228 protein-coding genes, 4 tRNA genes, 1 other RNA gene and 1 pseudogene (2 of these 234 cut by a window edge) are annotated in these 224,025 nt (G+C 70.3%); 156 read left to right on the top strand and 78 right to left on the bottom strand.

The genetic code is table 11. The features are described from left to right. Positions 1–232: the 3' end of a dicarboxylate/amino acid:cation symporter gene (locus HW566_RS04445; RefSeq protein WP_178010761.1), read on the top strand. It extends 1,163 nt beyond the left edge of the window; only the last 232 of its 1,395 coding nucleotides appear in the window; its start codon lies beyond the left edge, outside the window; its stop codon occupies positions 230–232. A gap of 33 nt (positions 233–265) precedes the next feature. On the opposite strand, the gene HW566_RS04440 is transcribed toward HW566_RS04445, so the two are convergent. From HW566_RS04440 to HW566_RS04430, 3 genes are read right to left on the bottom strand one after another with little or no spacing between them, the layout of a single operon-like run. Next, a complete protein-coding gene (locus HW566_RS04440) occupies positions 266–2,596 on the bottom strand; it encodes a transglutaminase TgpA family protein (protein WP_178010759.1) in 2,331 nt (776 codons plus the stop codon). Next, a complete protein-coding gene (locus HW566_RS04435) occupies positions 2,583–3,866 on the bottom strand; it encodes a DUF58 domain-containing protein (protein ID WP_256728863.1) in 1,284 nt (427 codons plus the stop codon). Before HW566_RS04435 ends, HW566_RS04440 begins: the two co-directional genes overlap by 14 nt. A 12-nt stretch (positions 3,867–3,878) precedes the next feature. Next, entirely contained in the window at positions 3,879–4,871 is a 993-nt protein-coding gene (locus tag HW566_RS04430; RefSeq protein ID WP_178010757.1) for an AAA family ATPase, read from the bottom strand. A 107-nt stretch (positions 4,872–4,978) separates the two neighbouring features. Here HW566_RS04430 and ffs point away from each other — a divergent pair. The 5 genes from ffs (at position 4,979) to HW566_RS04405 (ending at position 11,961) form a co-directional block, all read left to right on the top strand. After that, an RNA gene (gene ffs / locus HW566_RS04425) (signal recognition particle sRNA small type) lies at positions 4,979–5,075 on the top strand. Between the two features lie 92 nt (positions 5,076–5,167). Beyond that, the gene (pta, locus tag HW566_RS04420; protein ID WP_178010755.1) at positions 5,168–7,285 is read left to right on the top strand and encodes a phosphate acetyltransferase; all 2,118 of its coding nucleotides are present in this window, start codon (positions 5,168–5,170) and stop codon (positions 7,283–7,285) included. After that, positions 7,282–8,517 carry an acetate/propionate family kinase gene (locus HW566_RS04415; protein WP_178010753.1) on the top strand — a complete coding sequence of 412 codons (1,236 nt, stop codon included), beginning with the start codon at positions 7,282–7,284 and terminating at the stop codon, positions 8,515–8,517. The genes pta and HW566_RS04415 overlap by 4 nt, the downstream gene beginning before the upstream one ends. A 55-nt stretch (positions 8,518–8,572) precedes the next feature. Continuing rightward, a complete protein-coding gene (locus tag HW566_RS04410) occupies positions 8,573–9,301 on the top strand; it encodes an HAD family hydrolase (RefSeq protein ID WP_178010751.1) in 729 nt (242 codons plus the stop codon). Positions 9,302–9,375: 74 nt separating this feature from the next. Further along, a complete protein-coding gene (locus HW566_RS04405; protein WP_178010749.1) occupies positions 9,376–11,961 on the top strand; it encodes a glycoside hydrolase family 65 protein in 2,586 nt (861 codons plus the stop codon). Here HW566_RS04405 and HW566_RS04400 read toward each other — a convergent pair. Further along, a complete protein-coding gene (locus tag HW566_RS04400; protein WP_178010747.1) occupies positions 11,924–13,039 on the bottom strand; it encodes an NAD(P)-binding domain-containing protein in 1,116 nt (371 codons plus the stop codon). The two genes, HW566_RS04405 and HW566_RS04400, sit on opposite strands and share 38 nt — an antisense overlap. A 226-nt stretch (positions 13,040–13,265) precedes the next feature. Between HW566_RS04400 and HW566_RS04395 the strand changes: the two genes are divergently transcribed. Both HW566_RS04395 and recR read left to right on the top strand, forming a co-directional pair. After that, a complete protein-coding gene (locus tag HW566_RS04395) occupies positions 13,266–15,557 on the top strand; it encodes a DNA polymerase III subunit gamma and tau (protein WP_178010745.1) in 2,292 nt (763 codons plus the stop codon). 3 nt (positions 15,558–15,560) lie between these two features. Next, complete coding sequence (gene recR, locus HW566_RS04390) at positions 15,561–16,154, top strand: recombination mediator RecR (RefSeq protein WP_178010743.1); 594 nt, start codon at positions 15,561–15,563, stop codon at positions 16,152–16,154. 136 nt (positions 16,155–16,290) lie between these two features. Here the strand turns inward: recR and HW566_RS04385 are convergent, their stop codons facing one another. Continuing rightward, on the bottom strand, positions 16,291–18,432 hold the full coding sequence (locus HW566_RS04385; protein WP_372955787.1) for a S9 family peptidase: 2,142 nt from the start codon (positions 18,430–18,432) through the stop codon (positions 16,291–16,293). A 200-nt stretch (positions 18,433–18,632) separates the two neighbouring features. On the opposite strand from HW566_RS04385, the gene HW566_RS04380 reads away from it, so the two are divergent. The 10 genes from HW566_RS04380 (at position 18,633) to HW566_RS04335 (ending at position 29,549) form a co-directional block, all read left to right on the top strand. Beyond that, positions 18,633–19,862, top strand: coding sequence for an inorganic phosphate transporter (locus HW566_RS04380; protein ID WP_178010741.1), 1,230 nt, complete (start codon positions 18,633–18,635; stop codon positions 19,860–19,862). Further along, positions 19,859–20,194 carry a peptidase gene (locus tag HW566_RS04375; protein ID WP_178010739.1) on the top strand — a complete coding sequence of 112 codons (336 nt, stop codon included), beginning with the start codon at positions 19,859–19,861 and terminating at the stop codon, positions 20,192–20,194. The genes HW566_RS04380 and HW566_RS04375 overlap by 4 nt, the downstream gene beginning before the upstream one ends. A gap of 23 nt (positions 20,195–20,217) precedes the next feature. Beyond that, the gene (locus HW566_RS04370; RefSeq protein WP_178010738.1) at positions 20,218–21,159 is read left to right on the top strand and encodes a phosphodiesterase; all 942 of its coding nucleotides are present in this window, start codon (positions 20,218–20,220) and stop codon (positions 21,157–21,159) included. Between the two features lie 52 nt (positions 21,160–21,211). Then, positions 21,212–22,675: an aspartate ammonia-lyase gene (locus HW566_RS04365; RefSeq protein WP_178010736.1), complete on the top strand. Its 1,464-nt coding sequence runs from the start codon at positions 21,212–21,214 to the stop codon at positions 22,673–22,675. A 76-nt stretch (positions 22,676–22,751) separates the two neighbouring features. Continuing rightward, positions 22,752–23,168: a DUF4190 domain-containing protein gene (locus HW566_RS16005; protein WP_256728862.1), complete on the top strand. Its 417-nt coding sequence runs from the start codon at positions 22,752–22,754 to the stop codon at positions 23,166–23,168. A 174-nt stretch (positions 23,169–23,342) separates the two neighbouring features. After that, the gene (locus tag HW566_RS04355; protein ID WP_256728861.1) at positions 23,343–24,608 is read left to right on the top strand and encodes an extracellular solute-binding protein; all 1,266 of its coding nucleotides are present in this window, start codon (positions 23,343–23,345) and stop codon (positions 24,606–24,608) included. 5 nt (positions 24,609–24,613) lie between these two features. Continuing rightward, a complete protein-coding gene (locus HW566_RS04350) occupies positions 24,614–25,570 on the top strand; it encodes a carbohydrate ABC transporter permease (RefSeq protein WP_178010734.1) in 957 nt (318 codons plus the stop codon). 4 nt (positions 25,571–25,574) lie between these two features. Then, positions 25,575–26,462, top strand: coding sequence for a carbohydrate ABC transporter permease (locus HW566_RS04345; protein ID WP_178010732.1), 888 nt, complete (start codon positions 25,575–25,577; stop codon positions 26,460–26,462). A gap of 47 nt (positions 26,463–26,509) precedes the next feature. Then, positions 26,510–28,354, top strand: a complete 1,845-nt coding sequence (locus HW566_RS04340) for a glycoside hydrolase family 3 protein (protein WP_178010730.1) — start codon at positions 26,510–26,512, stop codon at positions 28,352–28,354. A gap of 37 nt (positions 28,355–28,391) precedes the next feature. After that, positions 28,392–29,549, top strand: coding sequence for a LacI family DNA-binding transcriptional regulator (locus tag HW566_RS04335; RefSeq protein ID WP_178010728.1), 1,158 nt, complete (start codon positions 28,392–28,394; stop codon positions 29,547–29,549). Here the strand turns inward: HW566_RS04335 and HW566_RS04330 are convergent. Further along, a complete protein-coding gene (locus HW566_RS04330; protein WP_178010726.1) occupies positions 29,539–30,408 on the bottom strand; it encodes a fumarylacetoacetate hydrolase family protein in 870 nt (289 codons plus the stop codon). The genes HW566_RS04335 and HW566_RS04330 overlap by 11 nt on opposite strands. 162 nt (positions 30,409–30,570) lie before the next feature. Here HW566_RS04330 and HW566_RS04325 point away from each other — a divergent pair, with 162 nt between their 5' ends. From HW566_RS04325 to HW566_RS04315, 3 genes are all read left to right on the top strand, one after another. After that, positions 30,571–31,650 carry a PrsW family intramembrane metalloprotease gene (locus HW566_RS04325; RefSeq protein WP_256728860.1) on the top strand — a complete coding sequence of 360 codons (1,080 nt, stop codon included), beginning with the start codon at positions 30,571–30,573 and terminating at the stop codon, positions 31,648–31,650. Between the two features lie 166 nt (positions 31,651–31,816). Beyond that, complete coding sequence (locus HW566_RS04320) at positions 31,817–32,185, top strand: FKBP-type peptidyl-prolyl cis-trans isomerase (RefSeq protein ID WP_178010722.1); 369 nt, start codon at positions 31,817–31,819, stop codon at positions 32,183–32,185. A gap of 162 nt (positions 32,186–32,347) precedes the next feature. Then, positions 32,348–32,902, top strand: coding sequence for a YceI family protein (locus tag HW566_RS04315; protein ID WP_178010720.1), 555 nt, complete (start codon positions 32,348–32,350; stop codon positions 32,900–32,902). A gap of 64 nt (positions 32,903–32,966) precedes the next feature. Here HW566_RS04315 and HW566_RS04310 read toward each other — a convergent pair whose 3' ends face one another. Together HW566_RS04310 and HW566_RS04305 are read right to left on the bottom strand one after the other, a co-directional pair. Then, complete coding sequence (locus tag HW566_RS04310) at positions 32,967–33,362, bottom strand: hypothetical protein (protein ID WP_178010717.1); 396 nt, start codon at positions 33,360–33,362, stop codon at positions 32,967–32,969. A gap of 27 nt (positions 33,363–33,389) precedes the next feature. After that, the gene (locus HW566_RS04305) at positions 33,390–34,289 is read right to left on the bottom strand and encodes a hypothetical protein (protein ID WP_178010715.1); all 900 of its coding nucleotides are present in this window, start codon (positions 34,287–34,289) and stop codon (positions 33,390–33,392) included. 258 nt (positions 34,290–34,547) lie between these two features. Between HW566_RS04305 and rpsO the strand changes: the two genes are divergently transcribed. After that, positions 34,548–34,817 (top strand): 30S ribosomal protein S15, encoded by a 270-nt coding sequence (rpsO, locus tag HW566_RS04300; RefSeq protein ID WP_150419498.1) that lies wholly within the window; start codon positions 34,548–34,550, stop codon positions 34,815–34,817. Positions 34,818–35,004: 187 nt separating this feature from the next. Here rpsO and HW566_RS04295 read toward each other — a convergent pair whose 3' ends face one another. Further along, positions 35,005–36,015 carry an isopenicillin N synthase family dioxygenase gene (locus HW566_RS04295; protein WP_178010713.1) on the bottom strand — a complete coding sequence of 337 codons (1,011 nt, stop codon included), beginning with the start codon at positions 36,013–36,015 and terminating at the stop codon, positions 35,005–35,007. A 9-nt stretch (positions 36,016–36,024) separates the two neighbouring features. Continuing rightward, complete coding sequence (locus tag HW566_RS04290) at positions 36,025–37,188, bottom strand: acyltransferase family protein (protein ID WP_178010711.1); 1,164 nt, start codon at positions 37,186–37,188, stop codon at positions 36,025–36,027. 147 nt (positions 37,189–37,335) lie between these two features. On the opposite strand from HW566_RS04290, the gene HW566_RS04285 reads away from it, so the two are divergent. Further along, a complete protein-coding gene (locus HW566_RS04285; protein WP_178014659.1) occupies positions 37,336–38,532 on the top strand; it encodes an LLM class flavin-dependent oxidoreductase in 1,197 nt (398 codons plus the stop codon). Next, positions 38,529–39,173 (top strand): CE1759 family FMN reductase, encoded by a 645-nt coding sequence (locus HW566_RS04280; protein ID WP_178010709.1) that lies wholly within the window; start codon positions 38,529–38,531, stop codon positions 39,171–39,173. Before HW566_RS04285 ends, HW566_RS04280 begins: the two co-directional genes overlap by 4 nt. 30 nt (positions 39,174–39,203) lie before the next feature. Here the strand turns inward: HW566_RS04280 and HW566_RS04275 are convergent, their stop codons facing one another. Continuing rightward, positions 39,204–39,797 carry a VTT domain-containing protein gene (locus HW566_RS04275; protein ID WP_256728859.1) on the bottom strand — a complete coding sequence of 198 codons (594 nt, stop codon included), beginning with the start codon at positions 39,795–39,797 and terminating at the stop codon, positions 39,204–39,206. A 150-nt stretch (positions 39,798–39,947) separates the two neighbouring features. Here HW566_RS04275 and HW566_RS04270 point away from each other — a divergent pair, with 150 nt between their 5' ends. Then, on the top strand, positions 39,948–41,933 hold the full coding sequence (locus HW566_RS04270; RefSeq protein ID WP_218621646.1) for a GDSL-type esterase/lipase family protein: 1,986 nt from the start codon (positions 39,948–39,950) through the stop codon (positions 41,931–41,933). Between the two features lie 91 nt (positions 41,934–42,024). Here HW566_RS04270 and HW566_RS04265 read toward each other — a convergent pair whose 3' ends face one another. Together HW566_RS04265 and HW566_RS04260 are read right to left on the bottom strand one after the other, a co-directional pair. Beyond that, on the bottom strand, positions 42,025–42,705 hold the full coding sequence (locus HW566_RS04265; protein WP_178010707.1) for a response regulator: 681 nt from the start codon (positions 42,703–42,705) through the stop codon (positions 42,025–42,027). Beyond that, positions 42,702–43,970, bottom strand: a complete 1,269-nt coding sequence (locus tag HW566_RS04260) for a sensor histidine kinase (protein WP_178010705.1) — start codon at positions 43,968–43,970, stop codon at positions 42,702–42,704. Before HW566_RS04260 ends, HW566_RS04265 begins: the two co-directional genes overlap by 4 nt. 160 nt (positions 43,971–44,130) lie before the next feature. Between HW566_RS04260 and HW566_RS04255 the strand changes: the two genes are divergently transcribed. The 3 genes from HW566_RS04255 (at position 44,131) to dxr (ending at position 47,873) form a co-directional block, all read left to right on the top strand. Further along, a complete protein-coding gene (locus HW566_RS04255) occupies positions 44,131–45,579 on the top strand; it encodes a cation:dicarboxylate symporter family transporter (RefSeq protein WP_178010704.1) in 1,449 nt (482 codons plus the stop codon). Between the two features lie 186 nt (positions 45,580–45,765). After that, positions 45,766–46,743: an FKBP-type peptidyl-prolyl cis-trans isomerase gene (locus tag HW566_RS04250; protein ID WP_178010702.1), complete on the top strand. Its 978-nt coding sequence runs from the start codon at positions 45,766–45,768 to the stop codon at positions 46,741–46,743. Positions 46,744–46,787: 44 nt separating this feature from the next. After that, complete coding sequence (dxr, locus tag HW566_RS04245; protein ID WP_178010700.1) at positions 46,788–47,873, top strand: 1-deoxy-D-xylulose-5-phosphate reductoisomerase; 1,086 nt, start codon at positions 46,788–46,790, stop codon at positions 47,871–47,873. Positions 47,874–47,883: 10 nt separating this feature from the next. On the opposite strand, the gene pflA is transcribed toward dxr, so the two are convergent. From pflA to HW566_RS04220, 5 genes are all read right to left on the bottom strand, one after another. Continuing rightward, positions 47,884–48,696: a pyruvate formate-lyase-activating protein gene (gene pflA / locus HW566_RS04240; RefSeq protein ID WP_306171786.1), complete on the bottom strand. Its 813-nt coding sequence runs from the start codon at positions 48,694–48,696 to the stop codon at positions 47,884–47,886. Positions 48,697–48,701: 5 nt separating this feature from the next. After that, the gene (gene pflB, locus HW566_RS04235) at positions 48,702–50,972 is read right to left on the bottom strand and encodes a formate C-acetyltransferase (protein WP_178010698.1); all 2,271 of its coding nucleotides are present in this window, start codon (positions 50,970–50,972) and stop codon (positions 48,702–48,704) included. A 181-nt stretch (positions 50,973–51,153) separates the two neighbouring features. Next, positions 51,154–52,761: a Mur ligase family protein gene (locus tag HW566_RS04230; RefSeq protein WP_178010696.1), complete on the bottom strand. Its 1,608-nt coding sequence runs from the start codon at positions 52,759–52,761 to the stop codon at positions 51,154–51,156. A 64-nt stretch (positions 52,762–52,825) separates the two neighbouring features. Further along, complete coding sequence (locus HW566_RS04225; RefSeq protein ID WP_178010695.1) at positions 52,826–53,518, bottom strand: DUF1775 domain-containing protein; 693 nt, start codon at positions 53,516–53,518, stop codon at positions 52,826–52,828. Between the two features lie 59 nt (positions 53,519–53,577). Continuing rightward, entirely contained in the window at positions 53,578–54,168 is a 591-nt protein-coding gene (locus HW566_RS04220; RefSeq protein WP_178010693.1) for a hypothetical protein, read from the bottom strand. 57 nt (positions 54,169–54,225) lie between these two features. On the opposite strand from HW566_RS04220, the gene HW566_RS04215 reads away from it, so the two are divergent. Then, entirely contained in the window at positions 54,226–55,584 is a 1,359-nt protein-coding gene (locus HW566_RS04215) for a M50 family metallopeptidase (protein ID WP_178010691.1), read from the top strand. Between the two features lie 40 nt (positions 55,585–55,624). Here the strand turns inward: HW566_RS04215 and HW566_RS04210 are convergent, their stop codons facing one another. Further along, entirely contained in the window at positions 55,625–57,562 is a 1,938-nt protein-coding gene (locus HW566_RS04210) for an anthranilate synthase family protein (protein ID WP_178010689.1), read from the bottom strand. Between the two features lie 227 nt (positions 57,563–57,789). On the opposite strand from HW566_RS04210, the gene ispG reads away from it, so the two are divergent. Both ispG and HW566_RS04200 read left to right on the top strand, forming a co-directional pair. Next, positions 57,790–58,920 (top strand): flavodoxin-dependent (E)-4-hydroxy-3-methylbut-2-enyl-diphosphate synthase, encoded by a 1,131-nt coding sequence (ispG, locus tag HW566_RS04205; RefSeq protein WP_178014651.1) that lies wholly within the window; start codon positions 57,790–57,792, stop codon positions 58,918–58,920. Positions 58,921–59,097: 177 nt separating this feature from the next. Then, on the top strand, positions 59,098–60,174 hold the full coding sequence (locus tag HW566_RS04200; RefSeq protein WP_178010687.1) for a hypothetical protein: 1,077 nt from the start codon (positions 59,098–59,100) through the stop codon (positions 60,172–60,174). Between the two features lies 1 nt (position 60,175). On the opposite strand, the gene pcp is transcribed toward HW566_RS04200, so the two are convergent. After that, positions 60,176–60,811, bottom strand: a complete 636-nt coding sequence (gene pcp / locus HW566_RS04195; RefSeq protein WP_178010685.1) for a pyroglutamyl-peptidase I — start codon at positions 60,809–60,811, stop codon at positions 60,176–60,178. Between the two features lie 87 nt (positions 60,812–60,898). Between pcp and HW566_RS04190 the strand changes: the two genes are divergently transcribed. Next, positions 60,899–62,656, top strand: coding sequence for a proline--tRNA ligase (locus HW566_RS04190; RefSeq protein ID WP_178010683.1), 1,758 nt, complete (start codon positions 60,899–60,901; stop codon positions 62,654–62,656). A 27-nt stretch (positions 62,657–62,683) separates the two neighbouring features. On the opposite strand, the gene HW566_RS04185 is transcribed toward HW566_RS04190, so the two are convergent. The 3 genes from HW566_RS04185 to HW566_RS04175 all read right to left on the bottom strand — a co-directional run bounded on the left by HW566_RS04185 (position 62,684) and on the right by HW566_RS04175 (position 65,471). Continuing rightward, positions 62,684–63,490 carry a DUF1206 domain-containing protein gene (locus HW566_RS04185; protein WP_178010681.1) on the bottom strand — a complete coding sequence of 269 codons (807 nt, stop codon included), beginning with the start codon at positions 63,488–63,490 and terminating at the stop codon, positions 62,684–62,686. 89 nt (positions 63,491–63,579) lie between these two features. Further along, entirely contained in the window at positions 63,580–64,686 is a 1,107-nt protein-coding gene (locus HW566_RS04180; protein WP_178010679.1) for an NAD(P)-dependent alcohol dehydrogenase, read from the bottom strand. 164 nt (positions 64,687–64,850) lie between these two features. Then, positions 64,851–65,471 (bottom strand): acetate uptake transporter family protein, encoded by a 621-nt coding sequence (locus HW566_RS04175; RefSeq protein ID WP_178010677.1) that lies wholly within the window; start codon positions 65,469–65,471, stop codon positions 64,851–64,853. Positions 65,472–65,611: 140 nt separating this feature from the next. Between HW566_RS04175 and nusA the strand changes: the two genes are divergently transcribed. The 4 genes from nusA (at position 65,612) to rbfA (ending at position 70,349) form a co-directional block, all read left to right on the top strand. Next, a complete protein-coding gene (nusA, locus tag HW566_RS04170) occupies positions 65,612–66,601 on the top strand; it encodes a transcription termination factor NusA (protein ID WP_178010675.1) in 990 nt (329 codons plus the stop codon). Between the two features lie 11 nt (positions 66,602–66,612). Further along, positions 66,613–66,864 carry a YlxR family protein gene (locus HW566_RS04165; RefSeq protein WP_178010673.1) on the top strand — a complete coding sequence of 84 codons (252 nt, stop codon included), beginning with the start codon at positions 66,613–66,615 and terminating at the stop codon, positions 66,862–66,864. Positions 66,865–66,959: 95 nt separating this feature from the next. After that, positions 66,960–69,776 carry a translation initiation factor IF-2 gene (gene infB / locus HW566_RS04160; RefSeq protein WP_178010672.1) on the top strand — a complete coding sequence of 939 codons (2,817 nt, stop codon included), beginning with the start codon at positions 66,960–66,962 and terminating at the stop codon, positions 69,774–69,776. Positions 69,777–69,911: 135 nt separating this feature from the next. Continuing rightward, positions 69,912–70,349, top strand: coding sequence for a 30S ribosome-binding factor RbfA (gene rbfA, locus HW566_RS04155; RefSeq protein WP_178010670.1), 438 nt, complete (start codon positions 69,912–69,914; stop codon positions 70,347–70,349). A gap of 89 nt (positions 70,350–70,438) precedes the next feature. Here the strand turns inward: rbfA and HW566_RS04150 are convergent, their stop codons facing one another. Then, positions 70,439–71,305 carry an A/G-specific adenine glycosylase gene (locus tag HW566_RS04150; protein WP_178010668.1) on the bottom strand — a complete coding sequence of 289 codons (867 nt, stop codon included), beginning with the start codon at positions 71,303–71,305 and terminating at the stop codon, positions 70,439–70,441. A 272-nt stretch (positions 71,306–71,577) separates the two neighbouring features. Here HW566_RS04150 and HW566_RS04145 point away from each other — a divergent pair, with 272 nt between their 5' ends. From HW566_RS04145 to HW566_RS04125, 5 genes are all read left to right on the top strand, one after another. Further along, positions 71,578–72,435, top strand: coding sequence for an endonuclease domain-containing protein (locus tag HW566_RS04145; RefSeq protein WP_256728858.1), 858 nt, complete (start codon positions 71,578–71,580; stop codon positions 72,433–72,435). Between the two features lie 287 nt (positions 72,436–72,722). Continuing rightward, positions 72,723–73,634, top strand: a complete 912-nt coding sequence (gene truB / locus HW566_RS04140) for a tRNA pseudouridine(55) synthase TruB (protein ID WP_178010666.1) — start codon at positions 72,723–72,725, stop codon at positions 73,632–73,634. Further along, positions 73,631–73,999: a hypothetical protein gene (locus tag HW566_RS04135; protein WP_178010665.1), complete on the top strand. Its 369-nt coding sequence runs from the start codon at positions 73,631–73,633 to the stop codon at positions 73,997–73,999. Before truB ends, HW566_RS04135 begins: the two co-directional genes overlap by 4 nt. 54 nt (positions 74,000–74,053) lie before the next feature. Further along, positions 74,054–74,485: a hypothetical protein gene (locus tag HW566_RS04130; protein ID WP_178010663.1), complete on the top strand. Its 432-nt coding sequence runs from the start codon at positions 74,054–74,056 to the stop codon at positions 74,483–74,485. Then, positions 74,482–75,453, top strand: a complete 972-nt coding sequence (locus tag HW566_RS04125; RefSeq protein WP_178014647.1) for a bifunctional riboflavin kinase/FAD synthetase — start codon at positions 74,482–74,484, stop codon at positions 75,451–75,453. Before HW566_RS04130 ends, HW566_RS04125 begins: the two co-directional genes overlap by 4 nt. Before the next feature lie 20 nt (positions 75,454–75,473). On the opposite strand, the gene deoC is transcribed toward HW566_RS04125, so the two are convergent. Then, positions 75,474–76,190 carry a deoxyribose-phosphate aldolase gene (gene deoC, locus HW566_RS04120; protein WP_178010661.1) on the bottom strand — a complete coding sequence of 239 codons (717 nt, stop codon included), beginning with the start codon at positions 76,188–76,190 and terminating at the stop codon, positions 75,474–75,476. A gap of 109 nt (positions 76,191–76,299) precedes the next feature. On the opposite strand from deoC, the gene HW566_RS04115 reads away from it, so the two are divergent. From HW566_RS04115 to HW566_RS04105, 3 genes are all read left to right on the top strand, one after another. After that, entirely contained in the window at positions 76,300–76,950 is a 651-nt protein-coding gene (locus HW566_RS04115) for a hypothetical protein (RefSeq protein WP_178010659.1), read from the top strand. Between the two features lie 231 nt (positions 76,951–77,181). After that, positions 77,182–79,335 (top strand): DEAD/DEAH box helicase, encoded by a 2,154-nt coding sequence (locus tag HW566_RS04110; protein ID WP_178010658.1) that lies wholly within the window; start codon positions 77,182–77,184, stop codon positions 79,333–79,335. 139 nt (positions 79,336–79,474) lie between these two features. After that, positions 79,475–80,503 carry a 6-phosphofructokinase gene (locus tag HW566_RS04105; protein WP_178010656.1) on the top strand — a complete coding sequence of 343 codons (1,029 nt, stop codon included), beginning with the start codon at positions 79,475–79,477 and terminating at the stop codon, positions 80,501–80,503. 51 nt (positions 80,504–80,554) lie between these two features. On the opposite strand, the gene HW566_RS04100 is transcribed toward HW566_RS04105, so the two are convergent. Then, the gene (locus HW566_RS04100; RefSeq protein ID WP_178010654.1) at positions 80,555–81,946 is read right to left on the bottom strand and encodes a threonine/serine ThrE exporter family protein; all 1,392 of its coding nucleotides are present in this window, start codon (positions 81,944–81,946) and stop codon (positions 80,555–80,557) included. 162 nt (positions 81,947–82,108) lie between these two features. Between HW566_RS04100 and HW566_RS04095 the strand changes: the two genes are divergently transcribed. Continuing rightward, a complete protein-coding gene (locus HW566_RS04095) occupies positions 82,109–83,395 on the top strand; it encodes an aspartate kinase (RefSeq protein ID WP_178010652.1) in 1,287 nt (428 codons plus the stop codon). 77 nt (positions 83,396–83,472) lie between these two features. Here the strand turns inward: HW566_RS04095 and coaBC are convergent, their stop codons facing one another. Further along, a complete protein-coding gene (gene coaBC / locus HW566_RS04090) occupies positions 83,473–84,681 on the bottom strand; it encodes a bifunctional phosphopantothenoylcysteine decarboxylase/phosphopantothenate--cysteine ligase CoaBC (RefSeq protein WP_178010650.1) in 1,209 nt (402 codons plus the stop codon). Here coaBC and HW566_RS04085 point away from each other — a divergent pair. The 6 genes from HW566_RS04085 (at position 84,680) to HW566_RS04060 (ending at position 90,926) form a co-directional block, all read left to right on the top strand. After that, positions 84,680–85,468 carry an NRDE family protein gene (locus HW566_RS04085; protein WP_306171785.1) on the top strand — a complete coding sequence of 263 codons (789 nt, stop codon included), beginning with the start codon at positions 84,680–84,682 and terminating at the stop codon, positions 85,466–85,468. The two genes, coaBC and HW566_RS04085, sit on opposite strands and share 2 nt — an antisense overlap. 94 nt (positions 85,469–85,562) lie before the next feature. After that, on the top strand, positions 85,563–86,621 hold the full coding sequence (locus HW566_RS04080) for an aspartate-semialdehyde dehydrogenase (protein ID WP_178010648.1): 1,059 nt from the start codon (positions 85,563–85,565) through the stop codon (positions 86,619–86,621). Between the two features lie 123 nt (positions 86,622–86,744). Next, on the top strand, positions 86,745–88,175 hold the full coding sequence (gene mqo / locus HW566_RS04075; protein ID WP_256728934.1) for a malate dehydrogenase (quinone): 1,431 nt from the start codon (positions 86,745–86,747) through the stop codon (positions 88,173–88,175). A 5-nt stretch (positions 88,176–88,180) separates the two neighbouring features. Next, positions 88,181–88,795, top strand: coding sequence for a thymidine kinase (locus HW566_RS04070; RefSeq protein ID WP_178010644.1), 615 nt, complete (start codon positions 88,181–88,183; stop codon positions 88,793–88,795). Positions 88,796–88,880: 85 nt separating this feature from the next. Continuing rightward, the gene (locus HW566_RS04065; protein ID WP_178010642.1) at positions 88,881–89,600 is read left to right on the top strand and encodes a FadR/GntR family transcriptional regulator; all 720 of its coding nucleotides are present in this window, start codon (positions 88,881–88,883) and stop codon (positions 89,598–89,600) included. 51 nt (positions 89,601–89,651) lie between these two features. After that, positions 89,652–90,926: an alpha-hydroxy acid oxidase gene (locus tag HW566_RS04060; protein WP_178010640.1), complete on the top strand. Its 1,275-nt coding sequence runs from the start codon at positions 89,652–89,654 to the stop codon at positions 90,924–90,926. Between the two features lie 72 nt (positions 90,927–90,998). Here the strand turns inward: HW566_RS04060 and HW566_RS04055 are convergent, their stop codons facing one another. Beyond that, positions 90,999–91,763 carry an HAD-IIB family hydrolase gene (locus tag HW566_RS04055; RefSeq protein ID WP_178010639.1) on the bottom strand — a complete coding sequence of 255 codons (765 nt, stop codon included), beginning with the start codon at positions 91,761–91,763 and terminating at the stop codon, positions 90,999–91,001. Between the two features lie 683 nt (positions 91,764–92,446). Here HW566_RS04055 and HW566_RS04050 point away from each other — a divergent pair. From HW566_RS04050 to HW566_RS04035, 4 genes are all read left to right on the top strand, one after another. Beyond that, on the top strand, positions 92,447–92,761 hold the full coding sequence (locus HW566_RS04050; RefSeq protein ID WP_178010637.1) for a hypothetical protein: 315 nt from the start codon (positions 92,447–92,449) through the stop codon (positions 92,759–92,761). Positions 92,762–92,881: 120 nt separating this feature from the next. Next, positions 92,882–93,325 (top strand): SRPBCC family protein, encoded by a 444-nt coding sequence (locus HW566_RS04045; protein WP_178010635.1) that lies wholly within the window; start codon positions 92,882–92,884, stop codon positions 93,323–93,325. A gap of 306 nt (positions 93,326–93,631) precedes the next feature. Next, positions 93,632–94,870, top strand: coding sequence for a hypothetical protein (locus HW566_RS04040; protein ID WP_178010633.1), 1,239 nt, complete (start codon positions 93,632–93,634; stop codon positions 94,868–94,870). Positions 94,871–95,008: 138 nt separating this feature from the next. Beyond that, entirely contained in the window at positions 95,009–95,467 is a 459-nt protein-coding gene (locus HW566_RS04035; RefSeq protein WP_178010631.1) for a hypothetical protein, read from the top strand. Positions 95,468–96,084: 617 nt separating this feature from the next. Here HW566_RS04035 and HW566_RS04030 read toward each other — a convergent pair. Beyond that, the gene (locus tag HW566_RS04030; RefSeq protein ID WP_178010629.1) at positions 96,085–96,570 is read right to left on the bottom strand and encodes a DUF3846 domain-containing protein; all 486 of its coding nucleotides are present in this window, start codon (positions 96,568–96,570) and stop codon (positions 96,085–96,087) included. Between the two features lie 259 nt (positions 96,571–96,829). Between HW566_RS04030 and HW566_RS04025 the strand changes: the two genes are divergently transcribed. Both HW566_RS04025 and HW566_RS16215 read left to right on the top strand, forming a co-directional pair. Beyond that, positions 96,830–97,995 (top strand): IS3 family transposase gene (locus tag HW566_RS04025; protein WP_178010627.1). Its coding sequence is split into 2 segments (ribosomal slippage): positions 96,830–97,114 and positions 97,117–97,995, totalling 1,164 coding nucleotides; the frame shifts between segments, so codons are not numbered across the junction. A gap of 51 nt (positions 97,996–98,046) precedes the next feature. Next, positions 98,047–98,172, top strand: a pseudogene (locus HW566_RS16215) (hypothetical protein); the annotation flags it as partial. A gap of 649 nt (positions 98,173–98,821) precedes the next feature. Here HW566_RS16215 and HW566_RS04015 read toward each other — a convergent pair. From HW566_RS04015 to HW566_RS04005, 3 genes are all read right to left on the bottom strand, one after another. Then, a tRNA-Pro gene (locus HW566_RS04015) sits at positions 98,822–98,898 on the bottom strand. A gap of 53 nt (positions 98,899–98,951) precedes the next feature. Continuing rightward, the gene (locus HW566_RS04010; RefSeq protein ID WP_178010625.1) at positions 98,952–99,893 is read right to left on the bottom strand and encodes a metallophosphoesterase; all 942 of its coding nucleotides are present in this window, start codon (positions 99,891–99,893) and stop codon (positions 98,952–98,954) included. After that, positions 99,893–102,457, bottom strand: coding sequence for a penicillin-binding protein (locus tag HW566_RS04005; RefSeq protein ID WP_178010623.1), 2,565 nt, complete (start codon positions 102,455–102,457; stop codon positions 99,893–99,895). Before HW566_RS04005 ends, HW566_RS04010 begins: the two co-directional genes overlap by 1 nt. 107 nt (positions 102,458–102,564) lie before the next feature. Between HW566_RS04005 and HW566_RS04000 the strand changes: the two genes are divergently transcribed. From HW566_RS04000 to HW566_RS03990, 3 genes are all read left to right on the top strand, one after another. Further along, a complete protein-coding gene (locus HW566_RS04000) occupies positions 102,565–102,786 on the top strand; it encodes a DUF4177 domain-containing protein (protein ID WP_178010622.1) in 222 nt (73 codons plus the stop codon). Further along, positions 102,783–103,250, top strand: coding sequence for a RidA family protein (locus HW566_RS03995; RefSeq protein WP_178010620.1), 468 nt, complete (start codon positions 102,783–102,785; stop codon positions 103,248–103,250). The genes HW566_RS04000 and HW566_RS03995 overlap by 4 nt, the downstream gene beginning before the upstream one ends. A gap of 103 nt (positions 103,251–103,353) precedes the next feature. Beyond that, positions 103,354–105,096: a Na+/H+ antiporter gene (locus tag HW566_RS03990; protein ID WP_178010618.1), complete on the top strand. Its 1,743-nt coding sequence runs from the start codon at positions 103,354–103,356 to the stop codon at positions 105,094–105,096. A gap of 7 nt (positions 105,097–105,103) precedes the next feature. Here HW566_RS03990 and acs read toward each other — a convergent pair whose 3' ends face one another. After that, a complete protein-coding gene (acs, locus tag HW566_RS03985) occupies positions 105,104–107,068 on the bottom strand; it encodes an acetate--CoA ligase (RefSeq protein WP_178010616.1) in 1,965 nt (654 codons plus the stop codon). Between the two features lie 363 nt (positions 107,069–107,431). Here acs and HW566_RS03980 point away from each other — a divergent pair, with 363 nt between their 5' ends. From HW566_RS03980 to HW566_RS03940, 9 genes are all read left to right on the top strand, one after another. Further along, positions 107,432–108,523 (top strand): TadA family conjugal transfer-associated ATPase, encoded by a 1,092-nt coding sequence (locus HW566_RS03980; protein WP_178010614.1) that lies wholly within the window; start codon positions 107,432–107,434, stop codon positions 108,521–108,523. Next, positions 108,520–109,410: a type II secretion system F family protein gene (locus HW566_RS03975; protein ID WP_178010613.1), complete on the top strand. Its 891-nt coding sequence runs from the start codon at positions 108,520–108,522 to the stop codon at positions 109,408–109,410. Before HW566_RS03980 ends, HW566_RS03975 begins: the two co-directional genes overlap by 4 nt. A gap of 66 nt (positions 109,411–109,476) precedes the next feature. Then, positions 109,477–109,686, top strand: a complete 210-nt coding sequence (locus HW566_RS03970) for a DUF4244 domain-containing protein (protein ID WP_178010611.1) — start codon at positions 109,477–109,479, stop codon at positions 109,684–109,686. Then, positions 109,683–110,021, top strand: a complete 339-nt coding sequence (locus HW566_RS03965) for a TadE family type IV pilus minor pilin (protein WP_178010609.1) — start codon at positions 109,683–109,685, stop codon at positions 110,019–110,021. The genes HW566_RS03970 and HW566_RS03965 overlap by 4 nt, the downstream gene beginning before the upstream one ends. Positions 110,022–110,056: 35 nt before the next feature. Beyond that, on the top strand, positions 110,057–110,338 hold the full coding sequence (locus tag HW566_RS03960) for a helicase (RefSeq protein WP_256728857.1): 282 nt from the start codon (positions 110,057–110,059) through the stop codon (positions 110,336–110,338). Between the two features lie 88 nt (positions 110,339–110,426). After that, positions 110,427–113,132, top strand: a complete 2,706-nt coding sequence (gene topA / locus HW566_RS03955) for a type I DNA topoisomerase (protein WP_178010605.1) — start codon at positions 110,427–110,429, stop codon at positions 113,130–113,132. Then, positions 113,129–113,779, top strand: coding sequence for a dTMP kinase (gene tmk, locus HW566_RS03950; protein WP_178010604.1), 651 nt, complete (start codon positions 113,129–113,131; stop codon positions 113,777–113,779). Before topA ends, tmk begins: the two co-directional genes overlap by 4 nt. Positions 113,780–113,885: 106 nt before the next feature. Continuing rightward, a complete protein-coding gene (locus HW566_RS03945) occupies positions 113,886–115,040 on the top strand; it encodes a DNA polymerase III subunit delta' (RefSeq protein ID WP_178010602.1) in 1,155 nt (384 codons plus the stop codon). Further along, positions 115,037–116,590 (top strand): alpha/beta hydrolase, encoded by a 1,554-nt coding sequence (locus tag HW566_RS03940; RefSeq protein ID WP_178010600.1) that lies wholly within the window; start codon positions 115,037–115,039, stop codon positions 116,588–116,590. Before HW566_RS03945 ends, HW566_RS03940 begins: the two co-directional genes overlap by 4 nt. 110 nt (positions 116,591–116,700) lie before the next feature. Here the strand turns inward: HW566_RS03940 and HW566_RS03935 are convergent, their stop codons facing one another. From HW566_RS03935 to HW566_RS03915, 5 genes are all read right to left on the bottom strand, one after another. Continuing rightward, the gene (locus HW566_RS03935; RefSeq protein ID WP_178010598.1) at positions 116,701–117,096 is read right to left on the bottom strand and encodes a hypothetical protein; all 396 of its coding nucleotides are present in this window, start codon (positions 117,094–117,096) and stop codon (positions 116,701–116,703) included. A gap of 155 nt (positions 117,097–117,251) precedes the next feature. Then, positions 117,252–117,506 (bottom strand): nucleotidyltransferase domain-containing protein, encoded by a 255-nt coding sequence (locus tag HW566_RS16210; RefSeq protein WP_178010597.1) that lies wholly within the window; start codon positions 117,504–117,506, stop codon positions 117,252–117,254. Positions 117,507–117,641: 135 nt separating this feature from the next. After that, complete coding sequence (locus HW566_RS03925; RefSeq protein ID WP_178010595.1) at positions 117,642–118,301, bottom strand: methionine ABC transporter permease; 660 nt, start codon at positions 118,299–118,301, stop codon at positions 117,642–117,644. Further along, positions 118,294–119,331, bottom strand: a complete 1,038-nt coding sequence (locus HW566_RS03920) for a methionine ABC transporter ATP-binding protein (RefSeq protein WP_178010593.1) — start codon at positions 119,329–119,331, stop codon at positions 118,294–118,296. Before HW566_RS03920 ends, HW566_RS03925 begins: the two co-directional genes overlap by 8 nt. A 67-nt stretch (positions 119,332–119,398) precedes the next feature. After that, positions 119,399–120,295 carry a MetQ/NlpA family ABC transporter substrate-binding protein gene (locus HW566_RS03915; RefSeq protein WP_178010592.1) on the bottom strand — a complete coding sequence of 299 codons (897 nt, stop codon included), beginning with the start codon at positions 120,293–120,295 and terminating at the stop codon, positions 119,399–119,401. A 233-nt stretch (positions 120,296–120,528) separates the two neighbouring features. Here HW566_RS03915 and HW566_RS03910 point away from each other — a divergent pair. After that, positions 120,529–120,604: transfer RNA gene (locus HW566_RS03910), tRNA-Thr, on the top strand. A gap of 67 nt (positions 120,605–120,671) precedes the next feature. Here the strand turns inward: HW566_RS03910 and HW566_RS03905 are convergent. Together HW566_RS03905 and HW566_RS03900 are read right to left on the bottom strand one after the other, a co-directional pair. Continuing rightward, a complete protein-coding gene (locus HW566_RS03905) occupies positions 120,672–121,799 on the bottom strand; it encodes a Gfo/Idh/MocA family protein (RefSeq protein ID WP_178010590.1) in 1,128 nt (375 codons plus the stop codon). After that, positions 121,796–122,560: a sugar phosphate isomerase/epimerase family protein gene (locus HW566_RS03900; RefSeq protein WP_178014643.1), complete on the bottom strand. Its 765-nt coding sequence runs from the start codon at positions 122,558–122,560 to the stop codon at positions 121,796–121,798. The genes HW566_RS03905 and HW566_RS03900 overlap by 4 nt, the downstream gene beginning before the upstream one ends. Before the next feature lie 187 nt (positions 122,561–122,747). Between HW566_RS03900 and HW566_RS03895 the strand changes: the two genes are divergently transcribed. The 4 genes from HW566_RS03895 (at position 122,748) to HW566_RS03880 (ending at position 126,698) form a co-directional block, all read left to right on the top strand. Further along, positions 122,748–123,326, top strand: a complete 579-nt coding sequence (locus HW566_RS03895) for a TetR/AcrR family transcriptional regulator (RefSeq protein WP_178014641.1) — start codon at positions 122,748–122,750, stop codon at positions 123,324–123,326. Between the two features lie 82 nt (positions 123,327–123,408). After that, the gene (locus HW566_RS03890; protein WP_178010588.1) at positions 123,409–123,804 is read left to right on the top strand and encodes a hypothetical protein; all 396 of its coding nucleotides are present in this window, start codon (positions 123,409–123,411) and stop codon (positions 123,802–123,804) included. Positions 123,805–123,862: 58 nt separating this feature from the next. Beyond that, positions 123,863–126,094 carry an MMPL family transporter gene (locus tag HW566_RS03885; RefSeq protein ID WP_256728855.1) on the top strand — a complete coding sequence of 744 codons (2,232 nt, stop codon included), beginning with the start codon at positions 123,863–123,865 and terminating at the stop codon, positions 126,092–126,094. A 19-nt stretch (positions 126,095–126,113) separates the two neighbouring features. Next, on the top strand, positions 126,114–126,698 hold the full coding sequence (locus HW566_RS03880) for an isochorismatase family protein (protein ID WP_178010587.1): 585 nt from the start codon (positions 126,114–126,116) through the stop codon (positions 126,696–126,698). A 6-nt stretch (positions 126,699–126,704) separates the two neighbouring features. Here HW566_RS03880 and HW566_RS03875 read toward each other — a convergent pair whose 3' ends face one another. The 5 genes from HW566_RS03875 to HW566_RS03855 form a co-directional block, all read right to left on the bottom strand. Next, entirely contained in the window at positions 126,705–128,330 is a 1,626-nt protein-coding gene (locus HW566_RS03875; RefSeq protein ID WP_178010585.1) for a serine/threonine-protein kinase, read from the bottom strand. A 155-nt stretch (positions 128,331–128,485) separates the two neighbouring features. After that, the gene (locus HW566_RS03870) at positions 128,486–129,808 is read right to left on the bottom strand and encodes an ABC transporter permease (protein WP_178010583.1); all 1,323 of its coding nucleotides are present in this window, start codon (positions 129,806–129,808) and stop codon (positions 128,486–128,488) included. Next, positions 129,808–130,548: an ABC transporter ATP-binding protein gene (locus tag HW566_RS03865; protein WP_178010581.1), complete on the bottom strand. Its 741-nt coding sequence runs from the start codon at positions 130,546–130,548 to the stop codon at positions 129,808–129,810. Before HW566_RS03865 ends, HW566_RS03870 begins: the two co-directional genes overlap by 1 nt. Next, on the bottom strand, positions 130,545–132,167 hold the full coding sequence (locus HW566_RS03860; RefSeq protein ID WP_256728854.1) for a hypothetical protein: 1,623 nt from the start codon (positions 132,165–132,167) through the stop codon (positions 130,545–130,547). Before HW566_RS03860 ends, HW566_RS03865 begins: the two co-directional genes overlap by 4 nt. Further along, on the bottom strand, positions 132,164–133,138 hold the full coding sequence (locus tag HW566_RS03855; RefSeq protein ID WP_178010579.1) for a hypothetical protein: 975 nt from the start codon (positions 133,136–133,138) through the stop codon (positions 132,164–132,166). Before HW566_RS03855 ends, HW566_RS03860 begins: the two co-directional genes overlap by 4 nt. A 112-nt stretch (positions 133,139–133,250) precedes the next feature. Between HW566_RS03855 and HW566_RS03850 the strand changes: the two genes are divergently transcribed. Next, positions 133,251–134,606 carry a D-alanyl-D-alanine carboxypeptidase family protein gene (locus tag HW566_RS03850; RefSeq protein ID WP_178010577.1) on the top strand — a complete coding sequence of 452 codons (1,356 nt, stop codon included), beginning with the start codon at positions 133,251–133,253 and terminating at the stop codon, positions 134,604–134,606. Here HW566_RS03850 and HW566_RS03845 read toward each other — a convergent pair. Further along, entirely contained in the window at positions 134,585–134,836 is a 252-nt protein-coding gene (locus HW566_RS03845; RefSeq protein WP_178009301.1) for a hypothetical protein, read from the bottom strand. The two genes, HW566_RS03850 and HW566_RS03845, sit on opposite strands and share 22 nt — an antisense overlap. Before the next feature lie 25 nt (positions 134,837–134,861). On the opposite strand from HW566_RS03845, the gene HW566_RS03840 reads away from it, so the two are divergent. From HW566_RS03840 to HW566_RS03830, 3 genes are all read left to right on the top strand, one after another. Further along, on the top strand, positions 134,862–135,416 hold the full coding sequence (locus tag HW566_RS03840; protein ID WP_178010575.1) for a CGNR zinc finger domain-containing protein: 555 nt from the start codon (positions 134,862–134,864) through the stop codon (positions 135,414–135,416). Positions 135,417–135,470: 54 nt separating this feature from the next. After that, complete coding sequence (locus tag HW566_RS03835) at positions 135,471–136,331, top strand: WcbI family polysaccharide biosynthesis putative acetyltransferase (RefSeq protein WP_256728853.1); 861 nt, start codon at positions 135,471–135,473, stop codon at positions 136,329–136,331. A 173-nt stretch (positions 136,332–136,504) separates the two neighbouring features. Beyond that, the gene (locus HW566_RS03830; protein ID WP_178010572.1) at positions 136,505–136,813 is read left to right on the top strand and encodes a hypothetical protein; all 309 of its coding nucleotides are present in this window, start codon (positions 136,505–136,507) and stop codon (positions 136,811–136,813) included. 58 nt (positions 136,814–136,871) lie between these two features. On the opposite strand, the gene HW566_RS03825 is transcribed toward HW566_RS03830, so the two are convergent. Then, positions 136,872–137,540, bottom strand: a complete 669-nt coding sequence (locus tag HW566_RS03825; protein ID WP_178010570.1) for a TetR/AcrR family transcriptional regulator — start codon at positions 137,538–137,540, stop codon at positions 136,872–136,874. Positions 137,541–137,662: 122 nt separating this feature from the next. Here HW566_RS03825 and HW566_RS03820 point away from each other — a divergent pair, with 122 nt between their 5' ends. Beyond that, a complete protein-coding gene (locus HW566_RS03820; RefSeq protein ID WP_178014635.1) occupies positions 137,663–139,081 on the top strand; it encodes a DHA2 family efflux MFS transporter permease subunit in 1,419 nt (472 codons plus the stop codon). Between the two features lie 66 nt (positions 139,082–139,147). Next, positions 139,148–139,627 carry a hypothetical protein gene (locus tag HW566_RS03815; protein ID WP_178010568.1) on the top strand — a complete coding sequence of 160 codons (480 nt, stop codon included), beginning with the start codon at positions 139,148–139,150 and terminating at the stop codon, positions 139,625–139,627. 72 nt (positions 139,628–139,699) lie between these two features. Here HW566_RS03815 and HW566_RS03810 read toward each other — a convergent pair whose 3' ends face one another. Continuing rightward, the gene (locus HW566_RS03810) at positions 139,700–140,719 is read right to left on the bottom strand and encodes an NADP-dependent oxidoreductase (RefSeq protein WP_178010566.1); all 1,020 of its coding nucleotides are present in this window, start codon (positions 140,717–140,719) and stop codon (positions 139,700–139,702) included. A gap of 29 nt (positions 140,720–140,748) precedes the next feature. After that, a complete protein-coding gene (locus tag HW566_RS03805; RefSeq protein WP_178010564.1) occupies positions 140,749–141,141 on the bottom strand; it encodes a DUF1304 domain-containing protein in 393 nt (130 codons plus the stop codon). 92 nt (positions 141,142–141,233) lie between these two features. Between HW566_RS03805 and HW566_RS03800 the strand changes: the two genes are divergently transcribed. The 4 genes from HW566_RS03800 to HW566_RS03785 are packed head-to-tail and all read left to right on the top strand — an operon-like array spanning position 141,234 to position 145,347. Further along, positions 141,234–141,827, top strand: a complete 594-nt coding sequence (locus tag HW566_RS03800; protein WP_178010562.1) for a TetR/AcrR family transcriptional regulator — start codon at positions 141,234–141,236, stop codon at positions 141,825–141,827. Between the two features lie 48 nt (positions 141,828–141,875). Further along, positions 141,876–142,775, top strand: coding sequence for an SDR family oxidoreductase (locus HW566_RS03795; protein ID WP_178010560.1), 900 nt, complete (start codon positions 141,876–141,878; stop codon positions 142,773–142,775). Then, positions 142,772–143,803 carry a hypothetical protein gene (locus HW566_RS03790; RefSeq protein WP_178010558.1) on the top strand — a complete coding sequence of 344 codons (1,032 nt, stop codon included), beginning with the start codon at positions 142,772–142,774 and terminating at the stop codon, positions 143,801–143,803. The genes HW566_RS03795 and HW566_RS03790 overlap by 4 nt, the downstream gene beginning before the upstream one ends. Continuing rightward, positions 143,800–145,347, top strand: a complete 1,548-nt coding sequence (locus HW566_RS03785) for a GMC family oxidoreductase (RefSeq protein WP_178010556.1) — start codon at positions 143,800–143,802, stop codon at positions 145,345–145,347. The genes HW566_RS03790 and HW566_RS03785 overlap by 4 nt, the downstream gene beginning before the upstream one ends. A gap of 10 nt (positions 145,348–145,357) precedes the next feature. Here HW566_RS03785 and HW566_RS03780 read toward each other — a convergent pair whose 3' ends face one another. The 3 genes from HW566_RS03780 to HW566_RS03770 are packed head-to-tail and all read right to left on the bottom strand — an operon-like array spanning position 145,358 to position 148,516. Then, complete coding sequence (locus HW566_RS03780) at positions 145,358–146,875, bottom strand: tripartite tricarboxylate transporter permease (protein ID WP_178010554.1); 1,518 nt, start codon at positions 146,873–146,875, stop codon at positions 145,358–145,360. 1 nt (position 146,876) lies between these two features. Beyond that, the gene (locus tag HW566_RS03775; protein WP_178010552.1) at positions 146,877–147,497 is read right to left on the bottom strand and encodes a tripartite tricarboxylate transporter TctB family protein; all 621 of its coding nucleotides are present in this window, start codon (positions 147,495–147,497) and stop codon (positions 146,877–146,879) included. Beyond that, positions 147,494–148,516 carry a tripartite tricarboxylate transporter substrate binding protein gene (locus HW566_RS03770; RefSeq protein WP_178010551.1) on the bottom strand — a complete coding sequence of 341 codons (1,023 nt, stop codon included), beginning with the start codon at positions 148,514–148,516 and terminating at the stop codon, positions 147,494–147,496. Before HW566_RS03770 ends, HW566_RS03775 begins: the two co-directional genes overlap by 4 nt. Before the next feature lie 164 nt (positions 148,517–148,680). Here HW566_RS03770 and HW566_RS03765 point away from each other — a divergent pair, with 164 nt between their 5' ends. Genes HW566_RS03765 through HW566_RS03755 form a run of 3 tightly spaced genes read left to right on the top strand, consistent with a single transcriptional unit; the run spans position 148,681 to position 151,617 of the window. After that, positions 148,681–149,943: a sensor histidine kinase gene (locus HW566_RS03765; protein ID WP_256728852.1), complete on the top strand. Its 1,263-nt coding sequence runs from the start codon at positions 148,681–148,683 to the stop codon at positions 149,941–149,943. Continuing rightward, positions 149,940–150,722 (top strand): response regulator, encoded by a 783-nt coding sequence (locus HW566_RS03760; protein ID WP_178010547.1) that lies wholly within the window; start codon positions 149,940–149,942, stop codon positions 150,720–150,722. The genes HW566_RS03765 and HW566_RS03760 overlap by 4 nt, the downstream gene beginning before the upstream one ends. Positions 150,723–150,762: 40 nt before the next feature. Continuing rightward, complete coding sequence (locus tag HW566_RS03755) at positions 150,763–151,617, top strand: PhzF family phenazine biosynthesis protein (RefSeq protein ID WP_178010546.1); 855 nt, start codon at positions 150,763–150,765, stop codon at positions 151,615–151,617. Here HW566_RS03755 and HW566_RS03750 read toward each other — a convergent pair. After that, positions 151,591–152,085: a MarR family winged helix-turn-helix transcriptional regulator gene (locus HW566_RS03750; RefSeq protein ID WP_178010544.1), complete on the bottom strand. Its 495-nt coding sequence runs from the start codon at positions 152,083–152,085 to the stop codon at positions 151,591–151,593. The genes HW566_RS03755 and HW566_RS03750 overlap by 27 nt on opposite strands. A 59-nt stretch (positions 152,086–152,144) precedes the next feature. Here HW566_RS03750 and HW566_RS03745 point away from each other — a divergent pair, with 59 nt between their 5' ends. Both HW566_RS03745 and HW566_RS03740 read left to right on the top strand, forming a co-directional pair. Next, entirely contained in the window at positions 152,145–152,513 is a 369-nt protein-coding gene (locus HW566_RS03745; protein ID WP_178010542.1) for a VOC family protein, read from the top strand. Positions 152,514–152,581: 68 nt separating this feature from the next. Further along, positions 152,582–152,836, top strand: coding sequence for a hypothetical protein (locus tag HW566_RS03740; protein WP_178010540.1), 255 nt, complete (start codon positions 152,582–152,584; stop codon positions 152,834–152,836). Between the two features lie 12 nt (positions 152,837–152,848). On the opposite strand, the gene HW566_RS03735 is transcribed toward HW566_RS03740, so the two are convergent. Together HW566_RS03735 and HW566_RS03730 are read right to left on the bottom strand one after the other, a co-directional pair. Then, positions 152,849–153,139 carry a hypothetical protein gene (locus tag HW566_RS03735; RefSeq protein ID WP_178010539.1) on the bottom strand — a complete coding sequence of 97 codons (291 nt, stop codon included), beginning with the start codon at positions 153,137–153,139 and terminating at the stop codon, positions 152,849–152,851. A gap of 111 nt (positions 153,140–153,250) precedes the next feature. Beyond that, positions 153,251–153,739, bottom strand: a complete 489-nt coding sequence (locus HW566_RS03730; protein ID WP_178010537.1) for a MarR family winged helix-turn-helix transcriptional regulator — start codon at positions 153,737–153,739, stop codon at positions 153,251–153,253. Positions 153,740–153,958: 219 nt separating this feature from the next. On the opposite strand from HW566_RS03730, the gene ribB reads away from it, so the two are divergent. The 4 genes from ribB to HW566_RS03710 are packed head-to-tail and all read left to right on the top strand — an operon-like array spanning position 153,959 to position 156,420. Then, a complete protein-coding gene (gene ribB, locus HW566_RS03725; protein ID WP_178010535.1) occupies positions 153,959–154,621 on the top strand; it encodes a 3,4-dihydroxy-2-butanone-4-phosphate synthase in 663 nt (220 codons plus the stop codon). After that, positions 154,618–155,463, top strand: a complete 846-nt coding sequence (locus HW566_RS03720) for a lysophospholipid acyltransferase family protein (protein WP_178010533.1) — start codon at positions 154,618–154,620, stop codon at positions 155,461–155,463. Before ribB ends, HW566_RS03720 begins: the two co-directional genes overlap by 4 nt. After that, positions 155,460–156,071 (top strand): hypothetical protein, encoded by a 612-nt coding sequence (locus HW566_RS03715; protein ID WP_178010531.1) that lies wholly within the window; start codon positions 155,460–155,462, stop codon positions 156,069–156,071. Before HW566_RS03720 ends, HW566_RS03715 begins: the two co-directional genes overlap by 4 nt. Continuing rightward, the gene (locus HW566_RS03710) at positions 155,995–156,420 is read left to right on the top strand and encodes an SRPBCC family protein (protein WP_178010529.1); all 426 of its coding nucleotides are present in this window, start codon (positions 155,995–155,997) and stop codon (positions 156,418–156,420) included. Before HW566_RS03715 ends, HW566_RS03710 begins: the two co-directional genes overlap by 77 nt. Positions 156,421–156,526: 106 nt before the next feature. On the opposite strand, the gene HW566_RS03705 is transcribed toward HW566_RS03710, so the two are convergent. Continuing rightward, positions 156,527–156,871: a histone-like nucleoid-structuring protein Lsr2 gene (locus HW566_RS03705; RefSeq protein WP_178010528.1), complete on the bottom strand. Its 345-nt coding sequence runs from the start codon at positions 156,869–156,871 to the stop codon at positions 156,527–156,529. 681 nt (positions 156,872–157,552) lie between these two features. On the opposite strand from HW566_RS03705, the gene HW566_RS03700 reads away from it, so the two are divergent. Both HW566_RS03700 and HW566_RS03695 read left to right on the top strand, forming a co-directional pair. Then, positions 157,553–158,029, top strand: a complete 477-nt coding sequence (locus tag HW566_RS03700; RefSeq protein WP_178010526.1) for a DUF2975 domain-containing protein — start codon at positions 157,553–157,555, stop codon at positions 158,027–158,029. Then, a complete protein-coding gene (locus HW566_RS03695; RefSeq protein WP_178010524.1) occupies positions 158,029–158,283 on the top strand; it encodes a helix-turn-helix domain-containing protein in 255 nt (84 codons plus the stop codon). Before HW566_RS03700 ends, HW566_RS03695 begins: the two co-directional genes overlap by 1 nt. Here HW566_RS03695 and HW566_RS03690 read toward each other — a convergent pair. From HW566_RS03690 to HW566_RS03680, 3 genes are all read right to left on the bottom strand, one after another. Next, on the bottom strand, positions 158,280–158,579 hold the full coding sequence (locus tag HW566_RS03690; RefSeq protein ID WP_178010522.1) for a hypothetical protein: 300 nt from the start codon (positions 158,577–158,579) through the stop codon (positions 158,280–158,282). The genes HW566_RS03695 and HW566_RS03690 overlap by 4 nt on opposite strands. Positions 158,580–159,188: 609 nt before the next feature. Further along, positions 159,189–159,261 (bottom strand) — tRNA-Lys (locus HW566_RS03685). 162 nt (positions 159,262–159,423) lie between these two features. After that, a complete protein-coding gene (locus HW566_RS03680) occupies positions 159,424–160,092 on the bottom strand; it encodes a fasciclin domain-containing protein (protein ID WP_178010520.1) in 669 nt (222 codons plus the stop codon). Positions 160,093–160,341: 249 nt separating this feature from the next. On the opposite strand from HW566_RS03680, the gene sigK reads away from it, so the two are divergent. The 4 genes from sigK to HW566_RS03660 all read left to right on the top strand — a co-directional run bounded on the left by sigK (position 160,342) and on the right by HW566_RS03660 (position 163,807). Further along, positions 160,342–160,941: an ECF RNA polymerase sigma factor SigK gene (gene sigK / locus HW566_RS03675; protein WP_178010518.1), complete on the top strand. Its 600-nt coding sequence runs from the start codon at positions 160,342–160,344 to the stop codon at positions 160,939–160,941. Continuing rightward, the gene (locus HW566_RS03670; protein ID WP_178010516.1) at positions 160,938–161,801 is read left to right on the top strand and encodes an anti-sigma factor; all 864 of its coding nucleotides are present in this window, start codon (positions 160,938–160,940) and stop codon (positions 161,799–161,801) included. Before sigK ends, HW566_RS03670 begins: the two co-directional genes overlap by 4 nt. 273 nt (positions 161,802–162,074) lie before the next feature. Next, positions 162,075–162,713, top strand: a complete 639-nt coding sequence (locus HW566_RS03665) for a DNA-directed RNA polymerase subunit beta (protein WP_178010514.1) — start codon at positions 162,075–162,077, stop codon at positions 162,711–162,713. A 209-nt stretch (positions 162,714–162,922) separates the two neighbouring features. Next, the gene (locus HW566_RS03660) at positions 162,923–163,807 is read left to right on the top strand and encodes an aminodeoxychorismate lyase (protein WP_178010512.1); all 885 of its coding nucleotides are present in this window, start codon (positions 162,923–162,925) and stop codon (positions 163,805–163,807) included. A gap of 120 nt (positions 163,808–163,927) precedes the next feature. Here the strand turns inward: HW566_RS03660 and pstB are convergent, their stop codons facing one another. The 4 genes from pstB to HW566_RS03640 form a co-directional block, all read right to left on the bottom strand. Beyond that, complete coding sequence (pstB, locus tag HW566_RS03655; RefSeq protein WP_178010511.1) at positions 163,928–164,707, bottom strand: phosphate ABC transporter ATP-binding protein PstB; 780 nt, start codon at positions 164,705–164,707, stop codon at positions 163,928–163,930. 35 nt (positions 164,708–164,742) lie between these two features. Next, the gene (pstA, locus tag HW566_RS03650) at positions 164,743–165,849 is read right to left on the bottom strand and encodes a phosphate ABC transporter permease PstA (protein ID WP_178010509.1); all 1,107 of its coding nucleotides are present in this window, start codon (positions 165,847–165,849) and stop codon (positions 164,743–164,745) included. Then, on the bottom strand, positions 165,849–166,817 hold the full coding sequence (gene pstC / locus HW566_RS03645) for a phosphate ABC transporter permease subunit PstC (RefSeq protein WP_178010507.1): 969 nt from the start codon (positions 166,815–166,817) through the stop codon (positions 165,849–165,851). Before pstC ends, pstA begins: the two co-directional genes overlap by 1 nt. Before the next feature lie 76 nt (positions 166,818–166,893). After that, a complete protein-coding gene (locus HW566_RS03640) occupies positions 166,894–168,006 on the bottom strand; it encodes a phosphate ABC transporter substrate-binding protein PstS (RefSeq protein WP_178010505.1) in 1,113 nt (370 codons plus the stop codon). Positions 168,007–168,188: 182 nt separating this feature from the next. Here HW566_RS03640 and HW566_RS03635 point away from each other — a divergent pair, with 182 nt between their 5' ends. The 3 genes from HW566_RS03635 to HW566_RS03625 are packed head-to-tail and all read left to right on the top strand — an operon-like array spanning position 168,189 to position 174,081. Continuing rightward, the gene (locus HW566_RS03635) at positions 168,189–168,836 is read left to right on the top strand and encodes a Rho termination factor N-terminal domain-containing protein (RefSeq protein ID WP_256728851.1); all 648 of its coding nucleotides are present in this window, start codon (positions 168,189–168,191) and stop codon (positions 168,834–168,836) included. A gap of 2 nt (positions 168,837–168,838) precedes the next feature. Beyond that, complete coding sequence (locus tag HW566_RS03630; protein WP_178010502.1) at positions 168,839–172,783, top strand: Pls/PosA family non-ribosomal peptide synthetase; 3,945 nt, start codon at positions 168,839–168,841, stop codon at positions 172,781–172,783. Further along, a complete protein-coding gene (locus HW566_RS03625; protein WP_178010500.1) occupies positions 172,780–174,081 on the top strand; it encodes a M1 family metallopeptidase in 1,302 nt (433 codons plus the stop codon). The genes HW566_RS03630 and HW566_RS03625 overlap by 4 nt, the downstream gene beginning before the upstream one ends. On the opposite strand, the gene HW566_RS03620 is transcribed toward HW566_RS03625, so the two are convergent. From HW566_RS03620 to HW566_RS03605, 4 genes are read right to left on the bottom strand one after another with little or no spacing between them, the layout of a single operon-like run. After that, a complete protein-coding gene (locus HW566_RS03620; protein WP_178010498.1) occupies positions 174,032–174,592 on the bottom strand; it encodes a chemotaxis protein CheY in 561 nt (186 codons plus the stop codon). The two genes, HW566_RS03625 and HW566_RS03620, sit on opposite strands and share 50 nt — an antisense overlap. After that, positions 174,592–175,530, bottom strand: a complete 939-nt coding sequence (locus HW566_RS03615) for an NUDIX hydrolase (RefSeq protein ID WP_178010496.1) — start codon at positions 175,528–175,530, stop codon at positions 174,592–174,594. The genes HW566_RS03620 and HW566_RS03615 overlap by 1 nt, the downstream gene beginning before the upstream one ends. Then, positions 175,527–177,695 (bottom strand): RNA degradosome polyphosphate kinase, encoded by a 2,169-nt coding sequence (locus tag HW566_RS03610; protein ID WP_178010494.1) that lies wholly within the window; start codon positions 177,693–177,695, stop codon positions 175,527–175,529. Before HW566_RS03610 ends, HW566_RS03615 begins: the two co-directional genes overlap by 4 nt. Before the next feature lie 49 nt (positions 177,696–177,744). Further along, on the bottom strand, positions 177,745–178,443 hold the full coding sequence (locus HW566_RS03605) for a winged helix-turn-helix transcriptional regulator (protein ID WP_178010493.1): 699 nt from the start codon (positions 178,441–178,443) through the stop codon (positions 177,745–177,747). 109 nt (positions 178,444–178,552) lie between these two features. Between HW566_RS03605 and HW566_RS03600 the strand changes: the two genes are divergently transcribed. The 5 genes from HW566_RS03600 (at position 178,553) to HW566_RS03580 (ending at position 182,567) form a co-directional block, all read left to right on the top strand. After that, positions 178,553–178,843 (top strand): hypothetical protein, encoded by a 291-nt coding sequence (locus HW566_RS03600; RefSeq protein ID WP_178010491.1) that lies wholly within the window; start codon positions 178,553–178,555, stop codon positions 178,841–178,843. 145 nt (positions 178,844–178,988) lie between these two features. Next, positions 178,989–179,597 (top strand): FABP family protein, encoded by a 609-nt coding sequence (locus tag HW566_RS03595; RefSeq protein ID WP_178010489.1) that lies wholly within the window; start codon positions 178,989–178,991, stop codon positions 179,595–179,597. Continuing rightward, complete coding sequence (ygfZ, locus tag HW566_RS03590) at positions 179,594–180,685, top strand: CAF17-like 4Fe-4S cluster assembly/insertion protein YgfZ (protein ID WP_178010487.1); 1,092 nt, start codon at positions 179,594–179,596, stop codon at positions 180,683–180,685. The genes HW566_RS03595 and ygfZ overlap by 4 nt, the downstream gene beginning before the upstream one ends. Positions 180,686–180,782: 97 nt before the next feature. Next, on the top strand, positions 180,783–181,805 hold the full coding sequence (locus HW566_RS03585; protein ID WP_256728850.1) for an FUSC family protein: 1,023 nt from the start codon (positions 180,783–180,785) through the stop codon (positions 181,803–181,805). A gap of 78 nt (positions 181,806–181,883) precedes the next feature. Beyond that, the gene (locus HW566_RS03580) at positions 181,884–182,567 is read left to right on the top strand and encodes a HEAT repeat domain-containing protein (protein WP_256728849.1); all 684 of its coding nucleotides are present in this window, start codon (positions 181,884–181,886) and stop codon (positions 182,565–182,567) included. Positions 182,568–182,592: 25 nt separating this feature from the next. Here the strand turns inward: HW566_RS03580 and HW566_RS03575 are convergent, their stop codons facing one another. Beyond that, a complete protein-coding gene (locus tag HW566_RS03575; RefSeq protein WP_178010481.1) occupies positions 182,593–183,411 on the bottom strand; it encodes a class I SAM-dependent methyltransferase in 819 nt (272 codons plus the stop codon). 40 nt (positions 183,412–183,451) lie between these two features. Here HW566_RS03575 and HW566_RS03570 point away from each other — a divergent pair, with 40 nt between their 5' ends. Further along, complete coding sequence (locus HW566_RS03570; RefSeq protein WP_178010480.1) at positions 183,452–184,201, top strand: phosphoglyceromutase; 750 nt, start codon at positions 183,452–183,454, stop codon at positions 184,199–184,201. 64 nt (positions 184,202–184,265) lie between these two features. Here HW566_RS03570 and phoU read toward each other — a convergent pair whose 3' ends face one another. Then, on the bottom strand, positions 184,266–184,952 hold the full coding sequence (gene phoU / locus HW566_RS03565; protein WP_178010478.1) for a phosphate signaling complex protein PhoU: 687 nt from the start codon (positions 184,950–184,952) through the stop codon (positions 184,266–184,268). 171 nt (positions 184,953–185,123) lie between these two features. On the opposite strand from phoU, the gene HW566_RS03560 reads away from it, so the two are divergent. Together HW566_RS03560 and HW566_RS03555 are read left to right on the top strand one after the other, a co-directional pair. Next, positions 185,124–186,329, top strand: a complete 1,206-nt coding sequence (locus HW566_RS03560; protein ID WP_178010476.1) for a sensor histidine kinase — start codon at positions 185,124–185,126, stop codon at positions 186,327–186,329. Further along, on the top strand, positions 186,326–187,009 hold the full coding sequence (locus tag HW566_RS03555) for a response regulator transcription factor (RefSeq protein WP_178010474.1): 684 nt from the start codon (positions 186,326–186,328) through the stop codon (positions 187,007–187,009). Before HW566_RS03560 ends, HW566_RS03555 begins: the two co-directional genes overlap by 4 nt. Before the next feature lie 93 nt (positions 187,010–187,102). Here the strand turns inward: HW566_RS03555 and HW566_RS03550 are convergent, their stop codons facing one another. Then, positions 187,103–187,573: a DNA modification methylase gene (locus tag HW566_RS03550; protein WP_178010472.1), complete on the bottom strand. Its 471-nt coding sequence runs from the start codon at positions 187,571–187,573 to the stop codon at positions 187,103–187,105. A gap of 156 nt (positions 187,574–187,729) precedes the next feature. Here HW566_RS03550 and HW566_RS03545 point away from each other — a divergent pair, with 156 nt between their 5' ends. Further along, a complete protein-coding gene (locus HW566_RS03545; RefSeq protein ID WP_076690104.1) occupies positions 187,730–188,212 on the top strand; it encodes a CarD family transcriptional regulator in 483 nt (160 codons plus the stop codon). Positions 188,213–188,231: 19 nt separating this feature from the next. Further along, positions 188,232–189,413, top strand: a complete 1,182-nt coding sequence (gene ispD, locus HW566_RS03540) for a 2-C-methyl-D-erythritol 4-phosphate cytidylyltransferase (protein ID WP_178010470.1) — start codon at positions 188,232–188,234, stop codon at positions 189,411–189,413. Between the two features lie 28 nt (positions 189,414–189,441). On the opposite strand, the gene HW566_RS03535 is transcribed toward ispD, so the two are convergent. Next, positions 189,442–189,927: a GNAT family N-acetyltransferase gene (locus HW566_RS03535; RefSeq protein ID WP_178010468.1), complete on the bottom strand. Its 486-nt coding sequence runs from the start codon at positions 189,925–189,927 to the stop codon at positions 189,442–189,444. 1 nt (position 189,928) lies between these two features. Then, on the bottom strand, positions 189,929–190,849 hold the full coding sequence (locus tag HW566_RS03530) for a DMT family transporter (protein WP_178010466.1): 921 nt from the start codon (positions 190,847–190,849) through the stop codon (positions 189,929–189,931). A 72-nt stretch (positions 190,850–190,921) separates the two neighbouring features. Between HW566_RS03530 and cysS the strand changes: the two genes are divergently transcribed. The 4 genes from cysS (at position 190,922) to HW566_RS03510 (ending at position 196,639) form a co-directional block, all read left to right on the top strand. Continuing rightward, positions 190,922–192,355 (top strand): cysteine--tRNA ligase, encoded by a 1,434-nt coding sequence (gene cysS, locus HW566_RS03525; RefSeq protein WP_178010465.1) that lies wholly within the window; start codon positions 190,922–190,924, stop codon positions 192,353–192,355. Beyond that, on the top strand, positions 192,348–193,334 hold the full coding sequence (gene rlmB, locus HW566_RS03520) for a 23S rRNA (guanosine(2251)-2'-O)-methyltransferase RlmB (RefSeq protein WP_178010463.1): 987 nt from the start codon (positions 192,348–192,350) through the stop codon (positions 193,332–193,334). The genes cysS and rlmB overlap by 8 nt, the downstream gene beginning before the upstream one ends. 142 nt (positions 193,335–193,476) lie before the next feature. Next, on the top strand, positions 193,477–195,945 hold the full coding sequence (locus HW566_RS03515) for a glycogen/starch/alpha-glucan phosphorylase (protein ID WP_178014633.1): 2,469 nt from the start codon (positions 193,477–193,479) through the stop codon (positions 195,943–195,945). Between the two features lie 55 nt (positions 195,946–196,000). Beyond that, positions 196,001–196,639, top strand: a complete 639-nt coding sequence (locus HW566_RS03510; protein WP_178010461.1) for an NAD(P)-dependent oxidoreductase — start codon at positions 196,001–196,003, stop codon at positions 196,637–196,639. 21 nt (positions 196,640–196,660) lie between these two features. On the opposite strand, the gene HW566_RS03505 is transcribed toward HW566_RS03510, so the two are convergent. Then, entirely contained in the window at positions 196,661–197,965 is a 1,305-nt protein-coding gene (locus HW566_RS03505; RefSeq protein ID WP_178010459.1) for a DUF4032 domain-containing protein, read from the bottom strand. Between the two features lie 83 nt (positions 197,966–198,048). Beyond that, positions 198,049–199,152 carry an ABC transporter ATP-binding protein gene (locus HW566_RS03500; protein ID WP_178010457.1) on the bottom strand — a complete coding sequence of 368 codons (1,104 nt, stop codon included), beginning with the start codon at positions 199,150–199,152 and terminating at the stop codon, positions 198,049–198,051. Positions 199,153–199,418: 266 nt separating this feature from the next. Here HW566_RS03500 and HW566_RS03495 point away from each other — a divergent pair, with 266 nt between their 5' ends. Continuing rightward, positions 199,419–200,390, top strand: coding sequence for a DsbA family protein (locus HW566_RS03495; protein WP_178010455.1), 972 nt, complete (start codon positions 199,419–199,421; stop codon positions 200,388–200,390). A 106-nt stretch (positions 200,391–200,496) separates the two neighbouring features. On the opposite strand, the gene HW566_RS03490 is transcribed toward HW566_RS03495, so the two are convergent. Next, on the bottom strand, positions 200,497–200,883 hold the full coding sequence (locus HW566_RS03490) for a hypothetical protein (protein ID WP_178010453.1): 387 nt from the start codon (positions 200,881–200,883) through the stop codon (positions 200,497–200,499). Between the two features lie 240 nt (positions 200,884–201,123). Here HW566_RS03490 and HW566_RS03485 point away from each other — a divergent pair, with 240 nt between their 5' ends. Both HW566_RS03485 and HW566_RS03480 read left to right on the top strand, forming a co-directional pair. Next, the gene (locus HW566_RS03485; protein ID WP_178010451.1) at positions 201,124–201,468 is read left to right on the top strand and encodes a DUF7882 family protein; all 345 of its coding nucleotides are present in this window, start codon (positions 201,124–201,126) and stop codon (positions 201,466–201,468) included. 260 nt (positions 201,469–201,728) lie between these two features. Next, positions 201,729–201,801, top strand: a tRNA-Thr gene (locus HW566_RS03480). A gap of 81 nt (positions 201,802–201,882) precedes the next feature. Here HW566_RS03480 and HW566_RS03475 read toward each other — a convergent pair. From HW566_RS03475 to HW566_RS03465, 3 genes are read right to left on the bottom strand one after another with little or no spacing between them, the layout of a single operon-like run. Continuing rightward, positions 201,883–203,043 carry a tyrosine-type recombinase/integrase gene (locus tag HW566_RS03475; protein WP_178010449.1) on the bottom strand — a complete coding sequence of 387 codons (1,161 nt, stop codon included), beginning with the start codon at positions 203,041–203,043 and terminating at the stop codon, positions 201,883–201,885. Next, a complete protein-coding gene (locus tag HW566_RS03470) occupies positions 203,043–203,495 on the bottom strand; it encodes an ImmA/IrrE family metallo-endopeptidase (protein WP_178010447.1) in 453 nt (150 codons plus the stop codon). Before HW566_RS03470 ends, HW566_RS03475 begins: the two co-directional genes overlap by 1 nt. Beyond that, a complete protein-coding gene (locus tag HW566_RS03465) occupies positions 203,492–203,905 on the bottom strand; it encodes a helix-turn-helix domain-containing protein (protein ID WP_178010445.1) in 414 nt (137 codons plus the stop codon). The genes HW566_RS03470 and HW566_RS03465 overlap by 4 nt, the downstream gene beginning before the upstream one ends. A gap of 142 nt (positions 203,906–204,047) precedes the next feature. Between HW566_RS03465 and HW566_RS03460 the strand changes: the two genes are divergently transcribed. The 37 genes from HW566_RS03460 to HW566_RS03285 form a co-directional block, all read left to right on the top strand. Beyond that, positions 204,048–204,317, top strand: coding sequence for a helix-turn-helix domain-containing protein (locus HW566_RS03460; protein WP_178010443.1), 270 nt, complete (start codon positions 204,048–204,050; stop codon positions 204,315–204,317). After that, positions 204,314–204,538 (top strand): hypothetical protein, encoded by a 225-nt coding sequence (locus tag HW566_RS03455; RefSeq protein WP_178010441.1) that lies wholly within the window; start codon positions 204,314–204,316, stop codon positions 204,536–204,538. Before HW566_RS03460 ends, HW566_RS03455 begins: the two co-directional genes overlap by 4 nt. After that, entirely contained in the window at positions 204,535–204,666 is a 132-nt protein-coding gene (locus tag HW566_RS16000; protein ID WP_256728848.1) for a hypothetical protein, read from the top strand. The genes HW566_RS03455 and HW566_RS16000 overlap by 4 nt, the downstream gene beginning before the upstream one ends. Positions 204,667–204,766: 100 nt before the next feature. After that, on the top strand, positions 204,767–204,949 hold the full coding sequence (locus HW566_RS03450) for a hypothetical protein (protein ID WP_178010439.1): 183 nt from the start codon (positions 204,767–204,769) through the stop codon (positions 204,947–204,949). Further along, positions 204,946–205,161 carry a hypothetical protein gene (locus HW566_RS03445; RefSeq protein ID WP_178010437.1) on the top strand — a complete coding sequence of 72 codons (216 nt, stop codon included), beginning with the start codon at positions 204,946–204,948 and terminating at the stop codon, positions 205,159–205,161. The genes HW566_RS03450 and HW566_RS03445 overlap by 4 nt, the downstream gene beginning before the upstream one ends. Continuing rightward, positions 205,161–206,117, top strand: coding sequence for a hypothetical protein (locus HW566_RS03440; protein ID WP_178010435.1), 957 nt, complete (start codon positions 205,161–205,163; stop codon positions 206,115–206,117). The genes HW566_RS03445 and HW566_RS03440 overlap by 1 nt, the downstream gene beginning before the upstream one ends. A 3-nt stretch (positions 206,118–206,120) precedes the next feature. Then, positions 206,121–206,855, top strand: a complete 735-nt coding sequence (locus tag HW566_RS03435; protein ID WP_178010434.1) for a hypothetical protein — start codon at positions 206,121–206,123, stop codon at positions 206,853–206,855. Further along, entirely contained in the window at positions 206,852–207,322 is a 471-nt protein-coding gene (locus HW566_RS03430) for a hypothetical protein (RefSeq protein ID WP_178010432.1), read from the top strand. Before HW566_RS03435 ends, HW566_RS03430 begins: the two co-directional genes overlap by 4 nt. After that, positions 207,319–207,642, top strand: coding sequence for an HNH endonuclease (locus HW566_RS03425; RefSeq protein ID WP_218621645.1), 324 nt, complete (start codon positions 207,319–207,321; stop codon positions 207,640–207,642). Before HW566_RS03430 ends, HW566_RS03425 begins: the two co-directional genes overlap by 4 nt. Continuing rightward, positions 207,639–207,938: a hypothetical protein gene (locus HW566_RS03420; RefSeq protein WP_178010430.1), complete on the top strand. Its 300-nt coding sequence runs from the start codon at positions 207,639–207,641 to the stop codon at positions 207,936–207,938. Before HW566_RS03425 ends, HW566_RS03420 begins: the two co-directional genes overlap by 4 nt. Further along, the gene (locus HW566_RS03415; protein WP_178010428.1) at positions 207,935–208,237 is read left to right on the top strand and encodes a hypothetical protein; all 303 of its coding nucleotides are present in this window, start codon (positions 207,935–207,937) and stop codon (positions 208,235–208,237) included. The genes HW566_RS03420 and HW566_RS03415 overlap by 4 nt, the downstream gene beginning before the upstream one ends. After that, complete coding sequence (locus tag HW566_RS03410) at positions 208,234–208,833, top strand: hypothetical protein (RefSeq protein WP_178010426.1); 600 nt, start codon at positions 208,234–208,236, stop codon at positions 208,831–208,833. Before HW566_RS03415 ends, HW566_RS03410 begins: the two co-directional genes overlap by 4 nt. Before the next feature lie 357 nt (positions 208,834–209,190). Continuing rightward, positions 209,191–209,874 (top strand): hypothetical protein, encoded by a 684-nt coding sequence (locus HW566_RS03405; RefSeq protein ID WP_178010424.1) that lies wholly within the window; start codon positions 209,191–209,193, stop codon positions 209,872–209,874. A 4-nt stretch (positions 209,875–209,878) separates the two neighbouring features. Beyond that, positions 209,879–210,205 (top strand): hypothetical protein, encoded by a 327-nt coding sequence (locus HW566_RS03400; RefSeq protein WP_178010422.1) that lies wholly within the window; start codon positions 209,879–209,881, stop codon positions 210,203–210,205. Then, on the top strand, positions 210,202–210,510 hold the full coding sequence (locus HW566_RS03395) for a hypothetical protein (RefSeq protein WP_178010421.1): 309 nt from the start codon (positions 210,202–210,204) through the stop codon (positions 210,508–210,510). The genes HW566_RS03400 and HW566_RS03395 overlap by 4 nt, the downstream gene beginning before the upstream one ends. Then, the gene (locus tag HW566_RS03390; RefSeq protein ID WP_178010419.1) at positions 210,510–210,968 is read left to right on the top strand and encodes a hypothetical protein; all 459 of its coding nucleotides are present in this window, start codon (positions 210,510–210,512) and stop codon (positions 210,966–210,968) included. The genes HW566_RS03395 and HW566_RS03390 overlap by 1 nt, the downstream gene beginning before the upstream one ends. After that, positions 210,968–211,444: a single-stranded DNA-binding protein gene (locus HW566_RS03385; protein WP_178010417.1), complete on the top strand. Its 477-nt coding sequence runs from the start codon at positions 210,968–210,970 to the stop codon at positions 211,442–211,444. The genes HW566_RS03390 and HW566_RS03385 overlap by 1 nt, the downstream gene beginning before the upstream one ends. Further along, positions 211,411–212,370, top strand: coding sequence for a hypothetical protein (locus tag HW566_RS03380; protein WP_178010415.1), 960 nt, complete (start codon positions 211,411–211,413; stop codon positions 212,368–212,370). The genes HW566_RS03385 and HW566_RS03380 overlap by 34 nt, the downstream gene beginning before the upstream one ends. After that, positions 212,367–212,714 (top strand): hypothetical protein, encoded by a 348-nt coding sequence (locus HW566_RS03375; RefSeq protein WP_178010413.1) that lies wholly within the window; start codon positions 212,367–212,369, stop codon positions 212,712–212,714. The genes HW566_RS03380 and HW566_RS03375 overlap by 4 nt, the downstream gene beginning before the upstream one ends. Beyond that, positions 212,711–212,935 carry a hypothetical protein gene (locus HW566_RS03370; RefSeq protein WP_178010411.1) on the top strand — a complete coding sequence of 75 codons (225 nt, stop codon included), beginning with the start codon at positions 212,711–212,713 and terminating at the stop codon, positions 212,933–212,935. The genes HW566_RS03375 and HW566_RS03370 overlap by 4 nt, the downstream gene beginning before the upstream one ends. Next, positions 212,913–213,152 carry a hypothetical protein gene (locus HW566_RS03365; RefSeq protein WP_178010410.1) on the top strand — a complete coding sequence of 80 codons (240 nt, stop codon included), beginning with the start codon at positions 212,913–212,915 and terminating at the stop codon, positions 213,150–213,152. Before HW566_RS03370 ends, HW566_RS03365 begins: the two co-directional genes overlap by 23 nt. Positions 213,153–213,157: 5 nt before the next feature. Then, positions 213,158–214,183 carry a RelA/SpoT domain-containing protein gene (locus tag HW566_RS03360; protein WP_178010408.1) on the top strand — a complete coding sequence of 342 codons (1,026 nt, stop codon included), beginning with the start codon at positions 213,158–213,160 and terminating at the stop codon, positions 214,181–214,183. Between the two features lie 388 nt (positions 214,184–214,571). Continuing rightward, positions 214,572–214,730 carry a hypothetical protein gene (locus tag HW566_RS03355; protein ID WP_178010406.1) on the top strand — a complete coding sequence of 53 codons (159 nt, stop codon included), beginning with the start codon at positions 214,572–214,574 and terminating at the stop codon, positions 214,728–214,730. A 1-nt stretch (position 214,731) separates the two neighbouring features. After that, the gene (locus HW566_RS03350; RefSeq protein ID WP_178010404.1) at positions 214,732–215,028 is read left to right on the top strand and encodes an HNH endonuclease; all 297 of its coding nucleotides are present in this window, start codon (positions 214,732–214,734) and stop codon (positions 215,026–215,028) included. A 165-nt stretch (positions 215,029–215,193) separates the two neighbouring features. Next, positions 215,194–215,676 (top strand): hypothetical protein, encoded by a 483-nt coding sequence (locus HW566_RS03345; protein WP_178010402.1) that lies wholly within the window; start codon positions 215,194–215,196, stop codon positions 215,674–215,676. Between the two features lie 40 nt (positions 215,677–215,716). Further along, positions 215,717–217,165 carry a terminase large subunit domain-containing protein gene (locus tag HW566_RS03340; RefSeq protein WP_178010401.1) on the top strand — a complete coding sequence of 483 codons (1,449 nt, stop codon included), beginning with the start codon at positions 215,717–215,719 and terminating at the stop codon, positions 217,163–217,165. Between the two features lie 15 nt (positions 217,166–217,180). Further along, complete coding sequence (locus HW566_RS03335) at positions 217,181–217,405, top strand: hypothetical protein (protein ID WP_178010399.1); 225 nt, start codon at positions 217,181–217,183, stop codon at positions 217,403–217,405. Positions 217,406–217,416: 11 nt separating this feature from the next. Next, the gene (locus HW566_RS03330; RefSeq protein WP_178010397.1) at positions 217,417–218,772 is read left to right on the top strand and encodes a phage portal protein; all 1,356 of its coding nucleotides are present in this window, start codon (positions 217,417–217,419) and stop codon (positions 218,770–218,772) included. Then, positions 218,769–219,773, top strand: a complete 1,005-nt coding sequence (locus HW566_RS03325; RefSeq protein ID WP_178010396.1) for a hypothetical protein — start codon at positions 218,769–218,771, stop codon at positions 219,771–219,773. Before HW566_RS03330 ends, HW566_RS03325 begins: the two co-directional genes overlap by 4 nt. Further along, positions 219,770–221,017 carry a phage major capsid protein gene (locus HW566_RS03320; protein WP_178010394.1) on the top strand — a complete coding sequence of 416 codons (1,248 nt, stop codon included), beginning with the start codon at positions 219,770–219,772 and terminating at the stop codon, positions 221,015–221,017. Before HW566_RS03325 ends, HW566_RS03320 begins: the two co-directional genes overlap by 4 nt. A gap of 64 nt (positions 221,018–221,081) precedes the next feature. Beyond that, positions 221,082–221,435, top strand: coding sequence for a hypothetical protein (locus HW566_RS03315; protein ID WP_178010392.1), 354 nt, complete (start codon positions 221,082–221,084; stop codon positions 221,433–221,435). Positions 221,436–221,449: 14 nt separating this feature from the next. Next, the gene (locus HW566_RS03310) at positions 221,450–221,992 is read left to right on the top strand and encodes a hypothetical protein (protein WP_178010391.1); all 543 of its coding nucleotides are present in this window, start codon (positions 221,450–221,452) and stop codon (positions 221,990–221,992) included. Further along, positions 221,992–222,339 (top strand): hypothetical protein, encoded by a 348-nt coding sequence (locus HW566_RS03305; protein ID WP_178010389.1) that lies wholly within the window; start codon positions 221,992–221,994, stop codon positions 222,337–222,339. Before HW566_RS03310 ends, HW566_RS03305 begins: the two co-directional genes overlap by 1 nt. After that, positions 222,339–222,614: an HK97 gp10 family phage protein gene (locus HW566_RS03300; protein ID WP_178010387.1), complete on the top strand. Its 276-nt coding sequence runs from the start codon at positions 222,339–222,341 to the stop codon at positions 222,612–222,614. The genes HW566_RS03305 and HW566_RS03300 overlap by 1 nt, the downstream gene beginning before the upstream one ends. Beyond that, positions 222,607–223,035 carry a hypothetical protein gene (locus HW566_RS03295; RefSeq protein WP_178010385.1) on the top strand — a complete coding sequence of 143 codons (429 nt, stop codon included), beginning with the start codon at positions 222,607–222,609 and terminating at the stop codon, positions 223,033–223,035. Before HW566_RS03300 ends, HW566_RS03295 begins: the two co-directional genes overlap by 8 nt. A 50-nt stretch (positions 223,036–223,085) precedes the next feature. Next, entirely contained in the window at positions 223,086–223,898 is an 813-nt protein-coding gene (locus HW566_RS03290) for an IPT/TIG domain-containing protein (protein ID WP_178010383.1), read from the top strand. An 82-nt stretch (positions 223,899–223,980) separates the two neighbouring features. Continuing rightward, positions 223,981–224,025 carry the beginning of a hypothetical protein gene (locus tag HW566_RS03285; protein WP_178010381.1) on the top strand. 369 nt of this gene lie beyond the right edge of the window, so only the first 45 of its 414 coding nucleotides appear in the window; the start codon lies at positions 223,981–223,983; its stop codon lies off the right edge, out of view.

Here is a 224,025-nt window from a genome sequence, read left to right as displayed (position 1 = left end):
CACCCTGTCGACGTTGGGCCTCCCGCTCGAGGGCGTCGGTCTGCTGCTCGCGATCGACCCGATCCTCGACATGGGCCGCACCGCGGTCAACGTCGCCGGTCAGGCGCTGGTGCCGACGATCGTGGCCAAGCGCGAGGGCATCCTCGACCGCGAGCTGTACGACGCCGAGCGCACCGGAGACCCGTTCGACGACGACAGCGTCGACGACCTCGAGGTCACCGCTCGGGCCTAGTCGACCACGCGCGGTCGGCGCGGGAACGGCTGCTCAGGCGCGGATGAGTGCCCGAGGCAGCAGTACCGCGCCGACGCGTCGCGCGCTCGACGCCGATGCGAGCAGACCCCTCCGGACAGCGAACGCATCCGCCGCCGCCGCGCGGCCGAGCGCGCGGTCATCCTGCCGTGGGTCGCGCCCGAAGCTGGCGCGCTCGACGGCCGCGACGAGTGTCCCGAGCCGGTCGGCCGGCACGCCCGGCAGCTCGCCGAGGCGGGCGGCCAGAGCACGGGGCGTCTCGGCGGCGGGGACGGGAAGGCCGCTGTCGCGCGCGCTCTCGCGGACGATCCGCCATGCTGCGAGGACGTCGCCTCGCTCGGCGGCACCGCGCTGCCAGCGTCGCCGCGCCGCGCCCACGAGCGCCGGGACCAGAAGGAGGACGGCCGACCCCGCGACGACGCCGACGTACGGCAGCGCCGCGACGATCGACGCTCCGCCGCCGGTCGCGGCGGCCGAGGCCGAGGGGGTCGGAGCGGGGTCCGCCGCGTCGCCCGGGGCGAGGGATGCCGTGGGCTGCGGCGCAGGGGCGGGTGTGACGTCCTGCCCGCCGTCGTCGGGCACCGGCTGGGCCGAGCGGGTGTAGGTCGGCGGTGCGCCGAGACTGTTCGTCGGCTCGAAGGGGATCCATCCGATGCCGGTGAAGTACACCTCCGGCCACGCGTGCAGCTGCGAGCTCATCACAGACGCGACGCTCTCGCCGTCGACCGACCGCCCCGTGGCAGTGCCGGGCAGATATCCCACGACGATCCGGGCGGGCATGTCGAGGGTGCGGGCCATCACCGCGAAAGCCGAGGCGAAATGCACGCAGTATCCGCGCCGCACCTCGAGGAAGTCGGCGATCGCCTCGACCCCGGAACCGTCGAACCCGTCGGCGACGGGCGCATCGAGCGAGTAGCTGAAGTCCTGTCCTCGGAACCATCGCTGGAGCGCAGCGAGCCGGTCGTAGTCGTTGGTCTCTCCGGCCGTCACCTCCCGCGCCGTCGCCTCGATCGATCCCGGCATGTCGTCCGGAAGCGCCGAGACGCTCTCGGGGAGTCCCTCCGCGGTGGTGCCGGCAGCCTGGATCTGCTCGAGCGTGGGACGCACGACATGCGTCGTGGCGACGTACTCCTGCCCCTGCGTGTCGACCCCGTCGCCGATGACGGTGCGATTGGCCGGCATCGCCGCCCACGGGCCGGTGAGCTCGTCCACGCGCACGGTGGGCGTGGGCACGGGCAGCCACGTCGATGACAGCTGCGTGATCGAGACGGTGGTCTGGTACTCGGTGACCCGGATGTCGGGGCCGGCAGCGACCGGACCGAGCGCCTCGGGTGTGAGCGGCACCGTCTCGTCGCGGTCGGGCTCCCAGACGCGCCCGTCGAACTGCGACAGAGTCGCCGCCCGCAGGTAGGGCGCGGCGGGGGCGTTGGTGCGGGCGGTGAGCACCTCGACCTCGGTGGGTCTGCGCAGGTCGTCGCCGAGCTCGAGGTTCGCGTTGATGGTGGTGGCAGGACCCGTGCCGATGCCCACCCGCGGAGCGGGCCGGGGCAGCTCGGGAGCGATCACCACCGTGGCGATGATGGCGACGACAGCGAGCCCGGCGGCGAGCACCGAACCCGATCGGGGGATGCGGACCGGGTCGGCGTCACGGGGCGACCTCCCGGGCCGCGCGGCGCGATCGGCCGCGGTCTGCCGCACCAGCGCGCGCTCCCGCGACCGGGTCTCGGCGCGGATGAGCAGCAGGACGGCGGCCGCGAAGACGACGAAGGCGACGACGTCGACGGCCGACGGCACCGACAGGGCGGGGATGAGCCAGACCGCGGCCAGAGCGACGGTGGCGAGCAGCGGCATGCGGGCGGTGATGACGGTGTGGTCCAGCAGCACGGCGAGCATCGCGACGGCCGCGACGGCGACCACCGAGAGCGGGCGCTCGGCGGCCAGCGGCGCGACACCGGTGATGATCTGATCGGCCGCGCCCGCGGCGATCGCCGGCAATTCGGCGATGGTGCCCGGCGAGGGGATGACCAGGAGCAGCGCCGTGTCGCCGAAGTACGTCGCGGTCACCAGGGCGCCGCCCACCGCCACCTCGGCGAGGGTGACGACCACGGCCGGTGTGCGGAGCCGGCGCAGCGCGGCGCCGACACCGAGCACCGCGACCGCTGCGGCGAGGGCCACGGCCAGCCACGGGCCGGGCGCCACCACTCGCAGCAGCGGGAGGATGGCCGCGACGACGGCGAGGAGCAGGGCGGCGGCGAGTCGCACGTCGCCGCTGCGGGCGAGGGCGGCGCGCGTGGGCATGCCCGCCGTGCGGCGTCGCGCGGTGCGGGCGGCCTCAGACGGCGGCACGGGTCGTCCCCCTCTCGCTCGCGGTGCGCCACGCATCGGCGAGGTCGCCGTGGGGCAGGAGGACGGCCACGCGCCAGCCGGCCGAGCCGGCCCGCTCGAGCGCGGCATCGGTCGAGTCCGCCGCGAGGAGGATCGGCAGCGCGCTGTGCGCGACGAGCGGGGCGAGCGCCGAAGCATCGACCGTGCCCACTCGCGACGTCACGACGACGACGGGGCCGGCGACCGTGCCCGCGAACAGCTTCGGCACGGCTGCGAGGTGGTCCTCGCCCCCGGCGATGACGGTGGCGAGGTCGAGCGAGAGCTGTTCGACGGCGAGCGAATCGCCCGCGGGCACCGGGGCCCCCAGGGGGGTGCCGTCCGTGTCGATGACGGAGACGTCGTATCCTTCCCGGGCGAGACGGGCGACGGCCGACACGGCAGCCGTGACCGCGGCCTCGAACGCCGGGTCGGCGCCGGGCTCAGCCGCCGCCGCGGGCGCCCACCGCTGCTCCGAGCGATCGAGGACGACCGTGGCCTCGGGGGTCGACTCCTGCTCCTCCTGGCGCACCATGAGCTCGTCGTGATGCGCGCTCGCCCGCCAGTTGATGCGGCGCATGGAGTCGCCGGGGGCATACGAGCGGGGGATGAGGTTGTCGGTGCCTTCCCCCAGCTGGTGCGTCGCGGTGTGCAGGCTCCCGCCGGCCTCGCCGGGATACTCGCTGAGCGGGGGAAGCGCGATCACCGCGGGGGTGACGGTGACCGCCTCGGTTCCCCCGATGCGGTGGCGGCGGCGGGTCAACCCGAACGGGTCGGTCACGATCACGACGAACGGGCCGATCTCGCGCACACCGCGTCGAGTGGCGCGGAGGCGGTAGGTCAGTCGCATCCGTTCCAGAGCAGCTGCGCCCACCACGAGGCCCGCGGCGTCACCCTCGACCCCCGGGGGGAGCTCGTCGCTCCAGCGCGCGACCGCCCCGGAGAGGCCGCTGCGAGCCGTCGCGTGCACGGTGACCGTGCTCTCGTGCCCCACCGCCGCGACATCGGGCGAGAACGATCGCGAGACGTCTCCGTAACGGTGGACGAACCAGAGCGAGACCCAGCCGAAGAGCACGATCACCAGCAGCAGCACCCCGACGTAGACGAGCTCGGGCACCCCGAAGCTCTGCGCCGAGACGAGCGCCGCGGCGCCGAGACCCACTGCGCCGGTGCCGCGGAGGGTCAGCGGCCACGCCGAGCGCGCGGCCGCGAGCACGCGACGGGCCCGGGTCGGGGATGCGGCGGATGCGGGCACGGAGCGCGATCCTCAGCGCACCGGCAGCGGCACCGGAACCTCGGCCGCGATGGCCTCGAGCGCCGCCTCGACGACCTCGGCGCCGCTGCGGCCCCGGGTCGCGCCGCTGGTCCGGGCGGGGATGAGGCGGTGGGCGAAGACCGGCTGCAGCAGGGCGACGATGTCGTCGGGGATGACGAAGGGCCGTCCGTCGAGCGCCGCCCACACCTTCGCGGCGCGCACGAGCTGCAGCGTCGCCCGCGGGCTCGCGCCGAGCCGCAGGTCGGGGTGTTCGCGGGTGGCGCGGGCGATCGCGACGGCGTACTCCTCCACGGCGGGGGAGACGTGCAGTCCCCGGGCCCACGAGATGAGCTCCTGGACCTCGGCGGCCGAGATGACCGGGGAGAGCGATGTCAGCGGATTGACGCTGTCGCGCTGGCGCAGCATCCGAGCCTCCGACGCGGCGTCGGGGTAGCCCATCGAGATGCGCATCATGAAACGGTCGCGCTGCGCTTCGGGGAGCGCGTACGTCCCCTCCATCTCCAGCGGGTTCTGCGTTGCGACGACGAGGAACGGCGCCGGGAGGGGGTGGGTCCGCCCGTCGACGGTGACCTGGCGCTCCTCCATCGCCTCGAGCAGGGCGGATTGGGTCTTGGGGGAGGAGCGGTTGATCTCGTCGGCGATGACGATGTGGGCGAAGATCGCACCCTGTTTGAACTCGAACTCGCGGTCGGCCTGATTGAACACGCTCACCCCGGTCACATCTCCCGGCAGCAGATCGGGCGTGAACTGGATGCGGCGCACGGACGCGTCGACCGACGCTGCGAGCGCCCGGGCGAGCACCGTCTTGCCGACCCCGGGCACGTCCTCGATCAGCAGGTGGCCCTCGGCGAGCAGGCAGACCAGCGCGGACCGCACCGCCTCGGGTTTTCCGTCGATGACCCCGGCGATGCTCGCCGAGATCGCGTCGGTGGTGGTGGCGAACCGATCGGGGCCGGAAGCCGCCCACGTGCCGTCGTTCGTCATGCGATCCCCTCGTTGTCGGCGCCGCGTGCCGCGCCGCGTCGCGCCCGTCTGGCGAGAGCCTAACCGCCCCCGGTGACGGGGGGACTCAGCTTCGTGGTTAGACTGGTGGCAGCTCTCCGCGAGGCGGCATCCAGGCCAACTCCCCCAGGACGGAAACGTAGCAAGGGTAACCAGGCTCTGCCGGGTTCGCGGAGAGTCTTACTTTTCCCCACCGTCGTGGCCTGCGGCATCCGCCGCCGCGATCCGATGGGATATTCACGGTTCGTGGTCAGGCCTCTCCCTTTTAGGCTGGATCCGTGGCTCAGAGCATCTACATCACGTCCGCAGAAGGCCATTCCGCCAAGTCGATCATCGCGCTGGGGGTGCTCGAGGCGTTCAGCCGGGTCGCGCCGCGCGTCGGGGTCTTCCGGCCGATCGCCCGATCGACCGACGAACGCGACTACGTGCTCGAAATGCTTCTCGACCACGACGGGGTCGACCTGGCCTACGACGACTGCATCGGCGTGACCTACGACGACATGCGCAGCGATCCGGATGCCGCTCTCTCGCGCATCGTCGAGAGGTACAAGGCCGTCGAGGCGCAGTGCGACGCCGTGGTCATCATGGGCAGCGACTACACCGACGTCGGGTCGCCCGCCGAGCTCGGCTACAACGCCCGGATCGCCGTCAACCTCGGTGCCCCGGTGCTGCTCGTCCTCGGCGGGCGCGCCGGGCAGGGCGGAGGGGAGAAGCTCGGCTCGTCGTCGGCGCGCACCCCCGACGAGATGAGACAGATCGCCTCGCTCGCGGCGGCGGAGCTGCGCGACGACCGGGCCGAACTCTTCGCGGTGGTGGCCAACCGTGCCGACGGCGAGCGTCTCGACGAGATCGTCGAGGCCGTCCGCCACGCGGTGCCGCACGACGTGCCGGTGTGGGCCGTCCCCGAGGACCGCTTCCTCGTGTCGCCGTCGGTGCGCGGGGTGCTCGAGTCGGTCGAGGGCTCGCTCGTGAAGGGCGACGCCGAGCTGCTCGGTCGCGAAGTCCTGGGTGTGGTGATCGGCGCGATGTCGATGGTCAACGTCCTCCCGCGCCTGAGCGAGCGCTCCGTCGTGGTGATCCCCGCCGATCGGGCCGAGGTCCTGCTCGCGACGCTCCTCGCGCACGCCTCCGGGACCTTCCCCACGCTCTCGGCGATCGTCATCAACGGCGGGTTCCCTCTTCCCGAGCAGGTCGATCGGCTCATCGACGGCGTCGGGGCGACCTTGCCGATCATCGCCACCGACCTCGACACCTACGAGACCGCGGCGCGCATCATGAGCACGCGGGGGCGCCTCGCCGCCGACTCCCGGCGCCACTACGAGGCGGCAGTGACCCTGTTCGAGCGGCACATCGACACGGTGGAGCTCACCGAGGCCCTCGGCCTGGCCCGCTCCACCGTGCTCACCCCGCTGATGTTCGCCTACGGGCTCGTCGAGCGCGCCCGCACCGACCGGCGCCGGATCGTGCTGCCCGAGGGCGACGACGACCGCGTGCTGCATGCGGCATCCATCGTTCTCGCGCGCGGCATCGCCGACGTCACACTGCTGGGCGAGGAGATCGAGGTGCGCTCGCGCGCGCTCGAGCTCGGTCTCGACCTGCGTGGAGCCGAGATCCTCTCGCCCTTCGACGCGGTGCACGTCGACAAGTTCGCCCGCGAGTACGAGCGGCTGCGGGCCCACAAGGGCATGACCTACGGCCAGGCGGCGGATGCCGTGACCGACGTGTCGTACTTCGGAACGCTCATGGTGCATCTGGGGCTGGCCGACGGCATGGTCTCGGGTGCCGCGCACACCACGGCGCACACCATCCGCCCCGCCTTCGAGATCATCAAGACCAAGCCCGGTGTCTCGGTCGTCTCGAGCGTCTTCCTCATGGCGCTCGCCGACCGCGTGCTCGTCTACGGCGACTGCGCGGTGATCCCGGATCCCACGAGCGAGCAGCTCGCCGACATCGCGGTGTCGTCGGCCGAGACGGCGCGCCAGTTCGGCATCGACCCGCGCGTGGCGATGCTGTCGTACTCGACGGGGGAGTCCGGTTCGGGCGCCGACGTCGAGAAGGTGCGGGAGGCGACCGCGCTGGTGCGCGAGCGCGCGCCCGAGCTCTTGGTCGAAGGTCCGATCCAGTACGACGCCGCCGCCGACGCCGCGGTGGCGGCCAAGAAGATGCCCGGCTCGTCGGTCGCGGGCAAGGCGACGGTCTTCGTCTTCCCCGACCTGAACACCGGCAACAACACCTACAAAGCCGTCCAGCGCTCGGCAGGCGCGATCGCGATCGGACCGGTCCTGCAGGGCCTGAACAAGCCCATCAACGACCTCTCGCGCGGTGCCTTGGTCGAGGACATCGTCAACACCATCGCCATCACGGCGATCCAGGCCCAGGGAGGGGCAACCGCATGAGCATCGTGCTCGTCATCAACAGCGGCTCGTCGTCGTTCAAGTACCAGCTGATCGACGCCGCCACGGGTGCCCCGCACGCGTCGGGTCTCGTCGAGCGCATCGGCCAGGAGAAGGGCCGCGTCAAGCACACGGTCTTCTTCGCCGGCACGGCGGCGACCGGAGCCGATGCCGCCGTGACCGCGACCGACGCGACCCACGAGCGCGAACTGCCGATCGCCGACCACACGGCCGGCTTCCAGCTCATGCTCGACGCCTTCGCCGAGAACGGGCCGTCGCTCGAGCGGTTCGCGCCCGTCGCCGTCGGGCACCGCGTCGTGCACGGCGGCGCGCGATTCTTCGAGCCCACGCTCATCACGCCGCTCGTCGAGATCAACATCGACGAGCTGTCCGTGCTGGCGCCGCTGCACAACCCCGGCGCGCTGCAGGGCATCCGGGCGGCCAAGGCCGCATTCGGCGATCTTCCCCACGTCGCCGTGTTCGACACGGCCTTCCACCAGACGATGCCGCCCGCCGCCTACACCTACGCCATCGACGCCGAGCTCGCCGAGGCGCATCGCGTGCGCCGCTACGGCTTCCACGGCACCTCGCACAAGTTCGTCGCCGAGGCCGCGGCGGCTCACCTCGGGCGGCCGGTCGACGAGTTGCGCCAGATCGTGTTCCATCTCGGGAACGGCGCGTCGGTCACCGCGATCGACCGCGGCCGCTCCGTCGACACCTCGATGGGGCTCACCCCGCTCGAGGGGCTGGTGATGGGCACCCGGTCGGGCGACCTCGACCCCGCGGTGATCTTCCACCTGGCGCGGCGTGCCGAGATGACCATCCCGCAGCTCGACGACCTGCTGAACAAGCGCTCCGGCATGCTGGGCCTGGCCGGCGTGTCGGACATGCGCGACATCGAGGACGGCGTGCAGCGAGGCGATGAGAAGGCGACCCTCGCGTTCGAGGTCTACGCGCACCGGCTGCGCGCATACGCCGGCGCCTACCTGGCGCAGCTCGGCGGCGCCGACGTGATCTCGTTCACCGCGGGTGTCGGCGAGAACTCGCCGATGGTGCGTGCCGCCGCCCTCGAGACGCTGGGCTTCGCGGGCGTCGAGATCGACCCCGTACGCAACGAGGAGCGTGGACGCGGCATCCGGCGGATCTCCACGGACGCGTCGCGCGTGAGCGTCCTCGTCGTTCCCACCGACGAGGAGCTCGAGATCGCGCGCCAGACGCTGGCCGTGACATCCTGACCGCGTCCCGGCCGATGCGTCCGATGCCGGCCCTCCATGTCATTACGCTGGTTCCGTGACCGCGGCTCAGCTACCCGACCTGACCACCTACGACGGCGTGCTCTTCGATCTCGACGGCGTGCTCACCCCGACCGCCGAGGTGCACATGCGCGCCTGGCAGACGATGTTCACCGAGCTCTTCACCGCCTGGGACATCACTCCGCCGTACGAGCCGGACGACTACTTCCGCCACCTCGACGGCAAGAAGCGCTACGACGGGGTCGCGAGCCTGCTGCGGTCGCGCGACGTCGAGGTGCCGTGGGGCGATCCGAGCGATGACCCGTCCGCCGACACGATCTGCGGCATCGGCAACCGCAAGAACGCGGTGTTCGAGCGCGTGCTCCGCGCCGAGGGCATCGAGCCCTACGCCGGCTCGGTCGCGCTGATCGACAAGCTCGAGGCCGCCGGCATCCCGATCGCCGTGGTGTCGAGCTCGAAGAACGCGCGCGAGGTCCTCACCGTCGCCGGGCTTCTCGACCGCTTCCCCGTGATCATGGACGGGGTCGTCGCCGAGGAGCGTCACCTGCCCTCCAAGCCCGCCCCCGACGTCTTCGCCGAGGGCGCGCGGATGCTGGGCGTCGACCCGGCCCGTTCGGTGGCCGTCGAGGACGCGCACTCGGGTGTCGAGTCGGCCGTCGCGGCAGGCTACGCTCTCGTGGTCGGCGTCGATCGCGGTGCCGGTGCCGACGCGCTGCGCGCGCGCGGAGCCCACGTCGTCGTCGACGATCTCGACGCCTTCGTCTGACCCTCCCGAACACCCGCCCGTCCCCGCACCGCGCGCCTCCCGAGCCGCGGCGCCCCATCCTCCGGAAGGCCGCCATGATCGATCGCGATCGCTTCCCCGTCGACCCCTGGCGACTCGTCGAGAAGAAGTTCTCGATCGACGACATCGGCGTCACCGAGACGCTCTTCGCCGTCGGCAACGGCTATCTCGGCCTGCGCGGGAACCACCCCGAGGGGCGTCACGCCCATGAGCACGGGACGTTCATCAACGGTTTCCACGAGATCTTCCCGATCCGTCACGCCGAGCAGGCCTACGGCTTCGCCGAGGTCGGCCAGACCATCATCAACGCCCCCGACGCGAAGGTCATGCGCGTCTACGTCGACGACGAGCCGTTGGCCCTCGACGTCGCCGACGTCCGCGACTACGAGCGCGTGCTCGACATGCGCACGGGTGTCCTGACGCGCAACCTGCGCTGGGTCACGCCGAGCGGCAAGGAGGTGCAGGTCGACTTCGAGCGTCTCGTGTCGTTCGAGCAGAAGCACCTCGCGATCATGCGGCTGACGGTCACGGTGCTCAACTCCGACGCGCCGGTCACCGTCAGCTGCCAGATCGTCAATCGCCAGGACGGCGAGGACGTCTACGGAGGCTCGGCCCCGAACCGCGCGAAGGCCGGGTTCGATCCCCGTAAGACGGAGAAGATCGAGGAGCGTGTGCTCCAGCCGCAGGAGTTCTGGCAGGACGAGGACGGCCGTGCCGTGCTGTCGTACAAGGCCACGAACTCGGGCATGACCGTCTCGGTGGTGGCCGACCATCTCATCGACACCGAGAACGAGTACTCCGCCCGGCGCCTGGTCGAGCCCGACATCGCCAAGAACGTCTTCCGCGTCCACGCCAAGCAGGGCGTGCCGGTGACGGTGACGAAGCTCGTCAGCTACCACACGTCCCGCGGCGTGCCCGCGCGCGAGCTGGTCGACCGCGGCCGCCGCGTGCTCGACCGCATCCGTGACGAGGGTGTCGACGCCCAGTTCGAGCGCCAGGCCGCGTGGTGCGCGGACTTCTGGCGGCGCTCCGACGTGCGCATCGCCGGCCACGACGACCTGCAGCAGGCGACGCGCTGGTGCCTGTTCCAGCTCGCCCAGGCGGCGGCACGCGCGGACGGCCAGGGCGTGCCGGCCAAGGGCGTCTCGGGATCGGGCTACAGCGGTCACTACTTCTGGGACACCGAGGTCTACGTGCTGCCCTTCCTGGCGTACACGACGCCGCTCTGGGCCCGCAACGCGCTGCGCATGCGCCACCTCATGCTCCCTGCGGCGCGCCGCCGCGCGCGTCAGCTGAACGAGGCCGGGGCGCTCTTCCCGTGGCGCACCATCAACGGCGAGGAGGCGTCGGCGTACTACGCCGCCGGCACCGCGCAGTACCACATCAACGCCGACGTGAGCTTCGCGCTGGCCAAGTACGTCCGCGCTACCGGGGACGTCGACTTCCTCTACCGGGAAGCGGTCGACATCGCCGTCGAGACGGCCCGGCTGTGGTCGACCCTCGGGTTCTGGCGCTTCGGCGACGACGGCGACGCCGAGTCGTTCAACATCCACGGCGTCACCGGTCCGGACGAGTACACGACCGTCGTCAACGACAACCTCTTCACCAACGTCATGGCGCGTTTCAACCTGCGCTTCGCGGCGCGCACCGTGCGCGACATGGCCGAGGAGGCCCCCGAGGCCTACCGCGCACTGACGGAACGGCTCGGTCTCGACCCGGGCGAGGCGGACGCCTGGGAGCGGGCGGCCGAGGCCATGCACATCCCCTTCAGCGACTCGCTGCGCATCCACCCGCAGGATGCCGTCTTCCTCGAGCGCGAGGTGTGGGACCTCGAGAACACTCCCGACAGCCAGCGACCGCTGCTGCTGCACTTCCACCCGCTGGTGATCTACCGGTACCAGGTGCTCAAGCAGGCCGACGTGGTGCTCGCGCTGTTCCTGCAGGGCAATCACTTCAGCGATGAGGAGAAGCTGGCCGACTTCGAGTACTACGACGCGCTGACCACCGGCGACTCGACGCTCTCGGGCGTCGTGCAGTCGATCCTCGCGGCCGAGGTGGGCTACCAGGACCTGGCGCTGGAGTACTTCCTCGCGTCGATCTACGTCGACCTCGGCGACCTGCACAGCAACGCCGCGGACGGCGTGCACGTCGCCTCGGCCGGCGGCGTGTGGACGGCGCTCGTCTCGGGCTTCGGCGGCATGCGCGACCACTACGGCGCACTCAGCTTCGATCCGCGCCTGCCGCGGGACTGGCCCTCGCTCGAGTACACGCTGCACTGGCAGGGCACGCGGCTCGACATCGTCCTGACCGCCGAGGCCATGACCGTCACCGCCGGCGAGGGGGACGCTGTCGACTTCTCCGTGCGCGGCCGCGACGTCCGCGTCGCGGGTGGAGCCACCGTCACCGTGCCGCTGGCCGGTCAGGGACCGCTGCTGTCGGGGCGTCCGTCGCTCCGGCAGGTCTCGGAGTCGCGCCGGGACGACGGCTCGCTGCTGTCGGCATCCGTGCCCGTCTCCACGGTCACGACCTCGATCCCGACGGTCACGACCGAGATCCCCGCCATCACCGGCGAGATCCCCGTCGTCCAGGACTACGAGCAGACCTTCAACGGACTGCAGACGAACGTAGGCGTGGACTCCTGACGCTCTCACCCGGGTCGGATGCGATGGCGCGTACGGCGTCGCGTCCGGCCCGGTTGGCGCCGACGGTCGACTGCGACGGCCCGTAGCCGATCAGGAACAGGCGAGGATCGTCGAGCGAACGGCCGTTCGCGACGCGGATGCCGCCCGCCGCCGTCCGCAGCCCGAGCGGCGCGAGGTGGGGGATGTCGGCGCGGAACCCGGTGGCCCAGAGGATGACGTCGGCGTGCTCGAGCCGTCCGTCCGGCATCCGCACGCCGTCGGGCTCGATCCGGTCGAACATCGGATGCCGCACCAGCACCCCGCGAGCCTGGGCGGACTCCGCCCACCGGTTCCAGTGCAGGCCCGTCACCGAGATGACGCTCCCCGGCGGGAGCCCCTGCCGAACGCGTTCCTCGACACCCGCGATCGCGGCGATCCGGGCGGCGGTGTCGAAGCCGCCGGCGTCCCAGCGCAGTTCGTCGCGCGTGACCCAGAACGTCTCGGCGACACGCGAGATCTCGTCGAGCAGCTGGATCGCCGAGATGCCGGCCCCGACGATCACGACGCGCTGTCCGGCGAACTCCTCGGCCGAGACGTAGTCATGCACGTGCAGCTGGCGACCTCGGAACGTCCCGGCCCCGGGGTAGCGCGGCCAGAACGGCCGCCGCCACGTGCCGGTGGCGTTGACGACCCAGCGCGCCGACCATGACCCGCTGCCGGTGACCACCCGGAGGCGGCCCCGCGGATCGGCATCCTCCCGCTCGACGCTCGCGACCCGGACGGGGCGGCGCACACTCAGGTCGAAGCGCCGCTCGTACTCGTCGAAGTACGCCGGCAGCACATCGCGGGCCGATGCGCGCGGGCCGGCCGGGGGCACCGCGAAGCCCGGCAGCTCGTGGATGCCGTTGACCGTCTCCATCCGAAGCGATTCCCACCGGTGCTGCCACGCACCGCCGGGGGAGTCTTCGGCGTCGAGGACCACGAAGCTCCGCGTCGCAGCCGGGTCGGGCTCGAACCCGCGACGCCGCAGGTGATAGGCCGCTGACAGCCCGGCCTGCCCGGCCCCGACGACCACGACATCGACCCGCGCGGCATCCATGCCCCCTGCAACCCCCCTCCGCTCGAGAATGTTCCTCCCTCGGGGCCAGGGCCGGGGTCGTGCCCGCGCCGAATGCGGCGGGTGTGCTGGGTTGGGGGTGGGTGTTGTGGGTGGGGGTGCCACCTTCTTGCGGGGGGCGGATGCGGTGGGGCTCGGCGCCACCGGGGTTGGGGGCGACGGGGATGCGGGCGGGGCTGGTGTCGGCGGTACGCCGTAGTCTGTGTGGGTGACCACCGCCCTCTACCGCCGCTACCGACCCGAAGCGTTCGGCGAGATGATCGGCCAGTCGCAGGTGACCGAACCCCTGATGACAGCGCTTCGCTCCGACCGCGTCGGCCACGCCTATCTCTTCTCCGGCCCGCGCGGGTGCGGCAAGACCACCTCGGCGCGCATCCTGGCCCGCTGCCTCAACTGCGCTCAGGGCCCGACCGACACCCCGTGCGGCACGTGCGACAGCTGCGTCGAGCTCAGCCGCGGCGGCGGCGGTTCGCTCGACGTCGTCGAGATCGACGCGGCATCCCACAACGGCGTCGACGATGCGCGCGACCTCCGCGAGCGGGCCGTCTTCGCCCCGGCGCGAGACCGCTTCAAGATCTTCATCCTCGACGAGGCCCACATGGTCACGGCGCAGGGCTTCAACGCCCTGCTCAAGCTCGTCGAAGAGCCGCCGGCGCATGTGAAGTTCATCTTCGCGACGACCGAGCCCGAGAAGGTCATCGGCACGATCCGCTCGCGCACCCACCACTACCCGTTCCGGCTCGTCGCGCCGGCGGCGATGCTCGAGTACGTCGAACAGCTCTGCGCGCAGGAGGCTGTGACGGTCGAGGCGGGCGTGCTTCCGCTGGTCGTGCGCGCCGGCGGCGGGTCTCCGCGTGACACCCTCTCGCTGCTCGACCAGCTGATCGCGGGTTCCGACGACGGCGCGGTCGCGTACGAGCGTGCCGTCTCGCTCCTCGGCTACACCCATGCCGAGCTGCTCGACGAGGTGGTGGGCGCCTTCGGTGCCGTCGACGCGGCCGCGGCCTTCGCGGCGGTCGATCGCGTCATCCAGACCGGCCAGGACCCGCGGCGGTTCGTCGATGATCTCCTCGAACGCCTCCGTGACCTCATCATCGTCTCGGCGACCGGGCAGGGCGCGTCCGCCGTGCTCCGAGGCGTCTCGGCCGACGAGCTCGAACGCATGGACCGGCAGGCCGCCCTCTTCGGCACCGACCGTCTCTCGCGCACCGCCGATCTCGTCGTCGCCGCACTCGACGAGATGTCCGGCGCGACGTCGCCGCGTCTGCAGCTCGAGCTGCTCGTCGCCCGCGTGCTCGCCGCGGCGAACCACGCCGTGCCTGCGTCGACCGGTGCTCCGATCGCCGCGGCGCCGGCATCGCCGGCCGCGCCCGCGCAGCCCTCCGTGGCCTCTCGCACGGTCACGCCCGAAGCCGATCGAGCCGTGCCGCCGCGTGCCGCGGCTCCTGCTGCCGCCGCGTCCGCCGCCCCCGGCCCGGCGGCATCCGGGTCCCCCGTGGCGGAACGCGAAGGCGCCCGGTCCCCTTCGCCGGGAGCACCGACACCCGCCGCTGCGTCCTCGACACCGGCCACCGCCTCCTCGGCGCCCGGGGCCACCGCGTCTGCGGAGCCCCGCGATCCCGCGACAGTCACGCTCGCCCAGATGCGCGATGCATGGCCCGAGGTGCTGCAGCGCCTGGAGTCGATCAGCCGCACCTCGTGGATGATCGGGTCGGTCGCGTCCCCCGTCGGGTTCTCCGAGACCGGCGTGCTCACGCTGTCGTTCCAGAGCCATTCCGACGTCCTGCAGTTCAAGAGGCTCAACGCGGGCAAGGGTCCGAGCGAAGACCTGCGCTCGGCGATCCTCGCGATCCTCGGGGTACGGGTGAAGTACGTCGCCCGCCACGACTCCGACCCCGGGGGCGGACCCGCGCCCGGCGGCCCGGCCCCGAGCGCTCCCAGCGGGCGCCCGGGAGGGGAGGCCCGCTCGGAGCCGGCACAGCCTCCGGCGGGTCGCCCGACCGCATCCGGTTCGTCGCCGGCGGGGGGACCGAAGGGCAACGCCTCGTCCGCGACGGCCTACGCCGCGCCCGTGACGGAGTGGGCCGTCGCGCCGATCCCGCAGGCGGATCCGGTCGCGCAGCTCGCCGTCGACGACGAGCCCGAGGATGCCGTCGCCGCACCCGTGCGCACACTCACAGCGCCTCATGACGGCGACGTCGACCGGTACCCCGATCCGATCCCGCCCATCGACGAGGAGGACCGCGACGACCCGCCGCCGCCTGTCGACGAGTACGCGCCGGTTCCGCCGCGGGCTCCCGTCGCCGTCGAACGGTCGATGCCGCGAGATGCGGCGCCCGTCCGCTCGCCGTCGCCGCGCCCGTCCGCCGCTGCGGATCGTTCGGCGACGCCCCCGGCGCGCGGGGGCATCGAACGCTATGGCGAGGCGGTCGTCCGGCAGATGCTGGGCGCGACCTTCGTGCGCGAAGAGCCCTTCACCTCACCCACGAGATTCGGGTAGCCCATGTACGACGGCATCGTCCAGGACCTCATCGACGAGTTCGGCCGGCTCCCGGGCATCGGCCCCAAGTCGGCTCAGCGCATCGCGTTCCACATCTTGCAGACCCCGACCTTCGACGTCTCCAAGCTCTCGCACCTTCTGGGCGAGCTTCGCGAGCGTGTCCGGTTCTGCGAGCTGTGCGGCAACGTCTCCGAACAGGACCGTTGCGCCATCTGCCGCGACCCGCGGCGCGACACCGCCTTCATCTGCGTCGTCGAGGACGCCAAGGATGTCGCCGCGATCGAGCGCACGCGCGAGTTCCGCGGCCTGTATCACGTGCTGGGCGGTGCGATCAGCCCGATCGCGGGCGTCGGGCCCGACGACCTGCGGATCACCCAGCTCATGCAGCGTCTCGCCGACGGCACCGTGCAAGAGGTCATCCTCGCCACCAACCCGAATCTCGAGGGGGAGGCGACGGCCACCTATCTCAGTCGGCTCCTCACGACGCTCGAGATCCGCGTCACGCGCCTCGCCTCGGGTCTGCCCGTCGGCGGCGACCTCGAGTACGCCGACGAGGTCACCCTCGGCCGCGCCTTCGAGGGCCGCCGCCAGCTCTGACCTCACGCGCGGGCACCCCGAGTGCACGGCATCGCGCCGAGCGCACGGCTCATCCGCGAAGGGAGTCCGTGCGCTCGGCGTCAACCCGTGCGCTCGGCGTCAACCCGTGCGCTCGGCCTCGGGCTGAGGGTGGGGGTCAGGCCGTTTCTTCGGCGAGGCCGACGACATCGAGCAGCCAGGCGAGCTCGAACGCCCGCTCGCGCCACGAGTTGTAGCGGCCGCTCACGCCGCCGTGGCCCGCCGACATCTCGCACTTGAGCATCACGTCGGCACCGACCTCGCGCAGGCGCGCGACCCACTTCGCCGGCTCGACGTACATCACCCGGGTGTCGTTGAGCGAGGTGACCGCGAGGATGCGCGGGTAGTCCGCTCCCTCGCGCACGTTCTCGTACGGCGAGTACGACTTCATGTACGCATAGACCTCGGGGTCGTGCAGCGGGTCGCCCCACTCGTCCCACTCGATCACGGTGAGCGGAAGCGAGGGGTCGAGGATCGTCGTCAGAGCGTCGACGAACGGCACCGCCGCCAGAACTCCCGCGAACAGCTCGGGCGCAAGGTTCGCGACGGCGCCCATGAGCAGTCCGCCGGCGGATCCGCCCTCGGCCACGAGCCGATCGGGCGCCGTGTAGCCGGACTCGACGAGGTGCCGCGCGACGGCGACGAAGTCGGTGAAGGTGTTGCGCTTGTGCAGCAGCTTGCCCTCCTCGTACCACTGGCGTCCCATCTCGCCGCCGCCGCGCACGTGTGCGACGGCGAACACGACGCCGCGATCGAGGAGCGAGAGCCGCGCGACCGACATCGCCGGATCGATGGAGTGCTCGTACGACCCGTAGCCGTACAGGTGCAGCGCCCGCGACTGGGCGTCGGAGGTGGCGCCGGGGTCGCCGAACGATCGCTTCCAGACGACCGACACCGGGATGCGCGTGCCGTCGTCGGCGATGGCCCACACGCGCCGTTGGTCGTAGTCCTCGGGGTCGTAGCCGCCGAGGACCGGCTGCCGCTTGCGGAGCAGCAGCTCACCGGTGGCGACGACGTAGTCGAAGACCGTGCCGGGGGTCACGAACGACCCGTAACCCACGCGGATGACCGGCGGCGCCCACTCCGGGTTCCCGCCCGACCCGACGGTGTAGAGCGGCTCGGGGAACGCGAGCTCGGCCACCGACCCCGCCGAATAGTCGAAGACCCCCAGCCGCTGCAGGCCCTCGCGCCGGTACCCCAGCAGCGCCCAATCGCGGAAGGCGGAGAGGCCTTCCAGACGCCGTCCGGGCTCATGCGCGAGCACGACCTCGCGCTCACCGGTCGGGTCGGACACCGAGACGCGGACGAGCTCGAAGTCGAGGGCGCCGTCGTTGTGCAGGATGTAGAGCACGTCCTCGCCGTCGACCACGGCATGCGAGGCCGAGTACTCGACGCCCTCGCGCCGGGGCCATACGGACCGCGGCTCGCTGCGCAGGTCGTCGGCGGGCACCAGGAGCTCCTCGCTCGTGATCGACGACCCCACCTCGATGACGAGATACCGGTCGCTGCGGGTGAACCCCGCTCCCACCCAGTAGCGCTCGTCGGGCTCGTGGAAGAGGCGCTCGTCGGTCGCCGGGTCGGTGCCGATCTCGTGCAGCCACACCGAGTCCGGGCGCCACGCGTCGTCGACGGTGGAATAGACCACGAAGCGCCCGTCGGGCGAGATGGAGGCGCCCGCGAAGGTGCCGGGGATCTCATCGGGGAGGTTCTCGCCCGTCGCGACGTCCCGCAGCCGGAGGGTGTATCGCTCGTCGCCTTCGGTGTCGACGCCGTACAGCAGCAGCGACCCGTCGCTGGACACCTCGAAGCTGCCGAGCGAGAAGAACTCCGACCCCTCGGCCTCCCGGTTGCCGTCGAGCAGGATCTGCTCGCCCGGAACGTCCGCCCCCGGCTCGAGCTGCGGCGGAGTCCAGTCGTCGGGTGAGGAGAGCGGCGCGCGGCAGTGGATGCCGTACTGGCTGCCCTCGACGGTGCGGCTGTAGTACCACCATTCGCCGCGTCGGGTGGGCACCGAGAGGTCGGTCTCGAGCGTGCGTCCCTTGATCTCTTCGAAGATCCGCTCGCGCAGTCCGGCCAGGTGCGCGGTGCGTGCGTCGGTGTAGGCGTTCTCGGCCTCCAGGTGGGCGATGACCTCGGCGTCGTCCTTCTGGCGCAGCCATTCGTACCGGTCGACGACCTCGTCGCCGTGGTGCGAGCGGCGGTGCTCGCGCGCGGGAGCGATCGGAGCGGACGGCGGGAGGATGTCGCGGTTGTCGGTCACCGTCCCACGCTAGCGCCGAGATCGGCTCGCCCGGTCGATCGGATTCCCGGTCGAGGCGATGGTGTGGCAGGATTCGATGGTCCGGTTGCCGGACCATGAACAGACGGTGAACTCTTCGTTCGCGCCCGCCGCTGCCGCGGCATCCCGACCCGTACTCGAGGACCCGCGCTCGCGGGTCCGCACGTCACAGAGAGCGCACAGTGGAAACCGCTGTACTCATTCTTCTGCTGGTCATCGCACTGGCACTCTTCTTCGATTTCACCAACGGCTTCCACGACACCGCGAACGCGATGGCGACGCCGATCGCCACCGGGGCACTCAAGCCCAAGGTCGCCGTCCTGCTGGCGGCGGGACTCAACCTCGTCGGCGCGTTCCTCTCGACGGAGGTCGCGAAGACCGTCTCGCACGGCATCATCCGCGAGGATCAGCTCGAGGCGACGGCGCTGCTGCCGCTCATCTTCGCCGGTCTTATCGGCGCGATCACCTGGAACATGCTGACGTGGCTGCTGGGACTGCCCTCGAGCTCGTCGCACGCTCTCTTCGGCGGTCTGATCGGTGCGACCCTCGTAGGCGTCGGGGCGATGGCGATCGACTTCGGCGTCGTGTTGAGCAAGATCATCCTGCCCGCCCTGATCGCACCGGTCACGGCCGGGGTCATCGCCTTCACGGTGACGAAGGTCGCCTACGCCATCACCCGTCGTCACGACGGCAAGCCCGATGGGAGAGACGGCTTCCGGTGGGGTCAGATCTTCACCTCGTCGCTCGTGGCCCTGGCCCACGGGACCAACGACGCGCAGAAGACCATGGGCGTGATCACCCTGGCCCTCATCGCCGCCGGTTGGCAGAGTGCCGAGCACGCGGAACCGCAGCTCTGGGTGATCGTCGCCTGCGCCGTGACGATCGCGCTCGGCACCTACATGGGCGGGTGGCGCATCATCCGCACGCTCGGCAAGGGGCTGACCGATGTCAAGCCGGCCCAGGGCTTCTCGGCCGAGGCGTCCACCGCCTCGACGATCCTCGCCTCGAGCGCGCTGGGCTTCGCGCTGTCGACGACCCAGGTCGCCTCGGGGTCGGTCATCGGCTCCGGACTCGGACGCCGCGGGTCGACGGTGCGCTGGCGGACGGTCGGACGCATCGCGGTCGGGTGGCTGCTGACGCTGCCCGCGTCGGGCGCCGTGGGCGCGCTCGCCGCGCTCCTGGTCGTCTGGCTCGGTCCGGTCGGCATCGTCATCGATGCGGTGCTGGCCGTCGTGATCGTGCTCGCGCTGTTCCTCCGCTCGCGCCGCGACGAGGTGCACGCGGGCAACGCCATGAGCGAGGTCGCCGACTCGGGCCTCGCGGTCGACGTCCCGGCCGATCCGCCGCCGACGCGTCGGCAGCGCCGCGCCACGGCCGCCGCCAAGGCATCGGGCGAGGAGGACGGACGATGAGCGTCTCGATCGACTGGTTCGCCTTCGTGCAGGTGTTCGCCGCGGCCATCGCCGCGGCCGTCCTCGTCGTCGGCTTCTACGCGCTGGGTCTGCGGATGCTGGTGCGCGCGGGCCGTGTGCCCGTGGTGACCCCCGCGGAGTTCACGGACGCGATCGCGGTCATCAGCGAGAAGCAGGCGCGCCGGCACGCGAAGGCCGCGGCCAAGGCGGCGAGGAAGAGCCCGTTGACGCAGGCTCAGAAGAGCGTCGCCCTCGTGGCCGCCTACGCCGCGTTCGCGCTCTGCGGCGTCGCCGTGCTGGGCGGCATCGTGCTCATCGTGGCCGGCAGGTAGGAGCCCCCGCCTAGGCTGTGGGCATGACCTCCGCGCATCTCGACGGCACCGCGGGCCTCGTGCAGTTCGGCCGTCACGCCCCGGCGGGGCACGTGATCGTCCACCTGAGCGACACCCACCTGCTGGGCGGCGGCGCCGCCCTCGGCGGCCGGTTCGACGTCGAGCAGAACCTGGCCGCGACTTTGGACGCCGTCGAGCGTACCGGCGTGCGGCCCGACGCCCTCGTCTTCACCGGTGATCTGACCGACCTCGGCGAGCCCGACGCCTACCGTCGACTCCGCGACGCGGTCGAGCCGGTGGCCGCCCGGCTCGGTGCGCCCGTGGTGTGGGTGGCGGGCAATCACGACGAGCGCGCTCCGATGCGCGCGGGGTTGTGGGATGCCGCCGAGACGGCGGGCACGGCCGCCGATGCCCCGGTGACGGGGGTCTGGGACTTGTCGGGGCTGCGCCTGATCGCCCTCGATTCGACGGTGCCGGGCTGGCATCACGGCGACATCGACGCCGCGCAGCTCGATTGGCTCTCCGGCATCCTCGCCGAACCGGCGCCGCACGGCACGATACTGGCGCTGCACCACCCGCCGATCCCGAGCCACGTTCCGCTGTTCGACATCCTCGAGCTGCGCCACCAGGATGCGCTGGCCGACGTCATCCGGGGGACCGACGTGCGCGGCATCCTCGCCGGGCACCTGCACTACTCGACGCAGGGCACCTTCGCCGGTGTTCCGGTGAGCGTCGCGTCGGCGACCTGCTACACGATGAACCTGCAACGGCCGCCCGCCTCGGTCAACGGGATGGATGCCGGGCAGGCGTTCCACCTCGTGCACGTCTACGACGACGTCGTGACTCACACCGTCGTCCCCGTCGTCGAGGCGCCCACCGGCGATCACTTCTCGCCCGCGTGGGTGGCCGAGATGGCCGCCCTCTCGGCGGAGGAGCGTCTCGACCGGTTTTCCCGCAAGCGCTGAGTAGGCTGGGGGCGTCCCCTCCCATCGCCGTGAGACCCACAAGGACCCGTGCATGAGCTCGCCCACTTCCGCCACGCGAACCGAGACCGATTCGCTCGGCTCGCTCGAGATCCCCGCCGACGCCTACTGGGGCGTCCACACGGCGCGAGCCCTCGAGAACTTCCCGATCTCGCAGCGCCCGATCTCGGTCTATCGCGACCTCGTCCGGGCGCTCGCGATGGTCAAGCAGGCCTCTGCGCGTGCGAACCGCGACATCGGCGTCCTCGATGCCGAACGCGCCGACCTCATCGACCGCGCCGCGCAGCGCGTCATCGACGGCGAGTTCCACGACCAGTTCGTCGTGGGCGTCGTGCAGGGCGGGGCGGGCACCTCGACGAACATGAACGCCAACGAGGTCATCACCAACATCGCGCTCGAGCTCGCCGGCCGCCCCAAGGGCGACTACGCCTACCTCTCGCCGATCGACCACACCAACCGCAGCCAGTCGACGAACGACGTGTACCCGACGGCGATCAAGGTCGGCCTCGGACTCGATCTGCAGGGGCTGCTCGACGAGCTCGCGCTGCTGCGGGAGTCGTTCCTGGCCAAGGCGGTCGAGTTCCACGACGTTCTGAAGGTCGGCCGCACCCAGTTGCAGGATGCCGTGCCCATGACCCTCGGACAGGAGTTCCACGGGTTCGCCACCACCCTCGGCGAGGACCACGCGCGACTCGGCGAGAACGCCTCGCTGCTCTACGAGATCAACATGGGCGCCACCGCGATCGGCACGGGCATCACGACCCACCCCGATTACCGCGAGTCCGTGGTGCGGCACCTGCGCGAGATCACCCGCCTCGACCTCTCCAGCGCCGCCGACCTCGTCGAGTCGACGAGCGACACCGGTTCGTTCATGTCGTTCTCGTCGTCGTTGAAACGCAATGCGATCAAGCTGTCGAAGATCAGCAACGATCTCCGCCTGCTCTCGAGCGGACCGCAGGCGGGCTTCGGCGAGATCAACCTGCCACCGCGCCAGGCCGGTTCGAGCATCATGCCGGGCAAGGTCAACCCCGTCATCCCCGAGGTCGTCAATCAGGTCGCGTTCGCGGTGGCCGGGGCGGACCTCACCGTCACGATGGCGGTCGAGGGCGGCCAGCTGCAGCTGAACGCGTTCGAGCCGATCATCGCGCACTCGATCTTCCAGTCGATCACCTGGATGCGTCGGGCGATGCGGACGCTGCGCATCAACTGCGTCGACGGCATCACCGCCAACCGCGAGCGGCTCGGCGCGATGGTGGGATCCTCGGTCGGCGTGGTCACCGCGCTCACCCCCTTCATCGGTTACGCCGCGGCCGCCGCTCTGGCCAAGACGGCGCTGCTGACCCATCGCAACGTCGGAGACCTCGTCGTCGAGGCGGGATTGATGTCGCGGGCCGACGTCGACAAGCAGCTCTCGCCCGCACGACTGTCGGGTCTGCAGGCGGTGACCGCGGCGATTCCGATCGTGCTGCCGGACCGGGTAGACGGCGTCTCGGGCTGACAACCCTTTGTGCGGCGGGGTCCGCTCTCGCTAACGTCGAGGCTGACCATCCGTTTCCGACACACCGGGGGACCCCATGACCGACCCGAGCAACTCGTCCGTGCCGCAGCCTCCGGCGTACCAGCCGCCGGCCTACCCGACCTCGTCGTCCGATGCCGCGTACGGCGGCGCACCCAGCGGACCCGTCCCCGGCAAGACCCTGGGGATCGTCGCCTTCGTTCTGGCACTCGTTCCCGTGGGTCTGCAACTCATCGGTCTGATCCTCGGAATCGTCGCTCTCGTGCAGAGCAAGAAGGCCGGGCAGAAGAACGGCCTGGCCCTCGCCGCGATCATCATCAGCTCGATCCTGCTCGTCCTCTCGGTCGTCGCCATCGTCGTCGCCTTCTCGGTCTTCGGCGGACTCGCGAACGACATCTACCAGACGTGCGTCGTCGAGGGAGCCGACACGGTCACCGTGTGGGGACAGACGCAGTCCTGCGCCGAGGTCCGCTGACCCGGATGCCGTGAACGAAGCCCCCGCGGACAGGTCCGCGGGGGCTTTCTCGCGCATCGCCCAGAACTCTTCGAGTCGTTTGCGCTGCTGTGATCAAAGCGCTTAAACTGACCAACGCGCGATGGTTTAAGCGCTTTGATCGCCCCGGCGATCCCGCGATTCAAGGAGGAAGACGTGAAGTTCAGAACAGTGGCTGGGGGAGTGGCGACGCTCGCCGCGGTCTCGCTCATCCTGACCGGGTGCGGCCGCGCCGATGAGGCTGCGACCGGGCCCGCCGAGGTGACGTCCATCGACGACAGCCCGGCGACCGGCACGATCACCGTGTGGGCGATGGGTGCCGAGGGCGAGGCCCTGCCCGAGTTCGTCGCGGAGTTCGAAGAGGCGAACCCCGACGTCTCGATCGAGGTCACCGCGATCCCGTGGGACTCGGCCCACAACAAGTTCCAGACGGCTATCGCCGGCGGCAACACCCCCGATGTCGCAATGGTCGGCTCGACGTGGATGGCCGACTTCGGCGACGCGTTCGCGACGGTTCCGGGCGAGATCTCCACCGACGGCTTCTTCCCCGGTGCCCGCAGCACCACCGAGTTCGACGATCGTGTCGCCGGTGTTCCGTGGTACGTCGACACCCGCGTGCTGTACTACCGCACCGACCTCGCACAGCAGGCGGGGTGGACGCAGGCTCCCGCCGACTGGGACGAGCTGCAGCAGCTGGCGGCCGACATGCAGGAGAAGGCCGGAGCCGACTTCGGCATCCGGCTCCCCGGCGGCAACGACTCGTTCCAGGGCGCGATGTGGATGCCCTGGTCGGCGGGCGCCGAGCTGGTCGACGGCGACGCATGGACGCTCGACACCCCCGAGATGGCCGAGGGGCTGTCGTACTACCAGAGCTTCTTCGACGCGGGCCTGGCCGACGCGAACGCCGATGTGTCGGCCGGGGCGACCGAGGCCGAGTTCGTCTCGGGCACCACGCCCATGGTGGTCGAAGGACCGTTCCTCCGCGGCCAGCTCGAGCTCGTGGGCGGGGAGGACTTCGTATCGAAGTACGCCACCGCGGTGCTCCCGGCGAACGAGGGCTCGGTGTCGTTCAGCGGTGGGGCCAACCTCGTCGTCTTCGAGAACAGTCAGAACGCCGAGTCGGCCTGGAAGCTCGTCCGCTGGATGAGCGAGGCTGACACTCAGACGGCGTTCTACGAGCAGACCGGTGACCTCCCGGCGCTCCAGGCGGCGTGGGATGCGCCGGCTCTGGCCGACGACGAGAGCCTCAGCACGTTCGGCGAGCAGCTGCAGACGGCCAAGGCCCCGCCCGTGACGACCAGCTGGGTGCAGGTCGCGGCCAAGGGCGACCAGGCGCTCGAACAGCTCCGCCGCGGCGGAGCCGATGTCGCCTCGGTGCTCACGACTCTGCAGGCCGACGCAGACGCCATCGGCCTGGAGTGATCCCGGTGTCCACGTCCACCCTTCCCGCGGCCGGAGCCGTCACCGACTCCGGCCGCGGGGCCTCCCGGCCCGGTGGCCTGCATGCCCGCCAGCGCCGGCGTCAGGCGGTCATCGCCTGGGCGTTCTGCCTGCCCTTCGTGGCGGTGTTCGCGGTCTTCATGCTCTTCCCGATCGTCGGGTCGTTCGCGATGTCGTTCACCGACTTCACCGCGCGGGACATCTCCTCCCCGTTCGCGGTGAACTTCGTGTGGCTCGACCAGTTCGCGACCCTCTTCGGCGACCCGCGCTTCATCACCTCCCTCGGGGTCACGGCGATCTTCGTCGTCGTCGGCATCCCGGTGACGATGGTGCTGGCGCTCGCCCTCGCCCTCGCGCTCAACAGCGGCGGCGGACGCATCGTGGCGTTCTTCCGCGTCGGCTTCTACGCCCCCGTCGTGACCAGCATCGTGGCGATCGCCGTGGTCTGGCGGTACATCCTGCAGCCCGACGGCCTGCTCAACTCCGCGCTGGCGCTCGTCGGCATCGACGGGCCGAACTGGCTGAACGACCCATCCTTCGCCCTCCCGTCGCTGATCATGATGGCGGTGTGGCGCAACGTCGGCACGCTCATGGTGATCTTCCTCGCCGGCCTGCAGGCCGTGCCCCAGGACGTCAACGAGGCGGCGACGATGGACGGCGCCTCCTCCTGGCGGCGGCTGATATCGGTCACGCTGCCGTTGCTGCGCCCCACGATCCTTCTCGGCGCCGTGCTCATCTCGGTCGGCTACCTGCAGTTCTTCGAGGAGGCGTTCGTGATGACCAAGGGCGGACCTCTGGACTCCACGCTCTCCGTCGCCTATTACACCTTCCAGCAGTTCGGCTTCGGCGAGTACGGCCTGGCCTCGGCCGCGAGCTACGTGCTCTTCCTCGCCATCGCCCTGCTGAGCCTGCTGCAGTTCCGGCTGCTCCGTTCGAAGGACTGACCCGATGACAACGATCCCCGCCCCGGTGGTCGACACCGTCGCCCCGACGCCGCCCGCGCGGAGCCGTCGCCGCCGCGGTCTCGGCCCGCGCGCCATCACCTACAGCGTCCTAGCCGTCGGCCTCGTCGTGTGGCTGATCCCGTTCGTCTGGATGCTCCTCGGCTCGGTCAAGACCCAGGGCGAGATCCTCCAGCGTCCGCCGACCTGGCTGCCCGAGAACCCCACCGGCGAGAACTTCGCGCAGTGGTTCGGACCGCTCGACTTCGGGCACTTCTTCCTCAACAGCCTCGTCGTCGCCGTCGTCACGGTGCTCGGCAACATGGTGTTCTGCTCGATGGTCGGCTACGCGCTGGCCAAGATGGAGTTCCCGGGCAAGCGCGTGCTCTTCCTGCTGGTGATGGTCACCCTGATGGTGCCGGGGGTGGTGACCTTCGTCCCGCTGTTCGTGATGGTGTCCTCGCTCGGGCTGGTCAACACGTACCCGGCGTTGATCCTGCCGTTCATCACCGCTCCCATCGGGGTGTTCCTGATGCGGCAGTTCGTCGCGGGCATCCCCGACGCCCTGCTCGAGGCGGCACGTCTCGACGGAGCGGGGGAGTGGCGCATCTTCTCGCGCATCGTGATGCCGCTGTGCGGCCCGCCGCTGGCGACCCTCGGCATCCTGACGTTCCTGGCGTCGTGGAACAACTTCCTCTGGCCGCTGGTGTCGGCCCAGACCGAGGACATGTACACCCTGCCGGTCGCGCTGTCGCTGTACTCGACCGGGCAGAACGCCACCAACTACGGACTGCTGCTGGCCGGCTCGGTGCTCGTGATCGCCCCGATCATCGTGCTGTTCGTGTTCCTGCAGCGCTGGTTCATCCGCGGCGTGGCCACCACCGGCCTCAAGTGACCCCTGCGTCGCCGCATCCGTCCTCCCCCTCGAGCGAAAGTCCCCCCATGCGACCCGATCTCCTGACCGCACCCGACGGCACCCGTTTCCGCGATCTCAACGGCAACGGCGTGCTCGACCCGTACGAAGACCCGCGCCTGAGCCCCGAGGTGCGCACCGACGATCTACTCGCACGGCTGTCGCCGGCCGAGAAGATCGGGCTGATGTTCCAGACGGTCATCGAGATCGGCCCCGAGGGGGAGGTGCTCGAGGCACCGGGAGCGATCTCGAAATCGCCGACCTCCGACGTCGTCGTCGGCAAGAACATGTCGCACTTCAACGTCCACGCGATCCGTTCGGCCCGCGAGGGCGCCCGCTGGAACAACAACCTCCAGCGCCTCGCCGAGAGCACCCCGCACGGCGTGCCCGTCACGATCAGCACCGACCCGCGGCACGCCTTCGTCGAGAACACCGGCGTCGCCTTCTCGGCGGGCCCCTTCTCGCAGTGGCCTGAGCCGATGGGGCTGGCCGCCCTCGACGACCGCGAGGTCATCGAGCAGTTCGCCGACGTCGCGCGCCGGGAGTACCGCGCCGTCGGCATCCGCGCCGCGCTGCATCCGCAGATCGACCTGCCGACCGAGGCCCGCTGGGCGCGCCAGGCGCAGACGTTCGGGTACGACGCGGAGCGCGTGTCTCAGATCACGGCGGCGTATCTGCGCGGCTTCCAGGGCGACGAGCTCGGTCCCGACAGCGTCGCCTGCACCACGAAGCACTTCCCGGGCGGCGGGCCCCAGCTCGACGGCGAGGATGCGCACTTCCCGTACGGCCGCGAGCAGGTCTACCCCGGCGGCCTGTTCGACTACCACCTCGAGCCGTTCCGCGAGGCGATCCGGCGCGGCACGGCGGGCATGATGCCCTACTACGGCATGCCGGTCGGTCTCGTCCGCGACGGTCGGCCCATCGCCGAGGTGGGTTTCGCCTACAACCGGCAGATCATCACCGATCTGCTGCGCGACGAGCTCGGGTACGACGGCGTCGTCGTCACCGACTGGGAGCTCGTCAACGACAACCACGTGGGCGACCAGGTCCTCCCGGCCCGGGCCTGGGGAGTGGAAGAGCTGGATCCGACCGAGAGGATGCTGCGCCTGCTCGAGGCGGGTGTCGACCAGTTCGGCGGCGAGGAGTGCACCGAGCTGCTGGTCGACCTCGTCGAGCGCGGAGTCGTGCCGATCGAGCGCGTCGACGCCTCGGCCCGTCGCATCCTGCTGGTGAAGTTCCGGCTCGGGCTCTTCGACGACCCCTACGTCGACGAGGACGAAGCCGAGCGCATCGTCGGCAACGCCGAGTTCCGCGAACTCGGCACCCGTGCCCAGGCCGAATCGCTCACCGTGCTGCAGAACCGGGGCGACGTCCTTCCGCTGGCCTCCGCTGCGCGACCGAGGATCTACGCCGAGAACATCCGCGACGAGGCCCTGGCCCCCTACGGTGTGCGCGTCGCGAGCCCCGAGGATGCGGATGTCGCGCTGGTGCGCGTGGGTGCCCCGTTCGAACCGCGCGACGACCTCTTCCTCGAGAAGTGGTTCCACCAGGGCTCCCTCGAGTTCGGACCCGGGCTCGTGGCGCGACTGGCCCGCGTGGCCGGGCACGCCCCGCTCGTGCTCGTGGTGGGTCTGGACCGTCCGGCCATCCTCACACCCTTCCTCCCCATCGCCTCGGCCGTGGTCGCCGACTACGGAAGCTCGGATGCCGCGGTGCTCGCGGCGCTCACCGGTGAGGTCGCACCGCGGGGACGGCTGCCCATCGAGGTCCCGCGTTCGATGGACGAGGTGCGGCGATCGCGCACCGACGTGCCGGGCGACACCGTCGATCCGGTCTTCCCGCGGGGGAGCGGACTGTCGATCGTGACGGCGTGAGCGCGCTGGGTAGACTCCCCGAGGAATCGAGGTAGTCATGGCGATCGGGCGTCCCACCGTCTACGACGTCGCCGAGCGCGCCGGAGTGTCGATCGCCACCGTCTCGTTCGCGTTCCGTCGGCCCGACAAGGTGCGCAGCGAGACCCGCGACGCCGTGCTGCAGGTCGCGCGCGAGCTGGGCTACGTGCCCAGCGGATCGGCACGCAACCTGGCCCGCGGACGTACCGGCGTGCTCGGGCTCCACCTGTTCGACCTGCTGGTGGAGTCGGCGACCCCGGTCGCGGTCGACTCCGCCCACCCGGTGGATGCTCAGCCGGGCCGGCTCACCGACCTCGCCGAGCTGGACGTCGGCGATGGTCTGCTGGCCTGGGATGCCGCCGAGGACGCGCGACGCAGCGAGCCTCGCACGTTCCCGCTGTACGTCGACGAGATCCAGCGTGGATTCGTGCTGGAGTGCAAGCGCAACGGCACCGCCGTGCTGCTGAGCACCGGTGGCCTGGGTGTCTCGGAGATCGCCGACACGGCCGGACAGGTCGACGGCCTCGCGATCCTCCCGGGTGCGACCGTCGACGCGTCGCTCGGTTCGGTGGCCTCCACCCTGCCCGTGGTCGTGCTCAGCTCGCAGATCGGCGATGCCCACCACGTCCTCGCCGACAACGCCGGCGGAGAGCGGATGCTGGTGGATCACTTCGTCCACGAGCACGGCGTCCGATCGTTCGGGTGGATCGATGCCCCGGCCGGCTTCGACACCGACGAGCGACGTTCGGCGTTCCTCGACGCCGTCGCGGCCCACCCCGGCGCGAGGGCCGAGGTGATCGACACCGTCGACCTCGAGCGCGCGCCCCGCTTCCCGGGGCTGACCGCACGGATCCGCGACGGCAGACTCCCCGACGCGGTGCTCTGCGCGACCGATCAGCTGGCGCTCGCGACCCTCGATGTGCTGCACGCGCATGACGTCTCGGTGCCGCAGGAGGTGCGGCTGGCCGGCTTCGACGGCATCCAGGCCGTCCGCACGTCGTCACCCACGGTGACGACGGTGCGTCAGCCGATGGAGCTGATGGGCAGACTCGCCGCCCATCTGCTGCTCACCGACCCGGGCGACGGGTCGGTCGGGCGGCGCAGCGTGCGCGTCGAGGTGGGGCTTCGTCTCGGGCGCAGTTGCGGCTGCGACCCGGAGGCGGCCCTCAGCCCGTGATGCGGCAGTGCGTGCGCAGCTCGCCGATGCCGTCGATGCCCACCGTGACGATCGAACGGTCGCGGAGGAAGATCTGCGGGTCGCGCGAATAGCCCGCGCCACCGGGGCTGCCCGTGGAGATGAGTGTCCCGGGCAGCAGCGTCGCAGCCGTCGAGAGATGGGCGACGAGGGTCGCGACCGAGCGGATCATCTGTCCGGTCGAGGCGTCCTGCACCGTCTGGCCGTCCACGACGGCCCAGATGTGGAGGTCCTGCGGGTCGGGGATCTCGTCGGCGGTGACGACGAACGGCCCGGTCGGGGTGAAGCCGTCGAACGACTTGCAGCGCGACCACTGCGCCTCCGAGAACTGGATGTCGCGCGCGGTGATGTCGTTGACGACGGTGTAGCCCCATACGTGCGCGAGGGCGTCGTCGGCGGCGACGTCCTTGGCCGCCGAGCCGATGATCACCCCGAGCTCGGCTTCGTAGTCGACCGACTCGCTCAGGGTTCTCGGCCACGACGTGGTGGCCTCGTGCGCGGTGAGCGAGTTCGGCCAGAGGGTGAACACGGTCGGCGCGCTGTCGGCCTTGAGACCGAGCTCGCTCGAGTGAGCGGCGTAGTTCAGGCCCACCGCCAGCACGATCGGGGGTGACAGCACCGCCGAGGCGTAGGAGGCGGCGTGCAGATCGTGCCAGACGACATCGGTCTCGGCGACGGCATCGGCGACGCGGGCGAGCCCGTCGTCGCCGCGCTCGATGAGATCTTGCAAGCCTTCGGGTGCGCCGGCGAAGAGGTCGCCGACGAACGTGGCACGGTCGTCGGCGACGAGCACGAGGCGGGGATCGTCGGCCCCCGCAGTCATCACGTGGGCAAAGCGCATGCGACCAGGCTACCCGGCGGCGGCCCGGCGGTGATCCGGCTCTCCGTCGGCCCGGCGCGCCCCTAGTGTGGGGGCGTGTCGTTCCCGTCACCGCTCTCGCAGCCGCAGCCCGGTCGTCCGGCGCCCGTTCCTGCCGCGCCGACCTCGCCTCCCGTCCTACCCGTGGGCGGTCGACCCGGCGGCTGGGGCGTCGTCTGGGTCGGAGCCGTGCTCCTCGTGCTTCTGCTCGGCCTCGCGGCCTACCTCGTGTCTTTCCTCGGCGTGGCGGCATCCGTCGTGGGCGCCGTGCTCGCGCTGCTGCCGTTGCTCGGGGTGCTCTGGGTCGTGCGCATCGTCGACCGGTGGGAGCCCGAGCCGCCGCGACTGCTGTGGCTCGCGCTGGGCTGGGGCGCGGTCGCGTCGGTGGTCATCGCGCTCGGAGTCGACCTCGTACTGAGCATCGCGCTCGGCCCACCGCGCGACGCGGTGTCGTCGGCGATGGCCAGCGTGGTGCAGGCTCCGCTCGTCGAGGAGATCGCGAAGGGACTCGGCATCCTCCTCGTGCTGCGGCTGGGACGGCGCTTCTTCGACGGTCCCGTCGACGGCGTGGTGTACGGCGCCATGATCGGCGCCGGGTTCGCCTTCACCGAGAACATCCTGTACTTCGCCGACAGTCTCATCTCGGGCGGTGTGGCCCAGGTGACCGTCACCTTCGTCTTGCGCGGCATCCTCTCGCCTTTCGCGCACGTCATGTTCACCGCTGCGACGGGCTTCGCCGTCGGACTCGCGGTGCGCCGGGGCGCACGCGGGGGAGCGGTCTTCGCACCGTGGGCGGGGGGACTCGCCGCGGCGATCCTGCTCCACGCGCTCTGGAACGGCTCCGCGGTGTTCACGGACTTCTTCGGCCTGTACGCCACGCTGCAGGTGCCGCTGTTCGTGGGCTTCGTGCTGGGGGTGATCCTGCTGCGTCGCGAGGAGTCGCGGCTCACGCGCGAACGTCTGGGCGACTACGCCGCAGCGGGATGGTTCACGCCGGTCGAGGTCGATCTGCTCGCCACAGGCGCCGGGCGGCGGCGGGCGATCGCGTGGGCGCGGACGCTCCCGGGGGGTCGCGCCGAGACGATGCGGGCCTTCATCGCCGAGGCGACGCGGCTGGCAGCCGCCCGGCAGCGGGCACTGACCGGACGCGACGACCAGGCGCTCGCCGACGAGCAGGCGCACCTCGTGCGCGCGACGAGGTTGCGGCAGACACTGCTGAGGTGACCTCCGGGAAAAGACTCAGCGCCCGGTGCTGCGGCGATGCCTGCATGTCTCCCGGGCGCTGAGTTGGCCTGATCCCATGATCCACACGCGGACCGCGGTCGTCAAGAGCCCCGCGTGCGGTCCCGCCGCGTTGCACCCGGCCCCGCGCTCGGGTTGGATGGGGACCATGACTGATGACCGCACCAAGCCCGAGATCGACGCCCCCGAGGGTCCCGCGCCCGATGACCTCGTCGTCCGCGACCTGATCGTCGGCGACGGTGCCGAGGCCAAGCCCGGCGACACCGTCACCGTGCACTACGCGGGTGTCGAGTACACCTCCGGCGAGGAGTTCGACTCGTCGTGGAACCGCGGCGAGAGCATCCAGTTCCCGCTTCGCGGCCTCATCCAGGGGTGGCAGGACGGCATCCCGGGCATGAAGGTCGGCGGCCGCCGTGAGCTGGTCATCCCGCCCCACCTCGCGTACGGACCCGCGGGAGGACACTTCCTCGGCGGTAAGACCCTCATCTTCGTCATCGACCTCCTCGCGGTGGGCTGAGCCCCAACCGACGCTCGCACGGGCGGATGCCGCACGGCGCGGCATCCGCCCGTCGTCGTCTCGTCACCTCGAATTTGCATTCGCCGGAATAGACTGTCGGAGCGGCGCGTTGCCGCCCCTGTACGCCGGACCCCACCGGACGCTCGAGAACGAAGGACGATCATGACCACGACCACCGAAATCCCCGGTTACAAGGCTGGCACCTGGGTGCTCGACGCCTCCCACAGCGAGGTGGGCTTCAGCGTCCGCCACATGATGATCTCGAAGGTGCGCGGCACCTTCGCCGTCGCCGAGGCGACCATCGTCGCCCCCGAGAACCCCCTCGAACTGACTCTCGACGCCAAGGTCGACGTCGCCTCGATCAACACGAAGGACGAGGGCCGCGACAACCACCTGCGCAGCGCCGACTTCTTCGACGTCGAGCAGTACCCGAACATCACCTTCGTCTCGACCGGTGTGCGTCAGCAGGGCGGCGACTTCCTCGTCGACGGCGACCTCACCATCAAGGACGTCACCAAGCCCGTCACCTTCACCGTCGAGTTCGGCGGCTTCGGCACCGACCCGTGGGGCAACTACAAGGCCGGCGCGACCGCCAAGACGGTCATCAACCGCGAGGAGTTCGGCCTGACCTGGAACGCCGCCCTCGAGACCGGCGGCGTGCTCGTCGGCAAGGACGTCACCATCGAGCTCGATCTGCAGGGCTCGATCCAGGCCTGATCGCCCGGGAACGTACCGAGGGGCGGATGCTGCGGCATCCGCCCCTCGTCGTGTTCCGGCGGGCTCAGCGATCGCCCCGGCGTGCGTGCTCGGGTGCGGGCGCGGCGGCCTCGCCCCTCGCGCTCTCGTCCGGGATCCGCGTCCGCAGGTGTGCGGGGCCGGCGACGGTCAGCCACAGCAACCGGCCCCACGGCGGCCGCTCGGCGGCGGGGATGCGCCGGGCCCACCTCTGTGCGCCATAGCCCACGTAGCCGACGAGGCAGGATGCGGCGTAGCCGAGTCCCGCCACGGTACCGGCGCCGGATGCGGACGATGCGGCCGACTCCACGACGATCCACGAGGCGCCGGCCGCGATCAGCACCAGCGAGGCGGTCAGGGCGCCCGGCTCGGGCCGGGGCACGCGCGCCGTGGCGAGCGCCGCACCGGCGGCCAGCCCCACGATGACGACGATCAACAGCATGCGCGCTCCCTCCGGTGGCGGTGACGGTCAGGTGCAGTTGTGGGAGTCATAGCGAACCGCGACGGGCGCGGGGACGACCGCGATGAACACGCACTCACCGGCATCCGCCGCCAGTTGCGCCTGAAGGAACCATTGTGCGCCGAGGACGCCACAGGCGGCGGCGAATGCACCGGGCAGGAGTCCGCAGAACCCGGACGCGGCACCCGCGCTGGCCAATTGCCGGGTCTCCTGCTTGTTGAATCCGGCTCCGTAGGCGGCGAGATACCATTCCCACGTCGGGTCGGCCACCACGGGGAACTGCGTGTTCTCGTCGGTGACGATCGTCTGCACCAGGCTATCGCCCACGATCTCGTAGCGGGTCTCGACGGGTTCCCCCGCCGCGTCGCGGGCCCACGGCTCGTGGATCCGGTAGAGGTCCAGCTGGTCCTCGCCGCCGGGCCGGTACGCCCAGAACGAGCCGTCCGCCGCTTGCGTCAGCTCGTAGCCGTTGGCGACGTCGTACGTGAAGACGTGGGGCGCGTCGGCCGACGCGACGACGGTCTGGATCCGCAAGGCCCCCTCGTCGACGGCCTGTGCGACCACGTCGATGCCCGTCTCGTCGCCGCGCAGCACCACGGAGCCGTCGGCGGCGCGGGCCGCCGCACCGGGATCCGCTTCTCTCGGCATCGAGACGGAGAGCGGTTCGGCGGCGCCGCCGACCGTGAACCATCCGTCGCCCGTGCCGGGGATGCGGGTGTCGCCGACCACGAAGCTCCCGTCGGCGGCGTCGAGCGCCGGAACGCTGGTCCGGCCGATGTCGGGCGCGACGGCGTTGACGAGGCCGACGACCCCGTCGTCGGCCTCGCCCGTGTCGGCCGTCGCCGGTGCGAGCGCAGAGACCGCGATGCACGCTCCCGCAGCCACTCCGGCGATGAATTTCGATGTCACTTGCACTTCGCTCACCATCTTTCGATCGATTCCCCGCGCCGCCTTTTCAGGCTCGGGGTGGGGTATCGATGGGTCAATGACGCGGATGGCAGGTAATTCGTGGTCCGTCCGGGGCGAGCTCGTCGTCCTCGCAGCCGCATCGGATGAGCCGCAAGGACTGGTAGAGTAGAGCGGTTGCCGTTCGATCGGCCGCGGATAAAGAGAGCTCGCACATCGGGTGTCGGGCGCCGCGCAGTGAGAAGAAAGGGGATCCCATCTATGGCACTCGAAGCAGACGTCAAGAAGGCGATCATCGAAGAGTACGCGACGCACCCCGGTGACACCGGATCCCCCGAGGTGCAGGTCGCGCTGATGTCGCAGCGCATCAAAGACCTCACCGAGCACCTCAAGATCCACAAGCACGACCACCACTCGCGCCGTGGACTCTTCCTGCTCGTCGGTCAGCGCCGTCGACTGCTCGGCTACCTCCAGGAACTCGACATCCAGCGTTACCGTACGCTGATCGAGCGCCTGGGGCTCCGCCGATAAGGCGAACGACCCAGCGTTCAATCGCGCAAAACGTTCTTGCGAAGGCCGTCCCAGGTGTGGGGCGGCCTTCGGCTTTGTCGGGCGCCGAGAACGCACCGTCGCGTCGAGCGCGCATGCCGCACGGTGCGTCCTCGTGGCGAGGGAGCGTGTTCGACGTTCCGCCGCGCGGATGCCGCCGGCGGCGCGGTCAGGCTCGGGCGGCGAGGAGGTCGGCGTGCCAGCGCTCGGCGACGTCGGGGTGAGCGCGCAGGCGCGACTTCAGCGCGTTCTCGCCGTGGACGCCGTGGATCGGGTTGGCGGGATCCTTCGTCACGCCGCGGGCCTCGGCAGCGAGCTCGGGCGGCAACGCGATGAGCGGGAATCGGGATTCGAGCGCCGGGTTGAAGAAGAACGGCACCGAGATGCGGTCGTCGGGGTAGCGCGGCGAGACGACGCGGTGGTTCGTGGCGATGAGGTACCCATCGGTGGCGTGCTCGAGGAGCTCGCCGATGTTGACGACGAACGCGCCGGGAACCGGCGGCGCGTCGACCCACTCGCCGTCGCGCTGCACCTGCAGTCCGCCCTTGCCGGGCTCGACCCACAGCAGGGTGAGCGCCCCCGAGTCCTTGTGCGCGCCGACGCCCTGACCGGGTGTCGGGTCGTCCTTGCCGGGGTAGCGCACGATCTTCAGCAGCGTCTGCGGCTCGCCGAAGTGATCCTCGAAGTACGACGCGGGCGCCCCCAGGGCCTCGGCCCAGGCCCGCAGCAGGCGGCGGGCGACCTCCGACAGGTGTGCGACCCAGGCGTCGGTCACCTCGCGCAGCTCGGGCTGAGCGGCCGGCCACAGGTTGGGGCCGATGAGGCGGGCGTAATCGGGCGCCTGCGGGTCGTCGACGGCGGGGCGCTCGGGGCCGATGTCGATCTGCTCGCGCCAATCGACCCGCCCCTGCGTGAGCTCGCCGCCGACACGGGTGTAGCCACGGAAGTGCGGGCTGTTGACGTTCTCGATCGCGAGCTTGTCGGCTTCGGGCAACGCGAAGAACTCGCGGGCCACGCGGTGCAGACGCTCTTCGAGGCCGGCGGGGATGCCCGTGCCCGTGAGGTAGAAGAACCCGACGTCGTGGGTGGCCGCGCGCAGCTCGTCCCGGAACCGCGCCGCATCCGCGGTATCGCCGTCGAGCTGCGAGAAGTCGAGGACGGGGAGGGAGAGGTCGCTCATGCAGCGAGGCTACGAGCCGCCCGCGGCATCCGCTCGATTGTTGCGTGGGATGACCGCGCCGTCCTCGCGCGGTCGGCGCGACCCGGTGGGGTCGTTGCGCCGGCCCTCGCGTGCCGCCAGGCCGCGGTCGACGAACAGCCACCCGGGGCGGGGCTCGATGAGTGGGCGGAACAGCCGGCGCACCGGCCGCGTGGCCAGCCCCAGCGCGATGAGGACCGAGGCGACCGCGACGACCGGCAACCAGAGCCAGGTGGGCTCGGCGTCGCGCAGCACCCCCGATTCGCGGAACGGATACAGCACGAACGAATGCAGCAGGTAGACGTACATCGTGTACTGGCCGAAATGGGTCCATCGATGCGAGCCGCGGGGCAGCAGAGCGAAGAAGGCGGCGGTCAGGATCAGCGCGAGCAGGAGCAGCGCGACACGGATGCCGCCGGCCCACCACTCCGCGCTGCCGGCGTCTGAGTAGCTGGCGTCGTAGAAGAGCCACTTGCCGAGGTTGATCTCGCGCCAGGTGCCGATGAACATCCAGGCCGCCCCGCCGGCGACGACGAAGGTCAGCACGCCGGCGAGCACCGACCAGGTGGTGCGCCGGAGCAGGTCGAACCGGTCGACGACGTCGCGGTCGCGCAGCCACCATCCGAGCACGAAGAAGGGGAGGAAACCGAGGGTGCGCGAGAGCGAGAGGGTGGAGTCGATGTTGGGCAGGTAGCCCGCGATGATCGAGATCCCGAACGCCCAGGCGAGAGGCCAGCGCAGCAGCGCGAGGTAGGGGAGCACCAGGCGGAAGATGCCGAGCGCGAGCAGGAACCACAGGGTCCACGACGGCTGCGTCGGGTTGGGGTTGGCCTGCCCCTCGACGAGGAACTTCGTGAGCGTCCAGAGCCCCTCGAACACGACGTACGGCACGATGATGTCGGTCAGGATCCGAGCCATCTGCCGGCGCGAGAGCGGGTCGGACTTGGAGAAGTAGCCCGAGATGATCGCGAACGCCGGCATGTGGAACGCGTAGATGACGAGGTACATCGCCATGGCGATGTCGGAGTCGTAGGTGAGGCGCTGGACCGCGTGCCCGAGGACGACGAGCACGATGCAGGCGAAGCGGGCGTTGTCCCAGAAGGGGACGCGCCGTTTCGGGCGCGTCGCGGTCGTGCCGGTCGTGGCGTTCGTCATCGTGGATGAAACACTATCCCGCGGGAATACCCCGAGCGCTCCGACGTTCCATGGTTTATATTCATTTGCATGAAACGGATGCTGCGGCGTCCGGGAAGGCGGACCCACGTGGACACGCACACGAGCACGAGCACCGGCTGGCCGGGGATGCAGTTCGGCATCTTCACCGTGAGCGACATCACGGCCGACCCCACCACCGGACGCACCCCCAGCGAGGCCGAGAAGATCCGCGCGGCGGTGACCATCGCCAAGCATGCCGAAGACGTCGGACTCGACGTCTTCGCGATCGGGGAGCACCACAACCCGCCCTTCTGGTCGTCCTCGCCCACCACGACCCTCGCCTACATCGCCGCGCAGACCGAGCGCCTCATCCTCTCGACGGCGACGACGTTGATCACCACGAACGACCCGGTGAAGATCGCCGAGGACTACGCGATGCTCCAGCACCTGTCGGGCGGCCGCGTCGACCTGATCATGGGCCGCGGCAACACCGGGCCCGTGTATCCCTGGTTCGGCAAGGACATCCGCCAGGGACTGCCGCTGGCGATCGAGAACTACGCCCTCCTGCACAAGCTGTGGCGCGAGGACGTCGTCGACTGGGAGGGCAAGTTCCGCACCCCGCTGCAGGGCTTCACCGCGACCCCCCGCCCGCTCGACGGCGTCGCTCCGTTCGTGTGGCACGGCTCGATCCGCACCCCTGAGATCGCCGAGCAGGCCGCGTACTACGGCGACGGCTTCTTCGCCAACAACATCTTCTGGCCCAAGGAGCACTACCAGCGCCTGATCGACCTCTACCGTCAGCGCTTCGCGCACTACGGCCATGGGACGCCGGAGCAGGCGATCGTGGGTCTCGGGGGCCAGGTGTTCATGAGCGCGAACTCCCAGGACGCGGTGCGGCAGTTCCGGCCGTACTTCGACAACGCGCCGGTGTACGGCCACGGCCCGTCGCTCGAGGACTTCAGCGAGATGACCCCGCTCACGGTCGGGTCGCCGCAGCAGGTGATCGACCGGTACGCCGCCATGCGCGAGACCTTCGGCGACTTCCAGCGTCAGCTGTTCCTCATCGACCACGCCGGGCTCCCGCTGAAGACGGTGCTCGAGCAGCTCGACATCCTGGGCGGAGAGGTGGTCCCGGTGCTGCGCAAGGAGCTCGCCGAGGGTCGCGGGGCCGAGGTGCCCGACGCGCCGACGCACGCCGCCCGGGTGCGTGCCGCATACGGCAACGGTCCGGCCCGCGAGGCACGGCCCCGCGCGAACCGCGGCGACAACCTCAGCGGTCCCTCGCCCTACCAGGACGCCCCGGCGCCCGCCGGTGCGGCCTTCGGCGCGGCAGCGGCCCGATGAGCGCGCGCCGCATCGCCGTCGTCTCGGCCGGCCTGTCGAATCCCTCATCCACCCGGATGCTCGCCGACCGGCTGGCGTCCGCGACGATCGCCGAGCTCGCCGCGTCCGATGTGACCGCGACGGCCGACGTCGTCGAGCTGCGCGACCTCGCCCACGACATCACGAACAACCTGTTGACGGGCTTCGCTCCGCCGGCTCTGGAATCCGCGATCAACTCGGTCGTCTCGGCCGACGCCCTCATCGCGGTGACGCCGATCTTCTCGACGAGCTACTCGGGGCTGTTCAAGTCGTTCATCGACGTCCTCGATCCCGAGGCGCTCACCGGGATGCCGGTGCTCATCGGGGCGAACGCGGGTACGGCCCGTCATTCGCTGGCCATCGACTACGCCATCCGGCCGATCTTCGCCTACCTGCACGCGGCCCCCGTGTCGACCGGCGTGTTCGCCGCGTCGAGCGACTGGGGCAGCAAGGCCGACGACGTCGCCCCGCTGAGTTCGCGCGTCGAGCGGGGAGCCCGCGAGCTCGCCGCCGCCATCCTCGCGCGCACCCCCGCGAGGGACGCCGACCCCTTCGACCCCGCGAGCTACCTCGGCGAGGGGAAGTCCTTCGGCCACCTGCTCGGCGGTCTGACCGGGGAGTGAGCCCCCCGCGGGCCGCGCACCGCCCGCGACTCAGCGCCGTCGGCGCGAGACGCGGGCGGTCACGAGGTCGATCACGGCCCCGAGCGTGAGGGCGACTGCGACCGACAGCGCCATCGCGGCGAGAGGCGCGTCGGGGAGAAGCGCTCCGATGGCCGCGCCCACCACCGTCTGATAGGCCGCCCAGCATGTCGCGGCCACCGCGGCGATGCCCAGGAAGCGCGCCGACGGGACCCCCGTCGCCCCTGCGGTGAGGTTCACGGCGAGCCGCGCGAAGGGGATGAACCGCGCGGTGAAGACGACCGTCGCGGTGCCGCCGGCCAGGCGCCGCCCCGCCCCGTCGAAGGCGCGTCGGATACGCGGGTGGCGCATCCAGCGCCAACGGCGCAGGCCGAGACGCCGGCCCGCGCCGAAGCACAGTGCGTCGCCGCAGAACGCCGCGACGGCCGCCACCGCGATCACCGCCGTCAGCGGCGGGCTGCCCGTGGCGGCCGCGAGAGCCCCGGCCGCCGTCACGGACAGCTCGCCGGGCACCACGACCACGACCGAGTCCAGCAGCACGAGGACGAACACGACCACCAGGATGCCCGGGCCCCCCGCGATCGCGATCATCTGCTCGGCGGTCACGCCCCATCCCTACCAGCCGGGGGTGAACGCCGGTCGAACGGCGACGGTCAGACGACCGCCAGATGACCGGCGACCGAGGATCGCGTGAACACTGCGCGATCGGGGCCCGCGCGGCACCCGTCGCGCGGAGCGGAGCGGCACCCTGGTCGTGTGAGAGTCGCGGTGGTCACCGAGTCGTTCCTGCCCCATATGAACGGGGTCACGGGATCCGTGCTGCGGGTGCTCGAGCATCTCGAGCACCGCGGGCACGAGGCCTTCGTCGTCGCCCCGGGCGCCGGGCGCGACCATCCGCTCGCCATGCCCGGCCGTTCGATCCCGTCGCTGCCGTTGCCGCGATACCCGGCCGTCCGCGTCGCGGCGGCTCCGGTCGCGTCCCTCGCACGCGCGCTGCGCTCGTTCCGGCCCGATGTCGTGCATCTCGCGTCGCCGTTCGTGCTCGGATGGCAGGGGCTCCTCGCCGCCGAGGCGATGGGGGTGCCGAGCATCGCGGTCTACCAGACCGACGTCGTCGCCTACACCGAACGGTACGGGCTGCCGCACGCGACGGCGCTCGCCGCCGGCCACACCCGCCGGCTCCATCGGCGCGCGACCTTGACCCTCGCTCCCTCGGAGGCCGCGCGCCGTCAGCTCGAGGGGCTCGGCGTCGACCGGGTGTCGATCTGGGGGCGCGGTGTCGACGGCATCCGGTTCGCGCCGCACCGTCGCGACGAGGAGTGGCGGACGCGGGTGGTCCCGTCGGTCGCCGCGGGCGATGCGATCGTGGGGTACGTGGGCCGGCTGGCGCCGGAGAAGCAGGTCGAAGACCTCTCGGCGCTGGCAGGGCTGCCGGGTGTGCGCCTGGTCGTCGTCGGCGACGGGCCGTCGCGGCCGGAACTCGAACGCCGGCTGCCCGACGCCGTCTTCCTCGGACACCTCCAGGGCGACGAGCTGGCCACGGCGATGGCGAGCTTCGACGTGTTCGTGCACCCGGGTGAGAGCGAGACGTTCGGCCAGACGATCCAGGAGGCGCAGGCCAGCGGAGTGCCCGTGGTCGCCACCGGCCGCGGCGGACCGATCGACCTCGTGCGCAGCAGCATCGACGGGTGGCTCTACCGTCCGGGCGACGCCGATGACCTCCGGGCCCGTGTGGCCGATCTCGTGGGGGATGTCGCGAAGCGGCGGGCGTTCGCCGGAGCCGCGCGAGATGCGGTCGTCGGCCGCACCTGGGAGAGCCTGGGTGACGACCTCCTGGAGCACTACGGTCGCGCCGGCGCTCTGCACGCCATCGACCGCAGCGTCCGGACCCGGGTCTGGCCGCGTCCGAACCCGTCCGTCGGCCCCGGGACCCCGCCGCTGTGGCGGCGCTACGTCGCCCTGGGCGACTCCATCACGGAGGGGCTGTGCGACACGTCGCGGATGCCGGCGGGCGCCCACCGCGGCTGGGCCGACCGGCTGGCGCAGCTGCTCGCCCACGCCGCACCTCGGGGCGGCGGGAACGCGGACGTCTTCCAGTACGCCAACCTCGCCGTCCGCAGCCGCCGGGTACGCCATCTCGTCGACGAGCAGGTTCCGGCGTGCCTGGCTCTGCGCCCGGACCTCGTGTCGGTGCTCATCGGGGCGAACGACCTCGTGTGCGTCCGGGTCGACGTGGCCGCGGTCGCCGATGAGGTCGAGATCGCGGTGCGCCGCCTGCGCGACTCCGGCGCCGATGTTCTGCTCGCGACGGTGTTCCTGCCCGCGCGGGTCGCCGCCGGCATCCTCGCCCACCGCTTCGCTGCGTACAACGCGCGGCTGCGCACCATCGCCGCGGACACCGGTGCGATCCTCGTCGACCTCGAGGCGACGCCCGAGCTGACTCGCCTCGAGCTGTGGGCCGACGACAAGGTGCATCTGCGCTCGCGAGGGCACCGCATCGTGGCCTACCGCGCCGCCGAGGCGCTCGGGGTGCCCGACGCCGAGGCGCTCGCCGACCTCGACGAGGCGTTCCATCTCGACGACGGCCCCGGAGCGGAGGGGAGCTGGCTCCGGCGCGACGCGCTGCCCTGGGTGTGGCGCCGCCTTCGGGGGCGCACGGCCGGCGACGGCATCGCGCCGAAGCTGCCCGGCTACGTGCGCATCGGCCCCGCCGATCTGCACCGCTCGTCGCTGCCGAGCTGAGGATTCACGTCGGGCAACCCCGAGAACGCACCATACGGCCGAGCGCGCACGCCGAACGGCACGCGGTGGGCGAGACGGTGCGTTCTCGCGATCAACCCCGCCAGCGATACTCGGCCTCGGGGCGGCCGGGCGCGCCGTAACGCTGAGCGCGCTCGGCGCGGCCGGCGTCGGCGAGGTGCTCGAGGTAGCGCCGTGCGGCGACCCGCGACATCCCCAGTGCCTCGGCCGCCTCGCGGGCCGAGAGGGCGCCGGCGTCGCGCAGCCGGATCGACACGCGCTCCAGCGTCTCGGGCGTGAGGCCCTTGGGAGCCGGTGCGGCGACGGGGCGCAGCGCGCCGAGCATCGCGTCGATCTCGGCCTGCGTCGCCGCCCCGGTGGTCTCGTCCGCACGCTCCCGGAACCGCGCGTACTGCGACATCCGCTCCCGGAAATCCGCGAAGGTGAACGGCTTCACGAGGTACTGCACGGCGCCGAGAGCGACCGCCTGCCGCACGACGTCGGCGTCGCGGACCGAGGTGATCGCGATCACGTCGACGTTCCTCGCCCGCGCGCGCACGTGCCGCAGGACGTCGAGCCCGGAGCCGTCGGGCATGGTCATATCGAGCAGCACGAGCTCGATGTCGCCGGCGGTGGGCCTCTCGAGGAGCGCGCTGAGAGCCGAACGCGCGCCGCTGCACTCGGCGACGACGCGAAACCCCTCGAGTCGCTGGACGTACTGCCGGTGCAGGTCGAGGGTCAGCGCCTCGTCGTCGACCAGGAGCACGCCGATCATGCCGTCCTCCGCGGCAGGATGACGCGGAACGTGGTGGGGCCCGAGCCCAGGGTCACGACCCCGCCGGCGTCCTCGACGATCGCCGAGACCAGAGCCAGTCCCACCCCGCGCCCCTCCGCGCCCGTGGGCTTGGTCGAGAACCCGTGCTCGAAGATGCGACGTCTCAATTCGGCGGGTACGCCCGCGCCGGAGTCGGCGACGGCGATCTCGAGCTCGTCCTCGGCGGTACGTGTCATCCTCACCTCGACCCATCGGGGCTCGGCGGCCGCCGCTGCGGCGTCGAGGGCGTTGTCGATGAGGTTGCCGACGACCGACACCGCGTCGACGGCGGACAGCACCGACCTCGGCGCGTCCGGGTCGATGCGCGAACGCCACCGGATGCCGCGCTCCTTCGCCTGCGATGCCTTGCCCAGCAGCAGCGCTCCCACCGTGGGGTCTCCGTCGCGCCGGGCGGCCACCTGGTCGACGAGCACCTGGCTCTGCCGCGAGGTCTCGGCGAGGATGTCGATCGCCTCGGGGGTGCGGCCGAGCTCGAGCAGGGCGATAGCGGTGTGCATCCGGTTGCCGTGCTCGTGCGTCTGAGCGCGGAGCGCCTCGCCGAGGGTCCGCAGCGACTCGAACGACGACACCGCGTCGCGGACGGCTCCCGCCGGCAGATCGCCGGTCACCCGGCGGGTCGCCCGGCGCGCGACGGCCGCGCCGAGGACGCCCGCGGCGAGGAGCGCGACGGCGATGCCGACGACCACGAGGATGCGCGGCCCGAGCGTCGCCGCGATGCTGCCGACCGTGACCCCCACCGACACCCAGCCGACGAGGAGGCCGTCGCGCTCGACCGGCACGATCGTCCGTACCGACGGCCCGAGGGTGCCGGTGAACTCCTCGGTCAGCGCGCGGGGCTCGGTCGGGATCGAGCCGAGATAGGGCTCGCCGATCCTCTCGCGGTCGCGATGGGTGATGCGGGTGCCCGCGGCATCCATGATCGTGACGAAGTCGACGCGCGCGTCGATGATGACCTCCTCGACCTGGGGCTGCAGCTCGGCGGAGGCGCGAGCGGAGTCGCCCTCGGCGAGCAGCTGGGCGACCGCTGCGGTGTCGGCCACGGTCTGCGCGACGGCCTGCGTGACCCGCTCGGCCTCGCCGCGCGCCGTGCGCTGGCCGTCGACGATCAGGATGCCGGCGATCGCGAGGGTCAGCACCACGACGGCGACCGTGACCGCCACGAACACGAGCGAGGCCGCGCTGCGGCTGCGCCGGTGTCTGCTCATCGCCGCTCCTCGTCGTGCTCCATCGCATGGCGGTGGCGCATCGATCGCGCCCCGGGACCAATACGACCACAAATCGGCGACGACGGGGGACGGGCGCACGCTGGGGTCGCACCGACAGAGGCGTCGGCATCGGACAACGACTGTTCAGCTGGAGGAGACCATGGCTCTCACATCATCTTTCCGCCTTCCGGGCTATAACGCCCGCAAGGGCAAGCAGGCCTGGGACAAGCACACGTGGCTCTACATCTCGGTCATCCTGGCGGTGGTCCTCGGCGCCGTCGTGGGCCTGGTCTGGCCGGCATTCGCCGTCGGCCTCGAACCGCTCGGCAAAGGATTCGTCAACCTCATCAAGATGATGATCGCGCCGATCATCTTCTGCACGATCGTCGTCGGGGTCGGGTCGATCGCGAAGGCGGCGACGGTGGGCCGCATCGGCGGTCTCGCGCTGCTCTACTTCATGGTGATGTCGACGTTCGCGCTCGCCATCGGCCTCGTCGTGGGCAACATCATCCACCCGGGTGAGGGGCTGAACATGCAGAGCGCCACCTACGACCCCGGCGCCGCCGCCGAGGCCAAGACGACGACGGAGTTCGTGCTCGGCATCATCCCGACGACGTTCTTCTCTGCCTTCACCGGCGAGAGCGTGCTCCAGGTGCTGTTCATCGCGCTGCTGGTCGGCTTCGCCCTCCAGGGGCTGGGCGAGAAGGGTGCGCCCATCATGGGCGCCGTCAAGCACCTGCAGACCCTGGTGTTCCGCATCCTCGGCATGATCCTGTGGCTCGCCCCCATCGGTGCGTTCGGGGCGATCGCCGCGGTCGTCGGCAAGACCGGCGTCGCCGCGATCGTGAGCCTGGGCGTGCTGATGATCGCCTTCTACATCACCTGCATCGTCTTCATCGTCGCGGTGCTCGGGACGATCCTCTACGCCGTGGCGCGTGTGAACATCTTCAGCCTCATGAAGTACCTGGCGCGCGAGTACCTCCTGATCGTGGGCACCTCCTCCAGCGAGTCCGCCCTGCCGCGGCTCATCGCGAAGATGGAGCACGTCGGGGTGTCGAAGCCGGTCGTCGGCATCACCGTTCCGACGGGGTACTCGTTCAACCTCGACGGCACCGCCATCTACCTGACCATGGCGTCGCTGTTCATCGCCGCGGGCATGGGCGCGCCGATGTCGATCCCCGAGCAGATCGGTCTCCTCGTCTTCATGATCATCGCGTCCAAGGGGGCGGCAGGTGTCACCGGGGCGGGGCTGGCGACCCTCGCCGGCGGCCTCCAGGCCTACCGCCCCGACCTCGTCAACGGCGTCGGCGTGATCGTCGGCATCGACCGCTTCATGTCCGAGGGGCGAGCCCTCACCAACTTCACCGGCAACGCGGTCGCCACCATCCTCATCGGCACCTGGACGCGGGAGTTCGACCGCGAGCAGGCCCGCGCCGTGCTGTCGGGCGAGCGTCCGTTCGACGAGTCGATGCTCACCGGACACGGGCACGACGGGATGTCGGACGACACCGGGGCCGTCAGCACGCAGGGCCTCGGCGAGGCGGCCCTGGACGAGGCCTCCGCCAAGGAGGAACGCGCTCGCCGGCGGCTGGAGGCTCCGCGCCGCTGAGACCCCCCGTCGTTCCGAGAATCCGCCTTCGCGGTGGGAATCCGTTCGAGCCGGCGATTCTCGGACCGGATGCCGATCCTCACCGCGGATGCCGGCCCTTCGGGGTCGGCATCCGCGGCTCTCAGGCCGCACTGATCGAAATGCGAGAGGATGAGAGCTCCCGTCTCCCGATCGAAGAGGTCACCCGTGCGTCTGCGTCCGCTCGCCGCTCTGTCCGTCGCCGCCGTCTCGGCGCTCGCCCTCGCCGGGTGTGCCGGAGGCGGCGCACCCACGGAGTCCGCGACCCCGGATGCCTCGGGCACCCCGTCGCAGTGCCTCGTCGACGCCCAGCCGGGGGAGTCCTCCGACAGCATCGAGGTCTCGGGCTCAGCGCCGGAGCTGACCGCGACGGTCACGCCCGGCCTCGAGCCGGCCGAGATCGAGCGCACGCTCACCGCCGAAGGCAATGGTCCCGACCTCGCCGCGGGCGACCTGATCTCGGGCTCCTACGCGATCTACGACGGTGCCACCGGCGAGCTGCTCGAACAGTCCCAGGACACCTCGCCCGACGACTCGGGCCTCGTGCCGATCCTGCTCGACCCGCAGCAGTACTCCGTCTTCGTCGCGGCGCTCGAATGCGCCCCGCTCGGCTCCACCGCCGCCCTCGCCATCCCGGGGTCGGCATTCGGCGAGGGCCGCACGTCGGTCGTCGTGGTCGCCGAGGGCGTCGACGAGCTCGAGACCCGTGCCACCGGCACCGACCAGCCTGCCGTCGACGGCATGCCCACCGTGGAGCTCGCCGACGACGGTGCCCCGACCATCACGCTTCCGGGCGGCGACGCCCCCACCGAGGTGCAGCTGGCCGACCTGAAGACCGGCGACGGCGCGACCGTCGAGTCGGGCGACACCGCCTTCGTGCAGTACACCGGCGTGAAGTGGTCGGACGGCACGGTCTTCGACTCCAGCTGGGATCGCGGTCAGCCCGCCGCCTTCCCGACGACGGGCGTGGTCGCGGGGTTCCAGCAGGCGCTCGAAGGGCACCAGGTCGGCTCCCAGGTGCTCGTGGTCATCCCGCCTGCGGCCGGCTACGGTGCTGAGGAGGGCAGCGAGCTGCAGAACGAGACGCTGGTCTTCGTCGTCGACATCCTCGGCGTGCAGCGCACCCCGGTACCCGCCGCGGGCTGAGTGCACCACCGTCACGGCCGTCGGTGAGCGCCTAGGCTGACGGCATGCGTCGCGTGCTCATCCTCGGCTCCACCGGATCGATCGGCACCCAGGCGCTCGACGTGATCGAGGCGAACTGCGATCGTTTCGCCGTCGCCGGGCTCGCAGCCGGCAGCAACCGGGCACTGCTCGAGCAGCAGGCCGCTCGGTTCGGCGTCACCGAGACGGCCCTCGGCGCGGCAGACGCCGAGCAGCTCGTCCGCGATGTGGACGCCGACGTCGTGCTCAACGGCATCACCGGGTCGGTGGGGCTCGGCCCCACCCTCGCGGCTCTCGAGACCGGGCGCACCCTCGCCCTGGCGAACAAGGAATCGCTCATCGTCGGGGGCTCCTTGGTGACCTCCCTCGCCGCGCCCGGTCAGATCGTTCCGGTGGATTCCGAGCATTCCGCCATCGCTCAGGCGATGCGCGCGGGCGAGCACGCCGAAGTGCGGCGCCTCGTGCTCACCGCCTCGGGCGGTCCGTTCCGCGGACGCCGCCGCAGCGAGCTCGCCGACGTCACGCCCGCGCAGGCACTGGCGCACCCGACGTGGGACATGGGCGTGGTCGTGACCACCAACTCCGCGACACTCGTGAACAAGGGGCTCGAGGTCATCGAGGCGCATCTGCTCTTCGGTATCGACTACGACCGCATCGACGTCGTCGTGCACCCGCAGTCGGTGGTGCACTCGATGGTCGAGTTCGTCGACGGCTCGACCATCGCTCAGGCTTCGCCGCCCGACATGCGCCTGCCGATCTCGCTCGGCCTGGACTGGCCGCACCGCGTCGCCGGCGTCGGTGCCCCCATCGACTGGAGCCGCGCCACGGCGTGGACCTTCGAGCCGCTCGACGTCGAGGCGTTCCCCGCCGTCGCGCTCGCCAGCCGCGTCGGCCGGGCGGGAGCGACCTATCCCGCCGTCTTCAATGCGGCGAACGAGCAGGCCGTGGCGGCGTTCCACGCGGGGGCGCTCACCTTTCCCGGCATCGTCGAGACGATCGAGCGCGTCGTCGACGCCCACGATGCTCCCGCCGAACTCACTCGCGAGTCGCTCGGCGAAGCAGAGACGTGGGCCCGTGCGGCCGCCGACCGCGCGATCGCGGCCGCCCGGTGAGCCGTCCCGCTCAGTAGACCGTGAGACCGCGCGCCGCGAACTGCGCGCGAACCCGAGCGAGCAGAGCCTCGTCAGGGGTGGCTCGACCGGCCAAGGGGTAGGCGATTCCGAGGCGCTCCCACTTCGACGTGCCCATCTGGTGGAACGGGAGCACTTCGACGCGCTGGACGTTGGGCCAGCCCGCGACGGTGCCGGCGACGGCATCCACGTTCTCGGGGGCGTCGGTGAGTCCGGGTACGAGGACGAAGCGGACCCACGCCGGAACATCACGGGCCGCCAGGCGGTCGCCGAACTCGATCGTCGGCCGCAGGTCGCGTCCGGTCACCTCGCGGTACGTCTCGGGCAGGCCCGACTTGACGTCCAGCAGAACGAGCGAGAGGTCGTCGAGAAGCTCGTCGGATGCCGCGCGGCCGAGGTTTCCGGAGGTGTCGAGGGCGACGTGCACGCCCATCGCGGCAGCCGCCCGCGCCAGTCGCGTGACGAACGCAGCCTGCTGCAGCGGCTCGCCGCCCGAGATCGTCAGGCCGCCGCCGGTCGCCCGGAACACCGGCAGGTATCGGCGGAGGCGCCCCACGACGTCGTCGATCGCCGTCAGCTCGCCGTCGCGCTGACGCCACGTGTCGGGGTTGTGGCAGTACTGGCAGCGCAGGGGGCAGCCTGCGAGGAAGAGGGTCATCCTGGTGCCGGGGCCGTCCACGGAAGTGACGAGCTCCCAGGAGTGCACGCTGGCGATGTTCCCCGAGCGTCGCGCTGCGAGACGATCGCGCGGGGAACCGCCCGGATCAGCGGCGTTCGATGCGCCCGGCACCAGGATGGCGGACACGGGACTCAGACTCCCGTGTGGAATGTGCGGCTGAGGACGTCGAGCTGCTGCTCGCGCGTCAACCGCACGAAGTTGACCGCGTAGCCCGAGACCCGGATGGTCAGCTGCGGGTACTTCTCGGGGTTGACCATGGCGTCCTCGAGCGTCTCGCGCGTGAGGACGTTGACGTTGAGGTGGTAACCCTCCGAGGCCATCTGGGCGTCGAGCAGCCCGACCAGGTTGCGTACGCGCTCCGGCGCGGTGCGACCGAGGCCGCCGGGTGTCACCGTCGTCGTCAGCGAGATGCCGTCCTGGGCCTGGTCGAAGGGGAGCTTCGCGACCGAGAGCGCTGCGGCGAGCATGCCGTGCGTGTCGCGACCGTTCATCGGGTTGGCCCCCGGGGCGAACGGCTGGCCCGCGCGTCGGCCGTCCGGGGTGTTGCCCGTGGCCTTGCCGTAGACGACGTTGGAGGTGATCGTCAGCACCGACTGGGTGTGCACCGCGTCGCGGTACGTCTCGTGACGGCGGATCATCGCCATGAAGTCCGACACCAGCTCGCGCGCGATCTCGTCGACGCGGTCGTCGTCGTTGCCGAACGCGGGGAAGTCGCCGTGGACGAGGTAGTCCACCACGAGCCCCGAGGCGTCACGCACCGGCTCGACGCGGGCGTATCGGATCGCCGAGAGCGAGTCGGCGGCGACCGAGAGCCCGGCGATCCCGCACGCCATGGTGCGCAGGACATTGCCGTCGTGCAGCGCCATCTCGAGTCTTTCGTACGCGTACTTGTCGTGCATGAAGTGGATGCAGTTGAGCGCGTCGACGTAGGTCTCGGCGAGCCACTCCATCATCGTCCGGAAGCGCTCGCGCACGTCGTCGTACACGAGCACGTCTCCCGAGACGGGGGCCGCGGCCGGCGCGATCTGCCGGCCGCTGACCTCGTCGCGTCCGCCGTTGATGGCGTACAGCAACGTCTTGGCGAGGTTGACCCGCGCGCCGAAGAACTGCATCTGCTTGCCGACGGTCATCGGCGACACGCAGCACGCGATGGCCGCATCGTCGCCGCAGAGGGCGCGGATGTGGTCGTCGGATTCGTACTGGATCGACGAGGTGTCGATCGAGACCTGGGCGCAGAACTCCTTGAACCCCTCGGGGAGGGCGTCGGTCCACAGGACGGTGAGGTTCGGCTCGGGGGCGGGACCGAGGTTGTAGAGCGTCTGCAGGAAGCGGAAGGCGGTCTTGGTCACGAGGGTGCGCCCGTCCTCTCCGACACCGCCGATCGACTCGGTGACCCATGTGGGGTCGCCCGAGAACAGCGAGTCGTACTCAGGGGTGCGCAGGAACCGCACGATGCGCAGCTTGATCACGAGATCGTCCACGAGCTCCTGGGCGCCGGTCTCGTCGAGCACGCCGCGGGCGAGGTCGCGCTCGATGAAGGAGTCGAGGAACGCGGTGTTGCGTCCGAAGCTCATCGCGGCGCCGTTCTGCTCCTTCACCGCCCCGAGGTAGGCGAAGTACAGCCACTGGATCGCCTCGCGGGCCGTCGCGGCCGGCCGCGTGATGTCGAAGCCGTACGAGGCCGCCATCGCGGCGAGCTCGTGCAGAGCCCGGATCTGCTCGGCGTTCTCCTCCCGCGAGCGCAGGATGTTCTCGGTCGAGGGGTGCATGTCGAGCTCCGCGCGCTCGACGTTCTTCGCCGCCACGAGAGCATCGGTGCCGTACAGGGCGACACGACGGTAGTCGCCGATGATGCGCCCGCGGCCGTAGGCGTCGGGGAGCCCGGTGATGATGTGGCTGCTGCGCGCGCGCCGCACGGCCGGCGGGTAGACGTCGAAGACGCCGTCGTTGTGGGTCTTGCGGTAGCGGGTGAAGATCGTCTCGAGCGTCGGATCCACGGGGTATCCGTAGGTCTCGAGCGCGCCCTTGACCATGCGCCATCCGCCGTTCGGCATGATCGCGCGACGCAGCGGGGCGTCGGTCTGCAGGCCGACGATGAGCTCGTCGTCGCGGCGGATGTAGCCCGGCGCGTGCGACGTGATCGTCGAGGGCGTCTCGGCGTCGACGTCGTAGACGCCGCGCTCGCGCTCAGCGGGGAACATCTCGCTCAAGGTCTGCCACAGACCGGTGGTGCGGGCGGTCGGTCCGACCAGGAACGAGGCGTCGCCGGTGTAGGGCGCGTAGGTGCGCTGGATGAAGTCTCGGACGTCGATGTCGTCCTGCCACGGCCCCGGCGCGAAGGCCTCCCACGCCGCGGGTACAGCGTCGTCGTGTGCTGTCGAGGTGGGGATGACTGTGCTCATCGTGGGTCCTTCGCTGGTCGGAAGGCCCGCCGGGGAGCGGGGAAGGCGCTGATCGTGCCTGCCGCGGCGTGCCTGCACCCGACGCTACGCCGGGACTCGTCAGCCGCCCGGGATCGTGCACGAGGGGCACAGGAGCACGGTGAGGCGACTGTTTTTCACAGTGGTCCGACCACAAACACGCTCAGTCGGGGTACGGCACCGCCCAGCTGGGTTCGGGCACCGGCCACCCGGCGTCGTGCAACGCTCGACGTGCGAGCTCGCGCGCGGAGTACGGCGTGCGGACGCCGCGGATGTCGCGGTAGTCCTGATGCCCCGGGCCCGCCCAGAGGATCGCGTCGCCGTCGCCCACCAGCGAGACGGCCTCGACGATCGCACGCTCGGGCGGTGAGCACTCGCGGACGTCGGCGTCGGGTCGGGCGCGGCGTGCGCCCTCGATCAGCGTCGCCCGGATGGTGTCCGGGTCTTCGAACCGCGGGTGGTGGTCGGTCACGATCAGGATGTCACTGCCGAGCACGGCCGTGGCTCCCATGTCGTGACGTTTGGTCTTGTCGCGGTCGCCGTCGGCGCCGAAGACCATCACGACCGTGCCGGGCGTCACCCGACGCACCGCCGCGAGGGTCTTCTCGAACGCGTCGGGGGAGTGTCCGAAGTCGACGTACACGGCCGGCCCCTCATCGCCCGACACGCGCTGCGTGCGCCCGGGCAGATGGGCCTCGATCCGACCGCCGTCGAGCGCGCTCACGAGCACGTCCCACGCGTACCCGCCCTCGAGGAGCATCACGATCGCGAGGCCGGCGTTGGCGGCCATGTGCGGGCCGATGACCGGAACGGTGGTCGTGAGCGACCGCCCCTCGGGCCCGACGAGGCGGAACTCGGTGCCGTCCTGGCGCTCGTCGAGGATCTCGACCCTCCAGTCGGCCGCGGACGCCGGATCGTGCGCGATCGCGGGGGTGACGATCGTGACGACGGGGACCTCTGAGCGGGCGACGATGTCGGCGCCGGCCGCCGAGTCGAGGCAGACGACTCCGCGGCGGGAGCGGTCGGCGCGGAACAGCGGCACCTTGGCCTCGAAGTACTCGGCCATGTCGCGATAGTCGTCGAGATGATCGTGAGTGAGGTTGGTGAAGCCGGCGACGTCGAACATCACGCCGTCGACGCGGTGGCGCGTCAGCGCCTGAGCACTCACCTCGACGGCGACGGCCTCGACGCCGCGTTCCCGCATCAGGGCGAGCAAGGCGTGGAATTCGGACGCCTCGGGGGTGGTGAGACGCGACACGATGACCTCGCCCGCGATGTGGCGTTCCGCCGTCGACGACAGTCCGGTCACGGCGCCGAGCTGACCGAGGATGCCCTCGATGAGGTGCGAGACGCTCGTCTTGCCATTGGTGCCGGTCGTCGCCAGCAGCAGCGGCAGACGGTCATCGCGTCCGGTGCCGTACACCCACGCCGACAGCTCGCCCAGCGACGCGCGTGGATCGTCGACCACGACGACGGGAAGTCCGACCCCGGCGGCGAGCTCGACGCCGGCGGCATCGGTGACGATCGCCGCCGCACCGGTCTCGGCCGCCACCCGGGCGAACTCCGCGCCGTGTCGCGCGGCTCCGCGCACGGCGACGAACGCCTCACCCGGCCGCAGGTCCGCGGTCGCCAGGGTGATCCCGGTGACGGTCACGCCGTCGGGATCGCCGACGATCCGCCCGCCCACGTGCGCGGCCAGCTCATCGAGTGCGCGGCGCGGGGGGTTCTCGGGACGAAGAACGGGAGGGAGATTCGGGGCGTCGGTAGGCATTGCCGACCATTCTGTCATCCCGGGGTCGGGGCGGACACGTCGTGTGCGCGTCCGCCCCGACGTGTCAGGCGCGTCGGCGGGCGATGGCGAGGACGAGCGCCGCTGCGGCGACGACCAGGGCGCCCACCGAGAGCCAGATCGGGAGCGGGTCGGCCGCGGGCGCGCTCGCCGCCGCGTTCTCGGCGTCGGCCGCCTGTGCGGTGTCGCCCGACCCGTGTTCGTCGCCGTGATCGCTTTCCGCGGCGGCGGCGCCCACGACGACGACGGGCGCCGGGTAGTCGAGGTCGTGCGGGTCCTGACCGTCCTCGGCCAGCTGCGTCCAGGCGGCCTCTCCCGCCTCGCACTGCTGGGTCACGGGGAACGCGAAGCTCTCGCCCTCGGTGGAGCCGGGGAAGATCACGTTCATCCCGGCCGAGGCGGCGTAGGCGTCCGGGATCGGGGCGACCGCGGTGTAGGTGATCCGCGTCGGGATGCCCGCATCGCCGGTCTCGGTGGTGATGGTCCAGGCGCCGTCGACGACCGGAGTCGCGCCCTGGGCCTCGGCCGGGATGTCGACGACGAGCGCGGTGGTCGGCGATCCGTCGCAGCCGTGGCTGAACGAGAAGTCGATCCGGGTGGAGCCGTCGGCGGCGACCTCTTCCGGGGTCACGTGCACATGGGCGGATGCCGCGAGGGGCAGGGCGAGGGCGAGGGCGGCGCCGGCGGTGATGCCGACGGCGAGACGCGCGCGGCGGCGCGCGGGAGCGGTACGGGTCATGGGTCTCTCTCGGAACATGCGGCCCGCGTCGTGCGGCGCCGCGAAGGGGAAGGGTCGGATCACGCGGTGGTGACCGGCGGCCCGCGCAACGAGAGGGACGAACGCACACGGCGCGCCGGGGTGAACCGGCGGTGACGAGAGGGAGCGGAGCGGATGAGCGCCGGCGGGGGGACGATCGGCGACAGCATGCGCTCGAGGCGGCGCATGCCGCGTGCCACGATCCCGATCAGACGCTCGCCGGAGACGAGGACGGCCACCGTCAGCGCGGCCGCGATCACGTGGGTCGCCGACATCGAGGCGCCCGCGACATGGACGTGCGGCGTCGCCGAGCCGAACGCCGCGGGCGCGGCAGAGTGCAGGTGGACGGCGGCCGCGCCGAGGTCGGCGGAGCCTGCGATCGAGAAGAAGGTGTGGAAGAGGCCCTGACTCGCGAGGACGACCGCCGTCGTACGCCAGACCGACGGCGCGCGTCCGACCAGCCAGACGGCTGCCGGAGTGACCAGGAGCGTCGTGGCGACGATCAGCCACAGCGGGGCGAGACCGCCCGAGATGGTGTGCGCGGTGGCCGCGAGCGTCGTCGCCACGGCAGCTGAGGCGGTGCCACGGAGGGCGCGCCGACGACGCGCATCCCCATCCCCGGCCCAGCCCATGGGTCCGAGTTTACGGCCTGGGTGAATTCAAAGGCTCGGCGAGTAGCCTGATCGCTCGTGACCGTCCTCGCTTTCGTCATCGGTGTGGTGCTGCTCGTCGTGGGGCTCGCCGTGTCGATAGCCCTCCACGAGATCGGTCATCTCGTCCCCGCCAAGGCCTTCGGCGTCCGCGTCGGGCGCTACATGATCGGGTTCGGCCCCACGCTGTGGTCACGCCGTTTCGGCGAGACCGAGTACGGCGTGAAGGTTCTTCCGCTGGGCGGCTACATCTCCATGTCGGGCATGTATCCGCCGGCGCCCGCAGCCCAGGTCGAGGACGAGCCGGGTACGGGCGGGGCCCTCGGCGCCGCCGACGAGCGGGCGAGCGGGGCGGCCCGCGCGCGGTCCAGCTTCTTCGCGGCGATGGTCCAGGACGCCCGCCTCGCCAACGCCGAGACCCTCGTCGAGGGCGACACGAAGCCCGCGTTCTACCAGCTCGCCGTCTGGAAGCGCGTCGTGATCATGGTCGGCGGACCCCTCATGAACTTCCTGTTCGCGATCGTGCTGTTCGCCGTCGCTCTGACGGCGATCGGCGTGCCGGCGGCCACCACGACCATCGCCGCCGTCAACGAGTGCGTGCTGCCGAGCGGAACGGAGCGCTCCGCGTGCGGGGCCGACGATCCCGCCTCGCCCGCGGCGGCGGCCGGCATCCTCCCGGGCGATGTGCTCGTCTCGGTCGACGGCACCGCGGTCGAGGACTTCGCCGCCGCGACGGCGATCATCCAGGATTCTCCCGGTCGCACCATCCCGGTGGTCGTCGAGCGCGACGGTGCCGCCCTGACGCTGCAGGTCACCCCGATCCGGGCGGAGCGCGAGCTGGTCTCGGCCGACGGTGAGGCGACGACCGCCGAGGTCGGCTTCGTGGGCATGACGGCGACGCTGGGGTACGAGCCGCAGCCGCTGTGGGCGGGCCCCGAGGCGGCGGTCGAGCGCGTCGGCGCGGTCGCCGGGGTGATCTGGCAGCTTCCCGTCAAGGTCTACGAGACGGGGGTGACGCTCGTCACCGGAACCGAACGCGACCCGAACGGCCCGCTGTCCGTCGTCGGCGCGGGCCGGCTCGCGGGCGAGGTCGCCGCGACCGAGGCGCCGATCCTCGACCGTGTCGTCATGCTCATCGGGCTCTTGGGGTCGTTGAACATCGCGCTGTTCGTGTTCAACCTGCTGCCGCTGCTCCCGCTCGACGGCGGTCACGTCGTCGTGGCGCTCTGGGACGGCATCAAGCGGATGTGGGCCAAGCTGTTGCGCCGGCCCGAGCCGCGGCCTGTCGATGCGACCAAGCTGGTGCCGGTCACGTTCGTCGTCGTGATCGGGCTGATCGTCATGGGCGGCACGCTCATCCTCGCCGACCTGTTCAACCCGGTCTCCCTCCTCGGCTGACGCGCGGGGCGCCTCCCGGGAGCGGGCTCGGCGGCCCGGATCAGCGTGCGACGGGCGCCAGCGCGAATCCGATGAGACGCTCGAGCGTCGGCAGCCCGTCGCGCGAGAGGATCGACTCGAGATGCCCCTGCACCGAGGCGTACCCGGGTCCCCGCAGAGCGTAGACGTCGCCCGACGTCGGGTCCGCGGCGACCTCCGTCGCGCCCAGCCGGGCGGTGCCCGGCGCCACGCGCGCCGTGAACGTGTTGTAGAACCCGATGGACGCCGGCACGTCGAAGATGTCGACGCTCTTCTGCAGCCCCTGGTGCGGAGCCGCCAGCGGCGCGAGCTCGATCCCGAGCCGGCCGGCGAGGATCTGGTGGCTGAGGCAGACGGCGAGCAGCGGGCGCCCGGCATCCGCACGGCGGTCCACGAGCCGGCTCATCCGCGTGATCCGGGGGCTGGCCCCGTCGCGCGGATCGCCCGGTCCCGGTCCGAACACCACGAAACCGGCGTCGTCGACGTCGGCGTCGGTCACCTCGTGCCACGGCGCGATGCGCACGTCGAACCCGAGGTGGTGCAGCTGATGACCGAGCATCGTGGTGAAGCGGTCCTCCGCGTCGACGACGAGCACCTCGCGGCCCGCGAAGGGCCCGCCCTCGGCGGCCTGGGGATCGAGCCAGAACTGGGCGAGCCGGGAGTTGCGCGAAGCCAGGAGCGCGGCGATGGTCGGGTCGTCCCCGAGTCGCGGACGCACGGACGCGGGCGCGTCCTCGTCGAGCTCGGCAGCATCCGCGACGACCGCGGGCGCCTCGTCGCGGTCGACCGCTCCGATCGCGCCGAGCACACCGGCCGCCTTGCCGTGGGTCTCGCCGACCTCGCCGGCCGGGTCGGAGTGGCGCACGAGCGTCGCGCCCACCGGCACCCGCAGCCGGCCGTCGACCAGATAGGCGGTGCGGATGAGGATGGGGGCGTCGAGGTCGTGTCCACCGGCCGCCGTGGGCGTGAACAGGGCCGCCACGCCGGAGTAGTACCCGCGGGGCGTGCGCTCGTGCCGCGCGATGACGGTGCAGGCGTTCTGCATGGGCGAGCCGGTCACGGTCGGGGCGAACATCGTCTCGCGGAGGATGTCGCGCGGGTCCATCGTGCTGGAGCCGCGCAGCATGTACTCGGTGTGGGTCAGCCGCGACATCTCCTTCAGGTGCGGGCCGGTGATGCGCCCGCCGTCCGAGCACACGGCCGACATCATCTTCAGCTCTTCGTCGACGACCATGAAGAGCTCCTCGGTCTCCTTGGTCGATGACAGGAACTCCGTGAGCGTCTCGCCCGTCGCGCCGCCACGAGGATGACGGAAGGTGCCGGAGATCGGGTTCATCGTCACGATGCTGGTCCCGGGCACCGCCGGCGCACCGCTGCGAGCGCTGACGTGCGCCTCGGGGCTCGCCCCGACGGCGACGTGACCGTCGCTGACGATGAGGAAGGTCCAGTAGGCGCCGCGCTCGTGCTGCAGCAGGGCGCGGAACCAGGTGAGCCCCGCGGTGACGGCATCCGTGTCGACCGTGGCGGTGAAATCCCGTCGGATGACGAAGTTCGCGCCCTCGCCGCGCCCGATCTCGTCGGCGATGACGCGTCGGACGATGTCGGCGTACTCGTCGTCGGAGATGTCGAATCCGGCATCGGCCAGCGGCACCCGCTCGGTGGGAAGCTGTCGCAGGGCCTCGGCCAGGGGGATCGAGCCGTGCTGGTCGACGCGGAGGCAGCGCAGCGGGGCCCGGTCGTCGTGGCACACGAACCCGCGCTCCACGACCTGACGGAAGGGAACGAGCGCGAGCACCTCGCGCGGCGTGCCGTCGACGTCGTGAAGAGGGATGTCCGCCAGCAGGTCGACGTCGGCGACGTCGCCGCGGAGCACCTCGACGGTCGCACCGTCTCGTGCGATGAGGGCGAACGGCTCACCGCTCGCGGCGAGATCGGTCAGTGTCGGGAGGGAGCCGGTCATCGTCGTCTTTCGTCGTCGGAGCGTCCGCCCCACGAAGAAGACCGCCGGGCCTTCGACGCCGGGCGGTCTGTTACGTGTGCACGTCGAGCACACCGCCTAGGCGGTGAGCCACCAGGAGAGGTACGCGCGCATGGGGCGAAATTATCACACCCTGCCGGCGCCGCCGTTCCCAGCCGGTGCGCGGCGGCGGCGCGTAGGCTGAGGCCGTGCCAGCTGTCAATCTCGGGATGCCGCAGGTCCCCGACGTTCTCGCCCCGCGTCGCAAGAGCCGTCAGATCCGCGTCGGTCGTGTTCTCGTCGGCGGCGACGCCCCCGTCAGCGTCCAGTCGATGACGACGACGCCGACCACCGACATCAACGCCACGCTGCAGCAGATCGCCGAGCTGACGGCATCCGGCTGCGAGATCGTGCGTGTCGCCGTGCCGTCGCAGGATGACGCCGATGTGCTGCACATCATCGCCAAGAAGAGTCAGATCCCGGTGATCGCCGACATCCACTTCCAGCCGAAGTACGTCTTCCAGGCCATCGACGCCGGGTGCGCGGCCGTGCGGGTCAACCCCGGCAACATCCGCAAGTTCGACGATCAGGTCGGCGCGATCGCGAACGCGGCGAAAGCCGCCGGTGTGTCGCTGCGCATCGGCGTGAACGCCGGCTCGCTCGATCGTCGGCTGCTCGAGAAGTACGGCAAGGCGACCCCCGAGGCCCTCGTCGAGAGCGCCGTCTGGGAGGCGTCGCTGTTCGAGGAGCACGACTTCCACGACTTCAAGATCTCGGTCAAGCACAACGACCCGATCGTCATGGTCAAGGCCTACCGGCAGCTCGCCGAGCGCGGCGACTGGCCGCTGCACCTCGGCGTCACCGAAGCCGGTCCCGCCTTCCAGGGCACCATCAAGAGCGCGACCGCGTTCGGCATCCTTCTCGGTGAAGGCATCGGCGACACGATCCGCGTCTCGCTGTCGGCGCCGCCCGCCGAAGAGGTCAAGGTCGGACATCAGATCCTGCAGTCGCTGAACCTGCGCGAGCGCAAGCTCGAGATCGTGTCCTGCCCCTCGTGCGGACGTGCTCAGGTCGACGTCTACACCCTCGCCGACGATGTCACCGAGGGACTGAAGGACATGACCGTGCCGCTGCGCGTCGCCGTCATGGGCTGCGTCGTCAACGGTCCCGGCGAGGCGCGCGAGGCAGACCTGGGCGTGGCCTCGGGCAACGGCAAGGGTCAGATCTTCGTGAAGGGCGAGGTCATCAAGACCGTGCCCGAGGCCGAGATCGTGGCGACCCTCATCGAGGAGGCGCGCCGCATCGCCGACGAGCTCGGTCCCGACGCCCCCCTCGGCACCGCGCAGGTCGTCACCGCCTGAGCGCCGCCGCGCCGGGCCGGGCCGGGCGAGAATCACCCTGCCCGGTGGGAATCCTCGCCTCGCTCTGCTCCTCGCCGGCAGCACCGCGCCTCACCCGCGGTGTGCCGATGAGCGTCGTTTCGGTAACAGACGGTTCGGATGCCGAGACCGGCGGTCGTCGGCTGGCACAGTGTTGTCATGCCGCGTGGTCGTCTTGCCGTCCTGTCCCTCCTCGTCGTCGCGGCGCTGACCTCCGGATGCGCAACGACCCAGTCGGTCGCCGAGACGCCGGCGCCGTCGACGCCGCCGGCCAGCGAGACTCCGACACCCACCGCCACCGCCGCTCCCGACCCCGTCCCGGTTCGGGTGTTCGACGGCGACTGCGATCGGATGCTGACCGCCGAGCAACGTGGATCGTTCCTCGGCCCGGGGACGATGACCGCCGAGGAGCGGCATCGTGCCGAGAATCCCGACCGCGTCTTCGCGGTGGATCTGGATCTGGATCCGGTCGGGACGACGGGTGGCCTCGAATGCATGTGGTTCGTGGCGGAGGACGCCGGTCTCCCCGAGGGGGTGTCGACTCTCCGCACGACCGTGTTGCCGGCCGCGGCGGTTCCGAACGAGTTCGCCGCCCGATACGCGGTCGCCCGGTGCGAGCCGAACTACGACTCGGGTCTGTGCCGGTTGGGGCGAACGGTCGGTGACGACTGGATCATGGCGACCGTGGGATGGGCGGTCTACGAGGCGCCCGTCGAGCTGCTGGATGCGGCGATCGACGCCGTCGCGGTGAACCTTCCGGATGCGACGCGGCCCCGGCCTGCCGCGTTCGACGACGTCTGGTCGATCCCTGATTGCGTGCGGCTCGGCGAGGCCATCGGCCTGGAAGAGCTCATCGGGCCGTACCTCGACGGGTACTGGGAGGGATCCGAGCAGCCCGAAGAGGTGCTGTTCGCCGCCGCCGGTGTCGAACGCTCGTGCCCCGTCTTCTCCGACTCCGAGCGGTTGAGTGACGAGAGCGAGTTCTTCATCCTCGCGCCGCAGGTCGCCCCGGGGTTGGCCTGGCAGTGGGAGCAACTCCGTTCCGGCACGCAAGGCTTCTCGAGTGAGATCGGCGTCGTCGGCGCGACGAACGCATTCGCCGCTGACCTGGGGCACGGCTCCAGTGCGGTGTTCGCGACGGACGGAACGAACGTCGCTCGGCTCTACGCCGACTCCGACGACGTCGAGGTCGCCGCCGAGATCCTCGGCCGGATCATCCGCGAACTCTCGCGCTGACTCACCAGATGCTGCCGGCGGCGTAGGAGACGTCGATCTCGGTGTCGAGCGACGTGCGGATCGCGATGCGCAGCGCCCGGGCGATGTCGGCGAGGGGGAGCGAGGGCTTCCCCTCCGGGGCGCTCCCGGTCGCGTAGGGAACGTGGATGAAGCCGGCCGCACGGTCACCGGGCTCGCCGCTGTCGAGCGCGGTGTACATGACGTGGTTGCACACGAACGTGCCCGCGGAGTGCGAGACGGATGCCGGAATGCCCGCCGCTGCGATGTCGGCGATGATCGACTTGACGGGGAGCGTCGAGAAGTGCGCGGCCGGTGAGCGCGGGACCGCGGGCACATCCACCGGTTGATCGCCGGCGTTGTCGGGGATGCGGGCGTCGATCAGGTTGATGGCGATCCGTTCGACGGACATGCCCGCGCGGCCGCCGGCGAGACCGGTCGCGATGATGACGTCGGGGGAGTGTTCCACGATCAGCTCGCGCAACCGCAGGCGCGCCGCGTTGAAGGCGACCGGCAGAACCGACGTGACCAGGCGTTCCGGGCCGGCCCAACCGTCGGCGACCAGACGGACGGCGTCGCCCGATGGGTTCGTCGCGTCCCCGGCGAACGGTTCGAATCCGGTCAGCAGCACGGTTCTCATGGATCCAGGCTAGGTCCGTCGCCGACATCCGTCAGCGTGAGCGGACGAGCGCACGTCGCGGCCCCGCGGCATCCGTAGACTCGACTCGTGGTCACCCGTCTGTCGCACCTGTTCCTCCGTACCCTTCGTGAAGACCCCGCGGGCGCCGAGGTCGCCAGTCACAAGCTGCTGATCCGCGCCGGCTACATCCGGCCGCAGGCCGCAGGGATCTTCGCGTGGCTGCCGCTGGGGCTGCGTGTGAAGGCCAAGATCGAGCGTGTCGTCCGCGAGGAGATGACTTCTGCCGGTGCGCAGGAGGTGCACTTCCCGGCGCTGATGCCGCGCGAGGCATACGAGGCGACGGGCCGTTGGGAGGAGTACGGCGACCTGCTGTTCCGCCTTCAGGACCGCAAGGGTGGCGACTACCTGCTCGCACCCACCCACGAGGAGGCGTTCACGCTGCTCGTGAAGGATCTGTACTCCTCGTACAAGGACCTGCCGCTGACGATCTACCAGATCCAGGACAAGTACCGCGACGAGGCGCGGCCCCGCGCCGGGCTGCTGCGCGGCCGCGAGTTCACGATGAAGGACGCCTACTCGTTCGACGCGAACGACGCCGGACTCGAGGCGAGCTACCAGGCCCAGCGCGACGCGTACGAGCGCATCTTCCGGCGCCTCGGCCTCGAGTACGTCATCGTGCAGGCGGATGCCGGCGCGATGGGCGGCTCGCGCTCAGAGGAGTTCCTGCATCCCACCCCGGTCGGTGAGGACTCCTTCGTCCGATCCGACGGCGGCTACGCGGCCAACGTCGAGGCTTTCACGACCGTCGTGCCCGAGGCGCGACCCCTCGAGGGCCTGCCCGAGCCGGTCGTCTTCGACTCGCCCGACACCCCCACCATCGACACCCTCGTCGCGCACGCGAACGACGTGCTGGTGGGGGAGTACTCCGCCGCCGACACCCTCAAGAACGTCGTGATGGCGCTGACGCATCTCGACGGCACGCGCGAGCTGGTCGTCGTGGGCCTGCCGGGCGACCGCGACGTCGACGACAAGCGCGTCGAGGTCGCCTTCGCCCCTGCCGAGGTCGAGCCCGCCACGGCAGAGGACTTCGCGAAGAACCCGTTGCTCGTGAAGGGGTACATCGGGCCCTGGTCGCCCGAGGGAGCAGTGCTGGGCGAGGAATCGGCCACCGGCATCCGCTACGTCCTGGACCCCCGTGTGGTCGACGGCACCTCGTGGATCACGGGCGCGAACATCGACCAGAAGCATGTGCACTCGCTCGTCGCAGGCCGGGACTTCACCGCCGATGCGTTCGTCGAGGTCGCCACCGTCCGCGAGGGAGACCCGGCTCCCGACGGTTCGGGCCCGGTCTCGATCGCGCGCGGCATGGAGATCGGTCACGTCTTCCAGCTCGGCCGCAAGTACGCCGAAGCCCTGGGGCTGAAGGTCCTCGACGAGAACGGCAAGCTCGTCACCGTCACGATGGGCTCGTACGGCATCGGGGTCACCCGGATCCTCGCGATCATCGCGGAGCTCAACAACGACGACCGCGGGCTCATCTGGCCGGAGTCGGTCGCGCCGTTCGACGTGCACGTGGTCGCGACCGGCCGCGACGCCGCGGCCTTCGAGCTCGCCGAGCAGCTCGCGGCGGACCTCGAGGCGAGCGGCCTCGACGTCGTCTACGACGACCGTCCGAAGGTCTCGCCCGGGGTGAAGTTCGGCGACGCCGAGCTGGTGGGGGTGCCACGCATCATCATCGTCGGACGCGGCGCGGCCGACGGGCAGGTCGAGTTCTGGGATCGCCGCACGGGTGAGCGCGAGGTGGTGGCCGCCGCCGACGCGGTCGCGCGGCTCACGAACCGCTGAGACCCGTCCCGCCGGATCGGCGTCGGGCTAGAGACGGGCGTAACGAGCGCGGAAGACCGTGAACGCGCCGTAGCCGACGAGCCCCGCGCCCACGGTGACGACGATCGCCGGGCCGTACGACAGGTCCAGGAGCGCCCGGATGGCGGCGTCCAGACTGCCGGCGTCCTCGGCACGCGCCCGGACGGCGGCGACGGTCAGCACGACGCCCAGCGATGCCAGCGCGACGCCCTTCGCGATGAAGCCGACGACGCCGAGCGCCGACACGCCGACCCCCACGGCCGTGTCCGGGATCATCATCTTGCTGCGGAACGAGCGACGTGCGCCCATGACCACGAAGACCACTCCGGCGACAGCGACGCCGACGCCGACGAGCACGATCGCGAAGACGCCGCCGGGCAGCGCCAGCACGCCGCGGCTGGCATCGCGCGCGGTCTCGTCGGCCTGCGGGCGCGCGCCCAGCGCGACGGCGGCGGAGAGCCCGCCGAAGAACAGGAAGACGACGGCCTGACCCCACTCGGATGCGCGCACGCCCCACACGGAGACACCCCGCCGACGTCTCGACGCCAGCATGCCCTCGGCGAGATGCCAGACCCCGAGAGCGGCCAGGAGCGCAGCCGCGGCCCAGAGCGCGACGAATCCGAGCGGCACCTCGGCGACGGCTCGAAAGGCGCCGGTCTGATCGGCGTCACGGTCGCCGCCGAAGGCGACTCCGATGATGAGGGCACCGATGAGGAGGTGGACGAGGCCGTTGGCGACGTACCCGCCGCGGGCGAGTGCGCGTGCCGCAGGCTGTCGCTCGACGGCACGCGCCGCATCGTGCACCGGTTCGCCCATCCCGCGAGCCTACGTGCCGGGGGCGGGACGGGGCACGACACGGGCCGGCGGGCGAAGGATGCCGCCGGCCCGTGTCCCGAGCGGGTGCCTCAGCTCATCACGAGGACGGCCTTGACCGCCTTGCCCGACTGGGTGTCGGCGATGGCCTGCTCGATCTCGGCGAAGGGGTACTTCGTGATGAGCTCGTCGAAGGGGAATCGTCCGGCGGCATAAAGGGCCAGCAGCTCGGGGATGAACTTCTGCGGTACGGCGTCGCCTTCGATCGCGCCGACGAACGTCTTGCCGGAGCCGGAGATGGCGCCGAGCGGAATGCTCGTGTCGGGCTTGGGCACACCGACCAGTGCGATCTTCGCGCCGAACGCGGTCGCCGCGACGAGGGTCTCCACCACCGCGGGAACGGCGGTCGTGTCGACGGCGTAGTCGGCGCCGACGCCCCCGGTGATCTCGAGGATGCGGGCAACGGCATCCTCGTCCTTGCTGTTCACCGTGTGGGTCGCACCGAGCTTGGACGCGAACGCCAGGCGCTCCGGGAGGATGTCGACCGCGATGATCGTGGTCGCGCCGGCGACCCTCGCGCCCATGATCGCCGAGAGGCCGACGGCCCCGGTGCCCGTGACGATCACGGCGGACCCTGCCGGCACGTCGAGCGAGTTGAGCACCGTTCCGGCGCCGGTCTGGACACCGCATCCGAGCGGGCCGGCCAGCTCGACGTCGGTGTCGGCGGGCAGCTTGACGGCGTTGCGCGCCTCGACGATCAGATGGCTGGCGAAAGACGACTGCCCGAAGAACGAGCCGTGCACGGGGGAGCCGTCGGTGGCGGTGATGGTGGCGGAGCCGTCCTCTCGCGCTCCACCGAAGTTGAGCGCCATGAAGTTGCGGCAGTACGCCTCGCGACCGGTGAGGCAGTTGGTGCAGTGCCCGCACGAGGCGAACGAGACGGCCACCTTGTCGCCGACGGCGTAACCGGTGACGGCTGCACCGACCTGCTCGATCGTGCCGGCCCCCTCGTGTCCGAGGACGAAGGGGAACGGTGCGGGGATGTGGCCGTGCTGCACCGCGAGATCGGTGTGGCACAGTCCGGTGGCGGCGACTCGGACGAGCAGCTCGTCCGGTCGGATGTCGTCGAGCGTGACGTCCTCGAACGTGAACGGGGCGTCCTGTGCGTGCAGGACGGCGGCGTGCGCGATGGTGGTCATGTTTCGGATGTTCCTTCCCGTTTGCGGTCGTGGCGGCGCTGACGTCGTCGCGGCCGATCGACAGTGGCGTGCGCCCCGCGCATGGGCGGACGGCGCATCGGCCACTCGAACAGTATGCGCCTGAATCGATCCACCCGGCGCGGAAGTACGCCGTGTCCGGCGGCTCAGCTGTCCGTCTCGTCGGGGGTGACGGACGGGCGGGCGGTCGCAGCGATGGTGAACCACGACGGCCCGAGGGGGAGGAGATGTCGCCCCAGGGTGCGGGCGTAGAACTTCTCGATCAGCATGTAGGCGGCCAGCCCCGAGGCCAGCAGGAGCGCCGCCGACCCCGCGGCACCGAACACCGTCGGTCCGCCGAACGCGGTGACCGTCTGCAGCCCCAGGCCCGCCGAGACCGCGAGCAGCGTGACGGGGAGCACGGTGTTGCGGCTGGCCGCCGACACCGCGAACACGACGGCGAGGACTGCGAACATGAGGGTGAAGACGCCGCGCGCCGGTCCCTCGACCTCGAAGAAGCCCAGCTCGCCGCCGAGCAGGAAACCGGGCATGCAGATCCAGTACCACCCGAAGGCGTTGTAGACGATGAAGTGGAAGTCGTCGCCGGAGAAGTACGACAGCATGCCCGCCGTGACCTGCACCACGCCGCCGAACACCGCTCCCACCCAGAACACCGGGCTCTCGTTCTGGAGCCCGAGGTGCTCGAGCTGCGCGGTGAGCGTGGCGATCACGAAGCCGAGCAGGCCGATGAGTCCGGGATCGGCGAGACGGGGCGTGCGTGCGGTCATGCTCCCCAGTATCCCCGCGGGCTTCCGACGCCGTCCGTCGCGCCGGCCGGGCAAACACGGGACGACCGGCATCGGGTAACGTTGGATGGATGCCGGGAGCGCGACGCGCGCCCGGACGAGAGCTGAATACGGAGGGCACCATGGACATCGATCTCTCACTGTTGCGCACGGTCGAGCGAGAGAAGGAGATCCCCTTCGACGAACTCGTCCGCATCATCGAGCAGGCTGTGCTGACCGCCTACGCCAAGCACACCTCGCCGGACGGCGAGCTGCCCGAGGGCACGCGCGCCGCGCTCGATCGCAAGACCGGCCACGTCGCGATCTTCGTACCCCTCCGGGACGACGAGGACGTCGTGATCGGCGAGGAGGAGTCCACGCCCGACGACTTCGGCCGCATCGCCGCCTTCGCCGCGAAGCAGGTCATCAGCCAGCGTCTGCGCGACATCGCCGATGATGCGGTGCTGGGGGAGTTCCGGGGCAAGGAGGGCGACATCGTCGCCGGCGTGATCCAGCAGGGTCCCAATCCCCGCATGGTGCACGTCGACCTCGGCACGATCGAGGCGATCCTTCCGCCCGAGGAGCAGGTCGCCGGCGAGGAGTACCGCCACGGATCGCGTCTGCGCGTCTACGTGACGTCGGTGACCAAGGGCATGAAGGGCCCGTCCATCACCGTCTCGCGCACGCACCCGGGACTCGTGCGCAAGCTCTTCGCCATGGAGGTGCCCGAGATCGCGAACGGTCTCGTCGAGATCACCTCGCTCGCCCGTGAGGCCGGCCACCGCACCAAGATCGCCGTGAAGTCCGACGACCCGTCGATCAACGCCAAGGGCGCCTGCATCGGCGAGCTCGGGCGGCGTGTCCGCGCCGTGACCGAAGAGCTCAACGGCGAGAAGATCGACATCATCGACCACAACGGCGACCTCGCGACCTTCGTGGCCAACGCCCTGTCGCCGGCGAAGGTGACCTCGAGCTTCGTCCTCGACGCCAGCACGAAGGCCGTGCGCGCTCTCGTTCCCGACTACCAGCTCTCGCTCGCGATCGGCAAGGAGGGGCAGAACGCCCGTCTCGCCGCCAAGCTCACGGGCGCGAAGATCGACATCCAGCCGGACTCGATCCTCGAGGACTCCTGACCGGGGGTAGAATGGATGCTGTTCGAACGTGCGTGGGATGCCGCGCGCGTGCCTCCCGGTCCTCGCTCCTCCGAGTCGTGGCCCGTGACGGCGTCCTGATCCCCGATCGGGCGGCGTCGCTTCCGGGTCGAGGCGCGTGGGTGCATGACACGGATGAATGCGTGGATGCCGCCCTGCGGCGCCGTGCTTTCGGACGAGCCCTGCGGGCATCCGGCCCACTGGATACGCAGGATTTCCACATTGATCACCAGCGCAAAGGCTGAACGGCTATGGACACGAAGTGAACGGCTCGAGATGAGACCCGTCCGCGCTTAAACGGTCCGCCCTGTCCGAGGGTGGGCCTTCAGACAGGAGAATTGTGGCAAAACCACGCGTACACGAGATCGCTTCCGAGCTCGGCGTCGACAGCAAAGTCGCCCTCGCGAAGCTGAAGGAGCTCGGCGAATTCGTCAAGAGCCCCTCGTCCACCATCGAGCCCCCCGTGGCTCGCAAGCTTCGAGCGGCGCTCGAGGCTGAGGGCGGCGCCAAGGCGGCCGCTCCCGCGCCCGGCGGCGCACGCCCCGGCGCCGCGGCGCCCGGCGCCGTGCGTCCCGGACCGTCCGGAGCCCGGCCCGGCCCCGCAGGCAAGCCCGGTCCGGCCAAGCCGGCCGCACCGGCCGCCCCCGCGGCGTCGGCACCCGTCGCGCCGGCGCAGCCGGCCGCGCAGCCGGAGGCTCCCGCCGCGCCGGCCGCGCCCGCCGCTGCGCAGAGCGCGCCGGCGGCATCCTCGGCTCCGAACCCCGGCGCCGGCAAGCCCGGCCCGGCCAAGCCCGCCGGACCCACGCCCGGCGGCGCATCGCAGCCGCCGCGTCCCGGTGGTGCGCGTCCCGGCAACAACCCGTTCGCGCCCTCGCAGGGCATGGGCCAGCGTCCCGCCGGGCCCCGTCCCGGCAACAACCCCTTCGCTTCGGCGCAGGGCATGGGCCAGCGCCCCAACCCCGGCAACATCCCGCGTCCGCAGGCACCGCGTCCCGGCGCGCCGCGCCCGGGTGCACCGCGTCCCGGTGGCGCCGGTCGTCCCGGTGGCGGCGGTCGTCCCGGCGCCCCCTTCCAGCAGCGTCCCGGCGGTCCCGGTCGTCCCGGCGGCGCCGGCGGCGGCTTCCAGCGTCCGGGTGCTCCCGGCGGTGGCGGCGGCTTCGCCGGTCGTCCCGGTGGCGGCGGTGGTCGCGGCCGTGGACCCGGCGGTGGTACCGCGGGTGCCTTCGGCAAGGGCGGCGGCAAGTCCAAGCAGCGCAAGTCGCGTCGGGCGAAGCGGCAAGAGTTCGAGATGCGGTCGGCACCGGTCGTCGGTGGCGTCAACGTCTCGAAGGGCAACGGCGAGATCATCCGCCTGCGTCGCGGCGCATCTATCGCCGACTTCGCCGACAAGCTCGAGGCCCTGCGCGGCTACACCGTGCAGCCCGGCACGCTCGTGACGATCCTGTTCAACCTGGGCGAGATGGCCACGGCCACCGAGTCGCTCGACGAGGCCACCTTCGAGGTCCTCGGCGAGGAGCTCGGCTACAAGATCCAGATGGTCTCGCCCGAGGACGAGGACAAAGAGCTCCTCGAGGGCTTCGGTCTCGACCTCGAGGCCGAGCTCGACGCCGAGAGCGAAGAGGATCTCGAGATCCGTCCTCCGGTTGTCACCGTCATGGGTCACGTCGACCACGGTAAGACGCGACTGCTCGACGCCATCCGCCAGACGAACGTCGTGGCGGGCGAGGCCGGCGGCATCACGCAGCACATCGGTGCGTACCAGGTCTGGACCGAGCACGAGGAGATCGAGCGGGCCATCACCTTCATCGACACCCCGGGCCACGAGGCGTTCACCGCCATGCGTGCCCGAGGTGCGCAGGTGACCGACCTCGCGATCCTCGTGGTCGCCGCCGACGACGGCATCATGCCGCAGACGGTGGAGGCGCTCAACCACGCCCAGGCCGCCAACGTCCCGATCGTGGTCGCGGTGAACAAGGTCGACAAGCCCGACGCGAACCCGGCCAAGGTGCGCCAGCAGCTCACCGAGTACGGTCTGGTCGCCGAGGAGTACGGCGGAGACGTCATGTTCGTCGACGTGTCGGCCCGTCAGGGCACCGGCATCCAGGACCTCCTGGACGCTGTGCTGCTGACCGCCGATGCGGGCCTGGACCTCACCGCCAACCCGAACAAGGCCGCTCGCGGTGTCGCCATCGAGGCGAAGCTCGACAAGGGCCGTGGTTCGATCGCGACGGTGCTCATCCAGTCCGGGACGCTCCGCGTCGGAGACGCGATCGTGGCGGGTACGGCTTACGGCCGCGTCCGCGCCATGGTCGACGAGAACGGCGACGCGGTCGACGAGGCCTACCCCTCGCGTCCGGTCCAGGTGCAGGGTCTGAACTCCGTGCCGCGCGCCGGCGACGTGTTCATCGTGACCGAGGAGGACCGCACCGCGCGCCAGATCGCCGAGAAGCGCGAAGCCGCCGAGCGCAACGCCCAGCTGGCCAAGGCCCGCAAGCGCATCTCGCTCGAGGACTTCACCCGCGCTCTCGAAGAGGGCAAGGTCGAGTCGCTCAACCTCATCATCAAGGGTGACGTCTCGGGTGCCGTCGAGGCCCTCGAGGAGTCGCTCCTCAAGATCGAGGTCGATGACAGCGTGCAGCTGCGGATCATCCACCGCGGTGTCGGCGCCATCACCGAGTCGGACATCAACCTGGCGACGATCGACAACGCGATCGTCATCGGATTCAACGTCCGACCCGACACGAAGGCCCGTGAGCGCGCTGCCCGCGAGGGTGTGGACGTCCGCTTCTACTCGGTCATCTACAACGCGATCGACGACGTCGAGCAGTCGCTCACCGGCATGCTCAAGCCGGAGTACGAAGAGATCCAGTCGGGTGTCGCCGAGATCCGCGAGGTGTTCCGCTCCTCGAAGTTCGGCAACATCGCCGGTGTCATCGTGCGGTCGGGAACGATCACGCGAAACGCCAAGGCACGCGTCATCCGCGACGGTGTCGTGCTCGCCGACGGCCTCGCCATCGAGTCGCTGCGCCGCTTCAAGGACGACGTCACCGAGGTCCGCACGGACTTCGAGGCCGGTATCGGTCTGGGCAAGTTCAACGACATCCAGATCGGCGATGAGATCGAGACGACCGAGATGGTGGAGAAGCCGCGCGGCTGATCCTCGTCAGGCTCTCCGGCGATGGATGTCGCCGGGACGCGGAACCCCTCGGGGGACCGTTCGTCCCGGCGGCATCCATCGCTTTCGAAACAAGCACGCTCCGCCGCCGCGAGGCGGGGCACAGAAGGAGTACCCATGTCCAGTGAACGTCAGTCCCGCCTGGCCGACCGCATCCGTGTGCTCGTCGCCGAGCGGCTCGAGAAGGGGCTGCGCGATCCTCGCCTCGGGTTCGTGACGATCACCGACGTGCGTGTCACGGGTGACCTGCAGCACGCATCGGTGTTCTACACCGTGTACGGGTCCGACCAGGAGCGCGCCGACTCGGCCGAAGCGCTCCGCGCGGCGACGGGGATGCTGCGCAGCGAGGTGGGTCGCAAGCTCGGGGTTCGGCTGACGCCGACGCTGGAGTTCATCCTCGATGCCCTGCCCGAGAACGCCGGACACATCGAGCACCTCCTCCGGGAGGCGCGCGAACGGGATGCCGCGACGGCGGCGACCGCGACCGGTGCCGACTACGCCGGCGACGCCGACCCCTACGTCAAGCCGCGCGAGCTCGACGACGACGAGGACTGAGTCCCGGCGACAGCGCGTGGAGGGATGTCGCGGTGCGCGGCATCCCTTCGTCGTTCCCGGGTCGCCGGCCCTCGGCTCCGGCGGCCCCGTCAATGCGGGAGGCGGAGCCGCCCGTCGACCGCCTCGACGAGTCCGTCCGCGATGAGCGAGTCGATCGCTCGATCGCGCTGCCGCGGGTCGGGCCAGTCCTCGATGACCTCGGCGGCGGCGACGTCGTGCGTCGTGGTCGTGCGCAGCACCGCGAGGACGGCGCCCCGCGCCTGTCGGTCGCTGCCCTCGTAGCGGGCCTGCTTCGTACGGGTGTCGCCGGTGTCGGGGTAGCCGGCCGCGCGCCACGCACACCGGTCCGACAGGGGGCATGCGTCGCAGCGGGGTGAGCGGGCGGTGCACACCAGCGCGCCGAGCTCCATCGCGGCGGCGTTGACGACAGCAGCCGCGTCGATGTCGTCGGGGAGGATCGCCGCCATCTCGGCGAGATCCCGCTTCGCCGCGGGCCCGGGCTGCGAGCGGGCGGCGACCGCCCGCGCGAGGACGCGTCGCGTGTTGGTGTCGACGACGGGATGCCGGTCGCCGTACGCGAACACCGCGACGGCGCGGGCGGTGTAGTCCCCGATGCCGGTCAGCGCGAGCAGGTCGTCGACGTCGCGCGGGACGACCCCGCCGTGTCGGTCGCGGATCTCGGTGGCTGCTCGGTGGAGCCACAGGGCCCGGCGCGGATAGCCGAGGTTCGCCCACTGCCGCACAGCGTCCGCGGGCGCAGCGCCGGCCAGGTCGGCGGGGGTCGGCCAGCGATCGAGCCAGGCCTCCAGCAGCGGGATGACACGGTTCACGGGCGTCTGCTGCAGCATGAACTCGCTCACCAGGGTGCCCCAGGCCCCGAACCCCTCGCGTCGCCACGGCAGATCCCGGGCGTTGTCGCAGTACCACGCCATCAGCGGGGCGGCGAGGTCGGGCATCCGATCAGCCTACGACGCCGCGGCTCTCGTGGGCGTGGCAGGGCTGCGACGGTCGCGACCTCTCGAGTTGAGGGGCTCTCACATCCCGAGGGGCTTTGCGTGAGGATCGCCCTCGGGATGCGAGATCTCCTCGATTCGCGGCGGGCGGCACCTGAGCCGGCGGCGCAGTCTGGCGTGTGCCCATCTCCTCCCCGCCGAGCGACTGCCGTGCGGCATCCACAGAGCGCGGGCAGCGCGGCCGGGCGATCCGCGGCGCGGGCGAGGTTGATGACGTGAGCAGAGCGAGTGCGCAGGGCGCAGCAGGGGTCGTCGACAGCATCCGGCAGCTCGGGGGAGTCGCGCGCAGCCGCACGGTGCGTGCCGCCGGCGCGACCGAGCACGAGATACGCAACGCCGTGCGGCGCGGTGAGGTGAGGCGCGTACGGAAGGGATGGCTCGCGGTCCCCGACGCCGATCGGATGCTCGTGGCGGCGGCGAAAGCGGGTGTCGTGCTCTCCTGCGTGACGCAGGCCTCCCGGTCGGGTCTGTGGGTGCTGGCAGATCGGGACGAGCCGGTCCATGTCGCCGCACCGCCGCACGCGGGCGGTGTGCGCGTCGCGGGAGCTCGGGTGCATTGGCGCGCTCCGGCGTTGCCCCGCCATCCCGACGCGCTCGTCGATCCGATTGAGAACGTGCTGGTACTCGTGGCCACGTGTCAGCCATGGGAAAGAGCGCTGGTCATCTGGGAGTCGGCGCTGAACCGCGGCTTGGTCGATTCGCGGGCGATGGAGCGATTCGACCTCCCTCCGGCGGCGCGAGCCGTGCTGGGAGCGGCCACTCCGTGGTCGGACTCCGGGCTCGAGACGCTCGTGATCGTGCGCCTGGGCTGGATCGGCGTGCCGATCCGCCCGCAGGTGTGGATCGCCGGACATCGCGTCGACTTCCTCATCGGCGATCGGCTCGTGCTGCAGGTCGACGGCGGCCACCACGTCGGCGCGCAGCGGCGCTCCGACATCGAGCACGACGCCGCGCTCTCGTTGCTCGGGTATCACGTGATCCGCGTCGACTACGTCCAGATCATCGAGCGGTGGCAGGAGGTCAGCGACCTGATTCAGCGCGCCGTCGCGCAGGGCCTGCACCTCGCCAGGTGACGGATCGGGCGCGTTCGGATCGGGCGCGGTCGGATCGGGCGCGGTCGGATCGGGCCGTATCCATGCGAGGAGATATCGGGTACGGAGGGCCGGATCCTGCGATCCGCCCTCGGAATGCGAGTTCTCCGCACGACCGGGCCCCACGCAGCCTCGCCCCCGGCCCCCCGGCCCCCCTGCCCCGGCCCCGCACAGCCTCGCCCCCGGGCCCCGCACAGCCTCGCCCCCGGGCCCCGCAGCCGCGCGCCGCGGAACCTGAGCCGCGGTGCGCGCCACGTAGGCTGGAGGGCATGCCCGAACCCGCCCCCCGCGGCATCCTGCTCGTCGACAAGCCGGGTGGGATGACCAGCCACGATGTGGTCGCCCGTGCCCGTCGGGCGCTCGACACGCGCAAGATCGGTCACGCCGGGACGCTCGATCCGATGGCCACGGGGCTGCTGGTGCTCGGTGTCGGGCCCGCGACGCGCCTGTTGACCTACATCGTGGGGCTCGACAAGACGTACGAGGCCACGATCCGGCTCGGGGTGTCGACCGACTCCGACGATGCCGACGGCGACGAGACGGCTCGGGCCGCAGCGGATGCCGTCGCCGCCGTCACCCGTGACCGCATCGAGGCGGGCGTGGCCGCACTGACGGGCGAGATCGACCAGGTGCCGAGCCGGGTGTCGGCGATCAAGGTCGGCGGGCGACGCGCATACGATCTGGCGCGTGCCGGCGAAGAGGTCGAGCTCACGGCTCGTCGGGTGACGGTGTCGCGCTTCGACGTCCTCGGCGTGCGCCTCGTCGACACGGATGCCGACGGGCCCCTCGTCGACGTGGATGTCGTGGTCGACTGCACCAGCGGAACCTACGTCCGCGCGTTGGCCCGCGATCTCGGCTCGGACCTCGGCGTCGGGGGGCACCTCACCGCGCTCCGCCGCACGCGCATCGGCCCGTTCGGGGTGTCGGATGCGGTGACCGAGCTCGCGCCCGACGTCGAGTTGATGCAGGACGCCACCGTGGCCACGGCCGTGCTCGGCACCTTCGAAGTCACCGCCGATGAGGCGCGCGACCTCCGGCACGGCAAGCGACTGATCGGGGCGGCATCGCGACTGAGCCGTGAGCACCCGGCCGCCATCGATCCGGAGGGCCGCCTGATCGGCATCGTCGAGCGCCGGGGCGAGGACGTGAAGAGCCTGATGAACATGGCGGTCGACGCGTGATCGCGGGCTTCACGATCGTGCAGGTGGCCATCGCGGTCGCCGCCGGGCTCCTGTGCCTCGTCCTCGGCCTGGCGGGCCGACGGCCGAGCGACCTGTCGGTCGGTTCGCTCGCGCTCGTCGAGCTGCTGCTGCTGGCCCAGGTCGTCGTCGCACTGATCGCGCCGTCGGCGGGTAATCCTCCCACCGGGAGCGCGCTGGAGTACGGGGTCTACCTCTTCTCGGCCGTGCTGCTTCCCCCAGCGGCGGTGTTCTGGGCACTGATCGAGCGGAGCCGTTGGAGCACGGTCATCCTGGGCGTCGCGGCGCTGTCGGTGGCGGTCATGGTCTGGCGGATGCAGGTCATCTGGACCGTTCAGGTCGCCTGAAGCCACGCGCGCGGCGCCTATCATTGACAGGTCATGGATCATCCCCGCCCCCCAATGACCGGCATCGGTCGCGTGCTGGTGGTCGTGTACGCCGTGATGGCTCTCGCCGCGACCGGACGCTCGTTCGTGCAGATCGTCGAGGACTTCGCCTTCGCCCCGCTGGCGTACTCGCTGTCGGCCGCGGCTGCTCTCGTCTACGTCCTCGCGACCGTCGCGCTGGTGAAGTCGGGGTCGCGTGCCTGGTACGTCGTCGCGTGGGTCGCGATCTGCTTCGAGCTCGTCGGCGTGCTGGTGGTGGGTACCCTGAGCCTCGTGCTGCCCGAGCTCTTCTCGCACGACGCCACCGTGTGGTCGGGCTACGGATTCGGGTATTTCTGGGTGCCGCTGGCGCTGCCCTTCGTGGGCATCTGGTGGCTCGTCTCGCACCGGAGCGGTCCGCGCGAGAGCGATGACCGCGCCACCGTCCTGGAGGGATCGTCATGGTGACCGTGTTCCGCGACCCGACGGAGGTCCCTGCCGGCTTCGGCCCGAGCGTCGTCGCGATCGGCAAGTTCGACGGCGTCCACTCCGGACACCGGGCCGTGATCGATCGTGCCCGCGTGGATGCCGCCGCCCTCGGGTCGCGCGTGGTGGCAGTGACCTTCGACCGCAACCCGCTGAGCCTGCTGAGGCCGGAGCTGTGCCCCGAGCCGCTCGTGGGGCTCGATCAGAAGATCGGCCTCCTCGCCTCGGCCGGCGTGGACGCGGTGCTCGTGCTGCGTTTCGACGAGGAGCTCGCGGCTCTGCCGGCTCGCGAGTTCGTCGAACGGATCCTCGTGACCTCCCTGGGCGCGGTGACCGTGCTGGTCGGCGACGACTTCCGCTTCGGCCGCGGAGGAGAGGGCGACCCCGCGGTGTTGACCTCGTTGGGTCGCGAGCACGGCTTCGAGGTCGAGGTGGTCGGCGACGTGCGTGCGCGCGATGCGGGCCGACGGGTGTCGTCGACATGGGTGCGCGACCTGCTCGCCGCGGGCGACGTCGAGGGCGCCGCGCGTCTGCTCGGGCGCCCGCACGCCGTCGAAGGAGTGGTCGTCCACGGGCTCAAACGCGGACGCGAGCTCGGCTACCCCACGGCGAACCTCCACGCCGATGCCGATGGCTTCATCCCCGCCGACGGCGTCTACGCCGGCTGGCTCGTCGACCAGGGCCCGTCGGCAGCCGCCGAATCCACGCCGGGGAGCGTCATCCGGTATCCCGCGGCGATCTCGGTGGGGACCAACCCCACCTTCGACGATGTGCCCCAGCGCCAGGTCGAGGCCTACGTGCTCGACGAGACGGGCCTGGATCTGTACGGACACCACGTCGAGGTGCGCTTCACCTCGCGCATCCGCGGCATGGTGGCCTTCGCCGGCATCCCGGCACTGATCGCCCAGATGGACGACGACGTCCTCCGGGTGCGCGAAGCGCTCGCCTGACGGGCGTCCCTGCGCCGGGGTCAGTACGAGGTGGCGTCGACCGCGCCGGTGGCCTCGCCGCCGGCCTCGAGCCGGCGGGCCTCACCGAGGATGGTCGCGCTGCCGCTCGTGCCCAGGCGCGTCGCGCCGGCGTCGAGCATCGCGATCGCGTCCGTGAAGCTGCGGACTCCGCCGGAGGCCTTGACCTGCACGGCGGGGCCGACGTTCTCGCGCATCAGCTGCACGTGGGGGACCGTGGCGCCGCCGCCGGCGAAGCCGGTCGAGGTCTTCACGAAGTCCGCGCCCCCGGCTTCGGTCAGTCGGCTGCCGCGTGCGATCTGCTCGTCGTCGAGCAGGCTCGTCTCGAGGATGACCTTGACGATCCGGCCCTCGGCCGCCGCCACGACCGCACGGACGTCTTCGACGACGGCGTCGTCGAAGCCGGAGCGGAGCGCTCCGATGTTCACGACCATGTCGAACTCCGACGCGCCGTCGGCCCGGGCCTGGCGCACCTCGGCGACCTTGGCTGCCGTCGAGGTCGTGCCGTGGGGGAAGCCGATGACGGTTCCGACCGCCACGCCCGTGCCGCCCAGGCGGGCGACGGCGTGCGGCACGTCCGACGGACGCACGCACACCGAGAACACCGCCCACTCCGCGGCGATGTCCAGCTCCGCGTCGACCTGGGCTCGGGTGAGCTCGGGCTTGAGGATCGCGTGGTCGAGGGTCGCAGCGAGGTCGCGCTCGGAGATCGTGGGCATGTTCTCAGCGTACGCCGTCGTCGTGATCGGACCGGTGCGAGTCGGCGCCCCTCGGATGCTGCCGCGCGGCGCCCACCGCGAGCGGGCGGCCCTCGTTAGGCTGAGTCGTATGACCGCATCGCGCCGCACCGCTCTCCGCCTCGTCCCGGTCGTGGCGGCCGTCGCGCTGCTCGCCACCGGCTGCGCCACGCCGGTCGGCGGCGCCGCCACGCCCGACCCCACGCAGACGAGCGTCACGCCCTCGGCCGAGCCGTCGACGTCGCCCACAGCGGAGCCCGCCGAGACCGAGACGCCGGCGCCGACCGACGAGATAGCCCTCCCCGCCTCGTGCGACGACGTGTTCGTCGGCGATCTGCGGGCCACGCTCGACGCCGAGATCGCGCCGCTGAACGATCCGGGCGTGACGATGTACTCGACCGAGAACGCCGACGCGCTCACGGTCCTCGAGTCGGGCGTTCCGACGCTCCGCTGCACATGGGGTCGGCCCTCCGACCGGGGCATCGCCACGACCGTCGCGATCGTCTCGAGCGAGCAGGCCGCGACCGTCTCCGACGCGTTGAGCGCCGCGGGATTCGAGTCGGAGGAGGCGTCGGACGGGGATTACTTCCGCACCTCGCAGCAGATGCTCTCGATGGACGAGGAACTCGTCGAGCTCGGCGAAACCCACTTCCTGCGGGGCAATGCCTGGATCTCGACGCGATGGATCAACTACGGCCCGTCGTCGTACACCCCGGGCATCGTCTCCGCCCTCTGGGGCTGATCGCCCGCCCGCAGGCGCCCCGATCCGCGTGTTCTCCGGTGGCCGCGCGGTGATGGCGTAGACTGGGTCGCGGGGACATCGTCGAGTTCGACGCCGCTGCTCGCTGAAGCGAGTGCCCGTGGCCTTCCGACGAGATAGCCCTTCGCTCGCGCGACGTTTCGACGCCGGCTCGAGCGGCACCTCGTAGGTTTCCGTCACGACGGAACTCCGGCACTCAGGCTCAGGAGGAGCATGCCGACCATGGCCACCGCCGCAGCGACCGCCAACCGCCGCAGGAAGTCCTCGTCCGCGCGGCGAGACGACGACGCACCGCTGATCCCGATCCTCGCGCGCAAGGTGCGCGAGGTCGAGGCCAAAGCCCAGCGCGGCAAGCTCGGGCCGACCAACCGGGTCAAGTTCCAGGTCATCGCCTTCCTGGTGCGTGAGGAGCGGGCCCGGGTCAAGGCCGACGAATCCGTCTCGAGCGCCGCTCGTGCGGAGTTGCTCAAGCGCCTCGACGGCGTCGCGACGATCCTGGCCAAGACGGCCGCGCGCGACACCTCGCTGATCCAGCTCCTCGAGGTCGACCAGGCGACGTCGCCGGTCGCTCGGCGGATGCGGCGCGACTGGCTCCTCGAGTCGGGGGCGGAGCTGCCCGAGGACGAGCTGATCATCACCGATGCAGCGCCCGTCCAGGCGCCCGTCGTCCCCGGCGCCCTCGCCGAGCGCCAGGTCACCCCGCCGCAGGTGCTCGTCCGGCGGGAGGCGAACCCCTTCCTCGCACCCGACCTCGAGCTGCGGGCACCGCACGCGACGCCGCGTCGCCGTCTCGACGGCTGGGAGCTCATGGGCCCGCTGTACAAGGCGTTCGAGACCGGCGCCGGGGGATCGGCCGCCTCGATGGAGCTGCCACCGGTGCCCGAGTTCGACAGGCTCTCGCCCAAGGGGCTCGAGATCATGCCGCACCAGTCGCGGTTCCTCGAGGCCGTGCGGGACGGACACCGCTCGTTCCTGCTCGCCGACGAGCCGGGCCTCGGCAAGACCGCGCAGTCGGTGCTCGCGGCATCCGTCGCCGGTGCCTACCCGCTGCTGGCGGTCGTCCCCAACGTGGTCAAGATGAACTGGGCGCGCGAGGTCGAACGCTGGACCCCGCAGCGCCGCGCCACCGTCATCTCCGGCGACGGCGACCAGATCGACGCCTTCGCCGACGTGTTCATCGTCAACTACGAGGTGCTCGATCGCCACCTGTCGTGGCTCAGCTCGATCGGCCTGCGGGGCATGGTCGTCGACGAGGCGCACTTCATCAAGAACCTGAGCTCGCAGCGTTCGCGCAACGTGCTGGCGCTGGCGGGGCGGATCCGGGAGCAGGTACGCGACCCGCTGATGCTCGCTCTGACCGGCACCCCGCTGATCAACGACGTCGAGGACTTCGACGCCATCTGGCGCTTCCTCGGCTGGACCAACGGCGAGAAGCCCGGTTCCGCGCTGATGGAGCGTCTGGACGAGACGGGTCTCACCCCCGCCGACAAGGCGTTCTATCCGTCCGCCCGCGACGCCGTCATTTCGATGGGCATCGTCCGCCGTAAGAAGAAGGACGTCGCCGCCGACCTGCCCGACAAGCTCGTCGCTGATCTGCCGGTGCAGCTCGACGACGAGTTCGGCCGCTCGATCCGTCAGGCCGAGCAGGAGCTCGGTGAGCGCCTCGCGTCTCGCTACCGTCGCATCATCGAGGCCCGAGGCGACCGCGTGCGCATCGGCGAGGTCGACGAGGACATCGTGCGGCTCGTCGCATCGCAGGAGCTCGAGGAGTCGAAGGCTGCCGGAACGGGGTCCGAGAACGTGTTCACCATGGTGCGCCGCATCGGTCAGGCGAAGGCCGTGCTCGCGGCGGACTACGCCGCTCAGCTGCAGCGTTCGGTCGGCAAGGTCGTGTTCTTCGCCAAGCACATCGATGTCATGGACGCCGCGGAGGCCCACTTCGCCGCTGCCGGCCTGCGCACGGTATCGCTGCGCGGCGACCAGACCTCGGCCGCCCGTCAGGACGCGATCGACGCGTTCAACAGCGATCCGGATGTCGCGATCGCCGTCTGCTCGCTGACGGCGGCGGGCGTCGGCGTCAACATGCAGGCCGCCTCCAACGTCGTGCTCGCCGAGCTGTCGTGGACGGCCGCCGAGCAGACTCAGGCGATCGATCGCGTGCACCGCATCGGTCAGGGGGAGCCGGTCACCGCGTGGCGGATCATCGCCGCCCACACGATCGACACCAAGATCGCGGAGCTCATCGACTCGAAGCAGGGCCTCGCGGCCCGAGCCCTCGACGGCGAGGCGGTCGACCCGACCTCGAGCGACTCGGTGCAGCTGTCGGCGCTCATGCACCTGCTGCGGCAGTCGATCGGCGCGGCCTGAGCCGGGCCCGGACCGTGACCGCCGGGCGGGCCGGAGTTCTCCCGGTGGCGCTCGCCTGGCAGGGCGCTCGCCGCGGCGATAGTCTCGACCTGAGGCACCGTCGCCGCACCCCACCCGAGCAACAACGAAGGATCTCCCCATGAAGATCGGCATCCTCACGAGCGGCGGCGACTGCCCCGGACTCAACGCTGTCATCCGAGGCGTCGTGCTGAAAGGCACCACCTCGTACAACATCGAGTTCGTCGGCATCCGCGACGGGTGGCGCGGCGTGGTCGACGGCGACTTCTTCCCGCTCACCCGCCACGAGGTCAAGGGCCTGTCGAAGGTCGGCGGAACCATCCTCGGCACCAGCCGCACGAACCCCTACGAGGGCCCGCGGGGCGGCGCCGAGAACATCGCCGCGACGCTCGACAAGCACCGCATCGACGGCATCATCGCGATCGGCGGCGAGGGCACCCTCGCGGCCGCGAACCGGCTCGCGAACGACGGCATCAACGTGCTGGGCGTGCCCAAGACGATCGACAACGACCTGAAGGCGACCGACTACTCGTTCGGCTTCGACACCGCCGTCAACATCGCCACCGACGCGATGGACCGCCTGCGCACGACCGGAGACTCCCACCAGCGGTGCATGGTCGCCGAGGTGATGGGCCGTCACGTGGGATGGATCGCCCTGCACGCCGGCATCGCCGCCGGAGCCCACGTCATCTGCATCCCCGAGGTGCCGATGTCGATCGAGGAGATCACGTCGCAGGTGACCAAGGCCTTCGACCGCGGCCGCGCGCCCCTCGTCGTCGTCTCGGAGGGCTTCAAGCTCACCGGTCAGGACGAGGCGTTCAGCGACAAGGGACTCGACGCGTTCAACCGCCCGCGTCTGGGCGGCATCAGCGAGGTGCTCGCGCCCGAGATCGAGCGGATCACCGGCATCGAGACGCGCGCCACCGTGCTCGGCCACATCCAGCGCGGCGGCTCGCCGTCGGCGTTCGACCGCGTGCTCGCGACCCGGCTGGGCCTCGCGGCCGCGGACGCCATCGTCGACGGCGCCTGGGGGCAGATGGTGTCGCTGAAGGGCACCGACATCGTGCGCGTGTCGTTCGACGAGGCTCTCGGCGAGCTCAACACCGTGCCGCTGTACCGCTACGAAGAGGCCGCCGCCCTCTTCGGCTGATCTGCGGGATCCGGGCACGCCGCCCGGGTGCACGGCGATGCGCGTCGCGTGTCAGCGCACCCGGGCGCGAGCCCGGATCACCGAACCGAGGGACGCCCGCAGCGGCTGGCCGAGGTAGATCCCCAGCGACGCCCCGACCGCGAGCGCGATGCCGATCGTGGCCGCGGCCGCGAGGGTGCTGAACCCGGTGAGAAGCGTGGCGGGACTCTCGCCCGACTCGACCACGCCCAGCAGGCCGCGGAAGACGGCGGCTCCCGGCACCATGGGCAGGATCGCCGCTGTCGTGATGGCGACCGAGGGCACGTGCAGCCGGTAGGCGGCGACGACGCCGATGAGGCTCCCGACGAAGGCGCCGACGCCGCTCGCGGCCGCCGTCTCGAAGCCGACCGACGCGGCGGCCACGTAGCCCGCCCAGGCGACGACGCTGAGCGCGACGCTCACCACGACGATGCGCAGCCCCGCGCCGTTGAAGACGGCGACGGCGAGGGCGATGAGCCCCGCGCCGAGGAACTGCAGAGGCACCGGGCCGAGCGGCAGCGCCTCGGTCGGCGCCTCGAGGCCGAGGCCGATCACCCGCGCGGTCTCGATCCCGGCGAGGATGCCGAGGACGACGCCGAGCGTCTGCGTGACGAGTTCGAGGATGCGGCCCATCGCCGTCAGCGCGAAGCCGTCGATCGCATCCTGCGCGGCGCCGACCACCGTGAGACCGGCGAGCATGAGGACGATCCCCGAGGCCACGATCACGGAGGGGCGCATGCTCAACGCGGCCTCCCACCCCGTCGCCCGCAGCAGCGGTGACGCCGCGGCGACGAGTGTCAGCACGAAGGCGCCCGCGATCTGGCTGAAGAAGAACGGCACGCGCGCCTTGCCGAGGAGGAACTGGGTGAAGGCGGCGGCGCCCGCCGCGAGGAAGGAGAGCAGGATGACCAGCCAGTTCGCGCCGAACATCACCGCGACACCGACGGCCAGCAGCGCCTGCGAGGCCACGACGACGGGCTGGTGGTAGCGGAAGGGGGTGCGACGGATGCCGCGGAACCGCAGGGCGGCGGCATCCAGGGGCAGCCCGGTGCGGATCTCGGCGACGAGCGCCTGCAGGCGCTGCAGTCGAGCGTGGTCGGGCGCCGACCCCCGCACCACCCGCATCAGCGTGATGGGACGATCCTCGCCGCTGCGGTGATGCGCGACGGTGATGGAGTTGTAGGTGACGTCGACGTGCACGGGGTCGAGGCCGTAGACACCCGCGACCCGCACGATCGTCACGGTGACCTCGCTCGCGGGTGAGCCGGCGACCAGCATCGTCTCGCCGGTGCGGATCGCGAGATCGAGCACTCGGACGGCGAAGGCGTCATCGATGACCGGAAGCATCTCCGTCGCCGGGCCCACGGCGCTGTCGGGGGAACGGACGAGTGCGTTCAGCGACGCGAAGAGCGGGCGGCGTGGCATGGGCTCCAGCCTAATTCGGCGGCTTCGCCCCTCCGCGCCGCCGGAGCGGCCCCGTCGTCACATGGCGGTCGACGTATGGGACCCTCCGTAAGATGGGGCGGTGGGCGCGGCATCCGGGCGCCCGAGGCTATCGCGCCGGTTCCGGCATCCGGGAGTACCCACATGGCATTGATCGTGCAGAAGTACGGCGGGTCGTCCGTCGCCGACGCTGAGAGCATCAAGCGGGTCGCCAAGCGCATCGTCGACACCCGCCGCGCCGGGCATGACGTCGTCGTCGCCGTGAGCGCGATGGGCGACACCACCGACGAACTGCTCGAGCTCGCCGGCGAGGTGGCACCCATCCCCGCGCCGCGCGAGCTCGACATGCTGCTCAGCTCGGGCGAGCGCATCTCGATGGCGCTGCTGGCGATGGCCATCCACTCGATGGGCTTCGAGGCGCGTTCGTTCACCGGCAGCCAGGCCGGCATGATCACCGATGCCACCCACGGGGCCGCGCGTATCGTCGATGTCACCCCGGTGCGGCTGCGCGAGGCCCTCGACGAGGGGGCGATCGTCATCGTCGCCGGCTTCCAGGGCTTCAACCGTGACACGCGCGACATCACGACACTCGGTCGAGGCGGCTCCGACACCACCGCGGTCGCGCTCGCCGCCGCGCTGTCGGCGGACGTCTGCGAGATCTACAGCGACGTCGACGGCATCTACACCGCCGACCCCCGAGTCGTCCCCAAGGCGCGCAAGCTCGGCGTGGTCTCGGCCGAGGAGATGCTCGAGCTCGCCGCGAACGGCGCCAAAGTCCTCTACATCCGTGCGGTGGAGTACGCCCGCCGTCACGGTGTCATGATCAACGCCCGGTCGACGTTCAGCTCGGGGTCCGGCACGTTCGTGCTGGGGCCGGGGATGGCGCTGCCCGAAGGCCGAAAGGAAGAAGAGATGGAAGAGCCGATCGTCGCGGGCGTCGCCACCGACCTCAGCCAGGCCAAGATCACCGTCATCGGCGTCCCCGACGTGCCGGGCAAGGCGGCCGAGATCTTCAAGATCGTGGCCAAGTCCGGCGCCAACGTCGACATGATCGTGCAGAACGTCTCGGCGGCGGCGACGGGACGCACCGACATCTCGTTCACCCTGCCCAAGACCGACGCGACGCTCGCCCTGCGCGCGCTCGCCGGCGAGCAGACCGAGGTCGGGTTCGAGAGCCTCGTCCATGACGACCAGATCGGCAAGCTCTCGGTCGTCGGAGCGGGCATGCGCACCCACTCGGGCGTCTCGGCGACGCTGTTCGAGGCGCTGTCGAACGCCGGGGTCAACATCGAGATGATCTCGACCTCCGAGATCCGCATCTCGGTCGTGGTTCGCGGCGACGAGCTGGCCGAAGCGGCCCGTGTCGTCCACACCGCCTACGGACTCGACGGCGACACCGAGGCCGTCGTCTACGCCGGCACCGGTCGCTGACGGCCCGCGCCCGTCGACGTCACCGGATCGACCCCCGACTCCATCGGCCCCCGGCCGACGCGGCCCGGGGGCCGGTGTCAGCGGATGCCGCGCGCAGCGGCGATGGCGTCCCAGACCGCCCCGGCGACCGCGGCCTTCGACCCCGCCGCCTCGGCGACCACGGAGCCCGCGGCACCGATCACGGCCACGGTGTTCTCGCCCGGGCCGAAGCCGGAGTCCCACCCGACCTCGTTGACCACGAGGAGGTCGACGCCCTTGCGCTCGCGTTTGCGCCGCGCGCGCTCGATCACGTCGTCATCGGCCGTCTCGGCTGCGAAGCCCACGATCGTCTGACCCTCTCGGCGCCGCGCGGCGAGCCCGGCGAGGATGTCGTCGTTGGGCACGAGAGCGATCGACGCGAGCGGCCCGTCCTCCTTGCGCAGCTTGCGATCGGACACCGCCGCGGGTCGATAGTCGGCGACCGCGGCGACCATCACCACGACATCGGCATCGGCTGCCGCGTCGGTCATCGCGCCGCCGAGCTGCGCTGCGGTCTCGACCCGCATCGTCGAGACGGCGGGCAGGGCGGAGACCTCGTCCAGCACGCCGTCGTCGATCGATGCAGCCACGAGGACCACCGTCGCTCCCCGCTGCGCGGCCTCGCGGGCGATCTCGGCACCCTGGCGGCCGCTGGAGCGGTTGCCGAGGAAGCGCACGGGGTCGAGCGGCTCGCGGGTGCCCCCGGTCGACACGACGACCGTCAACCCGGCCAGGTCGCCCGTCCGGCGAACGTGCGCGAGGGCCACCGCGACGATCTCGTCCGGTTCCGACATCCGCCCCGGCCCGCTGTCTCCGCCGGTCAACGGTCCGTCCGCCGGCCCGACGATGTGCACGCCCCGCCGGCGCAGGGTCGCCATGTTCGCCGTCGTGGCCGGATGCCGCCACATCTCGGTATGCATCGCGGGGGCCACGACGACCGGTGCGGTGGTCGCCAGCAGCGTGGTGCCCAGCAGATCGGCGGCGAGTCCGGCGGCCATCGCCGCGAGGGTGTTCGCGGTGGCGGGGGCGACGATGACGAGGTCTGCGCTCTGCCCGAGGGCGACGTGCCGCACCTGGGCGACGTCGTCGTGCACCGAGGTGGTGACGGGGTTGCGACTGATGGCCTCCCAGGTGGTGAGACCGATGAAGCGCAGCGAGTCCTCGGTCGGGATGACGTGGACGTCGTGTCCCTCGCGCACGAGGAGCCGCACCAGGTGAACGCTCTTGTAGGCGGCGATGCCACCGGTGACCCCGACTACGATGAACATGCCCCGATCCTCCCACGGCCCCCGGTCGGGAGCCGCGCACGAGCATCGGGAGCCGAGAGCGGGAACCATCATGTGCACCGTCGTCGTCCAGGTGCCCGCCGACCCGTCGCACCCGGTGCGCCTCCTCGCCGTGCGCGACGAGGATCCGGCCCGGGCCTGGGATCCGCTCGGCCCGTGGTGGCCCGAGACCCACCCGGACGTGCTCGGCGTCCGCGATCGTCGAGCCGGCGGAGCCTGGCTCGCGGCCGACCCCCGGGCCCGGCGCCTCGCCGTGATCCTGAACCGCGCCGATGTGCTCCCCGACGACGCCCCCGCGGTGTCGCGCGGCCGGATCGTCCTGGACGCCGTGGCGGGCGCCTCGCCCACGGGCGCCCCCGCCACCCACGGTTTCAACCTCGTCGAGGCCACCCCCGGCGGAGTCCGCGTGTCGATGTGGGATGCCGCGAGCCTGCGCACCGTCGACCTCGAGCCGGGCACGCACATGATCGCCCACGACGACGTCGACGATCCCCGCACCGCACGCATCCGACGCTGGCTCGGGGCGTTCGCCGCCGCCGCTCCCGACCTCGAAGGGTCGGACGGCCTGCAGCCCTGGCTGGACGTCCTCCAGGACACCGCCGCGACGCCGCCGACCGACGATGCCGCGATCATCCGCGACAACCGGCCCTACGGCATCCCGACGCTGTCGCTGCTGGTGTGCACCGCCTCGATCGGCCCGGCCGGCGTCGAGCTCGCATACGGTGCGCTCGAGGTGCCGGGGGAGTGGAACCGTCCCGTCCTGGCATGAATCGCGCGGTCATCGACCGTCATGCGCATCGGCGGACGCCGAGCCCGGCGATAGAATCACGGCAACCCGATCACGCTCCACGCAAGGAACAGCTATGACCCGCATCTCCGATTCCGGACTCTCCGTCGCCGTCGTCGGCGCCACCGGCCAGGTCGGAAAGGTGATGCGCGAGATCCTCGTCGAACGGAACTTCCCGATCCGCGAGCTGCGTCTGTTCGCCACGGCGCGCTCGGCGGGCACGACGATCGACTTCGCCGGTCACGACGTGGTCGTCGAGGACGTCGCCACGGCGGATCCCGCCGGCATCGACATCGCCCTGTTCTCGGCCGGCGCGACCGGCTCCCGCGCGCATGCCCCCCGTTTCGCCGAGGCCGGCGCCGTCGTCATCGACAACTCCAGCGCTTGGCGGATGGACCCCGACGTGCCTCTCGTGGTCAGCGAGGTGAACCCCCACGCGACGGTGAACCCGCCGAAGGGCATCATCGCCAACCCCAACTGCACGACCATGGCGGCCATGCCGGTGCTGAAGGTCCTCGACGCCGAAGCCGGGCTCGAGCGACTCATCGTCTCCACCTACCAGGCCGTGTCCGGTTCCGGGCTCGCGGGTGCCGAGGAGCTCCTCGGACAGGTCGAGGGCGTCCTCGCCCAGGGCGACACCCTCGGACTCGTCCACGACGGGTCGGCGGTGGAGTTCCCCGCGCCCCAGAAGTACGTCGCCCCCATCGCCTTCAACGTGATCCCCTTCGCCGGCAACCTCGTCGACGACGGGCAGAACGAGACCGACGAGGAGAAGAAGCTCCGCAACGAGAGCCGGAAGATCCTCGAACTGCCCGACCTCCGCGTCGCGGGCACCTGCGTCCGCGTCCCGGTCTTCACCGGCCACTCGCTGTCGATCCACGCCGAGTTCGCGCGTGACATCACGCCCGACCGCGCGCGGGAGATCCTGGCGTCGGCGCCCGGCGTCGCCCTCGAAGAGGTGCCCACGCCGCTTCGCGCAGCCGGCAGCGACCCGAGCTACGTCGGTCGTATCCGCGCCGACCAGTCGGCTCCCGAGGGCAAGGGGCTCGTGGTGTTCATCAGCAACGACAACCTCCGCAAGGGCGCCGCGCTCAACGCCGTCCAGATCGCCGAGATCGTCGCGCAGCGACTCTGACCGGCGTCGCGCCGGGGCACATCGCTCGCCTCCGGCCCGCGACGGATTCCGACGCGTCGGGCGGGGATAGACTGGTGCATCGTGAGTGAAAAGGTCGATGTCGTCCTGATCGGCGGTGGCATCATGAGTGCCACCCTGGGAACGCTGCTGAAGCAGCTCCAGCCCGATTGGAAGATCGAGGTGCACGAGCGCCTGTCCGATCTGGCGCAGGAGAGCTCGAACGCGTGGAACAACGCCGGTACGGGGCATGCCGCTCTGTGCGAGCTGAACTACATGCCGGAGGGCCCCGACGGCGCCGTCGATCCCGGCAAGGCGATCACGATCAACGAGCAGTTCCAGCAGAGCCGGCAGCTCTGGACCTCGCTGATCGAGCGCGGCATCCTCGACGAGCCGTCCACTTTCATCAACGCGACGCCCCACATGACGTTCGTCCGAGGCGAGAAGGACGTCGCCTACCTGAAGAAGCGCTACGAGGCTCTCAAGGACCAGCCGCTCTTCGCGGGCATCGAGTACTCCGAGGACTCGCGCGTCATCAACCAATGGGCGCCGCTGCTCATGCAGCGGCGGCGCAAGGGCGAGCCCTTCGCCGCGACGCGCGTACCCGCCGGCACCGACGTCGACTTCGGGGCTCTCACGCGTCAGCTCTTCGCGCACCTGCAGGATCAGGGTGTCGACGTCATCACCGACCGCGAGGTCCGCACGCTCACCCGTCAGAAGGACGGCTCGTGGCGGGTCTTCTGGCGCAACAAGCTCGGGCGCACGCCGGGCCACACCGATGCCCGTTTCGTCTTCGTCGGCGCGGGCGGATGGGCGCTGAAGCTGCTGCAGAAGTCGGGCATCCCCGAGATCAAGGGTTACGGCGTCTTTCCGATCGGTGGGCAGTTCCTCAAGACCACCAACCCCGACATCGTCGCGCAGCACAAGGCGAAGGTCTACTCGCAGGCATCCGTCGGGGCGCCCCCGATGTCGGTGCCGCACCTCGACACCCGCGTGGTCGACGGCGAGGCTTCTCTGCTGTTCGGTCCGTTCGCGACCTTCAGCCCCAAGTTCCTCAAGAACGGCCGCATCACCGACATCGTCGCCCAGGTGCGACCGCACAACCTCGTGCCGATGCTCAAGGTCGCCGTCGACAACCCCAGCCTGATCTCGTACCTCGTGGGCGAGCTGATGAAGAACCACAGCAAGAAGGTCGACGCCCTTCGGGTGTTCATGCCCACGGCGCGCGACGAGGACTGGGAGCTCATCCAGGCCGGTCAGCGGGCCCAGGTGATGAAGAAGGACCCCGAAAAGGGCGGCGTGCTGCAGTTCGGCACCGAGGTGGTCACGTCGGCCGACGGCTCCATCGCCGGTCTGCTCGGCGCCTCCCCGGGCGCCTCGACGGCGGCGTCCATCATGCTCGGCCTGCTCAAGACCTGCTTCCCCGACCGTATCGGCGGATGGGAGGGCGAGCTGAAGCAGCTCATCCCGAGCTACGGAGAGCCGTTGAACCCGCGCGGCGAAGCGGCGCGGGCGTCGGTCGAGGCGACCGCCGAAGCGCTGTCGATCACCCCCTGACGGGCATGGCGAAGCTCTACTTCCGCTACGGAGCCATGAACTCCGGCAAATCGACGGCGCTGCTGCAGGCCGCTTACAACTACGAGGAGCGCGGTCAGCACGTGCTGCTGGCCAAGCCCGAGATCGACACGAAGGGCGCCGGCCAGATCGCGAGCCGTCTCGGCGTCGAGCGGGATGTCGACTTCCTCGTCGCCGCCGATGACGACATCACCGTCCTGTTCGCCCGACATCGCGCGCGTGTGCGCGAGCAGACCGGCTCGGACGTCGCCTGCCTCATGGTCGACGAGGCGCAGTTCCTCACCTCGCAGCAGGTCGACGATCTCCTCCGCATCGTCGTGGACGAGAATGTCCCGGTGCTGGCATACGGCATCCGCACCGATTTCCAGACGCGGGCCTTCCCGGGGTCGGCGCGTCTGATGGAGCTCGCCCACAGCCTGGAGGAGCTCAAGACCATCTGCCGGTGCGGACGCAAGGCGCTGTTCAACGCCCGGCTCGTCGGCGGGCGGTTCGTGTTCGAGGGCGACCAGGTCGCCATCGACGAGCTCGCGGCCGATCGCGTGACCTACGAGTCGATGTGCGCCGAGTGCTACCTGCGGGAGTCCGGCGGCCGTCTGGCCTGAACCGTTTCACGACGCGCCCGGCTGCCGCTTTGCGCGGTCAGACCACAAGATGTACAGTGGTCCGGCCACGAGGGAGAGGGGCGTCATGGTCGACGGAACCCCGGCGCGCGCATGGCGCGTCGTACTGGAGAGGATCGAATCCGATCTTCTCGCCGGCAAGCTCGGTCCCGGCGACCGGCTGCCCTCCGAGCGCGATCTGGTCGCGCAGCTCGGCGTCGGACGATCCAGCGTGCGCGAGGCGCTGCGCGTGCTCGAGGTCATGGGACTCATCCGCACCGCGACCGGATCGGGTCCGAACGCCGGAGCCATCGTGGTGGCCCGACCCACCGGCGGGATGCAGGCCCTGCTGCGGCTCCAGGTCGCCGCGCAGGGCTTCGACATCGCCGACGTCGTCAGCACTCGTCTGCTCCTCGAGGAGTGGGTCGCCGGGCAACTGGCGGGCACACCCGACGTCGATCTGGCGAACGCCCGCGAGGCACTGCGCGCCATGGACGCCGCCGGCCTCACGCCCGCGGACTTCCTCGCGCTCGACGCCCAGTTCCACGTCGCGCTGGCCGAGGCCTCCGGCAATGACGTCGTTGCGGCGATGATGGCGGGGCTCCGCTCGTCGATCGAGGACTACGTGCTGCAGGGCGCCTCGCGCATCCCGGACTGGGAGGACGCCGTCGAGCGGCTGCGCGCCGAGCACCGCGCGATCGTCTCGGCCATCGACGACGATCGCGTCGACGATGCCCGCACGGCGATCCACGACCACATCACCGGCTACTACGCGTCGGCCAACCCCGTGCGCCCCGCATCCACCTGAACCGCCCCGACTCCACCCATCCCGGCGTCACCGTCGCAACCGAGGAGAGACATGGTCACCCGCCAGCTTCCGAAGATCCCCGAACTGCTCGAGCTCATGCAGTTCAAGGCCCCCGACCTCAACGGCCGCCGCCGCCGGTTGAACTCCGCGCTCACCATCGACGACCTGCGGACGATCGCCAAGCGCCGCACGCCCAAGGCCGCCTTCGACTACACCGACGGCGCCGCCGAAGGCGAGTTCTCGCTCGCTCGTGCGCGGCACGCGTTCGAAGACATCGAGTTCCACCCCGACATCCTGCGCCCGGCCGAGTCGGTCGACATGTCGACCGAGATCCTCGGCGGCCGCTCGGCCCTGCCCTTCGGCATCGCCCCGACCGGCTTCACCCGCCTCATGCAGACCGAGGGTGAGAGCGCCGGTGCCTCCGCGGCGGGGGCGGCGGGCATCCCGTTCACCCTGTCGACGCTCGGCACGACCTCCATCGAGGGCGTCCGGGCCGCCAACCCGCACGGGCGCAACTGGTTCCAGCTGTACGTGATGCGCGACCGCGAGATCTCGTACGGTCTCGTCAAGCGCGCCGCCGAGGCCGGGTTCGACACCCTCATGTTCACCGTCGACACACCCGTGGCCGGAGCCCGGCTGCGCGACAAGCGCAACGGCTTCTCGATCCCGCCGGCTCTGACCGTCGGCACCATCGTCAACGCGATCCCGCGGCCCTGGTGGTGGATCGACTTCCTCACGACTCCCAAGCTCGAGTTCGCATCGCTGACGACCACCGGTGGGACGGTGGGGGAGCTGCTCAACTCCGCGATGGATCCCACCATCAGCTACGACGACCTCGAGATCATCCGCAGCATGTGGCCCGGGAAGATCGTCATCAAGGGCGTGCAGAACGTCGCCGACTCGAAGCGCCTGATCGACCTCGGCGTCGACGGCATCATCCTCTCCAACCACGGCGGCCGCCAGCTCGACCGTGCGCCGGTGCCGTTCCACCTGCTGCCGCAGGTGGTGCGCGAGGTCGGCAAGGACGCCACGGTCATGGTCGACACCGGCATCATGAACGGCGCCGACATCGTGGCATCCGTCGCCCTGGGGGCGAAGTTCACCCTCATCGGCCGGGCGTACCTCTACGGCCTCATGGCGGGCGGGCGGCAGGGTGTGGACCGCACCATCGCGATTCTGCGCAGTGAGATCGAGCGCACGATGCAGTTGCTGGGCGTCTCGAGCCTCGAGGAACTCGAGCCGCGTCACGTCACGCAGCTCCAGCGCCTCGTCCCGGTGACCCAGCCCGCGGCCCGGCGCTCGTCGCCGTCGCGCGCCAAGGCCTGACGATCCACGAAGAGCGGCCCCTGCGAGATCATCTCTCACAGGGGCCGTTCTTCGTCGCCCGGAGCGAGCGCCTCAGCGCTGCGGCAGCGTGGGGATCAGGGTGTCGAGGAATGCGGCGGTGTCCTCCCAGCCCTCGACGGCGTGGCAGGCCACACCCATCGCGAGCACGGGGTAGTCGTTGCCGTTCTCGTCGAGACGGTCGCCGATGAACAGCATGTCCTCCTGCGGGATGCCGGTCTGCTCGACGAGCCGGTTCATGCCGTAGGCCTTGTCGATGCCGCGCTCGGTGATGTCGACCGACGTGGAGCCGCCGGCGCGCACCTCGAGGTCGGGGAGGCGGTCGGCGACGGCGGCGCGCAGAGCGTTCTTCTTCTCGCCGGTGGGGTCCCAGGCCATCTTGGCGTCGACCGGGGCCTGCTGGCCCAGCGCCGAGAACGTGATCTGCGAGCCGCGGTCCTCGAGGATCGGCCCCCACGTCTCGCTCTCCCACAGCCCGAGGCGCTGTGCCTCCTCCTCGACGGCGGCGAGGGCGCGCGTCTTCTGGTCGTCGCTGAGGGAACGCGCGTAGATCGTCTCGATGCCCGCGGAAGAGAGGCGGTAGTACTGGGTTCCGCACGTGGGCAGCAGGTGGAAGTGCGAGAGCAGCTCCGCGTCGCTCTCCGGAAGCTGGTCGACGACCTGTGCGGTGAACTGGGCGAGCTGGCCGCCCGAGATGATCGCGACCTCCACGCGCGCGGCGAGGTCGAGGAGCTGTCGGCCGATGCGGGGATCGATCGCGCTCTTGGACGGAGCGAGGGTGTCGTCGAGGTCGAAGGCGACCAGGCGGGGGGTGGGCATCCGTGCTCCGTTCTCCGGTGGCATGCGAGAGGCTCCGCCTCTCGGCGGAGCCTCTCTGCTGTCGGCCTTGTCCACCTCTGTTCCGAGATTCATGTCTCGGGGTGAAGCGCCGCGATCTTCACGAAAGACTACCTGAAGGCGGGAGCCCGAGCGCACCAGTCGAGGATGGCGGTTCTCTCGATCCTTCGCGAGTACAACGTTGTGGTGCGACACCAGCCGCTTACTGTGGCCTAGATCAACCGGGCACGTTCGCTCTATGAGTCTGGCCTGTCCCTCTCCCAGGTCGCGAGAGAGTTGGCGCTCAAGCAGGACACGGTGCGTGTGGCGCTCATCGCGAACGGCGTGAGACTCCGTCCGGCGACTGGACAATGACGGCTGACGCTGACTTTTCTGACAGTGGGATGGTCCTCCGAGTTGCCTTGTCGCTGTGCGGGTGGGGCCCACATCGCCGGCCTACTCAGGACCGGGCCTTAGACGAACTAAGCTGGGCCGAGTCGCATGAAGTCGGTCAGGGTGGTGTCGATGTCTCCGCTGTACAAACGCAGGCAAGAGCTCGCAAGAATTGCAGAACGCGAGCTGCAAGGCGAACTGTTCTGGACGGAGAAGTTCTCGGTAGAGACGCGCAACAGATTTCAGTTGGTGATGAAAGGTAGTCCCGTGGGCGCGACTGGAACACATATGAGGTGGCGACGCGGGTCCTCCTCCAGGATCTCGGAAAACTGAGTTTGCTTGAGGGTGCTATCGGAGACGATAGCGCCATATTTTTCGACTATCTCTCTCGCTGTGATGACGACATGGTTCCATTCGTTATTGAGGCTTTCGGTGAGGGCTATGTGCGCGCCTTCGAGCGGAACGCTCGCTGCGAGAACTTCAGCAAGGGCGCATATTCCGAAGAGAATCGCACCGCACTGGATAGAGCGTTGGTCGAAGGCCTCGACCGCGTATTATACGAAGACCGAATAGCCTCCGAGTTCGTCGACGGCCAGCCTCTCCGGTGACGCGCTCGAACGCGCCAGGCCTTGCCATCGCGCTCGACGACGTCACATTGACGATCCAGGAACAGCGGTACGAGCAGCAGATCCCCGCCACGGACGCGGGAACCGCGGCAAGATGGAGGTGTGCCTTCCTCCTTCACCCTCGTCACAGAAAGTGCGGTCCCCGCACCCGCTCTGTTCGAACTGTCGCTCGATATCGACGCGCATCTCTCCTCTATGTCCGGCTCTGCCGAGCGAGCGGTGGGGGGCGTGACCACCGGGGCGATCGGTCTCGGAGAAACGGTGACATGGCGCGCTAAACATTTCGGAATCTGGTGGACGATGACCTCGGAGATCACCGCGCTGGACCGGCCACAGCGGTTTGTGGATCAACAGGCGCGCGGCCCATTCAAGTCGTTCATCCACGAGCACAGGTTCGAGCAGCTGAGCAACGGATCGCGCATGATCGATGTCGTCACTGTGGGATCGCCGATCTTTGGAGCGCTTGCCGAACGCCTGGTGCTTGTTCCCTACCTCCGGCGCCTCATCGCCAGCCGCAGCGCACATCTCGTCGAGTGTCTCAGCTGAACGAGAAAATCACACGCTAAGAAACGCCGTGTGACGCTGCGCCATATCCGCCGCGTGCTGATGACGGCAGTCGGCGAGTCGGCGAGTCGGCGAGTCGACGAGTGACTTGGCTCTCCCGCGCCACGGTTCAGAAGGACGTCGCAGGAGACCCGCGTACTCAGCGCCGCGGAGGTGTGCAGGGACCACGTCAGCGCTGCGACAAATCTTCTCTTGCGCCCCCCGCGCCTTCGACACTATGGATTCGTGGAGAATCGTCGCGGGTCAGATTTCGTTTTCGGGCGAATGAAAGCTTTCGCGGTTGGCCTCGTGGCTGCCAGCCTGACGCTACTCAACACCACTAGGGCAGTATACGGAGATGAGCGAGAGAACGACTCTCCTCCGAACGTCGTGGAAACTCAGAGGTATCTGGCGATTCCCGACGAAGACCAACTCGTGCCGTTGTCTACCGATGCGGACGCGTCAACGGGTGTGGAAGGGGCTCTCGAGGGACACGACGGATATGTGGTCTCCCTCGGCACGGACGCCGCCGATCGTGTTCTGTCCAAAGAGATTGAGCTGGTGCGGCCTGTCGCAGACCCGAAGCTAGTTGGGAGAGACAAACTAACTACTTTCCGCGCCGATACTGCAGGCGAGGTCACGCTGAGCTGGTGGGACCCGTCGGGCGGCAAAATAGAGTGGTCAGTTTACCGCGATTCGGTGAGGGTTGCGATAAAGTCGGGAGACTCTTTTAAGGATCAGCGCGAAGCGGCCGACGAGACTCGCTATCAGATAGTGGGAACATGGGACGAAGCGCAAGGACATAACGAACCCGAACAGTTCTTCTTCGATATTTCCGTACCGGCAATCGATGACGGCGTGATCGGCAAGACGGTGAACGATGCCGTGAAGTTCTCGGAACATGAGGAGTTCACGCAGGCTGTTGCAAACACAAACTGGGAAATGCGAACTCAGCTGAACACGTTCATTCCAAGCAAGGATGCAGGCCTCATTGGCGTCTTGACGCCATGTGCGGAACAGATTCAGGCCGGTTGGGGCGGTTACTACGCGGGCGACAATCGAGGATATGCACCCGCGAGCGCATGGTCACCGTCTGTGCGTACCGGTGTCGAGACGGTCTTCACTTACAACTCCGCGAAGAAGTTCGTGGGACTATCGACATCCAAGCGCACATCCGGCACACGCATCATTCGTGCGGACGGGTCGGTAGCAGCTACAAGGAACGCCAACCTCATAAAGGTACAGCGCGTTGGCGACAGCGGAGACGACTACGGTCGGTCGACTACGTGGTCCCATCACGTCCCCGATCCCCTATGCGGAGTTTCGTTCGCAATCGACTACAAGATCACTACATCTACCTCTGGATTCGGCGACTATTCCTTCTTCGGTACCCATGACCGCGCGCCCTCCTACGAATTTCGCGTATATACGGCTGCCTTCGGTGGTTGGAGCACGGCATACAAGTTCAATAACCAGGGTTTGATCTTCCTCGCTCCCGGCGCCCAGACAAGTATGGACGTCTGGGGAAACATTTCCACGCCGTACTGAAGACGGATTTGGCATATGACTAGTCATGTCATAGAGACTCGCTTGATGCCCCGCCTCCGCGTCGCCGGAATCCTGGGCGGGGCATCGAGCGTTCTACTCCCGATAACGACCGCTCCCCTGGCACACGGAGCAGGGCCGGTGATGGTTGGAGTGCTGCTCTGCCTTTCTCTTGCCGCGATCGGTGCAGCGGTCGCAGCGATATCCAATTTTCTGCTCGCTGTTTCTGTGGTGTTTTTCTGTGCAATCGCGGCTGTCGTAGTTGAGGTGTTCACTCTGTTCGCCACCCCACCAGCGTCTCTAGTGGGGATGTGGATGGTAATAGCGATTATGGCTGTGAGGGAAGCCCGTCCGCCCGCCGGTCAGATCACGCCCCAAGTCGTGCTGCTGGTGATTCCTCAGGTGCTTTCTTACTGGCATCTGCCGTCGATTTGGCTCGGAGGGGCACCGCTATTTTGGGGGACAGTGCTGAATTCGCTCGCAGTTGTGATGTTGGTCGCACTTGCGTTCTCGCGGAATCATAAGCACCGGGGGCGGCACCGTAACAGAGCAGCAGCACGAACGGATACAATCGAGCGCCTGGATCAGACTCAGAACTGAGCGCCGGTACATCGCTACTCGAATGGCGACACGTGATTGACGTCGCAACTTCGGCTACTCCCTCCTACCGACAGTCGCGGATTACCGACATGCAAGTCGCTGATGACGGAGCTGTACGCCGGTCAAGACACCGACCGCGATCCGTCGAATCCTGGAGTGCACTAACAACCCAGGACCGCCAAGACCTGCGATAGTTCCATCCACGAGGTCACCGGCACGGGGGAGCGGACCGTGACGGTGAGCACTGTTGAGTCATTCGTGACAGTCGCGAGCATCGCAGGGGAGTGTGCAGATGCTCTAGGTGCGGTGGCGAATAGGGCCTCATTTCACTCTCTCACCGGATCTGTACTATCTCCTGCTGCGGCGGATCACGCCGCCGCAGCTGTGGTAGCTGCAGTGGCATCTCTCCATGCTGAGCGCTCAGATTGTTGGGTTTGGGTCGAGCGGACGACTCGTGAGCACTGGTTGGGCGATGATCTCGACGGGGCGCCGTAGCTCCCGTTTCTCAGTGGGTCTGGCGGCGAGTCGTCCTTGCCGGGCTGTTGGCCCCTCGGGCAAGGCGTTCGAATTGAATAGGCGGCGGACCTGATCCTGGTGGGGACGAGGTCCGCCGCCGCTCACCGTGCGGGGACTACGCGGAGCGTCCACTCCGGGGCGTACTCCATCAAGAGCGTCACTCCGATCATCGCATCGATGTAGCTCTGTTCGCCGGTCGGCGTCCATCGCCTTTCGAGCGATTCCAGCCCCTGCATCTCGACCTGGCACGGCGTGTTTCCGAGCAGCAGTTCGCCGCTGTTAGGAGACAGGTTCGTCGACTCGCCGATTTCAGCATACGCCAGGCCGACGGCGACGACGTCTCCGACCAGCCGGGCGCGATCGCGAGCCTGTGGCACGTGGTACCACCATAGGTAGGTCGCGCGCCTGTTATAGGGCAGACCGCGTAACAGCCCGTCCTCGTTCACGAACAGCGTGCAGCCAAAATCGGGCAGGTCGACCGCTTCGATCCAGCCGTCGACTGCCGACTGGTAGTCCTCGAGATGGACGTACTCGCGGGCTTCAATGTCCCAGGCGTCTGCCGCTGGGATGTAAATGCCATGCACCATGATGCTCCTCCTTTTTGCGTGCGACCGAGAACCGGGCTGGTTCTCGCGTGAATCGCTGGGCACAAACGAGGAAGGGAGATACATGAGCAGGGAGTGGTCGGGGGCGGCCGGCGAGCTTCGCCCTATAGGACGTGCTCGAGCCGGCCGCCGTGAGTGATCGCCTCCTAGCTAGGCGCGGACCTGCCTCGGGGGGACTGCTGCACGAGTAGGTGACATCTGATCTGGCTTGCCCGGAGGGTCGGCCTGGAAGGATGTTGCCGTGCCCAAGCCGTACCCGAGCGAGTTCCGTAACGACGTGGTCCGCGTCGCGCGCAACCGCGAGCCCGGAATGACGATCGAGCAGATCGCGAAGGACTTCGGTGTTCACCCGATGACGCTGCAGAAGTGGATGCGTCGCGCGAACATCGACGAGGGTGCCAAGCCCGGTCAGACCCGCACCGAGTCCACGGAGCTGCGGGAGGCGCGTAAGCGGATCCGGTTGCTGGAGCAGGAGAACGAGGTGCTGCGGCGGGCGGCGGCGTATCTGTCGCAGGCGAACCTACCGGGAAAAGGCTCTACCCGCTCGTGACCGAGCTCGCCGCCGACGGGATCCCCGTCGCGGTGACGTGCCGGGTTCTCAAGCTCGCCCGCCAGCCCTACTACCGGTGGCTCGCGGGCCCCATCACCGACGCCGAGGTGATCGAGGCGTATCGCGCCAACGCGTTGTTCGACGCGCACCGTGACGACCCCGAGTTCGGGCACCGGCTGCTCGCCGATGAGGCCCGCGAGGTGGGTGAAGCGATGGCGGATCGCACCGCGTGGCGGATCGCCTCGAGCAACGGCTGGTGGAGCACCTTCGGGAAACGTCGCCGCGGCAAGGGCGGCAAGGTCGGCCCACCCGTGCACGACGACCTCGTCGAGCGGGATTTCACTGCCACCGGTCCGAACCAACTGTGGCTGACCGACATCACCGAGCACCCGACCGGTGAGGGCAAGCTCTATCTCTGCGCGATCAAGGACGTATTTTCCGGAAAGATCGTCGGCTACTCCATCGACTCGAGGATGAAGTCACACCTCGCGGTCAACGCACTCCGCAACGCGGTCGCGATGCGCGGGAACGTCGCCGGCTGCGTCATCCACAGCGACAGAGGATCGCAGTTTCGCAGCCGGAAGTTCCTCCGCGAGATCAGCCACCACCGGATGGTGGGATCCATGGGCCGCGTCGGTGCCGCCGGCGACAACGCCGCGATGGAATCGTTCTTCGCGCTGCTGCAGAAGAACGTCCTCAACCGCCGCACCTGGGGCACCCGCGAAGAGCTGCGGATCGCAGTCGTGACCTGGATCGAGCGGACCTACCACCGACGCCGCCGACAACCCCGCCTGGGCCGCTTGACCCCAGTCGAGTTCGAAGCCATCATGAACACGCCAGCCGCTCTCGCGGCGTGACTAGAAACTGTCACCTATCCGTGCAGCAGTCCCTTCGTCCACTTCCGCTACTTGAAGGGGCTGCTGTACTGCGGGCTGTGCGCGGCCGATGGTAAAACGCGCCGACTTGTCTGCACGCAGAGCTCTGGCAACGGGGGAGTCTACGAGTACTGGGTGTGCTCCGGTAAACAGCGCGACCGATGCGCCCTTGGGAGTCTTCGTATGGAAGACATCGAGGCCCTGGTTGCTGCCGAAGTGGCCCGCGAGGGCTTCACGTATCGCGACATCGAATCACTGCGCGGACAACTCGCTGCGACGCTCGATCACCTGCGCGAAGAAGACTCAAAGGTAAAGTCCTCGCTGGAAAAGGAGCTACGCAAGCTCGAAGACCAAGAGGAACGCCTCATCGAACTCGCTGCCGACGGCTCTCTTGCGACGCCGAAGCTACGCGAGAAGCTGTCCGACGTCACGTTACGCAAGGCAGCGATCGCAGAGAAACTAGGCCGCACCCTTGTGAGCCTGAATGCGGGTGTGGAACGAGCCAGTGCGCAACTCGATCTTCTCGATGACCCTGCTCGGCTATACCGGAACGCGCGCGACGACATCCGCCGCGACGTCCTTCGTGGCCTGTTCACGAAGTTCACGGTAGACCTCTCGGCTGATGGAGAGCCCGCAATGGGTGTGGAGCGGACTGTCATCAACGACGCGATCCACAAGCTGCGGACGCCGCTCGGGCCTAGCGAAACCAACGAGGAAAGTGAGAGAGCCTCCCGTGTTGCCGCGGAAGGCTCTCTCACTCGGAACCTTCAAACGTCGTCTTCGTCCGAAGGTTGGAACATTCTTCAATTGGTCGGGGTGACAGGATTTGAACCTGCGGCCTCGTCGTCCCGAACGACGCGCGCTACCAAGCTGCGCCACACCCCGTGGCAACCCTCCAAGCTTACCCCGATCCGGCCCGGATCACGAATCGGCGAGGGTCAGGCGGGCGCGCCGTCGCGGGCGCGCAGGACGAGCACTGACGCCTCGGGGCGGCATCCGAAGCGAACCGGCGCGTAGATGGAGTGACCGAGCCCCGCGCTGACGTTGAGCGGCACGGCATCCGGTCCCCAGGTGCTCAGGCCACGGGCCTGATCGAGCGGGATGTCGCAGTTGGCTACGAGAGCACGTGAGGAGAACGGGATGCGGACCTGCCCGCCATGGGTGTGGCCGCCGAAGACCACGTCGGCGCCGAGTCCCACGAAGCGGTCGAGCACGCGCCGATACGGGGCGTGGGTCACGCCTACCGTGAGCCCGGCCGTGTCCCGGGCCGTGAGGCCGGCGAGAGCGCCCGGCAGGGCGTCCAGGTCGTCCCAGTCGCGATGGGCGTCGTCGACGCCGAAGCCGTCGATGCGCAGGGCGCCGACGGTCGCCGTGGCGGCGCTGTTGTTCACATCCGACCAGCCCAGGTCGTCGGCGAAGAACGCGTCCATCGCCGCGGTGTCCAGCTCGACCGCAGCCTTGGCGTGCCGCGAGGGGCCGGTGAAGTACCGCAGCGGGTTACGGCCGCTCGGTTCGTAGACGTCGTTCGAGCCGTGGACGAAGAAGCCCGGTACGCCGTGCAGTGGCGCGAAGGCCGAGCGGATGCCGTCGAGCCCCCGCCGATGCCCGAGATTGTCACCGGTGTTGATCACCAGGTCGGGTTGGGCGGCCTCGGCCAGGTCGGCGATCCAGCGCTGCTTGCGGTGCTGCCAGGGCGCCATGTGGGCGTCGGAGAGGTGGAGCACGGTCACGCTGGAGCTGCCGGCGGGGAGGACGCGCAACTCGTGACGACGGACGGTGAACAGGTACCGTTCGATGCCGACGCCCCAGACGACCGCACCGCCGGCGCCCAGGGCGCCGGCGGTGGCGATCGTCGTCAGCGTCCGGGGGACGCTCGGCATCAGCAGTCCTTCGCGGCGTACTGGATGGTGATCTGCGTGCCGCGGCCGACCGCCGAGCCCGCTGCGGGATCCGTGCCCGTCACGGTCGGCTGATCCGCGCTCTCACGTTCGGTGCACGACGTGTCGATGTTCGTGAACCCGGCGGAACGGAGCTGCCGCTCGGCCTCCTCGGGGTTCCCGGTGACGGCAGGCACGCTCGCGCCCTGACCGTTGCTCGGGGTGATCGTCACCGTGCTGCCGCCCGCGACGCGCCCGGCGCCGGGATCCTGCGAGACGATGCGGCCCTCGGGCTCGCTGGAGTTGGTGGCATCCGCGACGTTGACCGAGAAGCCGGCGGCCTCCAGGGTGCCTCGCGCCTCATCGACATTCTGTCCAACGACGTTCGGCAGCTCGGTCAGCGTGTTCTTCGCGAGATTCTGATCGGGCCCAGGGAAGCGATCGCCACCGTACTTGGCGTTCGCTGCCCCCTGCATCTTCGGCCAAATCGCATTTCGGATCTGATCGAGTCGCCAACCATTGACGCGGTAGTCGTTGAGCTCAACGAATCCGTCGACATTGCCGACCCAAACGACCGTGGCGACCTTCGTGCTGGCGCCGTCCATCCAGGTGTGCTCGTACTCGTGGATACCGGTCTTGCCGAAGACCGGCACCCCGTCGTAGATCCGGGCACCTTGACCGGTTGCATTCATCACGCCTTCGAGGGCGTACGCGGTGGTGTTCGCCACCGGGGCCGAAATCGCCTGACTGCAGCTGTGCTGCAGCTGCAGCTCTTCACCGGCGGAGTTGACCGCGCGATCGATCGCCTTCGACTGGCACAGCGTTCCCTGTCCCGCGATGGCGGCGTAAGCCTGCGCCATGTCGATGGGAGCGACGGCCGCATCGCCGAGTACGTTGTACGGCTGATTGGGCGAGAGCTGCGAGCCTTCCGGCACCTGGTCGAGCGGTGTTCCATCGCCCCGCATGACGCCGAGCTTCATCGCGACCTGGTTGGTCGAGCAGATTGAAATCCGTTCGGCCATGGCGAGGAATCCCGAGTTCAGGGAATCTTCGGTGAACTTTCGGATGGTCCCCGAGTATCCCGAGTTCGCTTGGAAGTTTCCTACCGACCCTGGGCGCTGGTCGTTGGATGCACGGACCGGCATCGTGTTGCCGTCACAGGTCTGAACCCGCTTGGTGCCGACGCGACCGTTGATGACCTCGTTGACCGAGTGGCCCTGTTCGAGCCAGTTGACCACACTGAAGACCTTGTATGTCGAGCCGGCCGGGTGCCCAATGCCGCCCCCGTTGATCTCGCGCACGTTGTAGTTCACCGCGGTCGATGTGCCGTCCTCCGAGCCGTTCGGGCTGAAAGGGCGGTTCTGCACCATCGAAAGGACTCGTCCGGTGCCGACCTCGACCTGCACAGCTGACGAGCCGAGGTTGAGGCGGTCGTCCGTCGCGGGCACCACCGACATTGCCTCCAACGCTGCGTTCTGCAGGTCGGGATCGACCGTCGTGTAGATCTTCATGCCGCCGCGGCGAAGGTTCTGCTGGCGCTCCTCGATGGTCTCGCCGAAGGCGGGATCGGAGAGCACGACGCTCGTCACGTACTCGCAGAAGAATTCCACGCCGGTCGCCAGCTGGCAGCCCTGAGCGCGAACCTGGATGTTCGGGGTGATCGGCTCCGCGACGGCGGCGTCGCGCTCCTCCTGCGTGATCTTGCCGTCCGAGAACATACGGTTGAGCACGTAGGTCTGGCGTTCCTTGGTCAGCGCGTAGCCGTTGGCCGCGCCGTTGGACTCGCTGTCGGGGCGGTCGAGACGGTAGGAGTTCGGTTCCTGCACCATCCCCGCGATCGCCGCCGCCTGGCCGACGGTGAGGTTCGCCGCCGAGGTGCCGAAGTAGTACTGCGCTGCTGCGCCGATGCCGTAGACGGTGCCGCCGAAGTGCGCGATATTGAGGTAGCCGAGGAGGATCTCGTTCTTGGGGTATCGCTTCTCGAGCTGGATCGCGTAGCGCATCTCCTGCAGCTTGCGCTCGACGCCGTCGGTGCCACTGGCGACCGTGGTCGAGCGGAAGCACGCCTCGACCTCTTCCTGCGACTTCGCCTCCTTCTCGCACGCCTGCTGCAGCACGTTCTTGACGTACTGCTGGGTGATGGAGGAGCCACCGCGGGTGTCGCCGCCGCGGAGGTTGCCGAAGACCGCGCTGGCCGTGCCGAGGAGATCGACACCGCCGTGCGTGTAGTAGTTCTTGTCCTCACTGGAGATGATCGCGTCGTACATGACGGGCGACACCTCCTCCCAGGTCACCGGGATGCGGTTCTGGTCGTAGAACTGCGTCATGAGGACGTCGTTGCCGTCGCTGTCCTTGCGGTAGAACTCGGTCGGCAGCATCAGCTCGTCGACTTCGAGGTAGCTCGGCATGTTGTCGAAGACGTCGATCGCGCTGGAAGCCGCGTAACCCGACACGGCGATGGCGGGGGTCACGGTGGCCGTGACGAGGACCCCGGCCACAGCGCTCAGGCCGACCAGGCCGGCGAGACCGCCGAGCACACCGGTGGCCGTGCGTTTCTTGTGAGGCATAGGCTGATCGTAAGCGAGATACCTGGGCGTCCGCCTCAGGTCCAGCCATTGCGCGTGCGCGTTCCGTGTGATTCGGCGGCACGTTTCTGCGACAGATCGGAGTCCCGATGACGACGTGGGAGTACCTCACCACGCCCCTGCTGATCCACAACACCGCCGCGATCCTCAACAACTGGGGCAAGCAGGGCTGGGAGCTCGTGCAGGTCGTGCCAGGACCCGAAGGCGGGCTGGTGGCCTACTTCAAGCGCCCGGTCGGCGGGGGAGCGGCCAACGCCGGCCTCGGGGCCGCGCACCAGGCGGCGCAGCAGTTCGACGGGGCGGGCGAGTGAGCGTCTCGGCACGCCTCGCGGAGCTCGGCATCGAGCTGCCCCCCGCCGTCCCGCCCGTCGCGGCCTACATCCCCGCGACCGTCAACGGCGACCTCGTCTACACCTCGGGTCAGCTGCCGATGGTCGACGGGGCACTCCCGGCGACCGGCAAGGTCGGCGACGGTCCGGGTCTCGTCTCCGCCGCCGACGCCCAGCAGCTCGCGCGTCGGTGCGCGCTGAACGCCATCGCCGCCGCAGCCGACGTCGCGGGCGGCGTCGACAGGCTCGCCCGTGTCGTGAAGGTCACCGGCTTCGTCGCATCGGTGCCGGAGTTCACCGGGCAGCCTGTCGTGATCAACGGTGCGAGCGAGGTGCTCGGCGAGATCTTCGGAGACGCCGGCCGACACGCGCGCTCCGCCGTCGGCGTTCCGGTGCTGCCGCTGGACTCGCCCGTCGAGGTCGAGGTCGTCTTCGCCCTCGCCTGACGCCCGCTCTGCTGCGCGACGCCCCGCGGCCGCCGCATCCACGGCCCGCGGCGCGTCGCACGGCTCTACGCTCTGGTGAGGACCACGCGGGAGGACGGTAGCGATGCAGGGTCTCGAGGTCACGGTTCTGCTGGGGATCGCCCTGCTCGTCGGCACGGTGCTCGCGCCGCGCCTGCGCGTGGCGACCCCGCTCGTCCTGTTGGTGATCGGGCTGCTGCTCGGGTTCGTCCCCGAGCTGCGCGCCATCGAGCTGCCGCCCGAGACCGTGCTGCTGCTGTTCCTGCCCGTGCTTCTCTTTCGGGAGGCGTGGACCACGTCGCTGCGGTCGGTGCGCCGGTCGCTGCGCTACATCGTGCCGATGAGCACGCTGCTCGTGGTGGCATCCGCGTTCGCCGTCGCGGGAGTCGCCACCTGGATGGGCGTGCCGTGGGAGGCGGCGCTGGTGATGGGCGCCGCGGTGGCCCCGCCCGACGCGACCGCCGTGGCCGCGCTCGGCCGATTGCTGCCCACGCGCACGTTCATGAAGCTCAAGGCCGAGAGCCTCACCAACGACGGCACCGCTCTGGTCCTCTACGCCATCGCGGTGTCGCTGCTGCTCGGCGAGCAGGTGACGCCCCTGTCGATCACGGGCATGGTGCTGCTGTCGTACGCCGGCGGTGCCGCAGCCGGCATCGCTGTGGCCGCGGCCGCGTACCTCGCCTTGCGACGCATGCAGTCGACGCTGACGATCAACCTGACCCTCCTGCTGGTGCCCTTCCTCGCGTTCCTCGTGGCCGAGCTCATCGACGCGTCGGGTGTGCTGGCGGTCGTGTTCGCCGGTCTCATCGTCGCGTGGGTATCGCCCCGGATCACCACCGCCATGTCGCGGCGGGCGGCCGACGCCACATGGCCGTTCGGGGTGTACCTGCTCAACGGTGCGCTGTTCGTGCTCATCGGTCTCGAGGTGCAGCTGGTGCTGCACGAGATCTCCCCGCGCGAGATCGGCACGCTGCTGCTGGTGACGGTGGCCGCGTGGATCGTCCTGTTCGTCGTGCGGTACGTGTTCCAGTGGCTGTTCTCACCGTTCTCGCGTCCGCCGGCAGGGTCGTCGCGCTCCCTCCGGCATCGCTCGCGATTCGTCAGCACCGTCTCGGGCTTCCGAGGCGCGGTGTCGCTCGCGATCGCGCTGTCGGTGCCCATCACGACGTCGGACGGCGGGCCGGTCGAGGGGCGTGAGGCGATCGTCTTCGTCACGGCGGGCGTCATCGTCCTCACCTTGCTGGTGCAGGGGCCGCTTCTGCCCGTCGTGATCCGATGGGCGAAGCTCCCCGCCGATGACGCGGCGATCGAGGAGTTCGAGCTCGCGCAGCGCGCGATCTCGGGCGCTGCACTGGCCGCCCTCGACGATCTCGCGGTCGAGCACGGGGTGAGCGACGCGGTGCGCGACCGGGCGCGGCGCGAGGGCTACGAGCGACTCGAGCTCGCCAACGCCCGAGCCGTCGCGCGGCTGCGAGCGGCGGAGGAGCGCGAGCGCATCGACGCTGAGGCGGGGGACGCCGGCGACGACGACGACGCCGCGCGCCTCGGCCCGGTCCCACCGGGACCGATCGACGACGACGGCCGTCGGCCCGGCGCGCAGCTCGAGATGATCGCCGTCAGCGACGACATCGACATCACACAGCGCTCGCCTCTGATCCGTCACAAGGAAGCTCGACGGCTGCACCTGGCCGTTCTCGACCGAAAGCGGGAGGTGCTGCTGCGGCTGCGCCGGGAGGGCACCATCGACGACCTCGTCGCCCGCCGCATCCTCGCGAGCCTGGACCTCGACGAGATCCGGGCCCGCGGCCTCGACACGGCGGGCGACTGAGTCGGCGTCACTTCAACTGGGCGCTGATCACCGACATCACGGCGGTGTCGGCGAGCGTGGTCGTGTCGCCGACCTCGCGGCCCTCGGCGACGTCGCGGAGAAGCCGCCGCATGATCTTGCCCGACCGGGTCTTCGGCAACTCGCCCACGATGTACACGTCGCGAGGTCGCGCGATCGGGCCGATCTGCTCGCCGACCCACTGGCGCAGCGACGTCGCCAGGCCGTCGGGGGAGTGCGCGTCGAGGTAACTCTGCTTGATGATCACGAACGACACCACCGCCTGCCCGGTGGTCTCGTCCGACGCGCCGACGACCGCTGCTTCGGCGACGGCCTCGTTCGCCACGAGGGCCGACTCGATCTCGGTCGTCGAGAGGCGGTGTCCCGAGACGTTCATGACGTCGTCGACGCGGCCCATCAGCCAGATGTCGCCGTCGTCGTCGAGCCGGGCGCCGTCACCGGCGAAGTAGAACCCCTGCGAGCGGAACTTCTCCCAGTACGTCTCCACGAACCGGTCGGGATCGCCCCAGATGCCGCGGAGCATGCTCGGCCACGGCTCGGTGACCACGAGCAGCCCGCCGTTGCCCTCACCGACGCGATTCCCCTCCTCGTCGACGACGTCGATCGAGATGCCCGGCAGAGCGACCTGCGCGGAACCCGGCTTGGTCTCGGTCACGCCCGGCAGCGCCGAGATCATGATGGCGCCGGTCTCGGTCTGCCACCACGTGTCGACGATGGGAGCCTGCTTGCCGCCGATGACCTTGCGGTACCACATCCACGCCTCGGGGTTGATGGGCTCACCCACCGATCCGAGGAGGCGGATGCTCGACAGGTCGTACTCCGCCGGCACCTGGCGGCCCACCTTCATGAAGGATCGGATGGCGGTCGGGGCGGTGTAGTAGATGGTCACGCCGTACTTCTGGATGATCTCCCAGGACCGCCCGGCGTGCGGGGTGTCGGGCGTGCCCTCGTAGAGCACCTGCGTGGCGCCGTTCGCCAGCGGGCCGTAGGCGACGTAGCTGTGGCCGGTCACCCAGCCGATGTCGGCGGTGCACCAGTACACGTCGGTCTCGGCATGCAGGTCGTGGACCACGCGGTTGGTGAACGCGGTCTGCGTGAGGTAGCCGCCGGAGGTGTGCAGGATGCCCTTCGGCTTCCCGGTGGTGCCGGAGGTGTAGAGGATGAACAGCGGGTTCTCGGCCGGGAACGCCTGCGCCTCGTGGTCGGGCGATGCTGCCGGCACGACATCGTGCCACCACAGGTCGCGGCCCTCGGTCCATTCGATGTCGTTGCCGCCGCGGCGCACGACGAGCACGTGCTCGACGGTCACCTGCGCTCCGGCGCCGCGGTCGGCGAGCGCCTGGTCGACGGCGGGCTTGAGCGGCGACACCTTGCCCTTGCGGTAGCCGCCGTCGGCGGTGATGACGAGCTTCGCGCCCGCATCGTCGATCCGGGTCCGCAGGCTGTCGGCGGAGAAACCGCCGAACACGACCGAGTGCACCGCACCCACACGGGCGACCGCCAGCATCGCCGCAACCGCCTCGGGGATCATCGGCATGTAGATCGCTACGCGGTCGCCCTGCTCGATGCCGAGCTCGGTGAGGACGTTCGCGAGGCGCTTGACCTCGTCGGTGAGCTCGCCGTAGGTGACGGCACGATCATCGCCCGGCTCGCCCTCCCACAGCAGAGCCACGCGGTCGCCCAGCCCCGCTTCGACATGCCGGTCGAGGCAGTTGTAGGCGACGTTGAGCTCACCGTCGGCGAACCACTCCGCGAACGGCGGGTTCGACCAGTCCAACACCCGGGTGAAGGGCTTGTGCCAGTGGAGTTCTCGGGCCTGGTCGGCCCAGAATCCCTCGCGGTCGGCCGCTGCCCGCTCGTACAGCTCTGCCGTGCCCACCGCGGCGGCCGCGAAGTCGGGAGAGGGGGCGAAACGCCGGGTCTCGCTCAGCAAGTGGTCGATCTGGCTGCTCACGCGGCACGCTCCTTTGCGGTCGATGGCGCCGCGCGCAGGCGGCGTTCGGTCAATCTAGACCCCGGCGAAACGAGGAGACTACCGCCGATAGTGGGTGGCCGACCGAACGGCGGGTCGGATTGCCTCGCGCCCGTGGCGTAGGCGTAAACTGTCGCCGGCTGCGACATCGTTCGCGCCCGTGACGCCCCGACCTACCCCCCAAGCGGCGGGACGTCACGTGGACGGCACCCCAATCCCCCAATGCGGGGTGCCGTCCTTCCTCTTCTTCCCGCGGTCCCTCCCCAGCGTCGGCGGAGCACGGATTGCCCACCGGAGCGCGGATGTCGCGACTTCGGCTGTGCGCGCCTTCGTACTGTCGAGCTCATGTCGCAGCCATTCGTCGTCGCTCCCCGTCCGGGCGCACCGGCTCGACCGGCTGCGGTGCCGTTGTCACACGGCTCTCCCAGCCCCGCCGCGGCGGGCCCCGCCCGCGCCGAGGTGTCGGGTCCCACCGCCCGTCGATCCGCCTCCGGATGGACGCGCCGCGTCCTGCCCGACCACCCGTCGCTCGAACCGCTCCGGCGGCACCTGCTCGATCCCGACGTCACCGACGTCTTCGTGAACGGGCGGCACGGCCTCTTCGTCGACCGCGGTCATGGCGCCGAGGCGGTCTCCGGGTGGCGGGCGGGCGAAGCCGAGGTCAGAGAGCTGGCGGTGTCGCTGATCGCGCTCGGCGGCCGGCACCTCGACGACGCGACCCCGTGCGCCGATGTGCGGTGGGAGGGTGGCATCCGCGTGCACGCCGTTCTCCCGCCGGTAGCCTGCGAGGGCGCGGTCATCTCGATCCGGTTGCCGGCCGACGATCGGCTGAGCCTCGACGATCTCGGACGACGCGGCATGTTCGACTCCGCCACCGCGCGGACGCTGGAGGCCCTCGTGTCCGAGCGGACGAATGTGCTCGTCACCGGCGCGACGGGTGCGGGGAAGACGACGCTCCTCGCGGCGCTGCTGGCATGCGCCGACGCCTCGGAGCGCATCGTCACGATCGAGGACGTCGCCGAGCTCCGTCTCGACCATCCGCATCACGTCCGCCTCGAGGCGAGGCAGCCGAACCTCGAAGGGGCGGGGGCGGTTCCGCTGGCGCGCCTCGTCCGCGAGGCGCTGCGGATGCGTCCCGATCGCCTCGTGGTGGGGGAGTGCCGTGGCGAAGAGGTGCGCGAGCTGCTGAGCGCGCTGAACACCGGTCATCAGGGCGGGGCCGGAACGGTGCACGCGAGCGGCATCGCCGACGTGCCGGCGCGGCTCGAAGCGCTCGGTGCGCTCGCCGGCCTCGACGCCCATGCCGTCGCTCGACAGGTGTTCAGCGCCATCGGGGCGATCGTGCACGTCGGACGCGTGGACGGTGTGCGTCGGGTCACCGGCATGGCCCGGCCCGTGCTTCATGAGGGCCGCCTCGACGTCGAGGAGCTGCGGTGAGGCGGACACGACCGCAGGCGGATGCCGACGCCGCCGGCGCGGTCGTGATCGCTCCCGTCCTGCACCGCCTGGCGGTGATGCTCGAAGCCGGCCTCACCCCCGACCGGGCGTGGCAACACCTGGCCGACTCCGGCGACACCACCGCCCGCGATGTCTGCTCCCGTCGCGAGAGCGGGCTCGAGCTCGCACGCGCCGTCGCGGCGAGCGGCGGCGCGTGGCGCGATGCCGCATCGGCGTGGCAGGTCGCCACGACCGTCGGGGCACCGCTCGCGCGGACCCTTCGCAGCGTCGCCGATGCCCTGCGCGAGGCGGAGCAGACGCGGGACGATGTCCGCGTCGCGCTCGCCGAGCCCGCTGCCACCGCGCGGCTCGTCGCCTGGCTGCCCCTGGTCGCCGTCGCACTCGCGCTGGTTCTCGGCTTCGACCTCGGCGCCACCGTGACGAATCCGGTGGGTGCCGCCTGCCTCGTCGCGGGAGCGCTGTTGATGCTCGCCGCTCGCGTGTGGACCCGTCGGCTCGTCGCCCGCGCCCAACCTTCCGACTCGGTGGCCGGGCTGTCGTCGGAGATGCTCGCGATCGCCCTCTCGGGCGGGGTCTCCATTCCCCGCGCCGAGGAGGTGCTCGCGACTGTCGGGGTCTCGCCCGGGCTCGCCGACCGCGACGTGCTCGCGCTCTCGGCGACCGCCGGTGCCCCCGCCGTCGAACTGCTGCGCGCGACCGCACGCCTCGAGCGTCATCGAGCTCGCGTCTCGGGCCGAATGCGCGCGGCCGAGCTCTCGTCGCGGCTGCTGTTGCCGCTCGGCGTCTGCACGCTGCCCGCTTTCCTGCTCATCGGGGTGGCGCCCATGCTGCTCAGCGTCATGGCCGGCACCCCGGTGAGGCTGTGATCGGCGCCGGCGTGCGCCTCGAGACCGTGCCCAACCGAACACCCACCATCGACGAACGGAGTAATCATGAAACCGCGACACCCTCGACTTCCTCGCCTGACGCGTGTGCGCGCAGCGCGCTTGTTCACCGACGAATCGGGCGCGGCCACGGCGGAGTACGCAGTCGCCACGATGGCCGCGGTGGCCTTCGCCGGCCTTCTGGTCGTCATCATGCGCAGCGACGAAGTGCGCGGCATCCTCACGGACCTGGTGCGTCGGGCCCTCACCGTCGAATGAGCGTGCGCCGGGACGAACGGGGCTCGGCCACGGCCGAGTTCGCGATCGTCGTGCCCGCGGCGCTGCTGGTCGTGCTGCTCGCCGTCGCCGCGTTGGCGGCGGCGGGCACGCAGATCCGCATCGAGCACGCGGCGGCGCAGGCGGCACGGCTGGCCGCCCGCGGTGAGGACGACAGCCGCGCCGGTGCAGCGGTGCACGCCGCGGTGCCGGGCGCCTCGCTCTCGCTCGACGACGACGGCGAGCTCGTCTGCGCCACCGTATCGGCGACCCACGACGTCCCGCTGCCGTTGCCTCCGCTCACGGCCCGCGCCTGCGCGCCCTCGGGAGGCCTGTGATGGCCGGGGGAACGGCGGCCATCGGGATCCTGGCCGTGGCAGCGACTCTGGCTGCGGGCTGCGCTGCGGTCGGCGCGGCGGCGATCCGATCGGCGCAGGTCTCGGCTGCGGCCGACGGCGCCGCTCTCGCCGCCGCCGACGTCGCGATGGGGGCGGCCCCGGGAGCACCCTGCGAGCAGGCGGAACGCGTCACCGCGCACGCGGGGGTCGACCTGGTGGCCTGCGACATCGACGGGGTGGTCGCGACGGTCGAAGCCGCCGCGCCGGTGGGTGTATTCCGCGTGCACGCGCGCGCCCGCGCGGGCCCGCCGCCATGACATGCCGCGGCGAGGATATGGCGCGTCGGCTCCCAGCGTCCTCCACCGTGTGGCGCGTGTATGGTTTGCGTCGGAGAAAGGATGACTCGTGGCAGGCGGCAAGAAACTCGTCATCGTCGAGTCCCCGACCAAGATGAAGTCGATCCAGGGTTACCTGGGCGACGAGTACGAAGTGCTCAGCTCGGTCGGGCACATCCGGGACCTCGCTAAGAAAGAGGACATCCCGGCCGACAAGAAGCAGGCGTACGGCAAGTACTCCATCGACGTCGACAACGGCTTCGATGCGTATTACGTGGTCAGCGATCGCAAGACCAAGACCGTGGCCGAGCTCAAGCGCGCCCTGAAGGGCGCCGACGAGGTCTTGCTCGCGACAGATGAGGACCGAGAGGGCGAAGCCATCGCGTGGCACCTGCTCGAGGTGCTCAAGCCGAAGGTCCCCGTGCGGCGCATGGTCTTCCACGAGATCACCAAGGACGCCATCCGCGCGGCCGCCGACAACACCCGCGAGCTCGACCTCGCGCTCGTCAACGCCCAGGAGACGCGCCGCGTGCTCGACCGTCTGTACGGCTGGGACGTGTCGCCCGTGCTCTGGCGAAAGATCGGCTCCGGCCGCGACGGCCAGGCGCTGAGCGCCGGCCGCGTCCAGTCCGCCGCGACCCGTATGGTCGTCGAGCGCGAGCGCGAGCGCATGGCCTTCGTCTCGGCGTCCTACTGGGACATCGAGGCCCACGCCGCGAAGGAGGGCGACTCGTTCGCCACCCGCCTCGCGCGCCTCGACGGCGCGCCGCTGGCGCGCGGCACCGACTTCGACGACTCCGGCTCGCTCAAGAAGGCCGTCGTCGTCCTGACCGAGGACGACGCGCGCGAGCTCTCCGCAGCGATCGAGAAGGCGGCCACGGCCGCTGTCACCGCCGTCGAGGCCAAGCCCGGAACGCGCAGCCCGAAGCCCCCGTTCACGACCTCGACGATGCAGCAGGAAGCCGGTCGCAAGCTGTCGATGAGCGCGAAGCACGCCATGGGCGTCGCTCAGCGTCTGTACGAGAAGGGCTACATCACCTATATGCGCACCGACTCGACCGCGCTCTCGGCGCAGGCGGTCTCGGCGGCGCGCACGCAGGCGGTGGCGCTCTACGGCGACCGGGCCGTGCCGCCCAGCCCCCGCTCGTACCGCAACAACGCCAAGAACGCGCAGGAGGCCCACGAGGCGATCCGTCCCTCGGGTGAGGAGTTCCGGACGCCCGCATCCGTCTCCTCCGGACTCGACCGCGACGAGCAGCGCCTGTACGACCTCATCTGGAAGCGCACGGTCGCCAGCCAGATGTCGGATGCCAAGTACGAGACGACGACGGTGACCCTCGAGGTCGACGCCGACGGCAAGCGCGCCGCCTTCACGGCATCCGGCACCGTCTACACCTTCAAGGGCTTCCTCGAAGCCTATGAAGAGGGCAATGACGAGAAGCGCGGCGACGCTGACCGGGCGGCCGATCAGTCGCTCCCGGCGGTGGCCGTCGGCGACCGGCTCGCGCTCTCGGACGTCGAGCCGAAGGGCCACGCGACGAGCCCCAAGCCCCGTTACACCGAGGCGAGCCTCGTCAAGGCGCTCGAGGAGCGGGGGATCGGCCGCCCGTCGACCTTCGCGAGCATCATCGACGTCATCATCGAGCGCGGCTACGTCACCAAGCGCGGTCAGGCGCTGGTGCCCAGCTGGCTGTCGTTCAGCGTCGTGCGTCTGCTCGAACAGCACTTCTCCGACCTGGTCGACTACGACTTCACGGCGGCGCTCGAGGACGACCTCGACGCGATCGCCCGCGGTGAGCAGGCACGCGAGGCCTGGCTCAAGGAGTTCTACTTCGGCTCCGACAACCACGTCGGTCTGCGCAACATCGTCGAGAACCTCGGCGACATCGACGCGCGCGAGCTCAACGCCACGCCGATCGGCGACATCGCGACGCTGCGCTTCGGCAAGTACGGCCCCTATCTCGACGTCCCCGTCGGCGAGGGTGAGACGCGCATCGTGAACGTGCCGGACGACCTCGCCCCCGACGAGCTGACGCCCGAGAAGGCGCAGGAGCTCATCGACGCTCCGGTCGCCGGTGACCGCGTGCTGGGCGAGAACCCCGAGAACGGCAAGCTCATCGTCGTCAAGGACGGCCGGTTCGGTCCCTACGTGCAGGAGCTCGAGCCCGAGCCCGATGAGGCGGTCGACGAGACCACCGGCGAGGTCGCTCCGGCCAAGAAGAAGACGACGAAGAAGAAGGAGGCCGCGCCCAAGCCCCGCACGGCTTCTCTCTTCAAGTCGATGGGTGTCGAGACCATCGACCTGGATCAAGCGCTGCAGCTGCTCTCGCTCCCGCGCGTGGTGGGTGTCGACCCCGAGTCGGGCGCCGAGATCACTGCGCAGAACGGCCGTTACGGGCCGTACCTGAAGAAGGGCACGGACTCGCGCACCCTGGCCAGCGAGCAGCAGTTGTTCGACATCACGCTCGACGAGGCCCTCGCGGTCTATGCGCAGCCCAAGTACGGTGCCCGCGCGGCGTCGAGTGCGCTCAAGGAGTTCGAGGCCGATCCCACGAGCGGCAAGCCGATCAAGCTCAAGGACGGTCGCTTCGGTCCCTACGTCACCGACGGCGAGACCAACGCGACGATCCCGCGCGGTGAGAGCGCAGACGAGGTCACCTTCGAGCGTGCCGTTCAGCTGCTCGCCGACAAGCGCGCCAAGGGCCCCGCCCCCAAGCGCAAGACGACGGCGCGCAAGACGACGACGACGCGCAAGCCCGCGGCCAAGAAGAAGTGACGGCCGGCGTTCGGAGCGGGCTCTGGGTGACCCTCGAAGGGGGCGACGGAGCCGGGAAGACGACCCAGGCGGCCGCCCTGGAGGAGTGGCTCCGCGGCGAGGGCCGCGAAGTCGTGCGTACGCGAGAGCCCGGCGGCAGCGAGGTCGGCATGCTCATCCGCGACATCGTGCTGCATCACCGCGGTGACATCGCACCACGTGCCGAGGCGCTGCTCTACGCCGCCGATCGGGCCCACCACGTCGAGACGGTGGTGCGCCCCGCGCTCGCGCGCGGCGCCGTCGTCATCCAGGACCGCTACCTCGACTCCTCGGTCGCCTACCAGGGCGCGGGACGGGTGCTGGATGCCGCAGAGGTGCGGAACCTCTCGCTGTGGGCGACCGGCGACGCATTGCCCGACCTCACGGTCCTGCTCGACCTCGACCCGGCAGCCGCACGGGGCCGGCTCGACGCCGCCGACAAGCCGTTCGATCGGCTCGAGGCCGAGAAGGTCGACTTCCACGAGCGCGTGCGTGCCGCCTTCCTCGGGCTCGCCGCCGCCGAGCCGGACCGCTTTCTCGTGCTCGATGCGACGCGTTCGCCGGACGAGCTCGCCCGCGACATCCGGGACCGGGTGGGGGCGGTCGTGGGCGACGCGGCGGGGAACTGACCGGAGCCGGCCGCACCGACTGGTCTGGGCGGCCGGCTCCACCCGTGACCGTCGCTCGCGCCGCGCGTGGGCGTTCGAGGTCGGAGGCTCCCCGTAGGCTGGGTCCATGGCAGCGACGACCGAACTCGCACCCCCGTGGGGCGAGGTGTGGGGCCAGGACGACGCGGTCGCGGCCCTGCAGGCGGCGGCATCCGACCCGTCGCAGCTCGCGCACGCCTGGCTGATCACCGGCCCCCCGGGGTCGGGGCGTTCCACGCTCGCATACGCCTTCGCGGCGGCCCTCATCGCCGAGCCCGGCGACGAGCAGGCGATGCGGCAGGTGATCGCCGGAACGCACCCCGATCTCACCGCGCTGCGCACAGAGGGGGTCGTCATCTCGATCCGCGATGCGCGCGGCCTCGTCGAACGCTCCTACTTCTCGCCGTCGCTCGGGCGCTATCGGGTGATCGTGGTCGAGGACGCCGATCGCATGGTCGAGCGCACGAGCAACGTGTTGCTGAAGGCGCTCGAAGAGCCGCCCGAGCAGACCGTCTGGGTACTGTGCGCTCCGAGCGACGCCGACCTGCTGCCCACGATCCGCTCGCGCGTGCGCACGTTGCGCCTCCGCGAACCCGACGTGGCCGATGTGGCTCGGTTGATCATCGCCCGCACGGGTGCGGACGAGGCGGTCGCGCTGCAGTCCGCCCGCCTCGCGCAACGACACATCGGCATGGCCCAGCGCCTCGCGACCGACGCCGCATCGCGCGAGCGCCGCGACGCCATGCTGCGCTCGGTGCTCGCCGTGCGCGGTGTCGGCGACGCCGTCGAGACCGCCGGACGCATCGTCGCGGCGGCCACCGAGGACGCGAAGGCGCTCACGGCCGAGCGCGACGAGGCCGAGCGTGAGGCGCTGCTGCGCACGCTCGGCGTCGCTCCTGGCGCCGCGGTGCCACCCGCGGTGCGCGGTCAGCTCGGCGCCCTCGCCGACGACCAGAAGCGCCGCGCGACCCGCAGCCTCCGCGACGGCATCGACCGGGTGCTCACCGACCTCGAGTCGATGTACCGCGACACCCTGATGCTCCAGTTCGGCCGCGAGATCGACCTCATCAACCTCGAGCTCGCCGACGAGTTGGCGTCCCTGGCCTCGGCCTGGACTCCCGACCGCACGCTGGTCGTCGTCGATCGCATCGCAGCCACGCGCACGAGCCTCGAGGGCAACGCGGCGCCGCTGCTCGCCCTCGAGAGCATGCTCATCACCGTCGCCAGCGGAAGGACACCGTGAAAGCTCCCCGTCGTCTCCTCAGCGCCGTCGCGCTCGCCGGCGCGGCCGTGGTCGCGCTGACCGGCTGCATCTACAACGGCATCCCCGACGAGGCGACGCCCGCGCCCAGCCGCACGCCCATCGTCGACGGCGTCTCGGACGACCTCCTGCCGTTCTACGGTCAGGAGCTCGCCTGGGAGAGCTGCTCCGGGGCGGATGCCGGTGCCTACGACTGCACGACGGTGACCGCTCCCCGCGACTGGAACGACCCGGCGAGCGGTGACATCGAGCTGGCCATCGTGCGGCGGGCGGCCGATTCCGGCGATGCGCTGGGCTCGTTGCTGGTGAACCCCGGAGGTCCGGGCGCGAGCGGGTACGACCTCGTCGCCGACAGCGCTCAGTTCGCGGTCGGATCCGTGCTCGCCGACGCCTACGACGTCATCGGCTTCGACCCGCGCGGGGTGGGTCGCTCCAGCGCCGTGACCTGCCTCGACGCTGCCGGCACGGACGCCTACTTCTTCGACATCCCCGCCGCGCCCCGCGGCACGCCGGAATGGGAGGCCGAGCTCACCGCGCGCAACGAGAGCTTCGCCGCCGCGTGCGAGCAGAACAGCGACGGCATCCTGCCGTTCATCACCACCGAGTTCGCTGCGCGCGACATGGATCTGCTGCGCGCTGTGCTCGGCGATGAGAAGCTCAACTATCTCGGCTACTCGTACGGGACGTTTCTCGGCGCGACCTATGCCGAGCTGTACCCCGACAAGGTCGGCCGGCTCGTGCTCGACGGTGCCATCGACCCCAGCGTCCCCTCGATCGAGGTCAGCACGACCCAGGCGATCGGGTTCGAGTCGGCGCTTCGCGCGTTCATGACAGCCTGTCTCGCCGCCGAGGACTGCCCGTTCCGTGGGACGGTCGATGAGGCGATGGCCGATCTGGGCACCCTCCTGGCAAGCGTCGATGCGTCGCCGCTCGATGCGGCCGACGGTCGGCAGCTCGGCGCCGATTCGTTGATGACCGCGGTCATCGCCGCCCTCTACGCCGAGGACAACTGGCCGATCCTGCGCCAGGCGCTCACGCAGACTCTTCAAGGCGATCCCGAGACCGCGTTCCTGCTGGCCGACTTCTACTACGCGCGTACGCCGTCGGGGGAGTACGAGGACAACTCCTCCGAAGCGTTCCGGGCCTACAACTGCATGGACTACCCCGACGATCTGACCCCCGAGGCGGAGGCCGCGTCGCAGGCGCGTATCGCCGCCGAGGCGCCGACGGTCGCGCCTTACTGGGAGGGCGTCGATGCGTGCGCCGTCTGGCCGTACCCGCCCACCGGCACCCGCGGCGAGATCGCGGCCGAGGGCGCCGCGCCCATGGTCGTCGTCGGCACCACGAACGACCCGGCGACCCCCTACGAGTGGTCGGTCGCACTGGCGGATCAGCTCGCCTCGGGCGTGCTGGTCACCCGCGAGGGTGAGGGGCACACCGGGTTTCAGAAGGGCAGCGCGTGCGTCGACGACGCCGTCGAGTCGTACTTCGTCGACGGCACCGTCCCCGAGGACGGCCTCGTCTGCCAGTAGCCCGTCGGTGTCCGGCTCGCTCGTGTATGGCCCCCGGTGTTCCCACCGAGGTGTCGCTTGGTTCGGGAACGCCGCCGCGTGACCCGGCCGACGCGCCACGTCGAACGTGCTCAGGACGGACGTGGCAGCATCCTGGCCATCTCGATCGACGCTCGCGCTCCCGAAGACGACGTGTCGACAGCGTTGAGGACCGCGGCGACCTGCACGTCGAAGTCACCGGGCGCGGACGGCAGGCGCGTGACCCCGGCGACGAGACCCTTCTCGTTCACAGCCCAGGCCCGCGCGTGGGCATGCCACCCGTAGGCGAGTCGCATGACCGTGTTGCTCAGGCACGGGCCGACGTAGGCGGTATCACCTCGATCGGCGACCTTCGCGGCGGCATCCAGGAGGAAGTCGACCTGCCACAGATCGTCGAGGAAAGCCTGCCGCAACGCTTCCGGGTAGGGCTCGAGCGCGGCGGCGCCATCGCGCAGAAAGCCTGCGGCATCGGCGAGCGGCTTCGCCAACGCGACCTTCCGGCGTACGCGACGTCGAGGAATCCGAATGGATGCCCCGGCTGTGCGTGGAGGGTGAACTCACCGTCGCGTGCCCTCGCCACTTGCGCTCGAACGCGCTCCGTATCGCGAATGATGATGTCAACGGGCATGCCCGCGATCGTCGACTACGCGCCGCTGTCCACCCACGGACCCCAGCTTCCCGCAGGGCCGATGGTGACCGGTGCCTCAGCCCAGCGAGACACCGTCGCTGAGAGGGCGGCGCGGTCGATCCTTCGCCCATCGACGTAGACGCCGAGGTCGACGTCCGAGTCGGGGGCATGCGTTCCGCGCGCCCGACTGCCCCCGAGTGTCGCCGCGACCACCCCGGGAGTTGCTGCAAGATCGCGCGCGATCCGAACCAGATCGGTATCCGAGAGCATTCTGCCAGGCTAGCGACCACCCCGAGGTCCCAGCTGGGCCGGGAATGGTGTCGGCATATCCGGCCCAACTGGGACCTCGGGTGGGGGTTACTTCGGCCTGACCGAGGCAACGCCAGGCGGCCAGGCGGCAGGACGTCAGCGGCGGAGGATGCGGCGCGCGAGGGCGTTCCCGAAGAACTGCACGCCCTGCACGATGACGACGATCACCAGCACGGCGGCCCACGTCACCCAGGGGTTGAACTGACGGAACCCGTTCACCAACGCGAACTGCCCCAGCCCGCCCGCCGCGACCGCTCCGGCGATCGCGGTCATGTCGACCAGTGCCACGACGATGAACGTGTAGCCCAGCACCAGCGGACCGAGCGATTCGCGGGGCACGAGCCGGAACAGGATGCGCGACCGACTGGCGCCGGCGGCCCGCGCCGCCTCGATCACGCCGGGCCGCACCGTCAGCAGGTTCTGCTCGACGATGCGTCCGATCGCGAACATCGACGCGATCGAGATCGCGAAGACGCCGAATTCGATCCCGATGCCCCGGATGCCCACCGCGCGGGCGAGCGGTTGGACCGCTGCCAACAGGATGATGAAGGGGATGGGTCGGAAGGTGTTGACGATCACGTTCAGGACCCCGAACACGAAGCGGTTGGGGAAGAGGCTGCCAGAGCGGGTGGCATAGAGGGCCAGGCCGATGAGGAACCCCGCGAGCCCGCCGAACAGCAGGCTCAGCGTGATCATGTAGAGCGTCTCGGCCGTCGCCGGCCACAGCTCGGGAAGCAGGTCGATGAGCCTATCCACGGACGTCCTCCTCGATGAGCGGGGCGTGCTGCGACGCGGCGACGATCGCCGACGCGACGTCCGCCTCGCCGCCGCTGAGAGCCAGGGTCAGATGGCCGAACACCCGGCCGCGGATGTCGTTGATCCCGCCGTGGATGAGCTCGAAGCGCACCCCGTGCGCAGACAGGGCGGCGAAGACACCCGCCTGCGTCGCGTCGCCGTCGCGGATGGTGAAGGTGACGATCCGGCCGGGGTGGCGGCGTCGCAACGCGGCGAGCTTGTCACCTCGGGGCACCTCGTCGATGATGCTCGCGACGAATCGGCGGGTGGCAGCCTGCTGCGGGGCCGAGAGCACGTCGAACACGTCGCCGCTTTCGATGATGCGGCCGTGCTCCATCACGACCACGCGGTCGGCGATCGAGCGGACGACCTCCATCTCGTGCGTGATCACGAGGATCGTGACCCCCAGCTCGGTGTTCACCCGCTTGAGCAGGGCGAGCACCTCCTGCGTCGTGTCGGGGTCGAGCGCGCTCGTGGCCTCGTCGGCGAGCAGGATGCGGGGATTGGTCGCGAGCGCGCGTGCGATGCCGACCCGCTGGCGCTGACCACCCGAGAGCTGCTCGGGGTAGTTGCGGGCCTTGCCCGACAGCCCGACGAACTCGAGCAGCTCCGCCACGCGCTCCTTGACCTCGGCGCGAGCGCGGCCCGCGACCTCGAGCGGGTAGGACACGTTCCCGGCGACGGTGCGGGAGTCGAAGAGGTTGAACTGCTGGAAGATCATGCCGATGTCACCGCGGAGCGCGCGCAGGTCGCGCTCGCCCAGCCCGGTGATGTCGCGGCCGTCGATCTCGACGCTGCCGCTCGTGGGCGTCTCGAGCGCGTTGACGAGTCGGAGGACGGTGCTCTTGCCCGCGCCCGAGTAGCCGACGATGCCGCAGACGGTTCCGGCGGCGATCTCGAGGTCGACGGCATCGACCGCCACGACGGGCTCACCGCCCTTCGCGGACGGGGGGAAGCTCTTGGTCACGCCGGACAGGCGGATGAGGGTCATGCGGGGCTCCTCGAACAGGACATGCGTGTGCGGCCCGTCCGACGGAGCGGGCCGCACACGCATGATGTCACTGGTTGGCGCGGATGTCGTCCTCGACCTGCTCGAGGGCCGAGGCGAGCTCGTCCTGCGTGGTCTTCACGAGCACCGCGGTGCCGCCCGAGGCCTCCTGCAGTCCGTCGGTGACGGCCTGGGTGTCCTGGAAGATCTCCACGAGCTTCAGGTACGTGGGGTTGTCGGCATCCTCGGCCTTCGCGGCGAAGACGTTGATGTACGGCTGCGCGCTCGGGTCGGACGGGTCGTCGGTCGCCAGCGCGTCATCGAAGGTCAGGCCCGCGTCCTCCACGAAGTCGTTGTTGATGATCGCGGCGGCGACATCGGGCAGCGAGGTCGGGGTCAGCGCGGCTTCGAGCGCCTCGACGGTCACCTTCGAGCCCGGCTCGACGTCGGCGACGGTCGAGAACACCGAGCCGCCGTCCTTGAGCTCGATGAGGCCCTCGGCCTGGAGCACGAGGAGGCCGCGTGCCTGGTTGCTCTCGTCATCGGGCACGACGACCGTCGACCCCTCGGGGATGTCGTCGACCGAGTCGTACTGCGTCGAGTACAGGCCGAGCGGGTACGTCGCCGTGGAGCCGATCGCGACGAGGTCGTCGTCGGCGTTCACGTTGTACGTCGCGAGGTAGATGATGTGCTGGAACTGGTTGAGATCGAGCTCACCGGCCGACAGGGCGGGGTTGGGCTGCGTGTATTCGGTGAAGTCGACGATCTCGACCTCGATGCCCTCCTCGGCAGCCGCCTCGGTGTAGGTCTCCCAGTACGGGTCGCCGGCGCCGACGACGCCGATGCGTACGGGGCCGTCCTGCGCGGTATCGCCGGCATCGCCGGAGCCGGCGTTGGACGCGCACGCGCCCAGCAGCAGGGTCAGGGGGAGGGCCAGGGCGGCCGCGGTCAGAAGTCTCTTGGACATGGGGTGGTGCTCCTCGGATCGGGCACCGCGGGGCGGTGGTCCGCCCGTGCGCGGCCCGGGGCCGCGCTCGCCTCGTCGCGGTGCAGGTTCGACGGTAAACGCACGCCCGCGAGCGGGAGTAATCGGTGCGTAACACGGGGACTCTGCGGTAGAGGAGCCGCTGAGGGGGCTCGGTTCGCGGGTGGTCTGCGGAGCATGTAGGATTGCTGATCGTGCATCGCACAGCGACGCGCGCCGCCTTAGCTCAGACGGCAGAGCGATTCACTCGTAATGAATAGGTCAAGGGTTCGATTCCCTTAGGCGGCTCCACGGCGAAAGGCCCGGACTCCGAAGAGTCCGGGCCTTTCGCGTTCCCGCTGGGCGGGATGCCGCGGGGCTACAGCGTGGCGGTGAAAGGGTCGAAGTCGACCGGTACGGCGGGGACCGGGGCGACGGTGCTCGCGACCTTCACGAACTCGCCGGAGGCGGCCGACTCCTGCGCCGAGAGCATGATGTCGAGCACGTGGTAACCGAGCTCGCCGGTGGCGACGTGCGGCCGGTCCTCGGCGATCGCGCGGACCATGTCGAGCAGACCCAGTCCGCGACCGGTGAGCGTTCCCTCCTGCTCGATCTCGATCCACTCCTGCTCGCCCCAGTTGCCGTCCGAGAGCGACGTGCGCGCCTTCACGTAGGCGATGCGGCCCTCGAACTGGTTGGGGTCGGGGATGACGATCGAGCCCTCGGTGCCGTGCACCTCGAAGATGCCGTGACGCTCCAGCGCGGAGTCGAAGCTCAGCAGGCTCGCGGCCTGCTGGCCGGCCTCGAACGCCGTCACCACCTGGATGGTCGTCGGCACCTCGACCGGGAACACCGTGCCGGCGTTCGGTCCGGCCTGGATGGTGCGCTCCTCGAGCTTCTTGCGGCCGACGGCAGCGACGCGGTCGACGGGGCCGAAGAGGCTGACGAGCCCGCTGAAGTAGTACGGACCCATGTCGAGCAGCGGGCCCGCGCCCTGGGCGAACAGGAACGCCGGGCTCGGGTGCCAGAGGTCGGGGCCGACGGTCTGGAACGTCGTCGACGCGAACATCGGCTCGCCGATCACCCCGGACTGGATCGCGCGCTTGGCCGTCTGGAAGCCCGGGCCGAGCAGCGTGTCGGGCGCCGACCCGATGCGCAGTCCCGCGGCCTCGGCCTGGCGGAGCAACTCGGCCGTGCTCTCGCGGTCGAGCCCGAGGGGCTTCTCGGTCCACACGTGCTTGCCGGCGGCGACGGCGCGCGAAGAGACCTCGACATGGACGGCGGGGATGGTCAGGTTGACCACCACGTCGACGTCGGGGTGAGCGAGGACGTCGTCGGTGGTGCCCCACTCGGCGACACCGTGCTTCTCGGCCTGAGCCTTCGCGCGCTCGACATCGAGGTCGCCGAGGATGACGACACGCACGTCCGGGAACGAGTTCAGGTTCTCGAGGTAGGTGTCGCTGATGACACCGACGCCGACGAAACCGACACCGACGGGGCCGGTCATGCGCCGACGCCGTTCTCGCGGAGGAAGGCAAGGCTGGCGGCGACGTCGGCGAAGACATCGCCGGGCGCCTTGTCGTACTCGACGACGGCGTACTTCAGGGCGGTGGCCGCCCGCAGCGACTCGACGAGCGGCACGTCGCCGGTGCCGGCGTGACGCTGGTCGAAGCTCTCGGAGCCGAGCTTCTCGGCTCCCGGGGCCCAGGGGTTCGTGGCCGGGACGACGCCGTCCTTGACGTGCACCGCGATCAGCCGGTCGCCCAGGCTCTTCACCAGCGCGGGGACGTCCTGGCCGCCGGTGAGAGCCCAGAACAGGTCGAGCTCGAGGGTGACGCGCTCATCGAGCAGCGAGACGAAGCGCTCGTAGGCGCTCTGGCCGTCGAACGATGCCACGAACTCCTGCGCGTGGTTGTGGTAGCCGACGCTGAGCCCGAAGCCTGCGGCGGTCTTGGCGGCGGCGTTGAGGCGCTCGGCGATGTCGGCGACGCCGTCCTCGGTGAGCCAGCGGTCGGGAGAGACGAACGGGTCGATGACCGTGGTGATGCCGATGGTCGCGGCCGCTTCGTAGACGACCTCGGGGGCCGGGGTGGGGATCGAGCCGTCGGGCGTCCACAGCTCGTCGGTCAGCAGAGGAGCGTGACCGGTCGGCGCGGTGAGGCCGGCGGCGTCGAGCGCCGCGCGGATCTCGGCGGGACGCGAGACGAAGTCGAACGCCTCGACGTGGGCGAATCCGATCTCGGCGAGCTTCGCCAGCGAGCCGGACATGTCGGCGGAGAACTCCTTCGCAAGCGAATAGAGCTGGACGGATGCCTGGACCTGAGTCACAGTCGACCTTCTTTCGTACGTCATCGTGCGGGGTGCCGGGGGCGGCACGACGACACGCTAACACGTAATACATCCGGGTGGAGGTTTTTGTTACAGTCGGCGAGTGAGCAACGAAGATCGCGCAGCCATGGGCCGCCCCGGCGCATACGCCAAGGGTGTCGCGCGCCGCCGCGAGATCCTCGACCGGGCGATCGAGGTGTTCCAGGAACGCGGTCTGCAGGGCACCTCGCTGCGTCGGATCGCCGAGGCCATCGGCGTCTCGCACGCCGCGCTGCTGCACTACTTCGCATCGCGCGAGCAGCTCCTCGTGGCCGTCTACGAGCACGCCGAGACCCAGCGCGGCGTGCGCCACCCGGTGCCGCCCGAGACGGCCGTGGGGGTCATGACGCGGGCCGCGGTCGACAACGTCGAGGTACCGGGGCTCGTCGAGCTGTACTCGATCCTCGTCGCGGGGGCTCTCGAGGCGGGGAGCGACTACGGCAAGCGGTTCTTCACCGCACGCTTCGACAGGATCCGGCGCGAGCTCACCGACCGCATCCTCGCTGAGCAGCGCGCGGGCACGGTGCGCGACGACGTGGCCGCGGAGCAGCTGGCGGCGCTGCTCGTCGCGGCGTCCGACGGTCTGCAGATCCAATGGCTGCTCGAGCCCTCGATCGAGCTCGAGCGCACCCTCGCCTCGTGGACCGTGCTCCTTCGTCCGCAGTGATCTCGACCGCTGTGAACCGGCTCGCGGTGAACCATACTGAAGTCATGGCGCACGAGACCCGACCCGATCGTCGGCGGTGCCCGTGACGTCCACCCTCGATGCGATCCTCGAGGTCTTCAGCTGGGCGGGCTTCGCCGGCGCCGCGGCGTTCGGTCTGGCCCTGATCGCGCTGTGGGCGGGCGACGGCACATGGCTGCCGACCGAGGGGCTCGTCGATCACGAGGCCGACGGCACCTGGGTGCGATGGTTCGACGGTGAGGGCGAGGCGAACAGCGCCCGGGTCGACGAGCACACCGCGCGTGAGCTGGCGGGCGTCGACCGTGCCGAGATCTGGTACCGGCACGGGTGGCGGGGACGGATGCGGCTGACGCGCCGTCCCGCGACGTATCGGCTGCTGGTGTGGCTCTCGCTCGGATCCCTCGGACTCGCGGTGGTGTCGTTGGTGCTCTCGTGGGTGCTCATCTTCGCCCGCGGGTGAAGGGCTGCGCGCGCGCCGACGGGTGGCGCGCATCCAAATAGCTAGATAAGCTACCTAAGTGAAGAGCGAACGAATTGTGCCGCGTTGGCTGCGCATCGGCATCCCCGCCCTCCTGGTGCTGATCTGGGTCGTCGGCGGATCGATCGGCGGACCGTACTTCGGCAAGGTCGACGAGGTCGCCACCAACGACCAGTCCTCCTTCCTGCCGGCCAGTGCCGATGCGACGCAGGTGAGCGAGCGCCTCACCGACTTCGTGGGCGCCGAGGAGATCCCGGCCGTCGTCGTCGCGGCCTCCGACGCTCCGCTCGACGACGCTCAGCTCAGCGCGCTCACCGACCTCGGTGCCGCGGTCGCCGACCTCGACGGCGTCGGGGAGGTGTCGCCGCCGATCCCGTCCGAAGACGGACTGGCGGTGCAGATCTTCGTGCCCATCGACGCCTCGGGGGAAGTCGGCGAGATCGTCGAGGAGATCCGGTCGCTCGTGCAGGACGACGCGCCCGCGGGCGTCGACGCCTGGGTCACCGGCCCCGCCGGATTCACCGCCGACCTCGTCGCCGGCTTCCTCGGCATCGACGGACTGCTCCTGATCGTCGCGCTCGCCGCCGTCTTCGTCATCCTGGTCGTCGTCTACCGATCGCCGCTGCTGCCGATCCTCGTGCTGCTGACCTCCGTCTTCGCGCTGTGCGTGGCGCTGCTCACGGTCTGGTGGCTGGCCAAGGCCGACATCGTCGTGCTGAACGGACAGGTCCAGGGCATCCTGTTCATCCTGGTGATCGGCGCAGCGACCGATTATGCGCTGCTCTACACCGCCCGCTACCGAGAGGCCGTCGGGTCGGGCCTGTCACGTTGGGACGCCACACTGCGGGCGTGGAAGGGCGCGGTTGAGCCCATCGTCGCCTCAGGCGGCACCGTCATCGCGGGCCTGTTGTGCCTGCTGCTGAGCGACCTCGCCAGCAACAAGGCGCTCGGCCCCATCGCCTCGATCGGCATCGCGTTCTCGATGCTGTCGGCTCTGACCTTCCTGCCTGCGCTGCTCGCGCTCTTCGGACGTGCGGCCTTCTGGCCCTTCGTCCCGCGCACCGGAGCTGTGGACCTGCCCGACGACCCCACCGCACCGGTGCGAGGGCTGTGGCCACGCCAGGCTCGGTTCGTGGCGCGACGAGCGCGTACGGTCTGGATCGTCAGCACCGTGGTGCTGCTGGCGGGAGCCGCGGGTGTGCTCCAGCTCAACGCCGACGGCGTGCCCGCCAGCGACCTCGTGCTCGGCGCTTCGGAGGCCCGCGACGGTCAAGTCGCCCTCGCCGAGCACTTCCCGGCCGGTTCCGGAAGCCCGGCCTCGATCATCGTCCCCGAGGACAGGCTCGCCGATGCCCTCGAGGTGCTCGACGACAGCCCCGGCGTCTCGTCGGTGGCAGCCGTCGCCGCCGAATCACCCACCGGACAGATCTCGGTGACGCTTCAGGACGGCGAGCCCGCGTTCAGCGCGGCCGGCCCGCCGGGAACCCCCGCAGGCGTGCCCACCGTCTCCGAGGGCGACGTCCTCCTGTCGGCGACACTGACGGACCCCGCCGACTCCCTCGCCGCCGAGGACACCGTCCGCGACCTCCGCGAGACCTTCGCCGACACCGTGCCCGGTGCTCTCGTCGGAGGGTCGACCGCGACCGACGTCGACACGAACGACACGTCGATCCGCGACCGCACCGTGATCATTCCCGTCATCCTCGTGGTGATCCTCGTCATCCTCATGCTGCTGCTGCGCTCGGTGCTCGCACCGGTACTGCTCATCCTCAGCACGATCCTCTCGTTCGGCACGGCGCTCGGGGTGAGCGCCCTGGTGTTCAACCACGTGTTCGAGTTCCCGGGCGCCGACCCGGCGGTGCCGCTGTACGGCTTCGTGTTCCTGGTGGCGTTGGGGGTCGACTACAACATCTTCCTCATGTCGCGAGTGCGCGAAGAGACGCTGCAGCACGGCACGCGCCGCGGCATCGCCCGCGGGCTGGTCGCGACGGGGGGAGTGATCACCTCCGCCGGGCTCGTCCTGGCGGCGACCTTCGCGGCACTGGGCGTCATCCCCATCCTCTTCCTCGCCCAGATCGCCTTCATCGTCGCGTTCGGTGTGCTGCTCGACACGTTCGTGGTTCGGTCGCTCCTGGTGCCGGCCCTCGCGCACGACATCGGTGCGACCATCTGGTGGCCGTCGAAGCTGTGGCGCCGAGAGCGCGCGGAGGCACGGCTGCGGTCCGCCGACCCGGAGGCCGCGCTGCCGTCGCGGCGTGACCTGCGGGATTGACCGGGCGTACCCTCGACGCATGACCCGTGCACTGTTCATCGTCGATGTCCAGAACGATTTCACCGAGGGCGGCGCGCTCGCCGTCACCGGAGGCGACGCGGTCGCCGCGGCAATCACGCGGCACTTGCAGAGCCACCGCGGTGACTACGAGATCATCGTCGCCTCGCGCGACTGGCACCATGCCGACCACGACAACGGTGGGCATTTCGCCGACGGCGAGCCGGACTTCGTCGACACCTGGCCGGTGCACTGCGTCGCCGACACCGCGGGCGCCGAATACGATCCCGAGCTCGACACCGCCGCTGTCACCCACCACGTGAAGAAGGGGCAGGGGATCCCCGCCTACTCGCTCTTCGAGGGGACGACCGATGAGGGCGAGTCCGTCGCGGACCTGCTGAGCGCCCACGGCGTCGTCGACGTCGACGTCGTCGGTCTCGCCACCGATCACTGCGTGCGTGCATCGGCGCTGGACGCCCTCGCGCACGGCCGAAGGGTCCGCATCCTCACCGACCTCGTCGCGGGTGTCGCCGCGTCATCGAGCGAGCAGGCCCTCGCCGAGCTGGCCCATGCCGGGGCCGAGGTGACGACGACCGCGCAGGTCTAGCCGGCCTCAGCCATCGCCGGGAGCGGGCTTGCCGGATGAGCGCCCGCCACCGTTGCCGCTGTTGGAGCCGGGGCCCGAGCCGCTGTTGGAGCCGGGCCCGTTGCCGCTGTTGGAGCCGGGCCCGTTGCCGCTGTTGGAGCCGGGTCCGTTGCCGCTGTTCGAGCCGTTGCCGCTTCCGTTGTCGGTCCCGTTCCCGTTGTTCGAGCCCGGGCTGTTCCCGACGCCGTTTTCGGGAGGGGGACCGCCGTCGACCGCCCCGCCGGTGCCGGTCTGGTCGACCGCAGGCGCCACGGTGCTCCCGGTCGCCGGAACGTCGCCGTCCGCCGAGTCGTCGGCCGGCTGCTCGAGATCGGCGGAGGTGTCGGTCACGACCGTCTCGGTGGCCGGGGTGACGTTCGGGGTCTGCACGGCGGGGCTCTCTGCAGGCTCCGTCGTCGGCGTCGCGTCCGGCTGCCACAGCAGCACGGATGCGGCGACGAGACCCGCGATACCGGCCGCCGAGACCGCGCCGGTGGCCAGCGCGAGTCTGCGTCGTCCGCGCCGTCGCCGCCGGTCGGTCTGCACGCGCTCCGGCACGGATGCCGCTGTCGCGGTCACCGTGGACGCGACGACGGTCGGCGTGGTGTCGGCCGGCGCGGCGCTGACGGCCGCCGACGCCGAGACGGGCGCCGTCGCCGACACGGACGGAGCCGGGGCGGCGACGAGGTCCGTGACGGGCCAGGCCGCCGTGGCGACCCCCGCCAGAGCGGCGCGGCGCTGCTGCTCGACGAGGGCTGCGCCCGGGCCCTCACCGACCACGTCGCCGTTCCCCGCCGTGATCCGTGCCATGACCTCGTGCGCCGTGGGACGATCAGCCGGTTCCCGCGCCGTCATGGCGCACATGAGATCCCGCCAGCGGTGGTCGAGCTCCGCGGGCATCTCGGGGTCTCGCGAGAGCCGCGCCAGCAGCTGACCCCGATTCCCCTCGGCACCGGCGAAAGCGCGGGTTCCGCTCGCAGCTTCGAGCAGTACGAGGCCGAGCGCGTAGATGTCGGATGGGGGAGCCGGGTCGGCTCCGTGGAGGAGCTCGGGAGCGATGTACGCGGCAGTGCCCACGAGCAGGCTCGGCGATGTCATGCGTTCGCCGTCGAGCAGATGCGCGATGCCGAAGTCGGCGAGCTTGGCGCGAAGCGGCACCCCGGGCGCGGTCGAGCGAGCCAGGAGGATGTTGGAGGGCTTGACGTCGCGGTGCACGATGCCGGCGTCGTGGACGACGTGCAGTGCGTCGGCGAGCTGCGAGCCCAGGGCCGACAGCTCGCGGATCTCCAGCGGCCCGTCGGCGATGCGCGCGGCCAGGGTCGTTCCGACGACGTGTTCCATGACGAGGAATCGGGGTTCGTGCCCGAGGTGCGCGTCGAACAGGGTCACCAGACCCGGATGGTTGAGCGACGCGAGCAGCCGGGTCTCGACGGCGGCACGGTCCGCCGTCGCTCCATCGGGGATGTCGGAGCGGAGGACCTTCACCGCGACGCGCCGGCCGAGTGCCTCGTCGTCCGCGAGGTAGACGCGTGCCATGCCGCCCGACCCGATCGCCTCGACGACCCGGTACCGTCCTGCCAGCGTGTGGCCGGCGCTGAGGGAGCCATCGCTCAAGACACCGTCGTTCATCCCGCGTCCTCGTGCTCTGCCGTCGCCACCGGCTGTCACCTTAGCCCGTCCGACGCCGTTGCGGCGGGTACTGGCGGTGACGCGCTCGGCGCGCTATGTCGGCGGCGGGAGCATCGACGACGTCCGGCGCCGTCGAGGGCTCAGGCGCTGCCGCGAAGCGCCACGACGGGTTCGATGCGCGCAGCGCGTCGAGCCGGGATGCCGCCGGCGCCGAGGCCGATCACGGCACCCAGGACGATGCCGGCGAGGGCGACGAGGGGATCGAGGACGGGTGCCCACTGCTGCACGGCCGAGACGCCGATGACCGCGAAGACGCCCAGAGCCGATCCGATCAGGCCGCCGAGGAGGCCGATGATGATCGACTCGACGACGAACTGGCCGGCGATCTGGCGCCCCGTCGACCCCAACGCCCGTCGCAGCCCGATCTCACCGGTTCGCTCGAGCACCGACAGCGTCGTGACGTTCGCGATGCCGAGACCGCCGGCGAGGAGCACGATGACCCCGAGGATGACGAAGACGATGTTCACGTCACCCTGCACGTCGCGCGCCAGATCGGATCGGCCCTGCGGTGCGCTCACCTCGAGGGTGTCGACGGCGTCGGGCGCGAGCGCGAGCGGCGCCTGCTCGCGCAGCTGCGGCCCTGTGCCCACGACGATGCGTGCGATGGCGTCACCGGGTGAGGCGAGCTGGAAGTCGGATCTCGCCGTGCCGGTGGGGATGAGCACGGCGTCGACGACCTCGGCGCGCCGATCGAGGTCGTCGAAGATGCCGACCACCGCGTACGCCACGCCGCCGATGAAGACCGACGGCTGCGTGTCGACGCGGTTGATCGACAGACGTTCTGCGGCCCGAGAGCCGAGCATGGCGACGCGATCGCCGCGGGCGTCATGACCGTCGTCGAACGAGCGGCCGGTGACCATCCGTCCTCCGAGCGTGTCGATGATCTCACCGGACGCGGCGAACAGGGCGGGTGGTGCGGCCGCGGCGATGGAGGGGTCGTTGACGGGCACCGCGGTGATGGTGTTCTCGCGAAGTGTCACGGGAGCGAGCACGGCGGCGGACTCGACGCCGGCGAGGTTCTCGAGGCGGCGCGGCGCGTCCCAGGGGAGGGCCGCCGTCGCGACACTCTGGCCTCCGCGCGCCTGCGCTTCGGCTGGACCGATGCTCACGTGGGTGGCGGCGGCGGCGTCGAACTGCCGGGCGATCTGCCCGGCGGCCGTCTGGGCGAAACCGATGGTCGCCACGAGCGCGCCGATGCCGAGCACGGTCCCCATCACGGTCATGACGAGGCGTCCCGGGCGTGACCCGATGTCGACGGTCGCCTCGAGGACCAGGTCGCCCAGCCCGAAGCGGTCCGCCCGTGGGACGCGGTTCGCTTCGGCCACGGCGGTGGTCTCGGTCGTCTCGCCGCCGCGGCGACGACGCAGGCGCGGGAGGCGCCGGCGCGGGGCAGGCCCGGCCATCAGGCGAGCTCGCTCATCCGACCGTCCGCGATGCGGATGCGGCGCGCCGCGCGATCGGCGACGTGCTGGTCGTGGGTGATGACGACGAAGGTGAGACCGCCCGCGTTGAGCTCTTCGAACAGCGCCATGATGTCGGCGGTCGTCGCCTGGTCGAGGTTGCCGGTCGGCTCATCCGCCAGGATCACCCGCGGCTGCGTCACGACGGCCCGGGCGACGGCGACACGCTGGCGCTCACCCCCCGAGAGGAGTCCGGGCAGGAAGTCGACGCGATGACCGAGGCCGACGCGTTCGAGCGCGGCCTGGGCGCGGTCGCCGCGCTCGCCGCGCGGTGTGCCGCTGTACAGCATCGGGAGCATGACGTTCTCGAGAACCGTGCGGCGCGGCATGAGATGGAACGCCTGGAAGACGAACCCCAGCCGTCGCGCTCGCACGGCCGCGCGCTCGTCCTCGCTGTAGCCGCCGGTGAGCTCGCCCGCCAGACGGTACTCGCCCACGGTCGGGCGGTCGAGGAGACCGAGGATGTTGAGCATCGTCGACTTGCCCGAGCCGCTGGGCCCGACGATCGAGACGTAGTCGCCGTCCGCGACGGTGAGGTTGATCCCCTTCAGCGCCTGCACCTCGGGGGGCCCCGGGAACGAACGGGTCACGTCGCGCAGCTCGATCACCGGCGGAACGTCATCCGAACGGATGACGTCGGGCGCGGTGCCCGTGCCGGTCAGGCCCTCGGTCACCGTCGTCATCGCCCGACCACGACGAGGTCGTCCGCTGCGAGCTCGCCCTCGGTCGGTCGCACCTCGACGGCGCCACCCGCCGACAAGCCGGTCTCCACGACCACCAGCCGGGTGCGGGCGTCCGGGTCCCGCGGGTCGCCTTCGACGACCTCCACGCGCGTCTCACCGCCGGGACCGGCAGTCAGCGCCGCGGCGGGCACGCTCAGCACGTCGCCCGCGGTGGCGCCGACGGCGATCACGACGCGCACATTGGTTCCCTGCAGCTGCACGATCTGATCGGCCGACAGCTCCGCCGGCTGCAGCGTCACCTGCCAGCGGCTCTCGCCGTCGGCGCCCGGGGCGACCTCGGTGACGGTGGCCGTGTGCTCCGCACCGTCGGGGAGGGCGAACGTCGCGGTCGCACCGACCTGGAGCAGCTTCGCGTCGGCCTCGGCGGCCGAGCCGGTGAGGGCCACGGTCGCGCCCGAGACCGTCATCGCCGCCCCCGACAGGATGCCGCCGCGCTCGGCGGCGACCGCGTCGACGCGGCGCGGGAGCTCGGTGAGGTACAGGACTTCGCCGGCGGGCAGTGCGGGGAGCGCCTGCTGTCGTGCTCGCGCCAGGTCGTCCTGCGCCTGCGAGAGCTGCGACTGCGCCGACTCGACGGCGGCACGCTCCGCGCTGGTGTCGGGCGCCGCATTCAACTGCTCCCGCGCCAGCTCGGCGGTAGCGACCTGGTTCTGGGCCGCGACGATCTCGTCCCACGGCGCTCCGTTGTCGCGGGCGCCCTGCAGCACGGCTCGGGCGTTCGCGATGTCGAGATCGGCGCGCGCGATCGCGTTGCCGTCGCGACCGGCCGAGGCGAGGGCGGTGCGAGCGCTCGACAGAGCCTGCTCCGCCCCGCGGACGCCCTCCTGCGCGGCGCGGACCGAGCTCTCGCCGTCCTCCTCCGACTCGGGGCCGGTGTAGCCGACCGCGGCATAGAGGGCCGTGACGGCGTTCGACGCCTGCTCGTCGAAGACGTCGTTGCCGGGGTCGCCGGCGTCGATCCCGACGTCGCGCATCGCCTCCTTGAACTGCGCGACATCAGGCCCCGAGACGCCGAACCGAAGGGTGCGGTAGGCGGGCAGTTCGCCGGGGAGGGTGATCACCGGGCGGCCGGCGACCTCCAGGGCGACCGACAAGGGCCCGAGCTCGGCACCGATCTCGGGCACCTGCCCGGTGACCACGGCGGGTCCGGAGATCGTGGAGGTGTCGATCATGACCTCCACGGGGTCGGCGAAGCCGACGTCGCTGCGGATGGTGACGTCGTTGCTGAGCGCTCCGAACTCGACCGGCACCGTCACCAGGCCGGGCGCGGGGGCGTCGTCGGAGGCGGCCGAGGCGGGCGCCATCACGAATCGTCCGAGCAGCAGGCCGCCCACGAGCGCGACCACGGCGACGGCGGCCGTGATCCACAGCGCCCGGTTGCGCGAGACCACCGAGCGCCAGACGCCGAGGCGGCCCGGAGCGGGCTCCACCGCGCTGCCGTCGACGGCCGCTTCCTCCTCCGGTGCGACGTCGACCTCGGGAGCCGGGTCGCCGATGAGCTCATCGAAGGTGTCGTCGGACCCTGGGGAGTCGGAGCCCGACGACCGGCCGCCCGTCACGAACGAGCCTGCTCAGCCGCCGCCTTCATCGCGTCGAGCTCGGTCTTGTGGTCGGCGATGAACTGCTCCTCGGCCTCGAACTGCGCATCCTGGTACTTCGCGCGGTAGTCGGTCTCCTCGCGGCAGTCGAGGTCGGCGAGAGCGAGCTCGACCTCGCGCTCGTGGATCTCGTCCATCGCTGCTTCGTCGGGGCCGGTCTCGGAGGTGTTCTCGCTCCACAGGGCGTTCAGCTCGTCGTAGATCGAGTTCTGCGCGTCGGCCTGCGAGGCGAAGCCGGGGTAGCCGGCGCCGTCCATGCACGAGGCCCACTCGCGGTCGAGCTCCGCGATGGCCGGGAGCGTGGCGGAGTTCTCGTAGAAGGCGTTGATGGCATCCATCACGTCGGCGAACTCGTCGGACTGCAGCGGGTCGTCGCCGCTGATCTCGTGGCTCGCCCAGCCGCTGCAGCCGGCCGTCTCCCAGTTGTACTCGTACGAGCCGTCCTCCGACATCTCGTCCTCGCTCGGAGTGGGGCCGTAGAGGGCCTCGTAATAGGCGGTCTGCTCCGACTCCGACAGGCTCATGACGTATTCCGAGTTGGGGTCGGTGGTGGTCTGCTCCGGATCGGGTTGCTCGTCGGCGCCCGGGTACTCGACGGCGCCGTAGCCCCACTGCGATACGAACTCGCGATCGTCGGGCTTCCACTCCTCGCCGGAGCTGAAGACCGCGCCCGACGTGGGGACGGGGATGTACTCGAATCCCTCGTCCTGCATGCACTGCGCCATGAGCTCTTCGCGCTGCTTGTCGTCGGCCTCGAACTTCGCCTGCTGCTCCTCTTCGCTGAGGTCGCCGCCGTAGAAGGCCGAGAAGTATTCGCCCAGCGGTGAGATCTCGTCGTCGGGCGTGGCGGGGTCGCCGCCCGTGCAGCCGGCGAGAATGAAGACCAGACCGACGACGGCCGGTGCCGCCCATCGAAGCGTGTTCCGGTGCACGTGCAACCCCCTTGATACGAGAACGCCCTCAGACTATGGGTTTGCTGAAGATCCGGAATCATCCGTGAGGATGACGTTTGCGTGAAGATGGTGCACGCAGGAGGGGGTCTCGATGGAGGAACGCACACGGGACGGCGATGATCTCGTCGAGTTCGCGGAGATGCTCCGTGGTGGCGGGGCCACCGACCGCGCGGCGCGGGCCATCGACCCGGCGGCGCGGCGTCGCCGTCGCCGTCGGGGACTCATCGCCTCGGCCGTGGTCGCCGTCGTCGTGCTCGCGCCGCCTGCCGGGTACGCGGCCTGGGCGTTGAACGCGCCGCTGCGAGCGCCGCTGGCGGCCATCACCGCGCCGTCGGCGCCGGCCGCTCCGCCGGCCGCCGACATCCGCTTCGCCCCCGACGGCGTCGCCGCGTTGTCGGTGGCGGGGGCCGAGGCCTACCTGGGACCGGAGGCTGCGGGTGTCTGGGCACGTTACGGTGACGACGAGCCGCGCCCGATCGCGAGCATCACCAAGCTCGTCACCGCCCTCGTGGTGCTCGACGCGTTCCCTCTCGCCGACGCCTCCGACGTCGGCCCGACGCTGACCTTCGACCGTGCCGACCACGCGCTGTACGACGCGTATTTCGTCCGGGATGCGACGATCGCGGCGATGCCCGCGGGGAGCTCGATGTCGCTGCGCGACGCCCTCGCGACGATGCTCGTGCCTTCGGCGAGCAACTACGCCGAGGTGATCGCTGTCTGGGCTTTCGGCTCCGTCGACGGGTATCGCCGCGCCGCGGACCGATGGTTGTCGGCACGCGGCCTCGAGCGCACGACCATCGTCGAGCCGACGGGCCTCGACCCGCGCAACACGAGCACGCCGACCGACCTGATCGCCCTGGGCCGGCTGGCGAAGGCGGACCCGACGGTGTCGGCCATCGCCGCGACGCCGTCCGTGTCGTTCCCGGCGACGGGGCCGCTGGCGAACACCAACCGCATGTTGGGCGAGATGGGCATCGACGGCCTGAAGACCGGGACGCTCGAGGACAGCGGGTCCAACCTCCTCTACAGCGCGACGGTCGATGTCGGCACGGCGGAGCCGTTGCGTGTGATCGGGGTGGCGCTCGGCGGCGCTTCGCAGCAGGCGGTGGGCGCGAGCGCGGCAGGTGTGCTGCAGCGCCTGGCCGCGGGCTTCCACCGCACGGCCCTCGCGCAGCCCGGTCAGCGGATCGGCACCTACACGACGGCCTGGGGGAGCAGCCTCGACGTCGTGCTCGCAGAGGGCGCCTCGCTGCTGACGTGGTCCGATACGCCGATCGTCGTCGAGATGCAGCACCGTGAGCCGGTCGAGTGGGTCGACGGCGAGACGATCGGCGAGGTCACCTGGACGGCCGGCCCCGAGACCGACAGCACGCCGGTCGTCCTCGAGGGCATGATCGAGCCGCCCACCGCGTGGTGGCGTCTCACTCATCCGGGTGAAATCGGCTGACGGATCTCGCGGCTCGCGGCGACCGGCGCCGCGGCGTCGATCGCATCGGCGTCGACGCGACGCGCATTGCAGATCGCGCACCGCACGTACCGGATCGTGCCGTCCGAGGTGCGGTGCGACGACTCGGTGATCCAACCGTGCTCGTGCGATTCCGATGCGGATCGGACGGCTGTCGCGTGCGTCGAGGCGTTGCGCTCGGGAGGGGTTCGGGTGGCGGCGGATGAGGTCATGCTCCGATCGTGTTGTAATGCCCTTATGCAACTCAACCCTTACGGCGAGTACGCGGTCATGCTGGCGGCGTCGCTTGCGAACGACTGGCCCGCAGACCGCGACGGCGTCGTGGAGCGCTCGTACGAGTTCGGGATGACGGCGGTGTACGCGCCCGCGTCGGACTCCGATCTGGATCGCACCCGGCTGGTCGTCGACGGCTGGCTCGACGTCGTCGATGCGCCGACCGCCGAGCACCGCGCCGCCCTCCTGAACCGTCGGATGGCGGAGGCGACCGCCTACCCCCGGCTGACCGATCACGACGGCGGGTGGCACCTGCACTACCGCGACGACGACCAGCGCCTGCCGCAGGTGCTGGGTGCGGTGATCGCGGTGGGGACGGCCCTCCATCTCACGACGCGCGGGATGGACCGGCTCGGCAGGTGTGCCGCGGGGGACGCCCCGGGCGACCCGTGCCGAAATGTCGTGGTCGACATCACGCGCAACGGGCGGCAGCGCTACTGCTCGGTCCGGTGCGCCAACCGTGACGGCGTCCGTCGACACCGCGCCCGAGCGGCCGCACTACCGCACGGCGCGGCGTGAGCGCAAAGGGCTTCGCGGACGCGGCGTCGCCGCCACAGTGAAGGGATGCCTCCCGTGTCGACAGCGCAGCGCGACCACGAGCTTCCCGACGGCTTCGGGGTCGTGGTGGGCAACTGCCAGGCCGAATCGCTGCGGATCGTCCTCGATGCCCCCGATCGCCCGACGGTCCGCGTCCCCGCCGTCCACGAGATGACGGCGGCGGATGCCGAACGCCTGCACGCGCTTCTGCGTCGTGCCTCGTTCCTGGTCGCCCAGCCCGTGCGCGAGGACTACCACGGGCTGCCGCTCGGCACGCGGCAGCTGGCGGCGTCCCTCCCGGCGACGGCCGCTCTCGTGACCTTTCCGGTGGTTCGCTACGCCGGTCTCCACCCGTTCCAGGCGGCGCTCCACGTGCCGGGGGTCGACGAGGTCCCGCCGGTGGTGGCATACCACGACGTCCGCACCCTGGCTGCGCTCATCGGGCTTCCCGTCCGCGACGCTCTCGATCGCGAGGGAGTCCTGGCCACGGCGGACGACTCGCTCGCCGAGCTGCGCCGGCGCGAACAGGACATCGACGTCGCGGTCTCGGATCTGCTGCATCCCACCTCGGCCGAGCTCATGAGGACGGTCAATCACCCCGGCAACCCGATCTGGATGCCGCTGGGCGAGCGTGTGCTCGACGCGTTGGGTGACGCGGGCGAGCCCACCGATCCGGGCAGGCCGCTGCTGAACTCGGTGCGGGCTCCCCTCGAGCCGTGGGTGGTGGATGCGTGGGGCCTGTCCGACGAGCCGCACCCGCACTGGCTCGTCGGCGGCGTCGAGATCGACCCCGCCGAGGTCGCCGAAGCCCACATCGCCTGGTACCGACGGCATCCTCTCTTCGTCGAAGGCGCGACGACGCGACTGCGCGCCACCTTCGCCCGCTGGCGCTCGTGACTGGCCACGGCCCCTGCCTCGAAGCTCCGTGCTAACGTAGACAGGTCCCTCCGGGACTCGTGCGTCGTTTGTCTGGCTCACCGTCGAGCAGATCGTCTGACGTGATCACTGGAACATCCAGCCCCCATCTTTTCGCGCGCACCGATCTGTGCGCCCCTCGTTCTAAGGCCCTCGTGCTCTCTTCTCTTTCTTCTTCCGCGCCCGCGCTCACCTGGCGTCAGGCCGACGACGACTTCTTCGTCGCCACTCTCGACGGTCAGTACGCCGGGTTCGTGACCACCGGTGTCGCTCCGGCCACCTTCGATGCCGAGAGCGGCCACGGCGCCGACCTCGGCATCCACGCCTCGCCCGCGGCCGCCGCCGCCGCTGTCGCGGCCGCCGCGCGTCCCGCCGCATCGCGACCGACCACCGGGCGCACGCGTCGGCGGGGGACACGAGCGCCGGTGGCTCACCGGCGCCTGCGCACCTCCGACGTGCGCTGACCGCGGGAACGGGCCGCCGCGACCCGCTCGATGCGGGCCGGGGCGTCGGCCGATCCGTTCAGCCGACGCGACGCGGTTCGCCTTCGAGGTCTCGTGCGATCGCCGCGACACCCCGCCGTGTTTCGCTGTAGATCCGACGGATGCTCGCTCGCTCGTTCAGTTCCGCACGGCGAGCCCACTCGTCGAAGGTCAGGCGGAGGATCAGCGCGAGGGTCGAGACCGCGGCGCGCACCGCGACCATGTCGGTCTCGCGGTCGGTCGCCTGCACGGCCGCCTGCATCAGCTGCTCGACCTGCTCGGCCTCGTTGCAGAGGGCGAGCGCGAGCAGCGAGGGCTCGCTGCCGACGACTCGTCGCACACGCAGGGTGCGGAGGTGCTCGTCGGGGTGTTCATCGAGGTGGTCGAGCAGTCGCAGCCAGCCGCGCTCGATGCCCTCGACGATGGACGCGCCGCCGCGAACGGCCTCGATGGCGTCGTCGACGACACGGGCGGAGTCGTCGGCGCTGGCGAAGACGGCGGCCTCCTTCGTCGGGAAGTACCGGAAGAAGGTGCGCTGGGACGTGCCGGCGCGCCGGGCGATGTCGTCGACGGTGGTGCCGTGCACGCCGCGCTCCTCGAAGAGATCGAGGGCGGCGTCCGACAGCTCGCGTTGCGTCTCACGACGACGACGTTCGCGCAGACCGGCGCGTTGCTCGTCCTCGGGCGCCTCCTCGTGTTTCGGCTCCATGACGTTATTGTCTCACAGCGACAAGATGGCAGTGACTGACATATGATCAGTCGGTGACAATTGAGCAGCAGCATCCCTCCACCGCATCCGTTCCCCTGAACACCGCCGTCGTGACCCCGGCGGTGCGCACCGGACCCGTCATCGCCCTGCTCGTGGCGTCGGCGTTCGTCGTCATCCTCAACGAGACGATCATGGGCGTCGCCCTGCCGCGACTGATGGTCGATCTCGACATCACCGCGGCGACGGCGCAGTGGCTGACTACCGGTTTCCTCCTCACGATGGCCGTGGTGATCCCGCTCACCGGCTACCTGCTCGCGCGGTTCCCGCTGCGACGCATCTTCTTCACCGCGATGACCCTCTTCGCCGCGGGCACCCTGATCGCGGCCCTGGCGCCCGGCTTCGGGATGCTGTTGACCGGACGCGTCGTGCAGGCGTCGGGCACCGCGATCATGATGCCGCTGCTGATGACGACGGTGCTCAACGTCGTCGAGCCCTCGCGCCGCGGGCGCATGATGGGCGTCATCAGCATCGTGATCGCGGTGGCGCCGGCGATCGGCCCCACCGTCTCGGGGCTGATCCTGTCGGTGCTCGACTGGCGCTGGATGTTCTGGCTCGTCCTCCCCATCGCCCTGCTGGCCCTCGCTCTCGGCGCCATCTGGGTCAAGAACGTCACCGAGACGCGCGAGGCGCGCTTCGACGTCGCGTCGGTCATCCTCTCGGCCGTCGGATTCGGCGGACTCATCTTCGGGCTGAGCTCGATCGGCGAATCGGCCGCCGGGCACGCCCCGGTGCCGGTGTGGATCCCGCTCGTCGTCGGCGCCCTCTCGCTCGCGGCGTTCGTTGTCCGCCAGCTCGCGCTGCAGAAGCAGGACGCTGCGCTGCTCGACCTCCGGACCTTCCGCTCGCGGTCGTTCAGCCTCGCCGTCGTGCTGGTGGTCGTGGTGATGTCGGCGCTGTTCGGCTCGCTCATCCTGCTGCCGCTCTACCTGCAGCAGGTCCTGGGGCTCGACACTCTGACCGTGGGTCTCATGCTGCTTCCCGGCGGTGTGCTGATGGGGCTGATCGCACCCGTCGTTGGTGCGCTGTTCGACCGATTCGGACCGACCCCGCTGGTCATCCCGGGCATGATCGTCGCCGCGGCGGCGCTGTGGGGCATGACCACCTTCGGCACCGAGACCTCGATCGGATGGATCATCGCCGTGCACATGACCCTGAACCTCGGCCTCGGCTGCGTCTTCACACCGCTGCTCACCTCGGCGCTCGGTTCGCTGCCGGCGCGTCTGTACTCGCACGGCAGTGCGACCGTGAGCACCCTCCAGCAGGTGGCGGGTGCGGCGGGCACCGCCCTGTTCGTGACGCTCATGTCGGTGGGGGCGGCCGCAGCGGCCGCGGGCGGAGCGGCCGCCGTCTCGGCGACCGCGAGCGGCGTGCACACCGCCTTCTTCACGGGTGCGGTGATCGCCTCGGTCGCCGTGGCGCTGACCTTCTTCGTCCGCAAGCCCGAACCCGTCGAAGCCGCGCCGCAGGTCGCGGCGCACTGATGTCGGCGACCTCGCCCGCCCGCCGCCCCGGCGGAATCACGGGACCGCGTCCGTAGGGTGGGCACGATGAACCTCTGGTGGGAACGTGTCCGAGATCTGCTGTCGCTCGGCGCTCACTCCCACGAGAGCGTGCCCGACCTGCGGGGTCTCGAGTCGCAGCGGTCGCGCATCGAGCGCACCCACTTCATCGTGAACGACCGTCAGCGCCAGATCCGAGGCGAGCGTCTCTACGTCATCCGGCGCCAGCGACGCGACCGCCGCAATCCCACCGCGATCGCGGTGTACGCCCGCGGCCGCGTGGTCGGGCAGATCTCGGACGTGCGCGCCCGGCAGCTCGCGCCGCTCCTCGACCGCCTCGGCGGGGCGGCGTTGGTGTCGGGCACCGGGACCGAGCCGGGCAGCATCCGCCTCTGGGTCGATCTGCCGACACCCGAGGTGCTGGGCGCATTCATCGACGCCGCAGCCGGCTCATCGGCACCCCCGCGCACCCGCCCCACGCGCCACCGTCCGACGACCGACACCATCCTCACCGTCGCCACCGGCTGACGGCCGCATCCTCGGACGCGAAAGGCGGTGATGCTCTCGGCATCACCGCCTTTCGTCGGTCGCGGGGGCGGGTCAGGCCTCGGGGATGCGGACGAGCATCTTGCCGGTGTTCGCTCCGCGCATCATCGCCAGGAACGCCTCGACGGTGTTCTCGATGCCGTCGACGATCGTCTCGTCATAGGCGATGCGGCCCTCGGCGAACCAGCCGGTCATCCTCTCGGTGAACTCCGGCGACAGGTGCAGGTACGACCCGAGGGTGAAGCCGGTGGCCGAGAGGCCCCGCGTGATCATGTTGGCCATGTTGTCGGGGCCGGGGGACTTCTCGGTCGAGTTGTACCCGGCGATGGCTCCGCACAGCGCGATGCGTCCACCGGTGTTCATCACGTCCAGCGCCGCCTCGAGGTGGTCGCCGCCGACGTTGTCGAAGAAGACGTCGACGCCCTCGGGCGCGAGCGTCGCGAGCTGCTCGCGGACGGGTGCGTCCTTGTAATCGAGCGCCGCGTCGTAGCCGTACTTCGCCGTCAGCAGCGCCGCCTTCTCGGCCGAGCCGGCCGAGCCGATGACCCGGCCCGCACCGAGCAGCTTCGCGATCTGGCCGACCGCGGTGCCCACGGCGCCGGCGGCGCCCGAGACGAAGACGGTGTCTCCCGGCTGCAACCGCGCGATCGCGGTCAATCCGACGTATGCCGTGAGCCCGGTCATCCCGAGGATGTGAAGCCGGACCGAGAGGGGAACGCCGGGAAGCTCGGCGACCGCACGGAAGGTCGACGCATCGGCCTGGACGACATCCGACCAGCCGTGCTGGTGCAGCACGACGGTGCCCACCGGAAGCGCGTCGGAGGCCGACGCCACCACGCGTCCGATGGCCCCTCCGGCGATGACGTCACCCAATGCGTACGGCGGCACGTAGCTGCGCACGTCGTTCATGCGACCGCGCATGTACGGGTCGACCGAGACGAACGCGTTGGCCACGCGCACCTCGCCGGGAGCCGGCTCGTCGAGCGTGACGGTGGCGACGGTGAAGTCGTCGGGGGTCGGCCACCCCTCGGGGCGGCGGGCGAGACGGATCTGCGTGCTCGTGTCGTTGTTCACATGGCTCCTTCGTGGGGATCGGGGTGGTCTCAGGAGGTGGCGAGACCGATGATGAGGCTGGCGATGGCGAGAGCGGGGATGACGCCCTGCTTGAGGGCGGCCGACGCCTTCGACGGGTCGGACAGGATCAGCACGAGGCTCGCGGCCACCATCGAGCCGGCCCCGGTGAACACGAGCGTCGCGCCGACCTCGGTCTGACCGGTGGCGAGGAGAGCGATGCCGAGCAGGGCGGCGATGGCGAGGAACAGGTTGTAGAAGCCCTGGTTGAAGGCGAGCGCCTTCTGCGTCTGCGCCTGTTCCGCCGTGCCGCTGCCGAACGTCGCGCGAGCCCGAGCGCCGGTCCACGCGATGGACTCGAGATAGAAGATGTAGACGTGGACGAGGGCCGCGAGACCCGCGAGCGCGAGACCGATGATGACCATGAGCGCCGCCTTTCCCGCGGTCGAGGCCGCGTATTTCTGTATCGACCGGTTCAATATATACTGAACCGGTCGATACACAAAAGGGGCTTCCGATGGGCCGAACACAGACCTACGTGCGGGCCGACGTCGTCCGCGCCGCACGCTCCGTCTTCTGGGATCAGGGATACGAGGGCGCCGCGCTGCCCGATCTCGAGCGGGTGACGGGGCTGAGCAGGTCGAGCATCTATCACGGCTTCGGATCGAAGCGCGGGCTGTTCGACGCCGCAGTCGACAGCTACCTCGACGAGGTGATCCGCCCGCGTCTGGCGCCCTTGCGCGCCGAGGACGTGGCGCCCGCGGCCTTAGGGGAGTACCTCTCGGGCCTGCACGCCGCGCTCATGCGTCCGGGTTCGCTTCCGGCCTCGAGCGGATGTCTGCTGGTGAACACCGCCGCCGCGCCGATCGCCCGAGACGAGACCGTCGCCCGGGTCGTCGCCGACTACCGGGCCGAGCTTCGATCGGCCTTCGGCCGCGGTGTGGCCGCACGCCGCCCGGAGCTCGACGAATTCGAGCGCGGCCTGCTGGCCGACGCCTGCACCGGGCTCGTGGTGTCGGCCTTCGTCCTGGTGCGGGTGGATGCCGCCGGGGCCGGCGACGCGCTGCAGACGGCGCTCGCGCTCGTCGAGGGCACTACGCCCACCTCCTGACTTTCGCAAGCGTTCGCGTGGCCGATCGGCGAGATTTAGCGTGAGCGCGTGGAACAGAGCGATCAGTACACCTTCGACAACCCGATCACCCGATATGCGCGGGTCGAGCCGCCCGTGCAGCACCAGCCCGAGCCGGGGGTCCAAGCCGACATGGACCCGGTTCCCGATCTGGGTGAGGAGACCTACCGCGGCTCCGGTCGTCTGTTCGGCCGCAAGGCGTTGATCACCGGCGGCGACTCCGGCATCGGCGGCGCCACGGCGATCGCCTTCGCACGCGAGGGGGCGGATGTCGTCATCGTGCATCTGCCCGCCGAGCAGCGCGACGCCGACCGCATCCTCGGCCTCATCGCCGAGGCAGGCGTCCGCGGTCACGCCATCGCCAGCGACATCTCCGACCCCGACGCCTGTCGCGCGCTCGTAGCGGAGGCCGCCGAGTTCCTGGGCGGCATCGACATCCTCGTCAACAACGCGGGCAAGCAGGTGGCCGTCGACCGGCTCGAAGACCTCTCGGACGAGCAGTTCGCCGAGACCTTCCACACCAATGTCTTCGCCAACTTCTGGATCACCAAGGCCGCGCTGCCGCACCTGCCCGCCGGAGCCTCGATCATCAACACCGCATCCCTCGAGGCGTACAAACCCGCGCCCGACCGGCTCGACTACGCCGCGACGAAGGCCGCCATCAACAACTTCTCGAAGGGCCTGTCGCAGCAGCTCGCGCCCCGCGGCATCCGGGTCAACGTCGTCGCCCCCGGCCCGGTGTGGTCGGCGCTGCAGGTCAGCCACGGGGTCTCCGACGAGCAGATGCGGGCGTTCGACGACGAGAGCACCTACCAGCGCGCCGGACAGCCCGCCGAGATCGCTCCCGCGTTCGTCTTCCTCGCCTCGGCGGAGTCGAGCTACGTCTCGGGCGAGACGCTCAACGTCAACGGAGGCATGGTCACCCCGTGAGCGAACACCCCTTCGCGGTCGTCTCCCTCTGCGGAGACGTACCGCAGCTTCACGACGTCCCACGCATCGCAGACGACGCCGAGCGCGACGCCGACGAGGTCGTGGCCGGACCCTTCACCGCAGTCACGCTCGACGCTGCGCTGGGCGCTGATGCGCTGGTGTCGGCCATCGCCGAGACCGAGATCCTCACCCCGTGGATCCTCGTCGCGGGGCCGGACGAGCGCGACATCGCCACAGAGATCGTCGGACGCGCCCTCGACGGAGCGCCGGGCGTCTTCGGCCTCGCCGGGGTCGTGATCGACGGCGCCGAGGTTCCCGACGGCATCCGCCGCCACGAGGTGCCGGCCGTGGTCGCCATCGACGGTGCTGCCACCGCGATCCGCGGTCTCGCGAGCGACGTCGCGACGCACGGTCCCCGCGTCCCCGAGCCCTGGGCGCGGATCATCACGTCGTCGCGAACGGACGTCGCGATGCGCGCGACCCTCGCCCGCCGAGCACTGGCCGACGATCCGGGGTACCGGCCGCGGGCGCTCAGCGAGGCGCAGCTCGCGCTGCTCCGCGAGCTCTCGCGCCGTCTCGTGCCGCAGCAGCCGGGCCCGGCGATCGACCTGGCGGCGCGTCTGGATCGCATGATCGAGGCCGGCGAGAGCGACGGCTGGCGCCCGACGGGCATGTCGACCGACGTCGAGGCGTATCGCGCGGGCCTCGACGCGCTCGCCGCGATCTGGATGCGCGGCACCGCGGCTCAGGATGCCGTCATCCGCGAGGTCATCGAGGGGAAGGCCGCAGCGGGCTCGGTGCTCACACCTCGACAGCTGAGCCTGTGGTTCGAGGACGCGCGCAACGACCTCGTCCGGTTGTGGCTGTCGCATCCGGCCTCGCTCGCCCACGTGGGTTACTCGGGCTTCGCGACCGGCGGCACCGGACCCGAGCCCGCCGGCTACCTCGTCCTCGCCGCGGGCGAGCGCGAGGAGTGGGAACCCGAAGAACTCGGTCGCCTCGGCGCGGCGGAAGGACGAACCTCATGAACCTCACCGGCATGCGCACCTACGATCTCGACGAGGTGGTGGACGTCGTCGTCGTCGGCACGGGCGCCGGCGGTGGACCGCTTCTCAGCCGGCTCGCCGAGCGGGGTCTGCGGGTCGTGGCGCTCGAGGCGGGCCCGAACCTCGAGCTCGACGAGTTCTCGCCCGACGAGCGCGAGGCGACCCGCATCAACTGGATGTCCGACCGATTCAGCGGGGGAGATGCGCCGACGGCTTTCGGCCCGAACAACAGCGGCTGGGGCGTCGGTGGCGGCACCCTCCACTGGGGTGCGTTCACGCCGCGACCCGATCGACGCGACCTCGCACTGCGAACCGAGTCGGGCCAGGGGCGCGACTGGCCGATCGACTACGACGAGCTGATCCGTTACATCGTCGAGGTCGAGAAAGTGATCGGCGTCAGCGGACCGATGCCGTATCCGTGGGATCCGCAGCGGGAGTACCTCGACGGGCCGACCCGACGCAACGCCCCGGCCGACCTCGTGCTGCAGGGGTGCGAGCGCCTGGGGATCACCGCGACCGACGCGCCGGCGGCCATCATCACGCGTGACCGCGAGCAGCCGCACTACGGCACGCGTAAGGCGAGCATCGACGTGGGCGGCATCCATCAGGGCGACCGGTTCGGGTACAAGGCGACGACGGCGATCACCTATCTGCCCGTCGCCGTCGCACACGGCGCGGAGATCCGCCCGGACTCGATGGTGCACCGCATCGAGCAGGATGCGGCTGGCAGGGTCACCGGTGTGGTGTACCTGCACGAGGGGGTCGAGTACCGTCAGCGGTGCGCTTCGCTCGTCCTCGCCGGCGGGGGGATCGAGACACCGCGCCTGCTGCTGAACACGGGGCTCGCGAACTCGAGCGGCCAGGTCGGCCGCAACTTCCTCGCCCACGGGGCCGTGCAGGTGTGGGGCCGCTTCGACGAGAGCATCCGCGGCTACCGCGGGTACCCGTCGGCGGCGATCACGGAGGACTTCGTGCGTCCTGCGGGCGTCGACTTCGCGGGCGGCTACCTCATCCAGAGCCTCGGCGTGATGCCGCTGACCTACGGCACCTCGCTTGTGCGCGGCGGGTCGCTCTGGGGGCGGGAGCTCATGGACGCCCTCGACGCCTGGCAGTTCTCGGCCGGCATCGGCATCAACGGCGAGTGCCTGCCGGCTGACGGCAACCGGCTCGAACTCTCGGACGACACCGACGAGTGGGGCATCCCTCGCGCCGAGGTCAGCTTCTCGCCGGGAGCGAACGAGAAGGCGATCGACGATCACGCGGTGGGCGTGATGACCCGCATCCTCGACGCCGCCGGGGCCCGAGAGACTCGCGTGCTCGCCCGGACCGCCCACACGATCGGCACGTGCCGGATGAGCACCGACCCCGGCGACGGCGTCGTCGACCCGGACGGCCGGTCGCACGACATCCCGAACATGTGGATCTGCGACAACTCGACGTTCCCGAGCGCTCTCTCGGCCAACCCGGGGCTGACGCAGATGGCACTGTCGCTGCGCACCGCCGACCGCATGCTGGCCACCGCCTGAGTCGCGGACCTCAGGCGTTCGTGAGATGCTTCTCGCGCTTGCGTGCCACGACGCGGCTCCGTACCGAGAACACCAGCACGAGGGCCAGCAGGGCGTAGAGCACGATCGTGATCGGGCTCTGCACCAGCACCGAGAAGTCGCCGTTCGAGCTCATCGCCGCGTCGCGCAGGCTCGTCTCGGCCAGCGGTCCGAGAACCATGCCGATGATGAGCGGTGCGAGGGGGAAGTCCATCGCGCGCATCAGGAAGCCGAGCAGACCGATCCCCAGCAGCATCAGCAGGTCGAACGTCGAACCCGACGTCGCGTAGATGCCGAGCGCGCAGAACACCGTGATGCCCGCGTAGAGATAGGGGCGGGGGATCAGCAGCAGCTTGGCCCAGAGCATCGCGAACGGCAGGTTGAGGATGAGCAGCACGACCATCGCGATGAAGAAGCTCGCCAGCAGCGACCAGACGAGGTCGGGTGCGCGATCGAACAGCAGCGGGCCGGGCTGCAGCCCGTACTGGCGGAAGGCGGCCAGCATGATCGCCGCGGTCGCGGAGATCGGCAGGCCCAGGGCGAGCAGCGCGCCCATCGCCATGCCGGTGGTGGAGTTGCCCGCCGCCTCGGGAGCCGCCAGTCCCCGGATGGCGCCCCGGCCGAACTGCGGGTTCTTGCGCCGGGCGTCGAGCCGCTTCTCCACGCCGTAGGCGAGGAAGGTCGGGATCTCCGAGCCGCCGGCCGGTACGACGCCGAACGGCAGGCCGATCGCGGTGCCGCGCGCCCACGCCGGCGCCGCCTCCTTCAGCTCGCGGCGCGTCAGCCAGGGCCGACCGGTCGGCTTGATGAGCGCCTTGTTCGAGGTGTGCCGCTCGAGGCAGGCGACGTAGATGACCTCGCCGAGCGCGAGGATCGCGACCGTCACGGTGACGAGCGAGATGCCGTCGAAGAGATTCGGGGAGTCCATCGTGAACCGCGGGGCTCCCGAGACGCCGTCGATGCCGATGACGGCGATGCCCAGCCCGATGAACAGAGCCGTCAGGCCCTTCACGACGTTGTCGGTGACGACCGACGAGGTCGCCGCGAACGCGAACACCGCGAGCGCGAAGAACTCGGCCGGACCGAACCGGCTCGAGAAGTCGGCCAGGGCCGGAGCGACGAACACCACGACGACCGAGGCGACGAAGCCTCCGATGAACGCGCCGATGGCGGCGGTCGCGAGGGCCTGCGCCGCCCGGCCGTTGAGAGCCATCTTGTGGCCCTCGAAGGTCGACGCGATCGCCGACGCCTGACCCGGGGTGTTCATGAGGATGCCCATGGTCGAGTCGCCGAACAAGCCGCCGAAGTAGACGCCCGCGAACATGATGAACGCCGCCGTCGGGTCGAGCGAGAAGGTGATGGGCAGCAGCAGCGCGACGGCCATCGACGAACCGAGGCCGGGGAGCACGCCCACCGCGGTGCCGAGGAGGCACCCGATCAGCACCCAGAGGAGGTTGGCGGGGGTCAGCGCGCCCGCGAAGCCCTGGCCGAGAAGCTCGAGCACATCCATGTCAGAACCCTCCGAGGATGCCGGACGGGAGCGGCATCCCGAGCACCATGTCGAAACCGATGTAGGCGATGGAGCTCACCGTGAGCCCGACGACGAGACCGCCCAGGTGCTTCGTCGACCCGAAGGCTCGCGCGACGCACCAGAAGAGGAGGCCTGCGGCGATGATCCACCCGAGGATCTCGAGCAGGAAGGCGAAGGCGAAGAACGCGCCGACCACCCACAACAGCGACCGCACGTCGACGCGCACCGCTCGCGTCGGTGCGGCGGCCCCGGACTCGGCGCCGGCGTCGTCACCACCGACGACATCCGCGGTCACGGCGGCGATGTCGGGACGTGCCGCGCTCGTCTCGCGCATCTCCTTGAGCGCCGAGACCACCAGGGCGGCGGCGAAGACGTACAGGCCGCCCGCGATGATGCCGGGGAAGAACTGCGGGCCGGGGAACACGGCGTTGGCGGGGACCTTCATCGTGAAGATGCCGACGAGCAGGTAGGTCGCGAAGGCCGTGATGATCACCGGCATCGTCAGGCCCTTGAGCAGGACGGCGATGCCCGGCCCCGACACGAGTCGCAGGCGGTCACCGACGACGGCCGAGGTCGCCGTCGGGTTCGGGGGGAACGTCATAGTCCCATCTCCTCGTACAGGTTGGTGATGCGCTCTTCTTCGTCGTCGAGGAAGGCCGTCAGTTCGTCTCCGGTGATGATGCGTTCGGTCCAGCGATAGCGATCGATGGCGTCCTGCCACTCGGGCGTCGCGACCGAGTCGAGCACGAGCTCGGTGAGGGTGTCGACGTCGTCGTCGCTGAGTCCGGACGGCGCGGCGAGCATGCGCCAGTTCGAGAGCGAGATGTCGTAGCCCTGCTCGTTCGCCGTCGGGATGTCGATCCCCTCGATCGGCTGCTCCGACACGAGGGCGAGCGCCCGCAGGCGCCCCGCCTCGATCTGGTCGATGTTGTCGGGGTACCCGCCGGCAGCAGCCTGGGCCGTGCCGTTGAGGAGGGCCTGGATGGCCTCGCCGCCGCCGTCCGACGAGATGTACGTCGTGTCGATCGGGTCGATGCCCGCGGCGAGGGCCAGGTCGGTGACCACGAGCTGGTCGAACGACCCGCCGCCGGTCCACGGGATCGACTTCGGGTCCTCGCGCCAGGCGTTCACGAGATCGTCGAGGGTCTCGTAGGGGGAGTCGGCCGGAACGACGATGACGTCGTACTCCTCGACGACGACCGCCAGCGGCGTGACATCCCCGAGCTTCGCCGCGGAGTCGAACTGGATGGTGGCGGCGAGCAACCCCGTCCCACCCACCAGCATGTTCCCGGGCTGGCCGTCGAGCACCGACACGTTGCCGAGGGCGATGGTGCCGCCGGCCCCGGGCATGTTCACCACCTGGACGTTGTTCACCAGCCCGTTGGCCTTCTGCGCCTGCTGCAGCTCGCGCGCCACTCCGTCCCAGCCGCCACCGGCGGCAGCCGGGGCGATGATCGTCATCGAGGCGTTGATCTCCTGGCCGGTGGCGGCCGAGGTGATGGAGCCGACTCCGGCCGTCACGATCGCGGCCGCGGCGACGGCCCCTCCGATGATGCGTGCAGCCAGGGTTCGGCCCCGATGCTGCGGGCGCGCATCTGTCTCTGTCGCGCTGTGCGTCATGATCACTCCCATTCGCGCGGACGTCGTCGTCTCCGCGAGATCGAATTAGGATGGCACTTCGCCGAGCCGCCCCCGAGCGTGGCGGGATTTGTTCTCATAGATGCGCACGGGCCCGGTCCGCTCGCGTCCGTTCGCACGAGGAAGTCGACAGGATGCCGTTCACGATGAGACCGTCCGCGGTGCGTCTCGTCCTGCTCGTGCTGCCCTCGGTGATCAGCATCGCCGCGCTCTCGGCGACCGGTGCGGTCGCGCTCGCCCTGCAGGAGCGCACCATCCGCGAGGCCACGGGCGAGCGCGTGCTCGAGGTCGCGTCGAGTCTCGCCGACCTGCCCGAGGTGCGCGAGACGGTCGGCTCGGCCACCGGGCTGGGGTCGCCTGCCGCGCTCGCCGACGCCGACGACCTGGCCGAGGCCACGGCGGTGCTCCAGCCGATCGCCGATCTCGTCGGTGAGGCGGCGGGCGTGTACTACGTCGTCATCACGGACGACGAGGGCGTGCGCATCACGCATCCGCTCGTCGCGGAGCGCGGGGTGCAGGTCGAGACCGCGAACGCGTCGGTCCTCGCGGGCGAGACGTTCATGGGGACCGAGGTCGGCGCCTCCGGCCCGTCGCTCCGGGCGAAAGTGCCGGTGCGCGACGCGGCCGGTCAGCCCGTGGGGATGGTGGCCGTCGGGGTGCTCGAGTCGGAGATCGCCTCCGAGCTCGACGCGGCCGTCCGGGCGCTGCTGCCCTGGGCCGTCGGGGCGCTGCTGGTCGCCACCCTCGCCGCATCCGTGCTCACGGCCGTCGTCGAACGGCGCTTCCGCCGGCTCGACGTCATCGCGGCCGAACATGCCCAGATGCGCCGGACGACGGTGGCGCTGCGCGAGCAGTCGCACGAGTTCAGCACCCGGCTGCACGTCATCCACGGACTGGTCTCGCGAGGAGATGCGGCCGCGGCGCTGGGATACATCGAGGATGCCGTGCCGGTCCGGCACGAGACCGGCCAATCGGACGTGCCCGGCGGTGGGCCGCTCGCGGCGGCGACGGTGCAGGCGGTGCAGGCCGAACTGGGCGAGCTGGGCGCGCGCGTGGAGTTCGACCTCGATCTCGACGGCGATCTCGACGACGGCCTGGTCTCGGTGGTCACGAATCTGTGCCGCAACGCCGCCGAGGCGGGCGCGCGATCCGTCGCCTGCTCACTGCGTTCTGCCGGGGAGCGCGTGCTCGGATGCGTCGACGACGACGGGCCCGGCATCGATCCGCGGGTCGCCGGGCGGATCTTCACTCCGGGATTCACCTCGAAGCCCGACGCGTCCGGGCATGGCCGAGGACTCGGACTCGACGTCGTGCGACGTGCGGTTACGGCACGCGGGGGATCCGTCGAGGTCGGCGCGTCTGCTCTCGGCGGTGCGCGCTTCGCATTCGAGATGGATCGCAGCCGATGAGCGGGCCGATCCGCGTGCTCGTCGTCGACGACGATCGGGGCGCCCGCGCGCTGCACGCGGGCTTCGTCTCCGACGTCCCGGGCTTCGTCGTCGCCGCGACGGCGGGGACGGGCGAGGCGGCCCTGGAGCATGGTCGGACGGGAGTCGATCTCATCCTGCTCGACATGCGGTTGCCGGGCATCAGCGGCATCGAGGTGCTGCACCGTTTGCGCACCCTCGGCGACGACGGGCCCGACGTGCTCGTCATCAGCTCGTCCCACGACCAGACCACGGTGCGGCAGGCGCTCGCCGCGCGCGTCGTGGGATATCTCGTCAAACCATTCACGCAGGCCGCGCTCCGCGAACGGCTGGAACGGTACGCCCACGACCGTGAGCGGATCGTCGCCGGCGGTCGCGACCGGATGCTCGCGCAGGGCGAGATCGACCGCCTGCTCAGCACTGGCACCGTCCGCACCGTGTCGGCCGCCCCGGCCGGCACGAGGCCGTCGGGCTCAGACCACGCCGGGCGCGCCGGCGTCGGGTCGGAGTCGCGAGAAGGGGCGCTGCCGAAGGGGCTGGCCGCGCCGACCCTCGCCCGCGTCGTCGCCGCCCTCGACCCGGTCGTCGCCCTGACCGGCGCGGACGTCGCAGCCGCCTGCGCGATCTCGCGAGCCACTGCGCACCGGTATCTGACGCACCTCGTCGACACCGGCGTCATCCACCTCTCGCACCGATACGGCAAGCGGGGCCGTCCCCAGGTGCTCTACCGGCTCGCGCCCTCGCCGGAGCGATGGTCGTGACGGCCCGCGGGCGCGCGCCGGACGGGCATACCCTGAAACGGTGACCGCCCCCGACGTCCTCCGCTACACGGCCTTCAGCTCCCGACCCGGCGGGGGCAATCCCGCCGGCGTCGTCCTCGACGCGGCTGAGCTCCCGGATGCCGACATGCAACGCATCGCCGCTCAGATCGACTACGCCGAGACCGCGTTCGTCACCGGCATCACCGGGGACGGTGCGCGGACGGTGCGCTACTTCTCGCCGATCGCCGAGGTGCCGTTCTGCGGGCACGCGACGATCGCGACCGCCGTCGCGCTCGCCGAGCGCGGCGGGGTCGGCCCCGACGGGACGGTGCGGTTCGCGACGGCAGTCGGTCCGGTCTCGATTCGGGTGTCGAGTGATGGGGAGGGCATCCGGGCGGCGTTCACGAGTGTCGAGCCGTCGGTGCGGGGCCTTCCCGCATCCGACCTCGAGGCGATCCTTCGTCTGCTTGCGCTCGATCCCTCGGCGCTCGATGTCGCGCTGCCCCCGCGCATCACCGACGCCGGCAATCCGCATCCGGTCGTCGCCATCGCCGACCGGGGCGTTTTCGACTGCTTCACATTCGACCCGGCCGCGGTACGCGCCCTGATGGATCGGCGGCGCTGGCCCGCCACCATCGCGGTGGTGCACCGAACGGCATCCGACCGGTTCGCCGCGCGCAATCTCTTTCCCGTCGGCCGGATCACCGAGGACCCCGCGACCGGGTCGGCCGCCGCGGCCCTCGGAGCCTATCTGCGCTCGGTGGATGCGGTGCCGTTGCCGTCGCGGATCGTCATCGCGCAGGGGGAGCATGTCGGTCGGCCGGGGGAGTTGACCGTCGACATCCCTGCGAGCGGAGGGATCGTGGTGTCAGGGCACGCGGTGGCCATCGGGTGACGCCGGGGAGGCTGATCCGCCAGCGGTGTCACGCAGAGACCGCGCCATCTGCTTGAGGGCGCGGAACGTCGCGACCTGTGCGGCGTCGTCGAGCCGCGACAGCATGCGGACCTCGACCGAGCGGACCGCGGCCGTCGCCGCCGCGAGGCGCTCACGTCCGCGTGCGGTCAGCTCGGTCGGCAGCGCCTTCCCGCCGACGGGCAGCTCTGCGCGGGTCACCTCGCCGTCGCGTTCGAGCGCGTGCAGCAGCACGTTCATGCTCTGCCGGGTGACGAAGGTGCCGCGGGCGAGCTCGGAGTTGGACAGCCCCGGGCGCTGAGCGAGCAGCTCGAGGCAGGAGTAGTGGGTGATGTTCATCCCGAGGGGGCGCAGCACCTCCTCCATCGCCGAGCGCAGGGCGCTGGACACCTCCTTGACGAGATACCCCAGCGAGCTGTCGAGATCGATCGCAGTCTGATCTTGACTCATGTCAGTATTCTGACATATGGTCGGCGTGTCATAAAACTGACATCGAAAGGATGCAGCACATGCCCGCGACGGGTCCCGATTTCATTTCTCTGCAGGTGCGCGACCTCGCCGCTGCGCAGGCCTTCTACGAGCGATATCTCGGGCTCGTGCGCTCGCCCGTCGGTCCGCCGCACGCGGTCGTGTTCGCGACGTCGCCCATCGCCTTCGCGCTGCGCGACCTGGTGCCCGGTACCGACCTTGCCGCCATCGCGCAGCCCGGTCTCGGTGTCGCGCTGTGGCTGCACGCGACCGGCGTCCAAGACATCCACGATGCTCTCGTCGGCGACGGCCACCGGATCATCACGGCCCCGTTCGACGGTCCGTTCGGGCGCACGTTCACCTTCGCCGATGTCGACGGCTATCACGTCACGGTGCACGACCGGGGGTGACGGGCCATGCAGCTGCCGGCGTGCGGCGACGAATCGGCGTCCGCAGTCATCGCTGCTAGCGTCGCGTCATGCAGAAGTGGTGGGCGAGGATCGCCGCGAGCTCGGCGGCGACGCCGTTCGGGGTCATCGTGATGCAGTCGGTCGTCTGGGTCGGCATGTCGGCCGTGTGGATCTCGTGGTCGCTGAGCGACCCCGATCCGCTGCGGCTTCTGCTCGCCGTGCTCTCGCCGCTCCTGGCGTTCTACTGGGTGGTGGCGCTGCTGGTCGGCATCCAGCGTCGCCGCGCCGCGCGCGCCGATCGCGACCGCGGCGCGCTCGGCTGACGGCGCGGGTAGTCAGCCCTCGCTGTCGTCGAGCACGACGATCGCGCGGCGAGTGACGGACCGACGACCCGCGAGGAACGCGAGGGCGATCAGCCCGACGACGAGGGTGACGATCCCGCCCCACATCTGCGGGCTGACGAATGTCACGGCCGGCGTGAAGACCGCGTTCGAGATGGGCTGGTAGGCGAACCAGCCGAACGAGGCAGGCTGCGTCGCCCTGACCAGCTGAATCACGGTGATGACCACGCCGGTGACGGCGAGGAGCGCCGCCGCACCCCAGGCGATGCGCTCGATTCGTGGCATCCGCGGCACGGGACCCGACCCGCCGTCAGTCATCGGCGGGTTGCCCGCGTGACTTCCGCTGCGCGACGGCGTTGACCCCGCCGCCGCTCACGTCCTGATCGTCGGCCATGGTCATCGCCCTCCGAATCGGCGCTCGAGGGCGGCGCCGGCGTTGCTGCCGGCGAGGAAGTCGCGGGCCTTCGCCGCCACCGCGGCGACGCCGTCGTCGCCGAACGCATCGAGGAGGGCGTCGTTGATGGATGCCTCCGCTTTCGCGACACGAGGCCGCAGCTTCTGGCCGTCGGCGGTCAGCTCGAGCAGTACCTCGCGCCGGTCCGTGGGATTGTCGACGCGGTCGACGATGCCGCGCCTGACGAGGGAGTCGACGAGTCGGCTCGGGCTCCCCGTCTCGCAGACGAGGAGCTCTCCCAGTCCTTTGAGTGTGAGAGGACCGCGCTCGCCCAGGACCGTGATCACTTCCGCCTGAGAGGGGGTGACGTCCAGAGGCTTCAGCTGGGCGGCGAGCAGCCGGTTCCCTTCGCGCTGCGCGGCGAGGATCGCATAGCGCAGCTCTGCCGCCGTCGTCGACCTCGTCGTGGACCTCGTCGCCGTCCTCGTCATGAACTGTGCGGCCTTCCGGATCGCGGGTCGTGATGCACGACGCAGCGCAGCGGGCAGACGTCGTCTCGTGCGGACGATCGTAACAGGGCGTGACGGCGCAATGCATGTCGCGTCATGAACCGGATCCGCCAGAAATGGCTTGACAGACATGAAGAGCCTGATGAGTATTACGTCAATCCATGACGCGACACGGAATGTCGTACTATCTGAAGGAGCAACATGATTCCCGACAGTGTGAACTCGAGAGAAGGGTCCGATGCCGCGTTCGCGCCGGTCTCCGACGTCATCGCCGAGGTGGCACGAGGTGGTGTCGTCGTGATCGTCGACGACGAAGATCGTGAGAACGAGGGCGACCTCGTGGTCGCCGCCGAGTTCGCCACCGCTGAGGTGGTCAACTTCATGATCACGCACGGTCGCGGCCTCGTCTGCGTCTCGCTCACACCGGAGCGAGCTGCCGAGCTCGGGCTGACGCCCATGGTCCAGAGCAACGCCGACGTCCACGCCACCGCTTTCACCGTGAGCGTCGACGGTGCCCCCGAGCGCGGCGTGACGACAGGCATCTCGGCGCACGAGCGTGCGCGGACGATTCAGCTGCTGCTGCACGGCACCGCATCCGACCTGCGATCGCCGGGGCATATGTTCCCGCTCATCGCACGCCCGGGCGGCACCCTCGAACGCCCGGGGCACACCGAGGCATCCGTGGACCTGGCACGTCTCGCAGGCCTCGCGCCCGCCGGGGTCATCGTCGAGATCGTCGGCGACGACGGCCGGATGCTGCGCCGCGACGGTCTCGTTCGGTTCGCACGGCGTCACGGACTGCTGATGTCGACGATCGGCGCGCTTTCCGCGCATCTGGCCGACGATCCGCGGGTGCACGCATGAGCTCGCGGATGCTTCGTGCCGGGGGAGCGGTCTACTTCCGTCACATCGTCGGGCAAAGTCTGACGACGGCGCGCGGGCTCGATCATCTCCGGGCGCACGGAGCGTTCGTGCTGGTGTGCAACCACACGAGCTACCTCGACCACTTCGTTCTCACTTTCGCCCTCGAGGCGATGCGCGAGGGTGGCTGGTGGTTTCTGACCAAGAAGGAGAGCTTCGACGATCCGCTCGCTCGGCGGTGGACCCGCGCCTGGAACGGCATCCCCGTCGACCGTGAACGCATGGAAACCCAGACCGTTCGCGAGGTCCGCCGGCGGCTCGGGGAGGGTGATGTCGTCTGCGTGTATCCGGAGGGAACCCGAGGAAGCGACTCGAGGCGGATGCGGGCGTTCCGACCGGGTGCTTTCCACTTCGCGGTGAGCGAGGGCGTGCCCATCGTCCCGGCGGTCATCGTCGGCGCCGAGGCGGTGCTCCCGAAGGGGCGGTTACGACCGCGGAAAGGGAGGATCGACCTGCAGATCGGGCCGCCGCTCACCGCCGACGCCGCTGGATCCCAGCGGGACCGCGCCGCCCGCCTCGCCGCCGTCTCTCGGGCATGGATGCAGTCGGCCCTCGACGAGGTCTGGACGCGGCGGGCGGGCGGCATCCTCGGCGAGATCGGGGTGCTCGAGCGAGTCGTCGATCTTCGTCGCCGGGGGATGCTCGTCGGTGCGCGACGCCGTTCGCTCGAACTCCTGATCCGCGGGGCGCTCACCGGCGTCCCGGTGTCGGAGCCGGAGCCGCCCGGAGTCTGGCCGCGCAGTCGCGTCCGCGCGTTGCTGTCGGACCGGCGGAACACCGCATGACTCCCGACATCGCGGACGCGTCGGGAGTTCGCATCGTCCTGGAGGGCCGCGCCCGGTTGCGGTGGGCGCGCGCGGAGGCGTCGCGGTGGCGTCTGGTCGAGATCTGGCCGTCGGAACGGGAACGGCGATCGCTGCAGCGCTCGCTCGCGCGAGGCCAGAAGGTCCTCGCCGTCCAGGGCGCGGCGGCAGTGGACGTCGACCTCCTCGATGAGGAGATCGCAGACGAGCACGCGGTCGCCCCATATCTGACGCAACGCGACCGTGGCGTGGCGACGGTGCGGCTCACCGCGTTGGACTGGGCGCCGGAATCCATCTCACGCGAGGCTCAGCAATTCATCGAGCAACAACGTCGCCTCCATCAGGCCGCTACCGGCGGGCGTGCCGCCGTGCTGACTCCGGCGCTCGGACGCCGACGCAATCTTCGCCTCGTCCATATCGATTCCCTCGATGTGGATCGGCTTTCCTCTGCCTGCGTGCAGCAGCTCGCCGAGCTGGCATTCCCGCACCCGTTTCATCACAGAAGGAGAAGATATGAACACGTACCGCGCCGAGAGGGACATCCAGGCGGATCCTGCGACGGTCGCATCGATCATCGTGAACATCGGTGAGCTTGCAGATTGGAATCCTGCGCTCATCGCGACGAGAACGAATGATCGGGTCGCGATCCTCGATCATCCCTATTCGGTGTCGACACGTATTCCCGGGCGAGCCACGCTCACCTATGTGCAGGCGAACGCGGACCGCATCGTCTGGCGATTGGAGGCCGGAGGGAGCGTGGAGACCGGGGAGTGGGATCTGTATCCACGGGGGCGCGAGACGCGGGTCGTTCACACGATGACGCACGGGGGCGCATTGTTCACGCTGATGCAGCGGGCGATGGCTCCGGTGCCCACCTGGCGCCTCGACCGGTTGCAGCAGCGGGCCGAAGCACGCGCATCATCGACCGGGATCTCGTGACGGCATCCGGGGGCCGTCGTCTGCCGGTGACCCGAGGAGGCCGGTCAGCGACGTGGCCCAGGGCTGGAGGCGCCTGGGCCACGTCACCGGCAGGTGTTGCTGTGCGTCAGTTCGCCGCGCGATACGCGTCGATGACAGCGGCGGGGACGCGGCCGCGGTCGTTCACCGTGTGACCGTTCGCTCGCGCCCACTCGCGGACGGCGCCGAGATCGAGGTGGCCCTTCGCGCGAGCAGGGCGCCCGCGCCGTGCGGCGCCGGAGCTCGCGCTGACAGAGCGTGCGACGTCGACATATGGAGCCAGTGCGTTGTAGAACTTGTCGGCGTTCCGGTTGGAGAGATCGATCTCGTAGGAGCGACCCTCGATCGAGAACGAGATCTGCTTTCCTTCACCGTCGTCGAGTACGGTGCCATCGAGATCGTCGATGAGCTGGGTTATCTGTTTGCGGGCCATACGCACACTTTATGCCCGCGGCCTTTTGGAATGCGATCCGGAGCCGATGTCCGTGGATGATTTGTTTTCATTCTGAGGATATGCATAGGGAGCATGCGTCAATGCGCCGGCCTCGACGGTCGATCAATCACTGTCAGCGGCGGCGGCGACGATTATTCCGGCAGCCAAGAGCGACAGGGCACCGGTTAGTTGGGTGAGGCTCAGCAGGAGAGCGTCCACACCGGTCGGCGCACGACGGAACGCCCCCTTCGCGGCACGGCTGCTCCCACAGGGAGTGGCTGAACCCCGCGAGATCGCGGACAAACTCGGCATCGCCGCTGTCTCGAGCGCGACCAGCGCGGCGGTATCAGCGCTTACCGAGCTCGCGATGAACGGTGCGTTTAGCTGACCGATCGCCGCAAGGGGTGTTTCTGCGTGCCGGTATCTCGGCTTAGATCAGGCGGCGATTGCCGGGGGTGCTCTCCGGTCCCTCGCTGAACGTAGAGGTGCCGGAAACGATCGTTCCCGACCTGTCATCGTTAGGTACTTGGTTTGCGGCGTGGAGCTCGCTACGCCGGGCGGTATCCCGGGTCCAAGTTGCTGCCGCCTGACCGGCGCCTGCTGTGGCGCTGCGCGCCAAGGGGGTAGACGCCTATCGATAAACGATCTATCGTTTATCGATACCTGATGAAGGAGCGCGATATGAACCGGACCCTGATCACCACCGCCAAGATCGTCTTCGCCGTACTTGCCCTCATCGGGCTCGCGCTACAGCTCTTCATCATCCCCGCGAACGTCACCGGCCTCGCCAGCGCCTACGCGGAAGTCGCCAGCATCGCGCCGGTCATCATCGGGTGGGGCGCCTTCGTCATCGCCTGCAGTCAGGCAGCGCTCGTCGTCACGTGGCGCTTGCTCGATCTTGTGCGCGATGACAGCATCTTCACGACCGACGCCTTTACGTGGGTGCGCGCACTGACGTGGTGCCCCGCCGCGATCGGGCTCAGCACCCTCGCAATGTTCGTTGTGCTCAACGCCGCGCACGTCACGCCGCCGGCGCTGATGCTCGGCATGCTCGCCGCGATAGGAGTCAGTGTCGCGACGACGTTGATCCTGGCCGTGCTGTTCGCGCTGCTGCAGCAGTCCGCCACCATGAGACACGACCTCGCGGAGGTCATCTGATGCCGATCCTCGTCGACATCGACCGGCTCATGGACGAGCGCGGCATGACCGTCGCTGAATTGTCCGCGCTGATAGGAATCACGCCAGCGAACCTTGCCGTGCTTAAGAACGGTCGCGCGAAGGCCGTCCGCTTCTCCACGCTCTCTGCGCTCTGTGAGGCGCTCGACTGTCAGCCCGGCGACATACTCCGATACGACAACGCCCCGGCCGAATCTGAAGACCCAGCCCGGGCGTCGGCGACGATCGCGCGTTAGACGGTGCTCGGGTTCATCCGCGTTGTCTGAATGTTGAAGATAGTCTTTGGGGCGTTGGAGTCGAGCGAGTCGGTGGCCTTCCCGACGACTTCGGGGCCAGCCCTCCAAGAGCCGGTCGCGGACGACGCGTTCGAGCACGTCGTACCGGTCACAGCCGAACCACCGCGGGTCCACCAGAAGCAGACTGTGATGATGCGCTGGCCGCTGTAGACGTTCGCGGCCGCCTTCCCCACGCCTCTGTAGGTGACGTAGGCGTATTCTTCCGCGTAGGCATAGCTCGAGCCCCATGACGCCATAGGCGTAATGGTCCCCAGGGGAATGTCGGTCGGGTGATTCATGCCGACGAGCTCGCCGCCGTAATACGACCACCTCGCCGACGGGCACGGGCGCCGGGACTAGGCCTGGGTCCAGTTCGGTGGAAGGCAGAAGCCGCGCTCGGCAGCGCGGTGACGGCTAGCAAGGTGGCGAGCATACTTGCAGCGATGGGCAATTTTTCACGGAGAGTCCCCCTCAGATTTGATTGGGGGACACAGTGAACCAAGATCGCGGTTAGTACAACATGTTTTCGCGTCACATGTGGAGGTGCGCGACGCCGTTTTGCCGCCGACGACCATCTGAGGGGCGGGCCGCTGACCGTTGTTTCCGGCGCGGCGAGCCGGGAGGGTAACCGAAGAACGAGCACACCGCTAAGGGTGCGATGATCGAACATCCGCGGCCACGAATTATCCGTTTGGATGCCGCGCTGCCGTGCTGCCGCGCTGCCCGCAGCGAGCTGGCGGCATGAGTGACCAGGACGCTGGCCGTCACTCAACTTGCCCGTGAAGCGGGCGCCGCGGCGGTATCGCTGGCAAACCCTGCGGACCCAGGGGCGTCGAAAACGATGGGTTTCGACCCTGTTTCAGAGGTGGGCCCCGTGGGGCTCGAACCCACGACCCGCGGATTAAAAGTCCGATGCTCTACCGACTGAGCTAGAGGCCCTGAGTCTCCCAGCTTAGTGGCGGATCGGAGGCGCGCGAGCCGCGCCGCATCAGCCGCCCGGGCACGACAAAGCGGCCGGTGTGCTCGCACCGGCCGCCTCGCCTCGGCCACGGAGTCAACCGAGGCCGTGCCGCGGGGAACCCCTCACCGCGGCTGTTCGGGTCACATCGGGGGCATCAGCACCGTGTCGATGAGGTAAACGGTCGCGTTGGCGGTCTCGACGCCACCGCAGATGACAGCGGCGCTGTCGTTGACCATGATGTTGTCGCCCGATCCGCTGACCGTGACCTCCGCACCGTTCACGGTCGCGTGGGTGCCGTCGATGTCGTCCGGAGCGATCTGGCCGGGGACGACGTGGTAGGTGAGGATCGAGGTCAGGAGAGCGGAATCCGTCTTGAGCGTCTCGATGGTGGCGGGGTCGATCTTCGCGAAGGCGTCGTCGACCGGCGCGAACACGGTGAACTCGTCACCGTTGAGCGTGTCGACGAGGTTCACGTCGGGGTTGAGCTGTCCGCTGACCGCCGCCGTGAGGGTGGTGAGGATCGGGTTGTTCGACGCTGCGACGGCAACCGGGTCCTGCGACATGCCCTCGACCGAACCGGCGCCGTCCGGAACGGCGGCCGCGTAGTCGGCACAGCCGGCGCCGACGAGGTTGGCGGCCGGGTCCATCGTGGCGTCGGGCTCGGCGGTCTCCATGGGAGCGGCCGACGAGGGCGCCGTGGTCTCCTCGGTCATCGAGGAGCCCGAGTCCGACGAGCAGGCCGACAGCGCGAGCGCGCCGGCGAAGCCGAGGGCCAGGGCAGCAGTGAACTTCTTCTTGGTGCTGAGCATGATTGCCTCCGTGTGTTCTCCGCCGTGGGTCCGTCCCCGGCGTCATGGGTTCTTCGGAGACCCCCCGGGAACGGATCGGAAAAAGTTCGAGAATCTCGGTGAATGAGCTTCCTGGCCGCCGACAGGGGTCCAACGCATAGGAGGTGTGCGGGACCGGCGTCCGGACCACCGGTGGTGACGGTGGCCGGTTCAGGTAGAGAACCGGTAACAGGTCGCCGTGCAATCCGGGAACCAGACCGCGCATGCGGCATGCTGGTAACGATGGTCATCGATGGAATGGACGTGCCCGAGGACGGGCCGCCGACGGATCACGTCGCGGAGCTGATCCAGCGCTGCGCCGACGGCGACCACAGCGCCTTCACGCAGCTGTACGACACGCTCTCGGCACGCGCTTTCGGACTCATCCTGCGGGTGCTGGTCGACCGGGCCCAGAGCGAAGAAGTGCTGCAGGAGGTATTCCTCGAAGTGTGGCAATCCGCTTCAGCGTTCACTCCGAAGAAGGGGCAAGGAAGGTCGTGGGTCCTCACGATCGCCCACCGCCGAGCGGTCGACCGGGTCCGGTCGTCGCAGGCGAGCAGCGATCGGGATGTGCGCGCGGGCTACCGTGAGATGGCGTCGCAGCCCGAAGGCGTCGCCGAGCAAGTGGAGCTTCGCATCGAAGGACGGCGCGTCGCTCGGGCTCTCAGCTCTCTACCCGAGGCGCAACGAGAGGCCATCACCCTCGCCTATTACGGGGGATACAGTCAAAGCGAGATCGCAGCGCTGGTGGGGGCGCCGCTCGGAACGATCAAGACCCGCATGCGAGACGGTTTGTCTCGACTGCGCGGGGCAATGGGGGTGACATCGTGAACGAACAGACATTCGCCGAACTCTCGGCCGGGTACGCCCTCGGCGCGCTGTCGCCGGAAGACGAGATCGCCTACCGCGAAGCGCTCGACGCGCACCCCGAGTGGACCGTGCTCACCACGGTCGACGCGGACACCGCATCGTTCCTCGCGGAAGGCGTCGAAGAGGTGGCGCCGCCGGCCCACCTTCGCGCCGACCTGCTCTCACGCATCGGCGCTCCCGCAGGTCAGAGCAGTCCCGCAGCGGACGCCGCCGTCGTGACGGATGCCGCTGCCGATGCGGCCCGCGATCAGGATGCCGCCGACGCGGACGACGAGCTCGACGACGACGACCCGCGCGCCGCGGCATCCGGCTATTCGGTCGGCTCGCCCGCGACCGAGCAGCTGCAGACGGTGGAGCGCCGGAACTGGACACGGAGCCTGTTCGCGCTCACGGCCTCGATCGCGCTGCTGGTCGGCATCGGCTGGGGAGTGGGGACGCTCACCTCAGACATGCGGGCACCGAGTGCCGAGAGCGTGCTGGCCCAGATTCAGCAGGCATCCGAATCGCACTCGAACACCGCCGAGCTCGCGGACGGCGGAGAGGCCACGGTCTACTGGTCACCCGAGGTCGAGGGCGTCGTGCTCGTGGCCGACGGATTGCCCGAGATCGACGACAGCCAGTCGTACGAGGCATGGTTCGTCCGCGGCGAGGCTCCGATCCCGGCGGGGGCGTTCGAGTCGAGCGACGGCTCGGCCGCGATGCTCCTCGAGGGTGAGATGCACGCAGAGGACGTCATCGCCCTCACCATCGAGCAGAGCGGCGGGTCGCCCAGCGGCCTGCCCACCACCGACCCGATCGTCGCCATCCCGACGAACGCCTGACTGCCCACCCCGTTATCCGGCAGCGGAACGGCCGACCCTCCTCCGGGTCGGCCGTTCTGTCGTACCGGCGCGGCGGAGCGGGGAGGGTCGGGGTCGGCGAGGACATCTGGCATTCGCCGGATCGCAGCCGCGGCATCCGCCCTCGGCTCGCGTGATCCGCTCAGCCCGCGGGGCCGCGGCGGCGTGGCTCGCGCATGGACGCGCGCGGGATCGCTCTGTTCGCGGTGCGCGAGCGTTCGCCGGCTGAGCCCGCGGCTCGCCTAGCCTGGAACGATGACGGACGGTTCCCGGGACTATCACAAGCCCGTTCGGCGACCCGCCGACGAGTTCGACCGCCACTTCGCCGGTGAGGATCCCGCGGAGGTCTCGCGGGTCGCGCACGCCACAGCCGGCGCGCTGCTCTCGCGCGTCCGCGAGGACCCGAGCGATGCGGTGGTCGATCGTCTCGTCGGGTTCACCGCCGAGCACGGCATCGACACGGTCGCCGAGCTGTGGTCGCGGTCACCGGCCAGATCGCTGCCCGGGGCCCTGTGGCGGCTGTACCTGCTGCAGCTGATGATCCACCGCGACGCCGGCACCGCGGCTCTGCTGTACGAGCGCGGACGCGTCGTGCTGCGCTCGGCCGACGAGGTGATCGCCGGCGCGCCGACACCCGCAGGCCCGGACGAGCTCGTCGCCCTCATCGACACGATCATGCGCGGTGTGTTCCGCGGAGACTTCGCGGTCGCGTTGGAGCGCGCGGCGTCTTTCTGCCGGGTCCAGTCGGCCGGCGCGACCTCGGTCGCCGACGATCACGACGCCAGCGAGCCGCACCAGTCGTCCGCGCTGACGGCACGCGCACTGCGCCTCAGCACCTACGCCGACGACCTCGCCGCGTGCGCGGGGCTGTGGCGGCGCGAGACGCTGACCTGAGAGCCGACCCGCAAGGGCCGAGACAAGAAAGTGCCGGGCCGCAGAACGCCTCTCGGCGCGTGGCCGCTCGGAGCGGCTGAAGATGGAGCCCGGGGTTACTGCGGCCCGGCATACACAGTCTAACGGAGGCCCGGCGGTGGGCATTCCCGGTGGGCACCAAATCGGATGCCGCGACGCAGCCCGCGTGCCCGGGGTCGTAGGCTCGCCCCATGGCCCTGCGTTTCGCGCTGATGATCGACCCTCTCGCCGCCGATGAGACGAACTCCGAGCTTCGTTCGACGTTCACGGCGGTCGACCCCGCGGCTCCCGCGCTGACGGTCGGCGAGCTCAGCACCCAGCGCGGCGACGGGATCTTCGAGTCGATCGGCGTCGTCGACGGGCACCCGCAGGAGGTCGAAGCCCACCTCGACCGGCTCGCGCACTCGGCGGAGCTGTGCGATCTTCCGGCACCCCACATCGACCAGTGGCGCGAGGCGGTCGCGATCGCCGCCGCCGAGTGCGGTCCCGGCGAGGGGGTCGTCAAGCTCATCCTGAGCCGGGGCGTCGAACACGGGCCGACCCCCACCGCGTGGGCGACCGCGGCGTCGGCCGCCGACTTCACCGCGGTGCGCCGTGACGGCATCCGCGTGGTGACCCTCGACCGCGGGTACGCGATCGACGCGCCGGCGCGTGCCCCGTGGCTGCTCCTGGGCGCCAAGACGCTCTCGTATGCCGTGAACATGGCCGCGCTCCGCGAGGCGCACCGGCGCGATGCCGACGATGCGGTCTTCCTCAGCTCGGACGGGTTCGTGCTCGAGGCGCCCACGGCGTCGCTCATCCTGCGGCGAGGAGACACCTTCGTCACGCCCGCGCCGAACGGGGGCATCCTGCATGGGACGACCCAGTTGAGCCTGTTCGACCACCTCGCCGCGCGCGGGTTCGAGACCGGCTACGAGACCATCCCCGTCGACGAGCTGCGAGGCGCGGATGCGGCCTGGTTGGTCTCGAGTGTCCGACTCGCGGCGCCGGTGCGTGAGATCGACGGCGTCGCGGTCGACGTCGACCCCGAGTTCACCGCATCCCTCAACGACTACCTGCTCTCACCGCGCGACTGACGCAGCCCCGCATCGACGCCGAAACGTCGCAGCGGCAACGACCGCGCGCCGGTGGAGCAAGCTCACACCGGCGCGCCGTGTCGTGCACCTGATCCCGCATGACGAGCACGCGGGAACGGATCATCCGAAGCGTCCCGAGACGTAGTCCTCGGTGGCCTGGACCGACGGCGTCGTGAAGATCGACTTGGTCTCGTCGTACTCGATGAGCTTTCCGGGCTTGCCGGTGCCGGCGATGTTGAAGAACGCGGTCTTGTCGGAGACGCGCGAGGCCTGCTGCATGTTGTGGGTGACGATCACGATCGTGTACTCCTGCTTGAGCTCCTGGATGAGCTCCTCGATCGCGAACGTCGAGATCGGGTCGAGGGCCGAGCAGGGCTCGTCCATGAGGAGCACGTCGGGGGAGACGGCGATCGCGCGGGCGATGCAGAGGCGCTGCTGCTGGCCGCCCGAGAGGCCGGAGCCCGGCTTCTCGAGACGGTCCTTGACCTCGTTCCACAGGTTCGCCCCGCGCAGCGACGACTCGACGAGCGCGTCGGCGTCGGACTTCGAGATGCGCTTGTTGTTCAGTTTGACGCCCGCCAGCACGTTCTCGCGGATGGACATGGTCGGGAACGGGTTGGGCCGCTGGAAGACCATGCCGATCTGGCGGCGCACGAGCACCGGGTCGACGCCGGGGCCGTACAGGTCGTCGCCGTCGAGCAGCACGCTGCCCTCGACGCGTCCGCCGGGAATGACCTCGTGCATGCGGTTGAGGGTGCGCAGGAAGGTGGACTTGCCGCAGCCCGAGGGGCCGATGAAGGCCGTCACGCTGCGCGGCTCGATGTGGAGGGAGACGCCTTCGACGGCCAGGAAGTCGCTGTAGTAGACGTTGAGGTCGTTGACTTCGATGCTCTTTGACACGGGTTGTTTCCTCTAACTGGCTTCGGGTTGCCGGGTCAGCGACCGAACTTGGGGGCGAACCTCTTCGCGACGAAGCGCGCGACGAGGTTGAGCACCATGACGATGATGATGAGGGTGAGGGCACCGGCCCAGGCGCGCTGCATGGCCGCCTCGATGTTGGTGCCCGGGTTCTGGAACTGATCGAACACGAACACCGGCAGCGTCATCATCGGCTGCGAGGTGAGATCCATGTTCAGCGAGTTCGTGAACCCGGCGGTCAGCAGCAGCGGGGCGGTCTCGCCGATGACGCGCGACACCGAGAGCATGATGCCCGTGGTGATGCCGGCGATCGACGTGGGGAGCACGACCTTGAGGATCGTCAGCCACTTGGGCACGCCGAGGGCGTACGAGGCTTCGCGCAGCTCGTTCGGGACGAGCCGCAGCATCTCCTCGCTCGAGCGCACGACGACCGGGATCATCAGCACCGACAGGGCGAGCGCGCCCATCAGGCCGGTGTTGTTGCCCGGTCCGAGCAGCAGGGCCACGAGCGCCACGATGAACAGACCCGCCACGATCGAGGGGATGCCGGTCATCACGTCGACGAAGAACGTGATGGCCTTCGCGAGCCGGCCGCGCCCGTACTCGACGAGGTAGATCGAGGTCATCAGGCCGATCGGCACCGAGATGAGCGCTGCGACACCGGTGATCAGCAGGGTGCCCCAGATGGCGTGCAGCGCCCCGCCGCCCTCGCCGACGACGCTGCGCATCGTCCAGGAGAAGAAGGTGGCGTCGAAACGGGCGAGGCCGTTGACCACGACCGTCCACAGCAGCGAGACGAGGGGGAGCAGCACGATCAGGAACGCGATGCTGACCACGACGGTCGCGAGGCGGTTGACGGCATGCCGCCGCGACTCCACGATCGCCGAGAGCGTCACCAGGCCGATGGCGAAGACGACGGCCGCGACGGCGGTCGCGCCGGCGATGTTGAAATCCGCGAGCTCGTTGCCGAGGTTCAGCACGGTGAAGAGCACGACGGCGATCAGCGCGCTGACACCGAGCAGCGCCCAGGGCATCCACACCGGCAGTCGGCCGGCGGTGAGCGAGGAACGGCCCGAGCCGGTGGAGTCGGAGGAGCGGGGCGGGCGAACGTCGGTGGTGGTCATCAGTTCGCTCCCGAGAACTCTGCGCGGCGGTTGACGATCCACCGGGCGATGGCGTTGACCGCGAAGGTCACGATGAACAGGATCAGACCGGTCGCGATGAGCACGTTCGTTCCGGTGCCGTAGGCCTCACCGAAGTTCAGCGCGATGTTGGCGGGGATCGGGGTGGGGTTGCTCGAGGTGAGCACCTGGAAGCTGACGATGCCGGTGGCCGAGAGCACCATGGTCACGGCCATCGTCTCGCCGAGCGCGCGACCGAGGGCGAGCATCGCGGCCGAGACCATGCCGCCGCGCCCGAACGGGAAGACGGCCATGCGGATCATCTCCCAGCGCGTCGCACCGAGGGCGAGAGCGGCTTCCTCGTGCAGCTTCGGCGTCTGCAGGAAGACCTCGCGGCAGATCGCGGTCATGATCGGCAGGATCATCACGGCGAGCACGAGGGATGCCGTGAGGATCGTGCGACCGGTGGGGGAGGGCTGCCCCGAGAACACCACGATCCACCCGCCTCGCTCGTTGAGCTCGACGTAGAACGGCTGCAGGATGCGCGAGAAGACGAGGGCGCCCCAGAGGCCGTAGACCACGGAGGGGATCGCGGCGAGCAGATCGACGACGTAGCCGATGACCGTGGCGAGGCGACGCGGTGCGTAGTGCGAGATGAAGAGCGCGACGCCGATGCTCAGCGGTGCGGCGACGAGCAGCGCCATGAACGACGCCCAGATCGTGCCGAACACGAACGGCCACACGTACTGCAGGAAGGGCGTCCCGTTGAGGAACTGGGTGCCCTCCGGATCGGCTGTCAGAGCGGGGATGCTCTGCGCGATGAGGAAGAAGGTGACGGCCGCGAGAACCGCCAGGATGACGATACCGGCGCCCAACGCGGTACCGGAGAAGGCGACGTCACCGGGACGCTTCTTCGCCTTCGTCGTGGCCGGCGCCGAGGTCTCGGCAGCCGGTGGAGCTGAGGTGGTCATCTTCTCCTCTGGGTTTCGTATCTCCGCGCGAAGCCGGGTGGCGCCCGAAGAGGCACCACCCGGCTCGCTGGGTGACTTACTGAGCGGTGCCGATCAGGGCGACGGCGTCGGCGACCTGCGAGCGCAGGTCGGCCGACAGGGGAGCCGACCCTGCAGCCTCGGCGGCGGCGTTCTGGCCCTCCTCGCTGGCGACGTACTCGAAGTACGAGCGAACGATGTCGGCGGTGGACTCGTCCTCGTACTGCTCGCACGCGATCAGGTAGCTCACGAGCGCGATCGGGTAGGCGCCGGCCGGAGCGGCGGCCGGGTCGACCTCGAAGACCAGGTCGCCCTCGCCGCGGCCCTCGGCGAGCGGCGACGATGCGACGAGCTCGGCGGCGGCCTCAGCCGAGAACGGGACGAACTCCTCGCCGACACCGACGGCCACGGAGCCGAAGTCGCCGGCGCGCGATGCGTCGATGTAGCCGATCGTGCCTTCGCCGGCACCGACGGCCGACTCGACACCCGAGGTCTGCTGAGCGGACTCGGAGCGCGTGGTCGAGACCGGCCACTCGTCGCCGTCCTCGTAGGGCCACGCCTCGGGGGCGACCGAAGCGAGGTACTCGGTGAAGGTGCCGGTGGTGCCCGACGCGTCGCCGCGGTAGACGGGCGTGATGTTGGTGGCGGGGAGCTCGGCGTCGGGGTTCAGCGCGGCGATGGCCGGGTCGTTCCACGTGGCGATCTTCTCGTCGAAGATCTGCGCGATCAGGTCGGGGGTCAGGTTCAGGGTCTCGACGCCCGGCAGGTTGAAGACGACGGCGACCGGCGAGATGTACGCCGGGATCTCGACGATGTCGGGGGTGACGCAACTGCCGAACTCGCCGGCGGCCAGCTCCTCCTCGTTGAACGCGCGGTCGGAGCCGATGAACTCGCTCGAGCCGGCGATGAAGTTCTCGCGGCCGGTGCCCGAACCGGTCGGCTGGTAGTTGATCGTCACGCCGCCGTTGGTGTTCTGGAACTCCGCGGTCCACGCCTGCTGCGCGGCACCCTGCGACGAGGCGCCGGTCGCGTTGACCGTGCCCGAGAGGCTCGAGGCGTCACCCGAGGCGTCGCCGTCCGGAGCGGGCTCGTTGGCGGGGGTGCACGCGGTGAGTGCGAGAGCGGCGACGGCGCCGAGAGCGCCGATCTGGGCGAAACGGGAAAGCTTCACGCTGTGATTCCTTCGGGATAAGGGACTGCCCCTGGTGCAGGGCACGTGGAGACCGTAGAGACCGTCCCTTACGAGAGTGCGCTGTCGGGGTGAACAGCAGGTGAACGACCTGCGTGCGGCCGGGGCCGATCGTGCGCCCGGCCCACGCGAATCGTTCACCTGCAGGCACTACGGTGAGCGCCATGTCGAAGACTCCCCAGCTCGAGCGTGCCGCGCGTGAAGCCGTCGAGCACGCCGCCGCCGCGGCCAAGAGCGCGAAGAAGACCCGCAAGAAGCTCCCCAAGAAGATCGCCCGCCCCCTCGACGGCCCGATCGATGAGGCTCGCGAGGCGTCGTCGGTGTCGAAGAAGGCGGTGCGCACGTCGCCGAAGAAGGTCGCCAAGCGCGCTCGCGCCGCCGCCGAGCAGCTCGAGAAGGCGGTGGCGAAGGCCGTTCGGCGGGCCGCGGAGAAGGCGCGTCTGCGGGCCGAGGCCGAGCAGGCGCAGATCGAGGCGCGCCGTGCCGATGACGAGGCGGCCGCCAGGAAGGCCGAGGCGAAGGCTCGTCGCCAGGTCGCCGCGCGAGCCGAGAAGGCCGCCGCGCGTGCGGAACGCGCGTCCCGCGAGGCGGACGACGAGCTCGCGGCCGCACTCGGCGCCCCCGGTGCCGACGAGGTCGACCCCCGTCCCGAGGCAGCGCCCGCCGGCGAGGCCAGGGGCGGCGACGTCGACACCGCAGCCGTTCCGCTCGACACCCTCACGGTCGTGCAGCTGCGGGCACGCGCCCGCGAGGCCGGCCTGAGCGGATACTCCCGCCTGCCGAAGGCCCAGCTCATCCAGCGACTCTCCTGACGGTGCCGCAGCCGGTGCAGCGCGTCCTCGACCGACGCGACCAGACCCCGCCCCCGCGGACCCTGCTCGACATCCTGCGCGAGACGACCGCGCGCCATCCCGAGGCCTCGGCCCTCGACGACGGTTCGGGGGCGCTGAGCTATCGCGAGCTGATGGCCCGCATCGGCCGCATCGCCGCTCGCCTGCACGCGAGCGGTGTGCGCCGCGGCGACCGGGTGGGCGTCCGTCTGCCTTCGGGGTCGAAGGAGCTCTACCTGTCGATCCTCGGCATCCTGGCCGCCGGAGCCGCCTACGTGCCCGTCGACGTCGACGACCCCGACGAGCGGGCACGGCTCGTCTTCGGCGAGGCCGGGGTGCGGGGCATCGTGGGCGGTACGGGGGAGTTCGTCCCCTCGGCGGTCGTCGACGGCGACGACTCCGCGGATGCCGCGGGCGCGCTGTTCGCCGGTGAGGCGCCCCACCCGTCGACGCACGCGCTCGTCACCGTGCCGCAGCCGACGCCTGACGACGATGCCTGGGTGATCTTCACCTCGGGTTCGACGGGGGTCCCCAAGGGCGTGGCGGTGTCGCACCGTTCGGCCGCCGCATTCGTCGACGCCGAGGCGCGGCTGTTCGTCGCCGACGCACCACTGGGCCCCGGCGACCGGGTGCTGGCGGGGCTGTCGGTGGCCTTCGACGCGTCGTGCGAGGAGATGTGGCTCGCCTGGCGGCACGGCGCCTGTCTGGTGCCCGCGCCGCGCTCGCTCGTTCGCTCGGGCGAGGACCTCGCGCCGTGGCTGCTGCGCCAGGGCATCACCGTCGTGTCCACCGTGCCGACGCTCGCCGCGATGTGGCCGGCTGCCCTCATCGAGAACGTCCGCCTGCTGATCTTCGGCGGCGAGGCCTGCCCGCCCGAACTCGCCGCGCGCCTGGCCTCGGACGACCGCGAGGTGTGGAACACCTACGGGCCCACCGAGGCGACCGTGGTGGCGTGCGCCGCGCCGTTGACGGGCGAGGGGCCCGTGCGGATCGGTCTGCCGCTCGACGGATGGGCGCTCGCCGTCGTCGACGCGGACGGCTCTCCCGTGGCCGAGGGCGACGTCGGCGAGCTCATCATCGGCGGCGTCGGGCTCGCCCGCTACCTCGACCCCGCCAAGGACGCCGAGAAATACGCGCCCATGCCTTCGCTCGGCTGGGATCGCGCCTATCGCTCCGGAGATCTCGTCCGCTACGAGACGGCCGGGCTGCTGTTCCAGGGGCGCGCCGACGACCAGGTCAAGGTGGGCGGTCGACGCATCGAGCTCGGCGAGGTGGAGGCAGCGCTCCAGGAGCTGCCGGGCGTCTCCGGCGCAGCGGCGGCGGTGCGCACGACCGACGCCGGCGTGCCGATCCTCGTCGGATACCTCGCGGCCCCGCCCGACTTCGACCGCCCCGCCGCCCGTGCCGCGCTCGCCGAGCGCCTGCCCGCGCCGATGATCCCGCTCCTCGCCGTGGTCGACGACCTGCCGGTGCGCACCAGCGGCAAGGTCGACCGGGCTGCGCTGCCGTGGCCCCTTCCGAACCTCGACAGCCCGAACGTCGACCTCACGCCGGCCGAGGCGTGGCTGGCCGAGCAGTGGCAGGCGGTGCTCGGGATGCCGGTGCCCGGGCCCAAAGCCGACTTCTTCGACCTCGGCGGCGGCTCGCTCGCAGCCGCGCAACTGGTCTCGCTCATCCGCGCGCGGGTGCCGGAGTTCTCGGTCGCCGACATCTACGACGTCCCCCGGCTCGGCACGATGGCTCGGGCGCTCGGCCCGTTGCCCGCGGGCGATGCGGCGGCGACCTACCACCGGCCCGAGCCCACACCGCGGCGCACGCAGTGGCTGCAGACGCTCGTCGGCATCCCGCTGTTCATCCTCTCGGGGGTGCGCTGGTTGCTCTACCTGTTGACCGCGTCGGCGATCCTGCGGACGATGCCGGGCTTCGACGTGCTGCCGGCGGTGCCGCTGCCGCTGCTCGTGGCCGGCCTCGTCGTCTTCGCGACGCCGTTCGGCCGGATGGCGATCGCCGTGGTCGCGGCCCGCGCCCTGCTGGCCGGCATCCGACCCGGCGACTATCCGCGCGGCGGCGCCGTGCACCTGCGCCTGTGGCTCGCCGAACAGGTCGCCGACCAGATCGACGCGGTCGGCCTCGCCGGGGCACCCTGGGTCGGCTACTACGCGCGAGCGCTCGGCGCGAAGATCGGTCGTGGCGTCGACCTGCACAGTCTTCCGCCCGTCACGGGCATGCTCGAGATCGGCGAAGGCGCGGCGATCGAGCCCGAGGTCGACCTCAGCGGTTACTGGATCGACGGCGACGTCGTGCGCATCGGCGGCATCCGTATCGGCGCCGAGGCGAGCGTCGGTGCGCGCAGCACCCTCGCCCCCGGCACCAAGATCGGCCGACGCGCCCAGATCGCGCCCGGGTCCGCCGTGTTCGGTCGCGTGCGCGCCGACCAGACGTGGGCGGGCTCGCCGGCCGTGCGGGTCGGCGGAGCGGCCGAGGGATGGCCCGCCGATCGGGCACCCGCGCCGCGCCGCTGGCTGCTCGCGTACGCGCTCGGCGCGATCGTGCTCGCACTGCTGCCGCTCGCCTCGTTCACGGTGGGTGGTCTGGTGCTCGCGCGGGGCGTCCGCGGCGCGTCGACGCTCGCCGAGGCACTCGGGGGAGCCTTCCTCTGGCTCGCGCCGGCGACGATCGTGACCGGCCTCGTGTTCGCCTCGTCGGTCGTGCTGCTGGTGCGTCTGCTGGCGATCGGCCTCGTCGAGGGCACGCATCCCGTCCGCAGCCGCATCGGCTGGCAGGCCTGGGCCACCGAGCGGCTGCTCGACTCGGCCCGCACCCTGCTCTTCCCCCTCTACTCGAGCCTGGCGACCCCGGTGTGGCTCCGGGTGCTGGGCGCCCGGGTCGGGCGCGACGTCGAGGCGTCGACGGTGCTGCTGATCCCGACGATGACGCGCATCGAGGACGGTGCGTTCCTCGCCGACGACACGATGGTCGCGTCCTACGAGCTGCACGGAGGCTGGTTGCGCATCGGGCCCGTCCGGATCGGTCGCCGCGCCTTCCTCGGCAACTCCGGCATGGCCGCACCGGGGCACCGGGTGCCCCGCGACGGCCTGGTGGCGGTGCTCTCGTCGGCGCCGTCGAAGGCCAAGGCCGGAACATCCTGGCTCGGGTCTCCTGCCGTGCGACTCCGCCGCCTCGCCTCCGACGCCGACGAGAGCCGCACCTACCGCCCGCCCGCCCGCCTGCGCGTGGCCCGCGCGCTGTGGGAACTCGGGCGGGTCGTGCCGGTGCTGGTGGCCTGTGCGGTCGGTCTGCTGGTGCTGTTCGCGCTCGCGGCCCTCACGGCGTGGGCCGGCCCCCTCGTCGCCCTCCTGTCGTCGGGGATCGTGATGCTCGCCGCCGGCGCCGTCGCCGCAGGCATCACCGTCGCGGCGAAGTGGGTGATCGTCGGCCCGATCCGCGCCGGCGAGCAGCCGCTGTGGTCGTCGTTCGTCTGGCGCACCGAGGTGTCGGACACCTTCACCGAGATGGTCGCGGCACCCTGGTTCGCGCGCGCCGCCACCGGCACGCCGGCCCTGGCCGTCTGGTTGCGCGCCCTCGGCGCCCGTATCGGCCGCGGAGTCTGGTGCGAAAGCTACTGGCTGCCCGAACCGGACCTGGTCGAGCTCGGCGACGGATCGACCGTGAACCGGGGGTGCGTCGTGCAGACCCACCTCTTCCATGATCGAATCATGAGCATGGATGCCGTTCGCCTCGAACCCGGCGCGACGCTCGGGCCGCACAGCGTGATCCTGCCCGCGGCCACGATCGGCGCGCACGCGACCGTCGGTCCGGCATCCCTGGTCATGCGTGGCGAGACCGTGCCGATCGGCTCCCGCTGGAGCGGAAACCCCATCGGCCCGTGGCGTGCGGTGACGGTCCGCGCCTACCAGTCGACATCGTGACCGTCGCTGCCGGCACCGACGGGTACGCGCCGCAGTCGGGCGACGCGTCGTTCGACGTCGAGTCGTACGACCTCGACCTCACCTACCGGGTGCGGACCAACCGGCTGTCGGGCGTCGCGACCATCTCGGCCGTGGCGCTCGAGGACCTCACCGCCGTGCACCTCGACCTCGTGGGCCTGCGTGCCGAGCGCGTCGATGTCGACGGGGTGCGGGTGAGGGCGGTGCGGCAGGGCCCCCGCCGGCTGCGCATCGGACTGCCCGACGAGATCCTCGCCGGCGACCCCTTCACGGTCCGCGTCGCCTACGCGGGAGCCCCGGCGCCCCGGCGCTCCCGGTGGGGCGCGATCGGGTGGGAGGAGCTCACCGACGGGGCGCTGGTCGCGGGGCAGCCCACGGGCGCACCGACCTGGTTCCCGTGCAACGATCGCCCCGACGCGCGTGCCCCGATGCGGCTGTCGGTGACGACCGACGCCGATTACGCGGTCGTGGCGACCGGCGTCGCCGAGGGCGTCGAACGGGCGGGCGGAATGCGCACCTGGCGGTTCACGTCCACGGTGCCGGTGGCGACGTACCTGGCCGCCGTGCACATCGGTCGCTACACCGAGCACCTCGTGCCCGCCGTCGTGCCGGTGCGCCTCGCGACGCCGGTCGAGCAGCGCCTCGCGGCACAGCGCGCCTTCGCCGACGTCCCCGCGATGCTCGAGCTGTTCGACGGGCTGTTCGGGCCGTACCCGCAGGAGTCGTGCGCCCTGGTGGTCACCGCCGACGAGCTCGAGATCCCCCTCGAGGCGCAGGGGCTGGCGGTGTTCGGCGTCAACCACCTGCTGCCCGACGAGCAGCGCCTCATCGCCCACGAGCTTGCCCATCAGTGGTTCGGCAACAGCGTGGGCCTCGCCGCGTGGCGCGACATCTGGTTGAACGAAGGCTTCGCCTGCTACGCCGAGTGGCTCTGGTCGGAGCGGTCGGGCGGTCCGACGGCGGCCCGGTGCGCGGCCGAGCACCACGACCGGCTGAGCGCCGCGGCTCAGGATCTGCTGCTGAGCGATCCGGGGCCGGACCTCATGTTCGACGACCGCGTCTACAAGCGCGGCGCGCTGACGCTGCACGCCCTGCGGGTCGCCCTGGGCGACCCCGCGTTCTTCGAGCTCGTGCGCGCCTGGACCGGGCAGTACCGGCACGCGCTGGTCACGACCGACGACTTCCGTGCGCTCGTCGTCGAGCGGGCAGGACCGGACGCGGCATCCCTGCTCAGCACGTGGATCGATCGGATGCCGCTCCCGGCGCTGCCGCGAGGCTGACGACGATCCCCGGCGGCCCCGCGGCCTCGCTCACGAACAACGGGTCCGGGCGTCCGGGGATGCGCGCCGCCCACCCGCCCGCGACCTCGGAGAGGCGAACCTCGGCCGGGTCGATGCGAAGACCCCGCCCGTCGGCCTTCACCGCGGCCTCCACGCGGGTCCAGGTAGCCGCATCCGCTCGCGCGTCGCCCAGCGTGGTGCGGATGCGGTGAAGCGCCGCCGCGTCCATCCGTCGCGGCTCCGCGTCGATCGCGAAGGGACCGCGCGCGGACGCGGCCACGACGGCCCATCCGTCGGCGTAGGCGACGGCCACGCTGAACGGCGCCGGCGCCGGGCCGTCGAGCGCCCGTACCGGGCCGTGCGGGCCACCGCAGTACGGGCAGCCGCGCGTCAGGCGCGGGAACGCGACACCCAGCTCGCGGAGGAGGCCGACGAGGAGCCCGTCAGCGGTCTCGCGGCGCTCGCGGCCCTGATCGACGATCGCCCATCGGAGGCCCGCGACCCCGGTCATCAGACCTTGGGCATGTGCGTCTCGATCGCCACGATGCCCGCACCCGGATTCGTACGCGGGAGGTGCACGACAGAGAAGGCGCCGGTCTCGAGAGCCGAGGCGCTTCCCAGGTACGAGCCGCGCAGCGTGCCCGTCGCGAGGGCCATCTCGCTGAGCAGGTCGGGCAGCACCGGCCCGTGGCTGCACAGCACGACGGCCTTGCGCGCACGGACGCGTTCGCCGACGACGGCGCGGACGTCGGCCTCGCCCTGCTCCCAGGCGTCCTGCGACAGGGCGCGGGAACGATCGATGCGCTTGCTGATCGCCCCCGACAGCGGGGCGACCGTCCGCAGGCACCGCTGCGCGTCGGACGAGACGATGCGGCGCGCACCGAAGGCGATGAGAGGCCCGACGATCGCGTGGGCCTGCTTCTTGCCGCGCGACGACAGGGGCCGCGCCGCATCCTCGCCGTCCCAGTCCTCGCGCGAGAGGGCTTTGGCGTGCCGCAGTGCGATCAGGGGGAAGGTGTCGATGGCGTGCTCGTCGACCAGACGCACGAACTCGTCGAGGATCTCGATGTCGACCGGGTAGCTGAGGCTCTTGCGAGCCTTCTTCAGCCCCATCCACTCCAGGGCGGCGATCTCCTTGTTCGGGACGAACGTCGACATGCGGATGGCGAGATTGGTCGCCTCGGCCGCCCAGTAGTGCACGATCTTCTGCTTCTTGCTGGGCATGCGGTACTTCGACACCCCGACCGGGGGGCCCAGGCGCACGGCGATGCCGGTCTCCTCGCGGATCTCGCGCACCGCGGTCTCGGCGAGCATCTCGCCGGGCTCGACCTTCCCCTTGGGCAGTGTCAGATCGCGGTACTTGGTGCGGTGGATCAGCAGCACCTTGACCTTGCCGTCGACCCACCGCCAGACGACCCCGCCGGCGGCGTACACCGCGGTGTCGGTCATCGCACCGCCCGGGCCCGACGGCGTCGCTGCACGTGCGCCATGGTGCGGTCCTGCAGATCGGCGAGCGGTCTGCCCTCGTCGTCGAACGCGTGCCGGGTCCATACGCCGTCGTCGCCGAGGTGCCACGAGCTGGTCGAGTCGCTCATCGCGAGGTCGAACAGGGTGGTGAGCTCCTTGACGTGCGCCGGCGCGACGACCCGCACGAGAGCCTCGACGCGACGGTCGAGGTTGCGGTGCATCATGTCGGCGCTGCCGATGAAGGCCAGGGGGTCGGCGTCGTTGTGGAACGTGAAGATACGGGAGTGCTCGAGGTAGCGGCCCAGGATCGAGCGCACGGTGATGTTGTCGGTGACGCCCGGCAGGTCGGTGCGCAGCGAGCAGATGCCGCGCACCCACACGTCCACGCGCACGCCCGCCTGGCTCGCGCGGTACAGCGCGTCGATGATCTGCTCATCGACCATGGAGTTGACCTTGATGCGGATGTGCGCCGGCTTGCCGTCGAGGGCGTTGCGACGCTCGGCGTCGATGTGGCGCAGCAGCCCCTTGCGCAGGTGGAGGGGGGCCACGAGCAGACGCTTGAACTTCTTCTCGATGGCGTAGCCGCTGAGCTCGTTGAACAGGCGGGTGAGGTCGCGTCCGACCTGCTCGTCGCTGGTGAACAGGCCGAAGTCCTCGTACAGCCGGCTGGTCTTGGGGTTGTAGTTCCCGGTGCCGATGTGGCTGTAGCTGCGGAGCTTGCCGTCCTCCTCGCGGATCACGTGCAGCAGCTTGCAGTGGGTCTTCAGCCCGACCAGCCCGTAGACCACGTGAACGCCGGCCTTCTCGAGCTTGCGAGCCCAGACGATGTTGGCCGCCTCGTCGAAGCGCGCCTTCACCTCGACCAGCGCGAGGACCTGTTTGCCCCGCTCGGCCGCGTCGATGAGGGCCTGCACGATGGGGCTGTCGCCGGACGTGCGGTAGAGGGTCTGCTTGATGGCCAGCACGTGGGGGTCGCGGGCGGCCTGCTCGAGGAAGGCGACCACGCTCGTGGTGAACGACTCGTACGGGTGGTGCACCAGCACGTCGCCGGCGCGGATGGCCGAGAAGAAGTCGGTGCGGCCGTTCTGTTCGGCGGGCTGGAAGGCGGTGGCGGTGGTCGGCACGTGCGGCTTGTAGCGCAGCTCCGGCCGGTCGATGCGGGAGAGGTCGAACAGCCCGCGCAGGTCGAGCAGGCCCGGCAGACGGTAGACTTCCTGGTCGGTGATGTCGAGCTCGCCGAGGAGCAGGTCGAGGGTGACGTCGTCCATGTCCTCGGTGACCTCGAGCCGGATCGGCGGGCCGAACCGGCGTCGCAGCAGCTCGGCTTCGAGCGCCTGGATGAGGTTCTCGGTCTCGTCCTCCTCGATCACGACGTCCTCGTTGCGCGTGAGGCGGAAGGTGTGGTGCTCGAGGATCTCCATCCCCGGGAAGAGGTCTTCGAGGTTGTTGGCGATGAGGTGCTCGAGCGGCAGGTAGCGCTTCACCGCGCTGCCGGTGTTGAGCTCGACGAACCGGGGGAGCATGGGCGGCACCTTCAGGCGCGCGAACTCCTGGCGGCCCGTCTTGGCGTTGCGGATGCGGATGGCGAGATTGAGCGACAGCCCCGAGATGTAGGGGAAGGGGTGCGCGGGGTCGACGGCCAGGGGCATCAGCACCGGGAAGACCTGGGCCTGGAAGTAGTCGTAGAGCCGGCCGCGCTCGGACTCGTCGAGATCGTCCCACGTGACGATCTCGATGCCCGCCGCCGCGAGGGCGGGCTGGATCGTCTCGCCCCACACGCCGGCGTGGCGCAGCTGCAGGGCGTGCGCCTCCGCCGAGATGTCGGCGAGCACCTCCTGCGGAGCACGGCCGACGTTGGTCGGGATCGCGAGGCCGGTGATGATGCGGCGCTTGAGGCCGGCCACGCGCACCATGAAGAACTCGTCGAGGTTGCTGGCGAAGATCGCGAGGAAGTTCGCCCGCTCCAGGACGGGCAGCGTCGGGTCCTCGGCGAGCTCGAGCACGCGCTGATTGAACGCCAGCCAGCTGATCTCGCGGTCGGTGTAGCGGTGGTCGGGCAGCTGTGCGTCGACGTCCTCGACCGCGGGGTCGAAATCGTCGTCGTCGGCGTCTCCCAGACCGGAGTCCAGAGCCTCGGTGTCGATCATCCCCTCATCATGGCAGTCCCGCGTGTCCTGCCGGTGAACACGGGGAGAGTCAGTTCGCCGCCGTCTCGCGAGGAGCCGGAAGCTGGTCCTCCTCGTACACGTTGAAGCGGTAGCCGACGTTGCGGACCGTGCCGATGAGCTGTTCGAGATCACCGAGCTTCGCGCGCAGGCGGCGCACGTGCACATCGACCGTGCGGGTGCCGCCGAAGTAGTCGTAGCCCCAGACCTCGCTCAGCAGCTGCTCGCGCGTGAACACCCGCGAGGGGTGCGTCGCGAAGAAGTGCAGCAGCTGGAACTCCTTGTAGGTCAGATCGAGCGGCTTGCCGTGGACCTTGGCCGAGTACGACGACTCGTCGATGGTGATGCCGGAGGTCTGGATGCGGCTCGACACCTGCTCCTTGCTCACACGCCCGATCGCCAACCGGATGCGCGCATCCACCTCGGCGGGACCGGCTGCGGCGAGGATGACGTCGTCGATTCCCCAGTCGGTCGACACGGCGGTCAGTCCACCCTCGGTGACGATCAGGACGAGGGGCGCGTCGATGCCCGTGGTGCCGAGGATCTTGCACAGCGATTTGGCGCCGACGAGGTCGTTGCGCGCGTCGATGAAGATGACATCGGCGCTGGGCGCGTTGACGAGCTGCGCGGGCTCGGCGGGGATCTGTCGCACGCGGTGGCTCAGGAGCTCGAGCGCGGGGAGCGCGAGACCACCGCCGTGCGTGGAACTCAGGACGAGAAGCTGTGCCAACGGGGATTCCTCCGGGAGCGGCCGGGACGTGACCTCATCTTAGGCGCTCGCTCCCCGCCCGCCGTGCGCCGACGTCGCACTCCGGGCGGCGCTGGGACACAATGGTCGGGTGACAGCACCGGATCTCGCCCCGCCGCGCACCGTCGGCGGCGTCGTCGCCGTCTGGGTCGTGGCCGCCGTGGCCGCCGTGCTCGTCGGGGCGTTCGCGCCTGTCGAGACGCGAGCGGTATGGATGCCCGTGGCCCTCGGAGGTTGCGTCATCGCCGCCTTCGGGGTGCAGCTGGCGCTCGGCCGCTCGCGCGGCTTCATCGAGCGGGTGGCGGCGAGTGTGCTCGGTGCCCTGCTGGTGATGGGCTTCATCGGCGTCGGATTCGGACTGTCGGCCCTCATCAACGCGTGACGGCCCGCTCGGGCGTAGAGTGGTGACATGGATCTCCTCGCGCTCGAACTCTTCTTCGTGGGACTGCTCGGACTCGCCTCGCTCGCGATCTTCTTCGTCTCGGGCGTCGTCGTGAAGAACCTCTACCGCGGCCAGCGCTGACCTCGTGCTCGAGCTGCCCACCGATCTTCCGGCGGACCTCGTACCGCTCTCGTGGCTCATCGGTGTCTGGGAGGGCTCGGGCGTCATCGATTACGAGACCGCCGCGGGTCACGTCACCGGCGAGTTCGCTCACCGCCTCAGCTTCAGCCACGACGGCGGCGACCACCTGAACTACTCCGCCTCCGCCTGGCTGCTCGACGACGGGGGAGCCCGCGGGCACGCACTCGTGTCCGAGACCGGCTTCTGGAGCCTCGCGCGTCCGGCGATCGACAGCGACGCCGGGCCGGGGCTGCTGCCCGCGCCCGCACCGGTCGCGCAGGAGCGCACCGCAGACGACGTGGAGACGCTGCGCAACGCCGACGGCGGCTTCGACATCGAGGTGTCGCTCGTCCACTCCGACGGCGTCAGCGAGCTCTACCTCGGCCAGGTTCGCGGTCCGCGCATCGACATCGCGACCGATGCGGTCGTCCGTTCCGCCGGCGCCAGGGAATACACCGCGGCGACCCGCATGTACGGACTCGTCGACGGCCACCTCCTCTGGGCGTGGGACATCGCGGCGTTGGGCGGCGAGCTCGCCTCGCACGCCTCGGCACGGCTGGCGCGGGCCGAATGACGGGCGGCGACGGCGACGTCTTCGCGGCGGTCGCGGGCGCTGTCTGCGACGACTCCGGGCTCGTGCACCTGGGCACGCCGATGCGCGAGCAGCAGCTTCTCGAGCGCGGCGACGCCATCGCGCCGCTGGGCGACCGCTCGGTCGTAAGCGTCAGCGGCCCCGACCGACTGAGCTGGCTCGACTCCCTCACCTCGCAGGCGGTGGCCCGGCTGCTGCCAGGCGAGAGCACGGAGCTGCTGGTGCTCGACCCCCAGGGACGCGTCGAGCACGCGGCATCCGTCGTCGATGACGGCGAGACGACCTGGCTGATCACCGACGCGGTGCGCGCGGAGGCTCTCGCGACGTGGCTCCAGCGCATGCGGTTCCGCCTGCGTGTGGAGATCGCCGACCGGGCCGACGACACCGCCGTGGTCGGAGGCACACGATCGGCGGTCGCCGGCGTCAGTGCCGTCGCCACCTGGCACGACCCGTGGCCCGAGGTGTCGGGCGGCGGGTGGGGCTACGCCGCATCCGAGGGGCACCCCGCCGCCGCACGCGACTGGGCCGAGGCGGTCGTGCTCCGCCCCGAGCTGACGCGTCTCGCCGACGATGCCCGAGCCGGGTCGCGAGCGCTCGCCGGCCGCCTTGCGGCAGATGCGCTCCGCATCGCCGCCTGGCGCCCCCGCCCCGCGACCGAGGCCGACGGTATGACGCTGCCGCACGAGGTCGACTGGCTGCGGACGGCCGTGCACCTGTCGAAGGGCTGCTACCGCGGGCAGGAGACCGTGGCCAAGGTCCACAACCTCGGGCACCCGCCTCGTCGCCTGGTCGCGCTGCAGCTCGACGGCAGCGACGCGGTGCTCCCGGAGGCGGGAGCCATCGTGCGCCGCGAGGGCGAGGAGGTCGGCCGCGTCACGTCGGCGGCCCGGCACTTCGAGCAGGGCCCCATCGCGCTCGCGATCGTCAAGCGCGCCGTGCCCGTCGATGCGGCACTCACCGTCGACGCGGACGGCGAGGCGATCGCCGCGGTGCAGGAGCTCGTCGTCCCGCCCGATGCCGGACGTACGGCCGCACCGCCGCGGCTGCCCCGGCTGAGCCGCCGCACCTGACGTGGCGCCCGAGCGACCGGACGAGCCGCCGGCCGTCACCGCGCCGATCGCCACGGGATGGCGGGCGCGCGTGCGCCCGAGGCGCGGGCTCGTCCGGATGCGCGAATCCGCGCCCGCGGTGGTGCAGATCGTCGTGGCCGCGTCGATCGCCTACGCTTTCGCGCACCTCGTCCTCGGGCACGCGGCGCCGCTGCTGGCGGCGACCGTCACCATCTCGAGCCTGGGCCTCGTCCGCGACGCCCGCCCGCGGCGGGTGCTCGAGACGGTCGTCGGCATGCTCGTCGGCGTGCTGGTGTCGGAGCTCATCGTGGTGGTCGTCGGCTCGGGCACCTGGCAGCTCGCGCTCGCCCTGCTCGCGACCCTGCTGACCGCCCGGCTCCTGTCGGCGCAACCGGGCTTCGCGATCTCCGCCGCCATCCAGTCGGTCATCGTCATCGCGATCCCCGGCAGCATGCCCTTCGTCCGTCTCGTCGACGGTGTCGTCGGTGCGGTGGCGGCCCTCCTGGCGACGGCACTGCTGCCGCGGCGTCCGCTGCGCGAGGTCTCGCGCGCCGGGCACGCGCTCTTCGAGGCCTTCGACGGTGCCGCCGCGACCGTCGTCCAGGCGATGCGCCGCGGTGACCGGGTGCGGGCCGACCGGGGCCTCGAGAAGGCTCGGGCGCTCCAGCCCCTCGTCGACGACTGGCACACCTCGCTCGATTCCGGTCTCGCCGTCGCCCGCATCTCGCCGTTCCTGCGTCGTCAGCGCGAAGAGCTGCAACGGCAGGACCGCATGCACGCCGCGCTCGATCTGGCGACTCGCAACCTCCGGGTCATCGCGCGCCGGGTCGTCTACGCGCTCGATGACCGGCAGCCCCGGCCCCTCGCTGCGGATCTGCTGGCGCAGATCGCGCGGGCGGCCGAGATGCTCGGGCGTTCGATCGACGACATCGCGCTCGAGCCGGTGGCCCTGGAGGCACTGCGCGCCGTCGCCGTGCGGCTCGATCCCACGACCCTGGCTCCGGGGTCGTCGCTCGGCGATCAGAACGTCATCACCGCGCTCCGCCCGCTCGTGGTCGATCTGCTGACAGCCGCCGGGATGCCGCCCGCCGAGGCCCGTGCCGTCATGCCGCGCATCTGACAGGCGCGGACGGGCCGGGGGTGCGCGCCGATGTGCGACGCTGATCGGAGTGAGGCGACACGCGAGAGGTGCGAGACGGTGACGGAAGCGACGAATGCCAGCCCCGCCGACCGGCTCCGCACGGCGCTGCGGACGCCGGACGGTTCGGAGCGCGTGCGGAGCGCGATGGCCGCGGGCACCTATCCGCGCCGCGAGTACGTGCCCGTGCTCGTCGAGCAGTGCGCGCACGAGCCCGACTTCACCGTGCGCGAGACCCTGACATGGGCCTTGACCCGCCAGGACCGCGACACGACGCTCGCGCTGGTGCTACCCGAGCTGCGCTCGACGACACCGCAGGCGCGGCGTCAGGCGCTTCACACCCTGTCGAAGCTGGGCGACCCCCGCGCCTGGCCGGAGATCACGAGCGCGCTCATCCACGACGCCGATCCCGAGGTGGCCAAGACGGCGTGGCGGGCCGCCGCGGGGCTCGCGCCGGACGAGGCCAAGCCCGCCCTCGCCGGCGAGCTCGCGCGTCACTTCGGCGACGAAGCCGACGATGTCCGCCAAAGCCTCAGCCGGGCCTTCGTCGCCCTGGGGCCGGCCGGGCAGGCCGTGGTCGATGACGCCGCCGCGTCGCCCGACTGGGACGTCCGCGTGCACGCGCTCGCGACCGATCACCTCATCGCCCACCCCGAGGACGACTTCGAGGCGGCCGTCGCGGTCGCCCGACGCGCCGCCGCGCGCCGCGACGCGGCGGGATGGGGCGACCCGCTGCAGACCTGACAGGTCCGGGCGCGAACGCGCTCGATCAGTTCGGCGCGACCCGCGCCCAGGGCACCGTCAGCTCACCGAGACGCCAGCGCGACCGGGGCCCGAGGTCGAGGCCGCGGCTGCTCAGCGACTCCAGTGCTGCGCGCCAGCGCTGCACGGGGCCGAAGCTCGATGCGGGTGCCGCTCGCACCCACTCGCGCTCGAGGTCGGCGAGCAGATCGTGCACGCCCTCGCCGGGCACGTTGCGGTGGATGAGGGCCTTGGGCAGACGTTCGGCGGCCACCGCGGGCGAGTCGAGTCCGGCGAGGCGCAACGACAGGGTGAGCGTGCGGGGGACGGCATCCGGTCCCACCTCGATCCAGGTGCTGACCCGCCCGATCTCGTCGCACGTCCCCTCGACGAGCATCCCGTCCGGGGCGAGGCGGCCGGCCATCCGGGTCCAGGCCGCGGCGACGTCGTCCTCGTCGTACTGACGGAGCACGTTGAACGCGCGGATCACGGCCGGCCGCCGGTCGCCGGCGATGGGCACCTCGAAGCCGCCCCGGTCGAACGAGACGCGGGCGTCGGGGGAGAACACGCTCTTTCCGGCCCGCACCGCGGCGAGCTGCTCGCGGGCCCGGGCCACGCGCGCGGGGTCGATCTCGAGTCCGAGCACGTCGACGTCGGATCGCGATCGGCGCAGTCGCGCCTCGAGCTCCAACGCGGTGACACCGCTCGCGCCGTAGCCGAGATCGACGACCAGCGGGTCGGCGCATCGGCGCAGCACCGGATGCCGCGCGATCCAGCGATCGACGCGCCGCAGCCGGTTCGTGTTCGTGGTGCCACGCGTCGCCTGCCCAATATGTCCCGGGGCCATGTCCCCATGATCGCAGGCCCGGGCTCGGTAGACTCGGGGCATGAGTGCGCCCTACACGCTGATCCTCCTCCGCCACGGCCAGAGCGAGTGGAACAAGTCCAACCAGTTCACCGGCTGGGTCGATGTCCGCCTGACCGACCAGGGCAAGGCCGAGGCCCAGCGCGGGGGCGAGCTGCTCGCCGATGCCGGGCTCCTCCCCGACGTGCTGTACACCTCCGTGCTCAGCCGTGCCATCCAGACCGCGCAGATCGCGCTCGACGCGGCCGATCGGCTGTGGATCCCCGTCAAGCGGTCGTGGCGCCTGAACGAGCGTCACTACGGTGCGCTGCAGGGCAAGGACAAGGCGCAGACCCTCGAGGAGTACGGCAACGAGCAGTTCATGCTGTGGCGCCGCTCGTTCGACGTGCCGCCGCCGCTCCTCGCCGACGACGACCAGTACAGCCAGGTCGGCGACCCCCGCTACGCGGGCATCGACGGCGAGGTGCCCCGCACCGAGTCGCTGAAGCTGGTGATCGATCGCCTGCTGCCGTACTGGGAGACCGAGATCGCCGACGATCTGCGCTCGGGCAAGACCGTGCTCGTCACGGCGCACGGCAACTCGCTGCGCGCCCTGGTGAAGCAGCTCGAGGGCATCAGCGACGCCGACATCGCCGAGTTGAACATCCCCACGGGCATCCCGCTCGTCTACAAGCTCGACGAGAACCTGCAGCCCCTCGCACCGGGCGAGTACCTCGACCCCGAGGCCGCTGCCGCGGGCGCCGCCGCCGTGGCGAATCAGGGCAAGGCCTGACTCAGCGGACCACGAAGGGGCGGTGCCGACCGGCACCGCCCCTTCGTCGTCAGCGCGACGTCCGTCAGAGGCTGTTCTCTCCGACGATGACGTTGATCGTCTCGGTGTCGGGACGCCACTCGCCCGTGGCGAGGTAGGCGACGCGCTTGCCGACCGTGACGGCGTGGTCGGCGAAACGCTCGTGGTACCGGCTGGCCAGGGTCGCGTCCACCGTCGCGGCGGCCTCGCCCTGCCAGTTCTCGCTGAGCACCTTCTCGAACACGCTGAGGTGCAGGTCGTCGAGCCGGTCGTCGAGGGCGCGCAGCGTCTCGACGAGCGCGAGGTCCTCGGTGCGCAGCAGTTCGGTGAGCGTGCGGGCGACCTCCACGTCGATCTCGCCCATCTTGGTGAAGGTGCCCTTCAGGCCCTTCGGGATGGCGCGCTCGGGGAAGCGCATGCGGGTCAGCTGGGCGACGTGCTCGGCGATGTCGCCCATGCGCTCGAGCGAGGCGCTGGTGCGCAGTGCGGCCACCACGATGCGCAGGTCGCGGGCGACGGGCTGCTGGCGCGCGAGGATCTCGATCGCGAGCTCATCGATCGCGATCGCCTTGTCGTCGATCACGGCATCCGCGTCGATGACCTCTTCGGCGAGGTTGATGTCGCTGGTCCCGAACGCGCGCGTGGCCTTCTCGATCGCGACGGTCACCAGCTCGGAGATCTCGACCAGGCGAGCCTGGACGTCCTCGAGGGACTGGTGGAAAACTTCGCGCATCAGGGCACCTTTCCTTCTTGCGGGGACAGCACGACACCGCACTCACGGCGACGCGATTGTCGCTCGACAAGGTTAACGAACGGTGCCCGGCCGATGAACATCCCGCCGCCTCGCCGGAGGATCGTGCGGATGACGACGGTGCGTGCGTCGGCGGCGTCCTAATCTGGAGGAATGAACCCGACGCAGCTGGCGCTCGTCGCCCTGCTCGCCGGGGCCGTCGTCGGGATCCTCGTCTCCGCTCTCGTGTTCTTCGCGCTCCGGGCGCGCGACCGCGCGATCGCTCAGGCCGACGGCGACGTCCCGCCCGGCGCGCGCGCCGTCCTGGCCGCCCTCGACGAGGCGGCGCTCATCGTCGACGCGTCGTTCGTCATCGTCGCCACCTCGCCGACCGCCGAGCTGTTCGGTCTCCGCGAGGGGGAGGCGATCCCCGGGGACGAGCTGCGCGAACTGCTGCGATCGTCGCGCGGCGTGTCGCACTCCGAGACGGGCACGCTGCGCCTGCGACGCGGCGTCGCGCCCGCCGAGCCGCGGCTCATCGTCGCGCGCGCCAGCGGGATCACCCCCCGGCTGACGCTCGTGCTGGTGCGCGACATCACCGAGCGAGAACGTGTCGCCGAGATGCGCCGTGACTTCGTCGCCAACACCAGCCACGAGCTCAAGACGCCGGTGGGCGCGGTGACGCTGCTCGCCGAGGCGATCGAGTCGGCCGCCGACGACCCCGAGCAGGTGAGACGCTTCGCAACCCGGCTCAGCGCCGAGGCGATGCGTCTGGGCAACCTCACGTCGCGCATCATGAGCCTTTCGCGACTGCAGTCCTCCGACGAGCTCACCGAGCTGCGGGACGTCGCCGTCGACGAGGTCATCACCTCGGCGATCGAGACCCACGTCATCGCGGCCGAGTCCGCCGGCGTCGCGCTGGTCCGCGGCGGCGATCGCGGCCTCTACGTACGCGGCGACGTGCAGGTCCTCAGCGAGGCGGTCGGCAACCTCATCGCCAACGCCATCGCGTACTCGCCGCCTGCCAGCCAGGTCGGAGTCGGTGTGCGCGACGTCGCCGACGCGATCGAGATCGCCGTCACCGACCGTGGCATCGGCATCCCCGAGAACGAGCAGCAACGGGTCTTCGAGCGCTTCTACCGCGCCGACTACGCCCGATCGCGGCGTACCGGAGGCACCGGTCTCGGCCTGTCGATCGTCAAGCATGCCGTCCAGCGTCACGGCGGCGAAGTGCAGTTGTGGTCACGGCCCGGGCGCGGATCGACGTTCACCATCCGGCTTCCCGCGGTACCGGCCCCCGAGGGGACGCCCGCGCCGAAGAAGACCAAGAAGAAGATCGCCCGGGCCCTTCCCGCCCGGACGAAGGGAGACGCACCATGACCCGTGTTCTGCTCGTCGAGGATGAGCCCGACCTCGCCGATCCGCTGGCGTACCTGCTGCGTCGGGAGGGGTTCGAGGTCGAGATCGCCGAGGACGGTCCGTCTGCCCTCGAGGCGTTCGACTCCCGTGGTGCCGACATCGTGCTGCTCGACCTCATGCTGCCCGGGATGCCGGGAACCGAGGTGTGCCGCATCGTGCGCACCACCTCGAAGATCCCGATCATCATGTTGACCGCGAAGGACTCCGAGGTCGACATCGTCGTCGGGCTCGAGTTGGGCGCCGACGACTACGTCACGAAGCCGTATTCCTCGCGCGAGCTCCTCGCCCGGATGCGCGCGGTGCTGCGTCGCGCGTCGACCGCCGATGTGGACGTCGACGAGCGCGTGCTCGCCGGTGGCCGGGTGACGATCGACCTCGACCGCCACACCGTGGCCGTCGACGGTCGCGAGATCAACATGCCCCTCAAGGAGTTCGAACTGCTCGAGGTGCTCATGCGCAACGCCGGACGGGTGATGACACGCGGACAGCTCATCGATCGGGTGTGGGGGAGCGACTACTTCGGTGACACCAAGACGCTCGACGTGCACATCAAGCGCATCCGGTCGCGCATCGAGGCCGACCCGGGGCAGCCTGCGATGCTGCTGACGGTGCGTGGCCTGGGCTACCGCTTCGAGGCCTGAGAATGCCCGCCCGCGTCGGCGGTGACGGGAGATGACGAGAGGGCCCGGCGGCGACGCCGGGCCCTCTCGTCGCGTGCTGGCCGCGTGCCGAGGTCAGTCGACGCGGGGCACGAACTCGGTGTAGTACGGCAGCATCCCGTCGAGCACGGGAACCTCGGTGCGCACGCCCTCGCCGTCGCCGGACTGGAACGACATGGGGAGGGTGGCTCCGGGCAGGGTGTCGATGTCCTCGAGGAGGATGGGCTCCTCGCCGTCGACGCCCAGGCTGATGCGCTCGCGGGCGGGCACGCGGAGCGTCGTGGTGTCATCGCCGAACCCGAACACCAGCGTCTGCGGCTCGTCGGTGTCGTTGACGATCGCGGCCAGGAAGTTTCCCGCGGTGCCGGACTCGTCGGCGATCACCATCGCGTTGCGGATGTCGAGGGGGCCCGAGGGCGGGATGTTCACGCCGTCGGAGGCGGAGTAGTCGATGGTCGTCGCCTGCGGGGCGATCATGCTGCAGCCCGTGGCTCCCAGGGTCAGGGCGGCGCCCAGGGCGATAGAAGCGACGATTCGCAGTTTCACGGATCCTCCAGGCAGGCAGACGGCGGCAACATGCAGTCTACGGGGTGCACCCGGGCTTCCGCCGACACCGCCGTGTCCGCGCACGGGGCCGGCGGCGGCGAACCTTACTGTATGCCCCCTGTGGTATCCTGGATGTTGCCGAAGGGATATAACTCCATGCTTTTTGAGGTTGGCGAAACCGTCGTCTACCCCCACCACGGGGCAGCCACGATCATCGAGGTCAAGGACCGGATCATCAAGGGCGAGACGAAGAAATACCTGAAGCTCAACGTCACCCAGGGAGACCTCATCATCGAGGTCCCGGCTGACAACGTCGATCTCGTCGGCGTTCGCGACGTCATCGGCAAGGACGGCCTCGAGCGTGTGTTCGATGTGCTCCGCGCGCCGTTCACCGAGGAGCCCACCAACTGGTCGCGTCGGTACAAGGCGAACCTCGAGAAGCTCGCCTCGGGCGATGTGATCAAGGTCAGCGAGGTCGTCCGCGACCTGTGGCGCCGCGATCAGGACCGCGGCCTGTCCGCGGGTGAGAAGCGCATGCTCGCCAAGGCCCGTCAGATCCTCGTCTCCGAGATCGCGCTCGCGCTGAAGGCCGACGAAGAGCACGCCTCGGGCGTGCTCGACGAGGTCCTCGCCTCCTGACCGGCGCGGCGACACCGCCGTGAGCATCATCCCGGTCCCTCGGGTCGCCGTCGTCGTCGTCGCCGCGGGCTCCGGCTCGCGCCTGGGCGCAGGAGGCCCGAAGGCCTTCGTCGGAATCGACGCACACACGATCCTCCGCCACGCGCTGGACGGCGTCGCACTCGCACCCCCGGCGCAGGTCGTCGTGGTCGTTCCGCCGGGTCGCGAAGGAGATGCCCGCACCGAGGCCGAGGCCGCGTTCGGCGATCGTGCCTCGTTGGTCTCGGTCGTGGCGGGCGGCACCTCGCGGCAGGAGTCCGTGGCCGCAGGCCTCCACGCGCTGTGGGCCGATGTCGAGATCGTGCTGGTCCACGACGCGGCACGCGCGCTGACGCCCGCCGACGTCTTCGCCCGGGTGATCGACGAGGTGCGCGAGTCGGGCGCCGGCGCGATCCCCGCCCGACCCGTCGTCGACACCCTCAAGCGCGTCGAGGATGCGGCGGTGACCGCCGCCGTCGACCGTGCTCCGCTGGTCGCGGCCCAGACGCCTCAGGGATTCCCCCGTGCCGCCCTCGAGGACGCCTACGCTCGTGCGACCGACGATCACACCGACGATGCGGCGTTGTTCGCCGCCGCCGGCTACGGGGTGCGTCACGTGGCGGGCAGTGATCTGGCGTTCAAGATCACGACGCCGGCCGATCTCGACCGTGCGCGACATCTGGTGCGCGGCGCTGCCGACCGGGTCCCCGTGCTCCCGCGGGTGGGGATCGGCACGGATGTGCACGCCGTCGGCGGCGAAGCGACGTTGCGCCTGGCGGGCCTGGAGTGGCCGGGCGAGGCCGGCCTCCGGGGTCATTCGGACGGTGACGCGGTGGCTCATGCGATCGTCGACGCCGTCCTCGCGGCCGCGGGACTCGGCGACATCGGCACGCACTTCGGCGTCGACCGTCCCGAGTTCGCGGGCGCCACCGGGGAGGTCTTCCTCCGCCGGGTGCGCGAGCTCGTCGCAGAGGCCGGGTTCGCGGTCGGGAACGTCTCGGTCCAGGTGCAGGCCAATCGCCCGCGGTTCGCGTCCCGCCGCGCCGAGGCCGAGCGGGTGCTCTCGGCGGCCCTCGGCGCACCGGTGTCGGTGGCGGCGACCACGACCGACGGGCTCGGGTTCACCGGGTCCGGCGAAGGCGTCTCGGCGACCGCCGTGGCTCTGGTCCACCCCGCGCACTGACCGCGTCGGACACCGCCGCCGTCCGTCCTCACGACTCCGTCGCGGGTGCGAGCTCGCGCGTCATGAAGACCGACAGCGGATCGGGCGCGTAGTCGCCGAAGGGTGCGCAGACGACGAACCCCGACCGCTCGTACAGGGTGCGGGCCGCCACGAAGTCGGCGCCGGCGCCCGTCTCGAGCCAGAGGCTGCGGATGCCGGCGGCGCGGGCCTCGTGCTCGAGGTGCCCGAGGATCGCGCGGCCGATGCCGCGTCCGAGGAACGCGTCGGCGACGCGCATCGACTTGAGCTCGGCGCGATCCGCAGCGAAGCGTTTGAACGCGCCGACCCCCGCGATCTCGCCGTCGACCCAGGCGGAGTACACACGGACGGCCGGATCCTGCAGTCCGGTCAGATCGAGCGCGTGCACGCTCTCGACCGGGGTGTTCGCGAGCATGCCCGACGCGTGCGAGGCGCTCAGCGCACGGGTCGGTTCGCCGGTGAGGTCGTCGCGCACGATCGTGACCGATGTCGACATGTCAGGCCTCCAAGGGGGTCGGAGCGGGATTGCGGCGCGACCGCGACGTCGCCGCGAGCAGAATCAGGCCCGTCGCGAGCACGGCGAGCCCGGCGATCGCCGGGAGGGCGAGCTGCTCGCCCAACAGCAGCACCCCGAGCAGGCTCGCCGTCAGCGGCTCGGCGAGTGTCAGGGTCGCCGCCGTCGCCGCGCTCAGCCCGCCCAGTCCCCAGGTGAACAGGGCGTACGCGAGGGCGACAGTGGCGAGCCCGAGCCAGACGGCCATGAGCCAGCCGCGCGGCTCGGCGAACCAGCCCATGTCGGTGAACGGCAGCATGACGAGTCCGCAGACGGCTGCGCCGGCGCCCATCGCGCCCGAGACCGTGAACGCATCCCACCCGGCCGACACGAGCCGGCGCTGCGCGTTGGCGATGACGGCGAACGAGGCACCCGCGCCGAGCGAGCCGGCGACCCCCACGATGTCGGCGCCGCTCGAGCCGCCGCCGGCGACCGCGAGCAGAGCGACTCCGGCGGTCGCGAGCGCTGTCGCGAGCATCCACGACGACGTCGGTCGACGCCGCGTCAGCAGCCATTCGAGCAGCCCGGCGAGCACGGGGGCGGACCCGAGGGCGATGACGGTGCCGACCGCGACGCCGTTCCGTGCGGTGCCGAGGAAGAACAACGGTTGGTACAGGGCCAGGCACAGCCCCGTGAGCGCCATGAGCAAGAGCGCGCGCCCACGTCGGGTCGCGTCCGGCCGGCCCTGGGTCCGCTGCCGGTGTCGCCCGACGGTCAGCCCGAGGATCCCGAGGGCGGTGCCGCCGACGAGCAGGCGCGCGACGCCGACGGCGAGCGGAGTGGTGTCCGCCGGGCCGAGGGCCTGCGCTGTTCCCGTCGTCCCGAACAGCACGGCGGCGACGAGGACGGCGATCACGAACAGCACTCTCCAGTTCTACCGCCTCATGTCGTGCGGGCGTGCCGCGGCGCCGCGTCGCCCCGCCGGTAGGCTGGTGAAGTGACCGTCCGGCTCTATGACACTCGCGCGCAGGCGTTGCGCGATTTCGCGCCTCGCGATCCGTCGACCGTCACCGTCTACGTCTGCGGTCCAACGGTGCAGTCCGGTCCCCACATCGGCCATGTCCGCGCCGCCGTCGGCTTCGACATCCTGCGTCGTTGGTTGGAGTACCGCCACGGGCGCGTCACTTTCGTGCGCAACGTCACCGACATCGACGACAAGATCCTCGCGAACGCCACCGACGACGAGCCCTGGTGGGCGCTCGCGTACCGCGTCGAGCTCGAGTTCTCCCGCGCGTACGCCGCGGTGAACGTGCTCGCCCCCACCTACGAGCCGCGCGCGACGGCATCCGTGCCGCAGATGGTCGAGCTCATCGAGACCCTCGTCGCGTCCGGCCACGCGTACGCCGCTCCCGATGGATCGGGCGATGTCTACTTCGACGTGCGCTCGTGGCCGGGCTACGGCTCACTCACACGGCAATCGCTCGACGCGATGGAGGCCGCTGCCGACGCCGACCCGCGCGGCAAGCGCGACCCCCGTGACTTCGCGCTGTGGAAGGGTGCGAAGGCCGACGAGCCCGCGGATGCCGCCTGGGCGTCGCCCTGGGGTCGCGGGCGTCCGGGCTGGCACATCGAGTGCTCGGCCATGAGCCGTCGTTACCTCGGCCCCGAGTTCGACATCCACGGCGGCGGTCTCGATCTGCGTTTTCCGCACCACGAGAACGAGCTCGCGCAGTCGACCGCGGCCGGCGACGCGTTCGCCCGATACTGGGTGCACAACGGCCTCGTCACCGTCGGCGACCAGAAGATGTCGAAGTCGCTCGGCAACGTCCTGCTCGCCGCCGACGTGCTCGCCGAGCACGACCCGCTCGTCGTGCGCTACGCGCTCGGCGCCGCGCACTACCGCTCGAGCCTCGACCTGTCGGCGTCGAGCTTCGCCGAGGCCGAGGCCGCGCTCGACCGCATCCGCTCGTTCGAGCAGCGCGCGTCGCGGGCCCTGCGTGACGGTGGATCGAGCCGGGTGCTCGCGAAGGACGGTCATCTCGCCATCAACGCGGCCGTTCCGGCAGCGTTCGGCGCCGCGATGGACGATGACCTCGGCGTGCCGCAGGCACTCGCCGTGCTGCACGAGACCGTTCGCGCCGGCAACACGGCACTCGACGACGGCGACCTCGACGCAGCCGGTACGGCCCTGGGTGGCGTGGCCGGCATGCTGTCGGTGCTCGGCCTGCAGCGTATGGGCACGGATGCCGGCGACGCCGCCGAGACGGCCGCGCTCGATGCGCTCGTGCGCACCATGATCGACCAGCGCGCCGATGCGCGTGCTCACAAGGACTGGGCGACGGCCGACCGCATCCGCGACGCGATCGCGGCGGCCGGCATCGTCCTCGAAGACGGTCCCGAGGGGACCCATTGGAGTGTGAACCGTGGCTAAGCCAGGAAATCCGTCCGCCGGACGCGGCAAGAAGAAGGGCCCGACCAAGGGCACCGGCGGCAAGAACCGTCGCTCGCTCGAGGGCCGCGGGCCGACGCCGAAGGCCGAGGACCGCGCCTGGCACCCCGCCGGCAAGCGCAAGGCCGCCCAGGAGCGATTCGTCGCCGCAGGAGGAAAGACCCAGCAGCGCTCGAACGGCAATCGGGCGCCGAAGGCGAAGGCGGGCGACGACACCGAGACCGTCACGGGCCGCAACAGCGTGCTCGAAGCGCTGCGTGCGAAGATCCCCGCGACCGCGTTCTACATCGCGCAACGCGTCGAGATGGATGACCGGGTCAAGGAGATGCTGTCGATCGCCACGAACCGCGGCATCCCCGTCCTCGAGGTCACGCGTCAGGAGCTCGATCGCATGGCCGGGTTCGACGGCGTGCACCAGGGCGTCGCGATCAAGGTGCCGCCGTACGAGTACGGGCATCCGCAGGATCTGCTCGAGGAGGTCATCGACCGTGGCGAGACCCCGCTGTTCGTCGCGCTCGACGGCGTCACCGATCCGCGCAACCTGGGTGCGATCATGCGCTCGGCCGCCGCATTCGGCAGTCAGGGCGTCATCATCCCGCAGCGTCGTTCGGCAGGCGTGAACTCCGCGGCGTGGAAGACCAGTGCGGGTGCGGCCGCCCGCATCCCCGTCGCGATCGCCCCGAACCTGACGACCACGCTCAAGGAGTTCAAGAAGCAGGGCGTCTTCGTGCTCGGACTCGACGGTGGCGGCGACGTCGCGCTCCCCGCGCTGCAGCTCGCCGACCGCCCGGTGCTCATCGTCGTCGGATCCGAGGGCAAGGGTCTATCGCGTCTGGTGACCGAGACCTGCGACCAGGTCGTGTCGATCCCGATCTCGGCGGCGACCGAGTCGCTCAATGCCGGGATCGCGGCATCCGTGGCTCTGTACCAGGTCGCCACCATCCGCGCGGCGCAGGAATGACGGGACGGGTCGTCGCGCTGTGACCGCGCGATGACCTTCCTGTTAATTCCCGAGCGCGCGTCGGAAGGGCCCGGCGCGACGGGTCCCGATTGGGTAGTTTCGAACTGTGCCCGAGATCGAGAAGACCCCTGACTCCCGTCCGATGACGGCGACGCACCCCCTCGCGCTCGCCCCTGTGACGTCGCCGCCGGCGACCGTCGACGGCTTCGTCCGCGAGTTCCTGCGCAACCTCAACCTCGACCGCGGCGTCGCATTGTCGTCGTCGACCGAGACCGACCGCTACACGGCGCTGGCGGCCACCGTTCGCGACTATCTCGTCGCGCGCTGGCTCGAGGACCAGCGGCGTCAGCGTGCGGATCAGAGCAAGGCTGTCTGCTATCTGTCGGCGGAGTACCTGCTCGGCCGACAGCTCGACAACAACCTGCTCGCATCCGGGCTCACCGACATCGCCACCGAGGCGCTGGCCGCGTGCGGCATCGACATCGACACCATGCGCGCCCACGAGGTCGAGCCCGGGCTCGGCAACGGCGGCCTCGGGCGTCTCGCCGCGTGCTTCATCGATTCGCTCGCGACCCTGAGCGTGCCGAGCATCGGCTACGGCATCCGCTACGAGTACGGCATCTTCCGTCAGGTCTTCCGCGACGGCGAGCAGATCGAGAAGCCCGACGCGTGGCTCGCCCTGGGGTCTCCGTGGGAGTTCCGTCACCCCGAGTCGGCGCAGACGGTGTCGTTCGGCGGTCACACCGAGACGTACGACGACGGCGGCGTTCTGCGCAGCCGCTGGGTGCCCGCCTGGAGCGTGCGCGCCGTGCCCTACAACTACATGGTTCCGGGCTACCAGAACGGGCGGGTCAACACCCTGCGCCTGTGGAGCGCCGAGGCGACGAAGGCGTTCGATCTCCGTACCTTCAACAGCGGCGAGTACGTCGAAGCGGTTCGCGCCCAGACCTTCGCCGAGAACATCTCGAAGGTGCTGTACCCCGAGGACTCGACGCCGCAGGGCAAGGAGCTGCGTCTGCAGCAGCAGTACTTCTTCGTGGCGGCATCCATCGCCGATTACATGACGAAGGTTCTGCCCGAGGACTTCGAGCTGGCGGACCTGCCCGAGCGCGTGATCTTCCAGCTCAACGACACCCACCCCGTCATCGCGGTCCCCGAGATGATGCGCGTGCTCGTCGACGAGCGCAAGCTCGACTGGGATGCCGCGTGGGCGATCACCCAGAAGTGCTTCGCCTACACGTGCCACACCCTCCTGCCCGAGGCTCTCGAGGTCTGGTCGGTCGATCTGCTCGGCCGGTTGCTGCCGCGTCACCTCGAGATCATCTACCGCATCAACGACGAGTTCTTGGTGCGGGTGCGCGAGCGCTTCGGCGACGACGAGCAGCGCCTGCGCGACATGTCGATCGTGTCGGAGCATCGCGCGGTGCGCATGGCCTACCTGGCCACCGTCGCCGGGTCGAAGGTCAACGGTGTCGCCGAGCTGCACTCGCAGCTGCTGCGCGAGAAGGTGCTGCACCAGTTCGACGAGATGATGCCCGAGAAGTTCACCAACGTCACCAACGGTGTCACCCCGCGGCGCTTCATGCGGCTGGCGAACCCCGAGTTGTCGGAGCTCATCACCGCGGCGCTCGGTACCGGGTGGCTCACCGACCTCGAGCGCCTGCGCGAGCTCGAGTCCTACGCCGAGGACCCCGACTTCCGTGCCGCCTTCGCCGATGTCAAGGCCGCGAACAAGCGGCGCCTGAACGATGTGCTGCTGGCGCGCGACGGCTTCGGGATCGCAGACGACCACCTCCTCGACGTCATGGTCAAGCGCCTGCACGAGTACAAGCGGCAGATGCTCAAGGTGCTCCACATCGTCACCCTCTACGAGCGCGTCGTCTCGGGGCGGGTGGCGGCAGCCGACCTGCAGCCGCGCACGTTCATCTTCGGCGCCAAGGCCGCTCCGGGCTATGCGATGGCCAAACGGGTCATCCACCTCATCAACGCCGTCGGCTCCGTCGTCAACAACGACCCGCGGTTGGAGGGGCGGCTGAAGGTGGTCTTCCCGCCCAACTACAACGTGACCCTCGCCGAGCGCGTCATCCCCGCGGCCGACCTGTCGGAGCAGATCTCGCTCGCCGGCAAAGAGGCCTCCGGCACCGGCAACATGAAGTTCGCCCTGAACGGCGCCCTGACCATCGGCACCGACGACGGCGCGAACGTCGAGATCCGCGAGCTCGTCGGCGACGACAACTTCTTCCTCTTCGGGATGAGCGAGCCCCAGGTCGAGGAGCTGTGGGCGCGCGGCTACCGGCCGGGCGAGTTCGCACAGGGCGACGACGAGCTCCGGCGCACCCTCGATCTCATCGGCTCGGGCGCGTTCTCGGGCGGAGACCGCTCGACGTTCGAGCCGATCGTGTCGAACCTGCTCTACGACGACCGGTTCATGGTGCTGGCCGACTACACCGCCTACGTCGCCGCGCAGGAGCGCGTGGATGCCGCCTACGCCGACCGCGACGGCTGGACGCGGTCGGCCATCCTCAACGTCGCCCGGACGGGCTTCTTCTCGTCCGACCGTTCGATCCGCGACTACATCGACCGCATCTGGCACACGCAGCCGGCGCGCTGATCGCGCGGCGCGAATGCCCCCGACACCACCGGCACGACCAACGAAGGGAATCGCCATGGCACGCATCGCCGTCATCGGAGGCACCGGCTACGCCGGCAGCCACATCGTCGAGGAGGCCGTCTCCCGCGGCCACACCGTCGTCTCCGTCGCCCGCAAGGTTCCGGCCGAGCGGGTCGAGGGCGCGACCTACATCGAGGGCACGCTCGTGGATGTGCCGGCGCTCGTGACGCAGCTGGACGGCGTCGACGTGGTCGTCGTGTCGGTCGCGCCGCGCGGCGACATGCAGGGCCAGGTGCGACCCAACACGGCGCTCCTCGGGCACGCGTTGCCCGAGGACGTCCGGGTCGGCGTCATCGGCGGCGCCGGAGGCAGCCTCGTGTCTGCCGGCGGACCGCGGCTGGTCGACAGCGGCTTCCCCGAGGAGTTCAAGGACGAGGCCCTCGAGGCGATCGGCGTCCTCGAAGACCTCCAGGCCGACGAGAGCGGACGCGACTGGTTCTTCGTGCATCCCGCCGGAGGGTTCGGTTCTTTCAACCCCGGCGAGCGGACGGGCGCCTACCGCGACGGTGGGGACGTCCTCGTCACCGATGGGAACGGCGACTCGTTCATCTCCGGAGCCGACTTCGCCATCGCGGTCCTCGACGAGATCGAGAACCCTCGCCACGTGCGCGAGCGCTTCACCGTCGGCTACTGATCCCCGCGACCGGGGGAGCGGTCAAACGAGATCGCGCCAGTCGACGGCGGCCTCGTCGTCGCCGACCGGGACGGCGTCGGTGATGATCGGCACCGACATCGTCTCGGTGGGTGGGCCCATGACCGTCGCCTCGTCGCGGCGGTGACGCAGCACGTTCTCGACATACGACGAGAGCACCTCGGCCAGCGGCACCGAACGCCCCTCGGTCTGCGAGAGATACCAGCGGTGCTCGAGCACCTGGTGGAAGAGCTCGGCGGGCTCCAGCTTCGCCCGCAGGTCCCAGGGCACCGACAGCACCACCGGTTCGAACACGCGCGTCAGCCACTCGTGGGCGACCATCTCCTCGTTCGAGCCGAGGCGCGACACGCGGGCGCTGAACTCGTCGAGGTCGTTGAGCAGGCGCCGGGCCTGGTTCTCCTCGACGTCGAGGCCGGTGAGACGCAGGAGCCGGCGCTGGTGATGGCCGGCGTCGACGACCTTCGGCTGGATCGACACGCGCGTGCCGTCGGCGGCGGCGTCGATCGACATCTCGCCGATGTCGAAGCCGAGCGCGTTGAGCTTCTGCACCCGCTCGGTGATGCGCCACGACTCGTTGGCCGAGAACGACTCCTGGTCGGTCAGCGCGGCCCACAGCGAGTGGTACGACGACATGATCCCGTCGGCGATCGCCACGGCATCCACACCGCCCTCCAGCCGCCCCCCGGCTTCGAGGTCCATGATCTCGCCGGCGATGTTGGTGCGTGCGATGTCGAGGTCGTGCAGGCGCTGCCCGCGGGTGAGCCCGCGCTCGTGGAGCTCACCGGTCTCGGCATCGACCAGGTAGGCCGCGAAAGCACCGGCATCGCGGCGGAACAGCGTATTCGACAGCGACACGTCGCCCCAGAAGAAGCCCACGTTGTGCAGGCGCACCAGCAGGACGGCGAGGGCGTCGACGAGCCGGGTGGCGGTGTCTGGGCGCAGCACCTGCGTGAAGAGCGCTCGGTAGGGGAGTGAGAACTTCAGGTGCGCCGTCACGAGGGCGGCGGGCAGCTCGTCGCCCTTCTCGTCGCGGCGACCGTCGATCACCGCGACGCGTTCGACGCAGGGAACGTCGAGGCGCTGCAGCGAGCCGAGCATCTCGTACTCGCGGCGGGCCATGGCAGCCGTCGTCTCCTTGATCGCCACGACACGCCCCGAGAGGTTCGCGAACCGCACGAGGTGACGCGAGATGCCCTTGGGCAGGTACACGATGTCGGGCGTGGCCCAGTCGGCCAGGGTCGTCGACCAGGGCAGGGCGAGCAGGCCGGGGTCGACGCTGCTGGCCGTGATCGAGAGCGAGGAGCGCACGGGTTCTCCGATCGGATGAGGGGCAAAACGCTGCGGCGCGGGCGACCGAAGGCCACCCGCGCCGCAGCGTACGAAGATACGGATCAGGCCGAGGCGATGGCCTTGTCGTTCAGACGGTCGCCGCTCTCGATGTCGAAGGCGTGCACGTGGCCGGGCTTGGCAGTCAGGGTCACGGTCTCGCCGGCGTTCGGGTGGTTGCGGCCGTCGACGCGCGCGACGATGTCGGTGCGCTTGCCGTTGATCTCGGTGTGACCGTAGAGGTAACCGTCGGCGCCGAGCTCCTCGACCAGGTCGACCTGGACCGGGAGGCCACGGCCGTCGGCGGGGCCGACCTCGATGTCCTCGGGGCGGACGCCCACCGTCACCTGGCTGCCGTTGGCGCGGCCGACGGTGTCACGGTCGAGCCGGACGATCTCCGAGCCGAACTTGATGCCGCCCTCGGCGAGGTCCGCCGGGAACAGGTTCATGGCGGGCGAGCCGATGAAGCCGGCGACGAACACGTTGTTCGGCTTCTCGTACAGGTCACGCGGGGTGCCGACCTGCTGGAGCAGCCCGTCCTTCAGCACGGCGATGCGGTCGCCCATCGTGAGGGCCTCGGTCTGGTCGTGCGTGACGTACACCGTGGTGACGCCGAGGCGACGCTGCAGCGACGCGATCTGGGTGCGCGTCTGGACGCGGAGCTTCGCGTCGAGGTTCGACAGCGGCTCGTCCATGAGGAAGACCTGGGGCTGACGAACGATGGCGCGACCCATGGCGACACGCTGACGCTGACCACCCGAGAGCGCCTTCGGCTTGCGGGTGAGGTACTCCTCGAGGTCGAGGAGCTTGGCGGCCTCGAGCACCCGCTGCGCGCGCTCCTCCTTGCCGACGCCCGCGATCTTGAGCGCGAAGCCCATGTTCTCGGCCACGGTCATATGGGGGTACAGAGCGTAGTTCTGGAACACCATCGCGATGTCGCGGTCCTTCGGCGGCACGTCGGTGACGTCGCGGTCACCGATGCGGATGCTGCCCGAGTTGACCTCTTCGAGGCCGGCGAGCATGCGCAGCGAGGTGGACTTACCGCAACCGGAGGGACCGACGAGAACCAGGAACTCGCCATCGGCGACTTCGAGGTTCAGCTTGTCGACGGCAGGACGAGTGCCACCGGGGTACAGACGGGTTGCGTTGTCGAAAGTGACGGACGCCATCGTTTCTTCTCCTTCACCGGCAGGTACGTGCCGGACGATCCGTTGTGAATGGAACGGGGTCGCCCCCGTACGCCCATCATTGGACGCGATCTCAGTATGGCACGCGCGAGAGCCGCACGGCGCACGCACGGAGACGCGCCGGGGGAGCAGCGCCTCCGGTGTGCTCTGGGCTTTCCCAGGCTGGCTGATTACCATCGACTGACTCGTGAAACCCGTCGCGAGATCTCTTGCTCGGCTCTCATCCTCCTTCCGTTCTCCGAGGTTCCATGTCTTCTGACGACTCCCACGACGTCCCCGAATCGTCGACGGTCACCGACCGCCGCGAGGCGGTGCGCGAGAAGGCCCTCCAGGTCCACACCCGCCAATCGCGGGCGCGGATCGCGCGGCGGTCCGGTCTCGGACTGCTGGCGGTCGGTGCCGTCACCGCGGCCGCGGTCATCGTCACCTGGACGGTTTCGTCCTCGGGCAGCCGCCCGCAGCTGGAGCCGGCGACGGCGACCGGAGACGGTTTCGTCGTGGCCGACGTCGTTCGAGGGTCGGTGGCGGCCGACCTCAATGCTCCGGCCGAGGCGCCCGTCGAGGCCGCGGAACCGGCGGAGCCCGCCGAGAACGCTGCGCCCGCCGAGGGCCTTCCCACCCCCTCGACGACGGCGCAGCCCCCGGTCGAAATCCGCGTGTACGTCGACTACCTGTCGGCCGGCGCTCAGGAGTGGCAGACCGCGAACTCCCAGCAGCTGACCTCGTGGGTCGATGACGGAGCCGTCACCCTGAGCTACTACCCGGTCGCCATGCTGACGGCGAAGTCCAACGGCACGAAGTACTCGCTGCGTGCAGCGAGCGCCGCCGCCTGCGTCGCAACGCACTCGCCCGACGCCTTCTACGCGTTCAACAACGATCTGCTGACGCGTCAGCCCGAGGTCGACACCGACGGGTTCTCCGACACGCAGCTCGCCGACATGGCGGCGGCATCCGGTGTCGACCAGACGAAGGTCATCCGTGAGTGCATCGAGTCGGGTTCGTACGCCGCGTGGGCCAAGTCGGCCACGGAGCGCGCCGTCGCCGGCATCCCCGACACCGACGGGCTGTCGCTGACCGGAACGCCGATGGTGCTCGTCAACGGCAAGCAGTACATCGGCGATATGGGCGACCCTGCAGAGTTCTCGCAGTTCGTCCTGACAACCGCGAGCGACGCCTACTACAAGTCGGCGCCGACACCGACGCCGACCCCCACCTCCTGAGCCGCAGCACGCTGGCGGATCGGCGACCGAACCGCAGCCGTCGTCCGAGAAGACCGGGCGATCCAGGCGGAGATCATCAACGGCGTGCTCGACAGGATGCCGTTGCTCACGTTTCAGGTGCGCTGAGCTCTGCCCGGTGAAGATCCGCCGTCGTGTATATCCACTCTGCGAGCGTCCCGGTGAAGACGACGAAGACGCTACCCGACGAGCGGGTCGGTCCCGAGGGGCCGGTGAGGCACCACGGGAAGAAGATCGTGTTCCCGCGCACCGCCGGCGGCTCCTGAACGATCGGCCGCGCGAGGGGTGGGAGAGACGCTTGGAGCACGGCGATCCGCTGGTCCAAGCCGGACTTGCCGTACACCGCACGATCGAAACTGACGTGACACACATTGGGGTGGATCATCCGGTCGATGGCAGCCCGACGACTCTCCTGGTCGCGCTCGTTGACGATCTCGTCGAGGAACGCCTCCGCGAAGTGATCGATGCGCTGCATATCCGCAATCTGAGCGCTCGCCGCGCGCCGCGATCAACCGCTTGCGACAGAGTTGTTCCGGCTGATAGGCCGAAGCGCGCGGCTGCTCCCGTGCTGAGGTGATGAACGTGCGGGGAGGGTGTGAGGGTGTTCCTCCGAGCCGGGGCCGTTGCGCCCGGCGACCGCTGTGCCTATAGTCTTCAGAACGTTGCCCCAGCCCCTGGCCGCCACCAGAACACCCAGCGACCAGGAGCGGCGGATATGGGCAAGTTGATCTACGAGGGCTCCGTGTCGGCGGAGTTCGAGGACCGTCTGCTGGCTCACATCCAGTTCGTGACGCAATCGAAGCTCCGTCGCGGCGAACCCTTCATCCTCACCTGGACGGACCATCTCAGTCTCGGTGGCGGCAGATCCTCCGTGTGGATCCACCCCCACGCCAGCTTGTTGTTCAAGTTCCACGGCAGCAGAGTCCCGGAGCTCAATCCGCACTGGTTGACGGCGCTGTCATCCGCGGCGAACTCACCGCGTGGGCTGTATGCCGTCCGAGAACCCGCGCCGCCGCGTCCTCCCCATACCGTGGCGAACGCCTCGACGACTGCTCGCTAGCTAGCAAGCGTCGTCTCCGGCGCGGAACCCGCTGTTGGGGATCGCGTTCCGCGCCGGAGCCGGCCTGAGGGCGGCGATGGAAGCGTTCAGCGCTGACACGTGGCCGGTCGTCACCCCGGTGCGGCGACTGCTGGGGGCGGGAGCCGTGCGGCCGACGCTCTAGACTCGGAACCGAAGAAGCGAATGAGCGGCGTTCCTGCGCGGTCGGCTACCATCCGGCTGAGCAGACGCTGCGTCGAAAGCCCGGAATACCGGGCGTCGCCGACTTGGCGCAATTGGTAGCGCACCGTACTTGTAATACGGGGGTTACGGGTTCAAGTCCCGTAGTCGGCTCAGAAAAGGCCAGGTCAAGTCAGCAAATCGCCCCGATCCGCACAGCGCGGGTCGGGGCGATCCATTGTTTACCCATGGTTTTCAGGTGAACAGCTTCGACAGAACAAGTGCGCTCGCAGGGCCGCGATGGACCTCGTCGGCGTAGTGCGCCTCCGTCGTCTTCTTGTCCTCGTGGCCGAGCTGTTCCTTCGCGGCTTCGATGCCGAGCTCGTCACGGATGACCGTCGCCACCGTCTTGCGGAAGCTCTTCGGGGTGATACCGGCGTACGGCGTCCCCGCGAGCGCGGCGCGCCAGGTCGTGCGGTAGTTGTTCGGGTGCCGGAAGGTGCCAACTGCCGACGGGAAGACGAACTCGGTGTACGACGCGACGCGGCGGCGCATGAGCATCTCGACGACCTCCGTCGGCAGCTCGAGCTCGCGGTAGCCGGCGTCGGTCTTCGTGAAGTCCTGGACGAAGAACCGCTCGTCACGGTCCTGAGCGATCGTGCGACGCACGACGACGCGATGCGTCGCGAGATCGACCGCGTCCCACTGCAGCGCGAGCAGCTCGCCCGTGCGCATGCCGGTGCCGATGATCATGTCCGTCGTGTCGAGCAGCGTGCTCGCGCGCGCGAGCCGGCGGCGCCGGTCGTTCTCGGGGCGCGGCTCGGTCCCTGCGTCCCACTGCTCAAATCGGGACCGGATGCCGCGGACGACCTCGAGGTCGGGGGCCGCTGCGCGCCGGGTGCGCTTCGGGCGCTCGGGCTTCGGGACGTCGGCCATCGGGTTCGGCCGCACGGCGCCGTGCCGCGCCGCGAGCGTGAACATCCCGCGCAGGACGACGTGCACCGTGGCCGCGGTTCCGTGACCTGACGACGTCGCGACGGCCATGACGAAGCGATCGAGCTTCGGGACGGTTGCCTCTTGCAGTCGCACCGACCCGAGGCCGCGGTCGATGTGCTTGATCGCGTTCCGGTAGGTGCGGATCGACCCCTCGGCCAGCCGGGCGCGGGAGTCGATCCACTTCTGCGCGAGCTCCGAGAGGGTCGATGTTCCGGTGATCTCGTCGCTTGCCGGCGTGAGTCGTGCTTTCAGGGCGCGCACGAGATTACGCTCCGACTCCGCGGCCGTCTTGCCCTGGCGTTGCATCAGCCGCGTGACACCGTCGGCGTCGCGGTAGTAGGCGAACGCGGTCGGCTTGCCGTCGATCGTCGTGCGTCGGATGCGGCCCCACGTCTCGAGCTCGAGAGGCGGGCGGGCCATCAGTGCACCGTCTCGCGGTGATGCCACATGCCGGCGCCCATGCGTGCCTGCACGTAGACGGTGTCTCCGAACCGGGACAGGATGCGCTGAAACGCCTCGACGATGTCGACGGTGACGTCGAGCTCGAGCGCGATCGCATGCGGGTGAGCAGCGTGGATCGATTCGGCGAGCTTGTACGCATCGATATCGATGAGCCGGAGGGCTGCCCACTCGTCCGCGCGGCGCTCCATCTTGGCGTTGGCAGGTCCGAACGCGCTGGGCGCATCGCCGAAGACGGCATGCGCGCACTCGTGCGCGAGCACGGACCGGTGCAGACGCCGTGGCATCCCCGGCTGCAGTCGGATCAAGCGGCGGTGATGGAGGTACTCGCCGTCGCGATCGTCGTCCAGCGGGACGTAGCGGACGCTGACGCCGAGGTCACGCAGGGTCTGACGTATGTGCTCGTCACTCACGCGTCGGTGTCCTCTCCGCGGTCGCGACCCTTCTTCTTGGCGACAGCCCGTTCATCCTGCGCGGAACCTCGGACACCGAACCGGCCCACGGTGACATTGCTGGACGCGCGACGCTCGACGCGGCCGAGTAGCTCGCGAGCGAGATCGACCTCTGAAAGATCCTCGGCGCCGATCTTGACCTCGCGGATATTGGCCTCGTCGTCGGTGATGTACTCCGACTCGGCCAGAGCCTCGATCACCGATCGTCCGTAGGCGCGCGCGAACTTGAGCACGAACTCGACGGCGGGGCGGCTGCCCTGCTTCCAGCGCGTGACGTTCGACTTGTCGATGCCGACGACGTCGGCGATCTCCTTCGCCTGCACGTCGCCAGCGACGACCTGTACGTACTTCCACCAGCGGGTCTCGTTCACGGTCCTCACTGTAGTTGCGTTCGCGCAACAGTGCAAGGGAGTGCAGCAACCCAATTGACGGTTGCACAAGCGCATCGTCTCGCTTACGATCAGTTGCACACCAGCAACCCGAAGTTGCAGCAACCTATCCGAAGGGGGAGAGATGGCCACGCTGATCATCGACTCCGAGCGATTCAAGCAGCTGCGCGCCGAGCAGGGGCTCGACACTCTTCAGAGTCTCGCCGCTGCACTCCGCGTCGACAAGGCGACTGCATCCCGCGTCCTGAACGGGAAGGCAGCGCCCGGACCTCATTTCATCTCGTCCGTGCTGCTGACGTTCCCCGTGAAGTTCGAGGACGTTTTCACCATCGTCACCGGCGACGAGCAGGTCAGCGAAGCGGCCGCCCCGCTGGAACTGGCAACCGCATCATGAGCGCCTCGATCGTGCGCTCGGGGCGAGTGCTCAACACCCGCTCGGCAGCGGAGTTCAGCGGCATGGCCTACCAGACGTTCCGCAACCTCCTCGCCGCAGGAGACGGACCGAAGGTCTTCAAGCAGGGGCGGCTGAACGCCTTCTACGAGGTGGATCTCGATGCGTGGCTGAAGAGCCGGGTTGTCGACCCGGCCGCCGAGACAGCGGACGCTGCGGCATGAGCGATCTGAACCCCGACGAGATCCCCGTATGGCTCGCGATCCCGGCTGGCCTCGTTCTGTGGGGCACCTGGATTGCGATCTGCGTCGGCGAGGCGCGCGAGAAGCTCCGCCGGATGGGTCGGCAGTGATGCCGGCTGCCACTCACTGACACACCACCGATCACTCGGGGCGACGTCCCCGATGTTTCGTCGCGCTCCGATGCGGCACCTGACACCCGAAGGAATGACTGTGACCCTGAATCTGAATGCCCCGGATCTTCCGGCGCCCGTGCCGGCTCGTGTCGGCGAAGGCGTGGAGATGCGCCTGAGCCACGAGCGCGAGGTGCTCGCCCGTGTGGTGGTCGTCGCGCTCGGTGGCTTCGCCGTCGCCGTGACTCTTCTCTGCGGGCTCGGTCTGGCGGTGATCGCATGAGCGTGCTCGACGCCGCGCCGGTGACCATCCCGACCCGCACGAAGCCCATCGACGTGTGGCAGGTCGGGGACATCGTCACCGTCGGCGCGACCCGGTGGAAGTTCCGCGCGATCAGCCGCGCGGGCAAGGCGGTCCTGTCGTCGATGAACACATCCAATGTCGAGGTGTGGTGGGACACGACCCTCGACCTTCTCCCGAAGCGAGGCGCCTGATGAAGAACCCGACCGCACGCATCATCGTTCCCGCGGGCGCTGACCGCGAGCTGTGGCTCGCCGAGCGCGGCGAGGGCGTCACCGCCTCCAACGCGTGGCGCATCGCCCGCGCCGGGCTGAAGGCACGCCGCACGATCGCCGAAGAGAAGATGAACGGCTCCCGCTTCCGCGGCACCGCCGCCACCCGCGCCGGGTCCGCCCGCGAGGCCGCACTGCTCGACGAGGCAGCCGAGCGCCTGCAGAGCGTCGTCGCGAACGACGCGCTCTGGGCGGCCGCTGACAACGACCTCCACCGCGCGACGCCCGACGGCTTCGGGTGGGACGGTGACGGCCGCCTCGCCGTCGTCGAGGTGAAGTCGCACGAGCACGGGTGGGAGCACGACGGCATCCCGATCGAGCACTATGCGCAGCTGCAGTTCCAGATCCGCGTCATGGGCGCCGATTTCGGTCTCTACGGCTTCGAGGTTCGCGACGAGGACGACCAGCCGCCCACGGACGGCGCGACGTGGATCGTCGTCGAGCGCGACGAGGAGATGATCGCGTGGCTCACTGAGCGCGCCGACGACTTCATCGCCTGGCGTGACGCCGGATGCCCCGACGTCGACGACCTCCCCGATGAGGTCGCGGCCGCACTCGAGGAGTGGGTGCCCCGCAAGCTCGTGCTGACCGTCGCTGTCGACGCCGAGAAGACCGCGAACGCCGCGCTCAAGAAGGCGATCGCCAAGCTCCCGCACGCCGCCCGTTTCGGCGCTGTCGGCATGGGCAAGAGCGGCGGCTTCCAGCTGTCCGTCAGCGAGAGCGTCGCGATCGACGAGGCCGCGTGGGCAGCCGCTGACCCCGACGGGCACGCCCGCGCCGAGCAGCTGCGCGTCGACCTCGCGTTCGCCGAGGCCGCCGCCAAGCGCAAGCACCCGAAGACCACCCGTCGCACGACGCTCAACTTCCAGGAGGCATGAGCCATGCCCGAACCCCGCACGATCCCCGTCGAGGCCGCCCGCGCCGCCGTGCTCGCCTCCGGCCAGCTCGCCGCGATCGACGGCCCGCAGTTCCTCGCCGACCCGGAGGCCGAGTGGCTTCGCTACCACGTGAAGCCCGAGCCGCCCCTGCTCGCCCGCGTCATCATCACCCGCACCGGCCAGCAGCCCCGCGAGATCGTCGTGAGCTGGGCCGAGTACGAGAAGCAGGAGCAGAACACCCCCGACTGGAACGCGACCCGCGCCGAGAAGCCGATGACGATCTTCGGCTCCGAGGTCGAGCGCCACGCGTACCGCGTCGTCTTCGCCGACATCCTCGCCCCGCTGCTCGACGATCGCCCCGCCGCGACCGCCGACCCGGCGCCGTGGGAGGCGCCCGCGGCGCCCGCACAGCGGGACTGGGCTACCGAGATCGAGGCCGCGCAGACGGTCCTCGAGATTGACACGATCGACCGTGAGGCGCGCGCCGTGCGCGCGTTCCGCGCCGACGCCGAGGGCACCGCGCTCCACCGTCAGCTGAAGGCCAAGCGCAAGGCGCTCGCCGAAGCGCCGGCCGCCGACGACTGGGCACCCGCACCGGGACCGAGCGTCGACGCGCAAGGGCCAGCCACCCCCGAGCGCGCGGCGACGGTGCAGGCAGGCATCCGCCGCCCGCAGGATCACCTGCCCGGCAACCGCGCGAGCCGCCGCGCGTCGAAGCGCAAGGGCGGCCGGCGATGAGCGACGAACCGAACCACGTCGACCCCGCCTCGGGGGTGCTCGTAACCATCCCGGCCGGGTTCGACATCGTCCCCCTGAACGTCGCGATCCTCGACGAGGATCTCCTCGCCCAGTGGTCGCCGACCCCGGCGCAGGTGATCGGCGCACTGTCGATCGCTCGCGCGAAGAACATCGCCGCACCCGGCGCGCTCGCCGACTACCGGGAGAAGCTGAAGGCCGCCGAGCGGGAGCGGAAGATCGCCCTCGGCCTGGCGGTCAAGACGCTGCGCGACGAGTACGGCCGCGGCGCCACCATGACCGAGCTGCGCGAACTCGCGTACGGCGTCGACGAGCGCCTCATGCGTGCCGTCGACGCGTACGACGAGGCGTGGCTGCTGTTCGAGTACGCGAAGGACTTCGCCGAGGCCGTCGAGCGCGACGTGACCCTGCTGCAGTCGATCGCGAAGTCGATGCGGGGGGAGAAGTGACCCGGCCGACCGTCGACCCGATGGCCGACGCCCGCCCCGTCGTGAAGGGCCGTTCCGGCGGCATGTGCGAGCGCTGCGGACGAGAGCGCGCGACCGACATGCACCACCGCCAGCTGCGCCGCCACGGCGACCACCTGCCCGCGAACCTCGTGCACCTGTGCCGCACCTGCCACAACGCCGTCCACGCCGACCCCGCGAAGGCCGAGCTCGCCGGGTTCATCGTCCCCTCGTGGGCGAACCCGCGCCAGCGCCCGATCAAGCACTCCGTCTGGGGCCGCGTGCGCCTCGACGACGACGGCGGGTGGGTGCTGGCGGCATGAGCATCATCGGGTCGGCCTTCGCTGATTGGCGGGAGGTGCGGGAGGAGTACGAGGAGCTTCGCCTCGCGGCGTACATGCTCGCTGAGGAGGCGACCAACGGCGCGCTGCTGAACGCACGCGGCCGCGCGGCGGGCATCGACCCGGGGTCGCTGTTCATGGGCAACGAGCGCCGCGCCCGCGCGTACGCATCGCCCGAGCTACTCGAGCACTGGCAGAAGCACCCGCGGGTGACCTACGCCGACTACGAGCGGCAGTGGGTCCGTGAGCGTGAGGCCGAGATGGGGCTCGCGTCATGAAGGCCGCATGCAAGTTCGGCTGCTGCAGCGCCGAGGTCGCCGCACTCCCCGATGGCGGCTGGTCGCAGACCGACAAGGGCTGGGTGCTCGACATCCGCCGCCGCGAGCACGTCCGCCGCGAGCGGGAAGCGGAGTTCGCGCGCATCGACCAGATGCACGCCGCGATCTATCCGGTCTGCGGGCTATGCGGCAGCCGCACCATGCGACTCGACGCGTTCGGGCTCTGCCCCCGCATCACCGAAGCACACAAGGCCCGCCGCGGCGGGATCACATTCGCACCAGCAGGGAGAAGACGATGAAGCTCGCCATCGCAGACCCGCCGTACCTCGGCCGAGCCGACCGCTGGTACGGCGAGGGTCGCGGCTCCGGACGAGAGCGCACCGCCGGGGGATACGTCGGCAGCGCGCACCGCCCGATGAGAAAGCCCGACCATCATGCCGAGGCTGCGCGCTGGGATGACCCAGCGGCGCACGTCGAGCTCGTCAAGCGCCTCTCCGCCGAATACGACGGCTGGGCGGTGGCAGGACACGCGTCGTCGACCGGACTCCTCATCGCGGCCGCACCGGCTGGGGCGCAGCTCGCGATCTGGGGCCGACCGAACGCTGTCCCAGGAGGAGCACGCGTCGTCAACTCGTGGGAGCCCGTCGTGCTGTGCGTGCCGCCGGCGCGCCGTGACCGCGCGACGGGTCTCCGCGTGCGTGACATCCTCGTCGCCCCCGTGCGGAGGCAGGGGTTCCTCGGGTCGAAGCCGCCCGAGTGGACGCGGTGGGTGCTCGAGATGCTGGGTTACGACCCAACATCCGATCAGGTGGATGACCTTTTTCCGGGCTCTGGGTCCGTTGCCGCAGCTGCCGACGGGATGCTCTCCTTCGCGAAGAACGGTGAGTGCTCATGAGCGCGATGCCGACGTTCGCGATGACGTACGTCGTCTACTGGCCGGCATCCCGCGTCCTGAAGGTGGGGCGCGCGTGGAAGTGGAGCCGCGTCGAGAAGCTCATGCGCGCCGGCGCGCACGTGATCGTCTGCGCCCGGGGCACGGATGCCTCGTGGGAGCGCGAGGCGCTGCGTGTGCTGGCGCGCTGGTTCCCCCGGGCATTCACCGGGTGGGACGACGCCGAGGCGGTGCTCGGCCGCGGCGGGAAGGGATGGACCGAGTGCTTCACGGTCCACGAGCACGACGTGCAGTTCGCCCTCGACAAGTGCATCGAGGGCTTCGCGAGAGGGAACGACCAGGGTGTCAACGAAGCAACGAATGATCAGCGCGGCCGACCTGGCGCACCTCGACGAGGTGCCGCACGAGGCGAAGCCGCTCGCGCTGTGGCTGTGGCTGAACCTCGACCCACTGGGGCGGGGTCCGATGGATACGGGGCGGATCGCGCGGGAGATGTACCCGGCGGACGCGTACCCGGGTCTCGATTGGTACGCGGCGCAGGACACGGTGCTCGAGCACCTCGTCGAGCTGATGGACGCCGGGTTCCTGACGACGTATGTCGCGGGCGGCGCCGAATGGCTGCTGCTGCTGCACCCGCTTCGGGTGGACATGCGCGGCGTGCGGATCTCGACCCCGGAACCGCCGGCGCGGGATCGTCCATGGACGTCCGTGGCTGTGGGGCGGGGGAGCGCGGGCGGGCGCGAGCGAGCGCGGGAGCGGGCGCGGGCGCAGGTGCGGGCGGAGGACGCCGCGCGGGCCGATGCGTGGGACGCGGTGACGCAGGACCGCGAGGAGGAGCCCGTGCTGCCGGAGCGCCCGCTGATCCTGGATGCCCCGCCGATGTTCTGCGACGACCACATGCCGCACGGCGCCGGGAAGACGAAGTGCGGTCCCTGCCGGGATGCTCGCCTCAAGCGGGACGAGTGGCTCACCCGGCGGGTCTACGAGGAGAAGCTCACCGTTCACTTCGAGCGCGCCGGGACGCCCGACGAGGAGCCGTGGTGACCCGATGAGCGAGGCCCGGTATCCCGATTGGCTGCCGCTGATCAACAAGCGCGCGGCGGTCAAGGAGCAGTTCCCGTCATTCGCGAAGGTCGCCAAGGAGCGCCCCGGATCGAACGGCGACCGGGCGCAGCGCGAGTTTCACGCGGCGCGCAATCAGCAGTCCCTCGCCGTCGCCCGGCGCACGGCCCGGCAGCTCGAGCAGTCGCACGAGGACGCCGAGGCCGACGCCGACCGGTTCATCGCCGAGCAGAAGGCCAAGCAAGCCCAGCAGACCGTCGCCAGAGCGGCGGCCTGGAAGCAACGCAATACCTCCGAGAGGAAGACAGCATGACGAACCACGATGCGGTCCGAGCGACCGTCTACCTGCAGGTGCAGCCCGAGTACACCTGGCGTGCGAAGCAGTCGAGGAAGTTCGACGAGCCGAGCGCGATCGACGGCGCGAAAGTCGTCGGCTCGACGCAGAACAAGTCGCAGAAGCCGAAGCCGGGAACGGTAGAGGTGAAGGTCACGATCGAGATCCCCAAGGGGGCATTCCTCCCGCTGCGGCCCGAGGCAATCGTCATCGTCCCCGAATCGCTGACCGCGCCGCACCCGGTCATGGTCGAGGCGCAGGACGCGAACGAGGGGGCGCTCTGATGGGCACGGCGAACCCTCACCGCATCGACATCGAGCTCGAGGCAGACGGCGCGATCCGCCCGACGCTCACCTGCAGCGCGCCCGAAGGGGCCAGCTGCCGGCTGCACTGCGGCATCTGCGAGGACTACTGGCAGGACGACCACGACCAGCACACACTGATCGACCAGGGCTACTGCCTGGCCGTCGAGGGCTGGTTCGACGACCCCGGCGTGATCTTCGAGCTCTACAACGGCGGCACGACGCCGCTGCGCTCTGGCCCGGTCGTCTTCTCCTGGGACGGTGACTCCACCCTGTGGGCGTACGACCCCGAGCACCTGCCGCTCGAGGACGCCCGGCGCGCGCTCGTCGATTCCCTGTCGCATGTCGACGAGAGCACGGACCCGCTGACCCTCGCCGTCCGCGCTACTGCCGCGCTGCAGGGGGACCGGAGCTGGGAGAGCGTCGAGGTGGCCGTCTGATGCCCGGCGAAACCGTCCTGACCGTCGTCGGCAACCTGACCGCCGACCCCGAGCTGCGCTACACGCAGAACGGACTCCCGGTGGTGAACTTCACGATCGCGAGCACCCCGCGCACCTTCGACCGCCAGGCGAACGAGTGGAAGGACGGCGAAGCGCTGTTCCTGCGCGCGTCGGCCTGGCGTGAGTTCGCCGAGCACATCGCCGGGACGCTCACCAAGGGCATGCGTGTCGTCGCGACCGGTCGCCTGCGGCAGCGGAACTACCAGGACCGCGAGGGCCAGACCCGCACCGCTATCGAGCTCGAGATCGATGAGATCGGCCCGAGCCTGCGCTATGCGACGGCGCAGGTCACTCGCGCAGCGGCAGGAGGGACCGCGGCGCAGCCGGCGGCATCCCAGCGCCAGCAGGAGACCTATGCCGCGCCCGTGTCCGAAGACGGCTCGTGGACCGTCCCGAGCGACGACACCCCGTTCTGAGAGGAGATCCCATGTCCGAAAGAGGATGTGAGCTCGGGTGCACCGTGCCCGACCTGCACTTCGCGACCTGCGTCGACTACGGCCTCGTCGTCGACGCGGCGGTCGAGGACGGTGCGATGGAGCGCCCCGAGCGATCATGCAAGGGGTGCGCGCCGGCGCCCGCTCGCGATGGCGTCATGGTCTGCGATCGCTGCTATCGGCGGATGCGCGGGCACATCGACAACGCTGCGGATCTCGTCGGCCGCCTGCGGTCGCTCGCTGACCCGCGCAAGGCGATGGTCTATGACGCGCTGCGGTCCTCGTCGGGGAAGGGGGCTGAGGCGCCCGCGCCGACGCCGGCGGACCTGATCGACGCGTCGGAGGACGTGATGCGGTCGCTGCGGTCGTGGGCGGTGTTCGTCGACCCGCGATCGGGCATCGTCGGCGGGATGCCCGCGGGCGCCGGCTCGCTCGCGGCGTACGACTACGCCCGCAGCTGCGCGAACGTGATCCTCGGCGACTTCGACCGGATCGCGAACCACGCCGACGACGTGAAGCAGCTCGCCGAGGCCGTGCTCGTCCGGCATCCGGTCGACGAGGACGGCGTGCGCCCGTTCTGGTCGATCGTCGACGCGGTGAGCCGCTACCGGCTCGAGCGGCCGGATGCCGCGCACGTCGTCGACGCGGACGCCGACGAGGCGCTCGAGGTGTCGGCCGTTGCCGAGTGGCGGGATCGGCTGATCACGAAGGACGAGGCGGCGCGGGCGAAGTACGCCGGGTCGGAGCGGACGCTGAAGCGCTGGCGAGAGCGCGAGGGGCTCGTGCCGCGCGCGATCACGCAGGGGCCGATGGGCCGGGTGACGTGGTTCCGCGAGTCCGAGGTGCTCGAGATCCGGGAGCGGATGCGAGATCGCGTCGGACGCCCTCGCAAGGCGGTGACGGCATGACGCGTGTCTCGCAGGTGGAGCTCGCGACTTACCTGACGGAGTGGCTCGCCGCGCCGAGCTTGCCGCTTGAGGTTCGTCGCGCTGCGTACGACGACCCGGCCCCTCGCAGCTGGGAGGTGGCCGCGTGGGAGACGCCGACGTGCACGGTCCCGATCGCCGAGTTCACCGAGTGGGCGGAAGCGCAGCGGTTCGCCGACGAGCGCGCGCGGTGGGCGCTGGCTCAGGGTGCGTGGCCGCGTCGCTGGAACCTCAGCTACCGCCCCGACGGGTCATGGGGCGCCTTCGGCTACTGGGAACCCCAGCACGCCACTCAACCGGAACACACGAACGGGAGCACGACATGAGCGAACTGACGACGGCCACGGGCGGCGACGGGTGGAGCCAGTGGTGGACGAAGCGACTCCGGGCCGGCGCGTACGAGATCGAGGTCGCGTCGAACGCCGAGAAGGCAGCGGACGGTACGCCGAAGGTGATTCATCACAGCGAAGACATCCGCGACGGGCGCCAGGCCGTGAGCAAGGCAATCAGCGTCTCGTCCGAGTATGCCCATCGGATGGCGTCGTGATGACCGGATCGACCGATTCGGAGTCCGGCCGGCGACCGCCGACAGTGAAGGGGCGTGGGCGCGGGAGTATCGGCAGGGCCGGGCGGAGCATGTGCGGCAGCAGGAGATCGCGAACCTCATCGCGATCACCTCGGTGCCGTTCCTGACGATCAACCAGCGCCGACGGGCCGCCGCTCGCGCGTTCGAGCTACTCGAGGAGACCGGGTCGATAGCATGACCGTCATGGGGTGGGCCGTACAGAAGTACACGAAGACGCAGGTCAAGAACGCGGGCAGGCTGATCGGCTCCGGGAGGGGGACAGCGGAAGAGGCGGCGGAGGCCCGGGAGAAGGTGAGCAACTACCGGAGCGCGCACGCCTATCCGCTGTTCTCGGTGACGATCCACGTGCGAAAGAACGCGCTCGCCGTGTCGCCCGACGCGCTGGTTGTTCGTCGTATGAAACGACTGCCGACGATCGTCGACAAGCTGCGCCGGCACCCGCATATGAACGTCACGACGATGCATGACCTCGGTGGGACGCGCGCCGTCCTGCCGACCATCCAGGACGTCGATGCCCTGGTCGCTCGGCTGAAGGGTGCGACACGCGCTCAGAACCGGATCCTGCGCACCTATGACTACCTCCGTGAGGGGCCAGGCCCGCAGAGCACCGGCTATCGCGGGGTGCATCTGGTCTACGAGTACAACGCGACGAAGACCGAGTACCACGGGGCTCTCATCGAGGTGCAGGTGCGGACGCAGCTTCAGCATGCCTGGGCGACCGCCGTCGAGACGCTCGACCTCTTCGGCGGCACGCGCCTGAAGTACAACGAGGGCGACCCGAAGCTAAAGCGCTACATGCTCGTTGTGAGTGCTCTGATGGCGATCGCCGAGGGTCTTCCGCAGCCGGTCGGTGCTGAGGGGACCGTGTCGGAGCTGCGGCTCGAGCTGCTCAACCTCGAGCTCGAGCTGGGCCTGCTCAATAGGCTCGAGGGTTACGTGGCCGCGGTGCAGCAGCACGGAGGCCATAAGCGAAACACCTTCCTGCTCGAGCTTCACCGCTGGCAGCAGAAGCTGGTGCTGACCTTGTTCGACAACCCTGCCGCGGCGGAGAGTCGCCTGGCAGAAATTGAGGCGGAGGACGACGAGGACGTCGATGCCGTGCTGGTGTCCTCGAAGCGAATAGGCGACCTCCGATCTGCGTACCCCAACTACTTCGCCGATACGACCGCCTTCAGCAACTTCGTTCGTCGCGAGATGCGGCGCCTGTAGCCAAGGCGACACGCCGCGCTGAGATGCTCCGAAAACGTGGCCCGTTTCGCTGATAGGCTGTGCCTCGCACAAGAACTATGACCGGAAGCCTCACCCCGAGCGGGTGGGGCTTTCGGCGTTCTCGGGGTCGCGTTCGCATCTCGCGCATCGGGCGCGGCCCCGCTTGATCTTCCGGTCCGACTGGCCGGGATCTCGCCTCACCGTTCACGCGACGCTCGCACTTCCAGCCAGACGGCGCCCGGCCACCTTCCCAAGCGGTGGAGTCGAGGAGCGCTGATCATCTTGCATCGGGGGCGATCGCCGGCGCGTGAGGCGCAGACGTGAATAGGCGGGCGCCCGCGTGGACTGTCCGCGGGCGCTTGCCGGCAAACCTCGATCGGGGGCCAGCATGTCCAACGCAGCCCGCAAGGCCCGCAAGCGCGCGGGTATCCCGTTCACACGGAAGCCGAAGCCCCGCCCGGTGCGCCGTCACGGCGAGCCGCTCGGCCTCGGCCTCGTGACCGCCGCCGAGATCATCACCGCCGCGCTGACCCGCCCGGCCCGCTGACGTGGCCGCCGGAATCCCGGGGCGGACTACCTCCGCTCACCGGACGAACCGCAAGAACCTGAAGGTCGCGGTTGCCGAGCACAACCTGCCATGCGCTCTGTGTGGCGAGAAGATCGACACGACCCTGCCTCGCGGACACCGCGACGCGTTCGAGTACGGACACATCAAGTCGGTGAAGGCGTACCCCGAGCTCGCCGACGACCCGTCGAACGGTCAGCCCGAGCACCTGCGATGCAACCGCAACAAGGGAGCGGGGGAGCAGCGCCTCGGCCTCGGTGACCCATCCGAGGTCTGGTAGCCACACCGACCCACACCTACGCCGATACAGCCCGCCCATGCCGCGCACAGCACGGGGGAGGGGGTCGCAAATCGCTACCCCCATGCCCGTTGCACTCCGCCGGCTGTGATCCGTCCCCCTCCGCAGGGTCGTGTCCCATGTCCCACCCTCGGGGAGGTGGTCAAGATGGCCATGACGCCCGAGGACAAGCGCAAGCGAGACCGTGAGCGGAAGGCCCGGCAACGCCAGGCGGCGAAAGAGAAGTCGCAGCTCGAGGCGATCCCTCGGATCGGCCCCGCGGGGCGGGATGCCGGCGGGACATCGGGTGGGACACCTGGTGGGACCGACAGCGGGACAGCGTCGCCGCGCCTGTCGAACGAGGCGGCAGCGCTCGCGTTCGTCGAATCGCTCGCCGTGCCCCCGTCCTCGCAGCCGCGTGTGGCTCTGTTGCTGACCCTCGCCCGCGACCTCGACTCCACGGCGATAGCTCAGCGGTCGGCGATCGCTCAGCGGTACGAGGAGACGATCGACAAGCTCATCGCGGCCGCGAAGCCCATCGAGCGCGACGAGCTCGACGAGCTGCGGCGCTCGTTCTACACGGGGGACGTGGATGACATCGACGACGACCCGGAAGCGCCCCAGCGGCGCGCAGTCCGCAAGAAGGCGTAGCGCGCGGCCGCGGCGGGTCTACGGACACATGGTGCCCCGCGTGTTCACCCCGCCGCGGCGCCCGCTGAACCCGCAGACCTCCGCCGGGTACGCGGCGATTCACTTCGCCGAGCAGCTGCACGAGGCGCTGAAGGACACCCGCCACCGCGAGCTGGCACCGAAGCTGAACCCGTGGCAGCGGTGGTTCCTGATCCACGCGCTCGAGCTGACCCCCGATGGGGCGTACCGGTTCAAGACGGTGCTGCTGTGGGTCGCGCGTCAAAACGGCAAGACCTTCATCGCGGCGCTGCTGATCCTGTTCCGCATGTTCGTCGACGGCGACGCCATCGTCCTCGGCGTGGCGCAGAAGCTCGCCACGGCCAAGAAGACCTACGAGCACGCCCAGAAGATCATCGACGCCGTCCCGCGCCTCACGCGTGAGCGCGGCAAGACGAACGCGATCAACGGCGAGCTGTGGTTCGAGCTCTCTGGCGGGCAGCGCTACTGGGTCGACTCCGCCGAGAACGGCGGCCGCGGCCTGACCTTCGACCTGGTCTTCGTCGACGAGATCCTTAAGCACAAGACGTTCAAGGCGTGGTCGGCGCTGTCTAAGACCACCGCCGCGCGCCGACGCTCGCAGCTGATCGCTGCCGCGAACACCGGCGATATGGACGCCGTCGTTCAGAGGTTCCTGCACAAGCAGGGAATGGATGCCATTGAGTCAGAGGACGACTCCACGACCATCGGGCTGTTCTGGTGGTCGCCGCCGCCGGGGATGCCGCTCGACACCCCTGAGGCGTGGGCGTACTCGAACCCGTCGATGAACTACAACCTGCCCGAGGAGAACCTCCACGCCTATTGGATCTCGGACCCCCGGCCCGTATTCGAGTCGGAGGTCGCGAACATCTTCGTCGACTCTTCCGTCGGCGGGCCGTTCCAGACCGGCAAGTGGGCCGCCGGATTCGACCGGCTCTCCAAGCGCGCGCCGGGGGGCGACGTCTACCTGTGTATCGAGGTCTCTCACGACCGCACGATGGCGCACATCGCGTTCGCGGCGTACCGCGAGGACGGCCTCGTGCACGTCGGCATCATGGCCTCGCGTCCTGGCACGGACTGGATCGTGCCGTGGCTGCAGGACCCCGCCCGCACCTTCACGCCCGCCGGCATCACTTTCCAAACCAAGGGCGCTCCGGTGTCCTCGCTCATCACCGAGTTCACCGACGCGGGCATCGAGGTCACCGACTGGGGCGGCGCCGACCTCGGCCGCGCCGCCGGCCTGCTGCTGGACGGCGTCAACCTCGGCAAGATCAAGCACCGCAATCAGCCTCTGCTGGATGTCGCCGCCGGAACCGCCGTCATGAAAAGCCTCGGCGGCGGCTACGTCGTCGACGCGAAGAATTCGCCCGGCGATGCGTCCCCGCTGTGGGGCGTGGCCGGCGCGCACTGGCTGCTGAAGAACCCCGGCGACGGCCCCTCGATCTACGAGGAGCGCGGCCTCGCCACCGTGTGAGGAAGGGGGCCACCCATGGCCAAGCCCGACCGGCTCATCCGTTCGATGATCCGCCGCCGCTACGTCGCGACGCTTGACACAGAGGAGACCTTCGAAGGGGTCCTGATCGATGTCGACGAGTTCCACCTGGTGCTCGCCGATGTCGTCTCCCTCGCCAGCAACGGCGACCGCCTCGCCGTCGACGGGCAGCTGTGGCTGCCGCGGCTCGGCGTGAAGTACCTGCAGACCCTGGCCGTGTAGGAGGTCCCCGCGTGCTCCTCTCCAACGGAACGGTCATCTCGACCCCCCAGCAGGGCGACCTCGGCGACAGCACCTCGTCGTTCACCAGCGGCACCTACTACGGCGCCGGAGACATCCCGCTCATCGGCTCGTGGGCGGCGTACAGCGAGATCTACAAGGCCCAGCTGTGGGTCGGCGTCGTCATCCGCAAGCTCGCCATGGCCACCGCCCGCAACCCCTTCGAGATCAAGAAGTGGGCAGGCGACGCTGGGCAGGAGGACGAGAACGGCGACCTCGCGGAGCTCATGCGCCGCCCGAACGAGCGTCTCTCCGGCTTCGACCTGTGGCTGTGGACGTCCTCGACGTACGACCTGTACGGCGAGGCGTTCTGGCTGAAGCTCCGCGACCGGAACGACCGCGTTCGCGAGCTACATCCCATCCACCCGACCAACGTCGTCGTCCGCCGCAACGACAAGGGCGAGACGGTGTTCGCGTACCGAGGCCGTACCGACATCGAGTGGCCTGAGCGCGACGTCGTCGTGTTCAAGAACTACAACCCCGAGAACCTCCGCCGCGGCCTGTCGAACCTCGAGGGCCTGCGCATGACGCTCCTCAACGAGGACGCATCCCGCCGCGCGACGGCGTCGTGGTGGAACCGCGGCGCACGGCCGTCGCTGGTGGTCAAGCACCCGAAGACGATCTCGGACGGTGCGCTCAACCGGCTCGCCGGCCAGATCGACCGGCAGTACAGCGGCACCGACAACGCCGGCCGCCCCCTCATCCTCGAGGAGGCGATGGAAGCGACCGTCGTGCAACTCTCCGCCGAGGAGATGCAGTACATCGAGTCGCGGAAGCTGAACCGTGAAGAGGTGTGCGGAGCGTACGACGTGCCGCCGCCGGTCGTGCACATCCTCGACAAGGCGACGTTCTCCAACATCACCGAGCAGCTGCGGTCGATGTACCGAGACACCATGGCGCCCCGCTTCGAGCTGTTCGAATCGGTCGTGGACCACCAGCTCGTCCCAGACTTCTACGGCGACGGCGGCGTGTTCACCAAGTTCAACATGGACGAGGTGCTCCGCGGTGACTTCGAGACCCGCGCCACCGCCGTCGGCTCGCTAATCGAGCGGGGCGTGATGACGCCAGCCGAAGCGCGGCCGCTGTTCAACCTCCCGCCGGCTGGCGAAGAGGCGAACGTGCTGTACGCCAACGCCGCACTAATCCCGCTCGGATACAACCCCCGAGCGCATCAGGTCGCCACCGACGGGACGCTCATCCCGCGGCCCGTGAGCGACAACAAGAGCACGCCCATCTTCGAGATGACATACGAGGACCAACTCGCCGAGATCGAGCGATGGCGACAGGGGAACTGGAACGGAGAGCGATGAACATCATCCGGAAAGACGCGACGATCGCGCCCACGGGCGCCGAGGAGGACTTCCCTGGCACGTTCGAGGTGGTCCTCTCGGCGCCCACCCTCGACCGCGATGGCGACACCCTCAAGGCCGACGAGTGGGTGCAGCCGCTGCCCGAGCACATCACCTTCGACTCCGACCACGGCATGTCCGTGGCGACGACCGTCGGATCCGGGGCGCCGCGCATCGACGAGGAGACCGGAAACCTCATCGTCTCCGGCACCTACAGCTCGCTGCCGCGGGCGCAGGAGGTGCGCACCCTCGTCAATGAGGGCCACATCCGCACCACCTCGGTCGCGTTCATGACCCTCACCGAGGGCAAGGGCGCCGGCGCGGTGACCAAACGCGAGCTGCTCAACGGCGCTTTCGTGGCGATCCCATCAAACCGGGAAGCCGTGGTGCTGACCTCGAAGTCCGCAACCTCGAAGACCGGTGCCCGAAACAGCGCCGCCGACGGCGAGCTGATCCAGTCCATCCTCGACGCGGCGGTCGCTCTCGGCGGCGCGCTGCCGACGGAGAAGGCGTTCCGGCCCCGCTCCGGCACGAAGACCCTCGCCGGCTCGCTCGAGGCGGTGCAGGAACGCGCCCGCGCCGCGCTGCGCGAAGCGAACTCCGGCGACTGGGTCTGGCTTCGCGGGACGATCCCGGATGCCGACGGCGGCGGCATCCTCGTGTTCGAGGTCGAAGACCGGGACACGTACGAAACCGAGCTCTACCGCCAGAGCTACACAGACGACGGATCGGTCATCACCCTGCTGGGCGATCGAGCGACCGTGGGAGTGGTCGAAGTACTGACTCCCGACCCCGAAGCCAAGTCGCTGACCCCCGCGACCGACGCCCCCGACGACGCGGCCAATGCGCCCGTCGAGACGGAGACGACGGACGCGGCCGAGGCGGCTGAGCTTCAGGTCCGCATGGCGCGAATCCGCGTCATGAACACACTCGCAGGTACCAACTCCCGGGAGGGGAAATGAGCACGAAGCTCAAGGAGGCTCAGGACAAGGTCCGCGAGCTCTCGCAGAAGGCACTCGACGTCGCGGAGAACCGCAACGGCGAGTACAAGTCGTTCGCCGACCAGAAGGCGGCGCTCGATCCGCTCGAGGCCGACATCAAGAAGTGGACGGACGAAGTGCAGAACCTCGACTACATCGAGGAGAAGCGCAAGTCCTTCGCCGCGTCCAGCGGCGGCACCCTCGACGACGCATCCGCCGACGAGCGCGCGGAGGCCGTCGCGAAGTCGTTCGGCGCGCAGTTCGTCGAGTCGGCCGCGTACAAGTCGCTGCTGCAGAAGGGCCTGAAGGGCAACTGGGCGTCGGGAGACGTCGAGCTGAAGGCACCGCTGCTGCAGGGCAACGCCGGCGCACCCGGCGGCGGCTACCAGGTCACCAACCAGCCCGCCGTGCAGCCCGGCATCATCGACCAGCGTTTCCGGACGCTGACGATCGCCGACCTGTTCCCCTCGGGCACCACCACCTCGCCCCTGATCCGCTACCTCGTCGAGTCCATCGTCACCAACGGTGCCGCGGCCGTCGCCGAGGGCGGACTCAAGCCCGAGTCGGCGCTGGCGTTCACGAAGGTCGACGAGGTCCTCCACAAGATCGCCACGTTCCTGCCGATCTCGGACGAGATGCTCGAGGACTGGGCCCAGGCCCGCTCCTACATCGACGCCCGCCTGGTGCTGTTCGTCAAGCTCGCCGAAGAGGCGCAGCTGCTCAACGGCGACGGCACCGGAGCGAACCTCGTCGGCCTGCTCAACCGGCCCGGCCTGGCGACCCCGATCGTGCGAGGCGAGGCACCCTCGGCCGCCGACGACAACGCGATGGACGCGATCTACCGCCAGATCACGCGCATCCGCACCACGCAGTTCCTCGAGCCCGACGCGGTCGTCATCGACCCGCTGGGATGGGAGGGCATCGCCCTGTCGAAGAACCTGCAGGGCGCCTACTACGCACAGGGCCCGTTCGTGCAGGAGGGCAACCCCTCGCTGTGGGGCAAGCGCGTGGTGAACACGCCCGCCCTCGCCGAGAACACCGCGCTCGTCGGTGCGTTCGCACAGGGCGGCCAGGTGTTCCGCAAGGGCGGCATCACCGTCGAGGCGAGCAACAGCCACGCCGACTACTTCCAGAAGAACCTCACGGCTCTTCGCGCGGAGGAGCGTCTGGCGCTCGCCATCTACCGTCCCGGCGCGTTCGGTCGGGTCACCGGCCTCGCAGGCTGATCCACACGGGGACGCCCGGAGCCCTCCGGCCCGGGCGTCCCTGTCCAACCGAAGGAGCACCCGCATGGGCATCCAGATCGACCCTGACGAGGACGTCGTCACCCCGAAGAGCACCGGCGCGGTGCCCTTCGACGGTGCGCCGACCGTGACCGAGGCCGTTGCCGACAACGCGAGCACCGACGCAGTGACGTACGTGCCGCCCGGCACCACCGAGGTCACCTACCCGGCGGACGCCGTCGTCGCTCAGACGAACGTCGACGGCCCCGTCACCACGAGCGTGTCCTGGCTCAAGGACGTGCAGACCAAGCCTGTGGAGGCGCCGGAGACCCCGGAGCCCGAGCAGAAGCCGAAGCGCGCGCAGACCAAGCGCGTCACGGCCAAGACCGCCGACGCCGGCGACACCGGCTCGGCGAAGTAGGGGAGGGGGCGGGGATGGATCTCTTCGCGACCAAGGACCAGATGGCCAACATGTCGCAGGGGCTCATCCCCGCAACCACCCTTTTCCTCGAAGACGAGATCAAGGCAGCCAGCCGCCGCATCCGCGACTACTGCCGCTGGCACATCGCAAAGCAGCAGACGGGCCTGATCTTCCGGCGCCGCTCGCGTTTCGTCGACGAGGTGTGGCTTCCCGCCCTCCGAATCACCGCGATCGAGTCGGTCGTCGTCAACGGGAAGCCAGTCGAGGACCTCACCCGCATCGACTTCGACCCCGACACCGGGTGGACAAGCATCCGGGGCGCCGCGGTCGAGGTCACCTACACCGCCGGGTTCACGGAGATCCCCGAGACCCTCACCCCGCTGACGCTGCACATGGCCGCCCGTGCGCTCGGCAACCCGATGGGCATCGTACGGCAGCAGACCGGATCCGCATCCGTCACGTACGCGCAGGCGGCGTCGGGCGCCGCCGCCGGCGGAAACCTGCTGCCCGGCGAGGAGCAGCTGCTCGACGCCTATCGCATCGCGCGGGTCAGCTGATGTTCCCGTTCGGTCAGACCGTGCACCGGGATCGCCGGAAGCAGGTCGCCAGCCCCTACAACCCCGACAACATGGTGCCCGGGTCGTGGGACACCCCCGACACCATCGAGATCCCGGGCGCGTGGGTCGCCGCCAGCTCGAGCACCCTAACCGAAACGGCAACCCGGACCCAGATACTCACCGAGAAGAGCCTCTACTGCGCCCCCGACGCCGATGTCCGCCCCGGCGACCGCATCCGCGCCGACGGCGTGACCTACCACGTGAAGGTCAAGCCGGCCGCCGACCGGAACCCGTTCACGGGCTGGCAGCCGCACCTCGAAGTGCCGCTCGAAGACCGGGAGGGCTGATGGCGACCTTCAACGAAGCCGGCCTCGCCGAGATCGCCCGATCCGCTAGCGTCCGCGACCTCGTGACGGACGCCGCCGCAGCCGTCGTCGACGCCGCGCAGTCCGACGCCCCGGTCCTGACCGGCGAGTACCGCGACAGCATCCACGTCGAGGTCGAGCAGACCCCGGACGGGCCTGTCGCGACGGTCGTGGCCGACGTCCCGTACGCCATGGTCATCGAGTCCCGCGAGGGTGTCCTCGCGCGGGCGGTGGGGAAGGTGGCAAGCCGTGTTTGAGCCTGCCGTCATCCACACCGACCTCGAGCTGTTCCTCACCGGCTGGTACCGCAACGCCCTCGCCGCCCGGCCCGAGGACGTGTGCCGCGGCGTCGTCGTCGACAACCGGGAACAGGACGGGCCCGACTTCCCCGAACGGTCGCTCATCATCCGCGACGACGGCGGCCCCGACACCTCACTGCTCACCGGCCGGCGCACGGTCGGCCTGTCGGTCCTCGCCGGCAGCCCCGAGAACCCGCAAGACGCAGCCGATCTCGCACTGATCGTGCACGCCCTGCGGACCCAGATCCCCAGCATCGACCCCGACAACCCCGTCTCTCGGGTCCGGGGCTCCCTCGGCCCCTACCGCGTGCCCGAGAGCCAGCCGCGCGCCCGGCGCTACATGGCGTTCACCCTGGACGTCGTCGGCAAGGCGCTCTGAACCACCACACCCGGCCCGGGAGGGCCCTACCGCTTCGAAGGAGCGACATCATGGTCGACCAGTTCGGCAACGACATCTCCGCCGTCGGTATCCCGGTCACCGGGTTCCTCGGCTTCGCCCCCGCCGGGACCGCGTTCCCGACCCCCAGCGACGGCGCCAGCCCCACCCTCACCCTCGAACCCGCCTACGAGAAGGCGGGTCTGCTCACCGAGGACGGCGGCTTCGAGTGGGTCCTCGAACCCGACGGCGACCAGGTGAAGTTCTTCCAGGAGGGCTACCAGATCCCCTCGGGCCTGTCGAACCCGACACTGGTCGTCAAGCTCGCCCAGTACGACCGCCTCGTCCGCAAGCTCGCGTGGGGCAAGACCCCCGACGCGAACGGGTTCATCACGATCGACGCCGGCGGTCACCTCACCGACCTCGTCGCGTTCAGCGAGGAGATCTTCAAGAACGGCGTCATCCGCCGCCGCATCGCCGAGGTCACCGTCACCAAGGCGAAGGTCGACAAGTCCGAGCGCGGCGCCGTCAACGGCACGGAGCTCACCCTCGCGGTGAAGCGCTCGCCGCTGCTGGGCAACGAGCACGTCGGCGAGTGGCTGATCCCGCCGGCCAGCACCGTGGCCCCCACGCTGACCTCGGCGCTGCCGTCGGGTCAGGCCGCTGGGCAGTCGGTGACGATCTCGGGCACCGGTTTCAGTGGTGTCACCTCGGTGACCTTCGGCGGTGTCGAGTCGCCGCTGTTCCAGGTGCTCTCCTCGACGCAGCTCAAGGCGGCACTGCCCGCAGGCGCCGCCGGGTCCGCCCCGATCGTCGTGACCGGCCCCGCCGGCGCATCGACTGCACGCGCGTACACCCGCGCGTGAACACACCTGCTGGCCGGGGCCGTGATGGGCACCCCGGCCAGCAGCTCACCGCCCGCCCATCACCGTCCACGAAAGGCCCATCATGACCGTCTCCGACAAGCTCGCGCCGAACAAGTCGCGCGCCACC

Origin of the sequence: Microbacterium oleivorans (assembly GCF_013389665.1) — a bacterium.
Lineage (GTDB): Bacteria > Actinomycetota > Actinomycetes > Actinomycetales > Microbacteriaceae > Microbacterium > Microbacterium oleivorans_C.
The sequence above is the reverse complement of the archived record's forward strand: the minus strand, read 5'-3'. Positions and strand labels throughout refer to the sequence as shown.

Excerpts from the sequence above, each read along its gene's own strand:
- HW566_RS04430 (WP_178010757.1), bottom strand. The coding sequence starts at position 4,871 with ATGACGAACGACGGCACGTGGGCGGCTTCCGGCCCCGATCGGTTCGCC.
- HW566_RS04415 (WP_178010753.1), top strand. The coding sequence starts at position 7,282 with ATGAGCATCGTGCTCGTCATCAACAGCGGCTCGTCGTCGTTCAAGTAC.
- HW566_RS04405 (WP_178010749.1), top strand. The coding sequence starts at position 9,376 with ATGATCGATCGCGATCGCTTCCCCGTCGACCCCTGGCGACTCGTCGAG.
- HW566_RS04400 (WP_178010747.1), bottom strand. The coding sequence starts at position 13,039 with ATGGATGCCGCGCGGGTCGATGTCGTGGTCGTCGGGGCCGGGCAGGCC.
- recR (WP_178010743.1), top strand. The coding sequence starts at position 15,561 with ATGTACGACGGCATCGTCCAGGACCTCATCGACGAGTTCGGCCGGCTC.
- HW566_RS04375 (WP_178010739.1), top strand. The coding sequence starts at position 19,859 with ATGAGCGTCTCGATCGACTGGTTCGCCTTCGTGCAGGTGTTCGCCGCG.
- HW566_RS04370 (WP_178010738.1), top strand. The coding sequence starts at position 20,218 with ATGACCTCCGCGCATCTCGACGGCACCGCGGGCCTCGTGCAGTTCGGC.
- HW566_RS04365 (WP_178010736.1), top strand. The coding sequence starts at position 21,212 with ATGAGCTCGCCCACTTCCGCCACGCGAACCGAGACCGATTCGCTCGGC.
- HW566_RS16005 (WP_256728862.1), top strand. The coding sequence starts at position 22,752 with ATGACCGACCCGAGCAACTCGTCCGTGCCGCAGCCTCCGGCGTACCAG.
- HW566_RS04345 (WP_178010732.1), top strand. The coding sequence starts at position 25,575 with ATGACAACGATCCCCGCCCCGGTGGTCGACACCGTCGCCCCGACGCCG.
- HW566_RS04340 (WP_178010730.1), top strand. The coding sequence starts at position 26,510 with ATGCGACCCGATCTCCTGACCGCACCCGACGGCACCCGTTTCCGCGAT.
- HW566_RS04335 (WP_178010728.1), top strand. The coding sequence starts at position 28,392 with ATGGCGATCGGGCGTCCCACCGTCTACGACGTCGCCGAGCGCGCCGGA.
- HW566_RS04330 (WP_178010726.1), bottom strand. The coding sequence starts at position 30,408 with ATGCGCTTTGCCCACGTGATGACTGCGGGGGCCGACGATCCCCGCCTC.
- HW566_RS04320 (WP_178010722.1), top strand. The coding sequence starts at position 31,817 with ATGACTGATGACCGCACCAAGCCCGAGATCGACGCCCCCGAGGGTCCC.
- HW566_RS04315 (WP_178010720.1), top strand. The coding sequence starts at position 32,348 with ATGACCACGACCACCGAAATCCCCGGTTACAAGGCTGGCACCTGGGTG.
- HW566_RS04310 (WP_178010717.1), bottom strand. The coding sequence starts at position 33,362 with ATGCTGTTGATCGTCGTCATCGTGGGGCTGGCCGCCGGTGCGGCGCTC.
- rpsO (WP_150419498.1), top strand. The coding sequence starts at position 34,548 with ATGGCACTCGAAGCAGACGTCAAGAAGGCGATCATCGAAGAGTACGCG.
- HW566_RS04295 (WP_178010713.1), bottom strand. The coding sequence starts at position 36,015 with ATGAGCGACCTCTCCCTCCCCGTCCTCGACTTCTCGCAGCTCGACGGC.
- HW566_RS04290 (WP_178010711.1), bottom strand. The coding sequence starts at position 37,188 with ATGACGAACGCCACGACCGGCACGACCGCGACGCGCCCGAAACGGCGC.
- HW566_RS04285 (WP_178014659.1), top strand. The coding sequence starts at position 37,336 with ATGCAGTTCGGCATCTTCACCGTGAGCGACATCACGGCCGACCCCACC.
- HW566_RS04280 (WP_178010709.1), top strand. The coding sequence starts at position 38,529 with ATGAGCGCGCGCCGCATCGCCGTCGTCTCGGCCGGCCTGTCGAATCCC.
- HW566_RS04265 (WP_178010707.1), bottom strand. The coding sequence starts at position 42,705 with ATGATCGGCGTGCTCCTGGTCGACGACGAGGCGCTGACCCTCGACCTG.
- HW566_RS04260 (WP_178010705.1), bottom strand. The coding sequence starts at position 43,970 with ATGAGCAGACACCGGCGCAGCCGCAGCGCGGCCTCGCTCGTGTTCGTG.
- HW566_RS04255 (WP_178010704.1), top strand. The coding sequence starts at position 44,131 with ATGGCTCTCACATCATCTTTCCGCCTTCCGGGCTATAACGCCCGCAAG.
- dxr (WP_178010700.1), top strand. The coding sequence starts at position 46,788 with ATGCGTCGCGTGCTCATCCTCGGCTCCACCGGATCGATCGGCACCCAG.
- pflB (WP_178010698.1), bottom strand. The coding sequence starts at position 50,972 with ATGAGCACAGTCATCCCCACCTCGACAGCACACGACGACGCTGTACCC.
- HW566_RS04230 (WP_178010696.1), bottom strand. The coding sequence starts at position 52,761 with ATGCCTACCGACGCCCCGAATCTCCCTCCCGTTCTTCGTCCCGAGAAC.
- HW566_RS04225 (WP_178010695.1), bottom strand. The coding sequence starts at position 53,518 with ATGACCCGTACCGCTCCCGCGCGCCGCCGCGCGCGTCTCGCCGTCGGC.
- HW566_RS04220 (WP_178010693.1), bottom strand. The coding sequence starts at position 54,168 with ATGGGCTGGGCCGGGGATGGGGATGCGCGTCGTCGGCGCGCCCTCCGT.
- HW566_RS04210 (WP_178010689.1), bottom strand. The coding sequence starts at position 57,562 with ATGACCGGCTCCCTCCCGACACTGACCGATCTCGCCGCGAGCGGTGAG.
- ispG (WP_178014651.1), top strand. The coding sequence starts at position 57,790 with ATGCCGCAGGTCCCCGACGTTCTCGCCCCGCGTCGCAAGAGCCGTCAG.
- HW566_RS04200 (WP_178010687.1), top strand. The coding sequence starts at position 59,098 with ATGCCGCGTGGTCGTCTTGCCGTCCTGTCCCTCCTCGTCGTCGCGGCG.
- pcp (WP_178010685.1), bottom strand. The coding sequence starts at position 60,811 with ATGAGAACCGTGCTGCTGACCGGATTCGAACCGTTCGCCGGGGACGCG.
- HW566_RS04185 (WP_178010681.1), bottom strand. The coding sequence starts at position 63,490 with ATGGGCGAACCGGTGCACGATGCGGCGCGTGCCGTCGAGCGACAGCCT.
- HW566_RS04180 (WP_178010679.1), bottom strand. The coding sequence starts at position 64,686 with ATGACCACCATCGCGCACGCCGCCGTCCTGCACGCACAGGACGCCCCG.
- HW566_RS04175 (WP_178010677.1), bottom strand. The coding sequence starts at position 65,471 with ATGACCGCACGCACGCCCCGTCTCGCCGATCCCGGACTCATCGGCCTG.
- nusA (WP_178010675.1), top strand. The coding sequence starts at position 65,612 with ATGGACATCGATCTCTCACTGTTGCGCACGGTCGAGCGAGAGAAGGAG.
- HW566_RS04165 (WP_178010673.1), top strand. The coding sequence starts at position 66,613 with ATGGATGCTGTTCGAACGTGCGTGGGATGCCGCGCGCGTGCCTCCCGG.
- rbfA (WP_178010670.1), top strand. The coding sequence starts at position 69,912 with ATGTCCAGTGAACGTCAGTCCCGCCTGGCCGACCGCATCCGTGTGCTC.
- HW566_RS04150 (WP_178010668.1), bottom strand. The coding sequence starts at position 71,305 with ATGCCCGACCTCGCCGCCCCGCTGATGGCGTGGTACTGCGACAACGCC.
- truB (WP_178010666.1), top strand. The coding sequence starts at position 72,723 with ATGCCCGAACCCGCCCCCCGCGGCATCCTGCTCGTCGACAAGCCGGGT.
- HW566_RS04130 (WP_178010663.1), top strand. The coding sequence starts at position 74,054 with ATGACCGGCATCGGTCGCGTGCTGGTGGTCGTGTACGCCGTGATGGCT.
- deoC (WP_178010661.1), bottom strand. The coding sequence starts at position 76,190 with ATGCCCACGATCTCCGAGCGCGACCTCGCTGCGACCCTCGACCACGCG.
- HW566_RS04115 (WP_178010659.1), top strand. The coding sequence starts at position 76,300 with ATGACCGCATCGCGCCGCACCGCTCTCCGCCTCGTCCCGGTCGTGGCG.
- HW566_RS04110 (WP_178010658.1), top strand. The coding sequence starts at position 77,182 with ATGCCGACCATGGCCACCGCCGCAGCGACCGCCAACCGCCGCAGGAAG.
- HW566_RS04105 (WP_178010656.1), top strand. The coding sequence starts at position 79,475 with ATGAAGATCGGCATCCTCACGAGCGGCGGCGACTGCCCCGGACTCAAC.
- HW566_RS04100 (WP_178010654.1), bottom strand. The coding sequence starts at position 81,946 with ATGCCACGCCGCCCGCTCTTCGCGTCGCTGAACGCACTCGTCCGTTCC.
- HW566_RS04095 (WP_178010652.1), top strand. The coding sequence starts at position 82,109 with ATGGCATTGATCGTGCAGAAGTACGGCGGGTCGTCCGTCGCCGACGCT.
- HW566_RS04085 (WP_306171785.1), top strand. The coding sequence starts at position 84,680 with ATGCCCCGATCCTCCCACGGCCCCCGGTCGGGAGCCGCGCACGAGCAT.
- coaBC (WP_178010650.1), bottom strand. The coding sequence starts at position 84,681 with ATGTTCATCGTAGTCGGGGTCACCGGTGGCATCGCCGCCTACAAGAGC.
- HW566_RS04080 (WP_178010648.1), top strand. The coding sequence starts at position 85,563 with ATGACCCGCATCTCCGATTCCGGACTCTCCGTCGCCGTCGTCGGCGCC.
- mqo (WP_256728934.1), top strand. The coding sequence starts at position 86,745 with ATGAGTGCCACCCTGGGAACGCTGCTGAAGCAGCTCCAGCCCGATTGG.
- HW566_RS04070 (WP_178010644.1), top strand. The coding sequence starts at position 88,181 with ATGGCGAAGCTCTACTTCCGCTACGGAGCCATGAACTCCGGCAAATCG.
- HW566_RS04065 (WP_178010642.1), top strand. The coding sequence starts at position 88,881 with ATGGTCGACGGAACCCCGGCGCGCGCATGGCGCGTCGTACTGGAGAGG.
- HW566_RS04060 (WP_178010640.1), top strand. The coding sequence starts at position 89,652 with ATGGTCACCCGCCAGCTTCCGAAGATCCCCGAACTGCTCGAGCTCATG.
- HW566_RS04055 (WP_178010639.1), bottom strand. The coding sequence starts at position 91,763 with ATGCCCACCCCCCGCCTGGTCGCCTTCGACCTCGACGACACCCTCGCT.
- HW566_RS04030 (WP_178010629.1), bottom strand. The coding sequence starts at position 96,570 with ATGGTGCATGGCATTTACATCCCAGCGGCAGACGCCTGGGACATTGAA.
- HW566_RS04010 (WP_178010625.1), bottom strand. The coding sequence starts at position 99,893 with ATGCCGAGCGTCCCCCGGACGCTGACGACGATCGCCACCGCCGGCGCC.
- HW566_RS04005 (WP_178010623.1), bottom strand. The coding sequence starts at position 102,457 with ATGCCTCACAAGAAACGCACGGCCACCGGTGTGCTCGGCGGTCTCGCC.
- HW566_RS04000 (WP_178010622.1), top strand. The coding sequence starts at position 102,565 with ATGACGACGTGGGAGTACCTCACCACGCCCCTGCTGATCCACAACACC.
- HW566_RS03990 (WP_178010618.1), top strand. The coding sequence starts at position 103,354 with ATGCAGGGTCTCGAGGTCACGGTTCTGCTGGGGATCGCCCTGCTCGTC.
- HW566_RS03980 (WP_178010614.1), top strand. The coding sequence starts at position 107,432 with ATGTCGCAGCCATTCGTCGTCGCTCCCCGTCCGGGCGCACCGGCTCGA.
- HW566_RS03970 (WP_178010611.1), top strand. The coding sequence starts at position 109,477 with ATGAAACCGCGACACCCTCGACTTCCTCGCCTGACGCGTGTGCGCGCA.
- HW566_RS03965 (WP_178010609.1), top strand. The coding sequence starts at position 109,683 with ATGAGCGTGCGCCGGGACGAACGGGGCTCGGCCACGGCCGAGTTCGCG.
- HW566_RS03945 (WP_178010602.1), top strand. The coding sequence starts at position 113,886 with ATGGCAGCGACGACCGAACTCGCACCCCCGTGGGGCGAGGTGTGGGGC.
- HW566_RS16210 (WP_178010597.1), bottom strand. The coding sequence starts at position 117,506 with ATGCTCTCGGATACCGATCTGGTTCGGATCGCGCGCGATCTTGCAGCA.
- HW566_RS03920 (WP_178010593.1), bottom strand. The coding sequence starts at position 119,331 with ATGACCCTCATCCGCCTGTCCGGCGTGACCAAGAGCTTCCCCCCGTCC.
- HW566_RS03915 (WP_178010592.1), bottom strand. The coding sequence starts at position 120,295 with ATGTCCAAGAGACTTCTGACCGCGGCCGCCCTGGCCCTCCCCCTGACC.
- HW566_RS03905 (WP_178010590.1), bottom strand. The coding sequence starts at position 121,799 with ATGACCGGCCCCGTCGGTGTCGGTTTCGTCGGCGTCGGTGTCATCAGC.
- HW566_RS03900 (WP_178014643.1), bottom strand. The coding sequence starts at position 122,560 with ATGTCCGGCTCGCTGGCGAAGCTCGCCGAGATCGGATTCGCCCACGTC.
- HW566_RS03895 (WP_178014641.1), top strand. The coding sequence starts at position 122,748 with ATGGGCCGCCCCGGCGCATACGCCAAGGGTGTCGCGCGCCGCCGCGAG.
- HW566_RS03880 (WP_178010587.1), top strand. The coding sequence starts at position 126,114 with ATGACCCGTGCACTGTTCATCGTCGATGTCCAGAACGATTTCACCGAG.
- HW566_RS03870 (WP_178010583.1), bottom strand. The coding sequence starts at position 129,808 with ATGGCCGGGCCTGCCCCGCGCCGGCGCCTCCCGCGCCTGCGTCGTCGC.
- HW566_RS03865 (WP_178010581.1), bottom strand. The coding sequence starts at position 130,548 with ATGACGACGGTGACCGAGGGCCTGACCGGCACGGGCACCGCGCCCGAC.
- HW566_RS03850 (WP_178010577.1), top strand. The coding sequence starts at position 133,251 with ATGGAGGAACGCACACGGGACGGCGATGATCTCGTCGAGTTCGCGGAG.
- HW566_RS03845 (WP_178009301.1), bottom strand. The coding sequence starts at position 134,836 with ATGACCTCATCCGCCGCCACCCGAACCCCTCCCGAGCGCAACGCCTCG.
- HW566_RS03840 (WP_178010575.1), top strand. The coding sequence starts at position 134,862 with ATGCAACTCAACCCTTACGGCGAGTACGCGGTCATGCTGGCGGCGTCG.
- HW566_RS03825 (WP_178010570.1), bottom strand. The coding sequence starts at position 137,540 with ATGGAGCCGAAACACGAGGAGGCGCCCGAGGACGAGCAACGCGCCGGT.
- HW566_RS03815 (WP_178010568.1), top strand. The coding sequence starts at position 139,148 with ATGAACCTCTGGTGGGAACGTGTCCGAGATCTGCTGTCGCTCGGCGCT.
- HW566_RS03805 (WP_178010564.1), bottom strand. The coding sequence starts at position 141,141 with ATGGTCATCATCGGTCTCGCGCTCGCGGGTCTCGCGGCCCTCGTCCAC.
- HW566_RS03800 (WP_178010562.1), top strand. The coding sequence starts at position 141,234 with ATGGGCCGAACACAGACCTACGTGCGGGCCGACGTCGTCCGCGCCGCA.
- HW566_RS03785 (WP_178010556.1), top strand. The coding sequence starts at position 143,800 with ATGAACCTCACCGGCATGCGCACCTACGATCTCGACGAGGTGGTGGAC.
- HW566_RS03780 (WP_178010554.1), bottom strand. The coding sequence starts at position 146,875 with ATGGATGTGCTCGAGCTTCTCGGCCAGGGCTTCGCGGGCGCGCTGACC.
- HW566_RS03775 (WP_178010552.1), bottom strand. The coding sequence starts at position 147,497 with ATGACGTTCCCCCCGAACCCGACGGCGACCTCGGCCGTCGTCGGTGAC.
- HW566_RS03770 (WP_178010551.1), bottom strand. The coding sequence starts at position 148,516 with ATGACGCACAGCGCGACAGAGACAGATGCGCGCCCGCAGCATCGGGGC.
- HW566_RS03765 (WP_256728852.1), top strand. The coding sequence starts at position 148,681 with ATGAGACCGTCCGCGGTGCGTCTCGTCCTGCTCGTGCTGCCCTCGGTG.
- HW566_RS03760 (WP_178010547.1), top strand. The coding sequence starts at position 149,940 with ATGAGCGGGCCGATCCGCGTGCTCGTCGTCGACGACGATCGGGGCGCC.
- HW566_RS03750 (WP_178010544.1), bottom strand. The coding sequence starts at position 152,085 with ATGAGTCAAGATCAGACTGCGATCGATCTCGACAGCTCGCTGGGGTAT.
- HW566_RS03745 (WP_178010542.1), top strand. The coding sequence starts at position 152,145 with ATGCCCGCGACGGGTCCCGATTTCATTTCTCTGCAGGTGCGCGACCTC.
- HW566_RS03740 (WP_178010540.1), top strand. The coding sequence starts at position 152,582 with ATGCAGAAGTGGTGGGCGAGGATCGCCGCGAGCTCGGCGGCGACGCCG.
- HW566_RS03735 (WP_178010539.1), bottom strand. The coding sequence starts at position 153,139 with ATGCCACGAATCGAGCGCATCGCCTGGGGTGCGGCGGCGCTCCTCGCC.
- HW566_RS03730 (WP_178010537.1), bottom strand. The coding sequence starts at position 153,739 with ATGACGAGGACGGCGACGAGGTCCACGACGAGGTCGACGACGGCGGCA.
- ribB (WP_178010535.1), top strand. The coding sequence starts at position 153,959 with ATGATTCCCGACAGTGTGAACTCGAGAGAAGGGTCCGATGCCGCGTTC.
- HW566_RS03720 (WP_178010533.1), top strand. The coding sequence starts at position 154,618 with ATGAGCTCGCGGATGCTTCGTGCCGGGGGAGCGGTCTACTTCCGTCAC.
- HW566_RS03715 (WP_178010531.1), top strand. The coding sequence starts at position 155,460 with ATGACTCCCGACATCGCGGACGCGTCGGGAGTTCGCATCGTCCTGGAG.
- HW566_RS03710 (WP_178010529.1), top strand. The coding sequence starts at position 155,995 with ATGAACACGTACCGCGCCGAGAGGGACATCCAGGCGGATCCTGCGACG.
- HW566_RS03705 (WP_178010528.1), bottom strand. The coding sequence starts at position 156,871 with ATGGCCCGCAAACAGATAACCCAGCTCATCGACGATCTCGATGGCACC.
- HW566_RS03700 (WP_178010526.1), top strand. The coding sequence starts at position 157,553 with ATGAACCGGACCCTGATCACCACCGCCAAGATCGTCTTCGCCGTACTT.
- HW566_RS03695 (WP_178010524.1), top strand. The coding sequence starts at position 158,029 with ATGCCGATCCTCGTCGACATCGACCGGCTCATGGACGAGCGCGGCATG.
- HW566_RS03690 (WP_178010522.1), bottom strand. The coding sequence starts at position 158,579 with ATGGCGTCATGGGGCTCGAGCTATGCCTACGCGGAAGAATACGCCTAC.
- HW566_RS03680 (WP_178010520.1), bottom strand. The coding sequence starts at position 160,092 with ATGCTCAGCACCAAGAAGAAGTTCACTGCTGCCCTGGCCCTCGGCTTC.
- sigK (WP_178010518.1), top strand. The coding sequence starts at position 160,342 with ATGCTGGTAACGATGGTCATCGATGGAATGGACGTGCCCGAGGACGGG.
- HW566_RS03665 (WP_178010514.1), top strand. The coding sequence starts at position 162,075 with ATGACGGACGGTTCCCGGGACTATCACAAGCCCGTTCGGCGACCCGCC.
- HW566_RS03660 (WP_178010512.1), top strand. The coding sequence starts at position 162,923 with ATGGCCCTGCGTTTCGCGCTGATGATCGACCCTCTCGCCGCCGATGAG.
- pstA (WP_178010509.1), bottom strand. The coding sequence starts at position 165,849 with ATGACCACCACCGACGTTCGCCCGCCCCGCTCCTCCGACTCCACCGGC.
- pstC (WP_178010507.1), bottom strand. The coding sequence starts at position 166,817 with ATGACCACCTCAGCTCCACCGGCTGCCGAGACCTCGGCGCCGGCCACG.
- HW566_RS03635 (WP_256728851.1), top strand. The coding sequence starts at position 168,189 with ATGTCGAAGACTCCCCAGCTCGAGCGTGCCGCGCGTGAAGCCGTCGAG.
- HW566_RS03620 (WP_178010498.1), bottom strand. The coding sequence starts at position 174,592 with ATGACCGGGGTCGCGGGCCTCCGATGGGCGATCGTCGATCAGGGCCGC.
- HW566_RS03615 (WP_178010496.1), bottom strand. The coding sequence starts at position 175,530 with ATGACCGACACCGCGGTGTACGCCGCCGGCGGGGTCGTCTGGCGGTGG.
- HW566_RS03610 (WP_178010494.1), bottom strand. The coding sequence starts at position 177,695 with ATGATCGACACCGAGGCTCTGGACTCCGGTCTGGGAGACGCCGACGAC.
- ygfZ (WP_178010487.1), top strand. The coding sequence starts at position 179,594 with ATGACGGGCGGCGACGGCGACGTCTTCGCGGCGGTCGCGGGCGCTGTC.
- HW566_RS03585 (WP_256728850.1), top strand. The coding sequence starts at position 180,783 with ATGCGCGAATCCGCGCCCGCGGTGGTGCAGATCGTCGTGGCCGCGTCG.
- HW566_RS03575 (WP_178010481.1), bottom strand. The coding sequence starts at position 183,411 with ATGGCCCCGGGACATATTGGGCAGGCGACGCGTGGCACCACGAACACG.
- HW566_RS03570 (WP_178010480.1), top strand. The coding sequence starts at position 183,452 with ATGAGTGCGCCCTACACGCTGATCCTCCTCCGCCACGGCCAGAGCGAG.
- phoU (WP_178010478.1), bottom strand. The coding sequence starts at position 184,952 with ATGCGCGAAGTTTTCCACCAGTCCCTCGAGGACGTCCAGGCTCGCCTG.
- HW566_RS03560 (WP_178010476.1), top strand. The coding sequence starts at position 185,124 with ATGAACCCGACGCAGCTGGCGCTCGTCGCCCTGCTCGCCGGGGCCGTC.
- HW566_RS03555 (WP_178010474.1), top strand. The coding sequence starts at position 186,326 with ATGACCCGTGTTCTGCTCGTCGAGGATGAGCCCGACCTCGCCGATCCG.
- HW566_RS03545 (WP_076690104.1), top strand. The coding sequence starts at position 187,730 with ATGCTTTTTGAGGTTGGCGAAACCGTCGTCTACCCCCACCACGGGGCA.
- HW566_RS03535 (WP_178010468.1), bottom strand. The coding sequence starts at position 189,927 with ATGTCGACATCGGTCACGATCGTGCGCGACGACCTCACCGGCGAACCG.
- HW566_RS03515 (WP_178014633.1), top strand. The coding sequence starts at position 193,477 with ATGACGGCGACGCACCCCCTCGCGCTCGCCCCTGTGACGTCGCCGCCG.
- HW566_RS03510 (WP_178010461.1), top strand. The coding sequence starts at position 196,001 with ATGGCACGCATCGCCGTCATCGGAGGCACCGGCTACGCCGGCAGCCAC.
- HW566_RS03500 (WP_178010457.1), bottom strand. The coding sequence starts at position 199,152 with ATGGCGTCCGTCACTTTCGACAACGCAACCCGTCTGTACCCCGGTGGC.
- HW566_RS03495 (WP_178010455.1), top strand. The coding sequence starts at position 199,419 with ATGTCTTCTGACGACTCCCACGACGTCCCCGAATCGTCGACGGTCACC.
- HW566_RS03490 (WP_178010453.1), bottom strand. The coding sequence starts at position 200,883 with ATGCAGCGCATCGATCACTTCGCGGAGGCGTTCCTCGACGAGATCGTC.
- HW566_RS03485 (WP_178010451.1), top strand. The coding sequence starts at position 201,124 with ATGGGCAAGTTGATCTACGAGGGCTCCGTGTCGGCGGAGTTCGAGGAC.
- HW566_RS03475 (WP_178010449.1), bottom strand. The coding sequence starts at position 203,043 with ATGGCCCGCCCGCCTCTCGAGCTCGAGACGTGGGGCCGCATCCGACGC.
- HW566_RS03460 (WP_178010443.1), top strand. The coding sequence starts at position 204,048 with ATGGCCACGCTGATCATCGACTCCGAGCGATTCAAGCAGCTGCGCGCC.
- HW566_RS03455 (WP_178010441.1), top strand. The coding sequence starts at position 204,314 with ATGAGCGCCTCGATCGTGCGCTCGGGGCGAGTGCTCAACACCCGCTCG.
- HW566_RS16000 (WP_256728848.1), top strand. The coding sequence starts at position 204,535 with ATGAGCGATCTGAACCCCGACGAGATCCCCGTATGGCTCGCGATCCCG.
- HW566_RS03445 (WP_178010437.1), top strand. The coding sequence starts at position 204,946 with ATGAGCGTGCTCGACGCCGCGCCGGTGACCATCCCGACCCGCACGAAG.
- HW566_RS03440 (WP_178010435.1), top strand. The coding sequence starts at position 205,161 with ATGAAGAACCCGACCGCACGCATCATCGTTCCCGCGGGCGCTGACCGC.
- HW566_RS03435 (WP_178010434.1), top strand. The coding sequence starts at position 206,121 with ATGCCCGAACCCCGCACGATCCCCGTCGAGGCCGCCCGCGCCGCCGTG.
- HW566_RS03430 (WP_178010432.1), top strand. The coding sequence starts at position 206,852 with ATGAGCGACGAACCGAACCACGTCGACCCCGCCTCGGGGGTGCTCGTA.
- HW566_RS03420 (WP_178010430.1), top strand. The coding sequence starts at position 207,639 with ATGAGCATCATCGGGTCGGCCTTCGCTGATTGGCGGGAGGTGCGGGAG.
- HW566_RS03415 (WP_178010428.1), top strand. The coding sequence starts at position 207,935 with ATGAAGGCCGCATGCAAGTTCGGCTGCTGCAGCGCCGAGGTCGCCGCA.
- HW566_RS03410 (WP_178010426.1), top strand. The coding sequence starts at position 208,234 with ATGAAGCTCGCCATCGCAGACCCGCCGTACCTCGGCCGAGCCGACCGC.
- HW566_RS03405 (WP_178010424.1), top strand. The coding sequence starts at position 209,191 with ATGATCAGCGCGGCCGACCTGGCGCACCTCGACGAGGTGCCGCACGAG.
- HW566_RS03400 (WP_178010422.1), top strand. The coding sequence starts at position 209,879 with ATGAGCGAGGCCCGGTATCCCGATTGGCTGCCGCTGATCAACAAGCGC.
- HW566_RS03395 (WP_178010421.1), top strand. The coding sequence starts at position 210,202 with ATGACGAACCACGATGCGGTCCGAGCGACCGTCTACCTGCAGGTGCAG.
- HW566_RS03390 (WP_178010419.1), top strand. The coding sequence starts at position 210,510 with ATGGGCACGGCGAACCCTCACCGCATCGACATCGAGCTCGAGGCAGAC.
- HW566_RS03385 (WP_178010417.1), top strand. The coding sequence starts at position 210,968 with ATGCCCGGCGAAACCGTCCTGACCGTCGTCGGCAACCTGACCGCCGAC.
- HW566_RS03375 (WP_178010413.1), top strand. The coding sequence starts at position 212,367 with ATGACGCGTGTCTCGCAGGTGGAGCTCGCGACTTACCTGACGGAGTGG.
- HW566_RS03370 (WP_178010411.1), top strand. The coding sequence starts at position 212,711 with ATGAGCGAACTGACGACGGCCACGGGCGGCGACGGGTGGAGCCAGTGG.
- HW566_RS03365 (WP_178010410.1), top strand. The coding sequence starts at position 212,913 with ATGCCCATCGGATGGCGTCGTGATGACCGGATCGACCGATTCGGAGTC.
- HW566_RS03360 (WP_178010408.1), top strand. The coding sequence starts at position 213,158 with ATGGGGTGGGCCGTACAGAAGTACACGAAGACGCAGGTCAAGAACGCG.
- HW566_RS03355 (WP_178010406.1), top strand. The coding sequence starts at position 214,572 with ATGTCCAACGCAGCCCGCAAGGCCCGCAAGCGCGCGGGTATCCCGTTC.
- HW566_RS03345 (WP_178010402.1), top strand. The coding sequence starts at position 215,194 with ATGGCCATGACGCCCGAGGACAAGCGCAAGCGAGACCGTGAGCGGAAG.
- HW566_RS03335 (WP_178010399.1), top strand. The coding sequence starts at position 217,181 with ATGGCCAAGCCCGACCGGCTCATCCGTTCGATGATCCGCCGCCGCTAC.
- HW566_RS03325 (WP_178010396.1), top strand. The coding sequence starts at position 218,769 with ATGAACATCATCCGGAAAGACGCGACGATCGCGCCCACGGGCGCCGAG.
- HW566_RS03320 (WP_178010394.1), top strand. The coding sequence starts at position 219,770 with ATGAGCACGAAGCTCAAGGAGGCTCAGGACAAGGTCCGCGAGCTCTCG.
- HW566_RS03315 (WP_178010392.1), top strand. The coding sequence starts at position 221,082 with ATGGGCATCCAGATCGACCCTGACGAGGACGTCGTCACCCCGAAGAGC.
- HW566_RS03310 (WP_178010391.1), top strand. The coding sequence starts at position 221,450 with ATGGATCTCTTCGCGACCAAGGACCAGATGGCCAACATGTCGCAGGGG.
- HW566_RS03305 (WP_178010389.1), top strand. The coding sequence starts at position 221,992 with ATGTTCCCGTTCGGTCAGACCGTGCACCGGGATCGCCGGAAGCAGGTC.
- HW566_RS03300 (WP_178010387.1), top strand. The coding sequence starts at position 222,339 with ATGGCGACCTTCAACGAAGCCGGCCTCGCCGAGATCGCCCGATCCGCT.
- HW566_RS03290 (WP_178010383.1), top strand. The coding sequence starts at position 223,086 with ATGGTCGACCAGTTCGGCAACGACATCTCCGCCGTCGGTATCCCGGTC.